The sequence below is a fragment of the Nocardioides nematodiphilus genome, assembly GCF_020216525.1.
GTDB classification, from domain to species: Bacteria; Actinomycetota; Actinomycetes; order Propionibacteriales; family Nocardioidaceae; genus Nocardioides; species Nocardioides nematodiphilus.
Map to the genome: position 1 here is coordinate 1 of NZ_JAIWOY010000006.1, position 228674 is coordinate 228674.

General features: G+C 70.8%; 210 protein-coding genes, 7 tRNA genes and 1 riboswitch. Of the genes, 126 read left to right on the forward strand and 91 right to left on the reverse strand.

Going from position 1 to position 228674, the window contains the following annotated elements; genetic code table 11:
* Positions 1 to 135: 135 nt before the first annotated feature.
* The 7 genes from KSO98_RS11300 to KSO98_RS11330 form a co-directional block, all read right to left on the reverse strand.
* Positions 136 to 756: an MBL fold metallo-hydrolase gene (locus KSO98_RS11300; RefSeq protein WP_225285681.1), complete on the reverse strand. Its 621-nt coding sequence runs from the start codon at positions 754 to 756 to the stop codon at positions 136 to 138.
* Complete coding sequence (locus KSO98_RS11305; RefSeq protein ID WP_225285682.1) at positions 756 to 1868, reverse strand: S-(hydroxymethyl)mycothiol dehydrogenase; 1113 nt, start codon at positions 1866 to 1868, stop codon at positions 756 to 758. The genes KSO98_RS11300 and KSO98_RS11305 overlap by 1 nt, the downstream gene beginning before the upstream one ends.
* A 65-nt stretch (positions 1869 to 1933) precedes the next feature.
* Positions 1934 to 3472, reverse strand: a complete 1539-nt coding sequence (locus KSO98_RS11310; RefSeq protein ID WP_225285683.1) for an SDR family NAD(P)-dependent oxidoreductase — start codon at positions 3470 to 3472, stop codon at positions 1934 to 1936.
* Positions 3473 to 3601: 129 nt separating this feature from the next.
* A complete protein-coding gene (locus KSO98_RS11315) occupies positions 3602 to 3745 on the reverse strand; it encodes a GPGG-motif small membrane protein (protein ID WP_225285684.1) in 144 nt (47 codons plus the stop codon).
* A gap of 57 nt (positions 3746 to 3802) precedes the next feature.
* On the reverse strand, positions 3803 to 4252 hold the full coding sequence (locus KSO98_RS11320; protein ID WP_225285685.1) for a DUF5709 domain-containing protein: 450 nt from the start codon (positions 4250 to 4252) through the stop codon (positions 3803 to 3805).
* An 89-nt stretch (positions 4253 to 4341) separates the two neighbouring features.
* Positions 4342 to 6477, reverse strand: a complete 2136-nt coding sequence (locus KSO98_RS11325) for an MMPL family transporter (protein WP_225285686.1) — start codon at positions 6475 to 6477, stop codon at positions 4342 to 4344.
* A 74-nt stretch (positions 6478 to 6551) separates the two neighbouring features.
* Positions 6552 to 9080: a bifunctional FO biosynthesis protein CofGH gene (locus tag KSO98_RS11330; RefSeq protein WP_225285687.1), complete on the reverse strand. Its 2529-nt coding sequence runs from the start codon at positions 9078 to 9080 to the stop codon at positions 6552 to 6554.
* A gap of 206 nt (positions 9081 to 9286) precedes the next feature.
* Between KSO98_RS11330 and KSO98_RS11335 the strand changes: the two genes are divergently transcribed.
* Positions 9287 to 10240, forward strand: a complete 954-nt coding sequence (locus KSO98_RS11335) for a hypothetical protein (protein ID WP_225285688.1) — start codon at positions 9287 to 9289, stop codon at positions 10238 to 10240.
* 7 nt (positions 10241 to 10247) lie between these two features.
* Here the strand turns inward: KSO98_RS11335 and KSO98_RS11340 are convergent, their stop codons facing one another.
* Complete coding sequence (locus tag KSO98_RS11340; protein WP_225285690.1) at positions 10248 to 11294, reverse strand: LLM class F420-dependent oxidoreductase; 1047 nt, start codon at positions 11292 to 11294, stop codon at positions 10248 to 10250.
* A 9-nt stretch (positions 11295 to 11303) separates the two neighbouring features.
* Positions 11304 to 11792: a DUF6328 family protein gene (locus KSO98_RS11345; protein WP_225285692.1), complete on the reverse strand. Its 489-nt coding sequence runs from the start codon at positions 11790 to 11792 to the stop codon at positions 11304 to 11306.
* A 40-nt stretch (positions 11793 to 11832) separates the two neighbouring features.
* On the opposite strand from KSO98_RS11345, the gene KSO98_RS11350 reads away from it, so the two are divergent.
* Positions 11833 to 12570, forward strand: a complete 738-nt coding sequence (locus tag KSO98_RS11350) for an acyltransferase (RefSeq protein ID WP_225285693.1) — start codon at positions 11833 to 11835, stop codon at positions 12568 to 12570.
* 85 nt (positions 12571 to 12655) lie between these two features.
* Complete coding sequence (locus KSO98_RS11355; protein ID WP_225285695.1) at positions 12656 to 13498, forward strand: glycerophosphodiester phosphodiesterase family protein; 843 nt, start codon at positions 12656 to 12658, stop codon at positions 13496 to 13498.
* An 80-nt stretch (positions 13499 to 13578) separates the two neighbouring features.
* Here the strand turns inward: KSO98_RS11355 and KSO98_RS11360 are convergent, their stop codons facing one another.
* Both KSO98_RS11360 and KSO98_RS11365 read right to left on the reverse strand, forming a co-directional pair.
* Positions 13579 to 13947, reverse strand: a complete 369-nt coding sequence (locus KSO98_RS11360; protein ID WP_225285697.1) for a hypothetical protein — start codon at positions 13945 to 13947, stop codon at positions 13579 to 13581.
* Positions 13944 to 15191, reverse strand: a complete 1248-nt coding sequence (locus KSO98_RS11365; RefSeq protein WP_225285698.1) for a PspC domain-containing protein — start codon at positions 15189 to 15191, stop codon at positions 13944 to 13946. Before KSO98_RS11365 ends, KSO98_RS11360 begins: the two co-directional genes overlap by 4 nt.
* Before the next feature lie 133 nt (positions 15192 to 15324).
* On the opposite strand from KSO98_RS11365, the gene KSO98_RS11370 reads away from it, so the two are divergent.
* From KSO98_RS11370 to pcrA, 4 genes are read left to right on the forward strand one after another with little or no spacing between them, the layout of a single operon-like run.
* Positions 15325 to 16602, forward strand: coding sequence for an ATP-binding protein (locus KSO98_RS11370; protein WP_225285699.1), 1278 nt, complete (start codon positions 15325 to 15327; stop codon positions 16600 to 16602).
* A 1-nt stretch (position 16603) separates the two neighbouring features.
* Entirely contained in the window at positions 16604 to 17266 is a 663-nt protein-coding gene (locus KSO98_RS11375; RefSeq protein ID WP_225285700.1) for a LuxR C-terminal-related transcriptional regulator, read from the forward strand.
* Positions 17267 to 17281: 15 nt separating this feature from the next.
* Positions 17282 to 18223: a GGDEF domain-containing protein gene (locus KSO98_RS11380; protein ID WP_225285701.1), complete on the forward strand. Its 942-nt coding sequence runs from the start codon at positions 17282 to 17284 to the stop codon at positions 18221 to 18223.
* A 49-nt stretch (positions 18224 to 18272) separates the two neighbouring features.
* Entirely contained in the window at positions 18273 to 20675 is a 2403-nt protein-coding gene (gene pcrA / locus KSO98_RS11385) for a DNA helicase PcrA (protein ID WP_225285702.1), read from the forward strand.
* A gap of 366 nt (positions 20676 to 21041) precedes the next feature.
* Here pcrA and KSO98_RS11390 read toward each other — a convergent pair whose 3' ends face one another.
* Positions 21042 to 22223 (reverse strand): M23 family metallopeptidase, encoded by a 1182-nt coding sequence (locus tag KSO98_RS11390; protein WP_225285703.1) that lies wholly within the window; start codon positions 22221 to 22223, stop codon positions 21042 to 21044.
* Positions 22224 to 22572: 349 nt separating this feature from the next.
* Here KSO98_RS11390 and sucC point away from each other — a divergent pair, with 349 nt between their 5' ends.
* Both sucC and sucD read left to right on the forward strand, forming a co-directional pair.
* Positions 22573 to 23739, forward strand: coding sequence for an ADP-forming succinate--CoA ligase subunit beta (gene sucC, locus KSO98_RS11395; RefSeq protein ID WP_225285704.1), 1167 nt, complete (start codon positions 22573 to 22575; stop codon positions 23737 to 23739).
* A gap of 19 nt (positions 23740 to 23758) precedes the next feature.
* Positions 23759 to 24655, forward strand: a complete 897-nt coding sequence (gene sucD / locus KSO98_RS11400) for a succinate--CoA ligase subunit alpha (protein ID WP_225285705.1) — start codon at positions 23759 to 23761, stop codon at positions 24653 to 24655.
* 68 nt (positions 24656 to 24723) lie between these two features.
* Here sucD and KSO98_RS11405 read toward each other — a convergent pair whose 3' ends face one another.
* The 3 genes from KSO98_RS11405 to KSO98_RS11415 form a co-directional block, all read right to left on the reverse strand.
* The gene (locus KSO98_RS11405; protein ID WP_225285706.1) at positions 24724 to 25521 is read right to left on the reverse strand and encodes a hypothetical protein; all 798 of its coding nucleotides are present in this window, start codon (positions 25519 to 25521) and stop codon (positions 24724 to 24726) included.
* On the reverse strand, positions 25514 to 26035 hold the full coding sequence (locus tag KSO98_RS11410) for an RNA polymerase sigma factor (protein ID WP_225285708.1): 522 nt from the start codon (positions 26033 to 26035) through the stop codon (positions 25514 to 25516). The genes KSO98_RS11405 and KSO98_RS11410 overlap by 8 nt, the downstream gene beginning before the upstream one ends.
* 69 nt (positions 26036 to 26104) lie before the next feature.
* The gene (locus KSO98_RS11415) at positions 26105 to 27973 is read right to left on the reverse strand and encodes a SigE family RNA polymerase sigma factor (protein WP_225285710.1); all 1869 of its coding nucleotides are present in this window, start codon (positions 27971 to 27973) and stop codon (positions 26105 to 26107) included.
* Between the two features lie 106 nt (positions 27974 to 28079).
* On the opposite strand from KSO98_RS11415, the gene KSO98_RS11420 reads away from it, so the two are divergent.
* From KSO98_RS11420 to KSO98_RS11445, 6 genes are all read left to right on the forward strand, one after another.
* Positions 28080 to 29351 carry a cell division protein PerM gene (locus KSO98_RS11420; RefSeq protein WP_225285712.1) on the forward strand — a complete coding sequence of 424 codons (1272 nt, stop codon included), beginning with the start codon at positions 28080 to 28082 and terminating at the stop codon, positions 29349 to 29351.
* Positions 29352 to 29427: 76 nt separating this feature from the next.
* A complete protein-coding gene (gene purN, locus KSO98_RS11425; RefSeq protein ID WP_225285714.1) occupies positions 29428 to 30036 on the forward strand; it encodes a phosphoribosylglycinamide formyltransferase in 609 nt (202 codons plus the stop codon).
* A gap of 13 nt (positions 30037 to 30049) precedes the next feature.
* Positions 30050 to 30126, forward strand: a riboswitch (ZMP/ZTP riboswitch).
* 27 nt (positions 30127 to 30153) lie between these two features.
* Entirely contained in the window at positions 30154 to 31758 is a 1605-nt protein-coding gene (purH, locus tag KSO98_RS11430) for a bifunctional phosphoribosylaminoimidazolecarboxamide formyltransferase/IMP cyclohydrolase (RefSeq protein ID WP_225285715.1), read from the forward strand.
* A gap of 21 nt (positions 31759 to 31779) precedes the next feature.
* Entirely contained in the window at positions 31780 to 32643 is an 864-nt protein-coding gene (locus tag KSO98_RS11435; protein ID WP_225285717.1) for a bifunctional methylenetetrahydrofolate dehydrogenase/methenyltetrahydrofolate cyclohydrolase, read from the forward strand.
* A 10-nt stretch (positions 32644 to 32653) separates the two neighbouring features.
* Positions 32654 to 33052 (forward strand): DUF3017 domain-containing protein, encoded by a 399-nt coding sequence (locus tag KSO98_RS18915; protein WP_225285718.1) that lies wholly within the window; start codon positions 32654 to 32656, stop codon positions 33050 to 33052.
* Positions 33053 to 33054: 2 nt separating this feature from the next.
* Positions 33055 to 33717: a hypothetical protein gene (locus tag KSO98_RS11445; RefSeq protein ID WP_225285720.1), complete on the forward strand. Its 663-nt coding sequence runs from the start codon at positions 33055 to 33057 to the stop codon at positions 33715 to 33717.
* A gap of 75 nt (positions 33718 to 33792) precedes the next feature.
* Here the strand turns inward: KSO98_RS11445 and KSO98_RS11450 are convergent, their stop codons facing one another.
* On the reverse strand, positions 33793 to 34866 hold the full coding sequence (locus tag KSO98_RS11450) for an aquaporin (RefSeq protein WP_225285721.1): 1074 nt from the start codon (positions 34864 to 34866) through the stop codon (positions 33793 to 33795).
* A 149-nt stretch (positions 34867 to 35015) separates the two neighbouring features.
* Between KSO98_RS11450 and KSO98_RS11455 the strand changes: the two genes are divergently transcribed.
* The 3 genes from KSO98_RS11455 (at position 35016) to KSO98_RS11465 (ending at position 38830) form a co-directional block, all read left to right on the forward strand.
* Positions 35016 to 37217: an NADP-dependent isocitrate dehydrogenase gene (locus KSO98_RS11455; RefSeq protein ID WP_225285722.1), complete on the forward strand. Its 2202-nt coding sequence runs from the start codon at positions 35016 to 35018 to the stop codon at positions 37215 to 37217.
* A gap of 213 nt (positions 37218 to 37430) precedes the next feature.
* Entirely contained in the window at positions 37431 to 37862 is a 432-nt protein-coding gene (locus tag KSO98_RS11460; protein WP_225285723.1) for an SgcJ/EcaC family oxidoreductase, read from the forward strand.
* Positions 37863 to 37873: 11 nt separating this feature from the next.
* Positions 37874 to 38830, forward strand: a complete 957-nt coding sequence (locus KSO98_RS11465; protein ID WP_225285724.1) for a sigma-70 family RNA polymerase sigma factor — start codon at positions 37874 to 37876, stop codon at positions 38828 to 38830.
* Here the strand turns inward: KSO98_RS11465 and KSO98_RS11470 are convergent.
* Genes KSO98_RS11470 through KSO98_RS11495 form a run of 6 tightly spaced genes read right to left on the reverse strand, consistent with a single transcriptional unit; the run spans position 38790 to position 43301 of the window.
* Complete coding sequence (locus KSO98_RS11470; RefSeq protein WP_225285725.1) at positions 38790 to 39212, reverse strand: DUF3224 domain-containing protein; 423 nt, start codon at positions 39210 to 39212, stop codon at positions 38790 to 38792. The two genes, KSO98_RS11465 and KSO98_RS11470, sit on opposite strands and share 41 nt — an antisense overlap.
* A gap of 54 nt (positions 39213 to 39266) precedes the next feature.
* Positions 39267 to 40277, reverse strand: coding sequence for an NAD-dependent epimerase/dehydratase family protein (locus KSO98_RS11475; protein ID WP_225285726.1), 1011 nt, complete (start codon positions 40275 to 40277; stop codon positions 39267 to 39269).
* Positions 40278 to 40316: 39 nt separating this feature from the next.
* On the reverse strand, positions 40317 to 41069 hold the full coding sequence (locus KSO98_RS11480) for a MerR family transcriptional regulator (protein ID WP_225285727.1): 753 nt from the start codon (positions 41067 to 41069) through the stop codon (positions 40317 to 40319).
* A gap of 17 nt (positions 41070 to 41086) precedes the next feature.
* Positions 41087 to 41845 carry an ABC transporter permease gene (locus KSO98_RS11485; RefSeq protein WP_225285728.1) on the reverse strand — a complete coding sequence of 253 codons (759 nt, stop codon included), beginning with the start codon at positions 41843 to 41845 and terminating at the stop codon, positions 41087 to 41089.
* The gene (locus tag KSO98_RS11490; RefSeq protein WP_225285729.1) at positions 41842 to 42633 is read right to left on the reverse strand and encodes an ABC transporter ATP-binding protein; all 792 of its coding nucleotides are present in this window, start codon (positions 42631 to 42633) and stop codon (positions 41842 to 41844) included. Before KSO98_RS11490 ends, KSO98_RS11485 begins: the two co-directional genes overlap by 4 nt.
* Before the next feature lie 56 nt (positions 42634 to 42689).
* On the reverse strand, positions 42690 to 43301 hold the full coding sequence (locus tag KSO98_RS11495) for a TetR/AcrR family transcriptional regulator (RefSeq protein ID WP_225285730.1): 612 nt from the start codon (positions 43299 to 43301) through the stop codon (positions 42690 to 42692).
* A 134-nt stretch (positions 43302 to 43435) separates the two neighbouring features.
* Between KSO98_RS11495 and KSO98_RS11500 the strand changes: the two genes are divergently transcribed.
* From KSO98_RS11500 to KSO98_RS11525, 6 genes are all read left to right on the forward strand, one after another.
* Positions 43436 to 44836: a cytochrome P450 gene (locus KSO98_RS11500; protein ID WP_225285731.1), complete on the forward strand. Its 1401-nt coding sequence runs from the start codon at positions 43436 to 43438 to the stop codon at positions 44834 to 44836.
* A gap of 12 nt (positions 44837 to 44848) precedes the next feature.
* A complete protein-coding gene (locus tag KSO98_RS11505; protein ID WP_225285732.1) occupies positions 44849 to 46459 on the forward strand; it encodes a succinic semialdehyde dehydrogenase in 1611 nt (536 codons plus the stop codon).
* A gap of 91 nt (positions 46460 to 46550) precedes the next feature.
* Positions 46551 to 47201 (forward strand): TetR/AcrR family transcriptional regulator, encoded by a 651-nt coding sequence (locus KSO98_RS11510; RefSeq protein ID WP_225285733.1) that lies wholly within the window; start codon positions 46551 to 46553, stop codon positions 47199 to 47201.
* Between the two features lie 327 nt (positions 47202 to 47528).
* Complete coding sequence (locus KSO98_RS11515) at positions 47529 to 48737, forward strand: acyl-CoA dehydrogenase family protein (RefSeq protein ID WP_225285734.1); 1209 nt, start codon at positions 47529 to 47531, stop codon at positions 48735 to 48737.
* Positions 48734 to 49717, forward strand: a complete 984-nt coding sequence (locus KSO98_RS11520) for an acyl-CoA dehydrogenase family protein (protein ID WP_225285735.1) — start codon at positions 48734 to 48736, stop codon at positions 49715 to 49717. Before KSO98_RS11515 ends, KSO98_RS11520 begins: the two co-directional genes overlap by 4 nt.
* Complete coding sequence (locus tag KSO98_RS11525; protein WP_225285736.1) at positions 49714 to 51225, forward strand: class I adenylate-forming enzyme family protein; 1512 nt, start codon at positions 49714 to 49716, stop codon at positions 51223 to 51225. Before KSO98_RS11520 ends, KSO98_RS11525 begins: the two co-directional genes overlap by 4 nt.
* 82 nt (positions 51226 to 51307) lie before the next feature.
* Here KSO98_RS11525 and KSO98_RS11530 read toward each other — a convergent pair whose 3' ends face one another.
* Entirely contained in the window at positions 51308 to 52219 is a 912-nt protein-coding gene (locus KSO98_RS11530; RefSeq protein WP_225285737.1) for an acyl-CoA thioesterase, read from the reverse strand.
* A 105-nt stretch (positions 52220 to 52324) separates the two neighbouring features.
* On the opposite strand from KSO98_RS11530, the gene KSO98_RS11535 reads away from it, so the two are divergent.
* From KSO98_RS11535 to KSO98_RS11680, 30 genes are all read left to right on the forward strand, one after another.
* Positions 52325 to 55870 (forward strand): ATP-binding cassette domain-containing protein, encoded by a 3546-nt coding sequence (locus tag KSO98_RS11535; protein ID WP_225285738.1) that lies wholly within the window; start codon positions 52325 to 52327, stop codon positions 55868 to 55870.
* 169 nt (positions 55871 to 56039) lie between these two features.
* Complete coding sequence (locus KSO98_RS11540) at positions 56040 to 57266, forward strand: MFS transporter (RefSeq protein ID WP_225285739.1); 1227 nt, start codon at positions 56040 to 56042, stop codon at positions 57264 to 57266.
* Between the two features lie 81 nt (positions 57267 to 57347).
* Positions 57348 to 58388, forward strand: coding sequence for a tryptophan--tRNA ligase (gene trpS, locus KSO98_RS11545; RefSeq protein ID WP_225285740.1), 1041 nt, complete (start codon positions 57348 to 57350; stop codon positions 58386 to 58388).
* A gap of 10 nt (positions 58389 to 58398) precedes the next feature.
* Entirely contained in the window at positions 58399 to 58923 is a 525-nt protein-coding gene (locus tag KSO98_RS11550; protein WP_225285741.1) for a 2'-5' RNA ligase family protein, read from the forward strand.
* A gap of 19 nt (positions 58924 to 58942) precedes the next feature.
* The gene (locus KSO98_RS11555) at positions 58943 to 59983 is read left to right on the forward strand and encodes a YihY/virulence factor BrkB family protein (protein WP_225285742.1); all 1041 of its coding nucleotides are present in this window, start codon (positions 58943 to 58945) and stop codon (positions 59981 to 59983) included.
* A 99-nt stretch (positions 59984 to 60082) separates the two neighbouring features.
* The gene (locus tag KSO98_RS11560; protein WP_225285743.1) at positions 60083 to 61096 is read left to right on the forward strand and encodes a LacI family DNA-binding transcriptional regulator; all 1014 of its coding nucleotides are present in this window, start codon (positions 60083 to 60085) and stop codon (positions 61094 to 61096) included.
* Positions 61097 to 61230: 134 nt separating this feature from the next.
* The gene (locus KSO98_RS11565; RefSeq protein WP_225285744.1) at positions 61231 to 62808 is read left to right on the forward strand and encodes a xylulokinase; all 1578 of its coding nucleotides are present in this window, start codon (positions 61231 to 61233) and stop codon (positions 62806 to 62808) included.
* A gap of 43 nt (positions 62809 to 62851) precedes the next feature.
* Positions 62852 to 63547 (forward strand): L-ribulose-5-phosphate 4-epimerase, encoded by a 696-nt coding sequence (locus tag KSO98_RS11570; protein WP_372457779.1) that lies wholly within the window; start codon positions 62852 to 62854, stop codon positions 63545 to 63547.
* A 40-nt stretch (positions 63548 to 63587) separates the two neighbouring features.
* Positions 63588 to 65099 carry an L-arabinose isomerase gene (gene araA, locus KSO98_RS11575; protein WP_225285745.1) on the forward strand — a complete coding sequence of 504 codons (1512 nt, stop codon included), beginning with the start codon at positions 63588 to 63590 and terminating at the stop codon, positions 65097 to 65099.
* A gap of 90 nt (positions 65100 to 65189) precedes the next feature.
* Entirely contained in the window at positions 65190 to 66209 is a 1020-nt protein-coding gene (locus tag KSO98_RS11580; protein ID WP_225285746.1) for a LacI family DNA-binding transcriptional regulator, read from the forward strand.
* Positions 66210 to 66337: 128 nt separating this feature from the next.
* Positions 66338 to 67624, forward strand: coding sequence for an ABC transporter substrate-binding protein (locus KSO98_RS11585; RefSeq protein ID WP_225285747.1), 1287 nt, complete (start codon positions 66338 to 66340; stop codon positions 67622 to 67624).
* 198 nt (positions 67625 to 67822) lie between these two features.
* Positions 67823 to 68665: a carbohydrate ABC transporter permease gene (locus tag KSO98_RS11590; protein WP_225285748.1), complete on the forward strand. Its 843-nt coding sequence runs from the start codon at positions 67823 to 67825 to the stop codon at positions 68663 to 68665.
* On the forward strand, positions 68662 to 69534 hold the full coding sequence (locus KSO98_RS11595; protein ID WP_225285749.1) for a carbohydrate ABC transporter permease: 873 nt from the start codon (positions 68662 to 68664) through the stop codon (positions 69532 to 69534). The genes KSO98_RS11590 and KSO98_RS11595 overlap by 4 nt, the downstream gene beginning before the upstream one ends.
* Positions 69534 to 70790: a family 1 glycosylhydrolase gene (locus tag KSO98_RS11600; RefSeq protein ID WP_225285750.1), complete on the forward strand. Its 1257-nt coding sequence runs from the start codon at positions 69534 to 69536 to the stop codon at positions 70788 to 70790. The genes KSO98_RS11595 and KSO98_RS11600 overlap by 1 nt, the downstream gene beginning before the upstream one ends.
* A 55-nt stretch (positions 70791 to 70845) precedes the next feature.
* Positions 70846 to 72369: an arabinosylfuranosidase ArfA gene (arfA, locus tag KSO98_RS11605; protein WP_225285751.1), complete on the forward strand. Its 1524-nt coding sequence runs from the start codon at positions 70846 to 70848 to the stop codon at positions 72367 to 72369.
* 190 nt (positions 72370 to 72559) lie between these two features.
* A complete protein-coding gene (locus tag KSO98_RS11610) occupies positions 72560 to 73582 on the forward strand; it encodes a LacI family DNA-binding transcriptional regulator (RefSeq protein ID WP_225285752.1) in 1023 nt (340 codons plus the stop codon).
* Positions 73583 to 73699: 117 nt separating this feature from the next.
* Positions 73700 to 74737 carry a LacI family DNA-binding transcriptional regulator gene (locus KSO98_RS11615; RefSeq protein WP_225285753.1) on the forward strand — a complete coding sequence of 346 codons (1038 nt, stop codon included), beginning with the start codon at positions 73700 to 73702 and terminating at the stop codon, positions 74735 to 74737.
* Between the two features lie 185 nt (positions 74738 to 74922).
* Positions 74923 to 76179: a sugar ABC transporter substrate-binding protein gene (locus tag KSO98_RS11620; RefSeq protein ID WP_225285754.1), complete on the forward strand. Its 1257-nt coding sequence runs from the start codon at positions 74923 to 74925 to the stop codon at positions 76177 to 76179.
* A gap of 86 nt (positions 76180 to 76265) precedes the next feature.
* Positions 76266 to 77225: a carbohydrate ABC transporter permease gene (locus KSO98_RS11625; protein ID WP_225285755.1), complete on the forward strand. Its 960-nt coding sequence runs from the start codon at positions 76266 to 76268 to the stop codon at positions 77223 to 77225.
* A gap of 1 nt (position 77226) precedes the next feature.
* Entirely contained in the window at positions 77227 to 78051 is an 825-nt protein-coding gene (locus KSO98_RS11630) for a carbohydrate ABC transporter permease (protein ID WP_225285756.1), read from the forward strand.
* 3 nt (positions 78052 to 78054) lie between these two features.
* A complete protein-coding gene (locus tag KSO98_RS11635; RefSeq protein WP_225285757.1) occupies positions 78055 to 79953 on the forward strand; it encodes a glycoside hydrolase family 127 protein in 1899 nt (632 codons plus the stop codon).
* 4 nt (positions 79954 to 79957) lie between these two features.
* Positions 79958 to 81712, forward strand: coding sequence for an amylo-alpha-1,6-glucosidase (locus tag KSO98_RS11640; protein WP_225285759.1), 1755 nt, complete (start codon positions 79958 to 79960; stop codon positions 81710 to 81712).
* A gap of 91 nt (positions 81713 to 81803) precedes the next feature.
* Positions 81804 to 84335: a LamG-like jellyroll fold domain-containing protein gene (locus tag KSO98_RS18920; protein ID WP_225285760.1), complete on the forward strand. Its 2532-nt coding sequence runs from the start codon at positions 81804 to 81806 to the stop codon at positions 84333 to 84335.
* Positions 84336 to 84654: 319 nt separating this feature from the next.
* Positions 84655 to 85641, forward strand: coding sequence for an ABC transporter substrate-binding protein (locus KSO98_RS11650; RefSeq protein ID WP_225285761.1), 987 nt, complete (start codon positions 84655 to 84657; stop codon positions 85639 to 85641).
* 93 nt (positions 85642 to 85734) lie between these two features.
* Entirely contained in the window at positions 85735 to 87297 is a 1563-nt protein-coding gene (locus KSO98_RS11655; RefSeq protein ID WP_225285762.1) for a sugar ABC transporter ATP-binding protein, read from the forward strand.
* Positions 87294 to 88340, forward strand: a complete 1047-nt coding sequence (locus KSO98_RS11660; RefSeq protein WP_225285763.1) for an ABC transporter permease — start codon at positions 87294 to 87296, stop codon at positions 88338 to 88340. The genes KSO98_RS11655 and KSO98_RS11660 overlap by 4 nt, the downstream gene beginning before the upstream one ends.
* A gap of 76 nt (positions 88341 to 88416) precedes the next feature.
* On the forward strand, positions 88417 to 89451 hold the full coding sequence (locus KSO98_RS11665) for an ABC transporter permease subunit (protein WP_225285764.1): 1035 nt from the start codon (positions 88417 to 88419) through the stop codon (positions 89449 to 89451).
* Positions 89452 to 89489: 38 nt separating this feature from the next.
* Positions 89490 to 91055, forward strand: a complete 1566-nt coding sequence (locus KSO98_RS11670; protein ID WP_225285765.1) for a sugar ABC transporter ATP-binding protein — start codon at positions 89490 to 89492, stop codon at positions 91053 to 91055.
* Positions 91052 to 92074 (forward strand): LacI family DNA-binding transcriptional regulator, encoded by a 1023-nt coding sequence (locus KSO98_RS11675; RefSeq protein WP_225285766.1) that lies wholly within the window; start codon positions 91052 to 91054, stop codon positions 92072 to 92074. Before KSO98_RS11670 ends, KSO98_RS11675 begins: the two co-directional genes overlap by 4 nt.
* Positions 92075 to 92313: 239 nt before the next feature.
* A complete protein-coding gene (locus KSO98_RS11680; protein WP_225285767.1) occupies positions 92314 to 92532 on the forward strand; it encodes an SCO4848 family membrane protein in 219 nt (72 codons plus the stop codon).
* A 227-nt stretch (positions 92533 to 92759) separates the two neighbouring features.
* Here KSO98_RS11680 and KSO98_RS11685 read toward each other — a convergent pair whose 3' ends face one another.
* The 4 genes from KSO98_RS11685 to KSO98_RS11700 form a co-directional block, all read right to left on the reverse strand.
* Positions 92760 to 93503 (reverse strand): succinate dehydrogenase/fumarate reductase iron-sulfur subunit, encoded by a 744-nt coding sequence (locus tag KSO98_RS11685; protein ID WP_225285768.1) that lies wholly within the window; start codon positions 93501 to 93503, stop codon positions 92760 to 92762.
* Positions 93500 to 95533, reverse strand: coding sequence for a fumarate reductase/succinate dehydrogenase flavoprotein subunit (locus KSO98_RS11690; protein ID WP_225285912.1), 2034 nt, complete (start codon positions 95531 to 95533; stop codon positions 93500 to 93502). Before KSO98_RS11690 ends, KSO98_RS11685 begins: the two co-directional genes overlap by 4 nt.
* Positions 95534 to 95575: 42 nt before the next feature.
* The gene (locus tag KSO98_RS11695; RefSeq protein ID WP_225285769.1) at positions 95576 to 96289 is read right to left on the reverse strand and encodes a succinate dehydrogenase cytochrome b subunit; all 714 of its coding nucleotides are present in this window, start codon (positions 96287 to 96289) and stop codon (positions 95576 to 95578) included.
* Between the two features lie 93 nt (positions 96290 to 96382).
* Positions 96383 to 97423 (reverse strand): glycosyltransferase, encoded by a 1041-nt coding sequence (locus KSO98_RS11700; protein WP_225285770.1) that lies wholly within the window; start codon positions 97421 to 97423, stop codon positions 96383 to 96385.
* 137 nt (positions 97424 to 97560) lie between these two features.
* Between KSO98_RS11700 and KSO98_RS11705 the strand changes: the two genes are divergently transcribed.
* Complete coding sequence (locus tag KSO98_RS11705) at positions 97561 to 97998, forward strand: YlcI/YnfO family protein (protein ID WP_225285771.1); 438 nt, start codon at positions 97561 to 97563, stop codon at positions 97996 to 97998.
* 4 nt (positions 97999 to 98002) lie between these two features.
* Here the strand turns inward: KSO98_RS11705 and KSO98_RS11710 are convergent, their stop codons facing one another.
* Positions 98003 to 98989, reverse strand: coding sequence for an SPFH domain-containing protein (locus KSO98_RS11710; RefSeq protein ID WP_225285772.1), 987 nt, complete (start codon positions 98987 to 98989; stop codon positions 98003 to 98005).
* 91 nt (positions 98990 to 99080) lie between these two features.
* Here KSO98_RS11710 and KSO98_RS11715 point away from each other — a divergent pair, with 91 nt between their 5' ends.
* Positions 99081 to 100802: a methylmalonyl-CoA mutase family protein gene (locus KSO98_RS11715; RefSeq protein WP_225285773.1), complete on the forward strand. Its 1722-nt coding sequence runs from the start codon at positions 99081 to 99083 to the stop codon at positions 100800 to 100802.
* 53 nt (positions 100803 to 100855) lie between these two features.
* On the forward strand, positions 100856 to 102943 hold the full coding sequence (gene scpA, locus KSO98_RS11720; protein ID WP_225285913.1) for a methylmalonyl-CoA mutase: 2088 nt from the start codon (positions 100856 to 100858) through the stop codon (positions 102941 to 102943).
* Positions 102944 to 103075: 132 nt separating this feature from the next.
* Here the strand turns inward: scpA and KSO98_RS11725 are convergent, their stop codons facing one another.
* The 3 genes from KSO98_RS11725 to KSO98_RS11735 all read right to left on the reverse strand — a co-directional run bounded on the left by KSO98_RS11725 (position 103076) and on the right by KSO98_RS11735 (position 105168).
* Positions 103076 to 104398: a permease prefix domain 1-containing protein gene (locus KSO98_RS11725; protein WP_225285774.1), complete on the reverse strand. Its 1323-nt coding sequence runs from the start codon at positions 104396 to 104398 to the stop codon at positions 103076 to 103078.
* Positions 104398 to 104811, reverse strand: a complete 414-nt coding sequence (locus KSO98_RS11730; protein WP_225285775.1) for a PadR family transcriptional regulator — start codon at positions 104809 to 104811, stop codon at positions 104398 to 104400. The genes KSO98_RS11725 and KSO98_RS11730 overlap by 1 nt, the downstream gene beginning before the upstream one ends.
* Before the next feature lie 144 nt (positions 104812 to 104955).
* Positions 104956 to 105168: a hypothetical protein gene (locus KSO98_RS11735; RefSeq protein ID WP_225285776.1), complete on the reverse strand. Its 213-nt coding sequence runs from the start codon at positions 105166 to 105168 to the stop codon at positions 104956 to 104958.
* A gap of 52 nt (positions 105169 to 105220) precedes the next feature.
* Between KSO98_RS11735 and KSO98_RS11740 the strand changes: the two genes are divergently transcribed.
* Positions 105221 to 105628 carry a TIGR03618 family F420-dependent PPOX class oxidoreductase gene (locus KSO98_RS11740; protein ID WP_225285778.1) on the forward strand — a complete coding sequence of 136 codons (408 nt, stop codon included), beginning with the start codon at positions 105221 to 105223 and terminating at the stop codon, positions 105626 to 105628.
* 10 nt (positions 105629 to 105638) lie between these two features.
* Here KSO98_RS11740 and KSO98_RS11745 read toward each other — a convergent pair whose 3' ends face one another.
* A complete protein-coding gene (locus KSO98_RS11745) occupies positions 105639 to 106253 on the reverse strand; it encodes a TetR/AcrR family transcriptional regulator (protein WP_225285780.1) in 615 nt (204 codons plus the stop codon).
* Between the two features lie 112 nt (positions 106254 to 106365).
* Between KSO98_RS11745 and KSO98_RS11750 the strand changes: the two genes are divergently transcribed.
* The 8 genes from KSO98_RS11750 to KSO98_RS11785 all read left to right on the forward strand — a co-directional run bounded on the left by KSO98_RS11750 (position 106366) and on the right by KSO98_RS11785 (position 116035).
* A complete protein-coding gene (locus KSO98_RS11750; protein WP_225285782.1) occupies positions 106366 to 107850 on the forward strand; it encodes an MFS transporter in 1485 nt (494 codons plus the stop codon).
* A gap of 86 nt (positions 107851 to 107936) precedes the next feature.
* The gene (gene meaB / locus KSO98_RS11755; RefSeq protein WP_225285784.1) at positions 107937 to 108938 is read left to right on the forward strand and encodes a methylmalonyl Co-A mutase-associated GTPase MeaB; all 1002 of its coding nucleotides are present in this window, start codon (positions 107937 to 107939) and stop codon (positions 108936 to 108938) included.
* Positions 108939 to 109057: 119 nt separating this feature from the next.
* A complete protein-coding gene (locus tag KSO98_RS11760) occupies positions 109058 to 110161 on the forward strand; it encodes a BMP family lipoprotein (protein WP_225285786.1) in 1104 nt (367 codons plus the stop codon).
* 112 nt (positions 110162 to 110273) lie between these two features.
* Positions 110274 to 111809 (forward strand): ABC transporter ATP-binding protein, encoded by a 1536-nt coding sequence (locus KSO98_RS11765; RefSeq protein ID WP_225285788.1) that lies wholly within the window; start codon positions 110274 to 110276, stop codon positions 111807 to 111809.
* Positions 111806 to 113038 (forward strand): ABC transporter permease, encoded by a 1233-nt coding sequence (locus KSO98_RS11770; protein ID WP_225285789.1) that lies wholly within the window; start codon positions 111806 to 111808, stop codon positions 113036 to 113038. Before KSO98_RS11765 ends, KSO98_RS11770 begins: the two co-directional genes overlap by 4 nt.
* Positions 113035 to 114312: an ABC transporter permease gene (locus KSO98_RS11775; RefSeq protein WP_225285790.1), complete on the forward strand. Its 1278-nt coding sequence runs from the start codon at positions 113035 to 113037 to the stop codon at positions 114310 to 114312. The genes KSO98_RS11770 and KSO98_RS11775 overlap by 4 nt, the downstream gene beginning before the upstream one ends.
* A complete protein-coding gene (locus KSO98_RS11780) occupies positions 114299 to 114733 on the forward strand; it encodes a cytidine deaminase (RefSeq protein ID WP_225285791.1) in 435 nt (144 codons plus the stop codon). Before KSO98_RS11775 ends, KSO98_RS11780 begins: the two co-directional genes overlap by 14 nt.
* A gap of 9 nt (positions 114734 to 114742) precedes the next feature.
* Positions 114743 to 116035 (forward strand): thymidine phosphorylase, encoded by a 1293-nt coding sequence (locus tag KSO98_RS11785; RefSeq protein WP_225285792.1) that lies wholly within the window; start codon positions 114743 to 114745, stop codon positions 116033 to 116035.
* Positions 116036 to 116237: 202 nt separating this feature from the next.
* Here KSO98_RS11785 and KSO98_RS11790 read toward each other — a convergent pair whose 3' ends face one another.
* On the reverse strand, positions 116238 to 116693 hold the full coding sequence (locus KSO98_RS11790) for a MaoC family dehydratase (protein WP_225285914.1): 456 nt from the start codon (positions 116691 to 116693) through the stop codon (positions 116238 to 116240).
* Between the two features lie 42 nt (positions 116694 to 116735).
* Here KSO98_RS11790 and KSO98_RS11795 point away from each other — a divergent pair, with 42 nt between their 5' ends.
* Complete coding sequence (locus tag KSO98_RS11795) at positions 116736 to 117803, forward strand: adenosine deaminase (RefSeq protein WP_225285793.1); 1068 nt, start codon at positions 116736 to 116738, stop codon at positions 117801 to 117803.
* A gap of 78 nt (positions 117804 to 117881) precedes the next feature.
* On the opposite strand, the gene KSO98_RS11800 is transcribed toward KSO98_RS11795, so the two are convergent.
* Genes KSO98_RS11800 through deoC form a run of 3 tightly spaced genes read right to left on the reverse strand, consistent with a single transcriptional unit; the run spans position 117882 to position 120602 of the window.
* Positions 117882 to 118787: a VOC family protein gene (locus KSO98_RS11800; RefSeq protein WP_225285794.1), complete on the reverse strand. Its 906-nt coding sequence runs from the start codon at positions 118785 to 118787 to the stop codon at positions 117882 to 117884.
* A 19-nt stretch (positions 118788 to 118806) separates the two neighbouring features.
* On the reverse strand, positions 118807 to 119925 hold the full coding sequence (locus tag KSO98_RS11805; RefSeq protein WP_225285795.1) for a uridine kinase family protein: 1119 nt from the start codon (positions 119923 to 119925) through the stop codon (positions 118807 to 118809).
* 5 nt (positions 119926 to 119930) lie between these two features.
* Positions 119931 to 120602: a deoxyribose-phosphate aldolase gene (gene deoC / locus KSO98_RS11810; protein WP_372457780.1), complete on the reverse strand. Its 672-nt coding sequence runs from the start codon at positions 120600 to 120602 to the stop codon at positions 119931 to 119933.
* Between the two features lie 146 nt (positions 120603 to 120748).
* Between deoC and KSO98_RS11815 the strand changes: the two genes are divergently transcribed.
* Complete coding sequence (locus tag KSO98_RS11815; protein WP_225285797.1) at positions 120749 to 122515, forward strand: putative bifunctional diguanylate cyclase/phosphodiesterase; 1767 nt, start codon at positions 120749 to 120751, stop codon at positions 122513 to 122515.
* A gap of 22 nt (positions 122516 to 122537) precedes the next feature.
* Here the strand turns inward: KSO98_RS11815 and KSO98_RS11820 are convergent, their stop codons facing one another.
* Positions 122538 to 124184, reverse strand: a complete 1647-nt coding sequence (locus KSO98_RS11820; protein ID WP_225285799.1) for a phospho-sugar mutase — start codon at positions 124182 to 124184, stop codon at positions 122538 to 122540.
* Between the two features lie 30 nt (positions 124185 to 124214).
* Between KSO98_RS11820 and KSO98_RS11825 the strand changes: the two genes are divergently transcribed.
* On the forward strand, positions 124215 to 124685 hold the full coding sequence (locus KSO98_RS11825) for an SRPBCC family protein (protein ID WP_225285800.1): 471 nt from the start codon (positions 124215 to 124217) through the stop codon (positions 124683 to 124685).
* Here the strand turns inward: KSO98_RS11825 and KSO98_RS11830 are convergent.
* From KSO98_RS11830 to KSO98_RS11845, 4 genes are read right to left on the reverse strand one after another with little or no spacing between them, the layout of a single operon-like run.
* Positions 124663 to 125346: a lysoplasmalogenase gene (locus tag KSO98_RS11830; protein ID WP_225285801.1), complete on the reverse strand. Its 684-nt coding sequence runs from the start codon at positions 125344 to 125346 to the stop codon at positions 124663 to 124665. The two genes, KSO98_RS11825 and KSO98_RS11830, sit on opposite strands and share 23 nt — an antisense overlap.
* A gap of 45 nt (positions 125347 to 125391) precedes the next feature.
* A complete protein-coding gene (locus KSO98_RS11835) occupies positions 125392 to 126381 on the reverse strand; it encodes an aldo/keto reductase (protein WP_225285802.1) in 990 nt (329 codons plus the stop codon).
* A gap of 8 nt (positions 126382 to 126389) precedes the next feature.
* Positions 126390 to 126827, reverse strand: coding sequence for a MerR family transcriptional regulator (locus KSO98_RS11840; RefSeq protein WP_225285803.1), 438 nt, complete (start codon positions 126825 to 126827; stop codon positions 126390 to 126392).
* Between the two features lie 37 nt (positions 126828 to 126864).
* The gene (locus KSO98_RS11845; protein ID WP_225285804.1) at positions 126865 to 127665 is read right to left on the reverse strand and encodes a purine-nucleoside phosphorylase; all 801 of its coding nucleotides are present in this window, start codon (positions 127663 to 127665) and stop codon (positions 126865 to 126867) included.
* A 137-nt stretch (positions 127666 to 127802) separates the two neighbouring features.
* On the opposite strand from KSO98_RS11845, the gene KSO98_RS11850 reads away from it, so the two are divergent.
* Complete coding sequence (locus KSO98_RS11850) at positions 127803 to 128222, forward strand: hypothetical protein (RefSeq protein WP_225285805.1); 420 nt, start codon at positions 127803 to 127805, stop codon at positions 128220 to 128222.
* A gap of 53 nt (positions 128223 to 128275) precedes the next feature.
* The gene (locus KSO98_RS11855; protein ID WP_225285806.1) at positions 128276 to 129346 is read left to right on the forward strand and encodes an ABC transporter permease; all 1071 of its coding nucleotides are present in this window, start codon (positions 128276 to 128278) and stop codon (positions 129344 to 129346) included.
* Between the two features lie 7 nt (positions 129347 to 129353).
* On the opposite strand, the gene KSO98_RS11860 is transcribed toward KSO98_RS11855, so the two are convergent.
* Together KSO98_RS11860 and KSO98_RS11865 are read right to left on the reverse strand one after the other, a co-directional pair.
* Positions 129354 to 130364: a glycosyl hydrolase family 18 protein gene (locus KSO98_RS11860; RefSeq protein WP_225285807.1), complete on the reverse strand. Its 1011-nt coding sequence runs from the start codon at positions 130362 to 130364 to the stop codon at positions 129354 to 129356.
* Positions 130365 to 130404: 40 nt separating this feature from the next.
* Positions 130405 to 130857 (reverse strand): gamma-glutamylcyclotransferase family protein, encoded by a 453-nt coding sequence (locus tag KSO98_RS11865; protein ID WP_225285808.1) that lies wholly within the window; start codon positions 130855 to 130857, stop codon positions 130405 to 130407.
* A 70-nt stretch (positions 130858 to 130927) separates the two neighbouring features.
* Here KSO98_RS11865 and lpdA point away from each other — a divergent pair, with 70 nt between their 5' ends.
* Positions 130928 to 132325 (forward strand): dihydrolipoyl dehydrogenase, encoded by a 1398-nt coding sequence (gene lpdA / locus KSO98_RS11870; RefSeq protein ID WP_225285810.1) that lies wholly within the window; start codon positions 130928 to 130930, stop codon positions 132323 to 132325.
* A gap of 85 nt (positions 132326 to 132410) precedes the next feature.
* Here lpdA and KSO98_RS11875 read toward each other — a convergent pair whose 3' ends face one another.
* Entirely contained in the window at positions 132411 to 133013 is a 603-nt protein-coding gene (locus tag KSO98_RS11875) for a hypothetical protein (protein WP_225285812.1), read from the reverse strand.
* A 171-nt stretch (positions 133014 to 133184) separates the two neighbouring features.
* Between KSO98_RS11875 and KSO98_RS11880 the strand changes: the two genes are divergently transcribed.
* Together KSO98_RS11880 and KSO98_RS11885 are read left to right on the forward strand one after the other, a co-directional pair.
* Positions 133185 to 134594: an NAD(P)H-quinone dehydrogenase gene (locus KSO98_RS11880; protein ID WP_225285813.1), complete on the forward strand. Its 1410-nt coding sequence runs from the start codon at positions 133185 to 133187 to the stop codon at positions 134592 to 134594.
* 92 nt (positions 134595 to 134686) lie between these two features.
* On the forward strand, positions 134687 to 135928 hold the full coding sequence (locus tag KSO98_RS11885; protein WP_225285814.1) for a SpoIID/LytB domain-containing protein: 1242 nt from the start codon (positions 134687 to 134689) through the stop codon (positions 135926 to 135928).
* A 126-nt stretch (positions 135929 to 136054) separates the two neighbouring features.
* Here KSO98_RS11885 and KSO98_RS11890 read toward each other — a convergent pair whose 3' ends face one another.
* Together KSO98_RS11890 and KSO98_RS11895 are read right to left on the reverse strand one after the other, a co-directional pair.
* Positions 136055 to 139456, reverse strand: a complete 3402-nt coding sequence (locus tag KSO98_RS11890; protein WP_225285815.1) for a pyruvate carboxylase — start codon at positions 139454 to 139456, stop codon at positions 136055 to 136057.
* A 130-nt stretch (positions 139457 to 139586) separates the two neighbouring features.
* Complete coding sequence (locus KSO98_RS11895; RefSeq protein ID WP_225285816.1) at positions 139587 to 141377, reverse strand: acetyl/propionyl/methylcrotonyl-CoA carboxylase subunit alpha; 1791 nt, start codon at positions 141375 to 141377, stop codon at positions 139587 to 139589.
* A 191-nt stretch (positions 141378 to 141568) separates the two neighbouring features.
* Here KSO98_RS11895 and KSO98_RS11900 point away from each other — a divergent pair, with 191 nt between their 5' ends.
* A complete protein-coding gene (locus tag KSO98_RS11900; protein ID WP_225285817.1) occupies positions 141569 to 142120 on the forward strand; it encodes a GtrA family protein in 552 nt (183 codons plus the stop codon).
* Here KSO98_RS11900 and KSO98_RS11905 read toward each other — a convergent pair.
* From KSO98_RS11905 to bcp, 4 genes are all read right to left on the reverse strand, one after another.
* Positions 142041 to 142691 (reverse strand): Maf family protein, encoded by a 651-nt coding sequence (locus tag KSO98_RS11905; RefSeq protein WP_225285818.1) that lies wholly within the window; start codon positions 142689 to 142691, stop codon positions 142041 to 142043. The two genes, KSO98_RS11900 and KSO98_RS11905, sit on opposite strands and share 80 nt — an antisense overlap.
* A gap of 1 nt (position 142692) precedes the next feature.
* A tRNA-Leu gene (locus tag KSO98_RS11910) sits at positions 142693 to 142765 on the reverse strand.
* Positions 142766 to 142771: 6 nt separating this feature from the next.
* Positions 142772 to 143074: an antibiotic biosynthesis monooxygenase family protein gene (locus KSO98_RS11915; protein ID WP_225285819.1), complete on the reverse strand. Its 303-nt coding sequence runs from the start codon at positions 143072 to 143074 to the stop codon at positions 142772 to 142774.
* Positions 143075 to 143078: 4 nt separating this feature from the next.
* Positions 143079 to 143549 carry a thioredoxin-dependent thiol peroxidase gene (gene bcp / locus KSO98_RS11920; protein ID WP_225285821.1) on the reverse strand — a complete coding sequence of 157 codons (471 nt, stop codon included), beginning with the start codon at positions 143547 to 143549 and terminating at the stop codon, positions 143079 to 143081.
* Positions 143550 to 143584: 35 nt separating this feature from the next.
* Between bcp and KSO98_RS11925 the strand changes: the two genes are divergently transcribed.
* Positions 143585 to 143845, forward strand: coding sequence for a DUF3618 domain-containing protein (locus tag KSO98_RS11925; protein ID WP_225285823.1), 261 nt, complete (start codon positions 143585 to 143587; stop codon positions 143843 to 143845).
* Positions 143842 to 144168 carry a GroES family chaperonin gene (locus tag KSO98_RS11930; RefSeq protein WP_443680814.1) on the forward strand — a complete coding sequence of 109 codons (327 nt, stop codon included), beginning with the start codon at positions 143842 to 143844 and terminating at the stop codon, positions 144166 to 144168. Before KSO98_RS11925 ends, KSO98_RS11930 begins: the two co-directional genes overlap by 4 nt.
* A 1-nt stretch (position 144169) precedes the next feature.
* Here KSO98_RS11930 and KSO98_RS11935 read toward each other — a convergent pair whose 3' ends face one another.
* From KSO98_RS11935 to KSO98_RS11970, 8 genes are all read right to left on the reverse strand, one after another.
* Entirely contained in the window at positions 144170 to 144598 is a 429-nt protein-coding gene (locus KSO98_RS11935; protein ID WP_225285824.1) for a PPOX class F420-dependent oxidoreductase, read from the reverse strand.
* Positions 144599 to 144620: 22 nt separating this feature from the next.
* Entirely contained in the window at positions 144621 to 144953 is a 333-nt protein-coding gene (locus tag KSO98_RS11940) for an SRPBCC family protein (protein ID WP_225285826.1), read from the reverse strand.
* Between the two features lie 201 nt (positions 144954 to 145154).
* A tRNA-Lys gene (locus KSO98_RS11945) sits at positions 145155 to 145227 on the reverse strand.
* Between the two features lie 102 nt (positions 145228 to 145329).
* Entirely contained in the window at positions 145330 to 146238 is a 909-nt protein-coding gene (locus KSO98_RS11950) for a bifunctional helix-turn-helix transcriptional regulator/GNAT family N-acetyltransferase (protein ID WP_225285828.1), read from the reverse strand.
* 98 nt (positions 146239 to 146336) lie between these two features.
* Positions 146337 to 146412 (reverse strand) — tRNA-His (locus KSO98_RS11955).
* A 48-nt stretch (positions 146413 to 146460) separates the two neighbouring features.
* Positions 146461 to 147105, reverse strand: a complete 645-nt coding sequence (gene orn / locus KSO98_RS11960; RefSeq protein ID WP_225285829.1) for an oligoribonuclease — start codon at positions 147103 to 147105, stop codon at positions 146461 to 146463.
* A 77-nt stretch (positions 147106 to 147182) separates the two neighbouring features.
* Positions 147183 to 147872 (reverse strand): vitamin K epoxide reductase family protein, encoded by a 690-nt coding sequence (locus tag KSO98_RS11965; RefSeq protein WP_225285830.1) that lies wholly within the window; start codon positions 147870 to 147872, stop codon positions 147183 to 147185.
* The gene (locus KSO98_RS11970; protein ID WP_225285831.1) at positions 147872 to 148762 is read right to left on the reverse strand and encodes a DUF929 family protein; all 891 of its coding nucleotides are present in this window, start codon (positions 148760 to 148762) and stop codon (positions 147872 to 147874) included. The genes KSO98_RS11965 and KSO98_RS11970 overlap by 1 nt, the downstream gene beginning before the upstream one ends.
* Before the next feature lie 58 nt (positions 148763 to 148820).
* Here KSO98_RS11970 and KSO98_RS11975 point away from each other — a divergent pair, with 58 nt between their 5' ends.
* The 4 genes from KSO98_RS11975 (at position 148821) to KSO98_RS11990 (ending at position 152570) form a co-directional block, all read left to right on the forward strand.
* Positions 148821 to 149843, forward strand: a complete 1023-nt coding sequence (locus tag KSO98_RS11975; protein ID WP_308012759.1) for an adenosine deaminase — start codon at positions 148821 to 148823, stop codon at positions 149841 to 149843.
* A gap of 65 nt (positions 149844 to 149908) precedes the next feature.
* On the forward strand, positions 149909 to 151291 hold the full coding sequence (locus KSO98_RS11980; protein WP_225285832.1) for a ferredoxin reductase family protein: 1383 nt from the start codon (positions 149909 to 149911) through the stop codon (positions 151289 to 151291).
* A gap of 29 nt (positions 151292 to 151320) precedes the next feature.
* Positions 151321 to 151800: an FMN-binding protein gene (locus KSO98_RS11985; RefSeq protein ID WP_225285833.1), complete on the forward strand. Its 480-nt coding sequence runs from the start codon at positions 151321 to 151323 to the stop codon at positions 151798 to 151800.
* Positions 151800 to 152570: an FAD:protein FMN transferase gene (locus KSO98_RS11990; RefSeq protein ID WP_225285834.1), complete on the forward strand. Its 771-nt coding sequence runs from the start codon at positions 151800 to 151802 to the stop codon at positions 152568 to 152570. Before KSO98_RS11985 ends, KSO98_RS11990 begins: the two co-directional genes overlap by 1 nt.
* Here KSO98_RS11990 and KSO98_RS18925 read toward each other — a convergent pair.
* Both KSO98_RS18925 and KSO98_RS12000 read right to left on the reverse strand, forming a co-directional pair.
* Complete coding sequence (locus KSO98_RS18925) at positions 152567 to 153697, reverse strand: CDP-glycerol glycerophosphotransferase family protein (protein ID WP_225285835.1); 1131 nt, start codon at positions 153695 to 153697, stop codon at positions 152567 to 152569. The genes KSO98_RS11990 and KSO98_RS18925 overlap by 4 nt on opposite strands.
* 92 nt (positions 153698 to 153789) lie before the next feature.
* Positions 153790 to 153862 (reverse strand) — tRNA-Arg (locus tag KSO98_RS12000).
* Positions 153863 to 153925: 63 nt separating this feature from the next.
* On the opposite strand from KSO98_RS12000, the gene KSO98_RS12005 reads away from it, so the two are divergent.
* Both KSO98_RS12005 and KSO98_RS12010 read left to right on the forward strand, forming a co-directional pair.
* Complete coding sequence (locus KSO98_RS12005; protein ID WP_225285836.1) at positions 153926 to 154795, forward strand: EAL domain-containing protein; 870 nt, start codon at positions 153926 to 153928, stop codon at positions 154793 to 154795.
* Positions 154796 to 154919: 124 nt separating this feature from the next.
* Positions 154920 to 155834 (forward strand): zinc ribbon domain-containing protein, encoded by a 915-nt coding sequence (locus tag KSO98_RS12010; protein ID WP_225285838.1) that lies wholly within the window; start codon positions 154920 to 154922, stop codon positions 155832 to 155834.
* Positions 155835 to 155865: 31 nt separating this feature from the next.
* Here the strand turns inward: KSO98_RS12010 and KSO98_RS12015 are convergent, their stop codons facing one another.
* On the reverse strand, positions 155866 to 157257 hold the full coding sequence (locus KSO98_RS12015; RefSeq protein ID WP_225285840.1) for an aminopeptidase P family protein: 1392 nt from the start codon (positions 157255 to 157257) through the stop codon (positions 155866 to 155868).
* 58 nt (positions 157258 to 157315) lie between these two features.
* Between KSO98_RS12015 and KSO98_RS12020 the strand changes: the two genes are divergently transcribed.
* The 10 genes from KSO98_RS12020 (at position 157316) to ettA (ending at position 168466) form a co-directional block, all read left to right on the forward strand.
* Complete coding sequence (locus tag KSO98_RS12020; protein ID WP_225285841.1) at positions 157316 to 158437, forward strand: PrsW family intramembrane metalloprotease; 1122 nt, start codon at positions 157316 to 157318, stop codon at positions 158435 to 158437.
* On the forward strand, positions 158434 to 160164 hold the full coding sequence (locus KSO98_RS12025; protein ID WP_225285842.1) for a GTPase family protein: 1731 nt from the start codon (positions 158434 to 158436) through the stop codon (positions 160162 to 160164). Before KSO98_RS12020 ends, KSO98_RS12025 begins: the two co-directional genes overlap by 4 nt.
* Before the next feature lie 108 nt (positions 160165 to 160272).
* Positions 160273 to 161913 (forward strand): YfjP family GTPase, encoded by a 1641-nt coding sequence (locus tag KSO98_RS12030; RefSeq protein WP_225285843.1) that lies wholly within the window; start codon positions 160273 to 160275, stop codon positions 161911 to 161913.
* A 58-nt stretch (positions 161914 to 161971) separates the two neighbouring features.
* Positions 161972 to 162925, forward strand: coding sequence for a rhodanese-like domain-containing protein (locus KSO98_RS12035; RefSeq protein WP_225285844.1), 954 nt, complete (start codon positions 161972 to 161974; stop codon positions 162923 to 162925).
* A 7-nt stretch (positions 162926 to 162932) separates the two neighbouring features.
* The gene (locus KSO98_RS12040; protein ID WP_225285845.1) at positions 162933 to 163742 is read left to right on the forward strand and encodes an ABC transporter ATP-binding protein; all 810 of its coding nucleotides are present in this window, start codon (positions 162933 to 162935) and stop codon (positions 163740 to 163742) included.
* A complete protein-coding gene (locus tag KSO98_RS12045) occupies positions 163739 to 164383 on the forward strand; it encodes an ABC transporter permease (RefSeq protein WP_225285846.1) in 645 nt (214 codons plus the stop codon). Before KSO98_RS12040 ends, KSO98_RS12045 begins: the two co-directional genes overlap by 4 nt.
* Entirely contained in the window at positions 164380 to 165033 is a 654-nt protein-coding gene (locus tag KSO98_RS12050; protein ID WP_225285847.1) for an ABC transporter permease, read from the forward strand. The genes KSO98_RS12045 and KSO98_RS12050 overlap by 4 nt, the downstream gene beginning before the upstream one ends.
* A 17-nt stretch (positions 165034 to 165050) precedes the next feature.
* Entirely contained in the window at positions 165051 to 166004 is a 954-nt protein-coding gene (locus tag KSO98_RS12055; RefSeq protein ID WP_225285848.1) for an ABC transporter substrate-binding protein, read from the forward strand.
* A 142-nt stretch (positions 166005 to 166146) separates the two neighbouring features.
* A complete protein-coding gene (locus tag KSO98_RS12060; RefSeq protein ID WP_225285849.1) occupies positions 166147 to 166692 on the forward strand; it encodes a single-stranded DNA-binding protein in 546 nt (181 codons plus the stop codon).
* Between the two features lie 61 nt (positions 166693 to 166753).
* Positions 166754 to 168466: an energy-dependent translational throttle protein EttA gene (ettA, locus tag KSO98_RS12065; protein WP_263642688.1), complete on the forward strand. Its 1713-nt coding sequence runs from the start codon at positions 166754 to 166756 to the stop codon at positions 168464 to 168466.
* Positions 168467 to 168523: 57 nt separating this feature from the next.
* On the opposite strand, the gene KSO98_RS12070 is transcribed toward ettA, so the two are convergent.
* The 3 genes from KSO98_RS12070 to KSO98_RS12080 form a co-directional block, all read right to left on the reverse strand.
* The gene (locus tag KSO98_RS12070; protein WP_225285851.1) at positions 168524 to 169708 is read right to left on the reverse strand and encodes a ScyD/ScyE family protein; all 1185 of its coding nucleotides are present in this window, start codon (positions 169706 to 169708) and stop codon (positions 168524 to 168526) included.
* A 118-nt stretch (positions 169709 to 169826) separates the two neighbouring features.
* Positions 169827 to 170306 (reverse strand): MarR family winged helix-turn-helix transcriptional regulator, encoded by a 480-nt coding sequence (locus KSO98_RS12075; protein WP_225285852.1) that lies wholly within the window; start codon positions 170304 to 170306, stop codon positions 169827 to 169829.
* 60 nt (positions 170307 to 170366) lie between these two features.
* A complete protein-coding gene (locus tag KSO98_RS12080) occupies positions 170367 to 171578 on the reverse strand; it encodes an acetyl-CoA C-acetyltransferase (protein WP_225285853.1) in 1212 nt (403 codons plus the stop codon).
* A gap of 142 nt (positions 171579 to 171720) precedes the next feature.
* On the opposite strand from KSO98_RS12080, the gene KSO98_RS18930 reads away from it, so the two are divergent.
* Positions 171721 to 172620 carry an acyl-CoA thioesterase gene (locus KSO98_RS18930; RefSeq protein ID WP_225285854.1) on the forward strand — a complete coding sequence of 300 codons (900 nt, stop codon included), beginning with the start codon at positions 171721 to 171723 and terminating at the stop codon, positions 172618 to 172620.
* Positions 172621 to 172656: 36 nt separating this feature from the next.
* Positions 172657 to 174570, forward strand: coding sequence for an APC family permease (locus KSO98_RS12090; RefSeq protein ID WP_225285855.1), 1914 nt, complete (start codon positions 172657 to 172659; stop codon positions 174568 to 174570).
* On the opposite strand, the gene KSO98_RS12095 is transcribed toward KSO98_RS12090, so the two are convergent.
* The 3 genes from KSO98_RS12095 to KSO98_RS12105 form a co-directional block, all read right to left on the reverse strand.
* Entirely contained in the window at positions 174541 to 175167 is a 627-nt protein-coding gene (locus KSO98_RS12095) for an RNA polymerase sigma factor (protein WP_225285856.1), read from the reverse strand. The two genes, KSO98_RS12090 and KSO98_RS12095, sit on opposite strands and share 30 nt — an antisense overlap.
* Positions 175164 to 175838, reverse strand: coding sequence for a hypothetical protein (locus tag KSO98_RS12100; protein WP_225285857.1), 675 nt, complete (start codon positions 175836 to 175838; stop codon positions 175164 to 175166). The genes KSO98_RS12095 and KSO98_RS12100 overlap by 4 nt, the downstream gene beginning before the upstream one ends.
* 141 nt (positions 175839 to 175979) lie before the next feature.
* Positions 175980 to 176345 (reverse strand): globin, encoded by a 366-nt coding sequence (locus KSO98_RS12105; RefSeq protein WP_225285858.1) that lies wholly within the window; start codon positions 176343 to 176345, stop codon positions 175980 to 175982.
* A gap of 59 nt (positions 176346 to 176404) precedes the next feature.
* On the opposite strand from KSO98_RS12105, the gene KSO98_RS12110 reads away from it, so the two are divergent.
* Complete coding sequence (locus tag KSO98_RS12110) at positions 176405 to 176833, forward strand: OsmC family peroxiredoxin (RefSeq protein WP_225285859.1); 429 nt, start codon at positions 176405 to 176407, stop codon at positions 176831 to 176833.
* A gap of 19 nt (positions 176834 to 176852) precedes the next feature.
* On the opposite strand, the gene KSO98_RS12115 is transcribed toward KSO98_RS12110, so the two are convergent.
* Positions 176853 to 177737 carry a mechanosensitive ion channel family protein gene (locus tag KSO98_RS12115; RefSeq protein ID WP_225285861.1) on the reverse strand — a complete coding sequence of 295 codons (885 nt, stop codon included), beginning with the start codon at positions 177735 to 177737 and terminating at the stop codon, positions 176853 to 176855.
* A 45-nt stretch (positions 177738 to 177782) separates the two neighbouring features.
* Here KSO98_RS12115 and KSO98_RS12120 point away from each other — a divergent pair, with 45 nt between their 5' ends.
* Positions 177783 to 178067 carry a hypothetical protein gene (locus KSO98_RS12120; protein WP_225285862.1) on the forward strand — a complete coding sequence of 95 codons (285 nt, stop codon included), beginning with the start codon at positions 177783 to 177785 and terminating at the stop codon, positions 178065 to 178067.
* A 61-nt stretch (positions 178068 to 178128) separates the two neighbouring features.
* On the opposite strand, the gene pepN is transcribed toward KSO98_RS12120, so the two are convergent.
* Positions 178129 to 180687, reverse strand: coding sequence for an aminopeptidase N (gene pepN, locus KSO98_RS12125; RefSeq protein WP_225285863.1), 2559 nt, complete (start codon positions 180685 to 180687; stop codon positions 178129 to 178131).
* A 137-nt stretch (positions 180688 to 180824) separates the two neighbouring features.
* Between pepN and KSO98_RS12130 the strand changes: the two genes are divergently transcribed.
* Genes KSO98_RS12130 through KSO98_RS12140 form a run of 3 tightly spaced genes read left to right on the forward strand, consistent with a single transcriptional unit; the run spans position 180825 to position 183762 of the window.
* Positions 180825 to 182534: a CHAP domain-containing protein gene (locus KSO98_RS12130; protein WP_225285864.1), complete on the forward strand. Its 1710-nt coding sequence runs from the start codon at positions 180825 to 180827 to the stop codon at positions 182532 to 182534.
* Between the two features lie 44 nt (positions 182535 to 182578).
* Entirely contained in the window at positions 182579 to 183184 is a 606-nt protein-coding gene (locus tag KSO98_RS12135; RefSeq protein WP_225285865.1) for a mycothiol-dependent nitroreductase Rv2466c family protein, read from the forward strand.
* Positions 183181 to 183762: a TIGR03086 family metal-binding protein gene (locus KSO98_RS12140; RefSeq protein ID WP_225285866.1), complete on the forward strand. Its 582-nt coding sequence runs from the start codon at positions 183181 to 183183 to the stop codon at positions 183760 to 183762. Before KSO98_RS12135 ends, KSO98_RS12140 begins: the two co-directional genes overlap by 4 nt.
* 18 nt (positions 183763 to 183780) lie before the next feature.
* Here the strand turns inward: KSO98_RS12140 and KSO98_RS12145 are convergent, their stop codons facing one another.
* Complete coding sequence (locus tag KSO98_RS12145) at positions 183781 to 184635, reverse strand: hypothetical protein (protein WP_225285867.1); 855 nt, start codon at positions 184633 to 184635, stop codon at positions 183781 to 183783.
* A gap of 184 nt (positions 184636 to 184819) precedes the next feature.
* Here KSO98_RS12145 and metG point away from each other — a divergent pair, with 184 nt between their 5' ends.
* Positions 184820 to 186634: a methionine--tRNA ligase gene (gene metG, locus KSO98_RS12150; protein WP_225285868.1), complete on the forward strand. Its 1815-nt coding sequence runs from the start codon at positions 184820 to 184822 to the stop codon at positions 186632 to 186634.
* A 40-nt stretch (positions 186635 to 186674) separates the two neighbouring features.
* Here metG and KSO98_RS12155 read toward each other — a convergent pair whose 3' ends face one another.
* From KSO98_RS12155 to KSO98_RS12170, 4 genes are all read right to left on the reverse strand, one after another.
* Positions 186675 to 188501, reverse strand: coding sequence for a lipase family protein (locus KSO98_RS12155; RefSeq protein WP_225285869.1), 1827 nt, complete (start codon positions 188499 to 188501; stop codon positions 186675 to 186677).
* 18 nt (positions 188502 to 188519) lie between these two features.
* A complete protein-coding gene (locus tag KSO98_RS12160) occupies positions 188520 to 190190 on the reverse strand; it encodes a DUF885 domain-containing protein (protein ID WP_225285870.1) in 1671 nt (556 codons plus the stop codon).
* A gap of 104 nt (positions 190191 to 190294) precedes the next feature.
* A complete protein-coding gene (locus KSO98_RS12165; protein WP_225285871.1) occupies positions 190295 to 190540 on the reverse strand; it encodes an acyl-CoA carboxylase subunit epsilon in 246 nt (81 codons plus the stop codon).
* Positions 190537 to 192120 (reverse strand): acyl-CoA carboxylase subunit beta, encoded by a 1584-nt coding sequence (locus tag KSO98_RS12170; protein WP_225285917.1) that lies wholly within the window; start codon positions 192118 to 192120, stop codon positions 190537 to 190539. The genes KSO98_RS12165 and KSO98_RS12170 overlap by 4 nt, the downstream gene beginning before the upstream one ends.
* Before the next feature lie 80 nt (positions 192121 to 192200).
* Here KSO98_RS12170 and KSO98_RS12175 point away from each other — a divergent pair, with 80 nt between their 5' ends.
* The 6 genes from KSO98_RS12175 (at position 192201) to purE (ending at position 196676) form a co-directional block, all read left to right on the forward strand.
* A complete protein-coding gene (locus KSO98_RS12175) occupies positions 192201 to 192986 on the forward strand; it encodes a biotin--[acetyl-CoA-carboxylase] ligase (RefSeq protein WP_225285872.1) in 786 nt (261 codons plus the stop codon).
* Between the two features lie 94 nt (positions 192987 to 193080).
* Positions 193081 to 193566, forward strand: a complete 486-nt coding sequence (locus tag KSO98_RS12180) for a PH domain-containing protein (RefSeq protein ID WP_225285873.1) — start codon at positions 193081 to 193083, stop codon at positions 193564 to 193566.
* A gap of 1 nt (position 193567) precedes the next feature.
* Entirely contained in the window at positions 193568 to 194527 is a 960-nt protein-coding gene (locus KSO98_RS18935) for an adenylate/guanylate cyclase domain-containing protein (protein WP_225285874.1), read from the forward strand.
* Between the two features lie 139 nt (positions 194528 to 194666).
* Entirely contained in the window at positions 194667 to 194966 is a 300-nt protein-coding gene (locus tag KSO98_RS12190) for a winged helix-turn-helix domain-containing protein (protein WP_225285875.1), read from the forward strand.
* Positions 194967 to 195021: 55 nt separating this feature from the next.
* Complete coding sequence (locus KSO98_RS12195) at positions 195022 to 196182, forward strand: 5-(carboxyamino)imidazole ribonucleotide synthase (protein WP_225285876.1); 1161 nt, start codon at positions 195022 to 195024, stop codon at positions 196180 to 196182.
* Between the two features lie 2 nt (positions 196183 to 196184).
* Positions 196185 to 196676: a 5-(carboxyamino)imidazole ribonucleotide mutase gene (gene purE, locus KSO98_RS12200; protein WP_225285877.1), complete on the forward strand. Its 492-nt coding sequence runs from the start codon at positions 196185 to 196187 to the stop codon at positions 196674 to 196676.
* Between the two features lie 9 nt (positions 196677 to 196685).
* On the opposite strand, the gene KSO98_RS12205 is transcribed toward purE, so the two are convergent.
* The gene (locus KSO98_RS12205; protein WP_225285879.1) at positions 196686 to 197108 is read right to left on the reverse strand and encodes a CoA-binding protein; all 423 of its coding nucleotides are present in this window, start codon (positions 197106 to 197108) and stop codon (positions 196686 to 196688) included.
* 112 nt (positions 197109 to 197220) lie between these two features.
* On the opposite strand from KSO98_RS12205, the gene KSO98_RS12210 reads away from it, so the two are divergent.
* The 3 genes from KSO98_RS12210 (at position 197221) to cimA (ending at position 202043) form a co-directional block, all read left to right on the forward strand.
* The gene (locus tag KSO98_RS12210; protein ID WP_225285880.1) at positions 197221 to 199305 is read left to right on the forward strand and encodes an alkaline phosphatase D family protein; all 2085 of its coding nucleotides are present in this window, start codon (positions 197221 to 197223) and stop codon (positions 199303 to 199305) included.
* Positions 199306 to 199470: 165 nt separating this feature from the next.
* Entirely contained in the window at positions 199471 to 200226 is a 756-nt protein-coding gene (locus KSO98_RS12215; protein ID WP_225285881.1) for a DUF6801 domain-containing protein, read from the forward strand.
* A 236-nt stretch (positions 200227 to 200462) separates the two neighbouring features.
* On the forward strand, positions 200463 to 202043 hold the full coding sequence (gene cimA, locus KSO98_RS12220) for a citramalate synthase (RefSeq protein WP_225285918.1): 1581 nt from the start codon (positions 200463 to 200465) through the stop codon (positions 202041 to 202043).
* Here cimA and KSO98_RS12225 read toward each other — a convergent pair.
* From KSO98_RS12225 to KSO98_RS12235, 3 genes are read right to left on the reverse strand one after another with little or no spacing between them, the layout of a single operon-like run.
* Complete coding sequence (locus KSO98_RS12225) at positions 202030 to 202443, reverse strand: GNAT family N-acetyltransferase (protein WP_225285882.1); 414 nt, start codon at positions 202441 to 202443, stop codon at positions 202030 to 202032. The two genes, cimA and KSO98_RS12225, sit on opposite strands and share 14 nt — an antisense overlap.
* A gap of 47 nt (positions 202444 to 202490) precedes the next feature.
* Positions 202491 to 203273, reverse strand: a complete 783-nt coding sequence (locus KSO98_RS12230; protein WP_225285919.1) for an SDR family NAD(P)-dependent oxidoreductase — start codon at positions 203271 to 203273, stop codon at positions 202491 to 202493.
* A 2-nt stretch (positions 203274 to 203275) separates the two neighbouring features.
* Positions 203276 to 204073, reverse strand: a complete 798-nt coding sequence (locus KSO98_RS12235; RefSeq protein WP_225285883.1) for an alpha/beta hydrolase — start codon at positions 204071 to 204073, stop codon at positions 203276 to 203278.
* A gap of 63 nt (positions 204074 to 204136) precedes the next feature.
* Between KSO98_RS12235 and KSO98_RS12240 the strand changes: the two genes are divergently transcribed.
* The gene (locus KSO98_RS12240; protein ID WP_225285884.1) at positions 204137 to 204748 is read left to right on the forward strand and encodes a TetR/AcrR family transcriptional regulator; all 612 of its coding nucleotides are present in this window, start codon (positions 204137 to 204139) and stop codon (positions 204746 to 204748) included.
* A 9-nt stretch (positions 204749 to 204757) separates the two neighbouring features.
* Here the strand turns inward: KSO98_RS12240 and KSO98_RS12245 are convergent, their stop codons facing one another.
* Positions 204758 to 205342 carry a M23 family metallopeptidase gene (locus KSO98_RS12245; RefSeq protein WP_225285885.1) on the reverse strand — a complete coding sequence of 195 codons (585 nt, stop codon included), beginning with the start codon at positions 205340 to 205342 and terminating at the stop codon, positions 204758 to 204760.
* Positions 205343 to 205385: 43 nt separating this feature from the next.
* Here KSO98_RS12245 and KSO98_RS12250 point away from each other — a divergent pair, with 43 nt between their 5' ends.
* A complete protein-coding gene (locus tag KSO98_RS12250; RefSeq protein WP_225285886.1) occupies positions 205386 to 206786 on the forward strand; it encodes an amidase in 1401 nt (466 codons plus the stop codon).
* A gap of 69 nt (positions 206787 to 206855) precedes the next feature.
* Here KSO98_RS12250 and KSO98_RS12255 read toward each other — a convergent pair whose 3' ends face one another.
* The 4 genes from KSO98_RS12255 to KSO98_RS12270 are packed head-to-tail and all read right to left on the reverse strand — an operon-like array spanning position 206856 to position 209962.
* On the reverse strand, positions 206856 to 208013 hold the full coding sequence (locus tag KSO98_RS12255) for a GGDEF domain-containing protein (RefSeq protein WP_225285887.1): 1158 nt from the start codon (positions 208011 to 208013) through the stop codon (positions 206856 to 206858).
* Between the two features lie 16 nt (positions 208014 to 208029).
* Positions 208030 to 208635 (reverse strand): energy-coupling factor transporter transmembrane component T family protein, encoded by a 606-nt coding sequence (locus KSO98_RS12260; RefSeq protein WP_225285888.1) that lies wholly within the window; start codon positions 208633 to 208635, stop codon positions 208030 to 208032.
* Positions 208632 to 209327, reverse strand: a complete 696-nt coding sequence (locus tag KSO98_RS12265; protein ID WP_225285889.1) for an energy-coupling factor ABC transporter ATP-binding protein — start codon at positions 209325 to 209327, stop codon at positions 208632 to 208634. Before KSO98_RS12265 ends, KSO98_RS12260 begins: the two co-directional genes overlap by 4 nt.
* The gene (locus KSO98_RS12270; RefSeq protein WP_225285890.1) at positions 209324 to 209962 is read right to left on the reverse strand and encodes a biotin transporter BioY; all 639 of its coding nucleotides are present in this window, start codon (positions 209960 to 209962) and stop codon (positions 209324 to 209326) included. Before KSO98_RS12270 ends, KSO98_RS12265 begins: the two co-directional genes overlap by 4 nt.
* Positions 209963 to 210055: 93 nt before the next feature.
* Between KSO98_RS12270 and KSO98_RS12275 the strand changes: the two genes are divergently transcribed.
* Positions 210056 to 210616, forward strand: a complete 561-nt coding sequence (locus KSO98_RS12275) for a TetR family transcriptional regulator (protein WP_225285892.1) — start codon at positions 210056 to 210058, stop codon at positions 210614 to 210616.
* A 3-nt stretch (positions 210617 to 210619) separates the two neighbouring features.
* Here KSO98_RS12275 and bioD read toward each other — a convergent pair whose 3' ends face one another.
* From bioD to bioB, 4 genes are read right to left on the reverse strand one after another with little or no spacing between them, the layout of a single operon-like run.
* Positions 210620 to 211282 carry a dethiobiotin synthase gene (gene bioD / locus KSO98_RS12280; RefSeq protein WP_225285893.1) on the reverse strand — a complete coding sequence of 221 codons (663 nt, stop codon included), beginning with the start codon at positions 211280 to 211282 and terminating at the stop codon, positions 210620 to 210622.
* Entirely contained in the window at positions 211279 to 212418 is a 1140-nt protein-coding gene (locus KSO98_RS12285; protein WP_225285894.1) for an 8-amino-7-oxononanoate synthase, read from the reverse strand. The genes bioD and KSO98_RS12285 overlap by 4 nt, the downstream gene beginning before the upstream one ends.
* Positions 212415 to 213701: an adenosylmethionine--8-amino-7-oxononanoate transaminase gene (locus KSO98_RS12290; RefSeq protein ID WP_225285895.1), complete on the reverse strand. Its 1287-nt coding sequence runs from the start codon at positions 213699 to 213701 to the stop codon at positions 212415 to 212417. Before KSO98_RS12290 ends, KSO98_RS12285 begins: the two co-directional genes overlap by 4 nt.
* A 4-nt stretch (positions 213702 to 213705) precedes the next feature.
* Positions 213706 to 214884 (reverse strand): biotin synthase BioB, encoded by a 1179-nt coding sequence (bioB, locus tag KSO98_RS12295; RefSeq protein ID WP_225285896.1) that lies wholly within the window; start codon positions 214882 to 214884, stop codon positions 213706 to 213708.
* A 127-nt stretch (positions 214885 to 215011) separates the two neighbouring features.
* Here bioB and KSO98_RS12300 point away from each other — a divergent pair, with 127 nt between their 5' ends.
* Positions 215012 to 215614 carry an LURP-one-related family protein gene (locus KSO98_RS12300; protein WP_225285897.1) on the forward strand — a complete coding sequence of 201 codons (603 nt, stop codon included), beginning with the start codon at positions 215012 to 215014 and terminating at the stop codon, positions 215612 to 215614.
* Between the two features lie 12 nt (positions 215615 to 215626).
* Here KSO98_RS12300 and KSO98_RS12305 read toward each other — a convergent pair whose 3' ends face one another.
* Together KSO98_RS12305 and KSO98_RS12310 are read right to left on the reverse strand one after the other, a co-directional pair.
* Positions 215627 to 216112 carry a GNAT family N-acetyltransferase gene (locus KSO98_RS12305; protein ID WP_225285898.1) on the reverse strand — a complete coding sequence of 162 codons (486 nt, stop codon included), beginning with the start codon at positions 216110 to 216112 and terminating at the stop codon, positions 215627 to 215629.
* Between the two features lie 22 nt (positions 216113 to 216134).
* Positions 216135 to 216932 carry a 3-methyladenine DNA glycosylase gene (locus tag KSO98_RS12310; protein WP_225285899.1) on the reverse strand — a complete coding sequence of 266 codons (798 nt, stop codon included), beginning with the start codon at positions 216930 to 216932 and terminating at the stop codon, positions 216135 to 216137.
* Positions 216933 to 217072: 140 nt separating this feature from the next.
* On the opposite strand from KSO98_RS12310, the gene KSO98_RS12315 reads away from it, so the two are divergent.
* The 10 genes from KSO98_RS12315 to KSO98_RS12360 all read left to right on the forward strand — a co-directional run bounded on the left by KSO98_RS12315 (position 217073) and on the right by KSO98_RS12360 (position 226325).
* On the forward strand, positions 217073 to 218149 hold the full coding sequence (locus tag KSO98_RS12315; protein ID WP_225285900.1) for an ABC transporter substrate-binding protein: 1077 nt from the start codon (positions 217073 to 217075) through the stop codon (positions 218147 to 218149).
* Positions 218146 to 218949: an ABC transporter ATP-binding protein gene (locus KSO98_RS12320; protein WP_225285901.1), complete on the forward strand. Its 804-nt coding sequence runs from the start codon at positions 218146 to 218148 to the stop codon at positions 218947 to 218949. Before KSO98_RS12315 ends, KSO98_RS12320 begins: the two co-directional genes overlap by 4 nt.
* Positions 218950 to 218987: 38 nt before the next feature.
* Positions 218988 to 219800, forward strand: a complete 813-nt coding sequence (locus KSO98_RS12325) for an ABC transporter permease (protein ID WP_225285903.1) — start codon at positions 218988 to 218990, stop codon at positions 219798 to 219800.
* 98 nt (positions 219801 to 219898) lie between these two features.
* Positions 219899 to 222232 (forward strand): molybdopterin oxidoreductase family protein, encoded by a 2334-nt coding sequence (locus KSO98_RS12330; RefSeq protein ID WP_225285904.1) that lies wholly within the window; start codon positions 219899 to 219901, stop codon positions 222230 to 222232.
* On the forward strand, positions 222229 to 222714 hold the full coding sequence (locus KSO98_RS12335; protein ID WP_225285905.1) for a hypothetical protein: 486 nt from the start codon (positions 222229 to 222231) through the stop codon (positions 222712 to 222714). Before KSO98_RS12330 ends, KSO98_RS12335 begins: the two co-directional genes overlap by 4 nt.
* A 22-nt stretch (positions 222715 to 222736) precedes the next feature.
* Positions 222737 to 223552: a fumarylacetoacetate hydrolase family protein gene (locus tag KSO98_RS12340; protein ID WP_225285906.1), complete on the forward strand. Its 816-nt coding sequence runs from the start codon at positions 222737 to 222739 to the stop codon at positions 223550 to 223552.
* 32 nt (positions 223553 to 223584) lie between these two features.
* A complete protein-coding gene (gene gltX / locus KSO98_RS12345) occupies positions 223585 to 225117 on the forward strand; it encodes a glutamate--tRNA ligase (protein ID WP_225285907.1) in 1533 nt (510 codons plus the stop codon).
* Positions 225118 to 225122: 5 nt separating this feature from the next.
* Complete coding sequence (locus tag KSO98_RS12350; RefSeq protein ID WP_225285908.1) at positions 225123 to 226085, forward strand: CPBP family intramembrane glutamic endopeptidase; 963 nt, start codon at positions 225123 to 225125, stop codon at positions 226083 to 226085.
* Between the two features lie 53 nt (positions 226086 to 226138).
* Positions 226139 to 226210, forward strand: a tRNA-Gln gene (locus KSO98_RS12355).
* A 39-nt stretch (positions 226211 to 226249) separates the two neighbouring features.
* A tRNA-Glu gene (locus KSO98_RS12360) sits at positions 226250 to 226325 on the forward strand.
* 44 nt (positions 226326 to 226369) lie between these two features.
* Here the strand turns inward: KSO98_RS12360 and KSO98_RS12365 are convergent.
* On the reverse strand, positions 226370 to 227335 hold the full coding sequence (locus KSO98_RS12365) for a DUF389 domain-containing protein (RefSeq protein WP_225285909.1): 966 nt from the start codon (positions 227333 to 227335) through the stop codon (positions 226370 to 226372).
* Between the two features lie 91 nt (positions 227336 to 227426).
* Between KSO98_RS12365 and KSO98_RS12370 the strand changes: the two genes are divergently transcribed.
* Positions 227427 to 227499 (forward strand) — tRNA-Glu (locus KSO98_RS12370).
* A 60-nt stretch (positions 227500 to 227559) separates the two neighbouring features.
* Here KSO98_RS12370 and KSO98_RS12375 read toward each other — a convergent pair.
* Complete coding sequence (locus KSO98_RS12375) at positions 227560 to 228213, reverse strand: TetR/AcrR family transcriptional regulator (RefSeq protein WP_225285910.1); 654 nt, start codon at positions 228211 to 228213, stop codon at positions 227560 to 227562.
* A 71-nt stretch (positions 228214 to 228284) separates the two neighbouring features.
* Here KSO98_RS12375 and KSO98_RS12380 point away from each other — a divergent pair.
* A partial coding sequence (locus KSO98_RS12380) for a 3-hydroxyacyl-CoA dehydrogenase NAD-binding domain-containing protein (RefSeq protein WP_263642692.1) occupies positions 228285 to 228674 on the forward strand: 390 nt, incomplete at its 3' end.

A 228674-nucleotide genomic window follows, 5' to 3' on the forward strand; every position in this document is an offset into this window, starting at 1 on the left:
AGCCCTACAGCGCCGATGGTACTGCAACCGGGAGGTTGTGGGAGAGTAGGACGCCGCCGGACATATATTGAGGTCGAGAGCCCCATCAGACGCGAGTCTGATGGGGCTCTCCCGCATTTCCGGGACGATATCGGATCAACCGTCGCCGAGCGCGGCGCGCTCTGCCCCGATGGTGGTGTCATCGCCGTGCCCGGTGTGCACCACGGTGTCGGCGGGAAGGGCGAAGAGTCGGGCGCGGATCGACGCCTCGAGCGTCGGCAGGTCGCTGTACGAGCGGCCGGTGGCGCCGGGACCGCCGTTGAACAGGGTGTCGCCGGTGAACACACAGCCGAGGTCGCCGCTGTAGAGGCAGACGGCGCCGGGCGCGTGCCCCGGGGTGTGGATGACCGTGAGCTCCGTGCCGGCCACCTCGATGACCTGGCCGTCGGTCAGGACGCCGTCCCACGACCGGTCACCGTGGGTGAGACGCCACAGAGGCTCGTCGTCGGGGTGGAGCAGGACAGGAGCCCCGGTCCGCTCCGAGAGCTCGGGCGCGACCCGTACATGGTCGTCGTGTGCGTGGGTGCACACGATCGCCTTCACGTCGCGCCCCGCCACCACCGCCATGATGTCCTCGACGGAGTGAGGTGCGTCGATGACGACGCATTCGGTGTCGTCGCCGACCACCCAGACATTGTTGTCGACGTCGAAGGTCTCTCCGTCCAGGGAGAACGTTCCCGATGTGACCGCATGGTCCACGCGTACGGTCCCGCTCATCAGAGCACCACGACCGAGCGCAACACGCTCGGCCCGTCGGAGGCGTGGCCCATCCGCTCGAAGGCGGCCTCGATGTCCCCGATGCCGATCTCCTCGCTCACGAAGGCATCGAGATCGAGTCGGCCCTGCTGGTAGAGGTCGACGAGCATCGGGAAGTCGCGCGAGGGCAGGCAGTCGCCGTACCAGCTGGACTTCAGCGCGCCACCGCGGCCGAAGACGTCGATGAGCGGGATGTCGGGGAGCTTCATGTCCGGCGTCGGCACGCCCACCAGCACGACCGTGCCCGCGAGGTCGCGCGCGTAGAAGGCCTGCTTCCAGGTCTCGGGTCGCCCGACGGCCTCGATGACGACGTCGGCGCCCTCGGCGCCTTCGTAGACGCGCCCGCAGATCTCCTTGATGGCAGCGACCGGGTCCTCCTTCGACGAGTCGATCGTGTGCGTCGCGCCGAGCCGCGTCGCCTGCTCCAGCTTCGCGGCGTCGATGTCGACGGCGATGATCGGGTTCGCACCGGCCAGGGCCGCGCCCGCGATCGCGGCGACGCCGACGCCGCCGCATCCCAGGACGGCGATGGATCGCCCGCGGGTGACGGCGCCGGTGTTGATCGCCGCACCGATCCCGGCCATGACGCCGCAGCCGAGCAGACCGACGGCGGCGGGGCGGGCGGACGGATCGACCTTCGTGCACTGACCCGCCGCGACGAGGGTCTTCTCGGCGAAGGCGCCGATGCCGAGGGCGGGGGAGAGCTCGGTCCCGTCCTCGAGCGTCATCCGCTGCGTCGCGTTGTGGGTGTTGAAGCAGTAGTGCAGGTCGCCGCGCCTACAAGCACGGCACTCGCCGCAGACGGCGCGCCAGTTGAGGATCACGAAGTCACCCGGGGCGACCTCCGTGACGCCGTCGCCGACCGCCTCGACGATCCCGGAGGCCTCGTGGCCGAGCAGGAACGGGAAGTCGTCGTTGATCCCGCCCTCGCGGTAGTGCAGATCGGTGTGGCAGACCCCGCAGGCCTGGATCCGCACCACCGCCTCGCCCGGCCCCGGGTCGGGGATGTTGATGGTGACGAGCTCGACGGGTGCGCCCTTGCTGCGAGCGACGACTCCCTGGACCTGCTGCATGCTCCACTCCTTCGTCTCCGGTTACGGCCACTCTAGGGAGACGAGGCGAGGGCGGGGAACCTCGGTCACCAGGGGGAGGGTGCGTAGTCCTTGAGGAAGCAGCCGTACAGGTCCTCGCCGGCTTCGCCGCGGACGATCGGGTCGTACACCCGGGCGGCGCCGTCGACCAGGTCGAGCGGAGCGTGCCACCCCTCGGCGGCGATGCGAAGCTTCTCCTCGTGGGGGCGCTCGTCGGTGATCCAGCCGGTGTCGACGGCCGTCATCAGGATCTTGTCGGTCTCGAAGAGCTCACCGGCCGACGTCCGCGTCATCATGTTGAGCGCGGCCTTGGCCATGTTGGTGTGCGGGTGACCGGCGCCCTTGTAGCGGCGGGAGAACTGGCCCTCCATGGCGGACACGTTGACGATGTACGCACGGCGCGCGCCACCGGCGATCGCGGCCCGCATCGCCGGGCGCAGCCGCGAGTTGATGAGGAACGGCGCGATCGAGTTGCAGAACTGCACCTCGAGGAGCTCCAGCGGGTCGACCTCGTCGAGGACCTGGGTCCACGAGTTGTTGGCCTGCACATCGGGGATCAGGCCGCCGGCGTCGATCGCCGTGCCGGCCAGGTGCGCCTCCAGGGAGGCGTTGCCCGCGGTCAGCGCGAGCTGGGTGAGCGACGCGGCGTTGTGGGCCGCCAGGGCGGCGGCGTGCGCCTCGGGGGACTCGCCCTCGTGGTGAGCGCCCGTCGCCGAGGCGAGCGCGCCGGCCAGCGCGGCCGGATGCGCCTCCGAGATCCGGTCGAAGGTCAGCATCTCGGGCAGCGCACGATGGCCGTAGTAGCCGGGGGAGGGAAGCGGAGCCGCCTCCCCGTCGATGAGGTGCTTGTACGACCCGGGCAGGCGGCGGACCGTCTGGCAGGCGTTGTTCACGATGATGTCCAGCGGGCCGTCCGCGGCGACCTCGTCGGTCAGCGCCACCACCTGGGTGGGATCGCGCAGGTCGATGCCGATCACCTTGAGCCGGTGCAGCCAGTCGGCGCTGTCCTCGAGGGCGGCGAAGCGGCGCACGGCGTCCTTGGGGAAGCGCGTCGTGATGGTCAGGTGCGCGCCGTCGCGCAACAGCCGCAGCGCGATGTGCATGCCGATCTTGGCCCGGCCGCCGGTGAGCAGCGCGCGCTTCCCGGTCAGGTCCGCGTGAGCGTCGCGCTTGGCGTGACTCATCGCGGAGCACTCGGGGCACAGCCCGTGGTAGAAGGCGTCGACCTGGAAGTACTCCTGCTTGCAGATGTAGCAGTCGCGACCGCGACGCAGCTCGCCGGCGATCGCGCCGGGGGCGTTCGACACCAGGGGCAGGCCCGCCGTCTCGTCATCGATCCGCAGCGGCGAACCCGTCGCGGTCAACGAGATGATCGCCTGATCGTGGGCCTGGCGCTCCTCGCGCAGCGCGGCCCGGCGGCTCTTCTTGAGCAGCTTCCACATCCGTCCGGTCGCGTGCTTGACCGTGCTGACGTCGGGATGCTCGGGGTCGAGCCGATGCAGCTCACGCAGCACCTTCAGGGTCACTGCGAGCTCGGCGGGGTCGATCCGATCGAGCGGCGCGTCAGTCTCGTGAGTCTCGGTCACCGGCTGAGTTTACGTGCCGGGGCACGCGGACACAGATTCCGCCGAGGTCGCCGCCGGCCGCCCAACGGCGATCGGCCGGCCACGGGAGCATGGTGAGCTCCTGTGGCCGGCCGATCGTCTCGTTGGCGACTACGTGAAGATGCTGACGCCTCCCGGGCCGACCAACAGGCCGACGACGATCAGCACGATCCCCCACAGCAGTGCGCCCCGGACGATGCTCACGATCCCGGACACGACCAGAATGACCGCCAGGATCCACAGTAGGAATGCCATCGATTCCCTCCTTGGTAGGTGAGGCAACCAGGTACCCACCGGGGCATTGTGGATTCCTCAGTCCTCGAGGGCCTCTTCGTTCTCGTCGACGATGTGCATCGCCGCCTCCTCGGCGGACGCGCCGGCGCCGTCGATCCCGGCGTCCCAGCCGACCATGTCCTTCTCGGTGTCCTCGCCGAACCCCTGATCGGGGTCGACGAGACGTCCGGCGCGGCGATCGCCGACCTCGCGATCCTCGTCGCCCTCGTCGAGCTCGCCGTCCTCCGCGTACGGGTCCGGCTCGGGCTCCTCCTGGCTCAGGCGTCGCTCGAGCGTCTCGCCGTGCGCCTCCTCCCAGGGGGTGGCGCCGAACTTGTTGACGACGCTCCACTTCTCGGGCGGGGAGTAGCCCGCGTCCAGGGCGTCGTCGGGGTCGCTCGCAGGATCACGTACGAGATCGTCCTCCGCGCCCGGCTGGTCCTCGTCGTCGACGCTGTAGTCGCCGTAGGACTCGCTCTCTTCGCTCATCGCACGCTCCTCTCATGGCTCGGGCACCGGTGCCCACACCCCAGTCTGCCCACACGGCGAGGCCGGGGCGAGCACCGCCCCCTCGGAGGTCAGGAGTCCGTCAGCGCCGGGGTGGTCTCCGGCTCGGCCGCGGGGGCGCGGTCCAGCTTGCTCGGCCACCAGATCCGCGAGCCCAGATCGAGGTTGAGCGCCGTGACCAGCACGCCCCTCACCACCATCGTGTCGAGGATGACGCCGAGCGCGATGGCGGTGCCGATCTCGGCGAGGAAGACGAGCGGGATCGACCCCAGCACGGCGAAGGTGGCGGCCAGGACGAGGCCGGCCGACGTGATGACGCCGCCGGTCGACGACAGCGCGATGAGGGAGCCCGCCCGCGTGCCGACCCGTTGGGTCTCCTCGCGGACACGCGTCATCAGGAAGATGTTGTAGTCGATGCCCAGGGCGACCAGGAACACGAAGACGAACAGCGGGAAGCCGGAGTCCGCCATGTCGAAGCCGTACAGGTGGGTGAAGATCAGCGCGGACAGGCCCAGGGCCGCGCCGAACGACAGGATCACGGTAAGGATCAGGATCACCGGGGCCACCAGCGCGCGCAGCAGCAGCATCAGGATCAGCATCACCACGAGCAGCACGACCGGGATGATCACCTTGTTGTCGCGGTGCGCCGCGTGCGCGGTGTCCAGATAGATTGCCGCGGAGCCGCCGACCAGCGTGTCCGGGACGTCGCGCACCGCCTCGCGCACCGCCACGACCTGATCGGCCGCCTTCTGGCTCGCCGGGTCGAGCGCCTGGGTCACGGACACGTACTTCACGCCGGCGACGGGCGGGATCGAGGTGTTCACCGCGCCGAGGCCCGGGACTTTCCCGAGCGCCGCGACGACGTCGTCCACACGCTCGGGCGTCGTCACGACCTGGATCGGGGTCGAGGTGTCGGCCAGGCCGTGCGCGACGAGGATCCGCTGGCCGACGACCGAGTCGTAGGTCTTGGTGTACTGGTCCTCGGACGGCAGGTTGCCGGTCCGCAGGGTGAGCATCCCCAGGCAGGCCGCCAGCAGGACGATCGAGGTGGTCACCCACACGATGCGCGGGCGGACGGAGATCCGGTTGCCGACCTTGGCCCACAGGCCGTGCGTGGTCGGCTCGTCGGAGCCGTACGACGGGCGCCGAGGCCAGAACACCCATCGGCCGGTGATGACCAGCAGCGCGGGCAACAGGGTCAGCATCACGACCAGCGTGACGATCACGCCGACCGCCATCACCGGGCCCAGGCCCTTGGTGGAGTTGAGCTGGGCGAGCAGCAGGCACAGCATGCCGATCGCGACGGTCGAGGCGCTGGCGATGACCGCGGGAGAGGCCCGGTGCAGCGCGACCGCCATCGCCTCGTGCCGATCCTGGTGCCGACGCAGCTCCTCGCGGTAGCGCGCCACCAGGAGCAGCGCGTAGTCGGTGCCGGCGCCGATCACCAGCACGCTCAAGATGGCCTGGCTCTGCCCGTTGACGGTGAGGTCGGCGTACTTGGCCAGGAAGTAGATCACCGCCTCGGCGGTGAAGAGCGCGAAGACCGCGGACACGATGGGGAGCACCCACAGGATCGGGCTGCGATAGGTGAAGAGCAGGATCACGATGACCACGCCGAGCGCAGCGAAGAGCAGCGTCCCGTCGATGCCCGCGAACGCGTCGGCGGCGTCGGCGACCTGGCCGCCGGGGCCCGCCAGGTGCACGTCGACACCGGAGATCGTCGCGATCTCGCGCAGATGATCGGCGATCGGGGGCATCTTGTCCCAGCCCGCGGAGCCGAGGTTGAACGTGACGACGGTGGTCGCGACGGCACCGTCGGCCGAGACCAGCCCCAGCTGCCGACCGCTGGCGGCGTCCTTCGGGAAGGTCACCGCGGGGCGACCGTCGGACGGCGTGACGACACCGTCGAGGGCGCCGATCTGCGGCGCCTGCGCAGCGATCGCCTGGAAGTCCGCCGGCGTCAGCCCGCCGGTGCGGTGATAGAGCACCACGGTGGGGATGTCATCGGGGTTGGTGAACGGGGCCAGCTTGTCGAGCGCCTTGGTCGACTCGGCGGTGGCCGGCAGCCACGACGACGCCTCGTTGTTCTGGACGTCCCCGAGCTTCTGCGCGAACGGCGCCGCGCCCGCGATCACGATCAACCACGCCACCAGGACCAGCCACTTGGTGACGCGACCGGTGAGCGCTCCAGCGATCTGACGATGCATGGGTCCCAGTCAACCCACATCGGGCGCTCGCGTCATCAGGGTTTCCCCCGATCTTGCGCAAAGACCCCCAGCGATCAGCTCCGGCCGTACAGCGTGGTGCGCTCGCGGACGGGCCGGTCGATGCCGGCGGCGATCTCGGTCAGCTCCGCGACGGTCTTGGCCGAGCCGTACTCCGACCCCGCCATCCGGGAGATCGTCTCCTCCATCAGCGTGCCGCCGAGGTCGTTGGCGCCCGCGTTGAGCATCGCCTGCGTGCCCTCGGTGCCGAGCTTCACCCACGAGGTCTGGATGTTGTCGATCCGGCCGTGCAGCATGATCCGCGCCATCGCGTGCACCGCGAGGTTGTCGCGCAGCGTCGGACCCGGGCGGGCGGCGCCGGCCAGGTAGATCGGCGAGCTGGTGTGCACGAACGGCAGCGGCACGAACTCGGTGAACCGGGCCGCGCCGTGCTCGAGCGCGGTGTCCTGGATGGACTTGAGCACGTTGAGGTGGCCGACCCAGTGCCGCGGGTTGTCCACGTGGCCGTACATCATCGTCGAGGTCGTCGGGATGCCGACGCGGTGCGCCGTGGAGATGATCTCGATCCAGCTCCTCGCGGGCAGCTTGCCCTTCGTGAGCACCCAGCGGACCTCGTCGTCGAGGATCTCCGCAGCGGTCCCGGGGATCGAGCCGAGGCCGGCCTCGCGGACCTTGATCAGGAAGTCCTCGATCGAGAGGCCCGTGCGGGCGGTGCCGTTGACGATCTCCATGGGGGAGAAGGCGTGCACGTGCATGCCCGGCACCCGCTGCTTCACCGCGTGCACCAGGTCGAAGTACGCGCTGGCGGGCAGCTGCGGGTCGATGCCGCCCTGCATGCAGACCTCGGTGGCACCCAGGTCCCAGGCCTCTTGGGCGCGCTCGGCGACCTCGTCGTAGGAGAGCGAGTAGGCGTCCGCGTCCGTGCGCCGCTGCGCGAACGCGCAGAAGCGGCAGCCGACGTAACAGACGTTGGTGAAGTTGATGTTCCGGTTGACGACGTAGGTGACGTCGTCGCCGACGACCTCCTTGCGCAGCCCGTCGGCGAGAGCGACGACCTCGCGCAGCAGGTCACCCTCGGCGGTCATCAAGGTGAGAGCGTGCGCGTCGCTCAGGTTGCCGGGGTCCTGCTCGGCGGCGCGGATCGCCTCTCGGCCGTGGGCGTGCAGGACGGCCGGTGCGCCGGTGCTCAGCGCCGCGGCGCGGACGGCGTCCCAGTCGCCGTAGACGTTCTCGAAGTCGCTGCGGCGGTCCTCGGTACGGCCCCCGCCGGGACCTTCAGCGTCGATCGCCGTATGAAGGTCGGTGCGCCCGACGCTGGCGAACCCTCCGTCCGGCTCCTGCCACGAGATCCCCGGCTGCGGGCGGACCTCCGGGATCGCCAGGCCGTCCTCGCCCGCGAGGGCGGCGACGTGGGCCGAGACCCGCGGGTCGAGCCACGGTGTGCCGGCCACGACGTACTCGGGGTGGACGGTCAGGCGCGAGCGCAGCTCGAAGCCGCACTCGGCGGTCAACCGGCGCAGGGCGTCGAGCGAGGGCCACGGACGCTCGGGGTTCACGTGGTCGGGCGTCAGCGGCGAGACGCCGCCCCAGTCGTCGACGCCGGCGTCCAGGAGCGCGCGGCACTCGGCCAGGTCGACCAGGTTCGGCGGCGCCTGGACGCGTGCCTTCGGGCCGAGCACCAGGCGGGTGACGGCGATCGCCGCGCGATACGGGTCGAGGTCGAGGTCGTCGACGTGGCGCATCGCGGTGTCGGGCTTGGCGCGGAAGTTCTGCACGATGACCTCCTGGAGGCCGCCGTACTCCTTGTGCACCTTGCGCAGCGCGAAGATCGTCTCGGCGCGCTCGGTCAGGGTCTCGCCGATGCCGACGAGCAGGCCCGAGGTGAACGGCACCGCCAGACGGCCGGCGTCCTCGAGGACGCGCAGGCGTACGGCGGGGTCCTTGTCCGGGGACCCGAAGTGCGCCTCGCCCTTGGTCTCGTACAGGCGGCGCGAGGTGGTCTCGAGCATCATCCCCATCGAGGGGGACACGGGCTTGAGCCGGTTGAGCTCCTCCCACGACATCACGCCCGGGTTGAGGTGGGGCAGCAGCCCGGTCTCCTCGAGCACCCGGATCGCCATGGCGCGGATGTAGCCCAGCGTCGAGTCGTAACCACGGCTCTCGAGCCACTCGGCCGCCTCGGGCCAGCGGTCCTCGGGGCGGTCGCCGAGAGTGAAGAGCGCCTCGAGGCAGCCGAGCGCGGCTCCCTCGCGGGCGATGTCGAGGATCTCGTCGGGCGACAGGAACGGCTCGCGCCCCTCGCGTGCCGCCTGCGCGGGCGTCTCCACGAAGGTGCAGTAGTGGCACCGGTCGCGGCACAGGCGGGTGATCGGGATGAAGACCTTGGGGGAGTAGGTGATCGTGGCGGGTCGCCCCGCCGCGACGAGACCGGCGTCGCGGACCTTCGCGGCGGCCGCACACAATCGGTCGAGCTCCTCGCCGGTCGCCGCGAGCAGCGCGGTCGCCTCCGGCAGGTCGAGCGCAGCGCCACGCTCGGCGCGCGCGAGCGCCCGGCGTACTTCCTGGGGGGTGGGAGTCTCGGACATCCCTGCCAGATTAGCGATGATGCAAGCGGAGGTGGCCAGTGACCAAGGGTCCGGAACCCCCACACGGTTCCGGACCCTCAGCCTGGTTATCGGCAAGTGTGCGCCGATGACCTGTCCGGCAGCGGACATTGACCGGGATCGGCCAACTCCACGGCCGTCCGTCACCTGGTAGCCATCCGGTGATCGCGTCATGCCACTATCGGTCCATGTCCCGCCACCTCGAGCTCTTGTCGATCGCGCTGCGTGCGCGGCCGGACACGGTCACGGAGCTGGCCGAGCTGGCGCTCCGCGATCCGCTCACGGTGGCCGTCGAGGTCGACGAGCTGGTCGACGACGGCTTCCTCACGCTGCACGGCGAGACCATCGGGTACGAGCCGCCCACCGACCGTGTCGCGCAGCAGGTCGTTCGACGCAGCGGCGCGCTGAGCGCCGAGCTCGCGGCCGGTCTCGCGGAGCTGAGCGCCCTCGTCGGGCAGCTTCCGGCGCTGGCGCGCGACTGGGAGCTGGGCGCCTCGCACACCCAGGGACTGCTCGAGGTCGAGGTCTTCCACGGCTGGTCCGCGGTGACCGACCTGTGGCACCGGGTGATCGAGACCAAGCCGCTGCGCCGCACGGACGTGGTGCTGCCGGACGCCACCCGGCTCTACGTCGCCGACCCGCAGATGCAGGCGACGTGGCACAGCGTCATCCGACAGCCCGGCCACCGCGCCCGGGTGATCGGCAACGTCGCCGAGGTGGGTCGCCCCGAGGCCGCGCAGCGGATCAGCGAGGAGCTCGCCGGGGGCGTCGACATCCGGATCGGCGCGGACCTGCCGGGCTGGTTCTGGGTCGCCGACGGTGAGGTCGTCGCGCTGCCCCTGGAGTGGGGCGAGCAGTGGCCGACCTCCGCGATCGCGGTGCGCAGCCCCGCTGTCGCCGGGCTGGCGCAGTGGGTGTTCGACCAGCTCTGGGCCACGGCGGTGCCGGTGCGCGAGGGCGCGGCGTCGTGGGGTCCGCTCCTGCAGCTGATGGCCAACGGCGCCACCCTCGAGGCGGCCTCGCACGCCCTCGGCATCTCCGACCGCACCGGGCGGCGTCGGATCGCGGACGCGATGGACCACTACCGGGCGCCGAACCTCTTCGCGCTCGGTGCGGCCTGGAACCGCAACGGCCGCGTCTGACGGGTCGTCAGGCGCTCGGCAGCCACTCCTTGACCTGGCCGATCGCGGCCACGGCGTCGGTACCGGACGCCGGGGTGACCTGCAGGCTCGTCACGCCGGCCTCCGCGAAGGCGGCGATCCGCTCCTGGACGAAGGACGCCGGGCCGACCAGGTTGCCCGCCTCCAGCCACTCCAGCGGCACGTACGCCTCGGCGTCGCGCTTGTGGCCGTCGAGGTAGAGGTCCTGGATCTTCGCGGCCGCCTCCTCGTAGCCGTACTCGCACGCCAGGTCGTTGTAGAAGTTCTTCCCGCGTGCGCCCATGCCGCCGACGTAGAGGGCGTACATCGGGCGGACCTGGTCGAGATAGGCGCGCCTCTCCTCCGCGGACTCGGTCACGGCGAGCAGCCCGCCGGCAGCGGTCTCCATCCGTCCGAGGTCGGCGCTGCGCTTGGCGTTGCCGGCGGCGATCGCGTCGCCCCACACCTGGCCCGCCTTCTCGGGGTGGAACAGGATCGGGAGCCAGCCGTCGGCGATCTCGGCGGTCAGCTCGACGTTCTTCTGGCCCAGGGAGGCCAGCCAGATCGGCACGTCGGCGCGCTCGGGGCGGTTGAGCAGCTTCAGCGGCTTGCCGAGCCCGGTGCCCTGGCCGGCCGGCAGCGGCAGCTGGTAGATCCCGTCGTTGACCAGGCGCTCGCCGCGCAGGCCACGGCGCAGGATGTCGACGATCTCGCGGGTGCGGCCCAGCGGCTTGTCGTACGCGACGCCGTGGAAGCCCTCGATCACCTGCGGTCCGCTCGCGCCGAGGCCGAAGATGGCGCGGCCGCCGCTGACGTTGTCGAGGCCGGCCGCGGTCTGCAGGAGGGCGCCCGGGGTGCGCGAGTAGATGTTGAGGATGCCGGAGCCGAGCTCGACGGTCTCGGTCTTCGCGGCGAGGTAGCCGAGCAGGGAGACCGCGTCGAAGCCGTACGGCTCGGCGACCCAGAGCTGGTCGAGCCCGGCCTTCTCCAGGGCGACGACCTGGTCAGCGGTCTCGCGCGGGTTGCCGAAGTAGGAGAGGGGGGTCGAGAGCTTCATGCTCCGAACCTATCGCCTGCGAATACCGACGAGTAGGTAGCGGGGCAGCGCGATCAGGAGACCGATCAGGACGACCGCCATCAGGCCGCCGGTCGCCAGCGCCCAGCCGCGCTGCTCCACCACGTCCACGACGAACACGGCGATGCCGGTGACGAGCAGGGCGAGGGTCATCAGGACCCCGGCGAGCAGCGTGCGGCCGACGGCGACGACCCGGTCCTTCACCTGCTGGCCCGAGAGCCGCTGGTGCACCGCCACCGCCGTCATCACCAGGGCGGTGGTGAGGAGCGAGATGATGACGAGCGCGAGGTAGAGCCCGCGCTGGAAGCCGTCGAGGTCGGTGAATCGCGTCTGGAACGGCAGCGTCAGCAAGAAGCCCGAGGTGAGCTGGGCGCCGGTCTGCATCACGCGCAGCTCCTGGAGCAGATCGCCGAAGAGGCGATCCATCCGCTCGGCCCGGGTCTCGTCGCGGTCGTGTCGCGGGGTGCTCGATTCCTCCATCCTTCCCGGGTTGCCCGTCGCGGGATGGTAGAAACCCCGCATGTCATCTGCGAGCCCGTGGGCCCTGGGCGATCCCCTCACCGCGGCCCACCGGGCGCGGCTGACCGGCCTCGGTGCCGACGTGGACGTACTCGCGGACCTCGACCTGCGCGCCGTGACCGATCCGGTGCCGTCGTGGTGGGTGGAGCAGGGCAACGCCCTCTACCTGACACCGGACGCGGTGCTCGCGCCGGCGCTGGTGGAGAAGCTCACCTACTACCCCTTCTCCGACGTCGTGCTGGTCGTCGCCAGCGACCTGTCCAACGTCGTCTCGCTGCTGCTCGGCGGCGACGAGGCGACGGTCTTCATCGGGCCGCGGACCGAGCTGACCGCCGGGGAGATCTACTGCGGCGCCCGCTCCGCCGTGGTGCTCAACGGTCAGGTCGTCGCCACCCGCTGCCCGGTCATCGACGCCCGCAACGGCGGCGCGATCGTGGCGGCGTGGGATCAGCTCTGGGCGGCCAACGTCTACGTCGCCACCGATGACATGCACCGGCTCGAGTCGGTCGGGACCGGCGAGCGGATCAATCCGTACGGCGCCACGATCCGGCTCGGCAGCCATGTCTGGCTGGGACGCGACGCGACCCTCACCGGACACGTCGAGATCGGCGACGGCGCCGTCGTCGGAGCGCGCAGCATGGTCCGCGGCCAGAAGGTGCCGGCCCGGACCGCGGTCGCGGGGACCCCGGCGCGGGTGATCCGCGAGGGCGTCACCTGGCGGGGCGATGACACGCCCTGAACCGGTCTCGATCCGCACGCTGATCGTCGCCTGAGGTTCACCTGGGGTCGGCCCGCACGTCGATCCGGCTGGCGAGCGTGGGGACATGCCCCTCGTGATCGGTCACCGTGGAACCCCGGGTCATCTGCCTGAGCACTCCCTCGACTCCTACCGCCTCGCGATGCGGATGGGCGCCGACGCCGTCGAGACCGACGTGGTGATGAGCAGCGACGGCGTCCTGGTGGTGCGGCACGAGAACGAGCTGTCCCGGACGACCGATGTGGCGAGCCGGCCCGCATACGCCGACCGGCGCACAGTGCGCCAGGTCGCGGACCGGCGCGTGGAGGGCTGGTTCAGCGAGGACTTCACCTTCGCCGAGCTGCGCACTCTCGGGGCGCCGACCGAGCTCGACCCGATCATCAGCCTCGACGAGCTCCTGCTGCTGGTGGCCGAGGAGTCAGCCCGCGCGGGTCGGCGGATCGGGCTGCACGTCGAGGTGAAGCACCCCGCGTACTTCGCCGCCGCCGGACTGCCGATGGTGCAGACGCTGCTCGGCACGCTGCGCGACCACGGCGTCGAGCGTCCGGACGCCCGGGTGTGGATCCAGTCCTTCGACCGCGAGTTCGTCCGCCGGATGAGTCCGTTGACGCCGGTGCCGCTCGTCCAGCTCGTCGACGAGTCCGACGGCCCGATCGACTGCCACGCCATCGCCGCGTACGCCGATGCGATCGGGCCCAACCGCACCATGGTCCACACCGGCAGCGGCGCGGTGCTGCCTCTGCTCGCAGAGGCGCACCGCGCCGGCCTGTTGGTCTTCGTCTGGACGATGCGGGGTTCGATCGCCGAGCACCGCGAGCTCTTCGCCGCCGGTGTCGACGGGATCTTCACCGACCACGCGGACCGGGGCGTCGCCGCGCTCGCGCGCAGCGTCGTGGGCGAGCCCGCCTAGGTCGAGAGGTCACTTCTGGTGGGTCGAGTGTCCAGCTCGCCGGACACTCGACCCGCAAGAAGTGACCTCTCGGTCTGTTCCTAGCGGCCGGTGCCGTGGCGCCGGACGCTGGAGATCGCCGCCGCGACCAGCCCGACGCTGCCACCGATCACCCACGGCAGCGGGAGCAGCCACCGGGTGTCGTCGCCGGTGACCGTGTCGCTCTGGATGAGGGCCCAGACCCCGACGGCGGCCAGGAAGACGAGTCCCATCACGAGGTGGCCGACGTTGACGGGGTGCGTCCCACCCCGCCGTGGAGCAGCCGGCTGAGGGAGGGTGAGCTGCGGCTCCTCGTACGGGAGCGCCTGCTCGGGCGCTGCCGCCTCGGACTGCGGCGACTCGAGCCGCGGCTCGGCCGCAGGGGTGATGCGGGTGTCGTCGTTCAGCTCGTTGTCCAGCTCGTCGTTCATCGGGTCTCCACGGTGATCTTGCCGACGTTGAGCTCGGCGTCGATGGTCAGGGGGGCGGCCTCGGATCCGGTCGAGGCGAACGTGTTGCTGACGGAGAACGAGGTGCGGACGCCGCCGTGGCCCTCACCGAACAGCTCGATCTGCCCGGGGCCGTGGATCTCGGCATGGGCCTGCACGTTGAGCTCGTCGGGCACGATCACGGTGATGGTCCCGACGTGGGCGCTGACGTCGATGCGCCGGCCGGCGAGCGTCTGCGGGTCGGTGACGCCGCCCAGATCGACGACGAGCTCGCCCTGGTCGAGGTGGTAGCTGCTCTGGACCGCGGCCGCCGCGGTCGGTGCGTAGGTGGCGTTGTGGCTGTGGGCCTGAACGCCCCACTCGTCGGCGGCGGTCGCGCCGACCAGGGCCACAGCGCTCAGCAGGCCCAGCAGGATCAGGCCGCCGGCGCGCCCCCAGAAGGCGCCCAGCACGAGCATCGCGCCGGTGACGCCGAGCGCGACGGCCGGGTAGGCGGCGTCGGCGACGTCCATGCCGGCCAGATCGGCGATGCCGAGGGCGCCCTGGGTGACCAGGATGAGGGCGACGGTGAACCAGAACAGGATCGGACCGCGGCGCCGGCTCTGGTAGCGCGCGACCTTCGCGTCCACCTTCTCCTTCACCCGCTGCTCGACGTCGGCCGCCACCTGCGCGGAGTAAGGGCTGTAGTCGGGTGCCGCGTAGTCGTACGAGGTCCGCGGAGCCGGCTCGGGGGCCACGCCGCCGGCGGCGCCGACGGGCGTGTCGTAGACGCTGCGCGTCGCGCGGTCGTCCCGGTCGCGCGAGCGCATCCGGACCCGCTCGCGGTTCCCCACGAGCACGACCACGATGATGCCGACGACCAGCAGCCCCCACGGCACGTGGAAGTCGCCGATGCTGTCACCCAGCAGCGCCAGCGCGGCCAGTGCGCCGACGACGTAGAGCAGGAACGAGCGGCTGCGCGCGTCCAGGCGTACGACCGCCTCCTCGGTGCGCTCCTCGGGGACCAGGAGCCACGCGCCGACGTAGACGATCACTCCCGAGCCGCCGAAGAAGGCGAGCACGACCAGGGCGACCCGGACGATGACCGGGTCGATCCCGAAGTGCCGGGCCAGACCGCCCGCGACGCCGGCGATGTGCCGGTCACCGAGGCTGCGGCGCAGGCTGCCCAGGTCGGTCGGCTGGTGCGGAGGCGGTGGCGTCGGTGCCTCGGTCTGGTTCGTGGTCATGCCACCACTCTCCCGTCTCGCCGGAGCGCCCACCATCGGGGACGGCCCTGATCCTTCAGGGGCACCCTGACGCCCGGCTCAGGGTGCATCCGCATGGAAACCAGGTGTGCGTACGTGTGACGATGGCACCACCATGAGCGGATCCGACACGGCAGCGAAGGTCCGTAGGGCGACCCGCGACACCGAGGTCGGCGTCGTCGGCGGCGTCGCGGCCGGGCTCGCACACCACCTGCGCCTGCCGGTGCTGTGGGTGCGGGTGTTCTTCGTCGCTGCGGCGTTGCTCGACGGCATGGGCGTGGCGCTCTACGCGGGCCTGTGGCTGATGCTGCCGGCGGCACCGGTCGTCGAGGCCGGTACGCCGGGCGCGGAGTCGGCCACCCGTGGCGGCCGCCGCCCTGGCCCCATCCGTCGGCTCACCGACGTGGGGCCTGCGATCGCCGGCTGCGCGCTCGCCTTCGGCGCGGTCCTGCTGGTCGAGTCGATCATCGGCGCCGGCACCCTCTTCTGGCCGGTCGTGGTGGGCCTGGCGGGCGTCACGCTGCTGTGGCGCCAGGCCGACGAGGCCCAGCGCGAGCGCTGGCTCGACGCCCGCGAGCGGGTCGACCCGATCGCGATGGTCTTCGGTCGCGGCGGGTGGGCGGCGTACGCGCGGGTCGCGGCCGGCGTGCTGCTCGTCCTGGTCGCCTTCGCGCTCTTCGAGGTGCGCGGTGGCTCGATCGCCGACGCGGGGCGGCTGCTCGTCGCCTTCGGGCTCGGCGTCGCCGGGATCGGCGTCATCGTCGGACCCTGGGCGCTGCGGCTGTACGCCGATCTGGGCGCCGAGCGCGCGGAGCGCGTCCGTACCCAGGAACGGGCTGACATGGCCGCCCACCTGCACGACTCCGTGCTCCAGACGCTGGCGCTGATCCAGAAGAACGCCGCCCACCCGGCCACGGTCGCGCGCCTCGCGCGCGCCCAGGAGCGCGATCTGCGGGGGTGGCTCTACGACGAGAGCGTCGAGCCGGACGCGTCCGTCGCCGCGGCGCTGAAGTCGGCGACCGCCGAGGTCGAGGACGCGCACGGAGTGGTCGTCGACGTGGTCGTGGTCGGGGACGCGCCGCTGTCACCGGAGCTGCTACCGCTGGTCGCGGCCTGTCGCGAGGCGGTGACCAATGCGGCCAAGCACGCCGGGGTGCCGCGCGTCGACGTGTACGCCGAGGTGCTCGACGAGGCGGTGGAGGTGTTCGTACGCGATCGCGGGGTGGGGTTCGAGCTCGGCACCGTGCTCGCGAACTCCGCGGACCGACACGGCGTGCGGGACTCGATCCGCGCGCGGATGGAGCGGCACGGTGGGACTGCGATGATCAGGACGAGCCCCGGTGAGGGCACCGAGGTGCGGCTGCGCATGCCGCGACCCAAGCAGGAGGGCTGAGATGGCGGTCAAGGTGCTGGTGGTCGACGACCACGCGATGTTCCGTACGGGGGTGCGCGCCGAGCTCGCGGCGCAGCCCGGCATCGAGGTGGTCGCGGATGCCGAGGACGTCGACAGCGCTGTCGCCGCGATCATGACGCACCACCCGGAGGTGGTGCTGCTGGACGTGCATCTGCCCGGTGGCGGCGGCGTCGAGGTGATGCGCCGGATGCCGCCGCGGCGCAGCGATGCGACCGGAGCTCCGGGCCCCGCTTACCTGGCCCTGTCGGTCAGCGACGCGGCCGAGGACGTGATCGGCACGATCCGTGGCGGTGCGCGCGGCTACGTCACGAAGACGATCACCGGGCCGGAGCTGGCGGGCGCGATCGAGCGGATCAACGGCGGCGACGCGGTGTTCTCGCCGCGGCTGGCGGGCTTCGTCCTCGACGCCTTCTCCGGCGTCATCGAGGTCGCCGCGATCGACGAGGACCTCGACCGGCTCACCGAGCGTGAGCGCGAGGTGATGCGCCTGATCGCCCGCGGCTACTCCTACAAGGAGGTCGCGAAGGAGCTCTTCATCTCGATCAAGACCGTCGAGACGCACATGTCCAACGTGCTGAAGAAGCTGCAGCTCTCTTCGCGCCACGAGCTCACCCGCTGGGCGAACGACCGCCGTCTGCTGTGAGTAACCTCTGGGCCCATGGATGTCCCCACGACCGATCTGAAGGCGTTCGCCGCCTCCGCTGAGACGGTGGTCGACTACCTCCGTGCCCACACCTGCCTCACCGACTGGTCGGTGAGCCGGGTCGACGGTGTCGAGCAGGTGCATCTGCATGTCAGCGGTGATCAGCTGCTGCACGTCGGCGACCGGGTGCCGTGGGAGGACACGTTCTGCCGCCGGATGCTGGGCGGCGCCGCGCCGGTCGTCATCGACTCGCTGCGCGACCCCGACTATGGCGGCCTGGCCGCCGCCCCGGACGTGCGCTCGTACGCCGGCGTCCCGATCCGGGAGGACGACGGCTCGCTCTTCGGCACGCTGTGTGGCGCCGGCGCGAAGCCGATCGGCTCGGTGGACGACGTCGACACCGACCTCCTGCGGGTCTTCGCCGACCTGCTCTCGGCCCAGATCCGTCTCGTCCGCGCGGCCGCCCGCCATCAGGGCTCCGCGGTCGCCGCCGCGGCCCTGGCCAACACCGATGCCCTGACCGGGCTGCTGAACCGGCGCGGCTGGGACATCGTCGTCGCCGACGTCGAGGAGCGGGTCGCCGCGCTGGGCGAGCACGGTGGCGTCGTGGTGATCGACCTCGACGGGCTGAAGGCCGTCAACGACATCCACGGTCATCAGGCCGGCGACGAGCTGCTCCGTACGGCCGCAGCGGCGCTGCGCAACGCGACCCGCCCGGGTGACGCTGTCGCGCGCTACGGCGGCGACGAGTTCGTGGTGTACGCCGACGGCGTGCCGATCGCCGAGCTCGACGCGGTGGCGCGGCGCTACACCGCGGCGATCGAGGACGCGGGGGTCGCGGCATCGGCGGGCGCGGCGCCCGTCGTGCCGACGGCCGGGCAGGACTGTGTCGTGCGTGCCATCGCGGACGCCGACGCGATCATGTACGCGATGAAGAGCGTCCGCAAGGGCGCCTAGTGGCACCGAGTCGGGAACTGTCGGTGTCCCGAATTACTGTTGTCGGGCGATGACCATGCCTGACGCTGCTGCCCTGTTCGCCCTCCCCGAGGAGGCGCGTCCGGCGCGCCGTGGACCCAGTGCCGACGAGCTGCTCGAGGGGCTCAACGAGCCCCAGCGCGCGGCCGTCACCCACGAGGGTGTGCCGCTGCTGGTCGTCGCCGGCGCGGGGTCGGGCAAGACCCGGGTGCTGACCCGTCGGATCGCCTGGATGATCAGCCAGCGCGGCGCCCACCCGGGCTCGATCCTGGCGATCACCTTCACCAACAAGGCCGCCGCCGAGATGAAGGAGCGCGTCGAGGAGCTGGTCGGCAAGCGCGCCCGGATCATGTGGGTCTCCACCTTCCACAGCGCCTGCGTGCGGATCCTGCGCAAGGAGATCGACAAGCTCGGCTACAAGTCGAGCTTCACCATCTACGACGCGCAGGACCAGAAGCGGCTGATGACCCTCGTCGTCGGCGATCTCGACCTGGATCCCAAGCGCTACCCGCCGGCCCAGGTGCTCAACTGGGTCAGCGACCAGAAGAACGAGCTGCGCGACCCCGAGGACGCCACCAAGGATGCCAAGAACAGCCTGGAGGAGTCGTACGCCGCTGCGTACGCGCTCTATCAGAAGCGTCTGCGCGAGGCTCATGCACTCGACTTCGACGACCTGATCATGATGACCGTCGAGCTCTTCCGGACCTTCCCGGAGGTGCGGGAGACCTACCGGCGCCGCTTCCGGCACGTGCTGGTCGACGAGTACCAGGACACCAACCACGCGCAGTACGCGCTGATCCACGAGCTCTGCGCCGACAACCCCGAGGACCTCGATCCGTCGGTGCCGCGCAGCGAGCCGGCCGAGCTCATGGTCGTCGGTGACGCGGACCAGTCGATCTACGCCTTCCGCGGGGCCAACATCCGCAACATCCTCGACTTCGAGGAGGACTTCCCGCAGGCCACCAGCATCCTGCTGGAGCAGAACTATCGCTCCACCCAGACGATCCTGACCGCCGCCAACGCGGTGATCAAGAACAACAAGGGCCGCAAGGAGAAGCGGCTGTGGAGCGAGGCCGGCGACGGGGAGCGGATCGTCGGCTACGTCGCCGACGACGAGCGCGACGAGGCCCGCTTCGTCAGCGACGAGATCGACAAGCTCACCGACGGCGGCGGGAAGGCCAGCGACGTCGCGGTGTTCTACCGGACCAATGCGCAGTCGCGTGTGTTCGAAGAGGTCTTCATCCGCACCGGCCAGCCGTACAAGGTCGTCGGCGGTGTCCGGTTCTACGAGCGGCGCGAGGTGCGCGACGCGCTCGCGTACCTGCGCGCGCTGGCCAACCCCGCTGACCAGGTCTCGATGCGGCGCATCCTCAACACCCCCAAGCGCGGCATCGGCGACCGTGCGGTCGAGTGCGTCGACGCGCTCGCCGCCCGCGACGGGCTGACCTTCTGGGAGGCCCTGCAGCGGGCCGACCTCGCGCCGGGTCTGGCGACTCGCAGCGCGAGCAACATCCGCGCCTTCGTCGCGATGATGACCGAGCTCCAGTCGATGGTCGACGGGGGAGAGCGACCCGACGTCGTGCTCGAGGCGACGCTCGCCCGCTCCGGCTACCTCGCCGAGCTGGAGGCGAGCGACGACCCGCAGGACGACACCCGCGTGGAGAACCTCGCCGAGCTGGTCGCCGTGGCGCGGGAGTTCTCCGACGATCCCGTCGCGGGTCCCTCGGCCGACCCCGCGGACGTCGACGCCGGCGTCGTCGCGCCCGGGCTCGACGACTTCCTCGAGCGGGTGGCGCTGGTCGCCGACTCCGACCAGGTCCCCGAGAGCGTGGACGGCGTCGTCACCCTGATGACGCTGCACACCGCCAAGGGGCTGGAGTTCCCGGTCGTCTTCCTCACCGGCATGGAGGACGGCGTCTTCCCGCACTCGCGCGCGCTGGGTGACTCGACCGAGCTCGAGGAGGAGCGCCGGCTCGCCTACGTCGGCATCACCCGCGCCCGTGAGCGGCTCTTCATCTCCCGCGCCGTGGTGCGCTCGGCCTGGGGCTCGCCGGCCCACAACCCCGCCTCCCGCTTCCTCGACGAGCTGCCGGTCGACCTGGTCGACTGGCGCCGTACGGAAGCGGCCATGACGTCCTGGACGCGTCAGGATCTGGGCGGCGAGCGTTTTTCCAGCGGCTTCGGGTCCATCACCGGCGCCGGCCGCCGCAACTTCTCGTCGGCTGCGATCAAGGCCGATGTCGCCGCGAAGTCCAAGACGTCGCGCGAGATCCCGTCGCTCGACCCGGGCGACCGGGTCACCCACGACTCCTTCGGCCTCGGCACGGTGGTCACCGTCGAGGGTGTCGCGGAGAAGACCGTCGCCTCCATCGACTTCGGCACCAACGGCGTGAAGCGGCTGCTTCTCCGCTACGCCCCCGTCACCAAGCTCTGAGGCCGACTCGGCCCTCCGACACGGCCGAGTCGGCCCTCAGACGTCGACGAGTCGGCCCTCCGGCACGGTCGAGTCGGCCCTAAGACGTCGGCGGGTCGGCCCTGCGGCACGGTCGAGTTGGCCCTAAGACGTCGGCGGGTCGGCCGCCGACTCGCCTACGTGGCTGTTGGACCGTGATGTCAGCAACGTTCGACGCCGAGCCCTCGACCGCCATCGCGGCGACGCGCGCTGCCCAAGCGGCTGAAGCCGGATCGGCGGTGCGGGAGGGCCGGATCGGCGGTGCGGGAGGGCCGGATCGGCGGTGCGGGAGGGCCGACTCGGCGGTGCGGGAGGGCCGACTCGGCGGTGCGGGAGGGCCGACTCGGCTTATTGGTTCGCGTCGGGGTCGATCCCGTGGGCCTTGAGGGCCGTGTCAGGGTCGACCGGGTCGCCGCCACCGGGGCGGACCTCGATGTGCACGTGCGGGCCGGTGGTGTTGCCGGTGGAGCCGACATAGCCGATGACCTGGTCCTCGGAGACCTTCGCGCCGGTGGTGGTGCCGAACTCGTTCTGGTGGCAGTACCAGATCTCGGTGCCGTCGGGCAGCGTCTCGATCGTGCGATTGCCGTACGCGCCGGCGGAGCCGACCTCGGTGATGACACCGCCCGCGACCGCGTGGATCGGGGTGCCGGTGGGCGCGGCGAAGTCGAGGCCGGTGTGGACGCTCGCCCACAGGCCGCTGACGTCGTTGAAGCGGCCCGTGAGGTGGTAGACACCGGCCACGACGGGCAGGGCCCAGAGGTTGGCGGCCTTCCACTGGTCGACGCCGGTGGCCTTCGCGTTGATGCTCTTGAGGGCCGCGGCGCGCTCGGCGGCGTCCTTGGCGGCCTGGTCGGCGAGGTCCGTACGGTCGCTGCTGCGGGAGACGGTCTCGCTGCGGCCGCCGACCTGACCCACGTCGCTCGCGCCGGTCAGCGCGCTGGCGGCGACGAACGCGGTGGCGTTCACGTCGTGTGGGGCGTGCGCGGCAGTGACGGCGCCGCCGATGGCGATCGCCAGCGAGGCGACGCCGAGGGTGAGCGGCGCGGAGGGGAGTCGCTTGATCAGCGGGTTGGACGTGATGCCGCTGGGGATGCCGGCACGACGCTTGCCCGTGCCGATGACCGGCAGGTGCGCCGTGGTCTCGGTGCTGAAGTCGGTGGCGTAGGCCGCGGTCTCCTCGAAGACGGGCAGCGAGCCGGTGTCGATCCGCAGGTCGTGCCAGGCGGTCTCCTCGGCCGGGACCGGCTGCACGACGGCCGGGCTGATGACCACCGGCGCGATCGGAGCGTCGAGGGTGCGACGCGGTCCCGGGACGCCGAGGGAGGGGGCCGCGACGGCCGCCACCAGCTCGGGTGCATGGGAGACCGGCTTCTCGGCAACAGGGGCCGCACGACGCTTGCCGACGTAAGGGGTGACGACAGGAGTGGGCTCGACCGGCGTATCGGCGATGACGGGAGCCGCGGCGCGACGCTTGCCCACGTACGGAGTGGGCTGAGGGGTCGCCTGCGAGGGGTGGTTGTCAGTCATGACATCCGCTCGGTGGTTACCCATGTGTTCATCACTCCGCTGTTCGGGGTTCAGACGGCGACCCGACTGTAGCCGACGACCAGCCGGGGTCCACAACCGGGAGGAACCATGCTCTTCCCTGTTGCTTCGGCACGAGGATCGGGTGCGATGAAACGTTTTCGCAATCTTTTCCCGTGGATCGCCTCGAGAGGTCCAGACCGGCCCCGCGGCTATGGCGTGCATCACGAACGGCACCCCGCCCCTCGTCGGGGGCGCATGTAGCGGTCTAGGGTGCGTCGAGGACATCCCCGAGCCTGCCGGGCCCTTCTGCGCCCGCGACTCGAACCGACCGATAGAGACTGGTGGATCAGTGGATCTGATGGAGTACCAGGCGAAGGAGCTCTTCGCCAAGCACGGCGTCGCGACCACCCTTGGTGTGGTTGTCGAGACCGCCGAGGACGCAAAGGCTGCTGCCGAGCAGATCGGTGGCGTGACCGTCATCAAGGCGCAGGTCAAGGCCGGCGGCCGCGGCAAGGCCGGTGGTGTCAAGCTCGCCAAGACCGCTGACGAGGCCTTCGAGCACGCCAGCAACATCCTGGGCATGGAGATCAAGGGTCTGCGGGTCAACCGCGTCCTGGTCACCCCGGCGACCCCGCCGGTGGAGGAGTACTACTTCTCCTTCCTGCTGGACCGGTCGAACCGCCAGTACCTCTGCATCGCGTCCGTCGAGGGTGGTGTCGAGATCGAGGAGGTCGCGAAGACCAACCCCGACGCCGTGAAGCAGATCGGCATCGACCCGGGCAAGGGTGTCGACGCGGCGAAGGCTCGCGAGATCGCGACCGAGGCCAAGTTCCCCGAGGCCGTCTTCGAGCAGGCCGTGGAGATGATCCAGGCCCTGTACAAGACGTTCGTCGAGGAGGACGCGACCCTCGTCGAGGTCAACCCGCTGGCGCGCCTCGAGGGCGACAAGCTCGAGGCCCTCGACGGCAAGGTCTCGCTCGACGAGAACGCCTCCGAGGTCCGCCACCCGGAGCACGAGGCGTTCGAGATCCGTGAGGAGGCCGACCCGCTCGAGGCGAAGGCCAAGGACCTCGGTCTCAACTACGTCAAGCTCGACGGTCAGGTCGGCATCATCGGCAACGGCGCGGGTCTGGTCATGTCGACCCTCGACGTCGTCGCGTACGCCGGTGAGAACCACGGCGGCGTCAAGCCGGCGAACTTCCTCGACATCGGCGGCGGCGCCAACGCCCAGGTGATGGCCAACGGCCTCGACGTCATCCTCAACGACGCGCAGGTCAAGTCGGTCTTCGTCAACGTCTTCGGTGGCATCACCGCGTGCGACGAGGTCGCCAACGGCATCAAGGGCGCGCTCGAGATCCTCGGCGACAACGCCACCAAGCCGCTGGTCGTCCGTCTCGACGGCAACAACGTCGAGCTGGGTCGCCAGATCCTCAACGAGCTGAACCACCCGCTCGTGACCGTTGTCGACACCATGGACGGCGGCGCCGACAAGGCCGCCGAGCTGGCGAACGCCTGAGGGACTGAGAGATAAAACAGTGAGCATCTACCTCAACAAGGACAGCAAGATCATCGTCCAGGGCATCACGGGTGGCATGGGTGCGAAGCACACCGCCCTCATGGTCGACTCGGGCGCCCAGATCGTCGGCGGTGTCAACGCTCGCAAGGCCGGCACCACCGTCACCCACAAGGACCACGACGGCAACGACGTCGAGCTGCCGGTCTTCGCGACCGTCGCCGAGGCGATGGCCGCGACCGGCGCGAACGTCTCGGTCGCCTTCGTGCCCCCGGCGTTCACCAAGGACGCGTGCATCGAGGCCGTCGACGCCGAGATTCGGCTGCTCGTCGTGATCACCGAGGGCGTCCCGGTCCAGGACACGGCCGAGGTCTGGTCGTACCTGCAGGGCAAGAAGACCCGCATGATCGGCCCGAACTGCCCCGGCATCATCACGCCGGGTGAGTCGCTGGCCGGCATCACGCCCCACACCATCACGGGCAAGGGCCCGGTGGGTCTCGTCTCCAAGTCGGGCACGCTGACCTACCAGATGATGTACGAGCTGAAGGACTTCGGCTTCTCCACCGCGATCGGCATCGGCGGTGACCCGATCGTGGGCACCACCCACATCGACGCGCTCCAGGCGTTCCAGGACGACCCGGACACCGAGATCATCGTGATGATCGGTGAGATCGGTGGTGACGCTGAGGAGCGTGCCGCCGCGTACATCAAGGACAACATCACCAAGCCGGTCGTCGGCTACGTCGCGGGCTTCACCGCCCCCGAGGGCAAGACGATGGGTCACGCGGGTGCGATCGTGTCCGGCTCCGCCGGCACCGCGGCCGCGAAGAAGGAGGCCCTCGAGGCCGTCGGCGTGAAGGTCGGCAAGACGCCGTCCGAGACCGCTGCTCTCGCTCGCGAGATCCTCAACGCGCGCTGATCGACCAGTAAGCGACAAGAGCGCCCCGGCTGCTTCGGCAGCCGGGGGGCTCTGCCGCTCTCGTCCGGTCAGTGCGCCAGGGGGCCCGGGGCGTACGTGTCCTGCATCGCGGTGACCACCGCCGCCGACCGGTCGGCGAGCCGGCCGGCCTCGTACTGGACGACCGTGTCGTCCCCGGCGCTCCCGAAGGTCTCCGAGTCCAGCAGCAGGGCGTTGCCGACCTGCGTGACGCCGCTGATCATGCCCTCGCCGTTGTAGTGGCCGTTCTCGTCGGTCCAGCGGATCACCCACACAGCACTCTGGTCGCCCTCCGTCGGACCGCTGAGCTGCTCGAGCGAGCCGCGACCGTGGTCGGTCGTGTCGCACGAGGCGAGCAGGGTGGTGATGTTCTGCAGCGCCAGCCCGGCCTGCTCGGCGTCGGCGTAGAGCGCGAGGCTGCGAGCCTGGCCGCCCTCGGAGCCGTCGTGGTACGTCACCGTGGCGCCCCCGACCGTCGGGATCGGCCGCTGCGCGCTCCAGACGATCTGGCCGCAGGCCTTCTCCTCCTCCGAGGTGAGGGGGCCGGCCGCAAGGGGCTGGTTGCTGACGCCGTCGCGTCCCGGCATCCCGGCGGTGAGCGGGAAGTCTGCCGGCACGGTGGTGACGGCGGACGGCGACGTCTGCGTCGCCGGGGGCAGCGAGCGGTCGCTCGTACCGTGGGTCAGTGCGACCGGGACGACCACCGCGGCCACTGCGGCCAGGCCGGCGATGCCGAGCGCCGCGTGCCGGGTCCGACGGCGACGGTCGCCGAGGCGCCGTACCTCCGTGGCGGGCAGGGGCCGGACGGTGACGTCGTCGGTGAGGGAGTCGAAGAGCTGGTCAGGCATGGCGGGCCTCCGGGTGAGCGGGAGAGACGGGGGAGTCGGGCGCGTCGCCGAGCAGGGCGGCGAGGGCGGCCCGGCCGCGGCTGAGCCGGGCCTTCACGGTGCCCTCGGGGACGCCGGTCTCGCGGGCGACCTCGGCGACCGGCAGATCGGCGAGGTGATGCAGGACGATCGCGCGGCGCTGGGCCTCGGGCAGCCGCCGCAGCGCGGCGATCAGGGCGACGTGCGCCTCGGAGGGCGCCGGCGCGACGACCGGCGCGGCGAGGGCCCGATCGCTGGGTCGCCGACCGCGCGCCACCCGGCGCCAGCGACTGACGGCGAGCCGGTACGCGGTGGTGCGCACCCAGGCCTCCGGGTGGAGGTCTGCATCCAGCTTCCGACGATGCGACCAGGCCCGTACGTAGGCCTCCTGGACGCACTCCTCAGCTTCGTCGCGGTTCCCCACCATCGCGTAGACCTGCGTGACGACGCGGGCATAGGACGCGGTGTAGAACTCGTCGAACTCGGAAGAGTCCATGGCGTGTTCCTTCTCTCTGCGAAGTGATTCCAGCAGAGATACGCCCGGGAGCACAGCCCGGTTGCAGGGCTATTTCAGGTAGGTGAGACGCTCGGCCGCGCGCTGGGCCAGGGCGGTGAAGTCGCTGTCGGTCATGGTGACCTTGCCCGACGGCACGAATCCGACCTGCGCGACGCCCGCGGCCGTGCGCACGATCGCCATCAGATAGGTGACCGACGCGGCCTCGGCGCTGGTCGAGGTCTCGACCTGGACCCGCCAGGCGGTGAGGTCGCCGGCCGCCGAGCTCGACGTCGTCAGCTTCGTGACATGACTGCCGCGCTCCTTGTCGGAGCAGGCGGCCAGCCTGGTGCGGATCTGCTCGACGAAGTCGCTCGCCGCCCGTGTCTTGCCGAAGTCGCCGATGGTCTCCGTCAGGCCGAACTGCGGAGCCAGGCCCTTCGCGGTCGGGATCACGAACGAACGGGTCAGCGCGTTGGTGATGCCGGGCTTGGTGAAGTCGGCGTCGTCGCAGCGGGTGGCCGCGATATTGGTCGTGGCCTTCACCGCCGGGGTGCCGACCCACGGCTCCTCGACGCCCTGGACCGGCGGGATGTCGGCCTCGTTGATCATCGCGGGCGTCGCGCCCGAGCTCGGCGGGGGTGCGACGGCGGCGGACGGCGTGGTGGTGCAGGCGCCGGCGTCGGGCAGGGCGCACAGTCGCTGGACGGCCTGGCCGAGCAGCGTCGTCGCGCCGGCGACCGACGGGTCGTCGGCCGGCTTGGACCGGGCGCCGTGCTTGGCCGCCGCGACCGGCAGCGACCCGGCGACCGCGGTCGTCAGCATGCCCGTCCGGGCCACCCCGACGGTGATCGTGCGCTGCGGGGCGGTCCAGTCGCGCAGCAGGAGCACGCTGGCCTGGTCGCCCACTCCGGTGACCGTACGGGTGGCGATCAGCTGCACGCGGCTGTCGCGGCAGCCGCCGTACCAGCCCAGGGTCTTGGCGTACGCCTGCTGGGCGGCGGTCGTCGTCGCCGAGGCCAGCGAGCTCTGCATCGCGGTGTCGGCCTTCTTCTCCCCGGCGAAGGTGCGCCCGATGACGGCACGGGGATGTGGGTCCGCGAGCGCGGCGCGCTGGCAGGGCAGCTGGACCGCGCTGGTGCGGTCGTCGGACGTGAGGGTGGCGCTCCAGACACCGCCCAGGGCGGTGCCGATCTGGTCCTGGTCGAGGAGGGTGTCGACCGCGAGGTCGTACCCCTCCGGGGTCTGGCTGGCGGAGGGGCTGTGGCGCAGGGTCAGGGTCTCGAGGTTCGGCCGGTCGCCGGCGGCGTCGGTGACCGCGAAGCCCGACCCGACGAACGCGGCGACCGCCAGCCCGGCCGCGATCACGGTGTGGCTGCGGCGGCGCGCGGAGCCGGCGCGGGTGAGGATGGTCGGCCGCGGCCAGCGGGTGGTCTCGACGGTCTCGGCCATGGAGGCGAAGCAGGGCAGCACCTCGTGGGGCTGCGCGCCCAGGGCCTCGCCGAAGTCGCGGGTGGCGTTCTGGAGCACCTGGGCCGCGCGTTGCGGGGTGATGCCCACTTCCCGGGCCACCGTCTCCTCGCTGACGGTTGTCAGGTGTGCCAGCAGCAGGACCCTGCGCTCCTCCAGCGGCAGCTGGCGCAGCGCCTCGATGGTCGCCTGGGCGCGCTCGTCGCCGTCCTTGGAGCGGTGGAAGTGCGGCACGGAGTGGCGGCGCAGCGCGTAGCGCCAGGCGATGGGTCGCGCCCAGTCCTCGCGCTCGGCGGGCGTGAGCCGGCCGACCTTGCGCCAGTGGTGCCAGCCGATGATCAAGGCGTCCTGGACGGCCTTGCGGCCTGCGGTCAGGTCGCCGGTGAGGGCCCAGGTCTGCAGTAACAGGCGGCTGCGGACGTCCTTGTAGAACGTCTCGAAGTCGGCGGCGTGCTGCTGCTTGTCACTCATGGGCATCGACAGATTAGCCGTGTGCGGGTGACCGTTCCCCATCGTGAGCAGGTCCAGCGGCGCGTCCTCCCCGGACGGCCCATGGGCGCGGGTGAGGATGGTCCCGATGTCCTCCTCGCTCACCTCCGTCCGCCGCCGTACCGACGCCGAGCTGCGCGCCGATCTCCGGATGCGCCGCCCGTTGGCGCTGGTCGCCACGTTCGGCGGGATCGCGGCGGCCGGCGTCACCCTGGCCACGTGCCTGGTGATCGCGGTGGTGGGCTGGTTCCTCACCGACGCCGGTGCGCACGGCGCTCCCTCGGCGGCGCTGCGTGTCGGGGCGCTCGGCTGGCTCGCCGGGCACGGGTCGGGCTTCGCCGTCCAGGGCGTACGGATCACGGCGGTCCCGCTGGGCCTGACGCTCTTCTGTGCGTGGGTGATCTGGCGCTTCGGCCTGCGGGTGGGGGAGTCGGTCGCCGAGCACGGTCCCGACCACCACGCCCTCGGCGACGGCGAGCGCGACTGGACGGTCCCGGCGGCGCTCGGCCTCTTCACCATCGGGTACGTCACCGCAGCCCTCGTCGTCTCCGCGGTCAGCGGCACCGCCGAGACGGCGCCCTCCGACAGCCGGGTGGTGCTCTTCTCGCTGCTGCTCTGCGTCCTGGTCGGCGGCAGCGGCATCGCCGCGGGCTCGGGCCGGGCCGCGGTCTGGATGGCGCTGCTCCCGCCGATCGCGCGCTCGACGTTCGCGACCGTACGGATGCTGCTGCTGATCTGGCTGGGCCTGTCCCTCGTGGTCTTCGCGATCGCCTTCCTCTGGGACGGCGACACCGCGCTCAACGTGATGTCGCAGCTCCATCTCGGCGCCGGACCGGTCGTCCTCTACGTCGCGCTGATGCTGCTGGTCGTGCCCAACGCGACCCTCTTCTCCAGCTCGTACCTGCTCGGCCCCGGCTTCACCGTCGGCGCGCACACCCTGGTGAGCCCGGCCGCGGTCACGCTGGGACCGGTGCCGATGTTCCCGCTGCTGGCCGCACTGCCGGACGAGGGCCCCACCCCGTTCTGGAGCCCGTACGTGCTGGCGCTCGCGCCGATCGTCGCCATCGTCGCGGTGGTGCTGGTGCAGCGTCGCCAGCCGACCCTGAGCTGGGAGCACGGCGCGGTCCGCGGCCTGGCCGCCGGCGTCCTGGCCGGCATCGTGGTCGCGATCCTCGCCGGCCTTGCCGGAGGAGCGGTCGGCCCCGGCCGGATGGCCGACGTCGGTCCGCTCGCCCTCGACACCCTCTGGCACGCCATCACCTCGTTCGGCGTCGGCGGCCTGCTCGCGGGCGTGGCGATGACCTGGTGGCAGCGCCGCCACGCCGCTGCTGATCAGGGCAGCGACTCCGCGACGCAGTGAGCGCGGCCTCCGAGCGTGCTCGAGCGTGCGGAGCGAGCAGGTAGAGCCACCCGTCAGCGTGGCTAGACTGCGCCGCGTGACCGCTCGCCTCGTCGTCCTCGTCTCCGGTTCCGGCACCAATCTCCAGGCCCTGATCGACGCCTGCGCAGACCCGGCGTACGGTGCCTCGATCGTCGCCGTCGGCGCCGACCGCGACGCGATCCTCGGTCTCGAGCGCGCCGACCGGGCGGGCATCCCGACCTTCGTCGCCAAGGTCGGCGACTTCACCTCCCGCGACCGCTGGGACGAGGCGCTGGCCGACAAGGTCGCGGCCTTCGAACCCGACCTCGTCGTCTCGGCCGGTTTCATGAAGCTGCTCGGCCCCGCGTTCCTGGCCCGCTTCGGCGGCCGCACGATCAACACCCACCCGGCCCTGTCGCCGAGCTTCCCCGGCATCCACGGCCCCGCCGACGCCCTCGAGTACGGCGTCAAGGTCACCGGGTGCACCCTCTTCGTCGTCGACGAGGGTGTCGACACCGGGGTGATCGTCGCCCAGACGGCCGTCCCCGTCGAGGACGACGACACCGTCGAGGTGCTGCACGAGCGGATCAAGGTCGCCGAGCGCTCGATGCTGGTCGACACGGTCGGCCGGATGGCCCGTGAGGGCTTCGCCGTCGAGGGTCGTCGGGTTCGCTTCGGCGCTTGATGCCTCGGTAGGCTGCGGTCATCACGACTGGCGCGGGTGGGTGACCACCGGGGAGTGTGTTGATCGGCATCGTCCGCCTGGGTGCCGTCCTTCTTTCAACGACCAGCAGGAGTCGACGTGGCCGGACAGCAGGACCGAATCCAGATCAAGCGGGCGCTGGTGTCCGTCTTCGACAAGACCGGTCTCGACGACCTGGTCAAGGGCCTGCACGAGGCCGGGGTCGAGCTCGTCTCCACCGGCGGCTCGGCCGCCCTCATCGAGTCGCTCGGCCTCCCGGTGACGAAGGTCGAGGACCTGACCGGCTTCCCCGAGTGCCTCGACGGCCGCGTGAAGACGCTGCACCCGCGCGTCCACGCCGGCATCCTGGCCGACCGCCGCCTCGACGACCACGTCGCCCAGCTCTCCGAGCTCGGCGTCGAGCCGTTCGACCTGGTCGTGGTCAACCTGTACCCGTTCGCCGCGACGGTCGCCGCCGGCGGCACCGTCGAGGAGATCATCGAGAAGATCGACATCGGCGGCCCGTCGATGGTCCGCGCCGCCGCCAAGAACCACCCGTCGGTCGCGATCGTCACCGACGGCGCCGACTACGCCCGGACGGTCGAGGCCGCGCAGGGCGACGGCTTCTCGTACGAGGAGCGCAAGGTGCTCGCCACCAAGGCGTTCGTGCACACCGCCACCTACGACGTGGGCGTCGCCTCCTGGTGCAGCTCGGTCCTCACCGACTCCTCGAAGGACGCCGAGGGCGTCTCGACCGGCTTCCCCGCCTGGATGGGCGGCACCTGGGAGAAGAGGTCGATCCTGCGCTACGGCGAGAACTCCCACCAGTCGGCGGCGCTCTACGTCACCGGCGGCTCCGGCGACTCGCTGGCCACCGCCGAGCAGCTGCACGGCAAGGAGATGTCGTACAACAACTACGTCGACACCGAGGCGGCGCTGCGCGCGGCGTACGACCACGGCGACCAGCCGACGGTGGCGATCATCAAGCACGCCAACCCGTGCGGCATCGCCGTCGGTGCCGATGTCGCCGAGGCCCACCGCCGCGCCCACGCCTGCGACCCGGTCTCCGCCTTCGGCGGCGTGATCGCGACCAACACCCCGGTGTCCGTCGCGATGGCCGAGCAGGTCGCCGAGGTCTTCACCGAGGTCATCGTGGCCCCGGGCTACGAGGACGGCGCGGTCGAGGTCCTGCAGGGCAAGAAGAACATCCGGATCCTCAAGACCGGCGGCCACGGCGGCACCGGCACCGAGATCCGCCAGATCAACGGCGGCCTGCTCGTGCAGGAGGCCGACCAGTTCCAGGCCGAGGGCGACGACCCGGCCAACTGGACGCTCGCCACCGGTGAGGCCGCTGACGAGGCGACCCTCGCCGACCTCGCCTTCGCCTGGCACGCGGTCCGCGCCGCCAAGTCCAATGCGATCCTGCTCGCCAAGGGCGGCGCCGCCGTCGGCATCGGCATGGGCCAGGTCAACCGCGTCGACTCCTGCAAGCTCGCCGTCGAGCGCGCGAACACCCTCGTCGAGGGCGAGGAGCGTGCGGCCGGCTCGGTCGCGGCCTCCGATGCGTTCTTCCCGTTCGAGGACGGCCCGCAGATCCTGATCAACGCCGGCGTGAAGGCGATCGTGCAGCCCGGCGGATCGGTCCGCGACGAGCTGACCATCGAGGCATGCAAGAAGGCCGGCGTCACGATGTACTTCACCAACACCCGCCACTTCTTCCACTGATCGGCCGAGGGGACACTGCTGATGACTGACCAGAAGAAGGCTCAGAGGCTCGACGGCTCCGCGACCGCGAAGGCGATCAAGGAGGAGCTGCGCGTGCGCGTGGCGGCCCTGCACGCGCGCGGCATCAAGCCCGGCCTCGGCACGATCCTGGTCGGCAACGACCCGGGCTCGACCTGGTACGTCGCGGGCAAGCACAAGGACTGCGCCGAGGTCGGCATCGAGTCGATCCGCGTCGACCTGCCCGAGACCGCGACCCAGGACGAGATCGAGGAGGCCGTCCGGGCCCTCAACGAGGACCCGGCCTGCACCGGCTACATCGTCCAGCTGCCGCTGCCCAAGGGCATCGACGAGAACCGGGTCCTCGGGCTGATCGACCCGGCCAAGGACGCCGACGGCCTGCACCCGACGAACCTCGGCTGGCTGGTCCTCGGCGAGGACGCCCCGCTGCCCTGCACCCCGTACGGCATCGTCGAGCTCCTGCGTCGTCACGGCGTCGAGCTCAACGGCGCCGAGGTCTGCGTCGTCGGTCGTGGCGTCACCGTCGGTCGCCCGCTGGGCCTGCTGCTCACCCGTCGCTCGGAGAACGCCACCGTCACGCTGTGCCACACCGGCACGCGCGACCTGGCCGCGCACACCCGCAACGCCGACATCGTCGTGGCTGCCGCCGGCGTGCCCGGCATCATCACCGGCGACATGATCAAGCCGGGCGCCGCTCTCCTGGACGTGGGCGTCTCGCGCGTCGACGGCAAGATCGCCGGCGACCTGCACGAGTCGGTCTGGGACGTCGCCGGCTGGGTCTCGCCCAACCCCGGCGGGGTCGGCCCGATGACGCGCGCGATGCTGCTGTCGAACATCGTCATCAACGCCGAGAAGGCGAACGCGTAACTTGGCCTCTGTGACTCCTCTCGAGGACGGCTCGACGCGCGAGCCTCAGCCGGATGCGCACCCTGAGGTGACTCAGGGCGCTCCGGCTGAGCCGGTCGCGCCGCCGCTGGCCCTCGTGGAGGAGGACGAGGAGCCGCGCCGCTACCCCTCGACCCTCGGCGGCATGATCTACCTGCTCGTCCTCGCCGTGATGTTCGCAGCGCTGCTGGTGGTCGCCCTGGGGCACTGGCGGGGAGGAGTGCACATCCTCGCCGGCTCACTCGTCGCCGCGGCGATCCCGCGCGCGCTGCTCAAGGAGCGCGACGCCGGCATGCTCGGGGTCCGAGGCCGGTGGTTCGACGTGGCGCTGCTGGTGAGCGTCGGCGCGGCGATGTGGTTCCTCGCCACCACCATTCCCGCTCAGGGCTAGGCGTGCGCCGCCTGGCGGTCGTCCTGTCGGCCGGTGCGCTCGCTCTCGCCGGATGCGGGACCGGCGCGAAGCCGTACCCGCCCACGGGGATCGACGAGCTGGTCATCCCGATGCCGTCGCCTCGTGCGACGCACTTCGTGGACCGGATCGACAACGTGTGGCTGCCGCTGACGCCGGGTCGGGCGTGGACGTACGACGTGCGCCGCACCGGCTACCCCGACGCGGTCCGGACGGTGCGGGTCCTCGGCGATCCCGTCGAGGTCGACGGCGTCTCGGCCACCGCGGTCAGCACCACGACCGTGCGGCCGGGGGAGCGGCCCGACGCGTGGACCGACTACTACGCCCAGGACACCCGCGGGAACGTGTGGTGGCTCGGGCGCGCCGACCTGTGGCAGGCGGGCCGCGAGGGTGCCCGGGCCGGTCTGGTGATGGCCGCCGAGCCGCGCCTGGGTGACGGCTACCGGGCTGCGTACGAGAAGGGCGTCGTCGAGGACGTCGTCACCGTCGCCGGCCTCGTCCGCGACCAGCCGGATCCCACGGTCACCCTCGAGTGGGCCAGCGCGCTCAGTCCCGGCTCCCAGCAATGGGACACCTACCGCAGCGGCGTCGGGTTGGTGGACCGGCTCGATACCGGTACGGGGGAGCAGGAGGTGCTCCGCCCATGACGCGCAACCGCACGGAGGACCGCCGAGTCCGCACCTACAGGTGCACGCTCGGCGGTCCTCCGGGTGGGTTCGGCGTCAGGGCTGGTCGATGGGGCGCCACTGCTGCGCGGCGTAGTCCCAGCGCCAGCCGTCCTGCTCGATGACCGGCAGGTCCTCGATGGACTGCGGGGTCGGCTGGGGAGAGCCGGGTGCGGCCGCGGCCTGCGGGCCGTGCTCGTGCAGGTGGCCGTGGCCGGTGCCCGGGACCGGGGCGGTCGCGCCCGTCTCGGGGCCGCCCCAGCCCTGCTGGCCCCAGCCGGCGTACTCCGGCGTGGTGCCCGCCGCCGTGCGGGCCGGGAGGATGAGGCCCGAGCCGGGGACCGGCTCGTCGACGCGACCGAAGATCAGCGGGTACGTGATGCCGGCGACGGCACCGCCGACCAGCGGGGCGAGGATGAAGAGCCAGAGCTGGCCGATGGCGTGGCCGCCGGAGAAGAGCGCCGGGCCGATGGAGCGGGCCGGGTTGACCGAGGTGCCGGTGGCCGGGATCGCCACGAAGTGGATCGCGGTCAGCGCCAGGCCGATCGCGAGCGGCGCGGCGGCGCTGTACGGGTTGCGGTCGTCGGTGGTGCCGAGGATGACCCAGACGAAGACCGCCGTCAGGATCAGCTCGAGCACGAAGGCTGCCCACCAGGCGTAGCCGCCGGGACCGCCGCCGAACGTGTTCGCACCCAGACCCATCCGGGTCGAGTCGAAGCCGGCGTAGCCGTTCGCGACGATCCACAGCGCGAAGGCGCCCAGGATCGCGCCGACGACCTGGGCGGCAGCGTAGAGGCCCGCCGTGACCCAGGAGATCCGGCCGCTGATCGCGGCGCCGACCGAGACGGCGGGGTTGAAGTGGCCGCCGGAGACGCGGCCGAAGGCGTAGACGGCGACCACGATCGCGATGCCGAAGGAGAGGCCGACGGTGGTGATGAACGCCAGGTCCGTGCCCTGCGCCCGCCCGCCGGCGACCCAGATCGTCGCGAAGACCGCGGAGCCGCAGCCGAGCAGCACCAGGATGAACGTGCCGATCACCTCTGCGGCGAGCTTCTGCCGCAACGTCGGCTCCGTCGCGCTCTCCGCTCCGTGGATCTCCACGGCTGCTGCATCGCCGTTGTTGTCGGTCATCGCCATCCCCTCGTCCGTCCACTCATCTGTTTGCAGAGTCTTTGGCAGCCTAGCCCTTTCGAGGGGCCGCCTGAGGGTGCGAAGGTGGTCGGCGAGTGCGCGTCAGGTATCTTGACGTCAAGAAAGAGTCCCGAGTCGAAGCAGGAGCCATGGCCGAAGACAACGCCAAGATCATCTACACCTACACCGACGAGGCGCCGCTGCTGGCGACGTACTCCTTCCTCCCGATCGTCGAGGCCTACGCCGCCAAGGCCGGTGTCGCGATCGAGACCCGTGACATCTCGGTGGCCGCTCGCATCCTGGCGCAGTTCGGCCTGGCCGACGACGCGCTGGCCGAGCTCGGCGCGCTGGCCAAGACCCCGGCCGCCAACATCATCAAGCTGCCCAACATCTCCGCCTCCATCCCGCAGCTCAAGGCCGCGATCAAGGAGCTGCAGGAGAAGGGCTACGACGTCCCGAACTACCCGGACGCCCCCTCCACCCCGGAGGAGCAGGAGATCCGCGCGAAGTTCGACAAGGTCAAGGGCTCCGCGGTCAACCCCGTCCTGCGCGAGGGCAACTCCGACCGGCGCGCGCCGCTGTCGGTGAAGGCGTACGCGAAGAGCCACCCGCACCGCAACAAGCCGTTCGCCGAGGGCTCCAAGACCAACGTCGCCACCATGAGCGCGCACGACTTCAAGGCCAACGAGAAGTCCGTGACCCTGGCCGGCGACGACACCCTGTCGATCGTGCTCGAGACCGCCTCCGGCGAGACCAAGGTCCTCAAGGACGGACTCGCGGTGCTGGCCGGCGAGATCGTCGACGCCACCAAGATGTCGGTCGCTGACCTGCATGCCTTCCTCGTCAACGCCCTGGCCAAGGCCAAGGCCGAGGACGTGCTCTTCTCGGTTCACCTCAAGGCCACGATGATGAAGGTCTCCGACCCGATCATCTTCGGCCACGTGGTGAAGGCCTACTTCGCCCCGGTCTTCGCGCAGTACGGCGCCGACCTGGCCGCTGCCGGTCTCTCGGCCAACGACGGTCTCGGCGCGATCCTCGCCGGCCTCGACGCCCTCCCGAACGGCGCCGAGATCAAGGCGGCCTTCGAGAAGGGCCTCGCCGAGGGCCCGCGCCTGTCGTACACGAACTCGGACAAGGGCATCACGAACCTGCACGTGCCCTCCGACGTCATCGTGGACGCGTCCATGCCGGCGCTGGTCCGCAACGGCGGCAAGCTCTGGGGCGCCGACGGCGGCGAGGACGACACCCTCGCGGTCATCCCGGACTCCTCGTACGCCGGCGTCTACCAGACCGTCATCGACGACGTGAAGACGTACGGCCCGCTCGACCCGGCCACCATCGGCACCGTCCCGAACGTCGGCCTGATGGCCCAGGCCGCCGAGGAGTACGGCAGCCACGACAAGACCTTCGAGATCCCGGAGGCCGGCACCGTGCGCGTCGTGGCCTCCAACGGCGACGTGCTGATCGAGCACGACGTCGAGGCCGGCGACATCTGGCGCGCCTGCCAGACCAAGGACATCCCGGTCCGCGACTGGGTCAAGCTGGCCGTCGACCGCGCCCGCGCCTCGGCGACCCCGGCCATCTTCTGGCTGGACGAGACCCGCGCGCACGACGCCGAGCTGATCAAGAAGGTCGCTGCGTACCTGCCCGAGCACGACACCGACGGCCTCGAGATCAAGATCCTCGCCCCGTCGCTGGCGACCGCGTACTCGCTGGAGCGGATGCGCCGCGGCGAGGACACCATCTCGGTGACCGGCAACGTGCTGCGCGACTACAACACCGACCTCTTCCCGATCCTCGAGGTCGGCACGTCGGCGAAGATGCTCTCGATCGTCCCGCTGATCGCCGGCGGTGGCCTCTTCGAGACCGGTGCCGGTGGCTCGGCCCCGAAGCACGTGCAGCAGCTGGTCGAGGAGGACTACCTGCGCTGGGACTCCCTCGGTGAGTTCTTCGCCCTGGTGCCGTCGCTGGAGAAGTACGCCGAGCAGGCTGGCAAGCCGGCCGCGAAGGTCCTCGCCGACGCGCTCGACAAGGCGACCGGCACGTTCCTCGAGGAGGACCGCTCGCCGGGTCGCAAGCTCGGCACGATCGACAACCGCGGCTCGCACTTCTACCTGGGTCTCTACTGGGCCCAGGCGCTCGCCGAGCAGACCGAGGACGCCGAGCTGGCGGCCGCGTTCAAGCCGCTCGCCGAGTCGCTGGCCGCGAACGAGCAGAAGATCGTCGAGGAGCTCCTCGCCGTCCAGGGCAAGCCGGCCGACATCGGTGGCTACTACTTCCCGGACGCCGAGAAGACGGCGGCCGTGATGCGCCCGTCCGCGACGCTCAACCAGGCCATCGACTCCCTGTGATCGACGCCCGGTCGTTCTGATCGGATTCACCGCCTCACCCGGTGCCCCGGCCGACCCGGCCGGGGCACCGGCCATTTCGCCCGGCCTCGTTGCGCGCGGCCTCGCTGTGCGCGATCGCGACACATTGATCGCGGCGGGCCGGTGAGTTCCGCGTGCGGCGCCGGTACGTACTCGTGCAGGCTCGCCCGAGCCTCCCGTACCGAGGAGACCACCATGACCGGGACCATCACCGCCTTCACCGCCCGCACCACCGACGAGGCCGCGATCTTCGCGATGCTCGATGAGATGTACGCCGCCTGGCGCGCCGGCGACGCCGACGCCTTCGTCCGCGACTACAACGAGGACGCCACCGCGGTCCTCCCAGGATCGCTGCGAGGGAGCCGTCAGGTCATCCGCGACTCGATGGCGGCGGCCTTCGCCGGGCCGCTGCGCGGCAGCTCCACCGTCGACGAGCCACTCAGCCTGCGCTTCCTCGGCGAGGACGCCGCCATCGCGGTCTGCCGCTCCGGCGTCCTCCTTGCCGGGGAGAGCGCCGTGCCGGAGGATCGGCTCATCAACGCGACCTGGGTCTTCGAGCGTCGCGACGGTCGCTGGGGCGTGGCCGGGTACCACAACAGCCCCGCGCAGGTCCCGGCCAAGGCCTGAAGAGAGACGCCGTGAGTGTTGCGTTCGACGAGCTCATCGAGCCGTACCGTCGCGAGCTGACGGCGCACTGCTACCGGATGCTCGGCTCGATCCACGACGCCGAGGACGTCGTCCAGGAGACCTACCTGCGCGCCTGGCGCGCGCGGGATGCGTACGACGCCTCGCGGGCCTCGGTGCGCACCTGGATGTACCGGATCGCGACCAACGCCTGCCTCACCGCCCGTGCGGGCGACGCCCGGCGGCCGATGCCGTCGGGCGTCGTCGCGCCGTCCGAGCCGCTGGCGCCGTTCGTGCCGAGCGAGGTGACCTGGCTCCAGCCCCTCCCGGACGCGCTGCTCGACTCCGACGACCCGGCGCGGACGGTGATCGACCGCAGCACCCTGCGCCTGGCGTTCGTCGCCGCCCTGCAGCACCTCTCGGCCCGCCAGCGCGCGGTGCTCATCCTGCGCGACGTGCTGGACTTCTCCGCCGCCGAGACGGCGGAGCTCATCGACGCCACGGTGATCTCGGTGAACAGCGCCCTGCGCCGGGCGCGCGCGACGATGAGCGCGAGCGGAGTCCGCGCCGACGACGAGGGCGGCGCCTCCCCGGAGGCGGAGCAGCGGGAGCTGGTCGAGCGGTACGTGACGGCGTTCGTCTCCGCCAACGTCGAGGGGCTGAAGCAGCTGCTCGCCGAGGATGTGCTGTTGGAGATGCCGCCGATGACCAACTGGTTCACCGGTCGCGCGGGCTACACGGCGTTCATGGAGTGGGTCTTCACGGTCAACGGCGACGACTGGCGCACCGTCCCGGTCGCGGCCAACGGGCAGCCGGGGTTCGCCGCCTACGTCCGCGACGGAGACGGCTACCGGCTCCACACCCTGCAGATCCTGGACGTCGGTCGCGACGGGATCACCCGCAACTCGGTCTTCCTCGATCAGGCGGTCTTCACGGCCTTCGGGCTGGCTCCGCGGCTGACGACGGCGTGAGATCGAGACGCAGCGGCATCAGCGGATAGTCGGCGTGGGTAGTGGTGCTGATCGCCGTGCCGCCGACGCCGGCGAGCTCGCCGGTGCCGGAGCCCGTCACCACCTCGAACCGTACGGCCGCGGTCGTGCCGTCGTAGGTGCCGTGGCCGGTGAGCACGAGCTCACCGGTGCGGTCCGCGATCGTGCCCGTCAGGTGCAGCAACGTGACGAAGGTGCTGGTGCCGTCGGCGCGGTAGTGCAGGTCGCTGGTGAACGTGCCGGTGAGCGGGTCGCCCGACTCGCCGAGCGTCACCGTGGCCCGCGTGATCCGTTGCCCCGCGTCGAGCTCGCGGACCGTCGACTCGTCCCACGCGGCGATGCGCAGCTTCACGTCGGTTGTCATCTCGGTTCCCTTCCGCAAGGTGAGGACGACGGCCGGACCGGCGCGTCGCGCCACTCACGGCGACGGTACGCCACCGGGGGCGCTGAGGTCGGCGAGGAGCGCCCGCTCCTCCTCGTCGGTGAGGCCCGCACCGTGCGGGCCCTGGTCACCGCGCGAGGCCTGCCACGCGAGCGCGTCGGCGAGTGTCTCGGCCAGCGGGCGTGGACTCAGACCGGACGCGGCGATCTTGGCGCCGCTGCGGCCACCGAAGCCGAGCCACTCCGGGTCGTGCAGCCACAGCGGCAGTGAGCGCGGACCTGCCCATTCCTCGACGCCGTGCTCGGCGAGCCAGGCGTCGGGCGCGGCCACCACCGTGCCGGTGTGACCGGCGACGGCGCGCGCGATGGCGAGGTGCTCGGCGAGGGTGCAGCGGTTCGCGATCGCGTCGTACACGCCGGGCTCGCGCTCGCCGCAGGCCGCCTCGACGAGCCAGCGCGCGAGGTCGCGGACGTCGATGAGGCCGCTCGCGACCGCGGAGTCGGGGACCAGGACGGCGCCGGCCGCCGAGGAGGGGTGGGCGAAGCGCCAGGGCCAGTACGTCGAGCGGCCGCTCTCGTCGCCCGGGCCGCCGATCAGCCCGGCGCGCGCGATGACGGCGCGGTCACCGCACGCCTTGAGCACCGCGGCCTCGCAGGAGACCTTGGCCGCGCCGTACTCCTCCATGGTGTCCATGTCGCCGGCGAGCGGGTCCAGGAGGGCGGCCGACTCGTCCGCGCCGATCGTTGCGTGATCGGCATAGACGTTGCCGGTCGAGACGAAGACCCAGTGGCGGGTGGAGTCGGCGAGGGCTCGCACGGCGCCGCGGACGTGGCGGGGCTGGCGGGCGACGTCGACGACGCCGTCCCACGCGCGATCCGCGACCGCGTCGTAGGCATCGAGGTGGTCGCGATCGGCGCGGACGAGCTCCGCTCCCTCAGGGACGGAGACGCCCCGCGCCAGGCACGTGACGTCATGACCTGCGTCGAGCGCCGCGCGGGCCACGGCGCCGCCGAGCCACGCCGTGCCACCGAGGACGAGGATCCGCATGCCCCGAGTCCACGCCACCAGGGCGGGCGGTGTCCAGGGTCAGAGCGGGCGGATCTTCGTCCAGCCGGTCCAGCCGCGGTCCTCGAGCAGGTGCAGGATCCGGCGGGCGGCCGGGACGGAGTCGAGGAAGACGCCGTCCAGCAGCGCGGCGAGGTCGTCGGTGAGCGGGTCGGCGTCCCACTGCACGTCGGGCACCGTCTTGAACTGCTTGGCCAGCTGGTCCACGAAGTCCTCGACCCGCGGGTCGTCGGGATCCCACGTGGTCACGTCCGAGATCGCGAGGTAGAGCTCGCGCACGCCGTCGTCCTCGAGCTGGGCCTGCTTCATCTGCATGAAGAACGGCATCTCCTCGGGCAGCTGGGCCGCGACCAGGATCCACGCGTCCCGCTCGGCCTCGACGATCATCTCCGGCACGCCGAGCGCGCGCAGCCCGTCGAGGTAGGCGACCGCCTCCGGCGGCAGCGCCAGGCTCTCGCCGGCGGCGAGCTGGGCGATCCGGGCACGGTGCTGCTGCGCCTCGCGGATCTCCGCCCGCAGCCGCCGGTCGATCTCCTCGACGGCCGCCGCGAACTCCTCCGGGCCGGCGCCCAGGAGCTCCTGCACCCGCGAGAGCGGCACCCCGGCCTCGGCGAGCGTACGGATCCGGATCAGCTCGACGACCGCCGCGGCGTCGTAGCGCCGGTAGCCCGAGTGATCACGCTCGGGCTCGGGGAGGAGCCCGGTGGCGTGATAGTGCCGCACCGCGCGCACGGTCACCCCGGCGTACGACGCCAGCTGGCTGATGGTCAGCATCCGCCCATCCTCTCGTCTCAGCCGAGCTTGGCGCTGTAGATCCGCATCGCCCACGCGTAGGCGACGACCAGGATGCCGACGCACCAGGCCACCGCGATCCAGCCGTCGTGCCCGACCGGGGTGGTGGCGAACAGGTTGCGGACGGTGTCGACGATCGCGGTGACCGGCTGGTGCTCGGCGAACCAGCGCACCGGCCCCGGCATGCCGGCGGTCGGGACGAACGCGGAGCTGATGAAGGGCAGGAAGATCAGCGGGTATGAGAAGCCGCTCACCCCGTCGACCGTGGTCGCGGTCAGGCCGGGGATGACAGCCAGCCAGGTCAGCGCGAGCGTGAAGAGCCCGATGATGCCGATGACCGCGAGCCAGGAGAGCACATCGGCGCCGGTGCGGAAGCCCATGATGAGCCCGACCCCGACGACGACCGCCAGTGAGATCAGGTTGGCGACCATGGAGGTCAGCACGTGCGCCCACAGCACCGCGGCGCGGGAGATCGGCATCGACTGGAACCGCTCGACGATGCCGCCCCTCGTGTCCAGGAAGAGTCGATAGCCGGTGTACGAGATCCCCGAGGCGACCGTGATGAGCAGGATCCCGGGCAGCAGGTAGTCGACGTACTGCGTGCTGCCGACGTCGATGGCGCCGCCGAGGACGTAGACGAAGAGCAGCAGCATCGCGACCGGCGTGATCGCGGTGGTGATGATGGTGTCGGGGCTGCGCAGGATGTGGGTCAGCGAGCGCCTGGTGAGCACGGAGACGTCCTGGAGGCTGGTGTTCACTGCTGGGCTCCGTTCGGGGCGGTGGTGCGGCCGATGATGGCGAGGAAGATCTCCTCGAGGGTGGGCTGCTTCTCGACGTACTCGACCTTCGCCGGCGGCATCAGGGCCTTGAGTTCGGCCAGGGTGCCCTCGGCGATGATCCGGCCCTCGTGCAGGATCGCGATCCGGTCGGCGAGCTGCTCGGCCTCGTCGAGGTACTGCGTGGTCAGGAGCACGGTCGTGCCCTGGCCGGTCAGGTCCTCGACGGTCTTCCAGACCTCGATCCGCGACTGCGGGTCCAGCCCGGTGGTGGGCTCGTCGAGGAAGAGCACCGGCGGGTCGCCGATCAGGCTCATCGCGATGTCGAGGCGGCGCCGCATGCCGCCGGAGTAGGTCGCGACCTTGCGGTCGCCGGCCTCGACCAGGTCGAAGCGCGCGAGCAGGCCGTCGGCGATCTCGCCTGCGCGTGGCAGGTGTCGCAGGCGGGCGACGAGGAGCAGGTTCTCGCGTCCGGTGAGCACCTCGTCGACGGCCGCGAACTGCCCGGTCAGGCTGATCGACTCGCGGACCTCGCCGGGCCGGGTCGCCACGTCATACCCCTGCACGACTGCGGTGCCGCCGTCGGACCTGAGGAGGGTGGAGAGGATCTTGACGACGGTGGTCTTGCCGGCCCCGTTGGAGCCGAGGAGGGCGTAGACGCTGCCCGACGGGACGCTCAGCTCGACGCCGGTGAGCACCGCGTGGTCGCCGAAGGACTTGGTCAGTCCGGTGACCTCGATGGCGGGCGCCAGGGTGGGATTCGGATTCATGACACGCAGCGTCCAACCCTGACGCAGCGTCAAGGTCAAGCGCTCCTGTCGGATCGCTACCCGTAGACCCCGAGGAAGCCGTGTGCGGCCGCCGCGACGATCTCCTCGGGGCTCGCCTCGAGCGCCCCGTCGAGCCAGGCGGTGATCAGCTCCGCCATCCCGCCGATGAAGAGCAGGCCCGCGATCTCGTCCTCGCGCCCACCGCGGGTGACCAGGCCCAGATGCGTACGGGCCTCCTCAGCCGAGCGGTGGGCGAGGTAGCGCAGCAGCTCGGTGCGCCGCTGGCGCAGTGCCGGGATGGCGGCGGCCTCGATGATCGCGACCCGGCCCTTGCGCGGGTCGTCGACGAGCAGCTGCACGAAGGCCCGTACGGACGCATGGACCCGTGTCGTCGGATCGTCACCGGCCGCCTCGACGGCGGCCATCGTGACGGCCTCGATCTCGGTCGCCACGGCGTCCAGGACCGCCCTCAGGGCCTCGTCGAGCCCGGCGAAGCTCTCGTAGAAGTAGCGCTCGGAGAGGCCGGCTTCGGCGCAGATCGCGGTCATCGTGGTGCGCAGCTGCGGGTCGGCCCAGACCGCGAGGGTCGCCTCCAGCACGCGCCCCCGACGCTCGGCCGCGCGCTCCTCGGCGCTCACTCCGCGATAGATCCCCGACTGCACCGCCATGGCCCTACCCTCGCCCGGATCCGCCGGAAAGACAAGGTTGACAGGACGCCCTTCCTGAATCACCCTGAGGATGACGCAGGTCACATCGCCTGCCGATCCCGCGCGTGATGACCCTGATGACGAAGGTGCCGCCGATGACGATGGAAGCCGTCCAGCCGACCGAGAGCCGCCCCGAGGATCGCCCCTCCGGCCGGCGCAGGGCGACGCCCGCCGAGGACGTACGGGATCTCCCGACGCTGCTGCCCACGGACAAGGGGCTGCCGTTCCTCGGCCGCGCGTTCGACTACGCCAAGGACCCCGACGCGCTGATGCGCCACCAGTGGGAGACGTACGGCCCGGTCTCGCCGTTCAACGCGCTCAACGAGATGCGCGTGATGGTGCTCGGCCCGGACGCCATCGCGGAGGTCTTCGCCAACAAGGACCGTGCCTTCGCCAACGGCTGGGAGAAGATCGTCGGCCCGTTCTTCCACCGCGGCCTGATGCTCATCGACTTCGACGAGCACAAGGGACACCGCAGGATCATGCAGGAGGCGTTCACCCGCCCGCGGCTCGACGCCTACACCCGGGCGATGCAGCCGGCGATCGCCAAGGGCCTCGAGGCGTGGGGCGACGGCGGCGACATCAAGTCGTACTGGAAGCTCAAGCAGCTCACCCTCGACATCGCCGCGGACATCTTCATGGGCGGAGCGGCCGACACCAGCCAGGCCGAGATGGACAAGGTGAACAAGGCGTTCATCGCCTGCGTGCAGGCCGCTGCCGGCATCGTCCGCGGCGACGTGCCCGGCACCCGCTGGGGCAAGGCGTACAAGGGGCGGAAGGTGCTCGAGGAGTTCCTCAACCACTACCTTCCGGCCAAGCGCGCGACCGCGACCGACGACTTCTTCTCCGTGCTGTGCCACGTCGAGGACGAGGACGGCGAGCGGTTCGACGACCAGGCCGTCATCGACCACATGATCTTCCTGATGATGGCCGCGCACGACACCTCGACCATCACCACCTCCACCATGCTGCAGCTCCTCGGCCAGCACCCGGAGTGGCAGGACCGCTGCCGCGCCGAGTCGATGGCGCTCGGCGACCACCCGACGATGGAGGAGGTCGAGGGCCTCGCCGCGCTGGACCTGGTGATGAAGGAGGCGTTGCGCCTCAACCCGCCGGTGCCCGCGATCGCCCGCAAGACCGTCAAGGACACCGTCGTGCAGGGCGTCCGGATCCCCGCCGAGACCGACGTCTTCGTCGGGGTGAAGCTCTCCCACATCCTCGAGGACTACTGGACCAACCCGATGGTCTTCGACCCCGAGCGCTTCTCCGAGGCGCGACGTGAGGACAAGTCGCACCGCCTCGCCTGGGAGCCCTTCGGCGGCGGCGTGCACAAGTGCATCGGGCTCTACTTCGCCGGCATCGAGGTCAAGTCGATCATGCACCGGCTGCTGCGCACCTACCGCTGGACCGTCGCGCCCGGCTACCAACCGCCGATGGACAACCACTCGCTGCCTTTCCCCAAGGACGGCCAGCCGATCACCCTCGTCCGGATCTGAGAGGCACCGCCGATGACCGCCACGCTCCCGACCGAGTCCACCGACGCCGCGCAGGCGAGCACCCTGCGGCCCGCGTGGGTGACCGACGCCCGCGTCGCCTCCTGGCTGCGCTGGGTCTGCACCTCCGCCGGCGCCGGCACGGCCTCGCGTACCGCGCTGGCGCCGTACGACGCCCTGCCCACGATCGCGGTGCCGGACAGCACCGTCGAGGACGTCGCCGCTGCGGTCGACGCGGCCCGGCACGCCCAGGCGGCCTGGTCGGCGCTCCCGTACAGCGCGCGGGCCGAGGTGATCCTGCGCTTCCACGACCTGCTCGTCGAGCGCCAGGACGAGATCATGGACCTCATCCAGTGGGAGATGGGCAAGGCCCGCTTCCACGCCTGGCAGGAGGTGCTGCAGGTCGCCAACCTGGCCCGGCACTACGCCCGTCACGGTGAGGCGTACCTCAAGCCGAAGAAGGTCCGTGGCGCCGTCCCGGTGGTGACCTCCGCCAAGGAGGTGCGCGTGCCCAAGGGCGTCGCCGGCTTCATCTCGCCGTGGAACTACCCGCTCTACATGGGTGTCGGCGACCTCATCCCGGCGGTGCTCGCGGGCAACGCAGCCGTCGGCAAGGCCGACCCGCAGGCGCCGCTGTCGATGCTGTGGGCGCGCGCGCTGATGGCCGAGGCCGGCATGCCGGAGCACGTCTGGGGCGTCGTCGCCGGTGACGGACCGTCGCTCGGCGAGGCGCTGATCGACCACGTCGACTACATCTGCTTCACCGGCTCGACGGCGACCGGGCGGATCGTCGCCCAGCGCGCCGCCAGACGCCTCATCGGCGCCTCGCTCGAGCTCGGCGGCAAGAACCCCTCGATCATCCGCGCCGACGCCGATCTCGACGTCGCCGCTCGTGGTGTCGTCGACGCGTCCTTCGCCAACACCGGACAGATGTGCATCCACCTCGAGCGGATCATCGTGCACACCGACGTCTACGACGAGTTCGTCGTACGCCTGCGCGCGGTCACGGCCGCGCAGACGGTGGGGCAGACGTTCGACTTCTCCTCGCAGGTCGGCTCGCTGGCCTCGGCCGCCCAGCTGGAGAAGGTGTCGCGTCAGGTCGCCGACGCGGTCGCGAAGGGAGCCACCGTGCTCGCGGGCGGCGGCCCGCGGCCCGAGGTGGGGCCGTACGTCTTCGCGCCGACCATCCTCGAGGGCGTCACCGACGACATGGAGCTCTGCCTCGGCGAGACCTTCGGGCCGGTCATCTCGATCTACCGCGCCACCGACGACGAGGACGCGATCGCGCAGGCCAACCGCGGCAAGCAGGGCCTCTCGGCGAGCATCTTCAGCAAGGACATCGCTGCCGCCGAGGCGATGGCGCCACGGATCCGCGCGGGCTCGGTCAACATCAACGACGGCGCCTCCTTGGCAGCCGGGTCCATCGAGGCCGGGATGGGCGGCATGGGGGAGAGCGGCCTGGGCAAGCGCCACGGCTCCGACGGGATCACCCGCTTCACCAACGCCCAGACGATCGTGTCCTCCAAGGTCGGACCCGTCGGCCCGCCGCCCGGCACCCCGGTGGAGAAGTTCATCGCGATGGCGAACAAGCAGCTGGTCGTGCTGCGGAGACTGCGCGTTCGCTGACCGTGCAGGCGCTGCGCGCCTCGCGCGCGGCTCGCTCGGACAATCACGAGCAATCTCGCCATATCCGCGCTCGTTCACCTAGGTTGGGCGCGTGACCAGCAGCGCTACGGCAGCCGAGGGCGAAGACACCACGCCTGCCGCCGCGCCGCGGGTCCGCCGCACGCAGGCCGAGCGGCGCGCCACCACACGTGGCGCGCTGCTCGACGCCACCATCGACGTGCTCGTCGACCACGGCTACGCCGGGCTGACCACCACCATCGTCTGCGAGCGCGCCGGGGTCACCCGTGGCGCGCAGGCGCACTACTTCGCCACCAAGGCGGACCTGGTCGTACAGGCGCTCGCGCACCTGACGGAGAAGCTCGTCGATGAGCTGGTCAGCAAGCCGCTCAACATCGCCGACGACCCGGTCGGGCAGTATGAGGTGCTCCTCAACCGACTGTGGGAGATCTTCAGCGGCCCGGTCTCGCAGGCGCAGCTCGAGCTCTTCGTCGCCGCTCGCACCGACGAGGACCTGCACCTCCAGCTGGTGCAGTTCGACGCCACCGTCATCGACACGCTGCGCGACGCGGCCGTGCGGGTCGCCCCCGCCCTCGCCGCGCGCTCGGAGTTCCAGAGCGCGATGACCACCGCGATCGCCACGATCCGCGGGCTGCGGATGCTGCGGGCGGTGGCGAGTGAGCGGACCGTACGCAGGGCGTGGCCGCCGGCGCGCGATCAGCTCCTGGCGGGGCTGCCGCGCTAGCTCTCCCGCAGCACTCTCCCGGGCTCGTCGATCAGACGCCGTTGAACTCCGAGCCCAGCCAGGTGTCGCCGGTCTTCTTCACGGGGGTCACGGTGCGACCCCTGGTCGGCGAGGAGGAGGGCGCGGGCGGGGGTCGGTGACGACTCCAGGACGGTGGAGCGCTCCACCGCCCTGCGCGATCGCATGCATCGCGCAATGTGCTCTCTGCTGCAGCGGAGGTCGAGGTGGTGGGTCACGGGTTGATCGGAAATTTCCATGCTTGACTGCCGATAAGTTTGCGCACAGGCTGATGTGCACCAGGTCACAGCGCTGTACGAAGGGAAGCCCATGGACTTCGACGACACCCCCGACGAGGCCGCGTGGCGCGCCGAGGTGCGCGCCTTCCTCACCGAGCATCGTGAGGAGCTGGGCGCCAGCTCCGGCGCACGGGCGTTCGACAATGAGGTCTCGCGGAGGCGCCAGGCGCTCCTGTACGACGCGGGGTACGTCGGCGTCACCTGGCCGCTCGAGGCCGGCGGCCGCGGCGGCACGCCGATGCAGCAGGCGATCATCGACCAGGAGATGGCCAGGCTCGGCATCCCCGGGCTGATCAACCTGATCGGCATCGGCATGTGTGGCCCGACCGTCATCGTGCATGGCAGCGACGAGCAGAAGTCGCGCTACCTCCAGCGCCTCCTGCGCGCCGACGACGTCTGGTGCCAGCTCTTCTCCGAGCCCGCCTCGGGCTCCGACCTGGCCGCGCTGCGGACCAAGGCGGTCCAGGACGGCGACGGCAACTGGCACATCACCGGGCAGAAGGTCTGGACCACGCTGGCCCACCTGTCCGACTACGGCATCCTGCTCACCCGCACCGACCCCGACGTGGCCAAGCACCGCGGCCTGACGATGTTCGTGGTGGACATGAAGGACCCGGGCGTCACGGTCCGTCCGCTCAAGCAGATGAGCGGGGGAGCGGACTTCAACGAGGTCTTCTTCGACGACGTCGTCATCCCCGACACCGAGCGGCTCGGCGAGGTCGGTGACGGCTGGCGGGTCGCGCTCACGACCCTGATGAGCGAGCGGTTCTCGCTCGGCGGCAGCGGCACCGAGATCGGCCCCGGCTTCGAGGCCGCCGCCCGCCACATCGGCTCGAGGATCGGCGACCTGCCCGCCGAGCGGCAGGCCCTGGTCCGCCAGGAGCTCGGACGCTCGTACGTCGCCTCGCTCGGCGGTCGCTACACCGGCTACCGCCAGCTCTCCAAGATCAGCAAGGGCGAGTTCCCCGGTCCCGAGGCCTCGGCCGGCAAGCTCACCGGCACCCGTACGGCCCGCGCGCTCGCCGACCTCGCGGTCCGCGTCCAGGGCGCGGACGCCGCCTACGCCAGCGCCGCCGACGGCACCGCGCTGTGGCAGAACCTCCAGGCCGTGCTGCCCGGCATGGCGATCGCGGGCGGCACCAACGAGGTGCTGCGCAACATCATCGGCGAGCGGGTCCTGGGCCTGCCGGCCGAGCCGCGCGCGGACAAGAACGTCACCTTCAAGGAGGGCCTCGGATGAACTTCGACCTCGACGACGAGCAGCGCGACCTCGCCGCGGCGGCTCGTGACTTCCTCGCGGATGCCGCTGCCCCGGCCAACGCCCGGGAGGCGCTCGACTCCGGCGCCCGCGGCGCGGTGCCGCCGGGTCGCGACGAGCTGGTCAAGAGCGGCTTCGCGACCATCACCATCGCCGAGTCCGCCGGCGGCGGAGGGGGCACGCTCCTCGACCTCGCGGTCGTCGCCGAGCAGGCCGGCCGCGTCCTCGCCGGCCCATCGCTGGTGACGTACGCCCGAGCGGCGGAGCTGTTCGCCGAGTCGCCGACGCAGCTGGAGGCGCTTGCGGGCGGCGGCCTCGCGCTCGCCGTCGTCGACGCCGGCTCCCCGGTCCTCGACGCGATCGGCGCCGACACCTTCGTGGCGCTGCGCGACGGCGACATCGTCTGCGGAGCCGGCACCGTCACCGAGCGCGAGCCGATCGACCCGACCCGCGGCCTGGCGGACGTGGCGGTCGCCCCTGACGCATCCCCGGTGCCGGGCGGCCCCGACCGCTGGGCGCGCGCCGAGCGCGTCGGGCGCGTCATCCTCGCCGCCGAGGGTCTCGGGGCGGCCTCGCGGGCCCTCGAGATCGGCGTCGAGTACGCCAAGGAGCGGCACGCCTTCGGTCGCGCGATCGGCTCCTACCAGGCCGTGAAGCACATGCTCGTCGACGTCTACGTCGAGGTCGAGCAGCTCCGCTCGCTGGTGTGGTGGGCGGCCTGGGCGGCGGACAACGCCCCCGCCGAGCTGCCCCTGGCCGCGGCCGCCGCCAAGGCCGCCGCCGCGACCACGCTGGAGCGCGCCGCGGAGACCCTCATCCAGGTCCACGGAGGCATCGGCTTCACGTGGGAGCACGACGCACATCTCTACTGGCGCCGCGCCAAGGTCGACCGTTTCCTTCTCGGCGACGACGTGGCAGCCTTCGACGAAGTCGCACGGATCGCCATGGAGGGCGCACGATGACCGGTACGCACAACCTCGCTGTCCTCGCCGAGCAGAGCTTCGAGCGGCTCGGCGACTACGAATCGCTCTTCTTCGAGGGGCGGTGGCACACCTCGGGCTCGATCCACGATCGCGCGGCACGCGTCGCCGAGGGCCTGCGCGCCCAGGGCGTCGAGCCGGGCGACCGGGTGATCGTGCTGACGATGAACACCCCGGAGGTGTTCGTCTCCTACCAGGCGATCTGGCGGGCCGGTGCGGTCGTCACGCCGGTGATCTTCCTGCAGACACCGCCCGAGCTGCGCCACATCCTCGAGGACTCCGGCGCCAAGGCCGCGATCCTCACGCCCGAGCTGCTGCCGCTGTTCCAGGGCTCCGCTGAGGGACTCGGGATCACCGCGATCGTCGTCGACGGGGACGGCGCGGACGGCACCGTCCCGTTCTCCGTGCTGGAGGCCGCGCAGCCCGGCGAGATCGTGTCCCGCGAGGACGACGACCTGGCGGCGCTGCTCTACACCGGAGGTACGACCGGCCGGGCCAAGGGCGTGATGCTCTCGCACCGCAACCTGTGGGAGGCCGGCGCGGGGATGAACAAGGTGACCGAGTCCTCCGGGACGACCCGATCCCTGCTGCCGCTGCCGCTCTCGCACGCCTTCGGGCTCAACGTGCTGGTCTCCGGGATGCACTCGGAGAAGCAGCACGTCTCGGTGATGCAGCGCTGGTTCGACCCGGCCGGCTGGCTCCAGCTGGTCCAGGACCACCGGCTCGAGGCGAGCCCGGTGGTGCCCTCGATGATGGGGATGCTGCTCGACCAGCCGTACGCCGACTTCGACCTGTCGTCGCTGGTCTCCTTCGGATCGGGCGGCGCACCGCTCCTCCCGCACCTGCGGGAGAAGGTGGAGGCCGCGTTCGGCGTGAAGATCGTCGAGGGGTACGGCTGCACCGAGACCAGTGCGATCGTCACCGCGTCCTCCGTGGACGACATCCGGCCCGGCAGCGTCGGGCGGCCCGCGCCGCACATGGAGGTGTCGATCAAGTCGCCGACCGGCGAGATCCTGGGCGCGGACGAGGAGGGCGAGATCTGCGTGCGCGGTCTGGGCATCATGCTCGGCTACTGGCACGAGCCGGACCTGACCGCCGAGACGATCCGCGACGGGTGGCTGCACACCGGTGATGTCGGACGACTCGACCAGGACGGCTACCTCTACGTCGTCGACCGGGTCAAGGACCTCATCATCCGCGGCGGCTTCAACGTCTACCCGCGCGACGTGGAGGACGTGCTCATCGAGCACGAGGCCGTCGCCTCGGCCGCCTGCGTCGGCAAGCCCGACGAGGAGAGCGGCGAGGAGGTCGTCGCGGTCGTCCAGCTCCACCCCGGGCACACGGTCACCTCCGCGGAGCTGATCGAGTACGCCAAGGAGCGGATGGCCCGCTACAAGTATCCGCGCGAGGTGCGCATCATCGACGCGGTGCCGCTGACGAGCGTCGGGAAGATCAACCGCAAGGCCGTCCGCGAGCTCGTCCGCGAGTGACGCGTCCGGGACGTCACGTGCTCCGCGCCGCCGAGGCGCTCGGAGCGCATGACGTCCCGGCGCCGTCATCGCCCGCGGGCGCTCAGCGGCGGTAGCGCACCATCGCCTCCTGGGCGACGGAGGCCGCGAGCTCGCCCCCCGAGGTGAAGATCTCGGCGCGGACGAGTCCACGGCCGTGCGCCGCCCACGGCGACTCGGCGTCCAGCAACAGCCACTGGTCGACCCGTACGGGCGCGTGGAACCAGACCGTGTGGTCGATCGTCGCCGGGAGGACGACGGGGTCCGTGGTCGCCATCTGCACGATGCCGTGCGGGCGCAGCACGGGCTGGAGGATCCTTAGGTCGGTGGCATAGAGCAGCAGCGCGGCGTGGAGCAGCGGGTCGTCGCCCAGCGGCGCCGCGTCGACAGGGGTGCGGAACCACAGCCGGTGCGTACGCGGATCGCCCACCTCCGCGGGCGGGTCCTGGCGGGCGAGGCGCTCGGCGAGCCCGACCGTGCGCAGCTCGAAGGCGTCGACCGCTGAGGCCGCGGGGTGCATGCCGGGGATCGCGGCGAGCAGCTCGTGGTCGGCGCTGAGCGCCTGCGCGGTGGTCGCGGCGACCGGGTCGGGGTGGTGCTCCGGGCCGTCGCTCGGCAGCGCGAACGACCCGGAGAGCTCCGCGATCACGCTGCCCTGCTGCTCCACCGAGATCCGCCGATGGCTCAGCGAGCCGCCGTCGCGGGTCCGGGTCACGTGCAGCTCGAGGGGCAGCCGGTGATCGCCCGGGCGCAGGAAGTACGCGTGCAGCGAGTGCGGCAGCCGGTCGGCGGGCACCGTGCGCCCGGCGGCGACCAGCGCCTGCGCCGCGACCAGGCCACCGAAGACGTGGTTGATCTGTGCCGACATCGTGGTGTGCTGTCCGCGGAACTCGTCGGCGCCGAGCTGCTCGAGGTCGAGCAGGGCGACCAGCTCATGGAGGGGCACGCCGAGGACGCGCTGCTCTTCGGTCGTCATGGCGCAACCCTCCCCGTACGCCGGTAGATCGTCAATCCCGGCAGATCTGCCGGTAAATATCGAGGCGCGCCCTGTCGGTGTCAGCGCCTAAGGTCGTTCTTTGCCATGACCCAGACCCTCTCGGCCCCGACGACCACCGCCCCGGACCGCCCGCACGACGACCCTGCCCGTCGCATCGACTGGCGGCGGATGCGTCATCCCGTCACCGGAGCCGCCCTGGTCGCCCTCGCGATCGCCGCTCTGGGGCAGGCACTCGGGACCGTGGTCGCGGGCCGGCTGGCGGAGGGGCCGTCCGGCCATCTGGTCGCCCTGCTCGCCATCTGCGTCGTCGGCGGTGCGACCCTCGACACCGCCGGCCGGATCGCCTGGGCGGGTGTCGTCGACCGCGCCGAGGGCACCCTGCGCGGTGACCTGCTCGACGCCGCGCTGCACCAGCCGCTCGCGGAGCTGACCGAGCAGGCCGTCGGCGAGATCCTCGATCGCGTCGACGACGACACCCACGAGGTCGGCACCCTGCTGCGGATGCAGGCCTGGATGGCGATGCGCACGGCCTTCGGCGTCCTGCCGATGTGGGTCGTGGCGGGCCTGAGCTGGTGGCCGGCATGGCTGCTCTTCCCGGTCGTCGCGGCGACCGTCCTGGTCGTCATCCGGCCGCTGATGCTCGAGATCTCGCGCCGCAAGGTGATCGAGGAGGCCGCCTGGACCGACCACGCCGCCGTCCTCGAAGAGGGCATCGCCGGGCGCGACGACCTCCGTACCAGCCTGGGCCAGCCGTTCGCCGTCCGCCGGCTGGCGCAGCTGTCCGCGATCGTCCACGCCCGCTTCCGTGACGTCATCACGGTGGAGGCGAAGCTCGCGACCCGGACGGGTCTGCTGCTCAACGCGCTGCTCATCGTGATCGCCATCAGCGGCGTGGTGCTGGTCGGCGGCGGGCACCTCGAGGTGGGCCGGCTGGTCACCCTCTTCCTGGTCACCACCGCGTTCGTCGGCCAGATCAACACCCTCGCCCATCAGCTGCCCGACATCCAGGCCGGTGTGGGCGCCGTCATCCGGCTGCGCCAGATGATGGCCGTGCCCGAGGAGCCCCGGGGCGGGGCGCCGGTCCCCGAGGGCACCCTCGACCTGGAGATCCGCGGCCTCGACTTCTCCTACGCCGAGGGCACCTTCGGGCTGCGTGGGATCGACCTGCGGGTGGCCGCCGGGCACACCATCGCGCTCGTCGGCCGCACGGGCTCCGGCAAGTCGACGCTGGCCTCCCTGCTCTCGCGGGCGGTCGAGCCGCCTGCCGGCACCGTCCTCCTCGGTGGCGTCGACGTGACCACCCTCGACCTGCACGCGCTCCGCGCCACCGTCGGCGTGGTCACCCAGCGCACCGAGCTCCTGGCCGGCACGCTGGCCGAGAACATCACGCTCTTCGCCCCGACCCCACGCGCCGAGATCGAGGCCGCGGTCGCCGAGCTCGGCCTCACCGAGTGGGCCGCGGGCCTGCCCGACGGGCTGGACACCCTCCTCGGCCCCGGTGGCACCAGCCTGTCGGCGGGGGAGGAGCAGCTGGTCGCCTTCGCCCGGCTGCTGGTCCGCGACGTGCAGGTGGTGGTGCTCGACGAGGCCACCGCGCGGATGGACCCGCTCACCGAGTCGCGCGTCGTGGCGGCCGCCGACCGGCTGCTCGCGCGCCGTACGGGCGTCCTGGTCGCGCACCGCCTCTCCACCATCGAGCGTGCCGACATGGTCGCCGTCCTCGACCACGGGCAGATCATCCAGCAGGGCATGCGCGACCAGCTCGCCGCGGTCGACGGGCCGTTCCGCCGGCTGCTGGATGCCAGCGACACCGAGACGTACGCCCCGGTGGCCGACGGCGCGTCGGTGGCAGCGCCTCAGGAGTCGGCCGAGGCCGTACGAGCCGGCGCGACGGCCGTGGGCGGCCTGCGCCGGATCGGTGACCCGCCCAAGCGTCCCGCCGTCGGCTCCGGGCTCTCCCTGGCGCGCGGCACCTGGCGAGCCATGATCGTCACGCCCTGGTGGGGCCTCTTCTCGGTCCTGGAGTTCCTCGGCAGCACCATCCTGGCGCCCCTGGGAGCGCTGACCGGCTTCGCGTGGGGCCGGATCGTGCAGTCCCTCGGCGACGGCGGGACCCCGACCGGGTACACCGCCCTCCTGGTGGCCATGCTGCTCGTCGCCCCGCTCATCTTCGCCGACGCCCTCCGGCGCTATCCGCGCTGGTGGGTCGAGGTCCTGCTGCGGGTCCGGATGGCGGTGCTGGCCGGCCAGATCCGCCCCCAGCGCCTGCCGCGCACGCCGCCCGGGGAGGTGGTCGCCCGCTCCATGGACGCCGACCGGCTGGCGCGCTACAGCGACCGCTGGGTCGACTTCGTCAACGGTCTGCTGATCGCCGTGATCACCACCCTCGTCGGTGGCAGCTGGCTGGCCGGCGGCATCCTGCTCGCGGTGATGGCCACCAGCGCGCTCGCCTCCTCGATCGGTCGGCCCATCGCCGGCCGCTCCGCGTCACGCTCCTCGGCCGCGCGCGCCCGCTTCGGTCGGGCAGTGGTCTCGGCGGTCGAGTCGGCACGTACGGTCAAGCTCGCCGGCCGTACGCCGGAGGTGCACGCTCACCTGCAGGAGGTCGACGCCGGTCGCGTCGAGGCGGCGGTCTTCGAGCACCGCATCCAGACCCTGCTCGACGGCATCCCGATCGTGCTGGTCCAGGCCGGCGTGGTGGCCGCGTGGGCCTGCTTCCTCGGCGACGTCTGGGGCCTGGCCACCGCGCTGCTGGTCGCCAACGCCGTCAACGGCTTCGACTGGTTCGGCCGGGTCGCCGGCGCGGTGGTCACCGAGGCGCCCGGCGTCGCGGCCTGGCAGCGCGCCACCAGCCGCTTCGCCGGCGGGGCCGACCTGATGCGGCTGCCGCACGGCGTCGACCTGCTGAGCGGTGCCGCCCCCGACCCGACGCCGCCCGTCCGGGAGCCGCTGCAGCGCCTGGAGCTCGACGGGCTGACCGTCGTGCACGACGACGGCACCCTCGGGGTCAGCGGCGTCGACCTGAGCGTCGAGCGCGGGGAGCTCGTCCTGCTCCTCGGCCAGGTCGGCTCGGGCAAGTCCAGCCTGCTCGCGGCGCTCGCCGGCCTGCTCAGCCACCACGGCACGATCGCCTGGAACGACGGCGACGTCACCGATCCCGAGACCTTCCTGCGCCCAGCCCAGGTCGCGCACATCGCCCAGGTCCCGCGGGTCCTGTCCGGCACGTTCCGCGACAACGTCGCACTCGGCTTCGACCGCGAGGTGGAGCGCCCGATCGCCGACGCCCGCCTCGGCCAGGACGTCGAGGAGGCCGGCGGCCCCGACGCGGTGGTCGGCCACCGCGGCGTACGGCTCTCCGGCGGTCAGGTCCAGCGCCTCGCGCTGGCCCGCGCGCTCGCCGCAGACACCGAGCTGCTGCTCGCCGACGACGTCTCCAGCGCCCTCGACGCCGCCACCGAGATCGAGCTGTGGCAGGCGCTGCGCGAGCGGCAGACCACCGTCATCGGCGCCACGTCCAAGCGGGCGGCGCTCGCTCAGGCCGACCGGGTCGTGGTCCTCGTCGACGGCCAGGTCGCCGCTGTCGGGCCGTGGCAGGAGCTCGCGGACGACTGGTCCCACCTCGCCGGCTGAGCCACGGTCATGCCGGGCGGGACCGGCGTGGGGGCGTGGTCGCCCCCTCCCTCCGGTGGGGCCGGGGCCGCCCCGGCCCCACGGAATAGGCCATCGGCGCGGACAGTTGGACACTGGGTCCATCCCCTTTACCCGGGAGCACCCCACCCAGCCGAGCGAGAGCGAGCCGATGACCGCCCCTGTCACCACGTCCGAGGCGACCGAGGCACAGGCCAAGGGCAGCGGCATGGGGATGGCCGCGCTCGCGCTGGCCATCGGCGGCTTCGCCATCGGGACGACCGAGTTCCAGACGATGGGGATCCTCCCGGAGGTCGCGCACGGTGTGCACGTCTCGGTCCCGCACGCCGGCCAGCTGATCTCGGCGTACGCCGTGGGCGTCGTGGTCGGCGTGCCGATCCTGAGCCTCTTCGGCGCCGGCCTGCCCCGCAAGGGCCTGCTGATCGCGCTGATGGCCACGTACGGCGTCTTCAACCTCTTCAGCGCCGTGGCCGCCTCGTTCGGGCAGCTCTTCTGGGCGCGTTTCCTCGACGGCCTGCCGCACGGCGCCTACTTCGGCGTCGCCTCGCTGGTGGCGGCCTCGCTCGCCGACCCGAAGCATCGCGGGCGCGCTGTCGCCCGAGTGATGCTCGGGCTGTCGATCGCCAACGTCATCGGCGTCCCGGCCAGCACCTGGCTGGGGCAGCACGCGGGCTGGCGCGCGCCGTTCGCCGTCTCCGCGGTGCTCGCCGCGATCACGGTGGCGATGATCGCCCGCTTCGTGCCGCGCATCCCGGCGACCGAGGGCGCCACCGCGAAGAAGGAGGCGAAGTCCTTCTTCACCAACACCCAGGTCTGGCTGACCATGGTCGCCGCCGCGCTCGGCTTCGGCGGCCTCTTCGCGACCTACACCTACATCGCCAAGACCGTCACCACCGTCGCGCACCTCGCGTCGGGGTGGACCCCGTTCTATGTCCTCGGGTACGGCCTCGGCATGGTGGCCGGCACCTGGCTGGCCGGCGAGCTGATGCGCTGGTCGGTGGTCCGCGCGCTCTACTACTTCAGCATCGCGAGCGTCGCGATGATGCTGGTCTTCTACGTCTCCGCCCCGCGCGGCGTGCTGTTGTGGCCGGTGGTCTTCCTGGTCGCCCTGGTCGGCTCGATCGTGGCGACCGCGATGCAGGTCCGGCTGATGGACGTCTCGGAGGACGCCGTCACCCTCGGTGCCGCGATGATGCACGCCGCCCTCAACGTCGCCAACGCGATGGGTGCGTGGGTTGGCGCGGTCGTGATCGACGCCGGCTTCTCGTACCGGGCTCCGGCCCTCGCCGGTGCCGGCATGGCGATCGTTGGCGTCGTGATCCTGACGGTCAGCATGCAGCTGCACCGCAGCGCCGGACGGGCACGCGCCGGCGCCTGACCCTCGCGCAGCGCCTGTCTGTGGCCTGACCCACGTGAACCGAGTGTGAGCCGGGCCGGGTCCTAGGTCAGAATGGACCCCATGTCCGACAGCGCCACCTCGGGGGCAGCCCCCGCCGCGCGGCCGCGGGTCCTCTCCGGGATCCAGCCGACCGCCGACTCGTACACCCTGGGTAACTATCTCGGAGCGGTACGGCAGTGGGTGGCGCTCCAGGACGAGTTCGAGCCGTTCTTCTTCATCGCCGATCTGCACGCCCTCACCGTCGAGCAGGACCCGAAGGTGCTGCGCGAGCGCACCTACGTCGCCGTCGCGCAGCTGCTCGCCGCGGGCGTCGACCCCGAGCGCAGCGCGATCTTCGTGCAGTCGCACCTGCCCGAGCACGCTGAGCTCGGCTGGATCATGCAGACCATCACCGGCTTCGGTGAGGCCCGCCGGATGACCCAGTTCAAGGACAAGTCCGCCAAGGGTGGCGAGGGCGCGGCGTCGGTCGGCCTCTTCGCGTACCCGATGCTGATGGCCGCCGACATCCTGCTCTACCGCCCGCAGTACGTCCCGGTGGGCGAGGACCAGCGCCAGCACCTCGAGCTCGCCCGCGACCTGGCGGGCCGCTTCAACAGCCGCTACAAGAAGACCTTCCGCCTCCCGGAGCCGTACATCCTCAAGGAGACCGCGAAGATCTACGACCTGCAGGACCCGACCAGCAAGATGTCGAAGTCGGCCTCGTCGCCGAACGGCCTGGTCAGCCTGCTCGACGACCCCAAGGTCACCGCCAAGAAGATCCGATCCGCGGTCACCGACTCGGGCTCCGAGGTCCGCTACGACCCGGAGGAGAAGCCGGGCGTCTCCAACCTGCTCACCATCTACTCCGCGCTGACGGGGGAGTCCTTCGAGACGCTCGAGCAGAAGTACGCCGGCTCCGGCTACGGCGCCTTCAAGGGCGACCTCGCCGAGGTGATGGTGGAGTTCGTGACGCCGTTCCGCGACCGGACGCTCGCTCTCATGGCTGACAAGGCCCACCTCGACCGGGTGCTCGCCGACGGTGCCGGCAAGGCACGCGCCGTCGCCTCGCGGACCCTGGCCGACGCGTACGACCGGGTCGGCCTCGTGCCGGCGGCCCGCTAGGGTCGCACGCATGCGGACGATCGGCGTGGCCATCCCGATCCCGGAACCCTGGGGCGAGCAGCTCCAGGCATTCCGGGAGGAGCTCGGTGACCCGATGGCCGGCCACATCCCGCCGCACATCACCCTGGTGCCTCCGGTCGACCTCGCCGGCGACCTGGCCGACGAGGTGCTGACCCACCTGGAGTCGGCCGCCGCCGCGGTCGCGCCGTTCGAGGTGCACCTGCGCGGCACGGCGACCTTCCGTCCGCTGTCGCCGGTCGTGTTCCTCGCCCTCGCCGAGGGCATCTCGGGGTGCGAGCAGCTCGAGCGGCGGGTGCGCAGCGGCCTGCTCGGCGTCGATCTCAACTATCCGTACCACCCGCACGTCACCGTGGCCCACGAGGTCGGCGACGAGCTCCTCGACCGGGCCTTCGACGAGCTCGCCGGCTTCGAGGCGCGCTTCACGGTCGACTCGTTCACCGTCTACGTGCACACCGAGGCCGATGGCTGGGTACCAGGCCGTACGTTCACCCTGCAGGCTGTCCCAAGCCGCTGACGGACCCCGACGGAGACTGATGCCTTCCCTCAAGGAGCGGGTCAGCGCACGGATCGAGGAGATCCGCGCCGAGCGCCCCTGGGTGGACCACGTGGTCCGGATGCAGGAGCACTACGGCAAGGTCGGGGCCTCGCAGCAGGCCGGCGCGGCGACGTACTTCGCCTTCCTGTCGTTCTTCCCGATCCTGGCGCTCGCGTTCTTCGTCGTCGGCTGGATCGGGAACGTCTGGCCGGGCGCCACCGGCAACCTGCACACCGCGATCGACAACGTCCTGCCGGGGCTGATCGGCAAGGGCGACGGCCAGATCAAGATGAAGGAGATCCAGGACGCCGCCGGAGCGCTGGGGATCTTCGGTCTGTTCGGTGTTCTCTACGCCGGACTCGGCTGGCTCTCCTCGCTGCGCTCCGCCCTCGAGGTGGTCTTCGAGACCCCCGCCCGCGAGATGCCCAACTTCGTCTTCGGCAAGCTGCGCGACCTGGTCACCCTGGTGGTGCTGGGCGTGGTGCTGATGCTCGCCGTGGCGGTGACCGGCTTCGTCGCCGGCTTCTCCGACGACGTGCTGTCGTGGGTGGGCCTGGGCGCGCAGCTCGGCTGGCTGCTCACCGCGCTGACGGTCGTCTTCGGGCTGGCGGCCAACGCGCTGCTCTTCTGGGCGATGTTCACCCTCCTGGCGCGCCCGCACCTCGAGCAGCGCTCGCTGTGGCAGGGCGCCGCGCTCGGCGCCGTCGGCTTCGAGATCCTCAAGCAGCTCTCCACGTTGCTGCTCGGTGCCGCCCGCGGCCAGCCGGCGTTCCAGGCTTTCGGCATCTCGCTGATCCTGCTGGTCTGGATCAACTACTTCTCCCGGGTCACGCTCTACGCCGCCGCGTACGCCGTCACCGCGGAGCCCGCCGAGGTCGCGGAGGCGCCGCCGGTGCAGGGGCCGCAGTCGCCGCCTGTGGCCGAGCGCGCGCCGTCGGTACGGGAGGTCACCGAGCGCCCGGTGGCCTTCGCCATCGGCGCGGTGGCCGGGGTGGCGGGCGCGTTGTTCGCCGTGCGCCGGCGCGGACGCGCGGACTAGCCGCGAGGCGCTCCGGACCGACCTCCTTCGCTCCCGGCCAGCACCCGAGCTCGTACCTCGCTCTCGCTGCCGCTCGCCGGGTCGTCTAGCCTGCGCGTCATGAACGAGCGCGCCCGCCCACCGCGGATGGAGGACGTCGCCGCGGTCGCGGGCGTGTCGCACCAGACGGTCTCCCGCGTCCTCAACGGCTCACCGGGCGTGCGGCCCGAGACCAAGGAGCGGGTCGAGGCGGCGATCGCCACGCTCGGCTACCGCCGCAACCTGGCCGCCAAGATGCTCGCCTCGGCCCGCTCCCAGTCCGTCGGCGTGATCACCTGGGGCACTGCGCAGTTCGGCCCGGCGCAGGTCCTGCTCGGCCTGGAAGCAGCCGCCCGGAACTCGTCGTACCGCCTCGAGCTGGTCAACGTCGACTCGGTCTCACCGGACGTCTTCCACCTCGCGGTCCGCCAGCTCCAGGAGCGGGCGATCGAGGCGCTGGTGGTGATCGTGCCGCATGAGGCCGTCCTCGCCGAGGCCCAGAGCCTCACCCTGGACATCCCCGTCCTGGTCGTGGAGGGCGATCTCGCGCGCACGCCGCTGACCGCGGGGGTCGACAACGTCCAGGGCGCCCGGCTGGCGACGCGCCACCTGCTCGAGCTCGGTCACGACACCGTCCACCACCTCGCCGGTCCCGCCGGATGGGCCGAGGCCCGGGCGCGCATCGAGGGCTGGCAGGCCGAGCTCGCGGCGTGGGGTCGACCGGTGCCGGAGCTGGGCTGGGCGGGTGACTGGAGCGCGCAGAGCGGGTACGACATCGGGCAGGCACTGGCGGCCGAGCGCGACGTCAGCGCCGTCTTCGTCGCCAACGACCAGATGGCCCTCGGCGCGATGCGCGCCTTGCACGAGGCCGGCCGCGTGGTCCCGGACGAGCTCAGCATCGTCGGCTTCGACGACCTGCCCGAGGCCCGCTTCTTCATCCCCTCCCTGACCACGGTCCGCCAGGACTTCACCGAGCTCGGGCGCCGGGTGATGACGGTGCTCGCCCGCGTCCTCGACCACGGCGAGAGACCCAGCGCCGAGCTCGTGCCGACCGAGCTGGCGGTGCGCGAGTCGAGCGCTGCGCCCCGCGACTAGCGCGGGCGACACGCCGGTCGCGGCCGCGAGGTGACGCGGGCGCCGGGGGAGGGCGCTTGCCACCCGTCGGTGTGTTAGCGCTAACATACGTGTCTGTCGTCACAGGGCGGCAGGACACGGATGGAGCCGGACGCGTGGCACAGCAGCAGGTGGCGGATCTCGCCGAGGGCCGGACGGCGCTCGGCATCGAGCTGGGCTCGACCCGGATCAAGGCGTGCCTGATCGGCGCCGACCACGGGGTCCTCGCCACGGGCAGCTCGGCCTGGGAGAACCAGCTCGTCGACGGCCACTGGACCTACTCCCTCGACGCCGTCTGGGACGGCCTGCGCGCGGCGGTCGCCGACCTCCTCGCCGAGGTGGAGCGCCAGTACGGCACCCGGCCCGTCGTCGGGGCGCTCGGCGTCTCGGCGATGATGCACGGCTACCTCGCCTTCGACGCCGCCGGCGAGCTGCTGACGCCGTTCCGCACCTGGCGCGACACCACCACCGGCGCGGCCGCCGCGGAGCTGACCGAGCTCTTCGAGCAGAACATCCCGCTGCGCTGGTCGATCGCCCACCACCGCCAGGCGATGCTCGACCAAGAGCCGCACGTCGCCCGGATCGCGCACCTGACCACCCTCGCCGGCTACGTCCACTGGCAGCTCACCGGCGAGCGCGTCCTCGGCGTCGGCGACGCCTCCGGGATGTTCCCCATCGACCCCGCGACCGGCACGTACGACGCCGATCTGGTGGCTCGCTTCGACAAGCTGACCGGCTCCGGCGCCCTCGCCGACCTGCTGCCGGAGGTCCTTCCTGCGGGTGCGAGCGCCGGCACGCTGACGGAGGCGGGGGCGCAGCGGCTCGACCCGACCGGCGTGCTGGGTGCGGGCATCGTGTGCTGCCCGCCGGAGGGCGACGCCGGCACCGGCATGGTGGCGACCAACTCGGTCGCCCCGCGCACCGGCAACGTCAGCGCCGGCACCAGCACGTTCGCGATGATCGTGCTCGAGCGGGCGCTGCGCGAGGTCCACCACGAGATCGACGTGGTCACCACGCCGGCCGGCGACCCGGTCGCGATGGTGCACTGCAACAACGGCGCCAGCGAGCTCGGTGCCTGGGCGGGCGTCTTCGGCCAGTTCGCGGCGGCGGCTGGCGCCACGGTCTCCGACGACGACGTCTTCGCGGCCCTGCTCGGCGCGGCCGCTGACGGCGAGCCGGACGCGGGCGGCCTGCTCGCGTACAACTTCCTCTCCGGCGAGCCCGTCGCCGGGCTTCTCGAGGGTCGTCCGATGGTGGTCCGCACCCCCACCAGCCGGCTCACCCTGGCCAACTTCGCCCGCGCGCAGGTCTACGGCGTCTTCGCGGCGCTCGCGCTCGGCATGAAGGTGCTCACCCGTGAGGGCGTCGAGGTCGACGCGATGTTCGCCCACGGCGGGATCTTCCGTACGGAGGGCGTCGCGCAGCGCGCCCTGGCCGCCGCGCTCGACGTGCCGGTGACCATCGGCGAGACCGCCGCCGAGGGCGGGGCGTGGGGCATCGCGGTGCTCGCCGAGTACGTCCGCACCGGCGCTGAGAAGCCGTTGGCGCAGCACCTCGACGAGACCGTCTTCGCCGGCGCCGTCATCAGCGTCGCCGCCCCCGAGCCCGGCGAGGTCGCCGGGTTCGCCGCCTACCTCGACCGCTTCGTCGCGGGCCTGCCGGCCGAGCAGGCCGCGGCCGCGGCGATCAACTGATCCCCCGACGCCACCCCGTCACCAGCCCAGCCAGGAGAAGCACATGCCCGTCCCCGCCGCCATGCGCGCCGCCGTCGAGGCCGCCAAGGCCAACGTCGCCGCGCTCCACGACGAGCTGCCCCGCTGGGAGCTGGTCGTGTGGACCGCCGGCAACGTCTCGGAGCGCGTCCGCAACGAGGAGGTCGCCGACGGCTCCGCGGACCTGTTCGTGATCAAGCCGTCGGGCGTCTCCTACGACGAGCTCGACGCCGACGCGATCGTGGTGTGCGACCTCGAGGGCAACCTCGTCGAGGGCGGCCGCAACCCGTCCTCGGACACCGCCGCGCACGCGTACGTCTACCAGCACATGTCCCACGTCGGCGGCGTCGTCCACACCCACTCCACGTACGCCGCGGCCTGGGCCGCGCGCGGCGAGGAGATCCCCTGCGTGCTGACGATGATGGCCGACGAGTTCGGCGGACCGGTCCCCGTCGGGCCGTTCGCGATCATCGGCGACGACTCGATCGGGCGCGGGATCGTGGAGACCCTCAGCGGCCACCGCAGCCCCGCCGTGCTGATGCAGAACCACGGCCCGTTCACCATCGGCCCTACCCCGAAGGCAGCGGTCAAGGCCGCCGTCCTGCTCGAGGAGGTCGCCCGCGCGGTGCACATCTCGCGCCAGCTCGGCGACCCGCTGCCGATCCCGCAGGAGTCGATCGACGCCCTGTACGACCGTTACCAGAACGTCTACGGCCGCTGACGGCGGCAGACCACCCCGATCCCACAAGGAGACGCAGCACATGTCGAAGGCCTACGCCGATCGCGAGATCTGGTTCTTCACCGGTAGCCAGGAGCTTTACGGCCCCGAGACCCTGGAGCAGGTCGCCCAGCAGTCGCAGGAGGTCGCGGCCACGCTCGACGCCGCCGACGGCGTCCCGGCGAAGATCGTCTGGAAGCCGGTCCTCAAGGACTCCGCCTCCATCCGGCGCGCGATGCTCGACGCCAACGCCGACGACAACGTCCTCGGCGTGATCACCTGGATGCACACCTTCAGCCCGGCCAAGATGTGGATCGCCGGCCTCGACGCGCTGCGCAAGCCGCTGCTGCACCTGCACACCCAGGCCAACGTCGAGCTGCCCTGGGACAGCATCGACTTCGACTTCATGAACCTCAACCAGGCCGCCCACGGCGACCGGGAGTACGCCTACATCGCCGCGCGTCTGGGCGTCTCGCGCACCACCGTCGTGGGTCACGTCAGCAACCCGGTCGTGCAGCGCCGCGTCGCCACCTGGATCCGTGGCGCCGCCGGCTGGGCAGCCACCCACGAGCTCAAGCTGGCCCGCTTCGGCGACAACATGCGCAACGTCGCGGTCACCGAGGGCGACAAGACCGAGGCCGAGCTGCGCTTCGGCGTCTCGGTCAACACCTGGGGCGTCAACGACCTCGTCGCGGCTGTCGACGCCGTCGCCGAGAGCGACATCGACGCGCTCGTCGCGGAGTACGAGGAGCTGTACGACGTCGTCCCCGAGCTGCGCCGTGGCGCCGACCGGCACGAGTCGCTGCGCTACGCGGCCCGCCAGGAGATCGCCCTCGAGACGTTCCTGACCTCGGTCGGCGCGATGGCCTTCACCACCAACTTCGAGGACCTCGGCGACCTGCGCCAGCTCCCGGGCCTGGCGGTGCAGCGACTCATGTCGAAGGGCTACGGCTTCGGCGCCGAGGGCGACTGGAAGACCGCCGTCCTGGTCCGTGCCGCCAAGGTGATGGGCGCCGGCCTGCCCGGCGGCGCCTCCCTGATGGAGGACTACACCTACGACCTCACCCCCGGCGAAGAGGTCATCCTCGGCGCGCACATGCTCGAGATCTGCCCCTCGCTGACCACCGCGAAGCCGCGCGTGGAGATCCACCCGCTCGGCATCGGCGGCAAGGAGGACCCCGTACGGATGGTCTTCGACGCCGATTCGATCGAGGGCGCCGTCGTCGTCTCCCTGGCGGACATGCGCGACCGCTTCCGGATGACCGCCAACGTCGTCGACATCGTGCCGCCCACCGCGCCGCTGCCGAACCTCCCGGTCGCCCGCGCGGTCTGGAAGCCGCGCCCGTCCTTCGACGTCTCGGCCGAGGCCTGGCTGACCGCCGGGGGAGCGCACCACACCGTGCTGTCGACCGCCGCCGGCGTCGAGGCGTTCGAGGTCTTCGCCGACATCGCTCGCGTCGAGCTGCTCGTCATCGACGAGAACACCACCCGCCGCGGCTTCGCCGACCAGGTCCGCTGGAACGCCGCCTACCACCGCCTCGCCCAGGGGCTGTGACACTCCGCTGTCGCCGGGGCCCGGACGGGGCCCTGGCGACAGCGACCCGGGCATCGCTCTAGCATCGGGGCTCGGCGAGCAGGAGGTGGGATGGGCATCACGCTGCGCGATGTCGCCCGCCATGCGGGCGTCTCGATCAAGACCGTTTCCAACGTCGTACACGACTACCAGTTCGTGCGGCCGGAAACCCGTCAGCGCGTGCAGGAGGCGATCGAGCTACTCGGGTATACGCCCAACGTCGCCGCCCGCAACCTGCGCTCCGGCAGGACCGGCGTCATCGGTCTCGCGGTCCCCGAGCTGAGCTTCAGCTACTTCGCCGAGCTCGCGGACGCGGTGCTGCTCGCCGCGCGCAAGCGGAACTACGTCGTGCTGGTGGAGCAGACCGGTGGCGAGCGGGAGGCCGAGATCGCGCTGCTCAGCGGCCCCCGCGTCTCCATGCTCGACGGCATCCTCTTCTCTCCGCTCGGTCTCTCGTCCGAGGATGGCGACCTGCTCAAGGTGGACTACCCGCTGGTGCTCCTGGGGGAGCGGGTCTTCGACGGTCCGACCGACCACGTGACGCTGCAGAACGTCGAAGGTGCCGTCGCCGCCACGCGCCACCTCCTGCAGCTCGGCCGCCGTCGCGTCGCGGTCATCGGCGCCCACCGCGACGAGCGCGTGGGTTCCGCGGCGTTGCGTCTCGAGGGCTACCGACAGGCGCTCGCCGGCGCGGGCGTCGCCTTCGACGAGGAGCTCGTGGTCTACCGCGAAGGGTGGCACCGACTCGACGGCGCGGCGGCGATCGAGGAGCTGCTTTCCCGCGGCATCGGGTTCGACGCGATCTTCGCCCTCAACGACGAGCTCGCCCTCGGCGCCCTGCGAGCGCTGCACGTCGCGGGTCGAGCGGTCCCGCAGGAGGTGGCGGTCGTCGGCTTCGACAACCTGGTCGAGGGACAGTTCGCGCTGCCGAGCCTGAGCACCGTCGACCCCGGCCGCACGCTGATCGCCGAGCGCGCGGTCGAGGCACTCATCGAGCGGATCAACGACGTCGACGGGAGCATCGGAGGACCGCGACTCATCGAGGCGCCGTACCGCCTGGTGCCGCGCGAGTCGGCCGCCACCAGCGCGTGATCCCAACGATTCCGATGTGACCGTTGACACAGGCGGGCGCTGACGTCTATCTTCGTTTACAACGTTGAATACAACGTTGGAAATTCTGCGGACCGGCCCGGGCCGGAAGCACCAGGAAAGGGCATCTCATGAAGAAGGTCATGCTGCCGCTGGCGGTCGCCGCCAGTGCTGTGCTCGCACTTTCGGCCTGCTCGGGATCCGGCAGCGACAACACGAGTGCGGCTGGCGGCGACGGAGCCTCCAAGCACGTCAGCCTCACGTTCTGGCACGGCTACACGGAGGCCGACGGCAAGGTCCTCGACCAGATCGTCGACGACTTCAACAAGTCGCAGGACCAGGTCACGATCACCGACGTCACCAAGACGTGGGCCGACATCGGCGACACGCTGCTGACCTCCCTCTCGGCCAAGACCGGCCCCGATCTCGTCGCCCTGCCGGCGGAGAATCTGCCGATCTACGCCTCCAAGGGTGCCTTCCAGAAGCTCGACGACTTCTACGACTCCGACGAGACCAAGGGCGCCTCGCTCAACGAGCAGGCTGTCTCGATGGAGAAGGTAGATGGCAGCTACTACGGCGTTCCGACCGGCTTCGTGCCCCTCTCGGTGATCTACAACAAGAAGCTCTTCGCTGCAGCCGGCATCTCGGCGTTCCCGACGACCTGGGACGAGTGGGTCGCGGACGCCAAGAAGCTGACCAAGGACGCCGACGGGGACGGTACGCCCGAGCAGTACGGGCTGGCCCTGCCGGACCACGCGACCGTCGGCAACGGTGTGTGGCCCAGCCTCTTCTACGGCGGCGGAGGCGGCCTGGTCGATGACTCGGGCCACTCGGTCATCGACTCGGACGCCAACGTGAAGACGCTGACCTACTGGGCGGACGCGGTGCGCAAGGACCACATCTCCCCGACCGGTCTCGACGGGGTGAAGTCGGACGGGCTCTTCAGCTCCGGCAAGGCCGCGATGGAGATCGGCGGCCCGTGGATGGCCGGGGTCGCCGCGGACAACAAGATCGACTACGGCATCGCGGGGGTCCCAGGGGGATCCGCGGGCCCGGCCGCGAGCGCGATCGGCATCTCCGCCGGTGTGACCGTCCAGGCGGATGCCGACCAGAAGGCGGCGGCGGAGAAGTTCTTCGCCTACTTCTTCTCCCAGGACGTCGCGACGAAGTGGTCGCTCGGCTCGGGCTGGCCGCCGCTGCGCACGGACATCCCGGCCTCCGCGGTCTCGAGCAACCCGGTGGTCAAGGCGCTGACCGGCATCGCCGGCACGGCCCGCCCGCTGCTGCCCGGCGTCGCCAACAGCGTCGATGTGCTCGCGGCTGTCGACGAGGCGACCCAGAAGGCGCTCACCGGCGGCGACCCGGCCGAGCTGTTGAAGGCCGCTTCGGCCACGGCAAGCCAGGCGCTCTCCGAGTAATCCGACCAGCACCACCCGTGATCGGGAGGGCGGCCGCTGACGCGGCGGACGCCCTCCCGCCATGACCTAGACGAGGCAGAGATGACGACGATGAGCCCCACGCGGACGAGGCGCTACCGCCCACCGCGACAGCTCGGTGGGAAGGGGCCAGCGGCACGCCGCGGCTCCCACGGCCAAGGCCGGCTGGCAGCAGTCTTCATGCTCCCGGCCCTAGTGATCCTGGGGGCGTTCGTCTTCTGGCCGATGCTGGCGGCGCTGCGCCTCTCCTTCACCGAGAGCAGCGGATTCGGGCCGAGCCGCTGGGTCGGCCTGGCCAACTACTCGACGATCTTCCACGACCCGAAGATCCTCAAGACGCTCGGCATCACCGCCATGTACGCGGTCATGTTCACACCGACCGCGATCATCGTGGCGCTTCTCTTCGCCCTCGTCCTGACGAACAAGGCGCTGATCGGTCGGGGCGCGTTCCGCACCGCCCTCTTCCTTCCCTTCATCGTGTCGATGGCCGTCGCGGCCTTCGCCTGGTCCTACCTGCTCGACCCGCAGCTCGGACTGCTCAACTACTGGCTGTCGAACGTCGGCATCCACCTGGGCAATGTTCTGCAGGACCCGAGGCTCGCGCTGCCGACGGTGGTCGTGGTCGCGGTCTGGAAGAGCTTCGGCTTCTACATGGTCGTCTTCATCGCCGGTCTCCAGCAGATCCCGGAGGACCTGTACGAGGCCGCGCGGATCGACGGCGCCGGCCGCTGGCGTCGCTTCGTCTACGTGACGGTGCCCCAGCTGTCCACCACCTTCGCCTTCGTGGTCGTCTTCGCCACCATCGCAGCGCTCCAGGCCTTCGACCAGATCTACGTGATGACCGGCGGCGGGCCCTACCGGCACACCCAGACGGTCGTCGCGGAGATCTACAGCCAGGGCTTCAAGAAGCTCGACCTCGGCCTGGCCTCCGCCATCTCCTACGTACTGCTGTTGATCACCCTCGTGCTGAGCCTGGTTCAGTTCCGGTTCTTCGGCCGCCATGAGAAGGACGTCGTCGGATGAGCGCCGCCATCGCCGCCACCATGCCGCGGGCCCAGCACCGGGCCAGCCTGCGCAAGCGCCTGGGCCGCGTCGGCTTCTCCGCTGCCGTGCTCGTCCTGGCCGCCATCGTGCTGCTGCCGTGCATCATCATCGTGCTGACCGCCTTCAAGCCGGTCGCCGAGGTCAACGCGCATCCGCCGACGCTCGCGCCACACCACTGGACCCTGGACAACTTCCGCGCGATCTTCAGCGACCTGCCGTTCAAGCGGCTCTTCCTCAACAGCTTCCTGTTCGCCGGCGGCGTCACGCTGTTCGCGCTGATCTTCGATGCGTTGGCGGCGTACGCCCTGGCGCGGCTCGACTTCCGCGGCAACCGCCTGCTGCTCGTCGTGATCGTCGCGAGTCTGATGATCCCGTTCCAGGCCACGCTGATCCCCGTCTATCAGCTGGTCGCGCACCTCGGCTGGGTCAACAGCATCCAGGGGATGATCGCGCCCCGTGCCGCGGACGCCTTCGGCATCTTCTTCCTGCGGCAGTTCTTCATCTCGCTCCCGCGGGATCTGGACAACGCGGCACGGATCGACGGGGCCTCGGAGTTCCGGGTCTTCTGGAACATCGTGCTGCCCAACGCGATGCCGGCCCTGCTCACCCTCGGCATCTTCACGTTCATCAACAACTGGAACGACCTGCTCTGGCCACTGGTCTTCATCACGGATCCGAAGCTGGCGACCGTCACCTCCGGCCTGACGATGCTGACCGGTCCGAGCGGCATCGTCCCCTTCGGCACCATGATGGCCGGGTCGCTGGTCGCCGTCGCGCCGCTCGCGGTGATCTTCCTGATCGTGCAGCGCCGCTTCGTCGAGTCCATCGCCACGACAGGGATCAAGTGATGACCGCCTCCTGGCAGCAGAGCTGGCTGACCGACGGTCGGCTCCACTTCGCCCTCGGCATCGAGGACACCTTCGTGCCGCAGAGCCGACCGGGGGAGCGGGCGATCGACGAGTACGAGCTGACGGAGCACTACCAGCGCTTCGCCTCCGACTTCGAGCTCGCCGCAAGCGTCGGTGCGGAGCTGTTGCGGTGGGGGATCCCCTGGTACCGGCTGACCCCCGAGCAGGGATCCTGGTCATGGGACTGGACCGACCGGGCGCTCGACGCGATGGTCGCGCACGGCATCGAGCCCATCATCGACCTCGTCCACTACGGCACCCCGACCTGGTTGGAGGGTGGCTTCGCGCACCCGGACTATCCCCAGCACGTCGAGGAGTACGCGGCTCGGGTCAGCGAGCGCTACTCCGGCCTCGCCCGGGCCTACACCCCGGTCAACGAGCCCGTGATCCACGCGCTCTTCTGCGGCGAGTACTCCTACTGGCCGCCGTACCTGACGGGGCGAGAGGGATTCGCGACGATCGCGACCAACCTCGCGCGCGGCTTCGTCCGTTCGCAGCGCGCCATCGCGGCGAACCTCGGCGACGACGCGATCCTCGTGCACGTCGAGGCCGCGATGGACTTCATCGGCGACGACGCTGCTCCCGAGCACCGCGAGGAGGCCGAGCGACTTCGCCAGCAGGTCTACCTGGTCGAGGATCTCGTCACCGGGCGCGTCGACGCGGACCATCCGCTGCGTGCGTCGCTGACGCTCGCCGGCGTGAGCGATGACGACCTCCGCTGGTTCGCCGACCACGCGGTCCGGCCGGACGTGATGGGTGTGAACTACTACCCGCGCCACTCCGTGGAGCTGTTCGAGCCCGGGGTGCGCCACGCCGGCGGCTTCGCTGACCCACGACCGAGCGTGGACGGCGGCACCGAGGCCCTCGAACGCGCGATGCGACGGTTCGCCGAGCGCTACGGCGCCCCGGTCATGCTCACCGAGACCTGCGTGACCGGCACCCGGGCCGAGCGGATCGCCTGGCTGGATGCGTCGGTCGCCGCCATGGACCGGCTGCGCGCCGACGGTCTGCCAGTCGTCGGCTACACCTGGTGGCCGCTCTTCGACATGTACGAGTGGACCTGGCGCCACACCACCGCACCCCGCCACGAGCACCTGCTGACCATGGGTCTCCACGACCTCGTCGAGAGCCCCGAGGGCCTGCTCCGCGTCCCTCATCTCGTGGCTGACCGGTTCCGTGCCCATGCCAGCCGCTGACCCGATTCCCACAACCGTCCCCGTGCACCCGCACCCGACCACCGAAGCGGAGACCATGTACCAGGCACGCCTCAGCCTTCAGCCCCAGCGGGCCGTCGGCCCCATCAACCCCCGACTCTTCGGCTCCTTCATCGAGCATCTCGGCCGCGCCGTCTACGACGGCATCTACGAGCCGGGGCACCCCACGGCCGATGCGCTCGGGTTCCGCCAGGACGTCGTCGAGCTCGTCAAGGAGCTCGGTGTCACGACCATCCGCTACCCCGGCGGCAACTTCGTCTCGGGCTTCCGCTGGGAGGACAGCGTCGGACCGGTCGAGGACCGGCCCACGCGTCTCGACCTCGCCTGGCACTCGACCGAGACCAACGAGGTGGGACTTCACGAGTTCCAGCAGTGGATCGACCAGGTGGACGGCGAGCTGATGCTCGCGGTCAACCTCGGCACCCGCGGCACCATGGAGGCGCTCGAGCTGCTCGAGTACACGAACCTGGCCGCTGGCACGGCGCTGGCGCGGCGTCGGATCGAGAACGGCCGCGTCGAGCCTTTCGACGTCCGCATCTGGTGCCTCGGCAACGAGATGGACGGCCCCTGGCAGCTGGGTCACCGCTCGGCGGACGACTACGGCAAGCTCGCGGCGCAGACCGGTCGCGCCATGAAGGCGTTCGACCCCACCCTCGAGCTGGTCGCCTGCGGCTCGTCGAGCTCTTCGATGCCGACCTTCGGTACCTGGGAGCGGACGGTCCTGCGGCACAGCTACGACTGCGTCGACTACATCTCCTGCCACGCCTACTACGAGAACAAGGGTGACCTGGCCAGCTTCCTGGCCTCCGGCGTCGACATGGATCGCTTCATCCTCGAGGTGACCGCCGCGGCCGACGAGATCAAGGCGGAGATCGGCAGCGACAAGACGGTCAACATCTCCTTCGACGAATGGAACGTCTGGTACAATACGCGCTTCGAGAACGTCGACAAGATCACCGGCGTCGACAACTGGCCGGTCGCACCCCGGCTGCTCGAGGACGTCTACTCGGTGGCGGACGCCGTCGTCGTCGGTGGGCTGCTGATCAGCCTGCTGCGGCACGCGGACCGCGTCACCAGCGCTTCGCTGGCACAGCTGGTCAACGTGATCGCGCCCATCATGACCGAGCCCGGCGGACCGGCCTGGCGGCAGACGACCTTCTTCCCGTTCGCCGAGGCCGCGCGCTTCGGTCGCGGCGTCAGCCTCGACGTCGAGCTCAAGTCCGACAGCTACGAGACGACCGAGTACGGAGCCGTCGGTGTGATCGACGCCGCAGCGAGCTTCGAGGAGTCGGACGGCTCGTACACCGTGTTCGCGGTCAACCGCGATCCGAGCGGGATCGCTGCACTGGTGATCGACCTGCCCGTCGGCGACTTCGAGGTGACCGCCTCGACGCTGCACGACAGTGACGTCGAAGCGGCGAACACACTGGCCGAGCCGCATCGGGTGCAGCCCGCACCGAACGTCACGGCCCAGATCGACGGCTCGACCCTCACCGTCGAGCTTCCCCCGGTGTCGTGGAGCCACCTTCGGCTCACCCCCCGAGGTTCCCTATCGGCCTGAGGGGTGCATCAATCACCGAGAGGAGCAGGTGGATGTGCGCGTGTGAGGTGCGGAGCCTGCACTCCGTCGGTGGCGGCTGCCAACACCAACGGCACCACGGCTCTCGGCATCGCAGCGGCGTCCCAACAGACGCCACTAGGCTTCGGCGACAGCGGCCGAGCACGGTTCGCATGAACAGAGGGAGTGTCCGGTGCCGGTGACGATGCGGGAGGTCGCGGCCGAGGCGGGCGTCTCGATCAAGACGGTCTCCAATGTCGTCAACGACTACCCCCACGTGCGCCCGGAGATGCGGGCGCGCGTCGAGCAGGCGATCCTCAAGCTCGGCTATCGGGTCAATGTGACCGCGCGCAACCTCCGTCAGGGACGCACGGGACTGATCGGCCTCGCGGTCTCCGAGATCTCGTTGCCCTACTTCGCCGAGCTCGCGGACGCCGTCATCCGCGCCGGGCAGGAACACGGAGTCGACGTCCTCATCGAGCAGACCGCAGCGGTCCGCGACCGCGAGATCGAGGCGCTCACCGGCGCCCGTCGTCAGATGACCGACGGGCTGATCTTCTCGCCGCTCGGGCTCGGCTCGGACGAACAGGATCTCCTCGAGGTCGACTACCCCCTGGTCCTGCTCGGCGAGCGGATCTTCGACGCACCGGTCGACCACGTCACGATGAGCAACGTCGTGGCCTCGCGGGCAGCGACCGAGCACCTCATCAGCCTGGGCCGTCGCCGAATCGCGGTGCTCGGGGCTCATCCCTGGGAACAGATGGACACCGCCGTCCTCCGTGTCCGCGGCTACCGGGAGGCGCTGGACGCCGCCGGGATCCCGTTCGACCCGGCGCTGATCCGCTCGGTCAAGCTGTGGCACCGTGAGACAGGCGCTCGGTTGATCGACGAGATGGTCTCCGAGGGCGTCGGCTTCGACGCTGTCTTCGCCCTCAACGACGCCCTCAGCATCGGTGCCTTGAGGGCGCTGTACCTGCACGGCATGCGGGTCCCGGAGGACGTCGCGATCATCGGCTTCGACGACGTACAGGATGCTGCGTACACCACCCCGTCCCTCAGCACCGTCTCTCCGGGCACCGCGGAGATCGCTGAGACGGCGGTGACCATGCTGATGGAGCGCATCGCAGGCAACGGGCCGACTCAGCCGAGGTACGTCGAGGCGGCCTTCCAGGTCATTCCGCGCGAGTCGACACTCGGGCGCCTCGGACCGGCGTGAAATGATTCGGATCAGCCCTGCCGGACGCGTCGCGGTTCCCGCCCTGCTAGAACGAGAAGCCGGGCGCCCTTTCCGCTAGTGTTGTCGAACCGATTCGAGGCGATGCAGGAGGTAGTCATGGTGACGATCGGCGATGTCGCCAAGGCGGCAGGCGTCTCGCGCAGCACCGCCTCGTACGCGCTCTCCGGCAAGCGAGCGATCTCCGACGAGGTCCGGCTGCGGGTCGAGGACGCGGTCAAGAACCTCGGCTACACCCCGAACGCGGGCGCCCGTGCGTTGGCGACGTCGCAGACGATGGTGCTCGCGCTGCTCGCCCAGTTCCTGCCCGACGAGTTCGCGCCGGCGATGCTGCAATACATCATGGGCGTCTCCGACACCGCGCGCGAGCTCGGCTACGACATCCTGCTGGTCACCGACGAGGAGCAGACGAAAGCGATCGAGCGGATCACCCGGTCCCGCATGGTCGATGGCGTGGTCATGCTCAATGTCGCCGAGACCGACGAGCGCCTGCCCCTGCTCCGCGCGGCGCGGCAGCCGGCCGCCCTGGTCGGGCTGCCGCACGACTGCACCGGCGTCGACGTCTTCGACCTCGACTTCGAGGAGGCCGGCCGGATGATGGTCGAGCACCTCCACCGGCTGGGCCACCGCGAGCTGATCCTCATCTCCCAGCCCGAGCACGTCCTGGAGCGTGGTGGAGCGTACGTCTGGCGGCTGCAGGATGCCGCCGTCGAGCAGGCCAGGGTCCGTGGGATCGTGCTCCACACCGCGTTCGGCTCGGCCCAACAGCCGGAGATCGGCCAGGAGATCAACGACCTGCTCGACGCCCACCCCGCCGCGACCGGGCTGCTGATCAACAACGAGGCCGCCGTCGCCGCGCTGCCGTCCGTGCTGCACGAGCGCGGGCTCACCTCGCCCGAGGATCTGTCCGTGATCGGGCGCTACTCCGCCGAGTTCGCCCGGACCTTCTCGCTGCCGTTCTCCTTCGTCGAGGGCGCGCCCGACCGGCTCGGCCGGATGGCCGTCCGGCAGCTGGTCAAGCGCATCGAGAGCACCTCGGCCGCCAAGGAGCCGCACGTCGTCCGCCTCCTCTCGCCCGAGATCGCCGACCGGGGGAGCACGGGCGCTCCGCCGGCGGACCGGCACCGCCGCCGCTGAGCCTGGGCAGCGCCGAGCGGTTGGTTCGAAGATTTAGCGAACCGATTCGACGATCACCTCTTGACATCGGGTTCGTGAGCGTCAAGAGTGTGGCTCACGTCACGCGTTAGCCCACCATATGGCCGCAATCGGTTTCGAACCGGTTCGACAATCCGTCAATGGTCGGCTCCATCAAGGAGGAAAAGATGAACAGCAAGCGCACGTTGGCCACGGCGGCCTGCGCAGCCCTCGCGGTTGTCAGCCTCGCTGCCTGCGGCAGTGGGTCGTCGGACAACAGCGCCGGCTCCTCGGGTAGCGACAAGGCACTCTCCACGGTCACCTTCTGGGACCCCTACCCGCAGTACGACGACTCCTCCGACTGGGCCAAGTACGTCGAGGCCTGCGCTCCGGCGGGGACCACCCTCAAGCGCACCGCGGTCCCCAACGGCGATGTCCTCAACTCCCTCACCACCGCCGTCAAGGAGGGCACGGCCCCCGACGTCGTGCTGCTCGACAACCCGGCCGTCCCGGACGCCGCCGCCTCCGGCCTGCTCGTCGACGCCAAGACCGCCGGCATCGACACCAGTGGTCCCGACGCCAACCTCGCCGGCCCCGGCACGGTCGACGGCGTCTCGTACGGCGTCCCGATCGGCGCCAACACGCTCGGTCTCTACTACAACGCCGACATCCTCAAGAAGGACGGCGTCGACCCGGCGAGCATCAAGGACTGGGCCTCGCTCGACGCGGCCCTGGCCAAGGTCAAGGCCGGCGGCGACGGTGGCATCACCTTCGCCGGCATCTCCGGCGAGGAGGGCACCTTCCAGTTCCTGCCGTGGTTCTGGGGTGCCGGCGCCAAGCTCCAGGACCCGGGCTCCGACGCCGCGGTGGCGGCCGGTCAGCTGGTCTCGGACTGGATCGGCAAGGGCTACGCCCCGAAGTCGGCCGCCACGGACAACCAGTCGGCGTCGTGGGACCTCTTCCTCACCGGCAAGTACGCGTTCGCCGAGAACGGCTCGTGGTTCGCGAAGGCCGCCACCGAGCAGAAGTTCAAGGCGGTCATGATGCCGATCCCGGCCAAGGACGGCGGCGCCGCCCCGGTGCCGACCGGTGGTGAGTTCGCGGTCGCGCCGCTGCAGAAGAAGGACGCCTCCGCGCACTATGCGGCGGCCAACCAGATCATCGACTGCCTGGTCGGCTCGGGCCACCAGGTGAAGACCGACGACCAGCTCGGCTACTTCGCCGCCAGCGCCAGCGAGCGCAAGGCCCAGATCGACTCCGACCCGATGTGGGGCCCGTGGGCCAACGCCATCACCAGCGCCCAGGGCCGCACCAGCGACCTCGGTCCGGACTACACCGCGACCTCGGGTGCGGTCTCGACGGCCGAGCAGGCCGCGCTGAACGCGGCCGGCGACGCCGGCTCGGTGAAGAAGGCCTTCGAGGACGCCGCCGGCTCCCTCCAGTAAGGCCCGGCACGACCAAGCACGACCCAGGGTGGTGACGGCCGCGATCCGGCCGTCACCACCCGGCAAGCAACGGATCAGGTGGACGGATGAGCATGACCCTTCTCGAGAAGTCAGCCGCCAGGCGCCCAGCGCGCACGGGCGACGCGACGGCCCGGCGCCGCCGGCTGATGCGACCCGGCGTCCTCGCCGGCATCGGCTTCGTCAGCCCGCTGGTCGCGTACATGGCGCTCTTCTACGCCTACCCGCTGTACGAGAACGTCTCGATGAGCCTGCACCGGTTCACCCGGGCGACGTACGTGACGGGCGAGGCGCCATGGGCCGGATCGGCGATCTACCGCGAGGTGATCGCGTCCCCGCAGTTCTGGCCGACCGTGAGTCACACGGCGACCTTCGTCGTCGTCTCGTTGGTGTTCCAGTACTCGATCGGGCTCGCCCTCGCCGTCTTCTTCCAGCGGCACTTCCCGCTCTCCGGCGTGCTGCGCGGCCTCTTCCTGGTGCCGTGGCTGCTGCCGATCATCGTCTCCGGCACGACCTGGCAGTGGATGATGGACGCCGACTCCGGCGTGATCAACCGCCTCATCGGGGTCTTCGGGGTCGATCCGGTCTGGTGGCTCAACACCGACCACTCGCTGTGGGCGGTGATCATCGCCAACATCTGGCTCGGGGTGCCGTTCAACCTGGTCATCCTCTACTCCGGGCTGCAGAACATCTCGCCCGATCTCTACGAGGCCGCGGCGATCGACGGCGCGGGCCCGTGGCGCCAGTTCTGGTCGATCACGTTCCCGCTGCTCAAGCCGGTCAGCGCGATCACGCTGCTCCTCGGCTTCGTCTACACCCTCAAGGTCGTCGACATCATCTGGATCATGACGCGGGGCACGGGCGCCTCGCAGACGCTTGCGACCTGGGCGTACTCGATGGCCTTCGGCAAGGGCGCCTCCGCGGTGATCAAGTACTCCGAGGCCTCCGTGGTCGGGTCGATCCTGCTGCTCATCGCGCTGTGCATGGGCTTCGTCTATCTCGCCGTCCAGCGCAGGCAGGAGGCCTGACATGAGCACTCGTACGCACGACCACCGCGCCTGGTGGAAGACGGTCATCGGCGTCACCCTCACCGCCGTGATGCTCTTCCCGCTCTACTGGATGGTCAACGTCTCGCTGACCGACCGCAGCGCCATCCGCGACGGCGATCTGTACCCGCGGGCCTTCACGTTCGACCACTACACGACCGTCATCCACGACCAGCTCCCCTACCTCGGGACCAGCCTGGTGATCGGCCTGGCCACCGTGGCGCTGACCCTGGTGATCGCCGCGCCGGCCGGCTACGCGCTGTCGAAGCTCTTCGTGCCGGGGAAGCGGCTGCTCAACTTCCTGTTGATCGTCGCGCAGATGATCCCGGCCGTCGTGATGGCGCTCGGCTTCTACAGCGTCTACAACGACCTGGGCATGCTCGACACCGTCTGGGGCCTGATCCTGGCCGACTCGACGATCGCGGTGCCGTTCGCGGTGATGCTGTTCACCGCCTTCATGAGCGGCATCCAGCGCGAGCTGCTCGAGGCCGCGCACGTCGACGGCGCCTCGTACTGGCGCACCTTCCTGCGCATCGTGCTGCCGCTGTCGCGCAACGCCGCGGTGACCGTGGGGCTCTTCGCCTTCATCTGGGCCTGGTCGGACTTCCTCTTCGCCTCCACGCTCAACCGCAGCGGCGACCGGCGCCCGATCACGATGGGCCTCTACGACTACATCGGCTCACAGAACCTGCAATGGGGCGAGCTGATGGCCACCGCTGTGCTCGCCTCCATCCCGACCGGACTGCTGCTGGTCATCGCCCAGCGCTACGTCGCCGCCGGCCTCACCGCCGGCGCTGTGAAGGACTGACGCATGAACCCCACCACACCGACCGGCGGCCCGGTCGGTCCCTCCCGCTCTGCCCTGCGACCCCTCTCGAGCAGTGAGATCTGGATCGACGGCGGCTACTGGGCCGAGAAACAGCAGCTCAACGCCGACGTGATCCTCGAGCACTGCCGCACCTGGATGGAGCGGATCGGCTGGATCGGAAACTTCGACCGCGCCGCAGCCGGGACGATCGCGGCCGACCACGCCGGCATCGAGTTCGTCGACTCCGAGGTCTACAAGCTGCTCGAGGCGATGGCCTGGGAGCTGGGCCGGCAGCCCTCCGAGACCCTCGAGGCGACCTACCTCTCGCTCGTCGAGCGGGTGTCGGCAGCGCAGGAGCCGGACGGCTACCTGCACACCAGCTTCGGCCGCGCAGCACAGCCGCCGCGCTACTCCGACCTCGAGTGGGGCCACGAGCTCTACTGCTTCGGTCACCTGATCCAGGCCGCCGTCGCGCGGCTGCGGACCGGTCACGACGACCTCCTGCCGGCGGTGGCACGCCGCCTCGCCGATCACCTGTACGACGCCTTCGGGCCGGATGGGCGTCCGGCGGTCTGCGGCCACCCCGAGGTCGAGATGGCGCTGGTCGAGCTCGGTCGCGCCACCGGCGAGGAGCGCTACCTCGAGCTCGCCCGGCTCTTCGTCGAGCGCCGCGGCCACCGGACGCTGCAGCAGATCGACTTCGGCCGCGAGTACTTCCAGGACACCGTGCCCGTCCGCGACGCCACCACCCTGAGCGGTCACGCCGTCCGGGCGCTCTACCTCGCCGCGGGCGCGGCCGACGTCGCGGTCGAGACCGGGGACGCCGCGCTCCTCGACGCCGTCCGCCGCCAGGCGGCAGCGGCCCGTGCGGCCCGCACCTACATCACCGGTGCCGTCGGATCCCACCGCCGCGACGAGTCCTTCGGCCAGGACTTCGAGCTGCCGCCGGACCGCGCCTATGCGGAGACCTGCGCCGGGATCGCCTCGGCGATGCTCGACTGGCGGCTGCTGCTCAGCACCGGCAGCGGCGGTCACGCGGCCGCGATGGAGCGGGTGCTGCTGAACAATGTGCTCACCTCCCCGCGTGAGGACGGCCGGGCGTTCTTCTACGCCAACACGCTGCACCAGCGGGTGCCGGGCACCGAGGCCGGTGACGACGAGCTGGCCGGTCACCGAGCGGAGGGCGGCGGGATGCGCTCGCCGTGGTTCGACGTCTCCTGCTGCCCCACCAACGTCGCCCGGACCCTGGCCAGCGTGCACCTGTACTTCGCCACCGCGAGCGAGCGGGGCGTCCAGCTCCACCAGTACGGCGACTACCAGGTGCGCACCGAGGTCGCCGGCGGCACCGTCCACCTCCGGGTGACGAGCGGCTATCCGTACGACGGCACGGTGCATGTCGAGGTCGTCGAGGCGCCGGACCGGGCGATCGCGCTCGCCGTCCGGGTCCCGGAGTGGGCGGCCGGTGCGGCCGAGCTCTCCGGTGGCGAGCCGACGACGCTCGCCGACGGCTACCTCGTGCTCGACCGGGTCCTGACGCCGGGGGAGAAGATCTCCGTCGCCTTCCCGATCGAGGCGCGGGTGGTCCACCCCGATCCGCGGATCGACGCCGTCCGAGGCGCCTTCGCGGTCGAGCGCGGGCCGCTCGTGCTCGCGCTGGAGTCACTCGATCTGCCGGCCGGCTGGGACCTCAATGCGGTCACGGCCGATCCCGCGAGTGTGCGGACCACCAGCGACGGCGCCGCCATCACCGTCGAGCAGCACACCCCTGCGGAGGCCGACTGGCCCTACCGCGCCGAGACCCCGAGCCCCGCCACCGCACGTGCGGAGGCGACCTTGATCCCGTACCAGCGCTGGGCCAACCGGGGCCCTGCGGCGATGCGGGTCTGGATCCCGAAGGACTGACCCCGTGCCCGATCTGGACGACACCTTCGACATCCGGGAGATCCCCTTCTCCACGCGCGGAGCGTGGATCAACCTCTCCCCGGTGGTCGGCCTCCACGCCCGCTCCGACACCATCCACCTGGTCTCGCACCAGAACGGCATGCACGCGGTGCTGGCGCTGCGCCCCGAGCGCTCCGGTGCCGGCGCGCCCACGACCTGGTCGGCGTCGCCGTCGCGCTTCGCCTGGATCGCCTCCGGCGCCGACGGCGCCCGGGTCGAGGCCGCCTTCGACGGCCCCGCGGCCGTACGGCTGCGGGGCAGCGGCCTGGGCCTGCGGCTCGACGATGCGGCCGGCCGGCTGACGCCGATGACCGGCACGTACCTGCTCATCGACCCGCTCGACGGCGCAGCGGTCTTCACCTCGTACGAGACGGGGCAGCGCTATCGGGTGACCAGACTGGCCGGCGCGATGGAGGTCGTGGGCGCCGAGGCGCTGGGCGTCGCCGAGCGCGCGATCGTGCTCGGCGCCGACGGCGAGCCGTGGGAGGCGGCACTGGAGGAGATCGGCACCGCCGCGACCCCGTACGCCTCCGAACGTGGCTTCGAGGAGGTCGTCGCCGCCTCGGCGAGCGCGTTCGAGGACTACGTCGAGGCGCTCGCGCCGTGGCGGACGGCGGCGACGCCCGCGGTCACGCTGGCCGCGTACGTCCTCTGGTCGGCCACGGTCGCAGCGGACGGGTTCATGACCCGCGATTCGGTGCTGATGTCGAAGCACTGGATGGACAAGCTCTGGAGCTGGGACCACTGCTTCAACGCGCTGGCGCTCGCCGCCGGGCACCCCGACACCGCGCTCGACCAGTTCCTCGCGCCGTTCGACCACCAGGACGCCTCCGGTGCGCTGCCGGACTCGATCACCCACTCCGAGGTGCTGCGCAACTACGTGAAGCCGCCGATCCATGGGTGGGCGTTCGGCCGGCTGCGGGAGACCCTCGGCCGTGCGCTGACCCGCGCCGAGCTCGAGGAGACCTACGACCGGCTCAGCCGGTGGTCGCGCTTCTGGCTCGACCACCGCCGCCGCCCGGGGCACGTGCTGCCGTACTACCAGCACGGCAACGACTCCGGCTGGGACAACGCGACCACCTTCGACCGGGACCGGGTCATCGAGGCCCCCGACCTCGCCGCATTCCTCGTCCTGCAGCTCGAGACGCTCGCCGGCCTGGGTGAGGAGCTCGGCCGCCCCGCCGCCGAGACGGCGGAGTGGAGGCGGGTCCGCGACGAGCTGCTTGAGGCCCTGACCGCCCGCCTCTGGACCGGCACCGAGCTCATCGCCATCGGCGCGCTCTCCGGGCAGCCGAGCACCGCGACCAGCCTGCTCAACCTGCTGCCGCTCGTGCTCGGGGAGCGGTTGCCGGCCGAGATCCGGGAGGCGCTCGCGGCTCGCGTCTGCGCCCACCTCACCGACTGGGGCCTGGCCACCGAGCCGACGGACTCGCCGCTGTACGAGGACGACGGCTACTGGCGCGGCCCGATCTGGGCGCCATCGACGGCGCTCATCGAGGACGGCCTGCGACGGTCGGGCCAGGTGCAGCTCGCCGATGCCGTACGCGAGCGCTTCCTGCGCCTGTGCGAGCGCTCGGGCTTCGCGGAGAACTTCGACGCGCTGCGAGGCGACGGGCTGCGCGACCGCGCCTACACGTGGACGGCGGCGGTCTACCTCGGTCTCGCGCGCGATGCGAGCGCCACCCGCCAGCCCGAGGAGGTGGTCGCGACCCACCTGTGAGCTCTCCCGCTCTCTCCCTGCTCGGCGCCACGGCGTCGACGGCTCGGCGTCACACACGTACGCATCACCAACGCAGCACGGAGGAAATCACGTGGTTCACCATTCAGCACCCCGGCCGAGGCCGGGACGACGCACCATCGGCGCGGTCGCTGCGCTCAGCACCGTCTGCCTCGGGATCGGCCAGGTCGCCTCGGTGGCCGCCGACCGGCCCGCCCCGGCGCCTTCGGGTGACCCCGCCCCGGCGAGCTCCCTGGTGGTGCACGCCGATCAGCCGTTCCGTGACGTCACCCATGTCGGGACCGGCTCGCTCTACGGCCTGGCCGACGCGAGCAATCCGACCTATGACCTCGCCGCGGCGATCAAGCCGCACGAGTTCGTCCTCAAGCCGGCCGACGGCAAGCAGCAGCCCGTCGGCGACATCTTGAAGACGGCCCCGCTGTCGCAGCGCCTCGGCGCCACGGTGGTCGACCGATTCGCCGACGCCCTGCCGGGCTGGCCGTACCAGTTCAGCTGGGACACCTGGGACGACGTCGTGCGGACGGAGATGTCCAAGGTCAATCAGGACACGGTCCCGAACCTGGCCGCCTACGCGCCATGGAACGAGTCCGATGGCACATGGCGAGCGGCGAACGGCACCTACGAGGCGTTCTGGACGCACACCTACAAGCTGATCCGCTCCATCGAGCAGGAACACGGCTGGACGACGCCGATCCAGGGCCCGTCGCTCTCCGACAACATCAGCGACATGCGGAACTTCCTGCAGAACGCGGTCGACACCGACACGGTGCCCGACGTCCTCGCCTGGCACGAGCTCGTGTCCCCGACCAAGATCCGCGGCGACGTGGAGAAGGTCCGCGCCATCGAGAGCGACCTCGGCATCGGCGAACTGCCGATCGACATCGAGGAGTACGCGCCGCCGCCGTCCGTTGGCATCCCCGGCCAGCTGATCGGCTACGTGGCGAAGTTCGAGCGCTTCGGCATCAGCAGCGCCGAGCTCGCCTTCTGGAACACCAGCCAGCAGGGCACGCTGGGCGACCTGCTGACCGGGACGAAGGGCCAGCCGAACGGCGCCTACTGGATGTACAAGTGGTACGCGGACATGGCCGGGCAGATGGTCGCCACCACCCCTCCGGACCAGGACGGAGCCTTCGACGGCATCGCCTCGGTGACGCCCAGCGGGCGGGAGGTCGACGTCATCGCGGGCGGCCACACGGGCTCGACCACGATCCGGGTCGACGGGCTCGACAAGACCTCGGTGGGCAAGCGGGTGAACGTCAAGCTCGAGTACACGCCGTCGTACGGCCGCACCGTCGCCGTCAACGGCCCGGTGACGATCTCCAACGCCACCTACCGGGTCGGCGCGGACGGGTCCATCAGCGTCCCGGTCGTGATGAACGCCGACTACGGCTACCGCGTCGTCGTGACGCCGGCCCGGGCGCGGCCCGCGTCGCTCGCCGGCGCGTACACGATCACGAACGCCAACTCCGGACTGGTGCTGGACACCCGCGGTGACGGCGCCCAGCCGGGCGACCTCGCGATCCAGGCGGCCGCAGACGGGACCTCGACCCAGACCTGGCGGCTGACCGCCGCCGGGCGGGGCCTGTACCGGATCGTCGACCGCAGGGGGCTGGCCCTCGGCATCCAGGACGCCTCGACGACCAACGGCGCGCCCGCTCTGGTCTGGGACGACGCCGGCACCGCCGACCACCTGTGGCAGATCATCCCCAACGGCTCCGGCCGCTACCGGCTCGCCAACGTCGGCACCGGCCACGTGCTCGCCGTCGCGGGCATGAGCAAGGACCCCGGCGCGCAGGTCGTCCAGTGGGCCGACGGCTCACCGACGGTCGCCTGCGCCGTGGACGGGGCGCGGGCGCCGGGCAAGCTCGGCACCGCCTTCGACTTCTGCGGCACCGCGTCCTACGTCAAGCTGCCGACCGGCGTCGTCAGCGGGCTCAGCGGCGACTACACGGTCTCGGCCTGGGTGAACCCGACGTCCAATCCCACCTGGGCCCGCGTCTTCGACATCGGCACCGGCACCGGCGCCAGCATGTTCCTGACCGTGAACGACGGCAGCACGGTCCGGTACGCGATCACGACCGGCGGCGCCGGCGGTGAGCAGCGGATCGACGGCACGACCGTGCTGCCGGCGAACCAGTGGTCGCTCGTGACGGTGACGCTCGCGGGCTCCACCGGAACCCTCTACGTCAACGGCCAGGTCGTCGGGAAGAACACCGCGATGACCAGCCACCCCTCCGCCTTCGGTCAGAGCACGTCGAACTACCTCGGCAAGTCGCAGTACGGCGACCCGGCGTTCGACGGGCGCATCGACGACTTCAGCATCTACTCGCGCGCCCTCAGCGCGAGCGAGGTCGCGACCCTGGCCAGCGGCCAGGCACCGAGTGCCGGGGACGTCGTGCACTACGCCTTCGATGAGATCGGAGGCGGTGCGACCGTGGTCGACACCTCAGGTGCTGCGCGCAACGGGACGGTCGTCGTGAAGAGCGGCAGCACCGGCAGCACCTCGGCCGGCGACGACGCCACCCTCGATCACTTCTGGACCCTGGAGCGCGTGCATGGGCTCGGGAGCGTCCGCGACGGGCAGGGCGCCGCCGGCAGGGGTTGACCAGGGCGGCCCTCAGACGCGGCCGGGTGGCGGGTTCATTCCCGCTGCCCGGCCGTCCGCATTTCCCGCCCGAACCTGGCTTCTTCCTCCTTCTTACTGGTCAGTCGGCCAGATGTGATCGTTAACAAAACGCGCGTGCTCGATCGGGGTCGAACCTGAAAAATTGTGTGACGCACCTCTCGACAGTCCGAAATGTGAACGCTAACGTGATCGCCATCACAGCAAATGTGAGCGCTCATATCGGGCGTTCATCGTGCCTTCGGGGGCGCGTTGGAGGGATCGGCTCGGGTCGCGGGTCGATCGAACTAGGAGGATTCGAGTGAAGAAGAAGTTCCTTGCCGGCGTCGCCATCGCGAGCGCGATGACGCTCTTCCTGACCGGCTGCGGCAGCGGCTCGGACGACAAGGCGAGCGGTTCCGGAGGTGGCGGCGACGTCATCAAGGTGGGCTTCGCCCAGACCGGCTCCGAGTCGGGCTGGCGCAGTGCCAACACGGACTCCATGAAGAAGGCCTTCTCCAAGGAGAACGGCTTCGACCTGGTCTTCAATGCGGCCGACAACGACCCGGCCGCACAGATCGCTGCGGTCCGCAGCTTCATCAACCAGGGCGTCGACGCCATCGTCGTGGCCCCGATCGTCGAGGACGGCTGGGACGATGTCTTCAAGGAGGCCGCGGACGCCAAGATCCCGGTGATCCTCGAGGACCGCACCGTCTCGTCCGACCCGAGCCTCTACGCCACCTGGATCGGCGACAACTTCGAGGCCGAGGGTGAGGCCGCTGGCAAGTGGGCGGCCGACAACGTGGGCACCGCGCCGACGAAGATGGTCGTCCTGGAGGGCACCACCGGTTCCTCGGCCGCGAACGACCGCGCCACCGGCTTCGACAAGGCCATCGCCGGCTCGAAGATCACCAAGATCGACTCGCAGACGGGTGACTTCACCCGCGACGGCGGCAAGAAGGTCATGGAGGGCTTCCTCCAGAAGTACGGCAAGGACGGCATCGACCTGGTCTTCGCCCACAACGACGACATGGCCCTCGGTGCGATCGAGGCGATCAAGGCCGCCGGCGCCACGCCGGGCAAGGACATCAAGATCGTCTCGATCGACGGCGTCCACGACGGCATGCAGGCCCTGGCCGACGGCGAGATCAACTACATCGTCGAGTGCAACCCGCTCCTCGGTGACGACGCCGCGGCGCTGGTGAAGAAGGTCATCGGCAAGGAGACCGTCGAGAAGGCGAACTTCGCCAAGGACGGCGCGTTCGACCAGGAGCAGGCCAAGGCCGCGCTCCCGACCCGCGCGTACTGATCCGCACGTAGCAACCACCCGACGTGAGGGCTCCGCCGGAGCCGGTAGTCAGCCAACCCGGCGGAGCCCCTCACGCTCCAGACAGGAAGACAGATGAGCACGTCCACGACCGAGCCCACGAAGCCGCAGGAGCGCGGCACCGACGCCGTCGTCGAGATGCGCGGCGTGACCATCCGGTTCCCCGGCGTGCTCGCCCTCGACCGCGTCGACTTCACCCTGCGTCCCGGTGAGGTGCACGCCCTGATGGGCGAGAACGGCGCCGGCAAGTCCACCCTGATCAAGGCGCTCACCGGGGTCTACAGCGTCGACTCCGGCACCATCGCCGTCTCCGGCACCGAGCGGGTCTTCAGCTCGACCGCCGACGCCCAGGCGGCCGGCATCTCCACGGTCTACCAGGAGATCAACCTCTGCCCGAACCTCTCGGTCGGGGAGAACGTCATGCTCGGCCACGAGCCGCGCGGTCTGCGCGGCATCGACTGGCGCACGACCCACCGCACCGCGGCGGAGCACCTCCGCAGCCTCGGCCTCGAGCTCGACACCCAGACCATCCTGTCCAGCCACTCGATCGCGGTCCAGCAGCTGGTCGCGATCAGCCGCGCCATGGTCCTCGACGCCCGGGTCCTCATCCTCGACGAGCCCACCTCCAGCCTCGACCGCGACGAGGTCGAGCAGCTCTTCACCGTGATCCGCGGCCTGCGCGATCGGGGTGTGGCGATCCTGTTCGTGAGCCACTTCCTCGACCAGATCTACGAGATCTCCGACCGCATCACCGTCCTGCGCAACGGCACCCTCGTCGGCGAGTACGCCATCGACGACCTGCCGCGCGGTGAGCTGGTGACCAAGATGATCGGCCGCGAGCTCGACGAGCTCGAGGCGATCTCGGTCAGTGCCGAGCGCGCCATCGACCGTACGGTCGCCCCGGTCATCAAGGCCGAGGGCGTCGGCCGCAAGGGCGTCCTCGAACCCGCCGACCTCGATGTCTTCCCGGGCGAGATCGTCGGCATCGCCGGCCTCCTCGGCTCCGGTCGCACCGAGCTGGTGCGGTTGCTGTGCGGCGCCGACCGTCCCGACACCGGCACGCTGTCCGTGCACGGCAAGGTCACCAGGCTGAGCACCCCGCGCCATGCCCTCGAGCGTCGGATCGCGTTCTCCTCGGAGAACCGTCGCGCGGAGGGCATCGTCGCCGACCTCACCGTCGCCGAGAACATCATGCTCGGCATCCAGGCCCGGCGCGGCTGGCTGCGCAAGGTCCGCAAGCAGGAGCAGGACGCGGTCGTCGCCGAGTACATCAAGGCGCTCGGCGTACGACCCGCGGACCCGAACCGCAAGGTCGGCGACCTCTCCGGCGGCAACCAGCAGAAGGTGCTCCTCGGCCGCTGGCTGGCGACCGCTCCCGAGCTCCTCATCCTCGACGAGCCGACCCGCGGCATCGACGTCGGCGCCAAGGCCGACATCCAGCGCAAGGTCGCCGAGCTCGCCGAGCAGGGACTCGCCGTCATCTTCATCTCCTCCGAGCTCGAGGAGGTGCTTCGATTGGCGCAGCGTGTCGCGGTGATGCGCGACCGCCGTCAGATCGGCGTCCTCGAGTCCAGCGCCGTCGACGTCGACGGCGTGATCGACTACATGGCCACCGTCGGCGAAGGGAGCGTGGCGTGAGCCGCCTCATCAAGCACCACCTGTTCTGGCCCGGCTTCGCGCTGGTCGCCCTGGTCGTGCTCAACACCGTGGCCCGGCCGCGGTTCATCGAGATCAGCGTGCAGCACGGCGCCCTCTACGGCGCCCCGATCGACATCCTGCGCAACAGCGCGCCGATGATGCTGGTCGCCCTGGGCATGACCCTGGTGATCGCCACCCGCGGCATCGACCTCTCGGTCGGCGCGGTGATGGCCGTCTCCGGTGCCGTGGCGCTGACGATCATCGACGGCTCCGACTCGCCCGGCAGCGTCGGCACCGTGCTGATCGCGATCCTGGTCGGCGTCGGCGTCTCGCTCATCCTGGGCGTCTGGAACGGGTTCCTGGTGTCGGTGCTCAAGATCCAGCCGATCATCGCGACCCTGGTCCTGATGATGGCCGGTCGTGGCGTCGCCCTGCTGATCACCGACGGCTTCATCACCACGGTCACCAGCGACCCGCTCAAGTACGTCGCCAGCGGCCACCTCCTCGGCCTGCCCTTCGCCTTCTTCATCTGGGTCGCGGCCGTGGCCGTCGTCTCCCTGGTCGAGCGGCGTACGGCGCTCGGCGTCCTCACCGAGGCCGTCGGCATCAACCCCGAGGCCAGCCGCCTGGCGGGTGTGCGCGCCACCGGCATCATCCTCGGCACCTACGTCGTCAGCGGCGGCCTGGCCGGCATGGCGGGCGTCATCTACAGCTCCAACATCATGGCCGCGGACGCCAACGCCGCCGGCGAGCTGATCGAGCTCTACGCGATCCTCGCGGTCGTGCTCGGCGGCACGTCACTGGCCGGCGGCAAGTTCTCCATCGCCGGCACGGTCATCGGCGTCCTGATCATCCAGACGCTGGAGTCGACGATCCTCTTCCTGGGCGTCAGCTCCGCGCAGAGCCCGGTCTTCTTCGCCGCCGTCGTGGTCCTGGTCGTCCTGATCCAGGCCCCGGCCGTCCACCGCGCGGCGCGGCAGTTCGTCCAGCGCCGCTCCGCCAACGTCCCCGACATCACCCCCGGCACGGAGGTCGCCCGATGAGCGAGCGCAGCGAGCGAACAGTCCACCACAGCGCCCGATGCCTCTCATCGGCGCCCGGAGCGAAGCGAGTACGGCGATGAGCACCACGACGACCACCCCCACGGCCGGTCGCAGGATCGTCCCGCCGCGGCTCTCGGAGTACGCCCGCACGTTCGTCGCCCGGCACGCGTCGGTGATGCCGATGCTCGCCGCGCTGGTGATCCTGGTGCTGATCCTGATCGGCGCGCAGATCCACTTCGGCGACTTCGTCAACCCGCGCACGCTCTCCTCGCTGCTGCTCGACAACGCCTACCTGCTGATCCTCGCGGTCGGCATGACGTTCGTGATCGTCACCGGCGGCATCGACCTCTCGGTCGGCTCGGTGATGGCCTTCACCGGCATCGCCGCCGCCCAGATGCTCGACCACGGCGTCTCCTCGGCGATCGTGATCCCGGCGATGATCCTCGGCGGCGCCGTGATCGGCCTGATGATCGGCGTGCTCGTGCAGTACTTCGACGTGCAGCCGTTCATCGCCTCGCTCGCCGGGCTCTTCCTGGCGCGCGGCCTCGCGTACGTCGTCAGCCTCAAGTCGATCCGCGTCGAGAACGAGCACGTGATCTGGCTGCAGTCGACCCGCTGGTGGTTCGGTGAGTGGTACCTCACCCCGACCGGTGTGCTCGCGCTGCTGACCGTCGTCGTCGGCGCCCTGGTGATGAAGTACACCCGCTTCGGCCGGACGGTCTACGCCGTCGGCGGCGGCGAGCAGTCGGCCCGCCTCATGGGGCTGGCCGTCGCCCGTACGAAGGTCCTGGTCTACGTCATCAGCGGCGTCTGCGGCGGTCTCGCCGGCCTGGTGCTGACCGCCTACTCCGGCGCCGGCTACCCACGCAACGGCATCGGCACCGAGCTCGACGTCATCGCCGCGGTCGTCATCGGCGGCACGCTGCTCACGGGCGGCGTCGGCTACGTGGTCGGTTCGCTGATCGGCGTTCTGGTCTACGGCACGATCCACACGGTCATCTCCTACATGGGCGCCGAGCAGTCATGGATGCGGATCATCATCGGTCTGATGCTGCTGATGTTCATCGTGGTGCAGCGGGTGATCGTGGTGAGAGCGGAGCGGCGACGATAACCGCATGGCCGGTCGCGGCGATGGGCCACAATGACGCCATGCCAGATCAGGTGCCGGAGGAGGCGCGCGTGCGACCGCTCGTCGAGCTCGCCGGGGGGACCGTGCGGTTCGGGGCCGACACCGTCCTCGACGGCGTCGACTTCCGGCTCTTCCCCGGTGAGGTCCACTCCCTCATGGGGGAGAACGGCGCGGGCAAGTCGACCCTGATCAAGGCTCTCACCGGGGCGCTGCAGCTCTCCGCCGGCACGATCCTGCTCGACGGCGAGCCGGTCCACTTCCGCTCGACCCACGACGCGCAGCAGGCGGGGATCCGGGCCGTCTACCAGGAGATCGACCTCCTGCCGAACCTCTCGGTCGCGGAGAACATCATGCTCGGCTCCGAGCCGCGCCGCTTCGGCCTGGTCGACTGGGCGCAGATGCGGCGGCGTGCCGCCGCGGTGCTCGACGACCTGGGCCTCGACATCGATCCGGCGACCACGCTGAGCCACCACTCGATCGCGGTGCAGCAGCTGGTCGCGATCGCCCGGGCGCTGTCGACCGACGCCCGGGTGCTGGTGCTCGACGAGCCCACCTCGAGCCTGGACGCCGCCGAGTGCGCCGAGCTCTTCCGGGTGATCGCCGGGCTCAAGGAGCGCGGCGTCGCCATCATCTTCATCTCGCACTTCCTCGACCAGGTCTACGAGGTCTGCGACCGGGTCACGGTGCTGCGCGACGGCTCGCTGGTGGGGGAGTACCTCACCCGGGAGTTCCTCCGCGTCGACCTGGTCCAGGCGATGCTCGGCCACAACGCCGAGGCGCTCCGGTCGCGCTCGCGGCTCCAGGTCGTCGAGGACGACGCCGTACGCCGCCCGTTCCTCTCGGTACGCGGCCTGAGCTCTCAGCGCCGGATCGCGGACGCCGACGTGGACCTCGTCGAGGGCGACGTGCTCGGGATCGCCGGACTGCTCGGCTCGGGGCGCACGGAGCTGGCGCGTGCGATGACCGGTGTGGATCGCGCCGATGCCGGGATCATCCGCATCGACGGCGCCGCGCGTGGCCCCCGAGGACCGCGGGAGGCGATCGCACTGGGCGTCGTCTACTCCTCGGAGAACCGTCGCACCGAAGGGATCATCGGCGAGCTCAGCGTGGGCGACAACATCACGCTCGCGCTGCAGGCCCAGCAGGGCATCCTGCGACGCATCGGCGGTGCCCGCCAGCGCGAGCTGGCCCAGAGCTGGGTCGAGGCGCTCGACATCCGTCCGCCCGACCTCGACCGGCCCGCCGGAACCCTGTCGGGAGGCAACCAGCAGAAGGTGCTGCTCGCCCGGTTGCTGGCCCTGGCCCCTCGGGTACTCGTCCTCGACGAGCCCACCCGCGGAATCGACGTCGGCGCCAAGGTCGAGATCCAGAACCTGGTGGGCGACCTCGCCGACAACGGGCTGTCGGTCATGTTCATCTCGGCCGAGCTCGAGGAGGTCCTGCGCGTGGGCAACCGGGTCGCGATCCTGCACGACGGCAAGATCGTGGAGACCCTGCCCGCCGAGGAGCTCACTCCCGACTCCCTGCTCGCGCTGGTCGCGCAGGGCAGCTCGGTCGGATCCGCCCCGGTGAAGGAGGCCCGATGAGCGAGCCGCAGCCCAGCGGGCCCGACGGGCGCGCCGCCAACATCTTCGACGTCGCGCGCCTGGCCGGCGTCTCACACCAGACCGTGTCGCGGGTGATCAACGACCTGACCGGCGTACGGCCCTCGACCAAGGCGCGCGTCGAGCAGGCCATCGCCCAGCTGCGCTACAGCCCCTCGCCGGCCGCCCGCGCGCTGGTCACCAAGCGCAGCCGCACCATCGGCCTGATCACGCCGGCGGTCGCCGACTACGGCCCCACCTCGATCGCGATGCACTTCAACCTGGCCGCGCGCGTGGCGCGCTACGTCGTCGAGTCGGTCAGCACCCCGGCCGACGACCCCAAGGCCGTACGCGCGGTCATCGACGGGCTGCTGCGCCAGCGCGTCGACGCGATCGTGCTGGTCGTCGTCGACGTCGAGATCCTGGAGATGGCCCGCAGCCTCGACCTGCGGATCCCGATCGTGATCGCCGGCTCCGCGTCGCGCCGCAGCCCGGGGCTGGTCGGGTTCGACCAGTACCGCGGGGCCCGCGCGGCCGTACGGCATCTCGCCGAGCTCGGCCACACCCGCGTGCTGCACCTCGCCGGACAGCGGCACGCCCCCGACTCCTCGGAGCGGGTGCGCGGCTGGCGCGACGAGCTCGCGGAGCAGCGCCTGGAGATCCCGACGCCGGTCTTCGGCGACTGGTCGGCGGCGTCGGGCTACAAGCTCGGGATGGACCTCGACGTCGCGCCCGGCGACGCCGTCTTCGTCGGCAACGACCAGATGACCATCGGTCTGCTCTCCGCGCTGCGCGAGCGCGGACTCAGCGTGCCCGGCGACATCAGCATCGTCGGCTTCGACGACATCCCCGAGGCCGCCTACCTCTACCCGCCGCTGACCACCGTGCGCCAGGAGTTCGCCCAGCTCGGCGAGCTGATGATGCAGAAGCTGCTCATCGCGATCGAGGAGTCCGAGCCGGTCACCCAGGACACCCCGCTGCCCACGCAGTTGGTCGTACGGCAGTCGACCCGGACGATCTGAGCGGCGCCGAACTGTCACGGTGACCCTTCCAAACTGTCACCGTGACCTTTTGCGGCACGGGTGACCGTTCAAAGGGTCACTCTCGCGCCAAAGGATCACCGTGACCCTTTGCGGCGCGGGTGACCGTTCAAAGGGTCACTCTCGCGCCAAAGGATCACCGTGACCCTTTGCGCATGGCACGACCATCCGCGGGCCCTCGTGCTCCGGCCGGCCCTGGGGCGCCCGGATAGGTTGGCCGCATGACGAAGAAGGACGGCGCCCTGCTGCTCGGCATCGGGGTCTGGAACATCGGCATCTGGGGCAACTTCGCCCGCAACCTCCGCCGCACGGCCGCGGACCCGACGCAGGACCGCCCGCGCGCCTACTACATCGCGCATGCCGGCCTGATCGTCGCGAACACCGCGATCGGCGGGCTGCTGATCGGCAAGGGGGCCGGCGCCCTCGCGGCCAAGAGCTGACCCGGCCCAAACGGTCACGGTGACCTTTCCAAACGGTCACGGTGACCTTTTGCGCCGAGAGTGACAGTTCAAAGGGTCACTCTCACCCCGAAAGGTCACGGTGACCCTTTGCGGCGCGGCGCCGGCCCGAATCAAGCGCGGTGCTCTTCTCGCAGCAGCAGGCACCGTAGACAGCACGAAGGGCCGCCCCAGCGGGGAGCGGCCCTTCGTACGGTGCTGCTAGGTGCTCAGTAACCCTGCTTGATCGAGTCGCGCAGGTCCTTGTTGAGCTGGGAGATCACGTCGAGCGGGATCTCCTTGGGGCACGCCGCGGCGCACTCACCGATGTTGGTGCAGCCGCCGAAGCCCTCGTGGTCGTGCTGGGCGATCATCGTGGCGACGCGGGAGTACCGCTCGGGCTGGCCCTGCGGCAGCTCACCGAGGTGGGTGATCTTCGCGCCGAGGAACAGCGAGGCCGAGCCGTTGGGGCACGCCGCGACGCACGCGCCGCAGCCGATGCAGGTCGCCACGTTGAAGGCGCGCTGCGCCTTGTCGCGGGGCGCCGGCACCGAGTTCGCCTCGGGGGCCGAGCCGGTGTTGGCCGAGATGTAGCCACCGTTGGCGATGATCCGGTCGAACGCGGAGCGGTCGACGATCAGGTCCTTGACGACCGGGAACGGGTCGGCGCGCCACGGCTCGATGGTGATGGTGTCACCGTCGTTGAAGGACCGCATGTGCAGCTGGCAGGTCGTGGTGACCTCGGGGCCGTGCGCCTGACCGTTGATCATCAGGGAGCACATGCCGCAGATGCCCTCGCGACAGTCGGAGTCGAACGCGATCGGCTCCTCGCCCTGGTGCAGGAGCTGCTCGTTGAGCAGGTCCAGCATCTCCAGGAACGACATGTCGGAGGACACGCCATCGAGCGTGTACGTGTGCATCGCACCGGCAGCGGTGGCGTTGGCCTGCCGCCAGATCTTGAGGGTGAGGTTCACTTGTAGCTCCGCTGCTTCATCTCGATGGCGGTGTAGATCAGGTCTTCCTTGTGCAGGACGGGATTGTGGCCCTCCAGGGAGTCGCCACCCCACTCCCACGCAGCGACGTAGGCGAACTCCTCGTCGTGACGCAGCGCCTCGCCCTCGGGCGTCTGCGACTCGGCGCGGAAGTGGCCACCGCAGGACTCGCGGCGGTTGAGCGCGTCGATGCACATCAGCTCACCGAGCTCGATGAAGTCGATCACGCGACCGGCCTTCTCGAGGTCCTGGTTGAGGGAGTCGGCCGAGCCGAGCACCTTCACGTTGGTCCAGAACTCGGCCTTGAGGGCGCGGATCTTGGCGATGGCCTCGGTGAGGCCCTCCTTGGTCCGCTCCATGCCGCAGTACTCCCACATGATCTGACCGAGCTCCTTGTGGAAGGACTCGACCGATCGGGTGCCGTTGATCGACATGAACCGCTCGATCTGCGCCTCGACGCCCGCGCGGGCCTCGAGGACGGCCGGGTGGTCCTCGGCGATCTTCTCGAACGGGCCGTCGGCGAGGTAGTCGCGGATGGTGTTCGGGAGGACGAAGTAGCCGTCCGACAGGCCCTGCATCAGTGCCGAGGCACCGAGGCGGTTGGCGCCGTGGTCGGAGAAGTTGGCCTCGCCGGCGCAGAACAGGCCGTCGATGTTGGTCTGCAGGTCGTAGCCGACCCACAGGCCGCCCATGACGTAGTGCACGGCCGGGTAGATCCGCATCGGGCCGGCGTACGGGTCCTCACCGGTGATGCGCTCGTACATGTCGAGGAGGTTGTCGTACTTCTCCTCGATGGCGGCCTTGCCCAGGCGGGCGATGGCGGCGGTGAGGTCGAGGTACACGCCACGGCGACGCTTGACCGGGTTGCCGTCCGTGTCGGTCTCGTCGACCTCAGGACCGACGCCGCGACCCTCGTCGCACATGTACTTGGCGGCACGCGACGCGATGTCGCGGGGGACCAGGTTGCCGAAGGACGGGTAGATGCGCTCCAGGAAATAGTCGCGGTCCTCCTCGGGGATGTCCCGCGGGTCCTTGGCGCAGTCCTCGGCCTTCTTGGGCACCCACATGCGACCGTCGTTGCGCAGCGACTCCGACATCAGGGTCAGCTTCGACTGGTGCGCGCCGGTGACCGGGATGCAGGTCGGGTGGATCTGCGTGTAGCAGGGGTTGGCCATGTAGGCGCCCTTGCGGTGGGCACGCCATGCGGCGGTGACGTTGGAGCCCATCGCGTTGGTCGACAGGTAGTAGACGTTGCCGTAGCCGCCGGTCGCCAGGACGACGACGTCGGCCAGGTGGGTCTCGATCTCGCCGGTGACCATGTCGCGGGCGATGATGCCGCGGGCCTTGCCGTCGACGATGATCACGTCGAGCATCTCGTGACGCGAGTACGGGGTCACGGTGCCGGCCGCCACCTGGCGCTCGAGCGCCTGGTAGGCGCCGAGCAGCAGCTGCTGGCCCGTCTGGCCACGCGCGTAGAACGTACGGGAGACCTGGACGCCGCCGAAGGAGCGGTTGTCGAGGAGGCCGCCGTACTCGCGGGCGAACGGGACGCCCTGCGCGACGCACTGGTCGATGATGTTCGCCGAGACCTCGGCGAGGCGGTAGACGTTCGACTCGCGGGCGCGGTAGTCGCCGCCCTTCACGGTGTCGTAGAAGAGGCGGTAGACCGAGTCGCCGTCCTCCTTGTAGTTCTTCGCCGCGTTGATGCCGCCCTGGGCCGCGATCGAGTGCGCGCGACGGGGGGAGTCCTGGTAGAAGAACGACTTGACGTTGTAGCCGGCCTCGCCGAGCGTCGCGGCGGCAGCGCCACCGGCGAGCCCGGTGCCGACGATGATGATGTCCAGCTTGCGGCGGTTGGCCGGGTTGACCAGGCGGTTGTCGAACTTGCGGTTGGTCCAGCGGTCCTTGATCGGACCGGTGGGGGCCTTCGGGTCGACGAGCTTGTCGCCCAGCGTGTAGAAGCCGGCCGCGTCGTCGGAGACCTGGACGGAAGGCTCGTTGTGAGCGACCAGGCCAGAGAGGTCTGCAGTGGAGGAAGCCACGGTGTGTGTCCCTTACTTGGTGATGACGCCGAAGGCGATGAACAGCGGAACCAGCGAGAAGCCGCCGGCGATCACGATCGCGACCGCCCAGCCGGCGATCCGCGCACGGGCGCGGGAGGTGGCGGTGTTGGTCATGCCCAGGGTCTGCAACGAGCTGAACGTGCCGTGGTGGAGGTGGAACCCGAGCGCGATCATGGCGAGCAGGTAGATGACCGTCATCCACCAGGCGCTGCCGTGGAAGGCGTTGTAGAGGAGGTTGAACGGATCCTCGTTGCCCGTCGAGCCGTCCGTGATGTCGATCTTCACGATCGTGAACTGCAGCAGGTGCCAGATCACGAAGAGCAGGATCGTGAGCCCGCCCCAGCGCATGGTGCGGCTGGAGAGCGAGGACGCGACGTTCTTCTTGACCTGGTACTTGGTGCTGCGGGCGCGGCTGGCGCGCCGCCACAGCGCCACGGCCGCCGCCACGTGCACGATCAGGGAGACGATCAGGACGGCCCGGATGATCCACAGCGCACCGCTGCGAGGAAGCATCGGGGTGCCCAGCGTCCGCAGGTGCTCTGCATATTCGTTGTAGGCATCGTGGCCCGCGAAGGCCTTCAGATTGCCGTACATGTGCAGGAGCACGAAGAGGATGAAGATGATCCCGCTAGCGGCCATGGCCAGCTTCAGCGCGATCGTCGAGCGCGTCGCGCGCACTCCCTTGACGAGTTCGGTCGTTGCCACGAAAGGGCACGTTACCGCGATCACAGGCGACCGAGCAGTCGGGGTGGGTGTGACATAAGCCCGGTTAGGACACCCTTATCGGAATCCGGGAACTCACGCCGGAGCGAGAACGTACGGGCCGACGAGCTCGTCGACCGCGTCGCGCCAACTGCGGGCGAGTGCCACCTCGCGGCCGCGCTCCCCGAGGAGGCCGCGCTGCGGGTCGGCGGCGACGGCCGCGATCGCGTCGGCCAGGCCGCGCTCGTCCGTCGGGTCGTAGAGCAGCCCGGTCTCGAGATGGCGGACCACGCCGACCGCGCCGCCGGCCCGCGGTGCGATGACGGGCAGTCCGCTGGCGCCGGCCTCGCGCAGCGAGTGCGAGCAGGTCTCGGCCGTGCCGGGGTGGACGAGGACGTCGAGGGAGGCGACCGCGGTGGCCAGGTCGCCCGCGGTCAGCGCTCCGGTGAAGCGGGCGTCGGGCAGCCGCTGCTCGAGCCAGCCGCGCTGGGCGCCGTCGCCGATGATCACCGGGCGTACGTTCCTGCTGGCACGCAGGTCGGCGAGCTGACGTACGCCGTGCCGCTTGGCGAGCGCGCCGACGTACCCGACCACGACCTGACGGCCCTGTGGCCGGCTGGCGCGCGACCACTTCTCCGCCAGCCACGGATCGCGCAGCGACGGCGCGAACGCGGCTCCGTCGACGCCAGGCAGCCACAGCTCGGCCTCGACGTCGAGCTCGGCCAGGCGTTCGACCATCCATCGGGCGGTGACGACCAGGTGGTCGGCGCGATCCGCGACCCGGCTGCGCCAGTACTCGGCGGTCGCCTCCGCCACGGGTGCCTGCTGGACGGCGATGGTGCGCAGCCCGAGTTCGCGGGCGTGCTTGAGCGCCTTGCGCCCGAGCCGGCCCGGGTTGATCACCTGCACGAGGTCCGGCTCGAAGTCGGCGAGCGCGTCGCGCACCTGGCCCCCGGGCTTGGCGACCGGGTTGACCCGGACGACGCGGCTGCGGTTGTAGCTCGGCAGACCCGGCCCGGGTGCGATGAAGCGTACGTCGTGGCCGGTCTCGATCAATCGGTCGGCGATCGCCTTCACCGTGGTGGTGGCGCCGTCGGTCGCGGGGTAGAACGTGTCGGTCACCAGAGCGATGCGCATGCACCCAGGGTGGGTCAGGCGGGTGTGCGTCGGACCAGCCGTGGATGGACGTCGGGTGAACTCTCACGCGGCAGCTCCGGCTGCGCCACGATCAGGCCATCACCGGACCCCGAGGCGCCTTCGCCGCGCCGCGGCGCGTGGTGCTCGCCCTCGCGATCGGCTCGTTCTCGATCGCGGCGCTGATGGGGATCATCGCGCTGGTCGGGGGCGGCGGCTTCGGCGAGACGCAGGCGTCGCTGCTGCTGACCGCGGCGGGTCAGCGCGGGGGCTGGGTCCTCGATGGGACGCTGCTCGCGTCGAGCCTGCTCGCCCTCATCGTGATCGCGCAGGTCCTCTCCGGTGACAGCAACGAGGTCGCGTTGCGTGTCACGGGCATCCTCGGGATCCTCGACGTCCTCGGTGCGGTCGTCACGATCGGTCTGGCCCGCTTCGGAGCTCGCCCGCCCGTACGGCTCTCGGGCGTGCTGGCCCTCCCGCCGGACCTGCGCGCGGCCCTCGACGACCGCGCGGACGCGACCGGCCGCCCGAGTGCCGATCTCCTGGCAGACGCCGTCCGGAGCTACCTGCGCGACTGAGTGGTCACTTCGTGCTGGCGGCTCCGCCGGGCAGGACGAGGTTGCTGCCGGCGCCCGGCCAGCAGGAGAAGCCGGCCGGGATCGCCTGGCCGCCCTTGACCATCTCCTCCAGCGTGTCGAGACACTTGCTGACCAGGACGTTGGGGTCCTTGGAGACGGAGTCTGCGAGAGCCTTGTTCGCCGCGGCCTCGGCGGTCGCGGTCTTCTGCCGCTGCTCGGCGATCCGGGTGTTGCCGACCTCGGCCTGGTAGGCGTTGATCTTCGCCTGGGTGGTGTCGGCGAGCCGCAGGAACGACATCGTGACGGAGTCGATGATGATCTGGGCGCGGCCGCGGTTCATCGCGGCGAGGCGCTCGCCCATCTGGGTCGCGATCTGCTTGCTGAAGTCGTCCAGGTTCGGCGCGGCGCTGATCTCGGTGTTGTCCTTGACGCTGTTCGCGGCCTCGTTGACGTTGGCGAGCGGGTTGAACGCGCCGAGGACGTCGTTGACGGCGCCCTTGAGCTGGGTGACGACGAGGCTGTCGCGGATGGTCGCGTTGACGTCGTTGCTCCGGTAGTTCTGGAACAGCGAGCTCGCCTCGTCGGGGGCGATGTGCCAGCGGATCGTGAGGTCGGCGCAGGCGGTCGAGGAGTCCCCGATGCGGACCTGGATGCAGTGGTCGCCGGCGAACTCGTCGGGCTGGATCGCGGCGTCCATCTCCGTCACCTTCTGCCACGGCGCCTTCAGGTGGACGCCGTTGGGCAGGTCCCGGCCGGTCGGCTTCCCGAACGACGTCACGACGCCCACGTCCTTGGTGCCGACCGTGGTGACGCAGTCCGCGACCACCCAGATGACGGTGAGCACGGCGATGGCGACGAGCCCGAGGCCGATCACCCGGCCGCTGCGCGGCGCGGCGCCGTCAGCGGTGGCGCGCCTGCCCTTGGCGCTGGTGCGCTGCCACACGATGACGCCGACCACGGCGAGGATGACGAGAACGATCAGGAAGCCCACCGCGCGGACTCTACGTCCTGCGAGCCGTACCCGTTGGTAGGAAAGGTCACATCCTGTGGCGGACGCCACGCAGGCTCCCTAAGGTGCGCCCATGACCTCCATCGAGCTGACGCAGCCCGAGGACGCGCACACCCGCGAGGAGTGGGAGCGTGGAGCCGCCGGCGTCCTGCGCAAGAGCGGCCGCCTCACCGAGGGCGACCCCGACTCGGCCGTCTGGGCGAAGCTGACCCGGACCACCCTCGACGGGATCGGTGTCACGCCCCTCGGCGTGCCCGGTGGTGAGACGTCCCCCGTACGCCCGAGCCGTGCCGGCGCCTGGGACATCCGCTCCATGATCGCCGACCCGAACGCCAAGCGCGCCAACGAGGCCGCGCTGGTCGACCTCGACGGCGGCGTGACGTCGCTGTGGCTCTCGGCCGACACCGACACCGACCTGGCGACCACCCTCGACAAGGTGCTGCTCGACCTCGCCCCCGTGGTGCTGGACGCGCCGAGCGCGCCGCTCGCCGTCGCGAAGGCGTTCCTCGCGTACGCCGACGACCGCGGCGTCGACCCGCACCCCGCGACGAACCTGGGCTTCGACCCGATGGGCGCGGGCATCCGCGGCCTCGGGGAGCCCGGCGAGAACGATGACCACTCCGCGTCGATCGTCGAGATCGCGAGCCTGGCCCGCAAGGCCGGCGTCCTCGCCCTGATCGCCGACGCCACCGCGGCCCACGACCTCGGCGCGAGCGACGCCCAGGAGCTCGGCTACGGCATCTACGTGGCCACTACCTACTTGCGCGCGCTGGTCGACGGCGGTCTCACCGTCGACGAGGCCGCGCCGCTCATCGAGTTCCGCTTCGCCGCCACCGACGAGCAGTTCCCGACGATCGCCAAGCTGCGCGCTGCCCGCCGGCTCTGGGCCCGCGTGCTGGAGCTCTCCGGCGCCGCGCCCGGCCACACCGCGCGCATCCACGCGACCACGTCGCGACCGATGCTGAGCAAGTACGACCCGTACGTGAACATGCTGCGCGGCACCGTCGCGGCCTTCGCCGCTGGCGTCGGGGGAGCCGACGCGGTCACCGTGCTGCCGTTCGACTCCGCCAACGGTCGCCCCGAGGCGTTCGGGCGCCGGATCGCGCGCAACGTCAACCACCTGCTCATCGACGAGTCCCACGTCGCCGCGGTCGCCGACCCGGCCGGTGGCGCGTACGCCGTGGAGCAGCTCACCAACGACGAGGCCGCGGCCGGCTGGGCGCAGTTCCAGCAGATCGAGGCCGAGGGCCTCGGCGCCCTCACCGAGCGGATCGCCGCGGTCGTGGCCAAGCGCGAGGCGGAGATCGCCAAGCGCAAGCGTCCGCTGACCGGCGTCTCGGAGTTCCCGAACCTCGCCGAGGAGCTCCCGGTCCGCGAGGCCGATCCGCTCAATGACGCGGTCCGCCGCTACGGCGCCTCGTACGAGGCCCTGCGCGATGCGCCCGCGAGCGAGCCGGTCTTCCTGGCGACGATGGGCACCATCGCCCAGCACACCGCTCGCGCGACCTTCGCGTCGAACCTCTTCGCCGCCGGCGGCGTCGCCGTCGACGTGGCCGGCCCGACCGCCTCGGCCGAGGACCTGGTCGCGGCCTACCGCGGCCAGAAGGTGGTCTGCCTGGCCGGCACCGACGGCGCCTACGCCGAGTGGGGCCAGATCGCGGCCGACGCGCTGCGCGCCGGCGGCGCCACCCGCGTGATCATCGCGGGCAAGGCCACCGACTACGCCGACGACAACTGCGCGATGGGCATCGACGCCCTCGCGTTCCTCAACCGCACGAGGGAGGCGCTCGCATGAGCATCCCGGATTCGTTCGCTGACCTTCCACTGTCGGACCCGTCCCGTTGGCAGATGGGCTGGGGCGACCAGCCCGAGCCCTGGACCTCGCCCGAGGGCATCGACATCAAGCCGCTCTACACCGCGGCCGACCTCGAGGGTCTCGACGGCCTCGACACGTGGCCGGGCCTGAGCCCGTTCCTGCGCGGCCCGTACCCGACGATGTACACCTCCCAGCCGTGGACCATCCGGCAGTACGCCGGCTTCTCCACCGCTGAGGAGTCCAACGCGTTCTACCGTCGCAACCTGGCGGCCGGTCAGAAGGGCCTCTCCGTCGCCTTCGACCTGGCCACCCACCGCGGTTACGACTCGGACCACCCGCGCGTGCGCGGCGACGTCGGCATGGCCGGGGTCGCCATCGACTCGATCTACGACACCCGCACCCTGTTCGAGGGCATCCCGCTCGACGAGATGTCGGTCTCGATGACGATGAACGGCGCCGTCCTCCCGGTGATGGCGCTCTACATCGCTGCCGCCGAGGAGCAGGGCGTGAAGCCCGAGCAGCTCGCGGGGACCATCCAGAACGACATCCTCAAGGAGTTCATGGTCCGCAACACCTACATCTACCCGCCCGCCGGGTCGATGCGGATCATCTCGGACATCTTCGGCTACACCGCCCAGCACATGCCGCGGTTCAACTCGATCTCCATCTCCGGCTACCACATGCAGGAGGCCGGGGCGACCGCCGACCTCGAGCTGGCGTACACGCTGGCCGACGGCGTCGAGTACATCCGCGCCGGCATGGCCGCGGGCCTCGACATCGACGCCTTCGCGCCGCGCCTGTCGTTCTTCTGGGCCATCGGGATGAACTTCTTCATGGAGGTCGCCAAGATGCGGGCGGCCCGCGCGCTCTGGTCGCGCCTGGTCCGTGAGTTCGAGCCGAAGAACGCCAAGTCCCTGTCGCTGCGCACCCACTCGCAGACCTCCGGCTGGTCGCTGACCGCGCAGGACGTCTTCAACAACGTCGGGCGTACGGCCATCGAGGCGATGGCGGCGACGCAGGGCCACACCCAGTCGCTGCACACCAACGCCCTCGACGAGGCGATCGCGCTGCCGACCGACTTCTCCGCCCGGATCGCGCGCAACACCCAGCTGCTGCTGCAGCAGGAGTCGGGCACGACCGGCACGATCGACCCGTGGGGCGGCTCCTACTACGTGGAGAAGCTGACCCACGACCTGGCCGAGCGCGCCTGGGCCCACATCCAGGAGGCCGAGGCCGCCGGCGGCATGGCCAAGGCGATCGAGCAGGGCATCCCGAAGATGCGCATCGAGGAGGCCGCGGCCCGTACGCAGGCCCGGATCGACTCGGGCCAGCAGAAGGTCATCGGCGTCAACACCTTCAGGCTGCCCGTCGAGGACAAGCTCGACGTGCTCAAGGTCGACAACGACGAGGTCTACCGCCAGCAGATCGCCAAGCTCGAGCGGCTGCGCGCCGAGCGCGACCCGCAGGCCGTCGAGGACGCGCTGCGCGACATCACCGGCGCGGCGGAGAAGGGCACCGGCAACCTGCTGGAGCTGGCCGTCAACGCGGCCCGCGCGAAGGCCACCGTCGGTGAGATCAGCGACGCGATGGAGAAGGTGTGGGGACGCCACCAGGCGGTCATCCGTACGATCTCCGGCGTGTATCGCGATGCCTCCGGCGAGGCCGGCAACGTCCAGGCCGTGCTCGCCGCCACCGAGGAGTTCGAGGAGGCGGAGGGCCGCCGCCCGCGCATCCTGGTGGCCAAGATGGGCCAGGACGGGCACGACCGCGGCCAGAAGGTCGTCGTCTCCGCCTTCGCCGACCTCGGCTTCGACGTCGACGTGGGCCCGCTCTTCTCCACCCCGGAGGAGGTCGCCCAGCAGGCCGTCGACGCCGACGTCCACATCGTGGGTGTCTCCTCCCTCGCGGCCGGACACCTGACGCTGCTGCCTGCCCTCAAGCAGGCGCTCGCGGACCAGGGCCGGCCGGACATCATGATCGTCATCGGCGGCGTCATCCCGCCCGATGACGTGGCGACGCTGAAGGAGATGGGCGCCGCGGAGGTCTTCCTCCCCGGCACGGTCATCGCCGACTCGGCGCTCGACCTGCTCACGCGCCTGCGCGCCCAGCTCGACGGCTGAGCGGGGCTGCCCAGCGCCAAAGGGTCACCGTGACGGTTGCGAACCGTCACGGTGACCTTTTGCGTTGGGGGTGACGGTTCAAAGGGTCACTCTCGTCGCGAACCGTCACGGTGACCTTTTGCGGCCGACGGTTCAAGCGAAGCCGAAGACCGGCGGCAGCACGCAGACGACCGCGGCCGCCCACACGCCGTAGAGCGGTAGGTACGTCGTCTGCCAGCGCTCGAGCTCGACCAGGCTTCCTCGGCCGAGGGCGAACCGGCCGCCGAGCCAGGCCGACCGCACCAGGTTGACCAGGATCACCAGGTTGAGCCCGAGCGCGGCCACCTTGTTGGCCGAGGCGCCGAACTCCGCGATCCGGGCCGTCATCGCGACCAGCACGATCAGGTCCACGCCGATCGCGGCGACCAGCATCGCCACCTGGAGCCGGTCGAAGAGTCCGGCCGCGCGCTCAGGGGCCCGGGCGGAGACGGCGTAGAGCCACAGCCCGAGCACGAGGACGAGGATGAGCGCCATCAGGACGAGCAGGTCGCGGCCGCCGTCGATGACCCGTGGTCGCGCGATGAAGCCACCCAGCACCGCGATCAGCAGCGCGAGGGTGAGTGGGGTGAAGACCAGCGTCAGCACCGGCGCGATGTTCTCGATCACGGCCTGCTTGGCCTCGACGAGCCAGGCCGCGACCAGGACAGCGCCGGCGGCGCCGCAGGGTAGGACCCAGGTCGCGAGCACGGTCGTCGGATCCACCCCGATGGCGTTGAAGATCCCGGCGGTGAGGCCGACCAGGACGCCGCCGCCCAGTGCGATCAGCGTGTAGTAGACGATCCACTCGCCGGTGAAGCGGACGAAGTCCATCCGGCGCTCGTGGGAGCGCCAGTCGCCCCCGGCGTACGCGATGCCCACGGTGAGCCATAGCGCGACCGGTGCGTGCAGGATCGCCAGCACCCCGGTCGCGCCGCCGTCGTCGAACGGCAGCAGGCCCAGCAGCAGCCCGGAGACCACGAAGACCGCGGTCAGCACGCCGGCGACGGGCGGTCGCAGCCGGCGCTTCCAGGCGAAGTAGGCGGTGAGGAACGGCAGCACCCCGACAGCGGCCAGCCGCAGGGCCACCTCGTCGGGGAGCAGCGCGATCCCGAGCCGTACGACCAGGGCCGCCCCGACCGCGAGCGCCAGCACGACGGCGACCTCGCGGCGCTCAGGACCGGCGGGCTCGGCCACCGGCAGGAGCTGCTTCCACAGTCGCTCGGAGTGGACCCGGGCGAACTCGCGGGAGATGTCGTCGACCCGTCCCATCCGCTTGATGGCGATCAGGAAAGCCTCGTCGTCGTCGAGTCCGGCCGCTGCCAGGTCAGCCACCTGATCCTGCAGGTGGCCCTCCATCTCGGCGATGTCGTCGGCGGCCAGGGTCGGTTGCGCGCTCGCGTACGCCCGCCAGCGCGCGAACTCCTCCTCGATGCCCATCACGCACCGCCGAGGGACGGCTCGCCCCCGAGATCGCCGCCGAGATCGCCGCCGAGATCGCCGCCGAGATCGCCGAAGCGGTCCCAGATCCGCTCCAACGCCTCGCTGACCACCTGCCACTGTCCGTGTCGCTCGGCGAGGGCGGCGCGCCCGGTCGCGGTGATCGCGTAGACCTTGCGCCGCCGGCCCGTCTCCGACACCCCCCAGGCGGCGGCGACCTGGCCGCTGCGCTCGAGGCGGTGCAGCAGGGGGTAGAGCATCCCGTCGGTCCAGGCCAGTCGGCCACCCGAGAGCTCGGTGATCTTCTTCAGGATCGCGTAGCCGTGGCTCTCCTCCTCGGCGAGGATGCCGAGCACGAGCGGCGTCGCGGAGGCGGCGACCAGGTCCTTGTCGATGCGGAGCGGCGTACTCATACCTAGGAGTGTGAGGTATCAACCCCTAGCAGTTCAAGGGGTGTCCTCGACGGGACGGCCGGTGTCGCGCACGAGATAGAGCCAGGGGAACGCCTTGCAGCCGATCTGCCAGCCGTCCTTCTCGTAGCGGCTCGGTGCCCTGACCTAGGCCACGCGCCGGTGCTCCCAGCGGGTGTCGGTGCGGACCATCCGGTGACTGAGCAGCCCGGCGCCGACGGTGCGCCAGCCGAGGTTGCCGGCCGCCTCGAGCTCGGCCATCTCGTCGAAGGCGGTGACCGGCCCGAGGGTGCGCTCCTCGGGGCCGACCGGCCTCTCTGTCGTCGCTCCGAACCCCTTCTGCGCCGCTTGACGCGTCATGCCGAGCGCCTCGCCCGGGAAGAACGCGGCGCTCGGGTGCTTTGATCAAGGCATGACCAACATCTTCGACCTCGTCCCCGAGACGCACCACGACCTGCTCGAGGCCACCTGGGCCGCGGCGCTCGTCACCCTCGACGCGCAGGGCCGCCCCCAGACCACGGCGCTGTGGTTCCTCGCCGACCGCGAGGACGGCGAGCTCAAGATCTCGCTCTCCGACGGCCGGGTGAAGTTCAAGCACCTCCAGGCGAATCCGGAGGTGGACTTCTTCATCGTCTCGCCGGCCAACCAGTTCCACACCCTCGAGGTCCGCGGCACCGTGACGCTGGCGCCGGACGAGGGACGCGTGCTCGCGGGCAAGGTCGGCGCGAAGTACGACGCCGACCTCGCCGGCTTCGACGGCCCGGGGGAGTCGCGCTACGTGGTCACGCTCACCCCGCGTCGCGTCGTCACCAACGGCTGAGCCGACGAGCTCAGAAGCGGCCGTAGATCAGGCGCAGGATGGCCTCGGCGAGCTCGTCGAGGCCATCGGCGACCTCGGCCTCGGGCATCTCGGCGAGCTGGGCGAGGCGGGCCTCGCGCACCGCCTCCACGAGCCCGGCCAACGTGGTGGCGTCGATGCCGGCGGGCGCGAGCCCAGCGGCCCGATCGCGCTCGATCTTCGCGGCGAGGCCGGTGATGAAGCGCTGCTGGATCCGGTCGACGAACTCCACCAGCGGCTCGTACGTCTCGCCGTATCCCTGCAGTGAGCAGGCCATGATCGGCCGGTTGTCGCGCCAGATCGACTCGGCGCCGACCAGCTGCTCGCGCAACGAGTCGCGGCTCTGGCCGTCGGTCCCGAGCCAGTCGTGGGTCTGGGCGAAGCTGTCGCCGAGCTCCTCCATCAAGCGCGCCAGGACGGCGTGCTTGGACGGGAAGTAGAAGTAGAAGGACGTGCGCGAGATGCCGGCGGCCTGGGTGATGTCGTCGATCGTCACCGCCGCCATGGTCTTCTCAGCGAGCAGGGCCCGGACGGCGTCGAGGATCAGCGCCTCACGCTCGTCGCCCTTGCTGCGGCCCGTCCGCCGCCGCGCGCCCACGTCACTCATGCGACCAACCTTAGGCCAGGGCGGGGCGCCGGCCACGTCCTGACCGCGCTGTGATCGACGATACGTCGACAAAAATCGACAGTGTGTCGATTAACGCCGTACGGTGGTCGTCATGTCCTCGTTCGCGCCCTCGCACCCGACGCACGACCGGCGGGTCTCGCCGGCTCTGGTCCTGACGACCATGGCCGTTGCGGTCTTCCTGCTCTCGATGATCCAGACGCTGGTCGTCCCGGTCCTGCCCCAGATCGGGCTCCAGCTCGGCGTCTCCGCGACGACCGTCGGCTGGGTCACCACCGCGACGATGCTGACCGCGTCGGCGGTCACCCCGCTGCTCGGCCGCCTCGGTGATGTCTACGGTCACAAGCCGGTCATCGTCGCCGCCCTCGTCGTCACATTGGTCGGCAGCGTCATCGCCGCGACCACCCACGACATCAGCCTGCTGATCCTCGGCCGGGTGCTCCAGGGCGCCAGCTTCGGCCTGTTCCCGCTGGCCATCAGCGTGCTGCGCCACGAGATGCCGGTCGAGCGCCTCACCGGCTCCATGGCGGTCACCGCCTCCGCGCTCGGCGTGGGCTCCGGCGTCGCGCTGGTCGCCACCGGTCTGCTCACCCGCGGTGACGCCGACTACCGCCGCATCTTCTGGCTGACCGTCGTCATGACGGTCCTGGTGCTGGCGCTCGCCATCGCGTCCCTGCCGCACCGTGCCGGCCAGGGCGGGCGCGTCGACTACCTCGGCGCCGGTGTCCTCGGGCTCGGCCTGGTGGCGCTGCTGCTGCCGATCTCCCAGGGCCACGAGTGGGGCTGGGGATCGGTCCGCGTGATCGGCCTCTTCGTCACCGCCGTGATCGTCCTCATCGCCTTCCTCGCCCTGCAGGCCCGCAGCGCAGCGCCGCTGGTCGCGATCAAGCTGCTCTCGCACCGCCCGGTGCTGGCGACCAACCTCGCCAGCATGTTCGTCGGGTTCGCGATGTTCAGCGTCTTCCTCGGAGCCACCTACTTCGTCCAGTCGCCCGAGCAGATCGACGGCTTCGGCTTCACCGCCAGCGTGCTGCGCACCAGCGTCGTCTTCATGCTCCCCGGTGCCGTCGTCGCGATGCTGATGGGCCCGATCGCGGGACACCTCGTCGGCCGGATCGGGCCGCGCCTCGTGCTGCTCGGTGCCAGCCTGCTCGGCCTGGTCGGCATGGTCCTGCTCGCGGCGGTGCACGAGACCACTGCCGAGGTGATCGTCGCCCTGGTGATCGCCAACGCCGCGATCGCCACCGCCTACGCCGCGATGCCGGCGCTGCTGGTCATGAACGTCGCGCCGCACGAGACCGGCATCGCCAACTCGATCAACTCGATCATGCGCACCGTCGGCGGTGCGATCGGCAGCGCCGTGGTGATCACGATCCTGGCCGGCGAGGTCGCCGTCCACGCGATTCCGGGCGGCTCGATCGCGCTGCCGACCGAGGGTGCGTACGTCACCGCCTTCGTCCTCGGCGCGGTCTCCTTCGCGTTCGCCGCGCTCCTCGCCGCCTTCGGGATCGGTCGCCAGCCGCACGTGAGTGCCGACGAGCTGGCAGCGGAGGAGCTCGAGGCGCTGATCAGCGCCTGATCGCACCGACTCCGATCGGCGGAGGCGCTCGCCCTGGTGCGGCGCCTCCGCCGATCGCGCTCCGTACCCGCCGGTAGGGTGGCGCCGTGTCTGACGACCTCGTGACCCAGCTCGCCGACGGCATCCGTGAGCAGAAGCGGGCCGCGGTGGCGCGCGCCATCACGCTCGTGGAGTCGACCAAGCCGGCACACCGCGAGCAGGCGCGTGCACTGCTGACCGCGCTCGCGGAGACCCACTCGGCTGCGGACAGCAGCGCCGTGCGCGTCGGCATCTCGGGCGTGCCCGGGGTCGGCAAGTCCACGTTCATCGAGGCTCTCGGGACCCTGCTCACGAGCCAGGGCCACAAGGTCGGCGTGCTCGCGGTCGACCCGTCCAGCGTCCGTACGGGCGGCTCCGTGCTCGGCGACAAGACCCGGATGGCGCGGCTCAGCGTCGACCCCCACGCCTTCATCCGTCCCAGCCCGAGTGCGGGCACCCTCGGCGGCGTCGCGCGGGCGACCGTGCAGGCGATGACCGTCCTGGAGGCGGCGGGGTACGACGTGATCCTGGTCGAGACCGTCGGCGTCGGCCAGTCCGAGGTCACCGTCGCCGGGATGGTCGACACCTTCCTCTTCCTCACCATCGCCAACACCGGCGACCAGCTGCAGGGCATCAAGAAGGGCATCCTCGAGATCACAGATGTGGTCACGGTCAACAAGGCCGACCCCGAGGACGAGGCGCGGGCGCAGCAGGCCCGGGCCGCCGCGCGCGAGCTCTCCGGCGCGCTGCGGCTGGTCCGGGGCAAGGGGGAGTGGGTCCCGCCGGTCGTCACCGCGTCGGGCCTGACCGGTCACGACGTCTCCGGCGTCTGGGAGCAGGTGCTCGCCCATCGCGCGCACCTCGGCGAGGCCGGCCTCCACGCCAAGCGCGCCGAGCAGCAGCTCGAGTTCACCTGGGCGCTGGTCCGCGACGAGCTCGACCAGCGGCTGCGGCACAGCCCCGGGGTGCGCGCGATCCGCGACGAGATCCGTACGACCGTGCTCAGCGGAGAGCTCCCGGCGACCGTCGCGGCCGACCGCCTTCTGGCGGCGTACGACGCCCCTGAGTAACCACTCGATAACGAACGTGTTTCGTCCGCGCATTGCGGTGTCGTGGGGTCTGAGGAAGTCCTAGGGTGACGCCTATTAGTGCGGCGCCGGCGGGGCGGCCGCAACTCTGAGGAGGACCTGTGCGTCACATTGCCAAGACCATTGCCGCGATGGGCGCCGTCGCGCTGATCGCGGCCGGCTGCTCGAGCAAGGCGGACGACAACTCCGCCGACAACGGCTCCGCGGCTGCGCCGACCACCGCTGCTGCTGCCGCCAAGATCAAGGCGTGCATGGTGCTCGACATCGGCGGCGTCGACGACAAGTCGTTCAACCAGGCGTCCTGGGACGGCCTGCAGGCCGCGGCCAAGACCAACCCGAACATCACGCCCGGCTACGTCGCCTCGAACTCGGCCAACGACTACACCCCCAACCTGACGGCACAGACCAACGGCGGCTGCGACACCGTCATCGCCGTCGGCGGTCTCATGACCGACAACGTCGCCAAGATCGCCAAGGCCAACCCCGACCAGCACTACGCGCAGATCGACAGCTCCTCGTCCGCGCCGAACGTCTACGGCCTGGAGTTCAACACCGCGCAGGGCGGCTTCCTCGGCGGCTACGTCGCGGCGGCGATGTCCAAGTCCGGCGTCGTCGGCACCTGGGGCGGCCTCAACATCCCGCCGGTGACGATCTACATGGACGGCTTCTGGGAGGGCGTCCAGTACTTCAACAAGCAGAACAACAAGAGCGTCAAGGTCCTCGGCTGGGACGAGGGCAACCAGAAGGGCGGCACCTTCTCGCAGTCCTTCACCGACCAGAACAAGGGCAAGGCCCTCACCATGGCGATGGTCCAGCAGGGTGCTGACGTCGTCTTCCCGGTCGCCGGTGGCGCCGGTCTGGGCGCGGGTGCCGCGGCCGAGGCCTCCAACGGCAAGCTCAACCTGATCTGGGTCGACACCGACGGCTACGAGTCGGCCGCCCAGTACGGCAAGTACTTCATCACCTCGGTGACCAAGGGCCTCTCGCAGTCCGTCCAGGACTACATGAAGCAGGTCGACCCGGCCAAGAAGAGCTTCCCGTCCGGCAACTGGATCGGCACCCTGCAGAACGGTGGCACCGGCCTCGCGCCGTTCCACGACTTCGACTCCAAGGTCCCGTCGGACGTCAAGGACGCCCTGTCGAAGATCACCTCGGACATCGAGTCGGGCGCCATCAAGATCACCTCGCCCAGCCAGCCGAAGTGATCGCCTCGCTGATCTGATCCACCAGTACGCGTAACGTCGCGGGGGAGTCCGGATGGGCTCCCCCGCGACGCGTCTCTCCCGACTAGGGTGAGGACCGACCAAGGGAGGTGCGGTGAAGCTCGAACTTCGAGGAATCACCAAGCGCTTCGGCTCTTTGACCGCGAACGATCACATCGATCTGGTCGTCGAGCCGGGCGAGATCCATGCACTGCTGGGCGAGAACGGCGCCGGCAAGAGCACGCTGATGAACGTCCTGTACGGGCTCTACCAGCCCGACGAGGGCGAGATCCTGATCGACGACGTCCCGGTGACGTTCGCCGGCCCCGGCGACGCGATGGCCGCCGGCATCGGCATGGTGCACCAGCACTTCATGCTGATCCCGGTCTTCACGGTCGCCGAGAACATCGAGCTCGGCCACGAGCGTGTCCACGGCATCCTGCCGCGCATCATCGGCCGGCTCGACCGCAGGCGCGCTCGCCGCGAGGTCCAGGAGATCTCCGAGCGGTACGGCCTGGCCGTGCCTGTCGACGCGCTGGTCCAGGACCTCCCCGTCGGCGTCCAGCAGCGCGTCGAGATCCTCAAGGCGCTCGTCCGCGACGCCAAGGTCCTCATCCTCGACGAGCCGACCGCCGTGCTCACACCCCAGGAGACCGACGACCTGATGAAGATCATGGTCGCGCTCAAGGAGAGCGGCACCGCGATCGTCTTCATCACGCACAAGCTGCGCGAGGTTCGCGCGGTCGCCGACAAGATCACCGTGATCCGTCGCGGCAAGGTCGTCGGCACGGCCTCCCCGGACTCCACGCCCGCCGAGCTCGCCTCCCTGATGGTCGGCCGCCCGGTCAAGCTCAACGTCGACAAGGAGCCGGCGCAGCCCGGCGGGGCGGTCGTCGAGGTCGAGGGCGTACGGATCCTCGACGACGGCGGTGCCGTCACCGTCGACGACGTCAGCTTCACCGTGCGCGGCGGCGAGATCTACGCGCTCGCCGGCGTCCAGGGCAACGGCCAGACCGAGATCACCGAGGCCCTCGTCGGCCTCGAGAGCGTCGACGCCGGCCGGATCTCGGTCGCCGGGGCCGACGTCACCCGGATGTCGACCGACCACATCCTCGGCCTCGGAGTCGGCTACGTCCCCGAGGACCGGCTTCACGACGGCCTCGTCTCGAGCTTCTCGGTCGCCGAGAACATGGTGCTCGACCTCTACGACCAGGCCCCGTTCTCGGGCCGGCTCAACCTCGACCTCAAGCACATCGCGGCACACGCGGAGCAGAAGGTGGAGGAGTTCGACGTACGGACCTCCTCGATCGGCCACGCCGCCTCCACGCTGTCGGGCGGCAACCAGCAGAAGGTCGTGCTGGCGCGCGAGATGTCGCGCCCGCTCAAGCTCCTGATCGTCGCCCAGCCGACCCGCGGACTCGACGTCGGGTCGATGGAGTTCGTGCACAAGCGGATCGTCGCCGAGCGCGACAACGGCGCTGCGGTCATCCTCGTCTCCAGCGAGCTCGACGAGGTCCTCGGCCTCGCCGACCGGATCGGCGTGATGTACCGCGGCAAGATCATCGGTGAGGTCCCAGCCGGGACGGATGCAGAGGAGATCGGCATGCTCATGGCCGGCCAGACCGCTGAGAACGGAGAGACCGCCTCGTGAGCACGACCGCACCCGTCGCGACGCCCGAGACCCCGGCGCCCGCGCCGGCGAAGAGGCATCGCAGCCAGGCGTGGGACACCGCCCTGGTCACCCTGCTCTCCTTCGTCACGGCGCTGGTCATCGGCGCGATCCTGATCGCCATCGCCGACCGGCAGACCCGTGACTCCTTCCAGTACTTCGGGCACTACCCCGGCGACACCTTCCGGTTCGCCTGGTCGGCGATCTGGCACACGTACCAGGCGCTCTTCTACGGTGCCGTCTACAACCCGAACACCGCCTCCCACGGCACCCTCGTCGGCTACCTCGGCCCGATCTCGGAGACCCTGACCAACGCCACCCCGCTGATCGCCGGCGGCCTCGCGGTGGGCGTCGCCTTCCGGGCCGGTCTGTTCAACATCGGCGGCCAGGGCCAGATCATCATCGGCGCCGTCTTCGCCGGCTTCGTCGGGTTCCACTGGCACCTGCCCGCCGGGATCCACCTGGTCGCGGCGGTCGTCGCGGGACTCATCGGCGGCGCGCTGTGGGGCGGCCTGGCCGGTCTCCTCAAGGCCCGCACCGGAGCACACGAGGTCATCACGACGATCATGCTCAACTACGTCGCGATCAACCTCCTCGGCTACCTGCTCTCGGTGCGCGGCTTCCAGGCACCGCCGTACGGCCAGGCGATCGCCAACCCGGTCGACTCGAACGCGCAGCTGCCGCTGCTCCTCGGCGACAGCATGCGGGTCCACGCCGGCCTGCTGCTCTCGATCGCGGCCGCGGTGGTCGTGTGGTGGCTGCTGACGTACAGCCGGCTCGGCTTCCGGCTCCGGGCCGTCGGCGCCAACCCCGCCGCCGCCCGTACGGCCGGCATGAGCGTCGAGAACAGCTACGTCGTCGTGATGCTGATCAGCGGCGCGCTGTGCGGCCTCGCCGGCGTCTCGCAGGTGCTCGGCACCAACCCGGCCATCACCGGCGACATCGACAGCGGGATCGGCTTCGACGCCATCACGGTCGCGCTGCTCGGCCGGGCCAACCCGGTCGGCACCGTCTTCGCCGGCCTGCTCTTCGGCGGCCTGCGCGCCGGCAGCCCGCTCATGCAGGCGTACGCGCCCAACGAGCTGGTCCAGGTCATCCAGGCCCTGATCGTGCTGTTCATCGCCGCGCCCGCGGTGATCCGGGCGATCTTCCGACTCAAGACCTCCGGCACCTCCGTCGGCGCCGATCTCGCGAAGGGGTGGAACGGATGAGCACCACGGCTCCCGTCGAGGACCTGACCGTCGACCACGAGGTCGTCGACACCACGCTCAGCTCGCGCTCGCGCATCCTGCGCGCGATCGCGTACGCCGTACTCGGCCTGATCTCGCTCGTCTGGCTCGGCACGGCCGTCGACGGCGGCACCGCCCACCTGGTCTTCGACGGCCACACCGTCGGGCTGCCGGCGAAGGCCACCGTCATCGTCGTCGGGATCGTCATCCTGGCGATCGCGGCCTGGCAGGGTGTGCGCGGCTTCGGCCGCCGGGCGACGCCGTGGGCCGCGGGCATCGCGTTCCTGCTCTTCATGGTGGCGTTCTTCTCCTGGGTCTCGACTCAGGGCACGAACCCCGCCATCGACGTCGTCGGCCTCCTGCAGAACTCGATCGCGCTTTCGGTGCCGCTGATCCTGGGCGCCCTCGCCGGCGTGATGTGCGAGCGCTCCGGCGTCATCAACGTCGCCATCGAGGGCCAGATGCTCGCCGGCGCCTGGGCCGCGGCCCTGGTCGGCTCCGTCGCGGTCACCTGGGTCGGCCTCTTCGGCGCGCTCGCGGCCGGGGCTTTCATGGGTGTCCTGCTGGCGCTCTTCTCGATCCGCTACCTGGTCAACCAGGTCGTCCTCGGTGTCGTGCTCAACGTGCTGGCCGCCGGCCTGACCGGCTTCCTCTTCGACGCGTTCATGGCCAACGACTCCGAGAAGTTCAACCAGCCCGGCGTGCTGGGCGAGATCGACATCCCGCTGCTGCACTCGATCCCGATCATCGGGCCGCTGTTCTTCGAGGCCAACATCGTGGTGTACCTGACGTACATCCTGATCTTCGGTGTCGACGTCGCGCTCTTCCGTACCCGTTGGGGCCTGCGCACCCGCGCGATCGGCGAGCATCCCAAGGCGGCCGACACGGTCGGCATCAAGGTGCTCGCGCTGCGTTACCGCAACGTGCTGATCGGCTCGGCGATCGCCGGCCTCGGCGGTGCCTACTTCACGATCGGCTCGGTCGGCGGCTTCGCCAAGGGCATCACCTCGGGCAACGGCTTCATCGCGCTCGCCGCGGTGATCTTCGGCCGCTGGTCCCCGCGGGGCGCGACGGCCGCGGCGCTGCTGTTCGGCTTCGCGATCGCGCTGCAGAACAACCTGTCGATCAACACCCACGCGATCCCGTCGTACCTGCTGGCGATGCTGCCCTACGTCGCGACGATCATCGCGGTGGCCGGTCTGGTCGGGAAGGTCCGCGCGCCCGCCGCCGACGGAGAGCCCTATGTCAAGCAGTGACGCGGAGCCGGAGGCTGGCATCGTCGACGTCTGGGCGGGCCTGCGGGCCGCAGCGGTCGCGGCGGCGCAGCAGGCGTACGCCCCGTACTCCGGCTTCTCGGTCGGCGCCGCGGCGCTGGTCGACGATGGTCGGATCGTGCGCGGGTGCAACGTCGAGAACGCCGCGTACGGCGTCACGCTGTGTGCCGAGTGCGGGCTCGTCTCGCAGCTCCACCTGAGCGGCGGGGGCAGGCTGACGCACTTCCTGTGCGTCGGCGCCTCGCTTCAGGAGGAGCCCGACCTGATCATGCCGTGCGGTCGCTGCCGCCAGCTGCTGTGGGAGAACGGCGGCGCCGGGCTCGTGGTCCTCACCCCGTCGGGGGAGCGGACCATGGCCGACGTGCTGCCCGATGCCTTCGGACCAGAGAACCTGAAGAAGTGAGGACCTGAGATGAGCAACGCCGGTCATGACGTCATCGAGGTGATCCACACCAAGCGCGACGGTGGGGAGCTGAGTGACAGCCAGATCGACTGGGTGATCGCCGCCTACACCGACGGCCGCGTCGCCGACGAGCAGATGGCCGCGCTCAACATGGCGATCCTGCTGCGCGGGATGAACCGTCGCGAGATCGCGCACTGGACCGCCGCGATGATCGCCTCCGGCGAGCGGATGTCGTTCGACGCGCTGTCGCGCCCGACCGCGGACAAGCACTCGACCGGGGGAGTGGGCGACAAGATCACCCTGCCCCTGGCGCCCCTCGTCGCCGCGTGCGGCGTCGCGGTGCCGCAGCTCTCGGGCCGCGGACTGGGCCACACGGGCGGGACGCTGGACAAGCTCGAGGCGATCCCCGGCTGGCGGGCCTCGATCTCCAACGAGGAGATGTTCGCCCAGCTCGAGTCGGTCGGCGCGGTCATCTGCGCGGCCGGGGCCGGGCTCGCTCCGGCCGACAAGAAGCTCTACGCGCTGCGCGACGTCACCGGCACCGTCGAGTCGATCCCGCTCATCGCCTCGTCGATCATGTCCAAGAAGATCGCCGAGGGGACCGGTGCGCTGGTCCTCGACGTGAAGGTCGGCTCCGGTGCCTTCATGAAGAACCTCGACGATGCCCGCGAGCTCGCCCGGACGATGGTCGACCTCGGCCTCGACGCCGGGGTGCACACGGTCGCGCTGCTCACCGACATGGCGACGCCGCTCGGCCTGACCGCCGGCAACGCGCTCGAGGTGGCGGAGTCGGTCGAGGTGCTCGCCGGCGGTGGTCCGGCTGACGTGGTCGAGCTGACGGTTGCGCTCGCCCGAGAGATGCTGCTCGGCGCCGGCGTACGTGACCTCGACCCGGCCGACGTGCTCGCCTCGGGCCGTGCGATGGACGCCTGGAACGCGATGATCGCCGCCCAGGGTGGCGACCCCTCGGCGGCGCTGCCGGTGGCCCGCGAGCAACACGTCGTGACGGCGCCGTCCTCAGGTGTGCTGACCCGCCTCGACGCGCTCTCGGTCGGGCTGGCCGCCTGGCGCCTCGGTGCCGGTCGCGAGCGCAAGGAGGACCCGGTGCAGCTGGGCGCGGGCGTCGTGTGGCACGCGCGCCCCGGCGATCCCGTACGGGCCGGCGAGCCGCTCTTCACGCTGCACACCGACACGCCCGAGCGTTTCGATCGGGCCCTGGCGGCGCTCGAGGGCGGCTGGGACGTCGCGCCCGAGGGCACCTCGTACGAGCCCTCGCCGCTCATCCTCGACCGGATCAGCTGAGAATGCCGCCGGCCGCTCGTCGCCGGCGGATGCGCCGCGGCGCTATATAGATGAGCACGTTCGCGCGGCGTCGCGATGTGCTCGTCTTTATAGGGGCCTATAAAGACGAGCACGTTCGTCTATACGGATGAGCACGTGGTCTATGTGCTCATCCGTATAGCGGCGCGCGAGCCGCCGTAGCGGTCGCGGTCGCGCCTGCGGCTCACTCGGAGAGGAGCAGCACCAGCGTCTCAGCGACGCAGGCCGGCTTGGCCTCGCCCTCGATCTCGACCGTGTACGAGATCGTGACCTGCAGGCCGGCCGGGATGGTCGCGACGTCGGAGAACACCGCCGAGCCACGGATCCGCCTGCCCACGAGCAGGGGGTTCGGGAAACGGACCTTGTTCAGCCCGTAGTTGAGCTTCGCGCCCGGCGTCTCGAGGGAGAAGATCTGCGAGCCGAGCCACGGCACTAGCGAGAGCGTCAGGTAGCCGTGCGCGATGGTGCCGCCGAACGGTCCGCTCTTCGCGCGATCCACGTCCACGTGGATCCACTGGTGGTCACCGGTCGCGTCGGCGAAGGCGTCCACGCGGTCCTGGGTGATCTCGACCCAGTCGGTGCTGCCGAGCGGCTCGCCCTCGGCGGCCGCGATCTCGTCGAACGTGGTGAAGGTGCGCATGTCCATGCCCCCTGGGTGGAACGTCCTGCTTGGATGGGTCCCATGCAACCTACCGGTGAGCAGATCCTCCAGGCACCGAAGGTGCTCCTCCACGACCACCTCGACGGCGGCCTGCGTCCCGCGACGATCATCGAGCTCGCAGCCGGCATCGGCCATGCGCTGCCAGCGACGACACCCGAGACCCTGGCGGACTGGTTCGCGGAGAGCGCCGACTCCGGATCGCTCGAGCGCTACCTCGAGACCTTCGCTCACACCGTCGCCGTGATGCAGACCGCCGATGCCATCACGCGGGTCGCGCGGGAGGCGGTGGAGGACCTCGCGGCCGACGGCGTCGTGTACGCCGAGATCCGCTACGCCCCCGAGCTGCACGTCGACGGCGGACTCGAGCTGGAGGAGGTCGTCGCGGCGGTGCAGCGCGGCTTCGACGAGGGCATGGCCGCCGCCGACGGCACGATCGTCGTACGCCAGCTGCTGACCGCGATGCGTCAGGCCGCGCGTGCCTCCGAGATCGCCAAACTCGCCATCGAGTGGCGCGAGCGCGGCGCGGCCGGCTTCGACATCGCCGGGCCCGAGGCGGGCTTCCCGCCCACCCGCTTCCTAGCCGCCTTCGAGCTGCTGGCCGCCGAGAACGTGCGCTACACGATCCACGCCGGCGAGGGCTTCGGGCTGCCCTCGATCTGGGAGGCCGTGCACCCGTGCGGCGCCGACCGGCTCGGCCACGGCGTCCGGATCGCCGAGGACATCACCGTGGGGGCCGACGGCACCGCCGCCCTCGGCAAGCTGGCGGCGTACGTCCGCGATCGGCGCATCCCGCTCGAGATCTGCCCGCGCTCCAACGTCCAGACCGGCGCCGCGGCCTCGATCGCCGAGCACCCGATCGGGCTGCTCGCCGACCTCGGCTTCCGGGTCACGGTCAACACCGACAACCGGCTGATGTCACGCACCTCGATGAGCATCGAGATGCAGGGCCTCGTCGACGAGCTCGGCTGGGACCTGGCCCAGCTGGAGAAGGTCACCGTCAACGCGATGAAGTCAGCGTTCCTGCATTACGACGAGCGGGTCGACCTCATCCACCGGATCAAGGAGCGGTACGCCGCCCTGCGCGGGTGACGCAGGGCCGAGTCGGCGGTGCGGGAGGGCCGAGTCAGCGGTGCGGGAGGGCCGAGTCAGCGGTGCGGGAGGGCCGAGTCAGCCGCGGAAGGCGGCCTCGAGCGCGGCGATGTCCATCTTCCGCATCTGGAGGAAGGCCGCGACGACACGCTGGACCTGCTCGGGGGTGCCCTCGGACAGGTAGCGCTCGAAGCCGGCGGGGACGATCTGCCAGGAGACCCCGAAGCGGTCCTTGCACCACCCGCACTGCTCCGACTCCGGGATCGAGGACAGGGCCGCCCAGTAGCGGTCGAGCTCGGCCTGGTCGGCGCAGCTGACCACGAACGACACCGCTTCGTTGAAGCCGAAGCCGTGGCCGCCGTCGGAGCTGTCCATCGCGGTCAGCCAGGTGTCGCCGAGACGGAAGTCGCTGAACATCACGGTGCCGGCCTGCTCGGCGCCGGAGTCCTCGGGCCAGCGCACCAGGTTGCCGGGCTCAGCGTCGGGGAACAGGCCGGTGTAGAGCGCGCGGGCGGCCTCGGCCTTGCCCGCGGCGTCGCCGACGAAGAGCATCGAGGGCAGGATCGGCGGGCGCGGCTCGCCCTCCGGGTCGGTGAGCATGATCTGCCAGGACACGCCGAAGCGGTCCTGGACCCACCCGTAGCGTGGGGAGAACGGGTACTCGCCGAGCTCCATCAGCACGTGCCCACCCTCACGCAGCGCGGCCCAGAGCCGGTCGACCTCGGCCCGCGCGTCCGCGACCCGCGACGGATCGACGTTGACCAGGAACGAGATCGACGGGTTGATCGTGAACTGCGGCCCGGCGCTGATCGCCATGAAGTCCTGACCCCACAGCCGGAACGACACCATCTCGGTGTCGCCGCTCGGCGTGTCCTTGAGCACGCCGCTGCTGGTGATCTCGGAGTCCGGGAAGAGGCCGGTGTAGAACGTGGCGGCCTCGAGGGCCTGCGTGTCGAACCAGAGGTGCGGGGTGATCGTGGACATGCGATCCAGCATGCTCCGATCAGGCTCGCGGCACCACCGTCGACCAGACCTGCGGCCAGCCACCGAGCCCGAGCGTGCGGGAGGTGAACTGCTCGCGGGTGACGATCCGGACGGACCCGTCGGCCGGGTCGAAGACCTGGAGCGCGGCCCCGTCCTCGCCGCCGACCCCCAGCACGAGCGTGACGTGGCGCGGCAGCGTCCGGGTGCCGACGTAGAGCCCGCTGAACAGGCCCCGCGACGCGGCGCGGTGCAGCCGGTCGTACGCGCGCCCCGGGCACAGGCCCGCGACGCCCCACGGCGACAGCGCGTAGCGGACGCCCTCGATCTCGTGCAGCTGGTGAGCCACCGACCAGAACGCGGTGCCGAGCCGCCGCGGCCAGCCGCGGAAGGTGCGGTGCGTCGCCTGCACCACCTCAGCGAAGCGCGGCCGGATCTCCTCGGCCCATGCGGGGTCGCGCAGCATCCGTGCGACCACCACCGACGTGGCGCCGCAGGAGACGTTGTCGGGCTGCCGCAGCCCACGCGGCAGGGTCACGGTCCGTGCCCGCAGGCGGGCACGCAGCTCGCCGTACGCCTGCTCGGAGGAGACAGCTCGGCAGCCCTTCGCCACCGCGTCGTCGACCACCCGGCGCTGCCCGCGCATCAGGGCCAACCCCCGTCGCACCAGCACCACCGGCGGCTTGCGTCGCTCCCGCAGGTCACGGACGAGCCGACGCCAGAAGGTCACGATCGGGCGCTGCGTGATGCAGTACGCCGCCAGCAGGTCGCCGGCCCGCGAGCAGTCGGCGACGATCTCCTGGGCGAAGATCCCCTCGGCCACGAACATGTCGTGCTCATCGAGGGCCATCGTCTTGGAGCCCACCCGGCCGTCGGCGGAGATCTGGTAGATCGGCACCTCGGTCGTGCCGGCCTCGCAGAGCTCGCGGATCGCGGCGAGCGCGTCCTCGCGCAGCCAGGAGTCCGGGTCGTCCCAGTCGACGATGCCCGCGTTGGGGCCGCTTGCGATGCGTGGCAGCGACGGGTCGCTGCCGTTCTTGTAGAAGTCGTCGAGGTTGAGCACCGGCAGGCCGAGACGGTGGCTCAGCCGGGACTTGCCGGAGCCGGACGGGCCGGCGACGACGATGACGCGTGCGGGCACCTGCGTCAGTAGGAGCCGGAACCGGACTCCGCGGCGCCGGCGAGCAGCGCGCGCGAGCCGGAGACACCGAGCCGGGTGGCGCCGGCCGCGACCATCGCCTCGGCCTGCTCGAGCGTGCGAACGCCGCCGGAGGCCTTGACACCGAGGTCGGGGCCGACGGTCTCCCGCATGAGCTTCACGGCCTCGACGGATGCGCCGCCGGCCGGGTGGAAGCCGGTCGAGGTCTTCACGAAGTCGGCGCCCGCGGCGACCGAGGCACGGCACACGCCGACGATCTCCTCGTCGCCCAGCGCGGCGGACTCGATGATCACCTTGAGCACGGTCGGGGCGGGCACCGCGGCGCGGACCGCCGCGATGTCGGCCTGCACGTCGTCGTACCGGTGCTCCTTGGCGGCGCCCACGTCGATGACCATGTCGATCTCCTCGGCACCGAGCCGGACCGACTCGGCCGCCTCGGCTGCCTTGACCGCGGAGGTGTGCTTCCCGCTCGGGAAGCCGCAGACCACCGCGAGGTGGAGCCCCTCGGGCACGGAGACGGGCAGCATCGAGGGCGAGATGCACACCGAGTAGGTGCCGAGCTCGGCGGCCTCGGCGATCAGGGCCTCGACGTCGGCGCGGGTGGCCTCCGGCTTCAGCAGGGTGTGGTCGATGATCCTGGCGATGTCGGCGGAGCTCACCGGCACAGCATACGCATCCGGCTTCCTGTGGATATCGCGGAACCGGTTGTTGACGTCAAGGTTGTCTGCGATCCTCCTCAACGGATTCGCCGGGTGGCCGATCAGTTTCGTTTAAAGATATCGGAGAGGTGCGGGGGGCACTGCGCGTGAGCACGCTGCGATTCGATCTCGACCACGCCTGGCGTGAGGCGCCGGCCATGGCCACGCCGTCCACGCTGCGGATCAGCGCCACCTTCCTCCTCGGCCTGGCCGGCAGCATCGCCGCCCTCTGCGCGATGGTCATGCCCGACGCCGCCGAGCCCCGCCTCACCCTCGCGGGCGTCGGCCTCCTGGTGCTGGCCGGTGGCGCGGTCTGCGCCGCGGTCGGCCACCGGCTGCCACGCTGGTCGTACGAGCTGCTCGTCACCAACGCGATCCTCCTGGTCACGCTGGTGGCCTGGGTGGAGCGGGACCGGCTCGACGTCCTCGCGGTGAGCTCGTTCTATCTGCTTCCGGTGGTCGCGGGCGCGATGCAGTTCTCGCTGCGCAAGGCGATGCCGATGCTGCTGCTGGCGCTGCTGTGCCGCGGCTGGGTGACCATCGCTGACGGGGTGCACCTTCCCGAGGTGCTCATGGTCGAGGGGTGCCTGGCGGGCCTGGCCGTGCTCGTCGCGTGGATGGCACACGCCGCCGACGTCGCGGAGGTCGACCCGCTCACCGGGGCGCTCAACCGCCGCGGCCTCGAGCGCCGCCTGGAGGGCACGCTGCGCCGGCTCGATCGCGAGGGCGGCCAGTGCGCACTGATCGCGATGGACATCGACAACTTCAAGCAGGTCAACGACGTCAACGGCCACCAGTACGGCGACCGGCTGCTGATGGGCTGCGCCAACGCCTGGCACGCCGTGCTGCCCGAGCGGTCGGTGCTGGGGCGCCACGGTGGCGACGAGTTCATCGTCCTCCTCCCCGACACCTCGCTCGGCCAGGCCGCCGACGTCGCCGACCGGCTCCGCGCCGCCGTGCCCGGAGAGGCGACCTCCTCGGCGGGGGTCGCCGCCTGGGGCCGCGGCGACTCGCAGTCGCTGCTGCTCAGCCGGGCCGACGTGGCGCTCTACGAGGCGAAGTCCTCCGGCCGTGACCGCACCTCGGTCTACGGCGACCCGGACCGTGACGCCAGCGAGCTCGAGGCGGCGATCGCCGCCGGCGAGATGCGGGTGATGCTGCAGCCCGTCGTCGAGCTGCAGCGCGGCGACTTCGTCGCCGGCTACGAGGCGCTCGTACGGTGGCACCGGCCAGGCCGCGGCATCGTCAGCCCCGACGACTTCATCCCGCAGGCCGAGCGCACCGGAGCCATCCACGCACTGGGCCGATGGGTCCTCGACGAGTGCTGCCGGCTCGCGGCGCTGCTGCCGGAGGCCTACCAGGTGATCGGCACCAACGTGTCGGTGCACGAGCTGCGGCGCGCCGGCTATGCAGAGCACGTGAGCCTCTGCCTCGAGACGTGGGGCACGACGGCGAGCCGGCTCGTCTTCGAGGTGACCGAGAGCGTCTTCGAGGACAACGACCCGCAGATCATCCAGAACCTGTGCGACCTGAGGGAGATGGGGTCACTGGTCGCGATCGACGACTTCGGCGCCGGCTACTCCTCGCTGCGTCGCATCGAGCAGCTGCCGATCGATCTCATCAAGGTGGACGGGACCCTGACCCGGTCGATCCGCGAGGGCCACGACCCCGCCATCCTGCGCGCGATCGTGACGATGGCGCGCAGCCTCGGGGTGCGGCTGCTCGCCGAGCACGTCGAGACCGAGTACCAAGCCCAGGTGCTGCGCGCGCTGGGCTACGAGCTCGCGCAGGGCTACTTCTTCGGCCGCGCGGCGGTCCCGGGCGAGGCGTACGTCGTCGCGCCGCGGGTGCCGGTCGACGACGCCGCGCACTGACCGCGCTCCGACGCCGCCGGCCTCACAGTCCGAGGGCGCCCCGCATGTCGTCCTTGAGCGCGGCCAGCCGCCGGGAGGCCTCGACGCGAGCGGCCGCCAGATGGGGCGCGCCCTCGACCGGGATGACGACCTCGAGGTAGCACTTCAGCTTCGGCTCGGTGCCGCTCGGGCGCACGATCACACGGGAGCCGTCGGCGAGGTGGTAGCGCAGGCCGTCGGTCGGGGGCAGCGTCGCCGTGCCGGCGGTGAGGTCCTCGGCGGAGGTGACCTCCGCACCCGCCAGGCTCGTCGGCGCGGTGGCGCGCAGCCGCTCCATCGCCTCGCCGATGAGCGACAGGTCCGTCACCCGGACGGAGAGCTGGTCGGTGGCGTGCACGCCGTGGGTGAGCGCGATCTCGTCCAGGCGGTCGAGCAGCGTGTGGCCCGAGGCCTTGAGCAGCGCGGCGAGCTCGACCACGCGGACCGCCGCCGAGATGCCGTCCTTGTCCTTCACGACCGTCGGGTCGACGCAGTAGCCGAGCGCCTCCTCGTACCCGAACGCGAGACCCTCGAGACGACCGATCCACTTGAAGCCGGTCAGGGTCTCGACGAAGGGCTGGCCGTACGCGGCGGCCTGCTTGCCGAGCAGCGAGGAGGACACGATCGAGCATGCGTACGTCCCCGCGGCGCCGGTGCGCAGCAGGTGGTCGGCGAGCAGGGCGCCGACCTCGTCGCCGCGCAGCATCCGCCAGCCGCTCTCGCGCGTCGGCACCGCGACCGCGCACCGATCGGCGTCCGGGTCGTTGGCGATCACCAGGTCGGCGCCGACCTCGGCGGCCTTGGCGAGCGCCAGGTCGATGGCGCCGGGCTCCTCGGGGTTGGGGAAGGCGACGGTCGGGAACTCGGGGTCCGGCTCGGCCTGCTCGGCCACCGGGATGGGCTCGGGGAAGCCCGCCAGCCGGATCGCCCGCAGGGCGAGGTCGGAGCCGACGCCGTGCAACGCGGTGTGGACGGTGACGACCTCCCGCGGGCCACACGAGTCGACCAGCGTGGTCACGCGGGCGAGGTAGCGCGCGACCACGTCGTCGCCGAGCACCGTGCCGCCATCGCCTCGTGGGATGTCGGAGACGGGACCCGCCGAGGCGGCGGCGATCTGCGCGGCGATCTCGATGTCGGCGGGCGGCACGATCTGTGAGCCGTCGCCGAGGTAGACCTTGTAGCCGTTGTCCTGCGGCGGGTTGTGGCTCGCGGTCACCATCACGCCTGCGGCCGCGCCCTGGTCGCGGATCGCGAAGGCGAGCACCGGGGTGGGCAGCGGGCGGGGGAGGAGCAGGGCGTCGATGCCGACGCCCGTCATCACCTCGGCGGTGTCGCGGGCGAAGACGTCGGAGTTGTGCCGCGCGTCGTACCCGATCACGACCGGCCCGCTCGCGCCGGTCTGCTTGAGGTAGGCGGCCAGGCCGGCCGCGGCACGTAGGACGACCACGCGGTTCATCCGGTTGGGTCCGGCACCGAGGGCGCCGCGCAGCCCGGCGGTGCCGAACTGCAGCGTGCCGGCGAAGCGATCGGCCAGGTCGTCGGTGATCCCGGCGTCGAGGAGCGCGGCCAGCTCCGCCCGGGTATCGGGGTCGGGATCCTCGGCCAGCCAGGTGCGGGCGAGCTCGAGCAGGCCAACGTCTCCATCCGTCATGGTCAGACCGTATCCGGCAGGATGACCGTTGTGGACAGGCCCCGACTCAATCGGCACTTCTCCTTCGACACGACCTGGTCGCTCGACGCCACCGTTGCAGCGGTGCGCGACGTGCTCGTCGACCTCGAGCGCTATCCCGAGTGGTGGCCCCAGGTCCGTGCCGTCGCGAAGCTCGGTGACGACGACGCGATCGTGGTCTGCCGCGCCGCACTCCCGTACGCCCTGGAGCTGCGCCTGCACGCGGTGTCACGCGAGCTGCCCACCTTGCGCGTCGACGTCGCCGGCGACCTCGTGGGCTCCGTGGCCTGGACCCTCACCGAGGAGCCGGGCGGGGGCACGCGGGTCGAGGCGCACCAGGAGGTCGAGCTGACCACCGTCCCGGCTGCGCTGGTCGCCGTCGCCCGGCCGCTGCTCACCTGGAACCACGACCGGATGATGCGCGGCTGCGCGCTGGGGCTCGACGCCCGGCTCAGCCGGCTCAGCCGGGGATCGGCCGGCTGAGCGGCACCGCGTTCGGGAGCAGCCGCGGACTGGCCTCGCGCAGCACCCCGAGGACGATGAGCAGCTGGGCGGCGCAGTAGGTCGCCATCACCCAGAAGTCGTGCCCGGGCTGGGTCCACACGTCGAAGGCGTCCAGCGCGATCAGGCTGTCGGAGACCATGAAGATCCCCGCGCCGATCCAGGTCAGGGCGTTGACGCCGCTGGCCAGCGTCGCCATCGCCGCGAGGCAGCAGCCGTAGATGATGACCGCCGAGGCGAGCACGCCCGCCGCCGGGACGCACGCCACGAGGAGGGCCAGCAGCGCCAGCCCGTACGGCGTCAGCCAGGCGCGCCGCACCTGCCACAGGCTCCGCTCGCGGTAGGGGAGGAACCCGCGGATGTAGCAGAGCTGCGCGATCAGGAACGAGCCGAGCATCGCCCCGAACTGGGCGTCGTCGTGCAGCAGCCGCGGGACCGAGTCGCCGAGCCAGGAGAAGAGCAGCGCCCACCGGGTCAGGTCGAGCAGCCGGTCGCGATGCGGCGCGGCCGTGATCAGGAAGAGCGCCAGCGCCGGCATCAGCAGCACCTGGGTGGCGTCGGCGAGCGCATGCGCACCGCTGACGTCAGCGACCAGATGGACGGTCGTGACGGCGACGTAGGGTGCGAGCAGTGCAGGGCGCATGGCCCGCACCCTATCGGCGGCGAGCGGCGCGAATTGACCGTTCGGTCACATGTCGATCGAGCTCATGTCGCCGTACCGTGCTCCGCGCACCGCCTCGCGCGGCACCGCGGTGCTCAGCGCCGCCAGGTCGTCGGGGCTCAGCGCGATGTCGGCGGCGCCGACGTTCTCCTCCAGGTAGCGCACCCGCTTGGTCCCGGGGATCGGCGCGACGTCATCACCCTGCGCCAGCACCCAGGCCAGCGCGAGCTGCCCGGGCGTGACCCCCTTCTGCTGCGCGATCGCCTTGACCCGGTCGACCAGGGTGAGGTTGGCGGCGAGGTTCTCGCCCTGGAAGCGCGGGAAGTACGGCGTCGAGCGGCTATCGCCCTCGCCCGGCTCGGAGGTGATCGCGCCGGTGAGGATGCCCCGGCCGAGCGGGGAGTACGGCACCAGGCCGATCCCGAGCTCGCGGATCACCGGCAGGATCTCGTCCTCGAGATCGCGGGTGAAGAGGCTGTACTCGGTCTGCAGCGCCGTGATCGGGTGGACGGAGTGGGCGCGCCTGATCGTCTCGGCGCTCGCCTCCGACAGGCCGAGGAAGCGGACCTTGCCGGCGTCGACCAGCTCCTTCATCGCTCCGACCGTCTCCTCGATCGGGACGGACTTGTCGACGCGGTGCTGGTAGTAGAGGTCGATGTGGTCGACGCCGAGTCGCTCGAGGGAGGCGTCGCACGCGGCCCGTACGTACTCCGGGCTGCCGTTGATCCCGAGGCGGGTGCCGTCGGGGAGGCGCTCGTTGCCGAACTTCGTCGCGAGCTGCACCTGGTCACGACGCCCGGCGATCGCCTTGCCGACGAGGCGCTCGTTGGTGAACGGGCCGTACATGTCGGCGGTGTCGAGGAAGGTGACGCCCAGGTCGAGCGCGCGGTGGATGGTGTCGATGCCGCTCTGCTCGTCGGGGGCTCCGTAGAACTCCGACATGCCCATGCAGCCCAGCCCGAGGGCCGAGACGGTGAGGGGAGCGGAGGTGCCGAGGGTGCGGGTGGGAAGGGTCATGCCTCCACTCAACGACTTGGAGTGCGCTCCAAGTCAAGCGCGTTGTCGCGAGTCGTCCCGTCGAGGCAGGCGGGCTCGATCCGATGCCCGACCTGGTCGAGATAGAGGTCGATCTTGACGTCGATCGCGGCCAGGTGCGCCTGGACGGCGGCGAGCTCGTCGAGGACCCGCTCCCGGTGGGCGCGCAGCAGCTCGAGCCGCTCGAGCTCGTTGCCGCCGCCGGTGCGGATCATCGCCGCGTAGCGGCGCACGTCGCGGATCGGCATCCCGGTCGCGCGCAGCCGGGTGACCATCTCGATCCAGCTCAGGTCGGTGTCGGTGTAGCGCCGGTGGCCGCTCGCCGAGCGCCCGACCGGATGGGCCATCAGCCCGTCGCGCTCGTAGTAGCGCAGCGTGTCGGCGCTCAGCCCCGACGCTGCGGCCGCCTCCGCAATGGTCATCGCCATGGGATCGAGCGTACGACCCGGCGCGGCGCCGCGCCGCTCAGATCTCGGGGACGATCCGCGAGAGCAGCGCGCCCATCCGGCTGGCGGCGGACCGACCGGCCTCGAGGACCTCCTCGTGGTTGAGGGGCTGGTCGCTGATGCCGGCGGCGAGGTTGGTGACCAGGCTGATGCCGAGGATCTCCATCCCGGCCTCGCGGGCCGCGATCGCCTCCAGCGTCGTCGACATGCCGACCAGGTGGCCGCCGATGACACCGGCCATCCGGACCTCCGCCGGGGTCTCGTAGTGGGGGCCGGGGAACTGGACGTAGACGCCCTCGTCGAGGCTCGGGTCGAGCTCGCGGGCCTTGGCGCGCAGGCGCGAGGAGTAGAGGTCGGTGAGATCCACGAAGTTGGCGCCGACCAGCGGCGAGGTGCCGGTGAGGTTGATGTGGTCGCTGATCAGCACCGGGGTGCCGGGCGACCAGGACGGCTTGAGACCCCCGCAGCCGTTGGTGAGCACGATCGCGCGGCAGCCCGCAGCGGCGGCCGTACGGACCGGGTGCGCGACCGCGGCGACGTCGCGCGCCTCGTAGTAGTGGGTGCGGCTGAGGAAGACGAGCAGGTTCTTGTCGCCGGCGCGGACGCTGCGGATCTTTCCGCTGTGGCCCGCGACCGCGGCGGCCTTGAAGCCGGGCACGTCGGTGGTGTCGATCTCGGCGGTGGCGGTGCCGAGCGCGTCGACGGCCGGCAGCCAGCCGCTGCCGAGCACGAGGGCGACATCGTGGCGCTCCACGCCGGTGAGTCGGGCGAGCGCGGCGGCCGCCTCCTGGGCGAGCTCGTACGGCGAGGCGTCGGTCATGGGAAGACCCTAGTCGGGCCGCCGCGACGCTGTGGAGAGGCCGGCCCGACCCGCTCGTGTGGACGCTGGCGGGACGGGTTCGTACCTCCTGTGGACAGCCGTTTGCAGCTCTCCGGGAGCCGCCGCACCGTGGCGCCATGAGCACTCCCACCTTGAAGTCCCAAGCCGACGTCGAGCTGATGTGGCGCGTCCTGATGACGCCGCTGGGCTGGCGCGGGCGCTCGTTGTGGTTCGTCCTGGTGGCGCCCGACGATCGCCCGATCCCACACGTCTACGAGATCGCCGACCTGCCCGACACGATCGACCCCGGCGGCCACGCCGCCGCGGCCGAGCTGTGGCGTGACCTGCTCTCCGAGGTGCTGCCGGGCGGGCGGATCGCGCTGCTCCTGACCCGATCGGGGTCGGGGGATCCGGTCCGGGCCGACCGTCCGATCGCGGCGGGCACGTACGCCGCCTGTCGCGCCGCGGGTGTGCCGCTCGAGGTGATCCATCTGGCCACCGATGACGACATCGTGCCGCTGTCCGCCGACGCCGTCCTCGCCAGCGACACGCCGTGATGTGAGGCATCAGACCAGGACCGACGGTGCGCGCGGCCTCTAGGGTCGACACCGTGACGGAGCGAGCGAACGAGATGAGCGAGACGAACGAGAGCCCCGACCCCGGGTTCCTGGCGGACCTCAAGGACGCCGTGTCCCTGCGCACCGTGATGCTGGTCGTCGGGGTGCTCCTCGTGCAGCTGGCGTTCGTCGCCTCCTACGTCGGTGCCTTCCACCATCCAACCCCGCACGACGTCCCCGTCGGTGTCGTCGCGCCCCCACAGCAGGCCGCGCAGCTCACGCAGAAGCTCGACGCCGCCGCCGGTCATCCGCTCTCGCCCGAGGTCGTGCCCGACCGGGCGACGGCGGTGCGGCGGATCACGTCGACCGACCTCTCCGGTGCGCTCATCGTCGACCCCGCCTCGACCACCGACGAGCTGCTCGTCGCCTCGGGTGGCGGCGCATCGCTGGCTACCGCGCTCGAGCAGCTCGCCACGCAGGTCGGTGCGCAACAGGGTCGCTCGGTGAAGGTCACCGACATCGTGCCGCTGCAGTCCGGTGACGCCCGCGGGCTGAGCGGCTTCTACCTGGTCATCGGCTGGCTCGTCGGGGGCTACCTGGTCGCCTCCTTGTTGGGCGTGGCCAAGGGATCGCGACCCGCGACGCCTCGTCGGGCCACGATCCGGCTCGGCGCGACCGTGCCGTACGCCCTCGCCTCCGGGCTCGGCGGCGCGCTCATCGTCGATCAGTGGCTCGGCGCCCAGACCGGGCACTTCTGGGCCCTGTGGGGGCTCGGCACGCTTCTGGTGCTCTCGTCGGCGACCGTGACGATGGCGTTCCAGGTGCTGTTCGGGACGATCGGCATCGGGCTGACCGTGCTGCTCTTCGTCGTCCTCGGCAACCCCAGCGCGGGCGGGGCGTACCAGTCGCACCTGCTGCCCTCGCTGTGGCGGACGGTGGGTGGCTGGATCCCCAACGGCGCCGGCACGGACGCGGTCCGGCGGATCGTCTACTTCGACGCCCATGGCGTCGGCAGCAGGCTGGCCGTCATCGTCGCCTACATCGTCGTCGGCGTCGTGGTCACGCTCGGCGCGTCGGTCCTGCGTGCCCGCGCCGGTCTCGGGCGCCGGGCACACGCAGGCTAGGCCGGCCTCAGACGAGTTGGTCGACGGAGCCGAGGCGCCACACGGCGACGCCACCGACGCCGAGATCGCGGGCCAGCTGCAGGCGCAGGGCGTAGGAGCGGGCGTCGGCCCACCACAGCACCGTGCCGTCGGAGAGCCGCGCGGTCCACTCGCCGGCGGCGCCGTTCCACGTCGCCGTCGCGCCGTCGTCGGCGACGAGCCGACGCGCCTCGTCGTCGGTGACACTGCGTCCGGTGCCGTGCGTGGGCCAGGTGTAGCCGTAGCCGCCGAAGCCGAGCCGGGCCTTGTGCCTCGGCACCTGCTCGAGCAGCGCCGTCATGGTGGTCCGCTGCCACGCCAGCGGTCCGATCGGCCCCGGCCCGCTCCAGCCCGGGCCGTGGTCGTCGTAGGTCATCAGGTCGATGACGTTCGCGAACCGGCCCAGGCGACGCAGCAGGTAGCCGTGGTCGCGGTAGGCCGCCGTCGAGCTCTGTGCGCTCACGTCGACCGAGACGGTGCGCGCGTGCGGCATCCGACGCTGGAGCGCCCGGACCAGAGCGACGAGGCCGGCCCCGTCACGGCGCTGGACGAGCTCGAGATCGACGTTGACCCCGTCGTACCCGCCCCGGCGGACCGCGCGGGCGAGCTGCCGCGCGACGCGGTGCCGGTGCGCGGCCGACGAGAGCAGCCGGTGCGCGGCTGCCCGATCGAAGTCGCCCAGGCGGTTGCTGTAGTTGCTCAGCACGATCTCGACGTGGAGGCCGGCCGCATGCCCCGCGCGTGCCAGCTGCGCGGCGTTGGCCTGGTCCGGGTCGGTGATCGTGCGTCCGCTCGGCTGCAGCGTCACGCCGTCGATCGACAGCATGCTCACCCCGGACGCATTGGCCCGGACGACGCTGGCATCGTCGCCGGAGAGCACCCAGCCGATGACGCTCAGCCCGGCCGGACGGGCCTGAGCCGAGGTCGCCAGGGAGGAGGGCACGGCGACGCCGGCCAGGAGGAGAGCGGCGACGAGCGTGCGTCGCAGGACCGGTGCCATGACCTCAGCCTGTCACGTCGTGGTGACGCGACCCCGCTCCTCAGTGCTCGATCGACCGGCAGGGGCGGGTGCGCAGCGAGCGTACGTAGTCGGCCGGCGCATCCGCGGCCTCCGCGGCCTCCGCGATGGTGCCGAGATAGTGCGCCGACGGCAGCCCGCCCTCGTACGCGTCGAGCACGTAGGTCCACGCCAGCACGTCCGAGTTCAGCGTGTTGATCCGCACCTTGGTGCGTCGGTAGAGCCCGGTGTCGGTGGCCTGCCACTCGTCGAGGGTGCGCTCGTCCTCGCGGGTGACGTCGTAGATCGCGACGAAGACCTGCTCGAAGGGGTCGGGCACGATCGTGGCGAGCGCGCCGTCCCAGCCGTGCTCCTCGCCACCGAAGGTGAGGCGCCAGGCAGTCAGCCATCCCGTGGTCCGCAGCGGGGAGTGGGGACAGCGCTGCGCCATCAGGGCAGGGTCGAGGTTGGCCCCATAGGCGGCGTACAGGCTCACGTGCGCAACGTTACCGATGGGTGTCGTAGGCGACATGGGGTGGGCGCGTCGCGCGCACTAGGCTTGGGGCGTGACCCACTTCGATGTCCTCGTCCTCGGCGCTGGCCCCGGTGGCTACGTCGCCGCCATCCGTGCCTCCCAGCTCGGCAAGTCCGTTGCCGTCGTGGAGGAGAAGTACTGGGGTGGTGTCTGCCTCAACGTCGGCTGCATCCCCTCCAAGGCGCTGCTCAAGAACGCGGAGCTCGCCCACACGCTGACCCACGAGAAGGCCAAGTACGGCATCGAGGGTGACGCGACGATGTCGTACGGCCCGACGCACGCGCGCTCCCGCCAGGTGAGCGCCGGCATCGTCAAGGGCGTCCACTTCCTGATGAAGAAGAACAAGATCACCGAGGTCGACGGCTGGGGCACCTTCACCGGCCCGAAGTCGATCAACGTGGTGAAGGACGGTCAGACGACCGAGCACACCTTCGACGACCTGATCATCGCGACGGGCGCCACCGTGCGCTCGGTCCCGGGTGTCACCCCGAACGGCCAGAACATCGTCACGTACGAGGAGCAGATCCTCACCGACCAGCTCCCCAACTCCGTCATCATCGGCGGCTCGGGCGCCATCGGCGTCGAGTTCGCGTACGTCATGAAGAACTTCGGTGTCGACGTCACCATCGTCGAGTACGCGGACCGGATGGTCCCGACCGAGGACGCCGACGTCTCCAAGGAGCTCCTCAAGCACTACAAGAAGCTGGGCGTCAACGTCCTGCTCTCCACCGCGGTCAAGGGCGCCGTCGACACCGGCAGCGGCGTCGAGGTCACGGTCGCTCCTGCCGCCGGCGGCGAGGAGCAGGTCATCAAGGCCGACAAGATGCTCGCGGCCTTCGGGTTCGCCCCGCGCCTCGAGGGCTATGGCCTCGAGGCCACCGGCGTCGAGACCACCGAGCGTGGCGCGATCAAGACCGACGAGTTCGGCCGGACGAACGTCCCCGGCGTCTACGCCATCGGTGACGTCACCGGCAAGATGATGCTCGCCCACGTCGCCGAGGCCCAGGGCGTCGTCGTCGCCGAGGTCATCGCCGGCGTCGAGACGATGCCGGTCGAGATCGACTTCATCCCGCGCGCGACCTACTGCCAGCCCCAGATCGGCTCGTTCGGCTACTCCGAGCAGCAGGCCAAGGACAAGGGCTACAACGTCAAGACCGCGACGTTCCCGTTCTCGGCCAACGGCAAGGCCATGGGCCTCGGCGAGCCGGTCGGCTTCGTCAAGGTGATCGCCGACGCCGAGCACAACGAGATCATCGGCGCCGCCATGATCGGCCCCGACGTGACCGAGCTGCTCCCGGTGCTGACGCTGGCGCAGAAGTGGGACCTCACCGCCGACGAGGTCTCCCGCAACGTCTTCGCCCACCCGACTCTGGGCGAGGCCGTCAAGGAGGCCGTGGAGGGCATCGTCGGCCACATGATCAACTTCTAGTCGACGCCGTCCGGCACGCACGACGCCGGCCAGGCAGCGAAGGCCCCCGCCGATCGGCGGGGGCCTTCGTCGTCGGTCGCGTGCGTCAGCAGGTGTGCGTGCCCTTGCGCAGGGCGGCGACCCTGCCCTGAGCGTTGACGACCACCGTCTTGGCCCTCTTGCCCTTCGGGCCGACGCAGACCTGGGTGCCGGTGCCGTCCTGGCCGACGACCTTGATGACGTACGGGGTGCCGGCGCGCCGGCTGTTCCGCTTCACGTAGCGCTTGGAGCGCTTGACCATCTTCGGGGTGGCGATGGCCTTGAGGTCGGACAGGTCGCCCGTGCCGAGGGCGGCCTGGCGGGCACCGAGGAACTCCTCGCCGAGGGTGGCGGCGGGGTCGTTCGTGAACGTGCCGAGGTCGGCATCGACTCCGGTGGCGTCGAGACCGGCCCGGAGCTTCTGCTGGGTGGCCGGGTCGAGCTTGGCGAGCAGGTCCTTGGCGGCCTGCATGCCCTTCTGCTTGGTCTCGTCGGAGAGACCGGCGGCGGCCGACTGCGCAGCCGAGGCCGCCTGGGAGGCGGCGGCGGCCTTGAGGTCGTTCGCCTTGCTCGCGGCGGCGCTCTTGACGTCGCTGGAGCTGCAGCCGGCGAGGGACCCGGCTGCGAACAGGGCACCGACGGCTGCCGAGATCAGTCGTGTGTGTCGCATGTTCATCAGAACCTTCCGATCGTGGCGCCGCCCCATGCGGCGCCCGTGGTGAAGCGCTGATGGGACGGCGGTCCGGTGCGCTCCTGACGGCATACCGGCGGAATGTGTCCCAGGTCACCGCCGTGGTCGGGGCGAGGCTGCGTTCCACGCCTGGACTGACACAATGGGCCCATGCCCAACGTCGTGATCATCGGTGGAGGACCTGGCGGCTACGAGGCCGCTCTCGTCGCGCAGCAGCTGGGGGCCGACGTCACCGTCGTCGACCGCGACGGACTGGGCGGCAGCGCCGTCCTGACCGACTGCGTCCCCAGCAAGACGCTGATCGCCACCGCCGAGGTGATGACCGACATGGGCACCGCCTCCGAGCTCGGCATCCACTTCCAGGACACCGAGGGCGACGCGGCCACCAAGCTCACCGTCGACCTCGCCCAGGTCAACACCCGGGTCAAGGCGCTCGCCACCGCCCAGTCCGGTGACATCGAGGCCCGCCTCCTGCGGCGCGACATCCGGATCGTCAAGGGCATCGGCCGCCTCGGCAAGGGCGCCGGCGCCGGCGGCGGTGAGGTCATCGCCACGCTGCCCGACGGCACCGAGCAGTCCCTCCACGCCGACAGCGTGCTGATCGCGACGGGTGCGCGCCCGCGCGTCCTGCCCACCGCGCAGCCCGACGGCGAGCGGATCCTGACCTGGGAGCAGGTCTACGACCTCGACGAGCTGCCCGACCACATGATCGTGGTCGGCTCGGGCGTCACCGGCGCGGAGTTCGCCAGCGCCTACCTCGCGCTCGGCTGCCAGGTCACCCTGGTCAGCAGCCGCGATCGTGTCCTGCCCGGCGAGGACGCCGACGCCGCCGAGGTGCTCCAGAGCGTCCTGGAGCGCCGCGGCATGAACATCCTCGGCAACTCCCGGATGGCCTCGGTCGCCCGTGACGGCGACACCGTCACCGTGGCGCTCTCCGACGGCCGTACCGTCTCCGGCAGCCACTGCATCCTCGCGCTCGGGTCGATCCCGAACACCGAGGGCCTCGGGCTGGAGGAGGCCGGCGTCCAGCTCGACGACGGCGGCTTCATCCGGATCGACAAGGTCTCCCGTACGACCGCTCCGGGCGTCTACGCGGCCGGCGACTGCACCGGCGGCTTCATGCTGGCCAGCGTCGCCGCGATGGCCGGCCGGGTCGCGATGCGCCACTTCCTCGGCGACGCGGTGCAGCCGGTCGACCTCAAGGAGATCAGCTCCAACGTCTTCACCAGCCCCGAGATCGCCACCGTGGGCTGGTCGGCCGCGGCGGTCGAGAAGGGTGAGATCGAGGCCGACGTGGTCAAGCTGGACCTCACCGGCAACGCCCGCGCCAAGATGCAGGGCATCACCGACGGCTTCGTGAAGCTGATCGCCCGGCGCGGCAGCGGCGTCGTGGTCGGTGGCGTCGTGGTCGGCCCGCGCGCCAGCGAGCTGATCCACCCGATCGCGCTGGCGGTGAAGGCCAACCTCACCGCCGACCAGGTCGCCAACACCTTCACGGTCTACCCGTCGCTCAGCGGCTCCACGGCGGAGGTCGCGCGCCGCCTGCACCGCGTCGACTAGACCCAGAAGTCACAGCAGTCTCTGCTTTGCTCGGCACGACCCCTGCCGATCGGTTACCGTCCTAAGGAAACCTGATCGATGGGGGTCGTCCGGTGTCGCGTCGTGTGCTCGGGAAGGTCGCTGCGCTGCTCGCGCTCTGTGTCGCGTGCGCCTCGGTCACGGCTGCGCCCGCAGAGGCGCGCGCCCGGCGCGACAGTGTCATCACCACGCCGCTGAGCATCACCGGCTACGGCTTCGGCCACGGTCACGGCATGTCCCAGTACGGCGCCAAGGGCGCGGCCGAGCAGGGCCTCACGTATCGCCAGATCGTCGGCTTCTACTACCCGGGCACGACCTGGGGGACCGCCACCGGCTCGGTGCGGGTGCTGATCACCGCCGACACGACCCGTGCCGTCGCGGTCCTGCCGCGCGCCGGCCTGTCCGCCGAGCGGGTCGACGGCACCCGCCGGTGGAACCTCGACCGACCGCGCCTGGGCGCGAAGCGCTGGCGGATCGTCCCGGAGCCGGGCGGCCGTAGCCGCATCGACTACCTCGCCCACGGCTGGCACGCCCTGCGCCGGGCGTCGGGCGATCTCCAGTTCAGCGCCGGTGGTGCGCCGATCTCGCTGCTGCTGCCCGGCGGGGCCACGGTCGCGTACCGCGGGGTGCTGCGCTCGGCCAGCCCCCACCCCGGCGGCCTGGACCGCGACACCGTCAACGTCGTCTCGCTGGAGAGCTACCTCAAGGGCGTCGTGCCCCGCGAGATGCCCGCGCTGTGGTCGCCGCAGGCGGTGCGGGCCCAAGCCGTCGCCGCTCGCACGTACGCCGCCTTCGAGCGCGCCGACCAGCACGGCTACTACCAGCTCTGCGACACCTCCGCGTGCCAGGTGTACGGCGGCTACTCCGGGGAGTATCCGGCCTCCAACGAGGCCGTCACCGCCACCACCGGCCAGATCCTCACGTACGCCGGAGAGCCGGCCTTCACCCAGTTCTCCGCCAGCAACGGGGGAGCGAGCATGGCCGGCGGGATGCCGTACCTGGTCTCCAAGCCCGACCCGTACGACACCGCCGCCTCGCCCTACCGCGGCTGGAAGGTGAGCGTCGCGCCAGCGGCGGTGGAGCGGATGTGGCCGCGGATCGGTCGGCTCACCGCCGTCGCGGTGACGCGCTCGACCCACAACGCCCCGGGCGGTGGCTACGTCTCGAGCGTGGCGATCACCGGTACGACGGGCAGCGTCAACGTCAGCGGCGACGCGTTCCGCAGCTTCGCCGGGCTCCGGTCAAGCTGGTTCGCGATCACGTTGCCGAACGGCGCCACCACGCCCTCGCCTACCCCAAGCACCGTCTCACCGTGACACTGTGAGCCCCGGGTGACAGCCCGAGCTGTCACGCCGACTGCGATCCGTCGGCGGGGGCTGAGCTGTCCGACGTGTCACCGTGACAGCTCGCCGCTGTCACGGTGACACGTGGGCACACGAGTCTCAGGCCAGGACGAGAACCAGATCCCCGCCCTCGACGGACTGGGTGCCGCTGAGCGCGATCCGCTGGACCGTGCCGGCGACGGGCGCGGTGATCGCCGCCTCCATCTTCATCGCCTCGATGGTCGCGATCGTGTCACCCGCGGCGACCTGGTCGCCGACCTTGGCGCTCACGGTGACGACGCCCTGGAACGGCGCCGCGACCTGGCCGGGCACGGAGGCGTCGGCCTTCTCCGCGGCGGCGACGGCGGCCGAGACCGAGCGGTCGCGCACCGAGACCGGGCGCAGCTGGCCGTTGAGCGTGGCCATCACCGTGCGGTAGCCGCGCTCGTCGGGCTCGGAGACGGCCTCGATCGTGACGAAGAGCTGCACGCCCGGCTCGAGCTCGATGACGTGCTCCTCGCCGGCGCGCAGGCCGTAGAGGTAGTCGAGGGTGTCGAGCACGGAGACGTCGCCCCAGGTGGAGCGGGCCTCGGCGAAGTCACGCGTCGGGCCGGGGAAGAGCAGGCGGTTCAGCGTCGCACGGCGCCCCGGGTCCGGGGTCGCGGAGTCTCCCGCGAGCGCGGTCTCGTCCTCGGCGGACAGCGCGGCGGACGACGCGCTCTCCCAGGGCCGACCCTCGATCGCCTTGGAGCGGAACGGCTCGGGCCAGCCGCCCGGCGGGTCACCGAGCTCGCCGTGCAGGAAGCCGATGACCGAGGCCGGGATGTCGTAGGAGGCCGGGTCCTCGGCGAAGGCCTTCGGGTCCGCGCCCGCGGCGACGAGGGCCAGAGCGAGGTCGCCGATCACCTTGGAGGACGGGGTCACCTTCGGGACGCGGCCGAGGATGTCGTTCGCGGCGGCGTACATCTCCTCGATCTCCTCGAAGCGCTCGCCGAGGCCGAGCGCGATCGCCTGCTGGCGCAGGTTGGAGAGCTGGCCGCCGGGGATCTCGTGGCGGTAGACGCGGCCGGTCGGCGCGGGCAGGCCCGACTCGAACGGCGCGTAGACGCGGCGCACGGCCTCCCAGTACGGCTCCAGCGCGTTGACCGCGGCCAACGACAGGCCCGTCTCGCGCGGCGTGTAGTCGGTCGCCGCGACCAGCGAGGACAGCGACGGCTGCGAGGTGGTGCCCGACATCGCCGCGGTGGCAGCGTCGACGGCGTCCACGCCGGCCTCGATCGCGGCGGTGAGCGTCGCGAGCTGGCCACCAGGGGTGTCGTGGGTGTGCAGGTGGACCGGCAGGTCGAAGTTCTCCCGCAGCGCGGTCACGAGGGTGCGCGCCGCGGGGGCGCGCAGCAGGCCGGCCATGTCCTTGATCGCCAGCACGTGCGCGCCGGCGTCGACGATCTGCTCGGCCAGGCGCAGGTAGTAGTCGAGCGTGTAGAGCTTCTCGTCGGGGTTCGACAGGTCACCGGTGTAGCACAGCGCGACCTCGGCGATGGTCGAGCCGGTCTCGCGGACCGCCTCGATCGCCGGACGCATCTGCTCGACGTCGTTGAGCGCGTCGAAGATCCGGAAGATGTCGATGCCGGTCGCCGCCGCCTCCTGGACGAAGGCGTGGGTGACGCTCGTCGGGTACGGCGTGTAGCCGACCGTGTTGCGACCGCGCAGCAGCATCTGGAGGCTGATGTTCGGCACGGCCTCGCGCAGCGCGGCCAGCCGCTCCCACGGGTCCTCGGACAGGAATCGCAGTGCCACGTCGTACGTCGCGCCGCCCCAGGCCTCGAGCGAGAGCAGCTCGGGGGTGGTGCGGGCGACGTGGCGGGCCACGTCGAGGAGGTCGCGCGTACGGACGCGGGTGGCCAGCAGGGACTGGTGTGCGTCGCGGAAGGTGGTGTCGGTGACGGCGACGGCCGACTGTGCGCGCAGCGCCGAGGCGAAGCCCTCCGGGCCGAGCTCGAGGAGCCGCTGACGCGAGCCGTTCTTGATCGGCAGCGACAGGTCCAGCTCCGGGAGCTTGCTCGCCGGGGCGATCGAGACCGGTGCCTCGCCGTGCGGCTTGTTGACCGTCACGTCGGCGAGGTAGGTGAGCAGCTTGGTGCCGCGGTCGCCGGAGGCGCGCGCGGTCAGCAGCTGCGGGTGGGTCTCGATGAAGGACGTGGTGACGTGCCCCGAGGCGAAGTCGGGGTCGTCGAGCAGTGCCTGGAGGAACGGGATATTCGTCGCGACGCCTCGGATGCGGAACTCCGCGACCGCGCGGCGGGCGCGCTTGACGGCGTCCTCGAACGTCCGGCCGCGGCAGGTGAGCTTGGCCAGCATCGAGTCGAAGTGCGGGCTGATCTCGGCGCCGGTGAAGGTGGTGCCGCCGTCGACGCGCACGCCGGCACCGCCGGGGGAGCGGTACGTGGTGATGGTGCCGGTGTCGGGACGGAAGCCGTTGGCCGGGTCCTCGGTGGTGATGCGGCACTGGAGGGCGGCGCCACGCAGCTTGACGGTGTCCTGCGACAGGCCCAGGTCGGCGAGGGTCTCACCGGAGGCGATCCGCATCTGCGACTGGACGAGGTCGACGTCGGTGACCTCCTCGGTCACGGTGTGCTCGACCTGGATGCGCGGGTTCATCTCGATGAAGACGTAGTTGCCGGCCGGGTCGAGGAGGAACTCGACGGTGCCGGCGCACGAGTAGCCGATCGACGTGGCGAAGCGGACCGCGTCCGCGCACATCCGCTCGCGCAGCTCCTCGGGGAGGTGCGGGGCCGGGGCGATCTCGACGACCTTCTGGTGGCGGCGCTGCACCGAGCAGTCGCGCTCGAAGAGGTGCATCACGTTGCCCTGGCCGTCAGCGAGGATCTGGACCTCGATGTGGCGGGGCTCGACGACGGCCTGCTCGATGAAGACGGTCGGGTCGCCGAAGGCGGCCTCGCCCTCGCGCATGCAGGTCTCGACGGCCTCGCGCAGCTGGGCCGGGTCGTCGACGCGACGCATGCCGCGCCCGCCGCCGCCGGCGACGGCCTTGACGAAGAGCGGGTACGGGATGGCCTGGGCGGCCTCGACCAGGGCGTCGACGTCGGTGGACGGCTCGACGCTCTGCAGGGTCGGGACGCCGGCGGCCTTGGCGGCCGCGATGGCGGTCGCCTTGTTGCCGGTGAGCTCCAGGACCTCGATGGAGGGCCCGATGAAGGTGATGCCCTCGCGGGCACACGCCTCGGCCAGGGCCGGGTTCTCCGACAGGAAGCCGTAGCCCGGGTAGACGGCGTCGGCGCCGGCCTTGACGGCGGCCGCGACGATCGTCTCGGGGTCGAGATAGGTCCGGACGGGGTGGCCCGGCTCGCCGATCTCGTAGGCCTCGTCCGCCTTCAGGCGGTGCTCGGAGCCACGGTCCTCGTAGGGGTAAACGGCGACGGTCTTGGCGCCGAGCTCATAGGCCGCGCGGAAAGCTCGGATCGCGATCTCACCACGGTTGGCCACCAGGATCTTCCGGAACATGAGGCAACCGTAACCTTGCATAAAGTTACTCGACAGTACACGTCCATACAGTGTCGCGCGTCCGAAATACGAGGAACGCTGGAGTCATCAGATGACTCCAGCGCTCCTCGAAGGTGTGGTGCTGGTGGACCTACTTGATCTCGCAGATGACCGCGCCGTTGCCGACGGTCTCGCCGACCGTGGCGGACAGGCCCGTGACGACGCCGGCCTTGTGCGCCTTCAGCGGCTGCTCCATCTTCATCGCCTCGATGACCACGATGGTGTCGCCCTCGGCGACCTCCTGGCCCTCCTCGACGACGACCTTGACGACGGTGCCCTGCATCGGCGAGGCGACGGCGTCACCGGAGACGGCCGCGCCGGCCTTCTTGCCGCCCGCGCGCTTCGGCTTGGCCTTGGCGGCGGCGCCCGAGCCGGAACCGGCGAGCCCCCCGAGACCGGCCGGGATCACGACGTTGAGACGCTTGCCGCCGACCTCGACGACGACGCTCTGGCGCTCGCCGGCCTCCTCAGCCTCGCCGGCTGCCCCGGCGTACGGCTTGATGGTGTTGTTGAAGTCGGTCTCGATCCACGTCGTGTAGACGTCGAAGGACCCCTCGCCGCTCGGGTTGGAGGCGCCGACCCAGGCCGGGTCGTTGACGATGACCTCGTCGAACGTGAGCGCGGTCGGCATGCCGTCGACCTCGAACTCGGAGATCGCGCGGCGCGAGCGCTCGATCGCCTGGGTGCGGTCCTTGCCGGTGACGATCAGCTTCGCGATCAGCGAGTCGAACGCGCCCGGGATGGTCTCGCCGACCTCGTAGCCGCCGTCGACGCGGATGCCCGGGCCCTGCGGCGGGTTCCACTTGGTCAGCGTGCCGGGGGCCGGCATGAAGTTGTTGCCGCCGTCCTCGGCGTTGATGCGGTACTCGATCGAGTGGCCCTTGATCTCCGGGTCGCCGTAGCCGAGCTCCTCGCCCGCGGCGATGCGGAACATCTCGCGGACCAGGTCGATGCCGGTGACCTCCTCGGAGACGCAGTGCTCGACCTGGAGACGGGTGTTGACCTCGAGGAAGGAGATGGTCCCGTCCGCTGCGACCAGGAACTCACACGTGCCCGCGCCGACGTAACCGGCCTCCTTCAGGATCGCCTTGGACGAGGTGTAGAGGCGCTCGATCTGCTCGTCGCTGAGGAACGGGGCAGGGGCCTCCTCGACCAGCTTCTGGTGGCGACGCTGGAGCGAGCAGTCGCGGGTGGAGACGACCACGACGTTGCCGTGGCTGTCGGCGAGACACTGGGTCTCGACGTGGCGCGGCTTGTCGAGGAACTTCTCGACGAGGCACTCGCCGCGGCCGAAGGCGCTGACGGCCTCGCGGGTGGCGGACTCGAACGCGTCCGGGATCTCCTCGAGGGTGCGGGCGACCTTGAGGCCGCGACCGCCGCCGCCGAAGACCGCCTTGATGGCGACCGGGAGGCCGTACTCGTTGGCGAAGGCGACGATCTCGTCGGCGTTCTTCACCGGGTCCTTGAGGCCCGGGGCGAGCGGGGCGCCGGCGGCCTCGGCGATGGCCTTGGCCTTCGCCTTGTCGCCGAGCGCGTCGATGGCGGCGGGGGAGGGGCCGATCCAGATCAGCCCGGCGTCGATGACGGCCTGGGCGAAGTGGGCGTTCTCGGCGAGGAAGCCGTAGCCCGGGTGGATCGAGTCGGCGCCGGACTGCTTCGCGGCGGCGATGATCTTCTCGATCGAGAGGTAGGAGTCGGCCGGCGTCGCGCCGTCGAGCGAGTACGCCTCGTCGGCCAGCCGGACGAACAGCGCGTCGCGATCCGGCTCGGCGTAGACGGCGACGGAGCCGATGCCCGCGTCCTTGCATGCCCGGATCACGCGTACGGCGATCTCTCCGCGGTTGGCGATCAGCACCTTGGCCAGCGGCTTGCTCAACGTCACTCCTCGATCGACTCCGACGCCCACTTGGACGATCGGGCCGACTGTACCGGCGATTCGGCCGCGTTGGGTGTGACGGCCGTTACGTCGTCCGGCCCCGTAGGCGCTCCGCGCCCGGCACCTCGTGCGTGGCCAGCGCCACAGCTCGTCCCTCGCTCGCGCTGCCGCTCGGTTCGTCGCCTACGCTTGCGGCCGTGTCGAGGTGGAGAAGGATCGCTGGCGAGGCCAGCCGGTTCATGGCGGTCGGTGCCATCGCCACCCTGGTCGCGGTGCTGCTCTACAACTGGCTCGCCTACGAGCCGCAGGGCCTGTGGTCGCCGCTGCACCGGCACATCACGCTCTCCTACATCGTCTCGCACGGCGTCGGCATGCTCGTCTCGTACGAGCTCTCGCGGCGCTGGACCTTCAAGGAGCGCTCCGAGCGGCAGCCGGGTGAGGGCTTCCTCTCGTACGCGATCATCAACATCCTCACGATGGTCACGATCCCGGTCGGCTGCCTCTGGGTGAGCCGGCACGGGCTCGGCTACACCAGCGGCCTGGCCGACAACCTGTCCGGCAACGTGGTCGGGCTGCTGATCTCCCAGGTGGCGCGGTTCTACCTGTTCCGCCGCTTCGTCTTCAGGCGGCCGATCCACTACATCGAGGTCTACGACGACCCGCACGCGCTCAGCGAGGCGGAGCCTGGGTCGTCGGATGAGCATCGGGACGGGTCCAGAGCGCCGTCCACGAGTGACCGAGTGAGCTGACCAGGTCGCGCACGAGCGGCAGGCTGACGCCCACCACGTTGTGATGGTCGCCCTCGATGCCGCTGACGAACGCGCCGCCGAGTCCGTCGACGGTGAAGGCACCGGCGACCTGCAGCGGCTCGCCGGTCGCGACGTACGCGGTGATCTCCTCGTCCGAGAGGTCGGCGAAGTGCACCGTCGTGGTGGCGTACGCACTCTCCTCGCGCCCGGTGGCGGTGTCGATCACGGCGTGGCCGGAGACCAGCACCCCGCTGCGGCCACGCATCGCCTGCCAGCGCCGGGTCGCCTCCTCGGGCGTGTGCGGCTTGCCGAGCGGGAGATCCCGGTAGCCGGGGGCGTCGAGCTCGAGGACCGAGTCGCAGCCGAGGACGAGCGCGTCCTTCGGGCAGTCGTCGCGTTCGGCCACCGCGCGGGCCTTGAGCTGGGCCAGGCCGAGCGCGATCGGGCGCGGGGGAAGGCCGTCGAGCACGCTCTCGTCCACGCCGCTGACGATCACCGTCGGCTCGATCCCGGCGTTGCGCAGGGTCTGCAGGCGAGCGGGGGACTGGGAGGCGAGCACGAACGTCGTCACGTGCGCTCGGTGGGATTCGAACCCACACTGGACGGCACCTAAAGCCGCTGTCTCTACCGTTGGACTACGAGCGCGCGGCGTCAGTCTAGGGAGAGCTCACGTGGCTCGAAGTGCAGGACCGTCGGGAACGGGTCGTAGAAGTGGTGCAGCAGCGCGCGCCACTCCTGGTAGTCCTCGGACCTGCGGAAGCCGTCCTCGTGCGCCTCGACCGAGTCCCATTCCGCGAGCAGGAGATAGGTCGACGCCTGCTCGACGCACCGCGAGACCTCCGCACGCAGACAGCCCGGCTGGCGTCGGATGATCGGCAGCGCCTCGGCCATCGCCGTCTCGAAGGCGGCCTCCCGGCCGGGGCGCACGGGCAGCAGGGCGTGCTCGAGGATCACCGGATCAGGCGTCGAGCTTGAGGTCGCGGCGCAGCTTGGCGACGTGGCCGGTGGCCTTCACGTTGTACTGCGCGAGCTCGACCCTGCCCTCCTCGTCGATCACGATCGTGGAGCGGATGACGCCCTCGACGACCTTGCCGTACAGCTTCTTCTCGCCGAACGCGCCGTAGGACTGCATCACGGTCTTGTCGGCGTCCGACAGCAGCCGGATGGTGAGAGCGTCGCGCTCGCGGAACTTCGCCAGCTTCTCCGGCTTGTCCGGCGAGATGCCGATGACCTCGTAGCCGGCGGCCTGCAGGGAGGCCAGCGAGTCGGTGAAGTCGCAGGCCTGCTTCGTGCAGCCCGGCGTCATCGCGGCGGGGTAGAAGTAGACGATCACCTTGCGGCCGCGCAGGTCGTACAGCGAGACGGTCTCGCCGGTGTCGTCGGGGAGGCTGAAGTCGGGGGCGATGTCACCTGCGGCAAGACGGCTCATAGGCGCCAACCTACCCGTCCGTTATCTTGTGTCGCATGGCCAAGGCAGACCGCAACTCCGCCCTCGAGCGTGAGATCGAGGAGACGCGCGAGCGTCTCTCCGGCACGATCGACCAGCTGGTGTACCGCGCTAACCCCAAGACGATCGCCTCACGGCAGGCGGCAGCGGTGAAGGCCGTCTACGTCGATCCGCAGACCGGACAGCCGAACACGGCCAACATCGGCAAGACCGCGGGCGGCATCCTCGTCACGGTCGTCCTCTTCGTCGCCCTGCGAAAGCTCGCCAAGCGCTCGTGACCTCCAGCAAGACACCGATCAAGATGCTCCACGATCGGGTCCTCGTGGAGCTCGACCGGGACGCGGGGGAGCGCCGCTCCACCGGTGGCATCGTCATCCCCGCGACCGCGGCGATGGGCGCCCGAAGGCTCACCTGGTCGCGCGTCATCGCGGTCGGCCCGCACGCGCGCGCCATCGAGGTCGGCGACCGGGTCCTCTTCGACGCCGAGGACAAGGCCGAGGTCGAGGTCGCCGGCGAGGTCTACATCGTGATGCGTGAGCGCGACGTCCACGCCGTCGCCGCCGACCGGGTCGCGGACGACTCGACCGGGCTCTACCTCTGAGCTAGGACTCGCTGAGGAGGCCGTACGCCCGCTGGGGCCGCAGCCGCAGCACCACCCGCTGATCCGTGACCATCGCGCGGCGGTACTCCTCCCAGTCGGGGTGCTCCTTGCCGGCGATCGCGGTGAAGACCGCGACCAGCTCGTCCGCGGTGGCGTCGTGGGGGTCCTGAGCGACAGCGGTCAGCTCGGCGTCGCACTCCAGCACGGCGTACGACCAGAAGTCCGCTCCGTTGACGTGCAGCGCGGCCCACGGCGTGCGGACGAGGTTGTGGTACTTCGCCCGCGTCGCCGTGATCGAGACGCGGATCAGCCCGTCGTCGCCGACGGTGTGCCCGACGTTGGACAGCTGCGGCTTGCCGTCGCGCTTGATGGTGGTGAGCACGGCCTGGGTGCGGCCGCGGGCGACCGTGAGGGCATCGGAGAGGTCCATGCCCCCAGCATGCCGCGTCGCGTCACATCGGGGGCGGCTGCTCCAGGCTCATCCGCAGCGCGGCGAGCTTCTGCTCCTCGTGCTGGCGCATCTTCCGCACGCGCATCGGCGCCATCAGCCGCTGCAGCCCGTGCGGATGGGTGGCCAGCACGCTGGTGAGCCGGGTGCCGTCGTAGGCGGAGTGCACGTTGTAGCTGATCGTGGTGTCGATCGCGTCGTGCATGGTCTCGACCAGGTGACGGGGTGGCTCGAGCTCGGTGATCTCCGCGCCGGGGTCGTGCACGAGGCCTTGGAGCGCCTCGAACGCCTCCTCCGGCTTGCACTGGATGACGATGGTGTTCTCGATGACCGACATCGCGGTCGCCTCCTCGCGGACGGGTGTCTTTCGACGATACGCCGCGCGGCGGCCGGCGACTACAGGCTCAGGGAGCAGCTGATGTCGCGCTGCTCATCGACCGACCTGCCCCGATCACCGAGAGGCGACGCCCCATGCGTCCACTATGGACGACGAAAGAGCCCCTGGCCCGGTTTCCCGGGTCAGGGGCTCTTCACTCGGTACGCCTCCACGGACTTGAACCGTGAACCCGCTGATTAAGAGTCAGCTGCTCTGCCAATTGAGCTAGAGGCGCATCGTTTTCGCTTGCGCTAGGCGCTCGCTGCAACGACGAGAACATTACCAGCGGGCCGGGGACGTGCGAAATCGGGGGTCGTCCTGAGGGCTCACGCCGGGCTCAGAGCCGCTTCTCGAAGAAGTGTCGTGCGTACGGGTTGTCGTTGTAGCGCTCGATCTCCGCGTAGCCGGCCCGCTGATACATCGCGATCGCCTCGACGAGCGCGTCGTTCGTGTCGAGCCGGACGATGTCGTGGCCGAGCTCGGACGCGGCAGCCTCGAGGTGGCGCAGCAGTCGGGAGCCGAGACCGGCGCCGCGCCAGCCGTCGTGCACCCACATCCGCTTGATCTCGCCGTACGCCACGGCGTCGGTGCCGGGCCCCATCATCTGGTGCTGCGTCTGCACGCCGCCGCAGGCGACCGGCGTGCCGTCGCTAACCGCCACCACGAAGATCCCGTTGGGCGGGCTCAGCAGCTCGGCGTCCTTGGTGCTCTGGCTGCCCGCGTCGAAGCCGTGGGGGAAGCGGGCGTCGAGCTCGGCGAAGTACGCGCCCATCGCCTGCTGGGCCGGTGGTGACATCGGGTCGACCGGCTCGAGCGAGACGGTCGCCGCACGTACGAGCAGGTCAGCGGTCGCCAATGCGTCGGCGAGCCGCTGCTGCTGGCGCGGGGTGAGGGGATCGACCAGGAGATGGGCTCGCTCCTCGGAGCGGCGTTCCAGGTCGTCCCAGGCTGCTCGGCCTGCGGCGGTGAGCTCGACCCGGCGCCGGCGCCGGTCCTGCGGGTCGGGGCTGAGCGTGACGAGCGCTTCCTGCTCGAGCCGGCGCAGCAGGCGACTCAGGTAGCCCGAGTCGAGCCCGAGTCGCGCGCGCAGCTCCTGGACGCTGCCCGGCTCGGCGCCGATCTCGAAGAGCAGGCGCGCCGTGCCGAGCGGCAGGCCCATGCCGAGGAACGAGTCGTCCAGTGCGCCGATGCGCTGGGTGTAGCTGCGGTTGAAGCGGCGGACGATCGCGGCGACGTCGGAGTGCATATCTCTGACTTTAGTCAGATAATTCTCACATCGCGAGGATCGGTCGTGACGGGAGCAGCAAGAAGCCCCGCTGGTCTGCGACCAGCGGGGCTTCTTCGTGGGGTGGATGACGGGACTTGAACCCGCGACAACCGGCACCACAAGCCGGGGCTCTACCAACTGAGCTACACCCACCATGCGGCCCTGACCGAGGTCAGCGCAACGACCGGAACTATAGGGGAATCAGCTCCCGCTTGTGGAATCGGTATCGCCGGACAGGCCCGTGATCGAGCCGCCGTGCTTCTCCGCGATCGCCTTGGCGGACTCGCTGTCGAGGCCCGGCACCGGCACGAAGACGGCCTCGCGGTAGTAGCGCAGCTCCTCGATCGACTCCTGGATGTCGGCGAGCGCGCGGTGGTTGCCACGCTTGGCCGGCGCCTGGAAGTACGTCCGTGGGAACCAGCGGCGCGACAGCTCCTTGATCGTGGAGACGTCGACGTTGCGGTAGTGCAGCCAGCCCTCGAGGGTCGGCATGTCCCGGGCGAGGAACGCGCGGTCGGTGCCGATGCTGTTGCCGGCAAGCGGCGGACGGGCATCCTTGCCGCACTGCTCCTGCACGTAGGCGAGAACCTGCGCCTCGGCTTCGGCCAGCGTCACGCCGTGCTCGAGCTCGGGCAGGAGGGCGGAGACCGTGTGCATGTTGCGGACGAAGTCGTCCATCTGCTCCAGGGCCTCGGCCGGGGGCTTGATCACGATGTCGATGCCCTCGCCGATGACGTTGAGGTCGAAGTCGGTGACGAGCACGGCGACCTCGATCAGAGCGTCGGCCTGTAGCGACAGGCCGGTCATCTCGCAGTCGATCCAGACAAGGCGATCAGTGGTAGACACCGGAGCACCCTAGACGATCGAGCCGGCGACAGCACGAGTGAGCCGGCCCGTGCAGCGCGCCTGTGCCCGCCGCCGGATCAGGACCAGAGCCGGGATCCGAAGTGCACCTGCACGAGCGTGAACACGATCGCGTAGTGCAGCACGATCCACACCGGCACCACGTCGTAGACGAGCCGGGCGAGCCGGTTCCCGTACGCGTGCACCCGCAGGTTGCGCCCGGTGACGGCCCAGAACGTCGGGATCGTCACCGCCCAGGTGACCATGCACCAGGGGCACAGCGCGTTGATCCGGTACGTCGTCTCGAACTGGAGCCACGTCACCATCACGATCGCCCCGGTGACGCCGACCTGCAGGCCGACCCAGTGCCACGCCCGGGGACTCACCCCCGACAGGAGCAGCACCCCGAAGCCGATGACGACGGGCCAGGCCAGGATGCCGATCAGCGGGTTGGGGAAGTCACCGAAGATCGAGGCCTGCGGGGTGTTGATGACGTTGCCGCAGTTGACCACGGTGTTGATGGCGCACGACAGCGTCGGGGTGTGGCCCTGGGCGATCTGCTGCCAGTACGAGATCTTGTCGAGCGTGAGCGCGCAGGCGGCATAGAGCCCGATCAGCCCCGCGACGATCAGCCAGCTGCCGAGGATGCGTCCGGTGCCGTACCGCCGCTCGTGGTCCAGTGACGCCTGGGTGAAGGCCTGCCACTCGGCATCGGACGCGTCCGCGTCCGGCTCGACCGGCGGGGGCGGCACGTCGCGCCCGGCAGCCATCAGGCCGCGGCCTTCACGCCTGCCGCGCCGCACACGTCGGCCGGCTTCTGGTCCGTGAGCTGGCACAGGGCGGCGGTGATCTGGTTGGCCTGGCCGACGATCGCCTTGGTGATGTCGCTGCTCGGGTCCTTCAGCGCGTCGGCGATCTGCTGGTGGGACTTGCCCTGCAGCACCTGCGGGTCGTAGCCGGCCCCCGAGGTGGTGAACTTCCCGCCGTACACGATGAACGGGATGCTGCCCTTCGGGTTGAGCGTGCCGACCGTGCTCTCGTCCTCGGCGGACAGGGTGTCCAGCGGGTTGTGGTCGCGGTCGGTGAGCTCGGCGCCGGTGAAGGAGAGGTAGTCGCTGGTGTACGAGGCGCCGTGGAAGCTCAGCGTCGCGGTGTCCGGGTAGACATCGGCCGAGGAGGAGGAGGTCTGGCCCAGGTTGCTGAACGTGCCGAACCGGGACAGCGCGTTGACCACCGACCAGCGCTCGGCCGCGCAGTAGGGGCAGAACTCGCCGCCGACGTACAGCACGCGCGGCTTGCCGTCGGCCGTCAGCGGCGTCGGGCTCTTGACCGCGACCGGGGGGTTGTTCGAGGTGCCCGCACCGACCGCGTCGATGGTCGAGGAGGGGACGCCGGTGACCGCGGCGACGACATCGCTGGCGACGGGGCCCGACGGGGCCTTCGTGTCGTTGCCGCGCGTGTTGAGCACGACGGCGACGATGATCGCGGCGATGACGACGACCACCAGCGCGACGCCCCCGGCCGTCTTGAGCTGGGCCTTGCGCCGGGCCGCGGCCTGCTGGCGCAGCATCTCCTGGCGCATCTGCTCGCGACGCGAGGCCTTCGCCTGGCTCCTGCTCTGCGATCCGTCCTGCGGGCCGTTGTTCCCCGTGCTGGTCATGAAACGCATGCTAGGACGTCCGCATGAGGAGAGGCTGAAGAGGACTAGCCTGCGCCGGGTGAAGGAATTCATCGCAGGCCTGCCGAAGGCCGAGCTCCACGTCCACCACGTCGGATCGGCCTCGCCGCGGATCGTCGCCGAGCTCGCCGCCCGCCATCCGGCCGCAGGTGTGCCGGCGGATCTCGCCGCGCTGCGCGAGTTCTTCACGTTCCGCGACTTCGCACACTTCATCGACGTCTACCTCGCGGTCGTCGACATCATCCGTACGCCCGAGGACATCCGCTACCTCACCTACGAGATCGCCCGCGAGATGGCATCGGGGCAGGGTCTGCGGTACGCCGAGCTGACCTGCACCCCGCACACCTCGGTGCTGGTCGGGATCCCGATCGAGGCGTACACCGAGGCGATCGAGGACGCCCGGGTGGCGGCCGAGCGCGACTTCGGGCTGGTGCTGCGCTGGATCTACGACATCCCCGGTGAGCTGGGCGTCCCGGCCGCCGACGCGACACTGTCGTACGCGCTCGACCACCGGACCGACGCTCTGGTCGGCTTCGGGCTCGGCGGGCCGGAGATCGGGGTGCCGCGACCACAGTTCGCCCCGCACTTCACCGCCGCGCGTGACGCGGGGCTGCACTGCATCCCCCATGCCGGGGAGACGACCGGGCCTCAGACCATCTGGGACGCGATCGAGCTGCTGCACGCCGAGCGGATCGGGCACGGCACCTCCGCCGCCCAGGATCCGGCGCTGCTCGCCCGGCTGGCCGAGTCGGGGATCCCGCTCGAGGTCTGCCCCAGCTCCAACATCGCCACCCGCGCGGTGACCCGCCTCGAGGAGCACCCGCTGCGCGCCTTCGTCGACGCCGGCGTGACGGTGACCATCAACTCCGACGACCCGCCGATGTTCGGCACCACCCTGAACGCCGAGTACGAGATCGCCGCCGATCTCCTCGGACTCGACGAGAACGGCGTCGCGGACCTGGCGCGCGCCGGCGTACGGGCCTCCTTCGCCCCGGACGACGTGAAGACCCGGATCCTCGGCGAGATCGACGCGCACGCCTCCGAGGGGTCAGCGCGGGCCTGAGGCTCTCACCAGTTCCTCAACGAAGTCCCCAGGCGGGGATCAGGTTCGGCGAGGAGGCTGCTCCTATGGCAGCAGTGATCCCCTCGGCGTACGGACGTCATGCACGTCGCGATGCGCTGACGCGGACCGCGCTGGTCGCCGCGCTCTGGCTGACCCTGCTCCTGGTCGCCTACTGGTGGGCCGCGGGCGGCGGCATCCGCGACCTCGGCGGATCACTCACCGACGTGCTGATGTCGACCGGGCGCCTCAGCGGGCTGGTCGGCTCGGCGCTCCTCCTGGTCCAGGTGCTCCTGATGGCGCGAGTGCCGCTGATCGAGCGGGCGTACGGGCAGGACCGGCTGGTCGGCATCCACCGCATCGTCGGGTTCACCTCGTTCGACCTGATCGTGGCCCACGTCGCGCTCATCACCTGGGCGTACGCGGCCGGACGGCTCGCCGCGACCCCCGGCACGCTCTGGGACCTGACCTGGAACTACCCCGGCATGCTGCTCGCCGTGGCCGGCACGCTGATGCTGGTGCTGGTCGTCGCCACCTCGATCAGGGCCGCGCGACGCCGGCTGCGCTACGAGTCGTGGCACCTGCTGCACCTCTACGGCTACCTGGGCGCCGGACTCGCGCTGCCGCATCAGCTATGGACCGGACAGGAGTTCCTGGCCCGGCCGCGGGCGACCTGGATCTGGTGGGCGGCCTGGGCGATGGTGGCCGCGCTCGTGATCGTCTACCGCGTGCTGGCGCCGGTGGCCCGGACCGTTCGGCACCAGGTGCGGGTCACCGCCGTGGTGCCGGAGGGTCCCGGCGTCCTGTCGGTCCACCTCTCCGGCCGGCGGCTCGACCGGCTCGGCGTGCAGCCCGGGCAGTACCTGACCTGGCGCTTCCTCGGGCGGGCGGGCTGGACCCGGGCGAACCCGTTCTCGCTGTCGGCGGCGCCCACCGCGCACGCGCTGCGGATCACGGTGCAGCGCGACGGCGACGGCAGTGCGTCGGTCGCCGCCCTCCGTCCGGGCCAGCGGGTGCTGGTCGAGGGTCCGTACGGGCGACTCACGTCGCGAGCGCGGACGCGGCGCAAGGTGGCGCTCATCGGTGCCGGGGTGGGGATGGCGCCGCTGCGCGCCCTGGCCGAGGGCCTCGACTACGCCCCTGGCGAGGCCGTGCTGCTGGAGCGCTATCGCACCGACCGGCTCTTCGCCCACGAGCTCGCCCGGCTCTCGTCGGCACGCGGGCTGCACGTCGTGCCCCTGCCGGGGGCGCGGCGCGGCGACGGCTCGTGGGTGGGCGAGGGGTACGACGGCTACTCCGACGCCCAGGTGCTGCTCGGCTGGGTCGGTGACCTCGTGGAGCGCGATGTGTACGTGTGTGGCCCGCCGGCCTGGACGGCGGCGGTCAGGGCGGCGGCCGAGCAGGCCGGTCTGCCGAGGGAGCAGTGGCATGAGGAGGCGTTCGGATGGTGAACGGGTTGGACCGTGGCGCGAGGCGCATCGTGTTCGGAGCACTGTCGACGGTGACGGTCGTGGTGCTGCTCTTCGGCTATCGCACCTCGACCGAGGGGCCGGGGACCACCGCGGCGCTGCCCGCCGTCACGCCGGCGACGACGACCGAGTCGTCGGACACGACCCCCCGGTCGACGCCGTCCACGCCGTCCGCGCCGAAGGCGACGAGGTCGGCGACGGCGGTGCCGTCAACGAAGACCGTGGTCACCGGGGACCAGGAGCAGACCCAGTGGGGACCGGTCCAGGTCGAGCTGACGATCACGGGCGGCTCGATCACGTCCGTCGCAGTTCCGGTCTACCCGAACGGCAACGGTCGCGACGCCCAGATCAACTCGTTCGCGCTGCCCCAGCTCGTGCAGGAGACGATCAGCGCGCAGAGCGCGAGCATCGACATGATCAGCGGCGCCACCGTGACCAGCGACGGCTACCTGCGCTCGCTGCAGAGCGCCCTCGACAAGGCGGGCCTGTGATGTCCGCCGTCGTGGCCGAGCGACCCGTGCAGCGGTACGTCGAGCACGTGATGGGGATGCCGATCAGTCTCGCCCTGCGCGGACGCCACACCGCCGACGCCCGTGCCCTCGACGCCTGGGCCGAGGCGATGGCGACCCTCCACGACGTCGACCGGGTCTTCTCCACCTACCGCGCGGACTCCCATGTCTCGCGGCTCGACCGCGGTGAGATCACGCTGGCCACCTGCCCGCCCGAGCTCTTGGAGGTGCTCGCGCTGGGGGAGCGGTGGCGTCAGGACTCGGGCGGCGCGTTCGACGTACGCCGTGGTGATGCGTCGGGCACGTTCCATCTCGATCCGAGCGGCGTGGTGAAGGGCTGGGCGGTGGAGCGGGCCGCGCGGCCACTGCGGCTGCTCGCCGGAACCGACTTCTGCCTCTCCGCGGGCGGCGACATGGTCTGCGCCGCCGGCGCCGAGTCCGTGCCGTGGCGGGTGGGCGTCGAGGACCCGCATGACGTCGCCGCCGTGGCCGCGGTGGTCCCGGTCCGCAACGGCGCCGTGGCCACCTCCGGGCTCGCCCACCGCGGCGCGCACATCACCGACGCCCGGACGGGCCGGGTCCCGACGCGGGTCGCCTCGGTCACGGTGGTCGCCGAGGACCTGGTCCGGGCCGACCTCGACGCCACCGCCGCCTTCGCTCTGGACGGCGAGGCGGCCGCATGGCTGAGCGGTCGCGGCTCGACCGGCGTCGTGGTCTGGGCCGACGGTCGCCGCGAGGTCATCGCCCCTTAGAGGCGACCCTGCTCCCCGAGCAGCTTGTCGCGCAGCTCCACCAGCTCCGTGACGGCGCCGAAGAACCGCTCGGTGCTCTCGCCGACGACGAGGTCGTCGAAGTAGTGCCCGCGCATGGCCGTACGGGCGTCGCGGTGCTCGTCGTGGGCGAGGCGGGCAGCGACGAGCTCCGTCAGGCCCGCCAGATTGGTCGAGTCGACCACGTCGGCGACCCGGCTGATGGGGGCGTCGGCGGTCAGCCGCTCGCGGTCCTCCCAGCGGTCGGTGAGCAGGAGCGGCGCCTCGGTGCGCAGGTAGAGCCAGTCGAGGCCGACCGAGGAGACGTCGGTGACCATCGCGTCGCAGCGTGCGAACACGGCCAGGATGTCCCCGCCCAGGATCGCCTGGTGGCCGGCCTCGGGCTCGGCCGCGGCTGCCTCCTCGAGGAGCCGCACGATCTCGCGGTGCCCGGCGGCGACCGTCGGGTCCTCGCTGGTGGTCACCTTGGGGTGAGGCTTGTAGACAACGCGAGTGCCCGGCGCGGCGAGCAGCGAGCGCACGATCTGCGGGCCGAAGGCGTCCACGGAGGTGTAGCAGTTGTAGTCGGCGTCGCCCTCCCAGGTGGGGGCGTACAGGACGGTGGGCCGTTCCGAGGCGGGCAGGATCGGCTCGGGGCGCAGGTCGAGCTGCGGTCGTCCGATCCGGACGAGCTTGGCCTCGTCGAGCTCCATCAGCGCGCCGCGGTGACGCTGGACGGCCGCCTCGCCGGCGACGAAGACCCGGTCGTACGCCTTGGCGTTGTTGGAGACCATCGACATCTTGTCGGACTCGCCGTGGTTGATGTGCACGTGCATCATCCGCGAGTTGAGCAGGGCGTTGAAGTTGCGCATCCCGTTGTTGCAGTAGAGCACCACCTTGGCGTCCAGCTCGGAGAACAGCTCGCTCAGGGTGTGGAACTCGACGGCCACGAAGACCGGGAGCCGCGTCTGCTCGCGCACGATCGCGGCGGTGTCCGGCTCCCGCAGCACGATGCCGACCGGATGGGTCTCGTCGAGCAGCTCCAGCACCGGCAGCCACTGCAGCAGTTGGTAGACCCGGGTCGGGTCGTCGGAGAAGTAGCTCAACACAGTGGGACGAGAACCAGACACGGCGAGAGCGTAAACGCTGCGCGGCTGACTTCCGCGGTCGCGGACGGCACGAGAGCTCGTTCCTCGCTCGCGTGGTCGGCGACGAGACGGAGCGCCCTCGGCAGGAGTCGAACCCGCAACCAGCCGGGTAGAAACCGGACGCTCTATCCATTGAGCTACGAGGGCTGGGCGTGCATCATTCTGTCCCATGTGTCTCAGGTCTCCCATCCTGGGGCCGAATGAGGCGAGGTGAACCACGAGGTGACGGCTACAGACCCGGCAGCCGTCGTCGTCCCGGTGCAGCGCGCCGAGGGCGATGCTCAGTCGGAGCGCGGCCCGAGCGGACCGCTGAGCTGGGGTGTCCTGACCTGGGTTCTCGAGCACGGCGGGGTCGCCACGGCCTACCAGCCGATCATCGACGTGAAGCGGGAGCGGATCGTGGGCTGGGAGGCGCTCCTCCGCGCCCAGCACCCGGACATCGGCGCCATCTCGCCGGTCGCCCTGGTCGAGGCCGCTGAGAGGCACGGTCTGCTGGACCTGCTCACCCGCCGCATCATCGAGGACGCCCGGTCGACCATGGTGACCGTACGGGCGCTGGTCCGTGACCCGCTCAAGATCCACCTCAACCTCGAGCTCTCCCAGCTCCGGGAGGCCGAGCCGCTGTTGGAGTGGCTCGCCGAGCTCGACTGGCCCGCGGACATCGAGGTGGTCGCCGAGATCACCGAGCGCGGCGCCGACCAGTGGCTCCCGCGGTACGAGGCGGGCGCGACCATCCTGACCAACGGCCAGGTCTCGCTGGCCATCGACGACTGCGGCTCCGGGTCCTCGCGGCTGAGCTTCATCAGCAGCCGCGCCTGGGAGGTCGTGAAGATCGACCGTCAGCTCCTCATCGACCACGACGAGCGCCGGATCGTGGTGCTGCGCCACCTCGTCCAGCTGCTCAGCGCGCTCAACGCGATCAGCGTGGCCGAGGGGATCGAGACGATCGAGCAGCTGCGGCTGGTCCGTGAACTGGGCTTCGACGAGGCCCAGGGCTACCTGCTGGGCATGCCGGTGCCCGGGCCGACGATGCTCGCGAGCCTGGCTCGCCAGGGACTCGCGCTCGACCTCGCGGAGTAGCCACGACCAGCTGGCGATCCCTGGGTCGCAGCCGGGCTGCGCCCGGTGCTTCCTCCCTCGCGGCCAGCGCCTGAGCTCGTACCTCGCTCGCGCTGCCACTCGCTCGGTCGCATACTCTGCGGTCGTGGACCAGCTGTTCTGCACCACCTGTGGCCACCTTCTCGGGGCCGACGACCTGTTCTGCACGGCATGCGGTGCCCAGGTCGCGCCGTCGGGCACGGCCACGCTGCCGTTCGAGCGCGCCACGGAGTCGCCGGCGGAGCGGACCGCTGTGCGCGAGGTCCACCCGGTCCCGACACCCGCGCAGCCCGCCCTCCCGCATGTGCGGCACGGCGGCACCCATCCCTCCCCGCGGCGCAAGCGTGCCCGTTTCTGGGGCTGGATCGCCGTGGCCGCAGTCGCGGTCGGCGCGGTCTCGTACGGGCTCGGCACGCTCGTCGACGAGGACGCCACCGTGCCGACGAGCGTGCGCACCGGCTCGTCCGAGCCGACGGCCCCGGGCGACGCGCCGTCCGGCCGACACACCGCGAGGGCTGCGGCCGATCCGCAGGCCATGGCCCAGGCCAAGGCGCTCTACGCGCTGATCTCCCAGTCGGCCAGCGACAAGCAGCGCATCGCCGTGGCCGCCGGACAGCTGCAGCGCTGCGACCACATCGAGCAGGCGATCCAGACCTTCGCCGACGCGGCCGGCTCGCGCGATCGGCTGGTCGAGCAGGCCGCCGGGCTCGAGGTCGGGCTGCTGCCCGGCGGTGGCGCCGCGGTCGCCGACCTCAGTGCCGCAGCCCGGGCCGCGGGCGACGCCGACCGGGCCTATGTCGCCTGGGGCGAATCGCGTCACACGGTCCGCGTGAAGGTCCCGCACCACCGCAAGCACCACGGGCCGAGGTTCCGCGAGGTCTGTCGCGGCGGCGACGAGCTCGAGGCCAGGGCCGTCCGGCTCAGCTCGGCCTCGCACGGCGCCAAGCAGAAGACCGCCACCGCGTGGAACCTCGTCGCCGCCCAGTTCGGGCTGCCGACGATCACCTGGACCGAGCTGTAGTCGCGGACGGGCGCGCCGCGCCGAGGATCCGCTAGAGGTAGCGGCCCATCCAGGACTCGACGTCCTCGGGCGTCCGGGGGAGCGCCGCGCTCAGGTTGAGCGCGCCGTCGGCGGTGACGACGATGTCGTCCTCGATCCGGATCCCGATGCCGCGCAGCTCCTCGGGCACCAGCAGGTCGTTGTCCTGGAAGTAGAGCCCCGGCTCGACGGTGAGCACGTAGCCCTCCTCCAGCGTCGACTCCTTGCCGTAGGCGGCCTCACCGGCCTTCGCGCAGTCGTGCACGTCCAGACCGAGCATGTGCGAGGTGCCATGCAGCGTCCAGCGGGCGTACGTGCGGTTCTCCTCCGAGAGCGCCTCGTCGACCGAGACCGGCAGGAGCCCGAGATCGTCCAGCCCGTGCGCCAGCACCGACATCGCGGCCCGGTGCGGGTCACGGAAGCCGGCGCCCGGCTTCACCGCGTCGATGCCCGCCGTCTGCGCCTGCAGGACCAGTGCGTAGAGGTCGCGCTGCAACGGCGAGTAGCGCCCCGAGATGGGCAGGGTGCGGGTGACGTCGGCGGTGTAGAGGTTGCGGCCCTCGACGCCCATGTCGAGCAGGACCAGGTCGCCGGGGGTGATGGGGCCGGTGTTGTCGGTCCAGTGCAGCGTCGTGGCATGCCCCCCGCCGCCGACGATCGAGTCGTAGCCGAGGTCGTTGCCCTGGGCGCGGGCGCGGCGGAAGAAGGTGCCCTCGATCCAGCGCTCGCCGTACCTCACGGCGTTGGCCCAGTCCGCGACGCAGTCCTCGAAGCCCGCCGCGGTGATGTCGCAGGCCTCCTGCAGCTCGGCGATCTCCCAGGCATCCTTGGCCAGCCGCAGCTCGCTGGCGACCCGGTCGAGCTCCTCGTCGGCGCCCAGCGTCCGCGTCGGCGTCGAGCCCTGCAGCGCTGCCTCGAGGCCGTCGACGTGGCGCACCTCGAGGCCGAGGGACTCCGAGAGCTCGTCGAGCGACGGGCGGCGGCCCACCCACAGCTCGCCGTAGTGCGCGTTGCGGAAGAACTCCTCGGTGTCGCTGCCCGCCGACGGACGGGCGTAGAGCGCCGCGGAGCCGTCCGGCTCGATCACCAGCGTCGCGTCCGAGGTCTGGTTGCCGCTGAGATGGACGTGCGCGGTCTCGGCACGGAAGCGGTAGTCGGTGTCGTTCGCGCGCACCTTGGGACTGCCGGCGGGGATCACCAGCCGCTCGCCCGGGAAGGCCGCGGCCAGGCGCGCCCGGCGATCGGCGGCGTAGGGAGCCACCGGATGGGGCGGCACGTCGAGCGAGCGCGGGCCCCAGCCCGTACTCATGAACGTGCGCCAGGCCTCGGGCACCTTGTCGTCGTGCGGACGGGTGCCGTCCTCCGGGTGTGCGCGCTCCGTCGTCGTCACCGTCTCGTCAGTCACCCGACCAATGCTACGTGTCGATACACCGGGCGCGACCTGCACCGATAGGCTGCGCCGCATGGGGGTGAAACCACCGCGCAACCGCGCGTTCATGATCGTGGTCAGCGTGCTCGTCGCGCTGGCGGCGATCCCGGTGCTCATCCTCGTCGCCGTCTCCGGCGCCCCGACCCACGTCGTGCTCGCGGTCGTGCTGGCCAGCGTCCCGGTCGTTCCGCTGGTGCTCTGCTTCCTGTGGCTCGACCGCTACGAGCCCGAGCCGCGCGGGCTGCTCGCCCTCGCCCTGGCGTGGGGCGCCTTCGTCGCCTGCTTGGTCGCCCTCGTCCTCGAGGGTGTCGGCGGCCTGGTCACCGGGGTGCGTGACGAGACGCAGCTCGCGGTCCTGGCCCCCGTCATCGAGGAGGCCTGCAAGGGCTTCTTCCTGGTGATGCTGCTGTGGTGGCGCCGCGACGAGCTCGACGGCATCCTCGACGGCATCGTGTACGCCGGCATGCTCGGCATCGGCTTCGCGTTCGTCGAGAACATCCTCTACCTGGCCGCCGCCTACAACGGCACCGCCGGGATGGGCCCCGGCGGGATGCAGGGGCTCGCGTCGACCTTCGTCGTGCGGTGCCTGTTCAGCCCGTTCGCCCACCCGCTCTTCACCGCGTTCACCGGGATCGGCGTCGGGATCGCCGTCGGCTCCCGGTCCCGCGCGGTGCGTTGGCTGGCGCCACTCGCCGGGTACGCCGTCGCCGTCCTCGCGCACGGCACGTGGAACGCCGCCACCATCTTCGGCTTCGGAGGTGTCATCGTCGTCTACGTGATGATCATGCTGCCCGCCGTCGGTGGCCTGGCCGCGATCGCGGTCTGGGCGCGACGCGCCGAGCAGCGGATGCTCGCCCTGGCCCTCGGCGACGCTGCTCGCCGGGGTCTGTTGCCCGCCACCGACATCGGCTGGGTGGTCGATCTGAGGGCCCGGCGCAGCGCCCGCGCCTACGCCCGCAGGTGGGGCGGTCCCACCGGTGAGCAGGCGATGCGGGATTATCAACAAGCAGCGATCGAGCTCGGCTTCCTGCACTCGCGGTTCTTGCGTGGCACTCCGCCACCCAATTTCGCGGCCCGCGGGCAGGAGTACGTCGCGCGAATCGGTGCGGTCCGGCCACGGATCGCCTTCCCCGGACAGGTGGTGCCCACGAGATGACAGTCGACGGTGCGTTCGACAGCGACCGGATGGTGGCGGCCCTGGTCCGTCTCCACCAGGCGCTGCAGGACATCGCGCTTCCCCTCGACGTCGCTGGCGCCGAGGAGCAGCGACGCTCCCATGCCGTGCTCGTGGACCAGCTCGAGGACTACGTCATCCCGCGGATGATGACCATCGACGCACCGCTGCTCGCGGTCGTCGGCGGCTCCACCGGCGCCGGGAAGTCGACCCTGGTCAACTCGCTGGTCGGGCGACGCGTCACGGCGCCTGGTCTGCTGCGTCCGACGACGCGCTCTCCCGTGCTGGTGCACAACCCGGCCGACGCCGGCTGGTTCGGCCAGGACCGGCTGCTTCCCGACCTCAAGCGCGTCGAGCACGCCACCGACGACCCCAAGGCGCTCCAGCTGGTCGCGTCCGACAACATCCCCGCCGGTCTGGCGATCCTCGACGCGCCCGACGTGGACTCCGTCGAGGAGCAGAACCGTCTGCTCGCCGCCCAGCTGCTCGCCGCCGCCGACCTGTGGATCTTCGTGACCTCGGCCGCCCGCTACGCCGACCAGGTGCCGTGGGAGTTCCTCAAGGCCGCCGCCGAGCGCTCCACCGCCGTCGCGGTCGTCCTGGACCGTACGCCCGCCGACGCGGTGCAGACGGTCGCCACCCACCTGGCCAGGATGCTCGCCGCTCGCGGTCTCAAGGACTCGCCGCTCTTCATCGTGCACGAGGGCCAGGTCTCCGACGACGGCCTGCTGCCCGCGGCGCACGTCGCCGAGGTCCGTGGCTGGCTCGACATGCTCGCCGACGACGTGTCGGCGCGCCAGGCGGTCGTCGCCCAGACCCTCGACGGCGCCGTCCGTGCCCTGACCTTCAACGTCCACCCCGTCGCCGACGCCGCCGCTCAGCAGGCCGACGCGCTGGTGCGGCTGCGCAGCGACGCCGAGTCGGCGTACGCCCGCGCCCGCACCGACATCATGGCCGCCACCGCCGACGGGACCCTGCTGCGCGGCGAGGTCCTCGCCCGCTGGCAGGAGTACGTCGGCACCGGCGAGCTGCTCAAGTCGCTCGAGAACAAGGTCGGCAAGCTGCGCGACCGGATGGTCGGCGCCCTCAAGGGCAAGCCGCAGCAGGCCGACCGGGTCAGCGTCGCGGTCGAGTCCGGCCTCGAGCTGCTCATCCTCGAGCATGCCGAGGCGGCCGCCGAGCGCGCCGAGTCGGCCTGGCAGCAGACCGAGGCCGGACGCGGGCTCCTCGCGGACGCGCCCGGCGACCTCGGCCGCGCCAGCCGCGCCCTGCGCAGCAAGGCCGAGCGGGCCGTGCGCGACTGGCAGCACGACGTGCTGGAGATGGTGCGCACCGAGGGCGAGGACAAGAAGTCGATGGCTCGCGTCCTCGCGTACGGCGTCAACGGTCTCGGTGTCGCGCTGATGGTCGTCACCTTCGCCAACACGGCCGGGCTCACCGGGGCCGAGGTCGGCATCGCCGGCGGTACCGCGGTGGTGGGGCAGAAGCTGCTCGAGGCGGTCTTCGGCGACCAGGCCGTCCGCGACCTCGCCCACCGCGCCCGCACCGCGCTGGAGCTGCGTGTCGACGCCCTGCTGGACGAGGAGGAGGGCCGCTACACCGGCGTCCTCGACGTCCTGACCGTCGACCCGGCCGCTCCCGACCGGCTGCGCCAGGCGGCCCGCGGCGTGGACGACGTGCGGTACGCCACGCAGCGCAACGCGGACTGAGCGCGCGCCGCGTCCGTCCGACTCTGCTCGAGTGGAGCAACGACTGACCGATTGAGCGTCTCGGCCACTAGTGTTGGCCGCGTCCGCACCGACCGCTGAAGGGGAAGCATGTCGTCGCTCGATGGAGTCCAGCTGCCGCAGACGTTGGGAGCCGACATCAGCGACCGCCTGAGCGGGCTCGCCGAGGCGGCCGACGCCGCCCAGGGTCGGCTCGACGACGGCCTGGTCAGCGAGGCCCGTGGCATCGCCGAGCGTGCCGTCGGCCGGATGAAGCTCTCCTCGGAGCACACCGTGGTCGGTATCGCCGGCGCGACCGGCTCGGGCAAGTCCTCGACGTTCAACGCGCTGACCGGTTTGGAGCTCTCCGCTGTGGGGGTGCGCCGCCCGACCACCTCGTGGGCCACGGCGTGCGTGTGGGGCGCCAACGGCGCCCGCGAGCTGCTCGAGTGGCTCGGCATCCCGGACCGTCACCAGACCACCCGCGACTCGATGCTCGACACGCGTCGCGAGAGCAACGAGCTCGACGGCGTCGTACTGCTCGACCTGCCAGACCACGACTCGACCGAGCTGTCCCACCACCTCGAGGTCGACCGCCTGGTCTCCCTCGCCGACATGCTCGTCTGGGTCCTCGACCCGCAGAAGTACGCCGACGCCGCGATCCACGATCGCTACCTCGAGCCGCTCAAGACCCACGACGAGGTCATGGTCGTGGTGCTCAACCACATCGACAAGGTGCCGGAGGAGCGTCGTGAGTCGATGATCGCCGACGTGCGCCGCCTGCTCGACAACGATGGCCTGCAGAAGGTCCCCGTCATCGCGGTCTCGGCCCGCCTGGGCTGGGGCATCCCTGAGCTGCGCGCGGAGATCGCGAAGCGGGTCGCGGACAAGAAGGCGACCAAGGCGCGCGTCGAGGCCGACGTGAAGACCCTCGCGGGTCGCATGCGCGAGGCCTCCGGCGACGCCCAGCCCAAGCGGCTCGATCAGGCCCGGATCGACGGCCTCGACGAGGCGATCGCCGAGGCCGCGGGCGTCCCGACCGTGGTCGATGCCGTGGAGCGCTCCACCCGGCTGCGCGCCGGCCGCGCGACCGGCTGGCCGCTGATCTCCTGGGTCTCCGCGCTCAAGCCCGACCCGCTCAAGCGTCTCCACCTCGACCTGGGCGCGGAGGGCAAGCTCCTCACCGGCTCGGCGCGCACCTCCGTGCCGGAGGCGAGCGCCGTCCAGCGCGCTCGCGTCGACAGCGAGGTGCGGGCACTGGCGGACGAGACCGGCTCCGGTCTCGGCGAGCCGTGGCAGGAGTCGATCCGCGCCGCCTCGGTGTCCAAGATCGGCGACCTCAACGACCGCCTCGACGCCGCCCTCGGGTCGGTCGACCTGGGCGCCTCCCGGCTCCCGGTGTGGGCCCACCTCTTCCGGCTGCTGCAGTGGCTGCTGATCCTGGCCGCGATCGGCGGCGGCGTCTGGACGGTCGCCGCGCTGGTCTCCGGCGGTCTCGACGACGTCCGCAAGGTCGCCGGCGTCGCGCTGCCCCTCGCGATCCTCATCGGCGCCGTCGTCCTCGGCATCGTGCTCGCGATCATCGGGCGCATCCTGGTCGCCGGTACAGCACGCACCCGGGCCGCCACGGCGGACGAGCGCCTGCGCGACGCCGTCGCCAGCGTCTCCCAGACGCTCGTCGTCGAGCCGGTCCAGGCCGAGCTCGCCGCGTACGCCCGGCACCGTGAGGGGCTCAACCGCGCCCTCAAGTGAGCGCCGACACGCTTTGTTGATGTTTGTCTAGCAATTAACTAGAGATATAGTCGGCGGCATGTCCGCCGAAGTCGTCGCACTCCCCGCCGCGCGTCATCTGTCCCGTGCCGAGCTCGCCGAGCTCACCCGCCGCTACGCCGAGGAGGTCCGCGAGGGCCGCCACGAGGTCGTCGCCGAGGACGAGGAGCGCTGGCACGTGCGCCTGCACTGCGACGACGTGGCCGATGTCTGGCTGATCAGCTGGACGGAGTCCCAGGGCACGGAGCTGCACGACCACGGCGGGTCCGCCGGGGCCTTCACCGTCGTGGCGGGCAGCCTCACCGAGTCCGTGTGGTCCGGCTCGGCCGTCGAGGGCCGGCTCCAGGACGCCGAGCGCGGCGTGGGGGAGACCGTCACCTTCGGCGAGCACTACGTCCACGACGTGCGCAACACGTCCGGTCCGATCGCCGTCAGCGTGCACGCGTACTCGCCGCCGCTCAGCCTGATGAACTTCTACGAGGTCTCCGACGGCGGCCTTGAGCGGCTCGCCAGCAGCTGGACCGACGACCCCGAGCTCGGCACGCCCGCCTTCCGTACGGTCGACGAGATGCTCGACGCGGCCCGCGCGGGCATCACGCGACTGACGCCCGACGCCGCGGCCCGAGCCATCTCCGAGGACGGCGCTCGCCTGGTCGACATCCGGCCCGCGTGGCAGCGCGCGGTCGACGGCGAGGTGCCCGGCGCCGTGATCATCGAGCGCAATCACCTCGAGTGGCGCCTGCATCCGGCCTCCGACGCCCGCATCGACGCGGCCCGCGACGGCCAGCGCTGGATCGTGCTCTGCACCGAGGGCTACACCTCCTCGCTCGCGGCCGCCTCGCTCGCCTCGCTGGGCATCCCCGCGGCCGACATCGAGGGCGGGATCAAGGGCTGGGAGGCCGCCGGACTTCCGGTCGTACCGGGTGGCACGGCGGTGGAGCAGATCGTGCCCAGCCACCGAGACACTCCCGCAGCGGTCCCACACGCGTCATGATGACTGCATGATCGAGTATCGATCCGTCGCGAAGACCTTCCCCGGCGGAGCCGAGGCGGTGCGCGACTTCAGTCTCGTCCTGCCCTCCCGTACGACAACCGTCCTGGTCGGTTCATCCGGCTGTGGCAAGACCACGCTGCTGCGGATGGTCAACCGGATGGTCGATCCGTCCAGGGGCCAGGTGCTCATCGACGACGTCGACGTGGCCACCCGCAACCCCGTCGAGCTGCGCCGCTCCATCGGCTACGTCATGCAGCACGCCGGCCTGCTGCCACACCGGACCGTGGTCGACAACGTCGCCACGCCGCTGCGGCTCGGAGGAGTGGCGCGCCGCGAGGCGCGGACCCGTGCCCTCGAGGCCCTGGAGCGCGTGGGGCTCGATCCGGTGCTCGCCCGCCGCTACCCGACCCAGCTCTCCGGCGGTCAGCAGCAGCGCGTGGGAGTGGCGCGTGGGCTCGTCGCCGACCCCAACATCCTCCTGATGGACGAGCCCTTCGGTGCCGTCGACCCGATCGTGCGCGCCGAGCTCCAGCACGAGCTGGTCCGCCTCCAGCACGACCTCGGCAAGACGATCGTCTTCGTCACCCACGACATCGAGGAGGCCTTCCTCCTCGGCGACCAGGTCGTCATCCTCAAGAAGGGCGGCGAGGTCGCCCAGGTCGGCTCGCCGGCCGAGATCCTGGCCTCGCCCGCGGATGACTTCGTGCGGAGCTTCGTCGGCCTGGACCGCGGTCGCCGCACGCTGCGGATCGAGGAGGTCGACGGACGACAGGTCGTGGTGGATGCCGACGGGCGTGCGACGGGCGTCCTGGCGTGAGGTGGTTCCTCGACAACTGGACCGACATCCGCGGCCTGGCCTGGCGCCACCTGTGGCTCTCGATCGTCCCGGTGGTGCTCGGCTTCGTGCTCGCGGTCCCGATCGGGTACGTCGCGCACCGCTGGCGACTCGGTGGCAGCGCGCTGGTGAGCATCGCGAGTGTCGTCTACACGATCCCGTCCCTGCCGCTGCTGGTGATCCTGCCCAGCCTGCTCGGCACCACCTTCCTCGACCCGACGAACGTCATCGTCGTGCTGACGATCTATGCCGTGGCGGTGATGGTGCGCTCCGCGGCTGACGGCTTCGGCAGCGTCTCCGAGGCCGTGGTCGACGCCGCCCGGGCGTCGGGCTACTCGGCGTGGCAGCGCGCGGTGCAGGTCGAGCTCCCGCTCGCCGGCCCGGTGCTGCTCGCCGGCGTACGGGTGGTGTCCGTCTCGACGGTGAGCCTGGCGACGATCTCCCCGCTCATCGGGGTCAGCAACCTCGGCTCGCTCTTCACCGACGGCTTCCAGCGCTCCTTCGCCACCGAGATCGTCATCGGGATCGTCTGCGTCGTCGTGCTGGCACTTCTCCTCGATCTGCTCTGGGTGCTGCTCGGCCGGGTCGCGATGCCGTGGCTGAGCGTGCGGGGTGCGCGATGAACGCGTTCTCCGGTGGACTCGACTGGCTCGCGACCAGCGCACACTGGCACGGCGACGACGGCTTCCCGCACCGGATCGTGCAGCATCTCGGCTACACGGCCCTCACCGTGGCGATCGCCTCGGCGATCGCGCTGCCGCTCGGCCTGTGGATCGGCCACACCGGCCGGCTGAGGGGGCTGGCGATCGCGGTGACCGGCGCACTGCGTGCGCTGCCCACCCTCGGGTTACTGACGCTCGTGGTGATCTGGCGCGGCATCGGTCTGACACCGCCGACGGTCGCACTCGTCGTGCTGGCGATCCCGCCGCTGCTCGCCGGCGCGTACGCCGGCCTGGAGTCCGTCGACCGCGCCACCACGGATGCGGCCCGCGCGATCGGCATGACCGAATGGCAGGTGCTGGGGCGGGTCGAGGTCCCGCTCGCGCTGCCGCTCATCCTCGGCGGCGTGCGCGCCGCCGTGCTCCAGGTGATCGCCACCGCGACCATCGCGGCGTACCCCGGACTCGGGGGACTGGGTCGGTTCATCATCGACGGCCTGGCCGTCCGGGACTATCCGCAGATGGTTGCGGGTTCCCTTGTCATCGTCGCCCTCGCCCTGATCCTCGACGGGCTGTTCGCCGTCACCCAACGTGCCCTCTACCGTCACCAATGAAGCAAAGGACCGACACCATGAAGATCACCCGCTTGGCCCTCCCGGCGCTGGCCGCCACCGCTCTGCTGTCGCTGGCCGCCTGCGGCAGTGACCCGACCAACACCGCCGGGACCAACACGTCCTCGGGCGACAGCACGACCGCCTCCGCGAACGGCGCGAAGCCGATCGTGGTCGGCTCTGCTTCCTTCGGTGAGAGCGAGATCCTTGCCGAGATCTACGCGCAGGCGCTGAAGGCGAAGGGCATCGACGCCTCCACCCACCTCGACATCGGTGCGCGTGAGGCGTACATCGGCGCCCTCAAGGACGGCTCGATCTCGCTGTTCCCGGAGTACAGCGGCAACCTGCTGACCTTCCTGGACCCCAGCGCCTCCGCGACGGCACCCGATGACGTCACGGCGGCCCTCACCTCCACGCTGGCCTCCAAGGAGCCCGACCTCAAGGTCCTCACGCCGTCCGCGGCCGAGGACAAGGACTCGCTCAACGTCACCGCTGACTTCGCGGCGAAGAACAACGTGCATTCGATCGCCGACCTCAAGGGCATCGACGGCCTCTCGCTGGCGGCCAACCCGGAGTTCAAGACCCGGGCGTACGGCCTCCCCGGCATGGAGAAGCTGTACGGCATCACCGGAGTGAAGTTCACGCCGATCAACGACGGTGGCGGCCCCGCGACCCTCAAGGCGCTCACCTCGGGCAAGGTCGACGTCGCGGACATCTACTCGACGACGCCGTCGATCACCGAGAACAAGCTGGTCACGCTCGAGGACCCGCAGCACCTCATCGCCGCGCAGAACGTCGTCCCCCTGATCCGGAGCGACCACGACAACGCCGATGTCGACGCGGTGCTCAACGCGGTCTCGGCCAAGCTGTCCACCCAGGCGCTGCTCGAGCTGAACACCACCTTCAACGGCTCGGACAAGCCCAAGGCCGCCGACGTGGCGGCCGACTGGTTGAAGGCCAACGGTCTGGCCTGACCCGTCCACTTTCTCTCCACAATCCACCTCCGGACCCGGATCTCCACAGCCCTGCTGTGGGGGTCCGGGTCTTGTCGGTGCGGGCTCGCATGCTCGTTCTCGTGCAGCGGACGCTGCGCATGAACCTGACAAGGAGAGCACCATGAACGAGTCCCACATCACCGTCCACGGCCACGTCGTCGCCGCCCCGGTCGTCAAGAAGGTCGGCGAGCACACCGTCGCCAACTTCCGCATCGGCGTCACCCCGCGCCGCCTCGACAAGGCCTCCGGCCAGTGGCACGACGCCGAGACCCAGTGGTACGCCGTCAGCGCCTGGCGCCAGCTCGGCGAGAACTGCGGGATGGCCCTGCGCAAGGGCGACCCCGTGATCGTCCAGGGCCGGCTCGCGGCTCGCACCTGGATCAACGCCCAGCACGCGGAGGTGGTCGCGCACGACATCGAGGCGACCTTCGTCGGCCACGATCTGCGCCGCGGGGTGAGCCACTTCTACAAGACCGCCGCTCCCGAGTCCGCCGCCGACGCTCAGGCACCCGGACAGCAGCCCCACGACGTGCTGCCCGAGCCGAGGCTGCCCGGCGACCTCGAGCAGCTCGTCGCCGGTGACGGCGACGTGCCGCGGGAGAAGGCCGGTCCGGCGGACTGGAACGCGCCGCTGAGCGACGCTCCCACCTTCGCCGGCGCCGCCTGAGCGGGCGGGGGCACCGGTCCCGGATCGGAGGCTGCGCCCAGGTGGCCCCCGATCCGGCCCGATGCCCGGTTTCCAACTAGGCTTCCGCTCCGTGGCTGAATACATCCTCTCCCTGCGCAACGTCCGCAAGGCTCACGGCGACAAGGTCGTCCTCGACAACGTGACGCTGTCGTTCCTGCACGGGGCGAAGATCGGCGTCGTCGGTCCGAACGGCATGGGCAAGTCCTCGCTGCTGAAGCTGATGGCCGGTCTCGACCAGCCGAACAACGGTGACATCGTCCGCGACCAGGACGCCACCGTCGGCATGCTCCAGCAGGAGCCGCCGCTGACCGAGGGCAAGACGGTCCTCGAGAACGTCGAGGAGGCTGTCCACGACATCAAGTCGAAGATGAAGCGCCTCGAGGAGGCGTACGCCGAGATGGGCGAGCCCGACGCCGACTACGACGCCCTGATGGCCGAGACCGGTGACCTCCAGACCTACCTCGACAACATCAACGCCTGGGACGTCGACTCCAAGCTCGAGCAGGCCATGGACGCCCTGCGCTGCCCGCCGGGGGACGTGCTCGTCGACAACCTCTCCGGTGGTGAGCGCCGCCGCGTCGCGCTGTGCAAGCTCCTCCTCCAGGAGCCCGACCTGCTGCTCCTCGACGAGCCCACCAACCACCTCGACGCCGAGTCCGTCCAGTGGCTCGAGGGCCACCTCAAGACCTACAAGGGCGCAGTCCTGGCCGTCACCCACGACCGGTACTTCCTCGACAACGTCGCCGAGTGGATCGCCGAGGTCGACCGCGGCTCGATCCACGGCTACGAGGGCAACTACTCCACCTACCTGGAGACCAAGAAGGAGCGCCTCAAGATCGAGGGCGCCAAGGACGTCAAGCGCGCCAAGATGCTCGAGAAGGAGCTGGAGTGGGTCCGCTCCAACGCCAAGGCCCGCCAGACCAAGTCGAAGTCGCGTCTGGCCCGCTACGAGGAGCTCGCGGCCGAGGCTGACAAGGCCCGCAAGATCGACACCGCCGACATCAACATCCCGCCGGGCCCGCGGCTCGGTGACATCGTGATGGAGGCCCACAACCTCACCAAGGGGTTCGAGGGCCGCATCCTGTGGAACGACATCTCGTTCACGCTGCCGCGTGCCGGCATCGTCGGCGTCGTCGGGCCCAACGGCGTCGGCAAGACCACGCTCTTCCGGATGATCACCGGCAACGAGGTGCCCGATGCCGGCGAGCTGAAGATCGGCCAGACGGTGAAGATCTCCTACGCCGACCAGAGCCGCGCCAACATCGACCCGAAGAAGAACGTCTGGGAGGTCGTCTCCGACGGCCTGGACTTCATCAAGGTCGCCAACTTCGAGATGAACAGCCGCGCCTACGTCGCGTCGTTCGGCTTCAAGGGGCCCGACCAGCAGAAGATGGCCGGCGTGCTCTCCGGTGGTGAGCGCAACCGCCTCAACCTCGCGCTCACGCTCAAGCAGGGCGGCAACATGCTGCTCCTCGACGAGCCCACCAACGACCTGGACGTGGAGACGCTCTCCTCCCTCGAGGACGCGCTGCTCGAGTTCCCCGGCTGTGCCGTGGTCACCTCCCACGACCGGTGGTTCCTCGACCGGATCGCCACCCACATCCTCGCCTGGGAGGGTGACGACGAGGATGGCGGCAAGTGGTTCTGGTTCGAGGGCAACTTCGCCTCGTACGAGGAGAACAAGATCGAGCGCCTCGGCATCGAGGCCGCCCGTCCGCACCGCGTCACGCATCGCCGCCTGACGCGCGACTGACGTCGATCGACGACCAAGCGCCCCACCGGATCGGTGGGGCGCTTCGTCGTTCTCGGATCAGCGGCGGTAGCGCACCAGCTGACCGGCCGGTGCCTGGCCCGTGCTCGGGTCGGTGCCCGAGAGCACGTTCTGGGTGACGTACAGGCCGCGTGGTGTCCACTCGACCTCACCCGGACCGGTGGTGTGGATGATGTCCTTCACCCGGGCCTTGCCGTGTCGGCCCAGCATCACCTTGGACACCACATCGCCGAAGAGCTGGGCGACGTACAGGTCCCCACGCGGGGTCACCGCGAGTCCCGTCGGGCCCAGCAGGCCGCGTGCGACCAGCCGAGGCTGCTTCGCGTGATGGGCGGCGTGGATCGCGAAGACACTGCCGCGGGCACCCAGCTGCGGTCCCTCGGGTCCGCCCGGCAGGCTGCTGACGTACACGGTCCCGTCGGAGCCCACCTCGACGTCGGTGGGGACGGGCTCGAAGTAGTACGTCGTTCCGACGAAGCACGGGTCGAGTCCCATGCCGGCTGCTGCGGGCGCGGTGATGACCAGGGGGATGGGAGGCAGCGTCGCCACGGTGCGGATGATCCGTCCGCTCGGCGACACCATCAGCAGGTCGTTGCCCCCGGCATCGGCGACGTAGGTCCAGCCGTTGCGCAGGGCATAGGTGGCGTAGGGGTGCGAGTCGACCCCTCCCGGAGAGATCGCCGGGCCGTTGTCTGCCGTCGGCCACTTCGCCAGGCAGGCGGCGTCCGTCGCGTTGCTCGGGTCAAGGTCCGCGAACCCGTACGTGGCGTGCTGGTCGGGGTTGTGCCGCACCTCGTACTGATGCAGGTCGGCGATGGTGCGCGCATGGCCGGACCGAGTGAGCATCTTGAGCCAGCTGCCGCTGTTCTCGTGGGTCGTCTCGTCGCTCTGGGTGACCGTGAACAGCAGGTGCCGGCCCGCGAGCGAGAGACCGCCGACCTCGTAGCCGTGCGGCTCGGTGTAGATCGTCCTCTTCTTCCCGCTGGGACTGATCCGATCGATCTTGCCGGCGAAGTTCTCCGATACGTAGGCCGTGCCCTGCGGGCTCACGGCGGCTCGCAACGGTGACAACAGGCCGCGTGCCAGGACGTGGTGGCTCGCGTGGTGCGAGTGGTGGCCCGCATGGTGCGAGGCGTGGAGGGCGGACGCCGCGGGCGCTACCGCGAGCGTGGTGGCGACACCGACGGCCAAGGCCGCCGAGGTGAGCTGGGGGAACTTCGACATGCGGGTGCCTCCCTGGAGCAGAGATGAATACTCCTGAGGTTGCACCCGGCGGTCGCGGAGCTACATCCCCTGCTCTGGGTATTCGCCGGATACGGCGAGGGGTATCCCGACGCTGCGATCAGCGGATGTCGCAGGCCGGATTGTCCACGACCAGCTTGTCGGCGACGGTGTTCATCACGCGGCCGACCGCCTCGAAGTCGTCGGGGTCGCACAGGTCGACGAGATACTCGCGCACACCGGTGACGTGCAGCGGAGCAGCGGTCCGCAGCAGGTCCATGCCCTTGTCGGTGAGGTAGGCGTCCACACCGCGGCCGTCGACGCGCGAGGTGCGCCGCTCGACCAGGCCGGCCTTCTCCATCCGGGCGATGGTGTGGGTGACCCGCGAGCGCGAGTGGCCCATCGAGCTCGCCAGCTGCGCCATCCGCAGCACGCCCTCGGACTCCGAGAGACGGACGAGCATCTCGTACTCGGCCAGGGAGAGGTCGTGCTCCTGGCGCAGATCGGCGTCGAGCCGATCCAGCAGCAGCGTCATCCCCATCACGAGGCCGCGCCAGGACCGTTGCTGAGCGGCATCGAGCCAACGCGTTTCCTCACTCACCCGAGTGAGTTTAAAGGGAGTTGGCCCGATGCCGTCTCACAGGTTCAAGAATTCACACGCTCACATGCGCTCGAGGATGAGCGCCATGCCCTGGCCGCCGCCGACGCACATGGTGATCAGGCCGGTCGACTTGTCGTGGAAGTCGAACGAGTTGAGCATCGTGTTCTGCAGGCGGGCGCCGGTCATGCCGAAGGGGTGGCCGACCGCGATGGCGCCGCCGTTGACGTTGAGGCGGTCGATGTCGATGCCGAGGTCCTGGTAGGACGGCACGACCTGCGCGGCGAAGGCCTCGTTGATCTCGACCAGGTCGATGTCGCCGATGGACATGCCGGCGTGCTTGAGCGCGTTGCGGGTCGCCTCGACCGGGCCCAGGCCCATGATCTCAGGGGAGAGGCCGGACACGCCGGTGGAGACGATCCGGGCGAGCGGCGTGAGGCCCAGCTCGGCTGCCTTGGTGTCGGACATGATCACCACGGCGGCCGCGCCGTCGTTGAGCGGGCAGGAGTTGCCGGCGGTGTTGACGCCGTTCTCGCGGAAGACCGGCTTGAGGCCGGCGATGCCCTCGTACGTGACGCCGGCGCGCGGGCCGTCGTCGGTGGACACGACGGTTCCGTCGGCGAGGGTGATCGGGGTGATCTCGCGCTCCCAGAAGCCGTTGTTGATCGCCTTCTCGGCGAGGTTCTGCGAGCGGACGGCGAACTCGTCGAGCTCCTTGCGGTCGAGGCCGCGCAGGGTGGCGACGTTCTCCGCGGTCTGGCCCATCGTGATGTAGACGTCGGGCACGAGGCCGGCGTCGCGCGGGTCGGTCCACTTCTCGTTGGAGGCGGCCAGCGCCTCGGTGCGCTTCATGGCGTCGGCCATCAGCGGGTTCTCGGCGCCGTTGATGTCGCTCATGCCGTTCGCGAAGCGGGAGACCGCCTCGACGCCGGCCGAGATGAAGATGTCGCCCTCGCCGGCCTTGATCGCGTGGAAAGCCATCCGGGTGGTCTGCACCGAGGAGGAGCAGTAGCGGTTGACCGTCGCACCCGGCACCATGTCGAGGCCGAGCAGCGTGTTGACGACCTTGGCCATGTTGTTGCCGGCCTCGCCCGCGGGCTGGCCGTTGCCGAGGTAGACGTCCTCGATGCTGGTCGGGTCGAGCGCCGGGATCTTGTCCAGCGCGGCCTTGATGGCGAACGCCGCGAGGTCGTCCGGTCGGAAGTCCTTGAGCGAGCCCTTGAACGCCCGGCCGATCGGCGTACGGGCAACGGAAACGATGACGGCCTCAGGCATGGCGCACTCCAGTTACTGAACAGTAGGAATCGAGTGATGAGAACAATAGTGCCCGGCTGCCGGGTGCAGGGAAAGTGACCGGATAGTGCTCGTGCTTCGGGTGCGCGACCGGGGTCGGTGCGACGTTTGCGAGGATCGGAGCGTGCGACACCGCTACGAGTGCCCGATGCGCTGGGCCGACCTCGACATGCTCGGCCACGTCAACAACGTCACCTACGTCGACTACCTCCAAGAGGCGCGGGTCGACATGCTGCGTGTCCACGCCCGCAGCCCGATGACGGATCCGCTGGCCGAGGGCGTGCTCGTGGCCAGCCATCAGGTCACCTACCTCGAGCCGCTGCTGTTCGACCACGCGCCGGTGTACGTCGACGTCTGGGTCACCGAGATCCGGGCCGCGTCGTTCACGATGGCGTACGAGATCTTCCGCGAGGGCCCTGCTGACGAGCACGGGGTCGCGGCGCGCACCGTCTACCTGCGGGCCTCGTCCGTGCTCACCCCGTACCTCTTCGCCGAGGCGTGCCCGCGGCGCCTGACGCCGGACGAGCGGTCCGCGCTCGAGGTCTACCTCCACCCCGAGGCCGTGCTGCACCCGCACCGGATCGAGGTCGGCGAGGCTCGCCCGACCGAGCTGGGGCACTACCCGGTGAAGGTCCGCTTCTCCGACGTCGACGTCTACGGGCACGTCAACAACGTGAAGTTCTTCGAGTACTTCCAGGAGGGCCGCATCGCCATGATGGCCCGGCTGCGCGAGCAGGGCAGCGCCGCGCGCGACCTGCACATCGTGGTGGCGCAGGCCGACATGGCGTTCCGCGCCCCGATGGAGATGCGACCCGAGCCGTACGACCTGCACGTCTGGGTCGCCCGGGTCGGCTCCAAGTCGCTCGTCTTCGACGGTGAGATCGTCGATCACGCGGGGGAGAGCCCGCTCGTCCTGGCCCGCAGCCGGGTCGTGCTCGTCTTCTTCGATCTGGCCACCGGTCGCTCGGTCGCGCCGCCCGAGGATGTCCGCACGGCGCTCGAGGCGCTGACCCGGGAGCCGTGACGCGGGATCCCCGGGCGATGTGATTAGGCTGTGCCGGTGCCGAACGCCAGTGAGCCATCCGTACCGCCGACCGCTGACGGCACGGTGAGCGCACTCGAGAAGCCGCTGCCTGTCGAGGAGACCCAGTCCTGGTGGCGGGTCATGTGCCTCACCGGCCTCGACTACTTCTCGACCCTCGGCTACGCCCCGGGCATCGCGGCCCTCGCGGCCGGCGCGCTCTCGCCGATCGCGACCATCGTCCTGGTGGGTCTGACCCTCTTCGGCGCCCTGCCGGTCTATCGCCGCGTCGCGATCGAGTCCCCGCACGGCGAGGGCTCGGTCGCGATGCTGGAGAAGCTGCTGGCGTCATGGAAGGGCAAGCTGCTCGTTCTCGCGCTGCTCGGCTTCGCCGCGACCAGCTGGGTCATCACGATGACGCTGAGCGCCGCCGACGCCGCCGCTCACGTCGCGCTCAACCCCGCGGTGCCGAGCATCATCGCCGACCACCCGCTGTGGGTGACGCTGTTCCTCCTCGCCGGTCTCGGCGCGGTCTTCTTCCGAGGCTTCTCCGAGGCCATCGGCATCGCCGTGGTGCTCGTGGCCGTGTACCTGGGGCTCAACGTCGTCGTCATCGTCGACGCCATCTACCAGGTCGCGATCAACCCGGATCGGATCGGGGACTGGCACGCCAGGCTCTTCGACGAGCACGCCAACGTGTTCGCGATGGTCGGCGTCGCGCTGCTCCTCTTCCCCAAGCTCGCGCTCGGCATGTCCGGCTTCGAGACCGGCGTCGCGGTGATGCCGCAGATCAAGGGCGACCCGACCGACACCGAGAAGAAGCCCCTCGGCCGGATCCGCGGGGCCCACAAGCTCCTCACCACCGCCGCGCTCATCATGAGCGTCCTGCTGATCTTCAGCTCCTTCGCGACCGCGGTCCTGATCAAGCAGGCCGATCTCGAGCCCGGCGGACCGGCCAACGGCCGCGCGCTCGCGTACATCGCCCACCAGTATCTGGGCAGCGCCTTCGGGTCGATCTACGACATCTCCACGATCTCGATCCTGTGGTTCGCCGGCGCCTCGGCGATGGCCGGCATGCTCAACCTGATCCCGCGCTACCTGCCGAAGTACGGCATGTCGCCGGAGTGGGCCGGCGCCACCCGCCCGCTCGCCGTGATCATCACGATCGTCGCCTTCATCATCACGATCAAGTTCGACGCCAGCGTCGACGCCCAGGGCGGCGCGTACGCCACCGGTGTCCTCGTGCTGATGACCTCGGCGGCGGTGGCCGTCACGCTGTCGGCATGGCGCAAGCGCAAGAAGCGCAAGACCCTCGGATTCGGACTGATCGCGGCGGTGTTCATCTACACCACCGGGGTCAACATGCTCGAGCGTCCCGACGGTGTGAAGATCTCCGCCGCCTTCATCGGCGTCATCGTGCTGGTCTCGGCGCTGTCGCGGATCAGGCGTGGCTTCGAGCTGCGCGTCGACAGCCTCGAGCTGGACGCGAAGGCGCAGAAGTTCGTCCGCGACACCGCGCGTCGCCGCATCCGCCTGATCGCGATCGACCCCGACCGGGTCAACGACAGCGACTACGACGACAAGATGCGCCAGACCGTGCAGGACAACGAGCTGCCCGACGGTGACGCGATCTTCGTCGAGGTGACGATCACCGACCCCTCGGACTTCCAGGGCCACATCCAGGTGCGTGGCTGCATCGCCAACGGTCAGCACCGGGTGCTGCGGATGTCCGCGCCGTCGGTGCCGAACGCGCTGGCCGCGCTGACGCTGTACGTGCGCGACCGCAGCGGGGTCATCCCGCACATCTACTTCGAGTGGACCGAGGGCGGGCCGGTGAAGAACATGCTGAGCTTCTTCTTCTTCGGTGTCGGCGAGGTCGCGCCGATCACCCGCGAGGTGCTGCGCCGCGCCGAGCCGGATCGCTCACGGCGTCCGCACGTGCACGTCGGCTGACGGCGCCGTCCGTGCCGGGCGCTCCGCGCCGGCCTCCGCCACGCCGAGGATCCCGCGCAACCGCTTGAGGGCCCGATGCCGCGCCACGCGGACGGAGACCGCGCTCATCCCCAGCGCCACGCAGGTGGCGGCGACGTCCAGTCCGATCACCTCGAGGCAGACCATCACGTCGCGCTCGCGCGCGCTGAGCTGCGCCAGCGCCCGGTGGACCCAGTCCTGCTCGGGGACCGTCGCGTCGGGGCCGGCGACGGCGTCGGCGTGGGACTCGAGGTCGGCGTGCGCGAGAGGCGAGGTGGCCCGCCGTCCGCTGCGCCGGCGGGCGTTGGCGGCGTGGTGCCGGGCGATCCCGAAGAGCCAGCCGCCGAACTCCTCGCCGGTGCCGCGGAAGTCGTGGATCTTGTCCGCCGCGGTCACCCAGGCCTCGTGGCTCAGGTCCTCGGCCGACACGGACGCGTCGACAGGCGAGCGGTGCTGCAGCCACAGCACGAGACGCCCGGCATGTGCTCGGTAGAGCTCACGCCAGGCGTCAGGGTCGCCCTGCTTCGCCGCGGACACGACCGGGTCGTCCCGATCGTGCCGGCGGCCCGACGAGGTCACGGCGGGCTGGACTCCTCGGAGCGGGTGCGGTGGTGGGCGCGCGGATGGCCGGCGTGCGTCCCGGGGGACCCGTCGCCGGCGTGCAGGTGGGGAGTCCCCGGTCCGGGGATCCCGCCGTGGTCGAAGCCCCCGCCGTGGTCGTACCCGCGATCGGGGAGTGCGGACGGGCCGCCCCACGAGCCGGCCGGACGCCGGACGTGATGGTGGCGGCGGTGCGGATGCCTCGAAGCGTGCGCCGGCGCCGAGGCGGCGTGCGGCGCGGTATGGAAGAGGTCGCCGAGGGACGGTGGCAGCAGCCCTGCCCGGTGGGTGGGATGAACGCCCGGCGCCTCCGACGTGGGGTGGGAGGCGCCGGGCGTCCGCGTAGCCGGCGGCCAGGAGTCGGGCGTGGGCCCTGAACTGGCCTGCGGGGTGGGCGTCACGACGGTGTGGGGGTGGGGCGCGGGGCGCGCTGGGAGGAGACTCCCGGGGACGGCGCCGGCGGCCCATGTCGTGGTCGCCACCGCGGCTACCCCTGCTGCCGCGAGGAGCACCTTCATCGACGACGCCCGAGAAGACGTCGCTGCCGGTGCGCTCGCGGAGCTGAGGGAGACCAGCTGATCGAGCAGCACGGCATCAGGCTCCAGCGTCGGAACCTCGACGCGGAGCCGGGGGATGCCGTACGGGCTCATGGACTGGTCCTGCCTGGTGAGGTGCTCGGCAGCGGGGGAGATGGTCGGTGGTTCCCCGCGGGCTGCCCTGTCACCCCTGACTTGTCGCCGGATCATCGGGTCGTTACACCCGGTCCACAACTTCTCGAAAGGAATGCGCGCTCAGGCGTTGACCATGAAGTCCGCGGCGCGCACGACATACTCCCAGAACGCGGCGTCCTGCTCGGGGGTGAGGGCGGCCGCGTCGAGGCCGTCGCGGAAGTGCTTGAGCCAGTGGTCCTTGGCTTCGTGGGTGACCTCGAAGGGAGCGTGCCGCATCCGCAGCCGCGGATGACCGCGGAGCTCGCCGTACGTCGTCGGGCCACCCCAGTACTGGCACAGGAACAGGAAGAACCGCTCCTCGGCCGGACCGAGGTCCTCCTCGGGATACATCGGGCGCAGCAGCTCATCCTCGGCGACCCCGGCGTAGAAGGTGGACACGATCGTGCGGATCGTGCCCGCGCCGCCGATCTCGTCGTAGAAGGTCACCGGTCCATTGTGCGGGGTGGTGGTTGTGGGCGGTGAGCCAGCCCGGTTGGATGGGGGACATGGCTACTACTCGCACCGCAACCACCGTCTGGGAAGGCACCCTCTTCGAGGGCGCCGGCAAGGTCACCCTCGACTCCTCCGGTCTGGGCACCTACGACGTCTCCTGGCCGTCTCGCGCCGAGGACGCCAACGGCAAGACCTCCCCCGAGGAGCTCATCGCCGCGGCGCACTCCTCCTGCTTCTCCATGGCCTTCTCCAACGGCCTGGCCAAGAACGAGACCCCGGCGACCTCGCTGACCGTCTCGGCCGACGTCGAGTTCACCCCCGGCACCGGCATCACCGCCATCAAGCTCACCGTCCGCGGCGTGGTCGACGGCCTCGACAACGACACGTTCGTCGAGCTCGCCCAGGCCGCCAAGGAGGGCTGCCCCGTCTCGCAGGCGCTCGCCGGCGTCAAGAACATCACCCTGGACGCGGCACTCGCCTGATCCGCGGGGTCGGCGGCCTCTACTTCGGCGCCATCGCGGAGTAGGGGTTGCCGCCCTCCCAGAAGGGCATCCGGATGCCCTCGTGGTCGAAGCGCGCCTTGATCCGCAGGCGCAGCTCCCGGGCGATCGCCCACTGCTGCATCGGCGCGGTCTTGATCAGCACGCGCAGGCTGATCGCCTCCGGCGTCATCGTCTCGACGCCGGTCACCTCCGGCTCCTCGATGACGACGCCCTTGTAGTCGTCGTCGGCCCAGATGTCGTGGGCGACCTCCTTGAGGATGCGGGTCACCCGCGACAGGTCCTCGCCGTAGCCGACGTTGACGTCGACGACCGCGCGCGCCCAGTTCTGGCTCATGTTGCCGACCCGCAGGATCTCGCCGTTGGGCACGTACCAGACCGTGCCCTGCTGGTCGCGCAGTCGGGTGACGCGCAGCGACACGGCCTCGATGGTGCCCGAAGCGGCCCCGACGTCGACCACGTCGCCCACGCCGTACTGGTCCTCGAAGATCATGAAGATGCCGGACAGGAAGTCCTTGACCAGGCTCTGCGCGCCGAAGCCGAGGGCGATGCCGACGATGCCGGCGCTGGCGATGATCGGGGCGATGTTGACGCCGACCTCGGCCAGGATCATCGTCCCGAAGACCGCGACGAGCACGCCGCCGACGATGCTCTTGAGCAGGGAGCCCATCGTCTTGGCGCGCTGCACCCGGCGGGTGTGGTTGCCGTTCGCCTCCTTGCTGCTGAACCGGTCCGGCAGCACGCCCTCCTCGGCGTGCAGCACGATCCGGTCGATCAGCTTGCCCAGCACCCAGCGGATGACCAGTGCGAGGACCACGAGGGCGACGACCGCGATCGGCTTCCCGATGAGCACATCGGCGTCGTGGTTCCAGTCGATGGCAAACATGAGGCCCATTCATAACAGTCGGGAACAACCGGTACGCTGGCGCCCGTGACCAACACCTTCGCCCGCCGCGCCCTGACCCTCGGCGCCGCTGTCGCCGCCGTCACGGCGGTCGTCGCCGGTCCCGCCTCTGCTGATGTCCCGAGCGGGTGGAGCAACCCCTCCGACGTCAACCCGCTGCACCTGCTGTCCCTGATCCTCTTCATCCCGGTGGCTGCCGCCCTGGTGATCTCGTTCCTCGTGCTGCTGCCGGGTGTCCTGCGCGGCGAGGGTCTGCTCCCGAAGGCGCACGCGCCGTCCAGCGAGCCGCCGGTCGAGCGCACCGGTCACTGACCCCACGACGTACGACGAAGGCCCCCGCCGTCGGCGGGGGCCTTCGTCGTGTCCGGACCTGTTACTCGGTGTCCTTGGCCTGGGCGGCCAGTGCCCGGGCGGCGGCGTCGCGGCCCTCGCGGACGTAGCGCTTGGCCGCGGGCTCGGCCGCCGAGCTCGCGAGCCAGGCGTCGGCCTTCTCCAGCAGCGCCGGGGAGGCGGCGTACCGCGGGAAGAGACCCGAGAGCGCGACCGAGGCCTTGTGCGAGCCGAGGTGCTCCCAGGCACCGTCCGCGGCCTCGAAGTAGCGCTCGACGTACGGCGCGAGGAGCTCGTCCTGGCGCGGCTGGTTGAACGCCATGATGATCTCGCGCGCCGTCTCGTTCGCGGTGCCCGTGTTGACCACGGCGGCCTCCCAGGCCGCTGCCTTGGCGTCGGCGTCGGGTCGCGAGGCGCGCGCCCCGGCCGCCTTCTCGTGGCCGGCGCTGGTGCCGTCGCGCTCCTCCTCGGCGGCGATCTCGGTCTCACCGATCGCGCCGGCGCGAGCCAGTCCCGCGACCAGCGCCCACCGCAGGTCCTGATCCATCTCGAGGCCCTCGAGGACGAGCGAGCCGTCGAGCAGCGCCTTGAGGTCGGCCACAGCCGTCTCCGTGTGGGCGGCGGCGGCGAACGAGCGGGCGAAGGTGAGCTGGTGGTCACTGCCGGGGGCGGCGTCGCCGAGCAGCTCGCGCAGGCCGCGCTCCCAGCGGATCGCGAGCGCCTCACGCTTGGCGGGGGCGGAGTAGGTCGCCACCGCGAGCGCGGCGTTGGCCGGGATCCGGGTGACGCCCCAGGCGTCGGTCTCAGCGCCGATGTTGGCCAGCACGAGCTCGACGTAGTCGCTGATCGACAGCTCCGCGTCGCGGGTCATGTCCCAGGCGGCGCTCCACACCAGCGCACGCGGGAGCGAGTCCTCGATCTTGGACAGCGAGCTCAGCGCGGTGGCCAGTGAGCGCTCGTCGAGACGGATCTTGGCGTACGCGAGGTCCTCGTCGTTGACCAGCAGCAGGTCGGGCTGGGCCTTGCCGACGGCCTCGGCGATCGTGGTCAGCTCGCCCTCGACATCGACCTCGAGGTAGTCGGTGCGCACGAGCGCGCCGGCGTCGTTGAACGAGTAGAAGCCGATGCCGACCCGGTGGCGACGCAGGGTCGGCCAGTCCTGGTGGGCGGTCTGGCGGACGGCGAGGGATGCGTACGTGCCGTCCTCGGCCAGCGTGAACTCCGGTGCGAGCGTGTTGACGCCGGCGGTCTGCAGCCACTCCGCGGCCCAGCTCTGCAGCTCGCGACCCGAGGACTTCTCCAGCGCGGCCAGCAGGTCCTTGAACTCCGGGTTTCCGAACGCGAACTCCTTGAAGTAGGCGCGCAGCCCGTCCAGGAAGGGCTCGAGACCCACCCACGCCACGAGCTGCTTGAGCACCGAGGCGCCCTTGGCGTACGTGATCATGTCGAAGTTCACCTCGACGGCCTGCAGGTCGTAGTTGTCGGCCGCGATCGGGTGCGTGGTCGCCAGCTGGTCCTGGGTGTAGCCGGTGATCTTGCGGGCGTTGGCGAAGCCGGTCCAGGCGTCGGTGAAGTCGGTGACCTCGGCCTCGGCCCAGTAGCAGGCCCACTCGGCGAACGACTCGTTGAGCCAGAGGTCGTCCCACCACTTCATCGTCACGAGGTCGCCGAACCACATGTGCGCCATCTCGTGCAGGATCACCGATGTGCGGAACTCGTAGAACGAGCGCGGCTGGCGGCTGCGGGGGAGGTACTCGTCGCGCAGCGTGACCGCGCCGGCGTTCTCCATCGCGCCCATGTTGTACTCCGGCACGTAGAGCTGGTCGTACTTGCCGAACGGGTACGGGTAGTCGAACTTCTCCTCGAAGAACGCGAAGCCGGCGCGGGTGGTCTCGACGAGGTTCTCGGTGTCGAGGTACGGGACCAGCGACTGCCGGCAGAAGTGACCGAGCGGGATCGTGCCGAACCTGCCCTGGTAGACGTCCTGGACCTCGTGGTACTCGCCGGCGATGAGCGCCGTGATGTAGGTGGACATCCGCTGGGTGGGCTCGAAGTCCCATCGCGCGACGCCGTCACCGACCGGGGTCGGGTCGGGGGAGGGGCTGTTGGAGACGACCTTCCAGTCCGCGGGCGCGGTCACGTGGAAGGTGAAGACCGACTTGAGGTCGGGCTGCTCGAAGGTGACGAACACGCGGCGCGCGTCGGGGACCTCGAACTGGGTGTACGTGTAGACGCGCTGGTCGACGGGGTCGACGAACCGGTGCAGGCCCTCGCCGGTGTGGCTGTAGGTGCAGTCGGCGCGGACCACGAGGACGTTCTCGGCGGCCAGGCCCGGCAGCGCGATCCTGCTGTCCGCGTAGGCGGTGGCCGGGTCGAGTGCGACGCCGTTGAGCGTGATCTCGTGGACGGTCGCGCCCACGAGGTCGGCGAAGGTCTCCGCACCCGGCTCGCGGCAGGTGAAGGCGATGGTCGTGGTCGAGGCGAATGTCTCCGCACCGGATCCCGGGCCGGTCGTGAGGTCGAGCTGGATGTCGTACGACGTGACGTCGAGGAGGGCCGCGCGAGCGCGCGCCTCGTCCCGCGTGAGATTGGTTCCAGGCATGCGGCGATCCTCTCACCCGGCCCACGCCGTTGCCGATCAACCCCGGGGGAGCACCCACATCCGGCCCCGAAGAATTACACCTTTGTAGTTATCTTGTCGGCGTGTCGCGTTGACTTTTTCTTCCCTAGAGTGCTCACGTGCACCATCCGCCACAGCCGTCACATCGGCCACTCCAGCGTCTCCTGCTGGCCGTCGTCGCGACCTTCGCCGCAGTCCTCACGACCTTGGCGCCGACCGCGTACGCGCCGGCCGAGGCGGCGACGGTGGGGGTGTTGTGCAGCGGCTTCGACGACTGCAACGGCGCGGGGATGAGTGCCAGCGGCTACCACGCCGTGTGGGACACGATGTTCTGGAACATGTACTCGGGGCGCAACTGCACCAACTACGTCGCCTACCGCATGATCCGCGCCGGGATGTCGTCGACGCGTCCCGCCCAGCTGCTGCCCGGCCAGGGCAACGCCAGCTACTGGGGCGCCTCCTTCGGCAGCCTCACCAACCGGACCCCGACCGTCGGCGCGGTCGCCTGGTGGAACAAGAACGTCCCGGGTGCGGGCTCGGGCGGCCACGTCGCCTACGTGGAGAAGGTCTACTCCGCGACCGACATCGTCATCTCGGAGTCCAACTGGTCGGGTGACTTCGACTGGCGTCGGATCACCACCGCCGCCAACTGGCCGAGCGGCTTCATCCACCTGCGCGACTCGGGCACGCCGCCGCCGGTCGTCACCCCGACCCCGCCCCCCACGCCGAGCGTCCCGCCGGTCGTGGCCCCGGTCAACACGGCCGCGCCGACGATCACGGGCACGCTCGCCGTCGGCAGCACCGTCACGGCGACGCCCGGTACCTGGTCGCAGGCCAACCTGACCTACGCCTACCAGTGGTACGCCGACGGGGTGGCGCTCGGTGGCGGCACCGAGAGCACCTTCGCGCTCACCAAGAGCCACCTCGGCAAGCGGCTCTCCGTCAAGGTGACCGCGACCAACTCGGCGGGCTCGAAGGTCGCGACCTCGGCCACGAGCGCGGCCGTGGTGGCCGGGACCATCGGCGTGACCGCGCCGCCGCAGATCACCGGCGACCCGCGGATCGACGCGGTCGTCACGGCGGTGCCGCCGGTGACCACCAAGGCGCTGACCACGAGGCAGGTGCAGTGGTTCGCCGACGACCAGCCCATCCCGGGGGCGACCACCTGGAGCCTCACGCTCGGCCCGGAGGTGGTGGCCCGCACCCTCAGCGTCCAGGTCCACGGCTCGCGGCCCGCGTTCAAAGACGTCACCGTCGCCAGCGGCCCGGTCGGCCCGGTGCAGGCCCCGCCGCTCACGGTCACCGCTCCGGGCACGATCGCGGGCCGGCCGTACGTCGGCCAGGTGCTCACCCTGACCCCGCCCGTCACCGAGCCGGTCGCCGCGCCGACCGGGTACGGCTGGCTGCGCGACGGCGTGCCGATCCCAGGCGCCGCGACGGCGTCGTACACGCTCACCGCCGCTGACGTCGGCCACCACGTCACCGCCCGGGTCGGGCTCAACGCGACCGGCTACTTCCCGCTCGAGCCGGTGACCGCCCTGGCGCCGGTGGTCCAGCTCGTGCCGGTGAGGGTGGGCTTCCATGCCGCGCCGTCCCGCCGTGCGGCGACGGTCCGGGTCAACGTCCGCTCGCTGGGCGTCGCGATGGCCACGGGCCGCGTCACGGTCACGGTCGGCGGGCGCACGGTCACCGCCAAGGTGCGCGGCGAGCGCCTCCTGCTGCGGGTCGCCGGCGTGCCGGCCGGCCGGCGCAAGCTCACCATCCGGTACGAGGGCCCGGCCCGCTACCAGGCGGTCGTGGAGAAGGCGCACCTGCGCATCCGGCGCTGAGACCCCGGGGCATAACCGTCGGGCCCGAGTGGTTGACTCACGACATGACGACCACTGAGGCAGAGTTCTGGTTCGACCCGCTGTGTCCGTTCGCCTGGATCACCTCGCGATGGATCCTCGAGGTCGAGAAGGTCCGCGACATCAAGGTCACCTGGCGGATCATGAGCCTGGCGTACCTCAATGCCGACAAGGACATCCCGGACGAGTACCGCGAGTTCCTCAAGAACGCGTGGGAGCCGGTCCGGGTTGCCCAGGCCGTCGACCAGGAGTACGGCCAGGAGAAGCTCGCCGAGCTGTACACCGCGCTGGGCACCCGGCGTCACGTGCAGAAGCAGGAGTACACCCGCGAGGTGATCATGGACGCGCTGACCGAGGTCGGCCTGCCGACCGATCTCGTCGACGCGATGGACGACTCCTCCTACGACGAGGCGATCAAGGCCTCCCACCACCTCGGCATGGACCAGGTCGGCAACGACGTCGGCACCCCGACGATCGCGATGAACGGCCAGGCCTTCTTCGGCCCGGTCATCGCGAAGGCGCCGAAGGGCGAGGAGGCCGGCAAGCTGTGGGACGGCTTCCAGCTGATCACCGCCTACCCGTACGTCTACGAGCTGAAGCGCGCGCGCACGCACGAGCTCGACTTCTCGTGAACGAGCCCGAGGGCACCGACAGCGTCGAGGTCACCGTCAACGCGGACGGGCAGATGGGCATCCTGGCCCTGATCCGCTCCCTCGAGCAGGCCGCCACGCTGCTGGACGACGTCGCCCCGGCGGATCTCGAGCGGCCGACGCCGTGCACCGACTGGACCGTGCGCAAGCTCGCCAACCACCTCATCGCCCAGCCACGGATCTACGTGACCATGCTGCAGGGCGCGCCTCCGGGGTGGAACGGCCGCGAGGACTACGACCGGCGCCTGGGGGATGAGCTGCGCACGCGCGGCAACACCCTGATCAACCTCTGGCGCGAGGTCTCGGCGACCGATGCCCTGATGGTCGGGGACCCCGACTGGCAGAGCGCCGAGATCGCGATCCACACGTGGGACCTCGCCCGAGCGCTCGGGCGCTCGACCGAGGGTCTGGACCAGTCGGTGGCCCAGCGCGCCCTCGTCACGCTGGACCGCACCCTCGGCCCGACCCGCAAGGGTCGGGCGTGGCAGGACGCCAAGTCCGCCCCGGAGGGCTCAGACGCCTACACGCACCTGGCGGCCTACGCCGGGCGTGACGTCTGAGCCCTCCCCGGCGGGGGATCAGCAGGCGCGGATCTTCGCCATCTTGGCCCGGGTGAGCTTCTTCGACAGCCGCTTCGCCTTGCCCCTGAGGTGCATGCGCTTGGCGAGCTTGAGCTGCTTCTTGAGCTTCGTGACCTTCTTGGTCGCGCTGGTGCACGCGGCCGACGGCCCCGTCGCCGGCGGCTTCGGGGCGGTCGCAGGCTTCTTCAGCGCGAGGAGCAGCGCATCGAGCGCGCTCTTCGGCAGCGTCTTGGCGGCAGCATCCTTCCGGATCTGCTCCTCCGTCATGTTCTGGTTCTTGTAGAACTCGGTCATGGCGTCGATCAGCTCGCCGGTGTCCGTCGGGTGCGGCGTGCTGGTCTGGCCGAGCAATGCGGCGACCGGGTCGGGGATCGCGCCGCCGAAGAGCTGGTCGAGCGGCACCAGGTCGAGCAGGCCTGCGGAGATCGCGTCGAGGTCGCTCGGGTTCAGGCTGCCGAGTACGTCGGTGATGTCGCTCTCAGCGAAGCCGAACCCGGCGAGCTGGTCCTGCAGGCCGGTCAGTACCTGCGTCGGGTCACCACTGGTCAGGGCGCCGGCCAGTCCGTTCACCAACGAGGTGACGATCGTGGCCGGGTCGGTGGAACCTGTGCCGGTGCCGCCCGTGCCTCCGGTCGGAACAGTGCTGTCGACCGCGGTCACGATGGTGTTCACCAGCGTGTTGAGCGGTGCGGGCAACGGCAGCGTGCCGGTCACGGTCTGCACGACACCGCTGATGAGTCCGGACGGCGCGGCGGTGCTGGCCTGGGCCGGTCCGCTGCAGACGAGCGCGGGTGCCGCGACGAGGGCACTGGTCAGGGTGGCGGCCAGGAGCCGCCGGGTCTTCATGGTCATGTGTGTTTCCTCCCCAGAACGTCACATGTGGTGTCTTCGGACGGTAGACCCGCCGAGGGCCGCTCCTGCGGCCCCGGAACAGATATGACCGATCGGTCAAAGAATTAGTCATTTCGGGTGTACGGCGGTCTAGACCATGCGCTGGTTGGGGGACCGCTCGACCGGCTCACTACGCTTACGCCTCATGAGCACGTCCCCCTCCCGCAAGGTGCTGAGCGCTGTCGCCTGGCCTTACGCCAACGGTCCGCGCCACATCGGCCACGTCGCCGGCTTCGGCGTTCCGTCCGACGTCTTCAGCCGCTACATGCGGATGGCGGGTCACGACGTCCTCATGGTGTCCGGCTCCGACGAGCACGGCACCCCGATCCTGATCGCGGCCGACGAGGCCGGCATGACAGCGCAGGAGCTGGTCGACCACAACCACCGGCTCATCGCCGAGGACCTGGTCTCGCTCGGCCTGTCGTACGACCTCTACACCCGGACGACGACGGCCAACCACCACGCCGTCGTCCAGGAGCTCTTCCTGGGCGTGTACGAGAACGGCTACTTCGTCGAGCAGACCTCGCACGGCGCCATCTCGCCGTCGACCGGCCGCACCCTGCCCGACCGCTACATCGAGGGCACCTGCCCCATCTGTGGCGCCGAGGGCGCCCGCGGCGACCAGTGCGATACCTGCGGCAACCAGCTCGACCCGCAGGACCTGATCAACCCGGTCTCCAAGATCAACGGTGAGACGCCGCTGTTCATCGAGACCCAGCACTTCTTCCTCGACCTGCCGGCACTGGCCGACGCGCTGAAGGAGTGGCTCGACGAGCGCGAGGCGACCGGCCTGTGGCGCCCCAACGTCATCCGCTTCAGCCAGAACATCCTCAAGGAGATCCGCCCGCGTGCCATGACGCGGGACATCGACTGGGGCATCGCCGTGCCGCTCGACGGCTGGCGCGACCAGCCCACCAAGAAGCTCTACGTCTGGTTCGACGCCGTCATCGGTTACCTCTCCGCCTCCATCGAGTGGGCGCGGCGCTCCGGCGACCCGGACGCCTGGCGCGACTGGTGGAACGACCCGGAGGCGCTGTCCTACTACTTCATGGGTAAGGACAACATCACCTTCCACAGCCAGATCTGGCCCGCCGAGCTGCTCGCGTACGCGGGCAAGGGCGAGCGCGGCGGCACGCCGCGCACCTACGGCGAGCTGAACCTGCCGACGGAGGTCGTCTCCTCGGAGTACCTCACGATGGAGGGCAAGAAGTTCTCCTCCTCCAAGAAGATCGTGATCTACGTGCGGGACCTGCTGGCGCGCTACCAGGCCGACGCGTTCCGCTACTACGTCGCGGTCGCCGGCCCGGAGACCAACGACTCCGACTTCACCTGGGCGGAGTTCGTCCGGCGTACGAACGACGAGCTCGTCGCCGGCTGGGGCAACCTGGTCAACCGCACCGCCAACCTCATCGCCGCGAACTTCGGCGAGATCCCCGCGGCGGGCGACCTGCAGCCTGAGGATGAGGCGGTCCTGGCCGGCGTGGAGGCCGCCTTCGACACCGTCGGCGACCTCATCGCGCACCACCGCCAGAAGCAGGCCATCTCCGAGGCGATGCGCGCGGTCGGCGAGGTCAACAAGTATCTCGCGGACCTCGAGCCGTGGAAGCTGGTCAAGGTGCCGGAGACGCGTGATCGGGCCGCGACGGTGCTGCACGTCGCCGCCCAGTGCGTCGCCGACCTCAACCTGATCCTGGCGCCGTTCCTGCCGTTCTCTGCCAATGCCGTCGACCAGGCCCTCGGCGGGACAGGTGAGATCGCCCCGTTGCCGCGGATCGACGAGGTGACGGATCTCGACGTCGCGGAGCGGTCGTACCCGATCATCACCGGCGACTACACCACCGCCCCGACCTGGGAGCGCCACCCGATCAAGGTCGGGATTCCGGTCGTCAAGCCGACCCCGATCTTCACCAAGCTCGATGTCGCCGTGGTCGACGAGGAGCTCGCCCGACTCGGCGAGTGATCGGCGTCGGACGCGGCGACGCCCGGGGCTCGGGGCTCGGCTAGCCGCAGGTCGACGTCGCCGGTCGGCCCGCCAGGCGCGCCGTCGTCCAGCGCTCGAGGTCGGCCGACAGCTGGGCGCCGGCGTCGAGCACGCTCATATGGGTGCCGCCGGTGTAGGTGTGCTGTTCGACGCTCGCACCCGCGGCGCAGACGCGCTCGACGTACCCGTCGGTGATGCGCAGCGGCACCACCTCGTCGGCACTGCCCTGCCCGACGAACAGCGGTGACGGCCACGGTCCGGTCGCGACGTTCTCCTCCAGCCTGCGAGCCAGGACGCCACTGCTCGGCGACTCGCGCAGGATCGGCTGATCGCGAGCGATCGCCAGACCGGAGAGGATCGTCGCCAGCGTGCCGGTCCCTCCTGTGCAGCGGGAGGCGGCCTCCCGGACCAGCACCCGTGCCGAGGGCGTCACGATGCGATCCAGGTCGACGTCGGGATAGGTCCGGGCGTAGGACGCCGCGACGAACGAGATGGCCAGGCTGGCACCGAGCCGGTCAGGGTGCGCGACCACCGCCTCGGCCATCGACCGCGGATCGGCCGCCGGCGACAACGCGGCGGTGCCGACGACATCGAGGTCCGGCGCGTAGGACGGCGCCAGCTGACCGGCCCACAGAGCAGCGTGACCGCCCTGGGAGTGTCCCCAGATCACGGTCCGAGCGGCCAGGTGCACACCCGGTACCTGGTTCGCGGCGCGGACCGAGTCCAGCACCGAGTAGCCCTCGCCCTTGCCGACCAGGTAGGGGAAGGTGCCCGCGGCGCCCATCCCGGTGTAGTCGGTGGCGACCATCGCCCAGCCGTGGCGGGCGAGGGCGTCCATCGCGGGCATGCCCTGGTACGTGATCGCGTAGTCGGTGTTGCTCGGCGCGCAGGAGCGGGCGATGCCGACGGTCCCGTGCGCCCAGGCGATCACCGGCGCCTCGGCGCTCACCGGATGATCCGGTACGGCCACCACGCCGCTGGCCAGCGCGGGCTGCCCGGTGGAGCCGGTGGTCGTGTAGAGGATCCGGTAGGCGTGCATGCCGGTCGGGAGGACGCCGTCGTACGGCTCGCTCCGCAGGAGTCGCCCGGGGGCGTGGGGCACGTGTGCGGGCGTGTCGTAGAAGTCGTCCAGCACCGGCACGCCGCGCCACATGAGCGTCCCGGCGTACAGCCCGGCGCAGGCGATGCTCACGACGAGCACAGCGCCGAGCCAGCGCAGGCCGAGCCACCATCGGCCGGCGCGACCGGACCGGGCACGTGGCGGATGGGTGGTCACGCGGTCGGCGAGCCACCGGGTCGCCGGCACCCGGCTGATCAACGGGGTGATCAGCGGTCCCGCGGCACGGCCGGCGAGGCCGAGCCCCCACAGCGTCGTCCGCAGGCCGAACAGGAACGCCAGCACGATCAACGTCATGTCCGGCCAGACGAGGGCCAGGAGGCCCCAGGCGATCTCGGCGACGCCGAAGACGGCGGTGAGCCAGCGCCGCTCGCGGGTGCGCCACAGCCCGGCCACCTTGCCGGCACCGGAGACGAGCATCAGCAGCGCCACCGACGGGACGAACAGCGTGATGCTGTGCCCCAGCCAGATCAGCACCGCGAGACCGGCCAGCACCCACACCCCGCCGAGGATCCGGGTGAGGGTCTCTTGCCGGCCGGCGGAGACGAGGTCGGCGACGCCCGAGGCGATCGCGCCGGCGCCGACCCACACCCCGAGCACGGCGAGGGCGCTCAGCGGTCGGGCCATCAGCCAGACGCCGAGCACCGTGGAGCCGATCCCGATCGCCAGGACCACGGCGGTGAGCGCGATCGGTCGCGTACGGGCGGGGGGCGGTGCAGTGATCTCCATGGGCGGGCGCGCAGTGGCTCAGAGCCGGGCCAGCGCCGCCTTCAGGGGATCGAGGCCGAGCGCACCGAGGTCCAGCGCCGCGGTGTGGAACGCCTTGAGGTCGAAGGCGTCGCCCAGACGCGCCTGCGCGTCGGCGCGCGCCTCGAGCCAGATCCGCTCGCCGACCTTGTACGAGGGAGCCTGGCCGGGCCAGCCGAGGTAGCGGTTGACCTCGAACCTCAGCGTCCCGTCGTCCATCCGCGTGTGCGCGCGCATGAACTCGTAGACCTTGTCGGCGTCCCAGGTCTCCCCGCCCCGCCAGCCGAACGGATTGTCAGCCGGGATGGTCAGACCCAGGTGCACCCCGATGTCGACGACGACGCGCGCAGCGCGCATCGCCTGGTTGTCGAGGAAGCCGAGCCGGTCGCCCGGGTCAGCGAAGTAGCCGAGCTCGTCCATCAGCCGCTCGGCGTAGAGCGCCCAACCCTCGCCGTGGCCGCTCACCCAGCACAGGAGTCGCTGCCAACGGTTGAGCAGATCGGCACGGTGGACCGCCTGCGCGCACTGGAGGTGGTGACCGGGCACGCCCTCGTGGAAGACGGTGCTGGTCTCGCGCCAGGTCGAGAAGATCCGGTGGTCGTCGGTGAAGGAGAACCACATTGTGCCGGGGCGGGAGAAGTCGTCGGTCGGCGGGATGTACCAGGCGCCGCCGTCGTTGATCGGGGCCACCTTGCAGTCGATCCGCCTGATGGGACCGGCGATGTCGAAGTGGACGCCGTCGAAGGTGGCGATCACCTCGTCGGCGCGCTGCTGCATCCAGGCCTGGAACGCCTCCCGGCTGCCCAGGTCGCGGGCGGGATCGGCGTCGAGGGCGAGCACGGCGTCGTCGACCGAGCCGCCCGGGACGATCCGCTGGGCGGTCGCGGCCATGTCGGCCTCGATCCGGGCGAGCTCCTGCCAGCCCCAGGCGTACGTCTCCTCCAGGTCGACGGCGGCGCCGAGGAAGTAGCGCGACGCCAGCGTGTAGTGCTCACGTCCCACGCCATCGCGCTCGCGGCCCAGGGGCAGGAGGTCGGTCTCGACGAACCGGCCGAACTCGGCGTACGCGCTCGATGCGGACGCGGCGGCTCGGCCGAGCGTCTCCCGCTGCGCCTCGGGGGCGGCGGCGACCACCCCGGAGAAGTAGTCGCCCGCCGACCCGCTCTGCCCGGTCCAGCCACGGATCTGGGCCGCGACCTCCGCGTACTGGCGCTTGGCCGACACCCGTCCGGCTGCCGCCTCGCCGGCGAGCGTGGTCCGATAACCGGCGAGAGCGGCTGGGACGGCAGCCAGTCGGTCCCCGATCGCGACCCAGTCGTCCTCGGTCGCGGTCGGCATGACGTCGAAGACCTCGCGGATCGCGTGGGCGGCGCTGGAGATGACCGACATCTCGCTGCGCTCGATGCCGGCGTCGGATCGCTCGACGGTCAGCCCGATCCGTTCGAGGAAGGCGTCGCGGGCCACGGCCTCGCGCTCGTCCGCGGGCGTCAGCGCCGCCACCTCGGCCAGCGCGGTGCGGTGGAGCTCCTCGCGGGCGTCGAAGCCACCGGGGGAGAGGTCCGGCAGACGTCCGTCATGGCCCGCGATGCCGACCATCGTCGCGGTGATGGGGTCGAGTCGCGCGTAATCCGCGACGTATTGATCGGTCCGAGCGTCCACGAGTCGCGTCATGCGCCCGACCTTAGGGCCGAGGTGACCTGGCCCTCAAACAGATTCGACTCGGCCCTCCGGCATGCCGGAGGGCCGAGTCCAACGCGGAGGGGCCCGGTAGGCGCTCAGCGCGCAAGGGCGCTGGCCTTCCAGCCGCCGCGCGAGGCGGCCGGGGTGAAGGTGCCGCGCATGCCGCGACCGGGGTGCGCCCACTGGGAGCGGACCGGCTTGGCGGCAGGCTCGCCACCGCCCAGCGCGGAGAGCACGGTGACGATCGCCGCGACCTCCTCGGGGGTGGCGTGCGCGTCGATCACACGGAGCAGCGGCTGCCGCTCCGGTGCGACCTCGGCCGGGGTCTCCTCCGTGCTCACAGCGGGATGTTCCCGTGCTTCTTGGCCGGGAGCGTGGCCCGCTTGGTCTTGAGCAGACGCAGCGCCTTGACGACCTCCGAGCGCGTCTCGTGCGGCAGGATCACGCCGTCGACGTAACCACGCTCCGCGGCGATGTACGGGTTGGCCAGCGTGGTCTCGTACTCGTCGATGAGCTCGGCGCGACGAGCCTCGACATCGCCACCGGCCTCGGCCACGGCCGCGAGCTCGCGGCGGTGGATGATGTTGGCGGCGCCCTGCGAGCCCATGACCGCGATCTGGCCGGTGGGCCACGACAGGTTGATGTCGGCTCCGAGGTGCTTGGAGCCCATCACGTCGTACGCGCCACCGAACGCCTTGCGGGTGATGACCGTGACCAGCGGGACGGTCGCCTCGGCGTAGGCGTAGATCAGCTTCGCGCCGCGGCGGATGATTCCGGTGTGCTCCTGGTCGGAGCCCGGCAGGAAGCCCGGCGTGTCGACGAAGGTCACGACCGGGATGTTGAAGGCGTCGCAGGTCCGCACGAAGCGGGCCGCCTTCTCCGAGGCGTCGATGTCGAGGCAGCCGGCGAACTGCATCGGCTGGTTGGCGACCACGCCGACCGGGGAGCCCTCGACGCGGCCGAAGCCGACCACGATGTTGGGTGCGAAGAGCGGGTGGACCTCGACGAACTCGCCGTCGTCCAGGACCGTCTCGATGACGGTGTGGATGTCGTACGGCTGGTTCGGGCTGTCGGGGATGAAGGTGTCGAGCGCGAGGTCCTCGTCGGAGGGCTCGAGGTCGGCGACCGTCTCGTAGACCGGAAGCTCGTCCAGGTTGTTCTGCGGGAGGTGGTCGAGCAGCGCCTTGGCGTACTCGATCGCGTCCTCCTCGTCGGAGGCCATGTAGTGCGCGGCACCCGACTTGGTGTTGTGGGCCCGGGCGCCGCCCAGGTCCTCCATCGAGATCTCCTCGCCGGTGACGGTCTTGATCACGTCGGGCCCGGTGATGAACATCGCCGAGGTCTGGTCGACCATGATCGTGAAGTCGGTGACCGCGGGGGAGTACACGTGGCCGCCGGCGCAGTTGCCCATGATCAGGCTGATCTGCGGGATGACGCCCGAGGCGTGCACGTTGCGCTTGAAGATCTCGCCGTAGAGACCCAGCGAGACGACGCCCTCCTGGATCCGGGCGCCGGCGCCCTCGTTGATGCCGACGATCGGGGAGCCGGTCTTGATGGCCAGGTCCATGATCTTGCAGATCTTCTCGCCGTAGACCTCGCCCAGCGCGCCACCGAAGACGGTGAAGTCCTGGGAGAAGACGCAGACGTTGCGGCCGTTGACGGTGCCGTAGCCGATCACGACGCCGTCGCCGTACGGGCGGTTCTTCTCCAGGCCGAAGGCGGTGGAGCGGTGTCGGGCCAGCTCGTCGACCTCGACGAAGGAGCCCTCGTCGAAGAGCATCTCGATGCGCTCGCGGGCGGTCTTGCGACCCCGGGCGTGCTGCTTCTCGACCGCCTTCGCGGAGCCGGCGTGGACGGCCTCGTCGAGGCGCCGGCCGAGGTCGGAGATCTTGCCTGCGGTGGTGTGGAGATCGGGCTCGATCGCGTTGTCGGCGGGCTGCGCGCTCACGTACTGGCTCCCTGACTGGGTCGACTACAAGTGCGTGCGACACCCTAGTCCTCATGAGCGCGGATGGAATGAGACGACCATCACTCCAGGCGGAGCGTTTGGCGGCCCTGGCCCCGACCTGGCAGGTCGAGATCCTGGCCGAGACGACGTCGACGAACGCCGTCTGCGCGCAGCGCGCGCGTGACGGAGCACCCGAGGGGCTGGTCGTCACCACGGAGCACCAGTACGCCGGGCGCGGTCGGCTCGACCGGGTCTGGGAGATGCCGCCGCGAGCGGCGCTCGCCACCTCGGTGCTGCTGCGACCGACCCTGCCGCCCGAGCGCTGGACCTGGCTGCCGCTGATGGCCGGCGTTGCCGTCGCCCGCACCATCGAGGGCCGGCTCAAGTGGCCGAACGACGTCCTGCTCGGGCCGGAGCTGAAGAAGGTCTGCGGGATCCTCGTCGAGCGCATCGAGACGCCGGCCGGTCCCGCTGCCGTCCTCGGCATCGGGATCAACACCTCGCTGACCCCCGACGAGCTGCCGATCCCGCACGCGACCTCGCTGCAGATCGAGCGCGGCGAGGAGGTCGACCGGACCGGTGTGCTGGTCACGCTGCTCGCCGAGATCGCCGACGCGTACGCGCTGCTGGTGCACGATCCTGAGGAGCTGTCGGCGGACTACCTCGCGCTCAGCGCCACCGTCGGCATGAGGGTGCGCGCCGAGCTGCCCAGCGGGGGAGCGCTGGCGGGCACCGCGAGCGGGATCGACCCGTACGGACGGCTGCTGATCACGCAGGCGGACGGTTTGACGCAGGCGGTCGGCGCTGGCGACATCGTCCACCTCCGGCCGCTCGACTAGCAGCGCTTCGCGCGGCCGGCTCGTTCACTCGACACAAACGAGCAAGCTCGATGGCCTCGCTCACTTCGCCTCACCCGGATGGGATGATCCTCCCGTGGCCATCTCCCCGAAGCTGCTCAACGACGGCGAGCACGTCGTCGTCAGCACCCGTACGCATCCCAAGGTGCTGCTCGGCCCCCTCTCGCTGCTGGTGGTCCTGCTGGCGGTGGGCGTGGTCGTCCAGGTGATGGTCGATGCGCACGCTCTCCACCTGGTCGTGTGGGCGCTGGTCGTGCTCGCGATCCTCTGGTTCGTGGGTCGCCCGGTGCTGTCCTGGCTCGCCGCGTCGTACACGATCACCACCCGTCGGCTGATCACGCGGCACGGGATCCTCACCCGCAAGGGCCATGACATCCCGCTCAGCCGGATCAGCGACGTCGAGTACGAGATGGGCCTGATCGACCGCATGCTCGGCTGCGGCACGCTGATGATCAGCGACGCCAGCACCGACGGCGAGGTCACCCTGCCCGACATCCCGCACGTCGAGCAGGTCCAGCGCCGGCTCAACGACCTGCTGCACAGTGCCGACGCCGAGAACTGACGTGTCTCCGCTCTATCCCGGCAACGATCCCGAGGCCGGCACCCTCACCGCCGATGAGGTCGCCGACCGCGCCGGCGTGCCCTTCGACCAGGCCAAGCGACTGTGGCGCGCCCTCGGCTTCCCCGAGGTCGGCGGCGAGGCGATCTTCGGCAGCAACGACGTCGAGGCGCTCCGTCGGCTCCAGGGAAGCCTCGGCGGCACCCTCGATCTCGATCTGGTGGTCAACCTGACGCGCGGGCTCGGGCAGACCATGGCGCGCCTCTCGGACTGGGAGATCGCAGCGCTCGTGCACCAGGCCGAGACCCGTCAGGGCGAGGAGGGTGCGGCCGGTGGTGGCGTGGGCGCGCTGGAGTCGGCGACCAAGGTGATGGTCGACTTCAACGAGACCTTCGAGGAGCTGATGCTCTACGTGTGGCGTCGTCACATGGGGGCCGCGGTGGCCCGCCTCGAGGCGGCCTCGTCGGGCGAGCTCGGCACCACCCAGCTCTCGGTCGGGTTCGCCGACATCGTGCAGTTCACCGCCCTGTCGAACACGCTGACCGAGCAGAAGATCGGTGATCTGGTCGAGCTCTTCGAGTCCCGCTGCGCCGACGTGGTCGCGGTCAACCGCGGCCGGATCATCAAGTCGCTGGGAGACTCGGTCCTCTTCGTCAACGACGACCCCATCCGGGCCTACGACACGGCCGAGGGGATCATCAACGTGATCGGACGCGACGCCCGGATGCCTGACGTGCGGGTCGGGCTGGCCACCGGCTCCGTCGTGGCCCGCCTCGGCGACGTCTACGGGCCGCCGGTCAACATGGCCGCGCGCCTGACCGCGGTCGCGCGCAAGAATCGCATCATCATCGACGAGGCCACCGCGGCGCTGCTGCCCGACGACCAGTTCGAGACCCGTCGTCTCCCGGCTAGACCAGTGCGTGGTTTCGGCATCGTCGAGCCGCTCACCGTACGGCGAAACTGAGATAACGTTTTACCTTCGCCTGACCTGCGACGACCTTGACGGCTGTCAGGATTCTCTCAGTAAATGTGGCACGAAAGTGCCATGGGCAAGAAATGGCCAGCCTCTTGGTGACGGGCTTTACGTTTCGTACGGTGACTCCGTGATCAATGTTCAGGACGTTCGTCTAGACCCCGTCGATCGTCGCGCGTGGCGCGGCGACCAAGAGATCACGTTCTCCCGCAAGGAGTTCGATCTCGTCCACGCCCTCGCCGCCCGCGCCGGTGACATCGTCACCCGCGACGAGCTGATGCGCGACGTGTGGCATGCCAACTTCTGGACGTCCTCGAAGACGATCGACGTCCACCTGGGCTGGGTCCGCCGCAAGCTCGGCGACGACACCCGTCGCCCGCACCTCATCACCACGATCCGGGGCAAGGGTCTGCGCTTCGAGACCCAGTGAGCGCGGCGGGTTTCCGGGTTTCGGCGCCGTCGGCTGGCCTCGATACGCTTCGCCCGTGCCGGAATTCGCTCCCACCCTCGCCATCATCGGAGGCGGCCAGCTCGCCCGCATGATGGCGCAGCCCGCGATCGCGCTTGGTCTCCCGCTGCGGCTCCTCGCCGAGGCCGAGGGCGTCTCCGCGGCCCAGGTGATCCCCGACCAGATCGTCGGTGACTACACGGACCTCGACACGCTGCGTGCGATCACCGCAGGGTGCGCGGCCGTCACCTTCGACCACGAGCACGTCCCGACCGAGCACCTCCACGCGCTTGAGGCGGCCGGCGTGGCCGTCCGTCCCGGCCCCGAGGCGCTGGTCTACGCACAGGACAAGGGCCTGATGCGCGAGCGCCTCGGCGCGATGGGCGTCCCGTGCCCGCGCAACGCGATCGTCGCGACCGTCGCCGACGTCGAGGAGTTCGGCTTCCCGTGCGTGCTGAAGACGACGCGCGGCGGCTACGACGGCAAGGGCGTCTGGGTCGTCCGCTCCGCTGACGACGCCGCCGAGCCGTTCGAGGTCGCCGCCGGCGCCGGGGTGCGGATCCTGGCCGAGGAGCTCGTCGACTTCCGCCGCGAGCTCTCGGCGATCGTGGCCCGCTCGCCCTCGGGCCAGGCGGCCGCGTACCCGGTCGTCCAGACCACCCAGCTCGACGGCATCTGCCACGAGGTGATCGCCCCGGCGCCCGACCTGTCGGACGCGCTCGCGGGCCAGGCGCAGGAGCTCGCGCTCAAGGTCGCCGGTGAGCTCGGCGTCACCGGTGTCCTGGCCGTCGAGCTCTTCGAGACGGTCGACGGACGCATCCTGGTGAACGAGCTCGCGATGCGCCCGCACAACACCGGTCACTGGACCCAGGACGGCGCGGTCACCTCGCAGTTCGAGAACCACCTGCGTGCCGTGATGGACCTCCCGCTCGGCTCACCGGCCCCGCGTCAGCGCTGGTCGGTGATGGTCAACATCCTGGGCGGCCCGGCCTCGAACGTGGGACGCCTGTACGACGGCTTCCCGCACGCGATGGCCCGCGACCCGCACCTGCGGGTGCATCTGTACGGCAAGGAGCTGCGCCCGGGCCGCAAGGTCGGGCACGTCAACACGTACGGCGAGGACCTCGACGACTGCCTCGAGCGCGCGCGGCATGCCGCCGCGTGGTTCCGTGGCGACCTGGGCAACGAGAGCGAGTGAGCATGAGTGCACGTGTAGGCATCGTGATGGGGTCGGACTCCGACTGGCCGACGATGAAGGCGGCCGCGGAGTTCCTCGAGGAGTTCGGCGTCGCGTACGAGGCCGACGTGGTCTCGGCGCACCGGATGCCGATCGAGATGATCGAGTACGGCCAGAAGGCGCACGAGCGCGGGCTGTCGGTGATCATCGCCGGTGCCGGCGGCGCGGCCCACCTGCCCGGCATGCTGGCCGCGGTCACCCCGCTGCCGGTCATCGGTGTGCCGGTGCCGCTGAAGTACCTCGACGGCATGGACTCGCTGCTCTCGATCGTGCAGATGCCGGCCGGCATCCCGGTCGCCACCGTTGCGATCGGCAACGCGAAGAACGCCGGCATCCTCGCCGCGCGGATCATCGCGACCTCGGACGCGGCGCTGCAGGCGAAGCTGGTCGACTACCAGGAGTCGCTCTCCGCGATGGCGCGGGAGAAGGGCAAGGTCGTCCGCGGGGCGAGCTGAGCGCGACGATCAGCCGCGCCGGCCCCACTCGATCGCGGGGCAGGTGTCCATCACCATCGTCACGCCCGCGGCGGTGGTCCGCTCGTACGCGTCCTCGTCGATGACGCCGAGCTGGAACCACACGCCCCTTGCGCCGATCGCCACGGCCTCGTCGGCGAACTGTCCGGCCGCCTCGGAGCGGCGGAAGACGTCGACGACGTCGATGGGGAACGGCACGTCGGCCAGCGTCGCGTAGGCCTTCTCGCCGAGAACGGTCAGCTCCCCGGAGGCGGCGTCCGGGTGGATCGGCACGATCCGCTTGCCGTGGTCCTGCAGCAGCTGGGCGATGCCGTACGCCGTCCGCACCGGATCACCCGAGAGACCGACCACGGCCCAGGTCTCCGTCTGGTCAAGAAGTAAAGCGATGTCGCGCGAATCGGCCCATCGACTCATCCGGATCTCCTCACGATCACGACGGCATTGCAACTCCAGCCGGTGCCCATCATCCCGTACGACATTCCCGTTTTGTCGGCGCCGTGTCCGTCCATTGCGGCATCATCTGGCCGTGACCCACGACACTCCGGCACCCGAAGTCGCGCTGCCCACCCGCCGTACCCTCATCAAGGGAGCAGCCGTCGGGGCGGGCGCCCTCGCGGTCCTCACGGGCCCTCTCCGGTTCTTCGACGAGACGGCCGCTGCGGCGCCGGCCGTCTCCGGCGACGTCTTCGGCTACGGCGTCGCCAGCGGCGATCCGACTGCCACGACCCTCATCATCTGGACCCGTGTGGCGCCGTCGATCGATGCGACTCCGGGCAGCGGCCAGGGCGCCGCCACCCCGGTGAGCTGGCAGGTGGCCACCGACGCCGCCTTCAAGAAGATCGTCAAGCAGGGCACGTACACGACCAGCCCGGACAGCGACCACACCGTGAAGGTCGACGTCACTGGGCTGGCGCCGTACACGCGATACTTCTACCGCTTCTCGGCTGCCGGCCAGACCAGCGTCGTAGGCCGCGCCCAGACCGCGCCCGACGTCGCAGGCAAGGTGCACGCGCTGCGCTTCGCCCTCGTGAGCTGCAGCAACTTCACCGGCGGTTACTTCACCGCGTACCGCCAGATCGCCAAGCGCACCGACCTCGACTTCGTGTTGCACGTGGGTGACTACATCTACGAGTACGCGAACGCCCCCAGCGACGGCCCCGACGGCCGGTACGGCCCGGCCGAGCTGATCGGCAAGCGCGACGTGTTGCCGGAGAACACCTTGCTCTCGCTGAAGGACTACCGACTGCGACACGCGCTGCACAAGGCCGACCCGGACGCCCAGGCCGCCCACCAGGCGATGCCGTGGATCACGATCTTCGACGACCACGAGGTTGCCAACAACTCGTGGGAGGGCGGGGCGGAGAACCAGCCGGCCGGCACCACCCGGGAGGAGTTCCTGGCACGCCGTAACGCCGCCTACCAGGCGTACCTCGAGTGGATGCCGTTCCGCCTGCCGGAGCAGGCCGCCGACGCGGACGGCACGACGTTCTACAAGAAGTTCACCTTCGGTGCGCTTGGCGACCTCTCGATCCTCGAGACCCGCCAGCACCGCGCCAAGCCGACCGACTCGGACGTCGCGGCGGCACCGACGAACGCTGGCGGCTTCATCCCGGCCGGTCTGAAGGGCCTCACCGACCGGTCGGACGCCGAGATGGCCGACCCGTCGCGCCATCTGCCCGACCCGACCCAGATGCAGTGGCTCAAGGGCAACATCGCCAGCCCCGGCCACTGGCACCTGCTCGGTAACCAGGTCATCATCACCCCGGTCCGCTTCCCGGCGAGTGCGATGGCGCCGTCGCTCATCGAGAGCGGTGGCGGGCCGCTCCCGAACGACACGCTGCTGGCCAACTCCGACCAGTGGGACGGCTACCAGGCCGACCAGGCCGACCTGATCGCGCACATGGCCAAGCAGCCCGTCAGCAACGGCGACGTGGTGGTCCTGACCGGTGACATCCACTCCTCGTGGGTGACCGAGATCCCGGCCAGCGGGTTCGTGAACGGCAAGACCGACTACAAGTCCGCGGGTGTCGAGTTCGTCACGCCCTCGGTGACCAGCGACGGCTTCTTCGAGCAGGTCCTGCCGGCCGTGCTGAAGAAGATTCCGACCGCCAAGCCCGAGCTCGGTGTCACCATGACGAAGTCGATCATCTCCAACGCCCAGAAGATCAATCCATGGGTGCGCTACCTCGACGGCATCGCGCACGGTTTCACCATCATCGACGTCACTCCGAGGCGGGTGCAGGCGGACTTCTTCCACACCCCGAACCCAACGACCGCGCTGCCGGACCCGCGGACCGACCCCACCGTCGTGCCGGTCTACACGACCAGCTGGCAGACCCTCAACGGCTCGAAGAAGGTCACACCCGTACCCGCGGCCGTCGGTGCCCGCTCCGATTCGCCGGCGGGCACTCCGATGCCGCCGGCCAAGCCGAATGTCGCGCTCCAGGCCGCTCAGGCCAAGCTGGGCCGTGATGTCCAGGCTCTCAACGACGCCCGGAAGGCGCTGCATCACGCCAAGGGAATGAAGAAGCGGGCGAGGCTCAAGAAGAAGATCAAGGCACTGAAGAAGAAGGTCGCCGCCGACCGGCAGGCCGTCGCTGCAGCGCGGTGACACCCCGCCTTTGCTTTCTTGTGCGTTGCGCTCCGTCGACGGCCTTCGCACGGTAACGTGCCGATCGATGTGGTCAACGCCACAACTTCACGTACTCTTCAGTACGCACCTGTCTAGCGGTGCGTGTGCCTGGGAGGGCGCACGCGATCAGGAGGGAAAACCCCAATGTCTTTCACCAAGAAGTTCGTCGCCTTCGGTGCGGCCGCGGCTCTGTCCGCCACCGGCTTCGTTGCGGCCACCGGCACGTCGGCCAATGCGGCGGACGTCACCAAGTCCGTGACCTACAACTGCAACCTGTCGAGCCTCGGCCAGGGCACGCAGCCCGTCACCGCGGTCTACACCGTTCCGGCGCTGCCGTCCTCGGTCGCTGCTGGCTCGACGGTTCCGGCGAAGACGGTCACCGCCAAGATCACGCTGCCGCAGCCCGTCACCCAGCTGATCGCGATCGGCTTCGGCGGCAAGATCGATGGCACCACCTCGGGTAACTTCACCGTCGGTGGGCAGAACGTCGCGTCGATGCTGACCATCCCGAGCCAGAGCATCGGTGACGGCTCGGCCGCCGCGGAGGTCAACGCCTCCGGCACGCTCAACGCCTTCAAGGTCAGCACCGCGGGCGCCCAGGCTGTGAAGCTCCCGGCGACCCTCAGCGCCAGCTTCCAGAACAACGCTGTCACGGTTCCCTGCGTTGCGAAGAGCGGGAGCGACCTGTCGCTGGGCTCGGTCAACGTGACGAAGGCTGGTGACTCCCCGGCCCTGGTCGCCGCGAAGAAGCAGCTCGCCAAGGACAAGGCCGCCCTCGCGAAGGCCAAGAAGGCCCTCAAGAAGGCCAAGGGTCACAAGAAGGTCGTCCTGAAGAAGAAGGTCGCCAAGCTCGTCAAGAAGGTCAAGGCCGACCAGGCCAAGATCAAGAGCCTTTCCTGACCCCAGCATCATCTGATTCACCGCCGAGGCGCGGCACCCGTTGGGGTGCCGCGCCTCGCGCATGCGCGGGGTATGGCAGGATGGTCCTGTGGCAGCACGCATCATCATTCGCTAGCGCGCCGTGCCCCAGGGATGGGGACTCCTCCTCAGGAGACACGGTGCGCCAACCTCTCGTACGCGGGAGGTTTTTTTGTTGCCACAAACCACCAGGACCGAAGAGACAAGAAGTGACCACGATGGATCTCCAGGGCTCGTTCCACGTCTACGACACCACCCTGCGCGACGGCGCGCAGCAGGAGGGACTCAACCTCTCCGTGGGGGACAAGCTGGCGATCGCGCGTCAGCTGGACGCGTTCGGGGTCGGGTTCATCGAGGGCGGGTGGCCGGGCGCCAACCCCAAGGACACCGAGTTCTTCAAGCGCGCGCAGACCGAGCTCGACCTGCGTCACGCCAAGCTGGCTGCCTTCGGCTCGACCCGCAAGGCGGGCATCAAGGCCGCCGACGACCCGATGGTCGCGGCCCTTCGTGACTCCGGCGCCTCGGTCGTGACGCTGGTGGCCAAGAGCCACGACCGCCACGTCGAGCTCGCCCTGCGGACCACGCTCGAGGAGAACCTCGCGATGGTCCGCGACACCGTGTCCCACCTGACCGCCGAGGGCCAGCGCGTCTTCCTCGACGCCGAGCACTTCTTCGACGGTTACCGCGCCAACCGCGCGTACGCCCTCGAGGTGCTGCGCGCCGCCTTCGAGGCGGGCGCCGAGGTCGCGGCCCTGTGCGACACCAACGGCGGCATGCTGCCGACCTGGCTCACCGACGTGGTCACCGACGTCATCGACACCACCGGCGTACGCGTCGGTATCCACTGTCACAACGACACCGGCTGCGCGGTCGCCAACACCCTCGCCGCCGTCGACGCGGGCGCGACCCACGTCCAAGGCACGATCAACGGCTACGGCGAGCGCACCGGCAACGCCGACCTCATCGCGGTCGTGGCCAACCTGCAGCTCAAGCTCGACCGCCAGGTCCTGCCCGAGGGCCTCCTGGCCGAGGCCACCCGTACGGCCCACGCGATCGCCGAGGTGACCAACTTCCCGCCCGCGACCCGCCAGCCGTACGTGGGCGCCAGCGCCTTCACCCACAAAGCCGGCCTGCACGCCTCCGCGATCAAGGTCGACCCCGACCTCTACCAGCACATGGACCCCGCCGGCGTCGGCAACGACATGCGCCTGCTGGTCTCCGACATGGCCGGACGCGCGAGCATCGAGCTCAAGGGCAAGGAGCTCGGCTACGACCTCACCGACCGCGAGCTGGTCACCCGCGTCACCGACCGGGTCAAGGAGCGCGAGGCCGCGGGCTACACGTTCGAGGCTGCCGACGCGTCCTTCGAGCTGCTCCTCATCGAGGAGGTCGACGGCAAGCGCCCGTCGTACTTCGACCTCGAGTCGTGGCGCGTCATCTCCCAGGACGACGGCTCCACCGAGGCCACCGTCAAGCTGCACGCCGGCGGCGACCGCTACGTCGTCACCCGTGAGGGCAACGGTCCGGTCAACGCCCTCGACCAGGCGCTGCGCGCCGCGATCGTGCAGGCGTTCCCGGTGGTGGAGAAGTTCGAGCTGATCGACTACAAGGTGCGTCTCTTCGACGACGGCCACGGCACCGACGCCAAGACCCGCGTCCTCATCGAGACCTCCGACGGCGTCACCTCCTGGGTCACCGTCGGCGTCGGCGAGAACGTCATCGAGGCCTCCTGGGAGGCGCTCGTCGACGGCCTCACCTTCGGCCTGTGGCGTGCGGCGACGGGTCTCACGCAGGCCTGACGCCGGTCGCCACGGCGTCCATGCCGGGAGCGCGTTCGCGTCGCCGTGTGAACCCGTTCCGCTCGTAGAAGGCGGCGCGCCCGCTGGCGGCGAAGAGCTGGACGTCCTCCACTCCTCGGGCGCGCGCCTCGCCGACCAGACGCCCGAGGATCTGCGCGCCGACCCCGTGGCCGCGGGATCCTTCGCGCACGATGAGCTCGGTCACGAACGCATGGAGTACCCCGTCGCTGATGAGCCGCCCCATCCCTGTCAGGAGGCCATCGGGGTCGCGTGCGGTGCAGAAGAGCCAGGTGCTCGCGAGAGCTGACTCGAAGTCAGCCAGCGATCGGTCACCCCAGCCGGTCTCGTCGTACAGGGTCTTGAACTCGGCGGCGCTCGGAGGGGTGAGGGACAGCTGCACCCGGCGGATCCTAGTGCGAGGCGTGACACCGCCCGCCCGACAGCGCCTCACAGCGTGGTGATCAGGCCTCCGTCGATCACGAAGTCGCTCCCGGTGATGTTCGCCGCGCGGCTGCTGGCGAGGAAGAGCACCAGATCGGCGATCTCGGCGGGATAGGTGAAGCGACCCGTCGCTGCCTGGGCCTCCTGCTGGCGGATCACGTCCTCGGCCGCGGTCCGGCTCGCGCCCCCGACGGTCGCGGCGACGCCGCCGCTGCCCAGCCAGAGGTCGGTGCGGACCGGTCCCGGGCTGATCGTGTTCACCCGGATCCGCGGACCCAGCTCCTTCGACAGCGACTTGCACAGGTTCGTCAGCGCGCCCTTGGCGGCGCTGTAGTCGATGACGCCCGGATCCGGCAGGAAGGCGTTGACCGAGCTGATCGTGACGATGGTCGCCCCGGGCCGCTCCGACAGGTGCGGGATCGCGTGGCGCATGGTCCGCGCCGCTGCCAGGAAGTTGATGCTGAGCGTCCACTCCCAGTCCTCGTCGGTGATGGCGTTGAAGCCCTGCAGCCGCGGACGCACGGCCCCGACGTTGTTGACCAGGATGTCGATGCCGCCGTGCTCGACGGCCCTGGCGATCAGCTCGCCCGGCCCGGCCGGCACGGAGAGATCGACCAGGACGGGCCGTACGTCAGCCGTGCTCGCGAGATCGTCGAGCTCCTGGCTGCCCTCGCGGGCCCCGGCGGTGATCGAGGCGCCTTCGGCGGCCAGCGCCCGTACGATCGCCAGCCCGATGCCCTTGCTGGCGCCCGTGACGACCGCACGCTTGCCCTGCAGCTCGAGATCCATGGTCACAGCCCCTGCTTCTGGAGCCAGCCCAGGCTCGCCTCGGCGACGTCGCCCCAGCCGTGATCGATGACCAGGGAGTGGGCACGGTCGGCGAACTCGAGGAGGTCGGTGACGGCCGCGCTGTGTCGGTACTGCTTCAACGTCGCCTTCGTCACCGCCTCGGGCACGGTGTTGTCCTGGCCGCCCATGATGAGCAGCAGCGGACCCCTGCCCCCGTTGTCCGTGGCCACCTTGGCGGGGGAGTGCGGGTTGAAGTTCGCGGCGGCGGCCTCGAACAGCGGCTTGCCCGGAGCCGGGATGGCCCAGCGCTCGTACAGCTCATCGGACTCCTCCGGCGTGATCGCGTTGCCGAAGGCGAAGCGGAACTGCTCGGCCGTCAAAGAGACGGCGCGGTGCTTGTTGGCGGGGTTCTTGAAGACCGGCAGCGTCGCCTTGAGCGCGGAGAGCGGGAGAGGGAGGACACCCTTGATCTGGGCCGCGTCGATGGCGATCGCGGCGGCCGCCAGATCCTCGCCGAGCAGTCGCTGCGCGATCATCCCGCCGAAGGAGTGGCCGACGAGGATCGGTCTGGTCGGAAGCGTGGCGATGATGTCGGCGTAGTGCGCCACCACGTCGTCGATGCCGTGATCGGCGATCGCCTCGGGATGGGCACGCGCCTCGAGGACGGTGTCCGGGTCTCCGGGCCAGCCCGGGGCGGAGGCGTCGTACCCCGCCGCGGTGAAGCGATCGACCCAGGCGTCCCACGACCGCGCGTGCAGCCAGAGACCGTGGATGAACAGGACGGGTGTGTGCTCGGACATCTGAGATCCTTCGCTCAAGGGGTAGACCGATCGATCTACCTACCTGGTGGCTAACGTAGAACCATGGGCGACGTCCTGACAAGAGACCCGGAGGTTCCGAAGCGGACCTCGGCGGCGCGTGAGCGCATCCTCGCCACCGCCGACCGGCTCTTCTACGACGAAGGCGTCCAGGCCGTCGGCATCCAGCGGATCATCGCCGAGGCAGGGGTCACCCGCGTGACCCTCTACCGCCACTTCCCGTCGAAGGACGACCTCGTCGCGGCCTACCTGGAGCGGCGCTCGGCCTACGACCACGCCCAGATCGACGGCATCATCGAGAGTCATCGTGACGATCCTCGTGGCGCGCTCAGCGAGCTCGCCACCGCGCTCACGCGTGACGACTTCGGCTCCCTGCGCCGCGGCTGCCCGTTCATCAACGCGTCGGCGGAGTTCACCGGCTCGCACGTTGCTCGGGTGATGGCGCGCGAGATCCGCAGCTGGGTCACCGAGCAGATCGCCGGGCTGCTGCGCGCTCTCGACCATGCCGACCCGAGGGGGACGGCCGAGCAGCTGATGATGGTCCGTACCGGCGCCGTCGTCTCAGGGTCGCTCGACGCCAACGACCATCTCAGCGAGGACTTCGTGCGCTGCTGGGAGCGGCTGATCGACGCAGGCCTGCCGGCCGCGCCGCGTTAGACCGCCCGCTCAGGCCAGGCGCAGCTGCAGCCAGCGACGCGGGTCGATCGCGGTCGTGTAGCCGCCGCCGTGCGGGCGCACCTCGAAGTGCAGGTGGCAGCCGTCGGGCGCGCCCGAGTCGGACGCGCGAGCGATCAGCTGGCCGCGACGGACGTGGTCGCCGGGCTTCACGTAGACCGTCCGGGTGTGCGCGATGAGCACGTCGTAGCGCACCCCGGCGGTCCTGATCCGGATCCGGAACGGGTTCACGCCGTACGCGGCTCCGGGCGTCCCCGGCGCGGAGCGGGCGAGCACCGTCCCGCGGTGTCCGGCGCGCAGGATCGTGCCGCAGGGCATCGCGACGTCGATGCCGTGGTGGAAGCCCTGCCTGCCCGGGCATGCCGGGCTGTGGTCGTACCAGGGGGATCCGTTGCAGCCGAAGCCGATCATGATCTGGTGCTGGCCCCCGAACCACGGCGAGCGGTACCAGTGGTGGTCGGAGGTGTAGAACTGCCAGCGCGGATCGGGGTGCTTCTCCACGTGGGCGTGCGCCGCCACGGGTACGAGGAGCGGCAGCACGGCGAGCAGCGAGACGATCAGGCGACGCAGAAGCATGCAGCCGACCTTAACTCCGCTGAGCCGCGATACGTTGGCGAACGTGACCGAGCTGCATGACCTCACAGCATTGGAGCAGGGCGAGCTGATCCGGCGGTGCGAGGTCTCGCCGGCCGAGCTCGCGGAGCACTACCTGGCGCGGATCGCACGCCTCGACGCCGAGGCCGCCGAGCCGCTGGGCGCGTTCATCACCGTCACCGCGGAGCAGGCCGTCGCCCGGGCGCACCAGTTGGCGATCCGGCCGCCCGGCGCCAGTCCGCTGTGGGGCGTCCCGACGGCGATCAAGGACCTCAACCAGACCGCGGGCATCCGCACGACGTTCGGCTCGGCCGTCTACGCCGACTTCGTGCCCACGATCTCCGACCACGTCGTGGAGGCGATCGAGGCCGCCGGAATGGTGAGCCTCGGCAAGACCAACACGCCCGAGTTCGGCTCGCCCTGCTACACCGAGCCCGACGTCGCGCCTCCCGCGGTGACTCCGTGGGACCGGCGCCGTACGGCCGGCGGATCGAGCGGGGGCGCGGGCGCGGCGGTCGCTGCGGGCCTCGTCCCGCTCGCCCAGGGCTCGGATGGCGGTGGCTCGATCCGCATCCCCGCCTCGGCGTGCGGGCTGGTCGGTCTGAAGCCGACCCGCGGCCGGATCTCCGGCGGGCCGGTCTACGGCGACCCGGTCGGCCTGGCCACGGCCGGTCCGATCGCGCGTACGGTCCGCGACGCGGCTGCCTTCCTCGACGTGATGGCGCTGCCCGATCCGTCGCGCAGCGAGACCTTCCTCGATGCGTGCGACCGCCCGCTCGGGCAGCTGCGGATCGCGCGCTTCCTGGACCCGGTGATCACGCAGACCGCCGTCGACCCGGAGTGCGTCGCGGCCTACGAGCGGGCCTCGCGGCTGCTCGAGGACCTCGGCCACGTCGTGGAGGACGTGCCCAAGCCGCTCCCGGCCGAGGCGGTGGCGACGTTCGAGACGTGCTGGGCTGTCCTGACCGCGCTGTCGGTGACCCGGCTCGCTCCCGAGCAGCGACGGCTGATCCGACCGCTCACCCGATGGCTCGCGGAGTGGGGGGAGCAGATCAGCGGGCCGGAGTTCGGGCTCGCGATCGGCGCGATGCGCCGCTTCGCCGCTGGCGCGCTCGACGCGCTCCAGCCGTACGACGCCGTGCTCACGCCCACGCTGGCCGGCCTGCCGCCCTTGGTCGGAGCGATGCGTGACGACGCCGATCCGCGGGCCGACTTCGAGGCGCAGAAGCGGCTCACGCCGTGGACGAGCGCCTGGAACGTCACCGGCATGCCCGCGATCTCGCTGCCGCTGCACCACGCGGCCGGCGACGTGCCGGTCGGGGTCATGCTCGCCGCGCGGCCGGGCGAGGAGCAGACGCTGCTCGCCCTCAGCGCCCAGATCGAGGCGGCGGCGCCCTGGGCCGATCGACACCCGCCGCTCTGGTGACGCCCCGCAGGCTCAGCCGGTGAGCCGCTCGGGCCCCAGCGGCCGCCCTGAGGCAGGACAGGACGTGGATCAGGCGCGCACGATGCGGTCGCGCCCCTGGGCCTTGGCCTCGTAGAGCGCGCGGTCGGCGCGCTGCAGCTGGGTGTTCAGCGGCGCGCGGGGATCGACCTGGACGAGCCCGATGCTCACGGTCGGGATCCGGCCGTCGGGCAATGCAGCGGTGAGGTGCAGCTCGACACTCATCGTGTCGAGCAGCCGCTCGGCGTGCTCGAAGTCGGCGGCCGGGAAGAGCAGGCCGAACTCCTCGCCGCCGAGGCGTCCGCACAGCGCCCGCGGGCCGAGGGCCGTACGCGCCGACCATCCAAACGCCCGCAGCACCTCGTCGCCGACCGCGTGCCCGAGGTCGTCGTTGATCCGCTTGAAGTGGTCGAGGTCGGCCATCGCCAGCATCACGACCTCGCCGCTGTGCGCCATCTGGGGCAGCATGTCCGCGGCCTGGTCGCGGAACTCCTCGGGGCGCATCAGGCCGGTCAGCCGGTCGTAGACAGCCCGCTGGTGGAGATCGTCGAGCTGCTGCACCGTGCTGAGCGAGGACATGCTGAACGAGACCACGACCAGCTGCACGAGCAGCAGCAGCGTCGTGGGGGCGGTGTCGAACCAGCGCTCGAACACGGTGCTGTGCGGCCCGGCAACGACGAAGACCACCGTCCGCGTGCCGTAGAAGACGGTCAGGATCGCCGAGATCGTGCCGAGCGCCCGGACCAGGATGATCGGTGTCGGCAGGCGACGGGGCCCCAGCTCGGGAGCGGCGGCACGGTGGAGAGACCAGGTGGTGGCCGCCAGGACGCCGGTCATCAGCGCCAGGAAGACCGCGCCACCGCTCCACCGGTCGTGGGCGGGGTCGCCGAGCAGGCCCGCGACGATGGCGATCACCGGGGCGATCGTCAGTCGGCGCCACGGGATCGGCGGAGCGGTGAGGGAGCGGGCTGCGCACCAGGCGGCCTCGGCGCCGAGCACGCCGAATCCGTTGCCGAGCGGGTTGGCGATGACCTCGAGACCGGTGCCGTTGGCGAGGTAGCAGATCGTGGCGGCGCCGAAGAAGAGCAGGGAGAGCGTCCACCAGCCCGAGAACGGGGCCCGGGTCGTCCGGTAGGCGCCGAAGTAGAACAGGACGAGCAGGACGCAGGCGACCACGGTGAACGCGATCCGGAGCGTCGTGATGTCCATTTGCTGCCGAGCCTAATCAGTCGCCGACGCCGCGGGCGTGGAGGGCGGCCCCTGTGTCATGGGCGCGGGCGACCACCCGGATCACGAACGGTGTCAGCCGCGCCCGCGGGTCGCGCTCGAGGCCGCGTGCCTGGGCCGCGCGGCGGGTCTCCTCGGCGAGCTCGAGCGTGGCCGGGATCGCTCGGATGGTCAGCGCGAAGGTGAGGGCGACCCGGTCGGCGTCGAGGCCGACGCGTCGCAGCGGTCGCAGGCCGGCGGTGATCGCCTCGAGCAGGTCGTCGACCCGGGTGGTGACGGTCAGGACGGTCGCCAACAGGGCCAGCGCGAGGATGTCGCCGACCGTCTCGACAGCCCGCGGCCAGCCACTCTGCCAGGCCTGCCATGCGAAGAGCAGCGCCACCATGATCAGCAGCCCCCGCAGCGAGCGCAGGACGGTGCCCAGGAACGAGGTCGGCCCGGTGCTCCAGATCAGCAGGACGATGGCGACGGCGAGCGCCGCCATCGAGGCGAGCGGGCCTCGGACGACCAGCGTCGCGATCCCGATGGCGAAGAGCGCGACCAGCTTGGTGCCCGCGGGGAGCCGGTGCATCCAGGTCGTGCCCGGCCGGTAGTCGCCGATCATGCGGTGGCCCGGTAGTGCTCGACCACCTCGGCGGCCGGGCCGTCCGCGACCACGCGACCCCCGTCGACCAAGAGGGCACGCTCGCAGCGGGCTGCCAGCTCGAGGTCGTGGGTGACCAGGATCAGGCGCTGGCGCAGGCCGAGCAGCAGGTCCCCGATCATCCGGGCGTTGCGCAGGTCGAGCAGGGTGGTCGGCTCGTCGGCGACCAGGATGTCGGGCTCGATCGCCAGCACACCGGCCATCGCGACCAGCTGGCGCTGGCCGCCGGAGAGAGCGTGGACGCTGCGCTCGGCGAGGTCCTCGAGGCCGTACGTGCGTAGGACGGCGCGCGCCGCCTCGTCACGCTCCGCGCGGTGCTTGTGCGTGCGGCGCAAGGAGAGCGCGATGTCCTCCAGCACGGTCGGCATGACCAGCTGCGCCGCCGGGTCGGTGAAGGTGAAGCCGACTCTGCGGCGCACGGCCCGGCCCTCGGTCCTCGGGTCGAGCCCGTCCACGCTCACCCGGCCGGAGGTCGCGGTCGCCAGGCCGTTGACGAGGCGCGCGAGGGTCGACTTGCCGGCGCCGTTGGGGCCGATCAGCGCGATGCGCTGCTCGGTCAGCTCGACGGAGGTCGTGTCGAGGATGAGCAGGTCACCGTCGGCGACGGGGACGCGGACCGTGACCTGCTCGAGCCGGATGGTGCGCTCGCTCACGCGTCGACGGTGTCCTGCGCGGGAGCGCCGAGCGTGGGCCGGCCGCTGCGGAGCAGACCGGGGAACGCGCGGTGGACGGCGGCCGCGACGAGAGCAACCGCGACCGCCTTGAGGGAGTCGCCGAGCCAGAACACCTTGTCGATGTTCCAGGAGTCACGCCACGACAGGTCGGCGCGCAGATGCAGGCCGACGACGCCGGCGGCGTGGTTGAGCGCGACGCCGATCATGGCGGCCACGAAGATCAGGGGCGCGCCGGTGACCAGCGAGCGCCGCGGCGCGAGCACGCCGGCGGCGCCGACCAGGAGGCCGACCAGCCCGGCCACGAAGGGGAACGAGATCAGGTAGCCACCGCTGGGGCCGGTGAAGGTAGCCATCCCGGAGCTGCCGCCGGCGAAGATCGGCAGGCCGGCGGCCCCGAGCACCAGGTAGAGCAGGACGGCGAGGAAGCCGCGGCGCGCGCCGAGGACCGCGCCGGAGAGCAGGACGCCGAAGGTCTGCAGCGTGATCGGCACCGGGCCGGCGACCTCGATCGCGGGCAGCAGGGCGCACGCCGTGACCAGGGCCGCGAAGGCCGCGATCAGCGCGAGGTCGGTGGTGTTCGACGCGCGACGGGTCGTGATCGCGGACGGGGCCATGGGGGGTCTCCTGACACTAGCTGAACGGTGTTCAGGTTAGGGTGATACCGCGAGGTAGGCAAAAGGGACGAGCGAACAGATGGGGAGGGGCACGTGCGGTACCGCCGGGAGGAGATCGTCGTGAAGGCGGTCGACGCGCTCGACACGTACGGGTTGGCCGATCTGACCATGCGCCGCCTCGGCACCGAGCTGGGCGTCCAGCCCTCCGCTCTCTACCACCACTTCGCGAACAAGCAGACCCTGCTGGCGGCGATGGCCGACGAGATCCTCGTTGGGGCCGTCTGGCCGCGTGAGGGGGACTGGATGGACCGGGCCGGCGCGATCTGTCTGGTCCTGCGCGACCAGCTGCTGGCCTACCGTGACGGTGCCGAGCTGGTCGCCACGGTGCACGCCTTCGGCCTCGGCGCCGGATTGCCGGTCGAGCTGCTGACGTCGGCGTTGGAGGAGGGCGGCATCGGCGCGCTGGGCCCGACGGCGGTCCGCACGCTGCTGCACTTCGTCTACGGCCACGCGGTCGACGAGCAGACCCACCTGCAGGCGGCCGCGGCCGGAGCGATCGAGGACGACCCGCGCGACGGCGACGACTTCGCCACCGGGCTGGGCATCGTGATCGCCGGCATCCAGGTCATGCGGGCCGTCGCGCCGACCGCGTAGAAGCTACTGCCACCAGTGCGGGGAGGCGGTGGCGAAGGTCTCGCGGTCGAGAGTGCCGGCGCCCTCCGGGATGACGGCGAGGAGCGGTACGCCGGTGTGCGCCGGCAGGTCGTCGCGATTGCACGACTCGGCCAGGCCCGGCGCGCTCGGCCAGGCGCCGAGGACAAGACCGGCGGGCTCGATGCCGCGGGCGCGGAGCGCTGCGACGGTGAGCTCGGTGTGGTTGAGCGTGCCCAGGCCGGCGGCGCAGACGAGGACGACCTCGGCCCCGGTCTCAGCGGCGATGTCGAGCAACGTGCCGCCCTCGGTGTCGAGGCGGACGAGCAGACCACCGGCGCCCTCGACGATGACCCGGTCGTGGGTCGCGGCCAGCCGGGCGATCCGCTCCGCATAGTCACGCACCGGCGGGATCGCGACCCCAGCCCGCCGGGCGGCCGTGTCCGGTGCGAGCGGCTCGGGCAGCGTGGTCCACTCCTGCACCTCGGCGCCCGTCAGGCGGGCGGTCTCGCGCGCATCGGAGTCCCCGTCCATGGTCCCCGTCTGACACGGCTTCACCACGACGATCCGCTCGCCGGCGGCGAGCGCTCGGGCGGCCAGGGCGGCGGTGGCGATCGTCTTGCCGACGCCCGTGTTCGTGCCGGTGACGACGGTGATGGCACCGGTCATCGCGCGGCGCCCTTGGTGATCTCGAGCAGGACCTGGGTGGCGCGCGCCCAGTCGTCGTCGCCGACGCCCGCGCTGCAGGTGACCCGTAGCCGCGACATGCCGTCGGGCACCGACGGCGGGCGGAAGCACCCGACCCGTACGCCCTGCTCGGCGCAGGCGGCCGCGGCCTCGACCGCGGCCTGCGGCGACGGCATCGGCACCGAGAGCACGGCGCCGTCGGGGGCGGGTACGCCGAGCAGGCCTGCGAGCTCGTCGACGCGGCGGCGGATCAGCGCAGGCAGCTCGGGATGGGCCTCGATGAGCTGGGTCGCGGCGAGCGCCGCGGCGGCGGCGGCAGGTGCGAGGCCGGTGTCGAAGATGAAGGGTCGGGCACGGTTGACCAGGTGCTCGATGAGCGCGGGGGAGCCGAGCACGGCGCCTCCTTGGCTGCCCAGTGCCTTGGACAGGGTCGCCGCGACGACGACGTGCTCCTGGCCGGCGAGCCCGAGCCGGGCCACCAGGCCGGGGCCGTGCACCCCGAGGCCGTGCGCCTCGTCGACGACCAGCAGAGCGCCGTACTCCTCGCACGCCGCCGCGAGCTCCCGGAGAGGTGCGGCGTCACCGAGGACGGAGTAGATCGACTCGGCCAGCACGAGGGTGCGCGGCGCCGATGGCTGGGATGTGAGCGCGGCGAGCCTCGACGTCACGGCCTCCACGTCGTTGTGCGGCACCACCTCGATCACCGCCCGCGAGAGCCGCGTGGCGTCGATCAACGAGGCGTGCACGTGGGCGTCCGAGATGACTCGGGTGTCGCGGTCCGCAAGTGCCGTGACCACGCCGAGGTTGGCGTGATAGCCGGTGGAGAAGACCAGCGCGGCGGGCTGCCGCATCAGCCGGGCGAGGGCGAGCTCGAGCTCGGCGTGCAGCGCCAGCGTGCCGGTGACCAGGCGGGACGCGCCCGCACCGCCACCCCACTCCTCGGCCGCGGCCGCGGCTGCGCCACGTACCGCCGGGTGCCGCGCGAAGCCGAGGTAGTCGTTGCCGGCCAGGTCGATCACGGTGTCCTGGCTGGCGCGCGGGCGCAGCGTCCGGGTCAGGCCGGCGGCCTCACGCGCGGCCGCCTGGGCGGTCAGCCACTCACTCCATGACGAGGTCATCCGACCGCCACCGCCTTCGCTATGGCGCCGGTGATGGTCTCGATGTCCTCGCGCGCGCACAGGTACGGCGGCATCGAGTAGATGAGGTCGCGGAAGGGCCGCAGCCACACGCCCGCCTCGAGTGCGGCCTCGGTCGCTCGGGTCACGTCGACAGGGTGGTCGAGCTGCACCACGCCGACGGCGCCGAGGACCCGTACGCCCGCCACGCCGGCGGCGCCGCGCAACGGCTCCAGCCCCGACGACAGCCCCGCGCCGATCCGCTCGACGTCGCTCTCCCAGTCGCGCCTCTCGACCAGGTCGATGCTCGCCGATGCGACCGCGCACGCGAGCGGGTTGCCCATGAAGGTCGGCCCGTGCATCAGCACCCCGGCCTCGGAGGCGGCGATGCCGCGTGCGATCCGGTCCGTGGTGAGCACGGCGGCCAGCGTCAGGTAGCCGCCGGTCAGTGCCTTGCCGACGCAGAGGATGTCGGGAGTGACCAGCTCGGAGACGAAGAGATGTCCGGTGCGCCCGAACCCGGTCGCGATCTCGTCGAAGATCAGCACCAGGCCCAGGTCGTCGGCGACCTCGCGCAGCACGGCGAGACACCGCGGGTCGTACGGCCACATGCCACCCGCGCCCTGGAGCAGCGGCTCGACGATGATGCCGGCGAGCTCGGTGCGGTTGCGGTCGGCCAGGTCGCGGACCCGATCCCCCCAGGAGGCGAGCCCGGCGTCGTCACCGGGTGCCGGCGGCCGCGGCGCGAAGACGTGGTGGGGGAGCAGGCCGGCCCACATCGCGTGCATCCCGCCCTCGGGGTCGGTGACCGACATCGGCTGGAACGTGTCCCCGTGGTAGCCGCCGTGCAGCGCCAGGAAGCGGCGGGCGTCGTCACGCCCCGCCCCCAGCTGGAACTGCAGAGCCATCTTCATCGCCACCTCGACCGACACCGAGCCGGAGTCGGCAAGGAAGACCTTCTCCAGGCCCTCGGGCGTGATCTCGACCAGCCGCTGCGCGAGCTCGATCGCCGGGGCGTGGGTGAGGCCGCCGAACATCACGTGCGACATCTGCTTGGTCTGGCGCGCGATCGCGGCGTCCAGGTCCGGCACGCGGTAGCCGTGGATCGCCGCCCACCACGACGACATCGCGTCGATGACCTCGCCGTACCCCTCGACATCGAGGCATGCGCCGGCGGCGCTCCGGACGAGACGCACCGGCGTGGGCGCGGTCATCGAGGTGTACGGGTGCCAGAGGTGCTCGCGGTCGTACGCGAGCAGCTCGGCAGCGGGGTCCGGTGCGGTCATCGGCTCACGCGTTGGCGGGGACGGCGGTGCCGGCGCCCCGCTTGCGCGGCACCGGCTTCGCCTCCGCGATGGAACAGCCGCCGCAGCCGTCGCCACACCCGGTGCCGGCCGACGAGCCGCACGGGGTGGTCGCGGCTCCGTGCGCGTGGGCGTGCTGCGTCGAGGCGGCGGCCGCCGATGCGATCAGCTCGTCGAAGGCATCGTCGTCCATGCCAAGGATCGAGAAGCCGTTGTCGCGCAGCATCTCCAGGTCGGCGCGGGCGTCCTGGCCCTCGGAGGTGAGGTAGTCGCCCAGGAAGATCGAGTTGGCGACGTGCAGTGCGGTGGCCTGCATCGAGCGCAGGTGCATCTCCCGCCCGCCGGCGATGCGGATCTCCTTGTCGGGTGCGACGAAGCGCGCCATCGCCAGGATCTTCACGCAGCGCGTGGGGGAGAGCTCCCAGGTGTTCTCGTACGGGGTGCCGTCGAAGGGCATCAGGAAGTTGACCGGGATCGACTCGGACCCGAGCGCCTTGAGCGCGAAGAGGGCCTCGACCAGCTGCTCGTCGGTCTCGCCGAGTCCCGCGATGAGACCGGAGCAAGGGGAGAGCCCGGCCGACTTGGCCTTGCCGATCGTGTCGACGCGGTCCTCGTACGTGTGGGTCTGGACGATGTTGTCGTGGTTGGACTCGGCGGTGTTGATGTTGTGGTTGTACGCGTCCACGCCGGCCGCCTTGAGCCGCTCGGCCTGGCCGTCCTTCAGCAGCCCGAGGCAGGCGCAGATCTCCGCGCCCTCGTACTCGTCCTTGATCGCCTCGGTCATCTCGACGACCTTGTCGATGTCGCGATCGGACGGCCCGCGGCCCGAGGAGACCATGCAGACGCGGGTGGCGCCGCCCTTGAGGCCGACTCCGGCCTGCTTGAGCGTCTCGTCCTTGGAGAGGTAGGAGTACTTGAGGATCGGCGCCTCGGAGCCGCGCGCCTGGCTGCAGTAGTTGCAGTTCTCCGGGCACAGGCCGGACTTAAGGTTGACGAGGTAGTTCACCTTGACGGTGTTGCCGAAGTGCTGGCGCCGAAGCCGCCCGGCCGCGGCGACCAGGCCCATCAGCTCGAAGTCCTCGGCCTGGAGGACTTCGAGGGCGTCGGCCTCGGTCGCGCTTCCGCCGGCGAGGATGCGCTCGGCGAGGGCGTTGAAGTCGGTCATGTCGGCTCCTACCTGAACGGTGTTCATGTTGCTGAACGGTGTTCAGGTTAGGCCGCTTTGCCGTGTGTGTCGACTACGACCTCGGACGTTCCGACGAGGGCGCGCCCGCGCCTGTAGCCTGCCGCGAGTGAAACCACGCCTCTTCGTCGAGCAGAAGCTGACCGCCGTCGTCAACAAGTACCGCGTCTATGGCGCCGTGGACGGTGAGCGGGCCCAGATGGTCGCCTTCGCGCAGCAGAAGCGCTTCAAGTTCAAGGAGAAGCTGAGCTTCTACCCCGACGAGTCGAAGGCGGCGCTCGCCTTCACGATGCGCGCCGAGAAGGTTCTCGACGTACACGGGCGCTACTTCGTGGAGGACGCGCAGGGCACTCCGCTCGGCGCCCTGCGCAAGTCGTTCCGCAAATCGCTGCTGGCCAGCAGCTGGGAGATCCTCGACGCCGAGGGCGCCGTGGTCCTCGGCGTCACGGAGAGCAACCGGACGCTGGCCGCGCTGCGCCGCTACGCCGGCTTCATCCCGTTCGTCGGCGATCTCTTCGAGCTGTTCCTGGTGTTCTTCCGCTACCACTTCGACTTCATCGATGCCTCCGGCGCCAAGGTCGGGAAGTACGTGAAGACGACGCTCTTCCGCGACCACTACACGCTCCTGCTGACCGACGAGGCGGCGGAGGCCGTCGACGTACGGGTGCTCACGGCGATGTGTGTCGGGCTGGATGCCCTCCAGTCACGCTGACAGGTCGGGGCGTCAGCCCCGGCCGAGCGTGGCGAGGGCGTCGCCGTCGACGCGGTTGACGGTCCACTCGTCCATCGCGATCGCGCCGAGCGATCGGTAGAACCCGATCGCCGGGTCGTTCCAGTCGAGGACCGACCACTCCAGGCGGGCGTAGCCGTGGGTGAGGCACTCCTCGGCCAAGGCCTGCAGCAGGGCGCGGCCGAGCCCGGAGCCGCGCTCGCCCGGTGAGACGTAGAGGTCCTCGAGGTAGATCCCGTGCTCGCCGCGCCAGGTGGAGAAGCTGAGGAACCACAGCGCGATCCCGACGACGCGTCCCTCGTCGTCGAGGGCGACGTGGCCGAAGAGCTTCGGACTCTCGCCGAACAGCGCGCGGGTGAGCTGCTCCTGGGTGAGGAGGCATGACTCCGGCTCCTTCTCGTACTCCGCGAGCTCGTGGACGAGGGCGACGGCGGCGGGGACGTCGGCGGGCTGGATGCGGCGGATGCGCGAGTCGGGCATGGGGGTGATTCTGCCGAATCGGCTACGGAGCGGTGGCGAGGAGGCGCTCGCACTCCTCGATGAGCCGCTCCCGGACGGGTGCGCCGCGCTCGGCGAAGGCGCGCTGTTGGCGCGCGTACTCCTGCTTGCCCTCGGGCGTCTCGATCCGGACCGGCGTCCACTCCTCGCCGGTGGGGTCGAGACGCACGCCGGTCATGTCGTACGGCGCGGCGCGCATGTCGAGGATGCGGATGTCCCAGGCGAGCTCGAAGGCGTCGGCGATCAGGTCGCTGGGGATGAGTCCGGCCAGGCGGGTGGCGACCTTGCCGTAGAGGTCCATCCCGCCGTGCAGGCAGGCGGGCTGCTCGAACTCCGCGCGGTCCCCGGAGCCGGGGCGGAGCGTGTTCAGCTCCCGGGCGTCGGCGGTGAAGAAGCGGTACGCGTCGAAGTGCGAGCAGGCGATCCGGTGCGTCTCGACGACCTCGTCGGTCGCGGTGCCGCCGAGGCGCAGGGGCTGCGGGTGCCGGTTCTCGTCCGAGCGATAGACCATCGCCCACTCGTGCAGCCCGAAGCAGCCGAAGTTCCCGGTCCGTCCGGCGGTGGCGCGCAGCAGCCGCAGGAGCGTCGAGACCAGGACCCGCTTGCTCTCGGGCAGGATCTCGGCGCCGGGCGACCAGGCGAGCAGCTGCGCGGGCCGGAAGTTGTAGTACACGAAGAGGAAGTCGTGCACCGGGTGCTTGATCCCGGCCTCGCGACGCGCCAGATGCGGCGCCACGTACGGGCTCAGTCGGGCCCGGTGTGTCTCGGCACGCTCCTCGTGCGTCATCACCGCCTGCTCCACCGCGCCAGCGTAGATCGCTCGGCGGTCGTGGCAGGCATCCGCCAAGCGGACCACCGTCTTAAGTGCATTAAGTAGTGTGGTTTACTACGATTTGAAGGAAGGCGCCTGCCTCCACGACCCATTGCACGAGGAGTCCACCCATGTCGATCAAGTCCCTGCTGCTGCCTGCCGTGGCTCTCACCGTGGCCGCGGCGCTCGCCGGCTGCGGCACCTCCGCAACGACGGTGGCCAACGGAGCCGCGGGCTCGGGCGGCTCGGGCGGCAAGGCCTCGAGCATCGGGGTCGGGTACTTCCAGAGCGCCACACTCGGTCCTGAGGTCCTCGTCGCCGGCAATGACAGCCTGGCCCGGGAGATCGACGGCGCCTTCAAGCTGACGCCGATCGACTCGGGCGTCGCAGGCCTGGCCGAGCTGCGCGGTGGCGCCTTCCCGTTCGTCTCCGGGGTGGGCAACCCGCCGGTCGTCGGCTCGATCGCCCAGGGCACCGAGCTCAAGGTGATCTACGCCGAGTACTTCGACGCCGCTCAGCTCATCGTCGGGCCGGACATCACGAGCAACGACGAGCTCGCCGGCAAGACCATCGGTGACCTGCAGGGCTCCTCGGAGGACTTCGAGATCCGGGGCTGGCTCTCGAAGCAGGGCCTGACGGACAAGGTCAAGGTGGTCGGCTTCCCCAGCGAGGCCGCCGTCGCCGCGGCCTTCAAGGCCCACCGGATCGACGCGGGGTACGTCGAGATCGCCCAGGCGCTCGACCTCAAGAAGAACGCCCAGGGGCGCTCGGTCGTGACCGCAGAGGAGATCGCCAAGCTCGGCTTCCCCTCGCTCAACGTCCTGGCGGTGACCGACGAGTACGCCGCCGACCATCCCGACGTCGTCCAGCAGGTCGTCTGCCAGACGATGCGTGCCGAGACCCTCGCCGCAGGGTCTGACGCCGACACGTACATCAAGGCCGCCGCTGGGACCGTCGGCGCGACTCCGGAGGACGCGGCTGCTGCCACCAAGGTCATCCCGTGGGTCTCGGGCAAGGACGAGCTGTCCTGGTTCGACGGGCCCTCCGGTGACGTCAAGGACGGACAGATCGCCAAGGCCTACGCCTTGACCGCCCAGTTCCTCAAGGACCAGGGACGGGTCACCACGCTCCCGACCGCGGACCAGATCGCCTCCGCGCTCGACGACACCTACGTCAAGCAGGCCATCAAGGACGGATGCGACAAGTGACCGCCACGGCAGCACCCGACACCGGCACCACGGCCGCCGTTCGCATCGTCGGGGTGGAGAAGGCCTTCGCCGGCCGCCGCCGTGGCGCCGCCGCGCGGCGCGCTCTGGACGGGTTCGACCTCGAGGTGAGGGAGGGCGAGTTCCTCTGCCTGCTCGGTCCCTCCGGTTGCGGCAAGTCGACGCTCCTCAACCTCCTCGCGGGCTTCGAGACGCCCGATCGGGGCGAGGTCGTCGTCGCCGGCGACCGGGTGAGCGGTCCGGGACCCGACCGCGGTGTCCTGTTCCAGACGCCGATGCTCTTCCCGTGGCTGACGGTCCTCGACAACGTGCTGTACGGCCCCCGAGCCCGTCACGAGCTCACCACCGAGATCCGGGAGCGAGCGGTCGAGCTGCTCGAGACCGTCGGCCTCGGCAGCGCGATGCATGCCTACCCGCACGAGCTCTCCGGTGGCATGCGGCACCGCGCGGCGTTCGCCCGGGTGCTGATCAACAAGCCCAGGCTGCTGCTGATGGATGAGCCCTTCGGCGCGCTCGATGCCATCACCAGGCTCGCCATGCAGCGCTTCCTGCTCGAGCTGTGGGAGCGCGACCGGACCACGATCGTCTTCGTCACCCACGATGTGGAGGAGGCGGTCCTGCTCGGCGACCGGATCTGCGTGATGTCCGGCTCCCCGGGCCAGACCAGGGCCGTCTTCCCGGTCGATCTGCCGCGCCCGCGCGACGTCGCGCTCACCGACACCCTGGCGTTCGCCCATCTCAAGCGCCAGGTGCGCGAAGCACTGGAAGAAGGTCACCGGTGACGTCCTCTCCGACTTCTGCCCCCGCCAGGTCCGCGACCATGGCCGGGAGCGACGAACTCGGCCGCCCGCGCCAGCGGCCCTCAGCCGTCCGGCTCAGCCGGATCGGCTGGGGCCTGGGCGGCATCGTGCTGGTGCTCGCCGCCTGGGAGCTGTTCGCCCGGCTCAAGGGCGACCCGGTCCTGATGCCGACGGTGCCGGCCACCGCACGCACGTTCTGGGACTATCTGCGCACCCCGTACCCCGCGGCCGGCCACACCTTGTGGCAGCACGCCCTGGTCAGCCTCGCGCGGATCGGCGTGGGCTGGGGCGCGGGCGTTGTGATCGGCGTGGCGATCGGGGGTCTGATGGCCAGCGCGTCGGTCGTCCGCTACCTGATCGACCCGCTGATCGAGCTGAGCCGGCCCCTGCCTCCGCTCGCCTTCATCCCGCTCTTCATCATCTGGTTCGGCATCGGTGAGACGCCGAAGTTCGTGCTGATCCTGGTCGGCGTCGTCCCGGTCATGATCATCGCCACCGTCACCGCGCTCGACGCGGTGCCCAAGGAGCTGGTGCAGGCGAGCCGCAGTCTCGGCGCCTCACCGCTGTGGTCGCTGCTGACCGTCCGGCTGCGCAGCGCGCTGCCCGGCATCATCACCGGGGCCCGGCTGGCGATGGGCGGTGCCTGGACGAGCATCGTCGCCGTCGAGCTCATCGCCTCGACCAGCGGGCTCGGCTACCTGATCAACAACGCAGGGGTGAACCTCCAGACCTCGCTCGTGCTCAGCGGGATCGTCTCCATCTCGCTGCTGGGCATCGTGCTCGACAGCCTGCTGCGGCTCCTCCACCGCGGGATCGATCCCACTCGCCGCTGAGCCGCCGACAAGGAACACCCCTCCCGCTCACCGGTCCGAACGGTGCGGTTGTCGTGAAGCCCTCATGACTCCCTGCGCGCCGGGTTACTGGGACCGACATGGCACACCCGCGCATCGCCGATCCCTGGGGAGCCCGCACCCCGTACGGGCCCGGGGAGCCGTGGCCCGTACGGGTCGATCAGCAGCTGGCCGACGGCGTCACCGCTGACTCGGTGGACCGTTGGGTGCCGGCCGCGTCGCTGCTGCACTCCAACGGCGACGCGATGGAGATCGCGGTCAAGGAAGGACGGATCGTCGGGGTCCGCGGCCGCCACGGCGACCGGGTCAACCGCGGCCGGCTCGGCCCGAAGGACCTGTTCGGCTGGCAGGCCAACCACAGCCCGGACCGGCTCACCCGGCCACTGATCCGCCGCGACGGCCAGCTCGTCGAGACCGACTGGGAGACCGCGATGAGCACGGTCGCCGAGCACCTGCGCGATCTCCTCGACACCCGCGGCCCCGGCTCGATCGGCTTCTACACCAGCGGCCAGCTCTTCCTCGAGGAGAGCTACACGATCGCCGTCCTGGCCCACGGCGGCATCGGCACCCCACATGTCGACGGCAACACCCGGCTGTGCACCGCGACGGCCGGCGAGGCGCTCAAGGAGTCGTTCGGCTGCGACGGCCAGCCCGGCTCGTACGAGGACATCGACCACGCCGACGTGATCGCCCTCTTCGGCCACAACGTGGCCGCCACCCAGACCGTGTTGTGGAGCCGGATCCTCGATCGGCTCGCCGGGCCCAACCCGCCGAGGATCCTGTGTGTCGACCCGCGCCGCACCCCGGTCGCCGAGCACGCGGCGCTCCACCTCGCACCCCGCCCCGGCACCAACCTGATGCTGATGAACGCGCTGCTGCACGAGCTCATCGCGCACGACTGGGTCGACCGCACCTACGTCGACGCGCACACCGTCGGATTCGACGAGCTGAGGAAGCAGGTCGCCTCAGCCACCCCCGACAGGGCCGCCGAGGTCTGCGGCCTCGACCCCATCGACATCCGCCGCGCCGCCGAGCTCCTCGGTGGCGCGGAGCGGCTCACCTCCACCGTCCTCCAGGGCTTCTACCAATCGCACCGCGCGACCGCTGCCGCGGTGCAGGTCAACAACCTCCATCTCCTCCGCGGCATGCTCGGGCGTCCGGGCTGCGGCATGCTGCAGATGAACGGCCAGCCCACCGCAGAGAACACCCGTGAGACCGGGGCGAACGGCGACCTGCCCGCGTTCCGCAACTGGGCCAACGACCAGCACATCGCCGAGCTCGCCGAGATCTGGAACGTCGAGCCTCAGCGCATCCCGCACCAGGGCCCGCCGACCCACCTCATGCAGATGATGCGCTACGCGGAGAACGGCTCCCTCGGCGCGCTCTACATCACCGCGACCAACCCCGCGGTCTCGCTGCCCGAGCTGCACCGGATCCGCAGCATCCTCGAGCAGGAGCGGCTGTTCGTGGTCGTCCAGGACCTGTTCCTGACCGAGACCGCACAGCTGGCCGACGTCGTCCTTCCCGGCGCGACGTGGGGCGAGAAGACCGGCACCTTCACCAACGCCGACCGCACCGTCCACCTGTGCGAGAAGGCCGTCGAGCCGCCGGGTGAGGCTCGCGCCGACCTCGAGATCCTGCTCGACCTCGCCCGTCGGCTGGACCTCAGGACGAAGGACGGCGGCCCGCTGATCACGTGGACGACGCCGGAGGAGGCGTACGAGGCCTGGCAGCGCTGCAGCGCCGGGCGCCCCTGCGATTACACCGCCATCACGTACGAGCGTCTCCGCGCGGGTGGCGTGCAGTGGCCCGATGGGACGCCCCGGCTCTATGCCGACGGCGCGTTCCGTGCTCATCCCGACGACTGCGAGTCCTACGGCAAGGATCTCGAGACCGGTGCCCCGGTCGAGCCGGTCGAGTACCGCTCCCTCAACCCCGACGGCAAGGCGATCCTCAAGGCGGCGGCCTATCGCCCACCGCACGAGATGCCGTCGGAGGACTACCCGATGCAGCTGATCACCGGGCGCAGCGTCTATCACTTCCACACCCGCACGAAGACCGGCCGGGCACCCGAGCTCCAGGCGGCCGCGCCCGATGTCTGGATCGAAGTCTCCGCAGCCGACGCCGCTGCCCACGGCTGGAGCGATGGCGACCTGCTCCGGGTCACCACGCCGCGTGGCACCGTGCTCGCCCCGGCACGCGTCGCGGGCATCCGCGAGGGTGTGGTCTTCCTCCCGTTCCACTACGGCTACTGGGACACCTCCGGCGGGAGCCGGCCGGACCCGGCGTACGGCGACGGTGCCGGACGCGCGGCCAACGAGCTCACCGCGACCGACTGGGATCCCGCCTCCAAGCAGCCGCTCTTCAAGACGGCGGCCTGCGCCGTGACGAAGGTGGAGGGAGTCGCCCGATGAACCGGATCAACGCGCTGCTGCATGACCTGCATGACAGCGAGGCGGGGCTGGCCGGGCTCCTCCTGCACGTCGCGGACCGGCATCGCGCCGACCATGAGGTCTTCCACGTCGCGCGTGACCTGGCCGGCTGGTCGGCCGACCACCTGCGTGAGCTGACCCGGATCGGTCACGAGCGCGGCCTGGACCTCGACCCTGAGCCGCCCGACCCGGACACCCTCCTGGCGAAGGTCCGACAGCGGACCGGGGACCTTCTCGGTCGCCGCTCCGAGGTGGGGCTGGTCCTCCTGGTCGACCTGCGGGAGGTGCACGTCCGGGCCGCCGGAGTCTCGGTCGACTGGGTGATGCTGGGGCAGGTCGCACAGTCGCTGCGGGACCAGGAGCTGCTCGACCTGACCAGCCGCTGCCACCCCGAGACGCTGCGCCAGCTGCGCTGGGCCAACGCGACGATCAAGGTGAGCGCATCTCAGATCCTCATCGGGTGAGCCGCGCCGATAGGGTGACAGCGTGCGCATCGCCCGATTCACCACAGGAGACGAGCCGCTCTTCGGCATCGTGACCGGAGACCTCGACGAGTACGGCCAGCCCGACCCCGACGCGCAGATCGTGGCGCTCGCGGGCGACCCGATCTACGCCGGGATCAATCCGCTGGACCAGACTCACCGGCTGGCGGACGTACGTCTGCTCGCGCCGGTCATCCCGCGCAGCAAGGTCGTCGCGATCGGCAAGAACTACGCCGATCATGTCGTCGAGATGGGCGGCGCGACGGGGGAGCTGCCTCCCGAGCCCCTGATGTTCCTCAAGCCGAACACCTCGGTCATCGGCCCGGGCGACCCCATCGTCTACCCGCGCCAGAGCGAGAACGTCCACTTCGAGGGCGAGCTGGCCATCGTGATCGGCCGGATCTGCAAGGACGTCCCCGTCGAGCGCGCCGCGGACGTCATCTACGGCTGGACGATCGCCAACGACGTCACCGCCCGCGACCTGCAGAAGAGCGACGGCCAGTGGAGCCGCGCCAAGGGATTCGACACGTTCTGCCCGCTCGGCCCCTGGATCGAGACCGAGCTGACCCTCGACGAGGTCAAGGCCGGGCTGCGCGTCCAGACCTTCCTCGAGGGCGAGGTCAAGCAGGACGGCAACACCCGCGACCTGATCTTCGACGTGCCCACGATCATCGCCCACGTCTCCGCCGCCATGACCCTCCTGCCCGGCGACGTCATCCTGACCGGCACGCCGGCCGGCGTCGGGCCGATGGAGCCCGGCCAGGAGGTCGAGATCTCGATCGAGCGCCTCGGCGCCCTCACCAACCCCGTCAAGAAGTGAAGAGCACCGTGAGCAACTCTGCGTCTGTCCCCATGTCCGCCCCCGTACGCGTCCGGATGGCCCCCAGCCCGACCGGCAGCCCGCACGTCGGTCTCGTCCGTACGGCCCTCTTCAACTGGGCCTTCGCCCGCCACCACGGCGGCCAGTTCGTCTTCCGGATCGAGGACACCGACAAGGAGCGCTCCACCGACGAGTCGCTCGCCTCGATCATCGACCTGATGCGCTGGCTCGGTCTCGACTGGGACGAGGGCCCGGAGGTCGGCGGCCCGCACGCCCCCTACTTCCAGAGCCAGCGTGGCGACATCTACGCCGACGCGCTGGCCAGGCTGCAGAGCTCCGGCCGCGTCTACCGGTGCTACTGCACCACCGAGGAGACCGAGGGCCGCGCGCTGGCCAAGAAGGAGGAGTACGCCGCCGCCAAGGCCGCGTTCGCCGCCGCCGGTGGTCAGGGCACCAAGCCCGAGGCCCCGGTCATGGGCTACGACGGCTTCTGCCGCGACCTCACCGACGAGCAGATCGCGGCCTTCGAGGCCGAGGGTCGTGCCTCGGTCCCGCGCCTGCGCATGCCCGACGGGTCGATCACCTGGAACGACCTGGTCCGCGGCGAGGTCACCTTCGAGACCAAGCACGTCCCGGACTTCGCGCTCGCCCGCGCCAACGGTGACCCGCTGTACACGCTGGTCAACCCGGTCGACGACGCGCTGATGGAGATCACCCACGTGCTGCGCGGCGAGGACCTGCTCTCCAGCACGCCGCGTCAGATCGCGCTGTACGAGGCGCTCAAGGAGGTCGGCATCGCCAAGGCGACGCCGGAGTTCGGCCACCTCCCGTACGTGATGGGCGAGGGCAACAAGAAGCTCTCCAAGCGCGACCCGGAGGCGCACGCGCTGGCCTACCGCGACCAGGGCTTCGTCCCCGAGGGCCTGCTCAACTACCTGGCGCTGCTCGGTTGGTCGATCGCCGCGGACCGCGACATCTTCTCCCTGGAGGAGATGGTCGAGGCGTTCGACATCAAGGACGTCAACGCCAACCCCGCGAAGTTCGACCTCAAGAAGTGCGAGGCGATCAACGCCACCCACGTGCACCAGCTCTCGGTCGAGGAGATCACCGACCGCGCGCTGCCGTACCTCAAGCGCGACGGCGTGATCAGCGATCCCGTCTCCGATGCCGACGCGCAGCTGCTGGAGCTCGCGATGCCGTTCGTCGCCGAGCGGGTCAGCAAGCTGACCGAGGTCGGCGACCTGCTGCACTTCCTCTTCGTGCCGGAGGCCGACTTCGTCCTCGACGAGGCCGACAAGGCGAAAATGGTCGACAGCGACGAGGGCCAGGCCGTCCTGCAGGCCGCGTACGACGCGCTGCGCTCCCTCGAGGTCTGGAGCGCCGCGCAGATCAGCGACGCCCTGACCCAGGCGCTGGTCGAGGAGATGGGCCTCAAGCCGCGTGTCGCCTTCGGTGCCGTCCGCGTCGCCGCGACCGGCCGCAGGGTCAGCCCGCCGCTCTTCGAGTCGCTCGAGCTGCTCGGCCGGGAGCGGTCCCTGGGCCGCCTCCAGGGCGCCCTGAGCTGAGTCCCGTGAGGCACCACACCCAGGAGCCCGGCCGCGGTCTGGCCTACCACCAGCTGCACCGTGGTGGCCGGACCGGCACCGCCCGCGCGCTCCTGGGTGTCTTCGCGCTGCTGGTCCTGACGCTCGTCGTCGCCCAGCTCGTGCTGGAGGGGCTCTTCGCGCTCGGCTACGCGCTCGCCGGCGACGACGTCTCGGTGGCACTCGACCGGGTCGCCGACACCGAGAACCTCACCCCGGCGGGGCTGGCGTTCCTCAACCTGTCACTGGCCGCGGCGATCCCGGTCGCGATGCTGGTCAACTGGGCGGTCCACCACCTGCGTCCCGGCTGGCTGATGTCCGTACGGGCACGGGTCCGGTGGCGCTGGCTCGCCACCTGCCTCGGGATCGCCGTGGTGGCGCTCATCGCGACCCTGATCGTCTCCGCGGTGCTGCCCGCCCAGGGGCCCGACAACGCGAAGGTCGGCAGCTCGGTCAACCCGTGGTCCTCGACCATGCGCGACTACCTGCTCGTCATCCTCTTCCTCACGCCGCTGCAGGCAGCGGGGGAGGAGTACGCGTTCCGTGGCTACCTCACCCAGGCCTTCGGCGGGATCTTCCGGGCCCGCTGGGCCGCCGTCGTGATCCCGGCGTTCCTGTTCGCGCTCGCACACGGCGTCCAGGACGTGCCGGTCTTCTTCGACCGGTTCGCCTTCGGCCTGGTCGCCGGCGTGCTCGTGGTCCTCACCGGAGGGCTCGAGGCCGGCATCGCGATGCACGTGCTCAACAACTTCGTCGCGTTCGGTCTGGCCCTGGTCTACGGCGACATCAGCGCGACGCTCAACGCCTCCACCGGCAGCTGGTGGCAGATCCCGGTGACGCTCACCCAGTCGCTGGTCTTCCTCGGCCTGGTGCTGGTCGCGGCGCGCCGCCAGGGCCTCGAGACCCGTACGGGCGCGCCCGATTTCGTACGCGCGGGAACGTCCGTGTAGTGTTTTCACCGCGCCAACCGCTCCGGTGGAAGGCGCCTTGACTAGTAAGTCAATGGGATATGGTGTAATTGGCAACACTACGGATTCTGATTCCGTCATTCTAGGTTCGAGTCCTAGTATCCCAGCGGATTCCCCGCCTGTTCGCAGGCGGGGAGCCACTGCAAGCCCCCGTCGTCTAGCGGCCTAGGACGTCGCCCTCTCACGGCGGTAACGCCGGTTCAAATCCGGTCGGGGGTACCACGCAGGAGAGGCCCCGGTGCTGAGCACCGGGGCTTCTCGCGTTCTCACTCGTAGGCAGGTCGCCGCCATCGACGGCGGGAGGACGTGCGCGCCGAGATCGCATGCTTCGCGGCCAGCGTCAGCCAGCCCGCCACTGCCATGCCGCAGATGTTGACGAGCAGCTGCAGCGCACTGCCGCGGACCTCGTTGCCCGCCCCGAGTGCGAGGCCCAGCGCGATGTTGCCCGCGGCGGGGATGGTGGTGACCGAGATGAAGACGCCGGAGAGTCCGCCCACCTTCGCCGAGGTCAGCGACAGCACCCCGGCGATCGCGGCGACGACCGCCACCACGAGCGACCAGCGGTCAGGGCGGTAGATGAACGACGTCTCGGGGCGCGCCGCGGTGATCGCGCCGACGTCGATCCAGCCGAGCGCGCGCCCCAGCAGGGCGGCCGCCGTGGCGGCGGCGATCGCGGCCAGGAAGCCGAGGACGAGGGTGCGCCCGGCGTACCAGAAGAGCGTGCGCCGGCGTCGCACCAGCGCGAGCCCCAGCGCGGCGATCGGGATGAACTCCGGGCCCAGCACCATCGCGCCGATCACCAGCACCTGGGAGTCCAGCACGATCGCGATGCTGGCGATGAGGGTCGCCAGGATCATGAACGTGAAGTACGTCCAGTTCGGCTCCGACTCCTCATAGGCGCGCTGGGTGACGTCGGCCCAGATGACCGAGTCGGGGGAGGCGCCGGGGGTGATGTCCTCCGCGTCCCGCCCGGCGCGCGAGAGCCAGGTCGGGACCGCGGTGAGGTGGATCGTGCCCTGCTGGTGCACGCCGGTGGCGCGCAGGCGGGCGATCGCGTCGTCCGCGCCCTCCCGGGCGACGTCGGCCTCCACCAGGTCGCCGACCGCCTCGAGGGCCGGGTCGAGGCACGCGCCACGCACGCACGTCAGGTTGGTCACCGCCGGATCCGGGCCGAGCGCAGCCAGGACCGCGTCGGTGAGCGAGGCGGGGGAGCTGATCCGCAGATGCTGCATGGGGAGAGTCTCGCAAGGCCACGCCGATTCGGCTCGCGGAGACTGCTTCCATTAGGGTTTCTCCTCGTTGGCCGGTTGGCCAGCACTGCAAGCCCCCGTCGTCTAGCGGCCTAGGACGTCGCCCTCTCACGGCGGTAACGCCGGTTCAAATCCGGTCGGGGGTACAACGCAGGAAGAGCCCCGGTGCTTGGCACCGGGGCTCTTCGCGTTCGCGGCGCCTCGTCCTACGGCGCGCGGGTGAGCGCCTCGCGCACGTCCCGCAGGATCGTCTCGACGTCGCCCCCGCCCGTGACCACCACCGTCGTCCGCGTGGGAGGGCTGGCCCCCAGCATCTCGAGGGCGATGCCGATGGCGTGCTCGAACTCCTCGATGAGGTCGGCGCGGTCGTCGCGCAGCCAGTTGCGCAGCACGTGGTTGTGCGCCGTGATGATCGCGGCCGCGGTCAGCTCGGCGCGCAGGGGTCCGTCCTCCTCCTCGGCGAGCCAGCCGGCGAGGTGGCGGGCGAACAGACGCTGGTAGCGGTGGACCGCCGCCATCTCCCGCTCGCGGACCGCGGGCACGGTGCTCGTCAGCCGGTAGCGTCGGCGGGCGGCATCGCCCTCGTCGAGGTAGTGGTCCAGCACGATCCGGGCACCCTCGCGCAGGGCGCTCGAGCGGGTCGTCGGCGTCGCCGTGGCCAGGCGCGCGTCGACCTCGCGCAGCACGTCGTCGTGGTGGGGGAAGAGCACGTCCTCTTTGCTGGCGAAGTTGCGGAAGAACGTCGTACGGCCGACGCCGGCGTGCGCGGCGATCTGGTCGACGGTGGTCGCGTCGTACCCCTGGCTGGCGAAGAGATCGAAGGCAGCCACGATCAGGCGCTCGCGGGTCGTGGTCGGCATGGAGGGGACCCTACTTCGACGGGACGAAGTTCCGCTAGTACGGTACTAAGTACCGTAGCGAAGGAGTCAGCATGAAGAAGGTCGGAGTCGTCGGGGGCGGCTTGATGGGGTCGGGCATCGCGGAGGTGACGGCGAAGGCGGGTCTGGACACCGTCGTCGTCGAGGTCGGGCAGGAGGCGGCGGATGCGGCGCGGGCGCGGATCGATGCCTCGCTGGAGCGTGCGCTGAGCCGCGGCAAGATCGATCAGGTCGAGCTGGAGGCGATCCGGGGCCGGTTGCGGGTGGCGACCGATCTGGAGGCGTTGGCCGATCGTGATCTGGTGGTCGAGGCCGCCTCGGAGCGGGAGCACGTGAAGCTCGAGCTGTTCCAGCGCATCGGCGCGATCCTGGAGAAGGACGAGGCGATCTTGACGTCGAACACCTCCTCGATCCCGATCGTGAAGCTCGGCGCGGTCTCGGGG

Bases quoted from the DNA above. Each gene is read 5' to 3' on its own strand.
- KSO98_RS11300 (WP_225285681.1), bottom strand. From the start codon at position 756: ATGAGCGGGACCGTACGCGTGGACCATGCGGTCACATCGGGAACGTTC.
- KSO98_RS11305 (WP_225285682.1), bottom strand. From the start codon at position 1,868: ATGCAGCAGGTCCAGGGAGTCGTCGCTCGCAGCAAGGGCGCACCCGTC.
- KSO98_RS11315 (WP_225285684.1), bottom strand. From the start codon at position 3,745: ATGGCATTCCTACTGTGGATCCTGGCGGTCATTCTGGTCGTGTCCGGG.
- KSO98_RS11320 (WP_225285685.1), bottom strand. From the start codon at position 4,252: ATGAGCGAAGAGAGCGAGTCCTACGGCGACTACAGCGTCGACGACGAG.
- KSO98_RS11325 (WP_225285686.1), bottom strand. From the start codon at position 6,477: ATGCATCGTCAGATCGCTGGAGCGCTCACCGGTCGCGTCACCAAGTGG.
- KSO98_RS11330 (WP_225285687.1), bottom strand. From the start codon at position 9,080: ATGTCCGAGACTCCCACCCCCCAGGAAGTACGCCGGGCGCTCGCGCGC.
- KSO98_RS11335 (WP_225285688.1), top strand. From the start codon at position 9,287: ATGTCCCGCCACCTCGAGCTCTTGTCGATCGCGCTGCGTGCGCGGCCG.
- KSO98_RS11340 (WP_225285690.1), bottom strand. From the start codon at position 11,294: ATGAAGCTCTCGACCCCCCTCTCCTACTTCGGCAACCCGCGCGAGACC.
- KSO98_RS11345 (WP_225285692.1), bottom strand. From the start codon at position 11,792: ATGGAGGAATCGAGCACCCCGCGACACGACCGCGACGAGACCCGGGCC.
- KSO98_RS11350 (WP_225285693.1), top strand. From the start codon at position 11,833: ATGTCATCTGCGAGCCCGTGGGCCCTGGGCGATCCCCTCACCGCGGCC.
- KSO98_RS11355 (WP_225285695.1), top strand. From the start codon at position 12,656: ATGCCCCTCGTGATCGGTCACCGTGGAACCCCGGGTCATCTGCCTGAG.
- KSO98_RS11360 (WP_225285697.1), bottom strand. From the start codon at position 13,947: ATGAACGACGAGCTGGACAACGAGCTGAACGACGACACCCGCATCACC.
- KSO98_RS11365 (WP_225285698.1), bottom strand. From the start codon at position 15,191: ATGACCACGAACCAGACCGAGGCACCGACGCCACCGCCTCCGCACCAG.
- KSO98_RS11370 (WP_225285699.1), top strand. From the start codon at position 15,325: ATGAGCGGATCCGACACGGCAGCGAAGGTCCGTAGGGCGACCCGCGAC.
- KSO98_RS11375 (WP_225285700.1), top strand. From the start codon at position 16,604: ATGGCGGTCAAGGTGCTGGTGGTCGACGACCACGCGATGTTCCGTACG.
- KSO98_RS11380 (WP_225285701.1), top strand. From the start codon at position 17,282: ATGGATGTCCCCACGACCGATCTGAAGGCGTTCGCCGCCTCCGCTGAG.
- pcrA (WP_225285702.1), top strand. From the start codon at position 18,273: ATGACCATGCCTGACGCTGCTGCCCTGTTCGCCCTCCCCGAGGAGGCG.
- KSO98_RS11390 (WP_225285703.1), bottom strand. From the start codon at position 22,223: ATGACTGACAACCACCCCTCGCAGGCGACCCCTCAGCCCACTCCGTAC.
- KSO98_RS11405 (WP_225285706.1), bottom strand. From the start codon at position 25,521: ATGCCTGACCAGCTCTTCGACTCCCTCACCGACGACGTCACCGTCCGG.
- KSO98_RS11410 (WP_225285708.1), bottom strand. From the start codon at position 26,035: ATGGACTCTTCCGAGTTCGACGAGTTCTACACCGCGTCCTATGCCCGC.
- KSO98_RS11415 (WP_225285710.1), bottom strand. From the start codon at position 27,973: ATGAGTGACAAGCAGCAGCACGCCGCCGACTTCGAGACGTTCTACAAG.
- KSO98_RS11420 (WP_225285712.1), top strand. From the start codon at position 28,080: ATGTCCTCCTCGCTCACCTCCGTCCGCCGCCGTACCGACGCCGAGCTG.
- KSO98_RS11435 (WP_225285717.1), top strand. From the start codon at position 31,780: ATGACTGACCAGAAGAAGGCTCAGAGGCTCGACGGCTCCGCGACCGCG.
- KSO98_RS11450 (WP_225285721.1), bottom strand. From the start codon at position 34,866: ATGACCGACAACAACGGCGATGCAGCAGCCGTGGAGATCCACGGAGCG.
- KSO98_RS11455 (WP_225285722.1), top strand. From the start codon at position 35,016: ATGGCCGAAGACAACGCCAAGATCATCTACACCTACACCGACGAGGCG.
- KSO98_RS11460 (WP_225285723.1), top strand. From the start codon at position 37,431: ATGACCGGGACCATCACCGCCTTCACCGCCCGCACCACCGACGAGGCC.
- KSO98_RS11470 (WP_225285725.1), bottom strand. From the start codon at position 39,212: ATGACAACCGACGTGAAGCTGCGCATCGCCGCGTGGGACGAGTCGACG.
- KSO98_RS11475 (WP_225285726.1), bottom strand. From the start codon at position 40,277: ATGCGGATCCTCGTCCTCGGTGGCACGGCGTGGCTCGGCGGCGCCGTG.
- KSO98_RS11480 (WP_225285727.1), bottom strand. From the start codon at position 41,069: ATGCTGACCATCAGCCAGCTGGCGTCGTACGCCGGGGTGACCGTGCGC.
- KSO98_RS11490 (WP_225285729.1), bottom strand. From the start codon at position 42,633: ATGAATCCGAATCCCACCCTGGCGCCCGCCATCGAGGTCACCGGACTG.
- KSO98_RS11495 (WP_225285730.1), bottom strand. From the start codon at position 43,301: ATGGCGGTGCAGTCGGGGATCTATCGCGGAGTGAGCGCCGAGGAGCGC.
- KSO98_RS11500 (WP_225285731.1), top strand. From the start codon at position 43,436: ATGACGATGGAAGCCGTCCAGCCGACCGAGAGCCGCCCCGAGGATCGC.
- KSO98_RS11505 (WP_225285732.1), top strand. From the start codon at position 44,849: ATGACCGCCACGCTCCCGACCGAGTCCACCGACGCCGCGCAGGCGAGC.
- KSO98_RS11515 (WP_225285734.1), top strand. From the start codon at position 47,529: ATGGACTTCGACGACACCCCCGACGAGGCCGCGTGGCGCGCCGAGGTG.
- KSO98_RS11520 (WP_225285735.1), top strand. From the start codon at position 48,734: ATGAACTTCGACCTCGACGACGAGCAGCGCGACCTCGCCGCGGCGGCT.
- KSO98_RS11525 (WP_225285736.1), top strand. From the start codon at position 49,714: ATGACCGGTACGCACAACCTCGCTGTCCTCGCCGAGCAGAGCTTCGAG.
- KSO98_RS11530 (WP_225285737.1), bottom strand. From the start codon at position 52,219: ATGACGACCGAAGAGCAGCGCGTCCTCGGCGTGCCCCTCCATGAGCTG.
- KSO98_RS11535 (WP_225285738.1), top strand. From the start codon at position 52,325: ATGACCCAGACCCTCTCGGCCCCGACGACCACCGCCCCGGACCGCCCG.
- KSO98_RS11540 (WP_225285739.1), top strand. From the start codon at position 56,040: ATGACCGCCCCTGTCACCACGTCCGAGGCGACCGAGGCACAGGCCAAG.
- trpS (WP_225285740.1), top strand. From the start codon at position 57,348: ATGTCCGACAGCGCCACCTCGGGGGCAGCCCCCGCCGCGCGGCCGCGG.
- KSO98_RS11550 (WP_225285741.1), top strand. From the start codon at position 58,399: ATGCGGACGATCGGCGTGGCCATCCCGATCCCGGAACCCTGGGGCGAG.
- KSO98_RS11555 (WP_225285742.1), top strand. From the start codon at position 58,943: ATGCCTTCCCTCAAGGAGCGGGTCAGCGCACGGATCGAGGAGATCCGC.
- KSO98_RS11560 (WP_225285743.1), top strand. From the start codon at position 60,083: ATGAACGAGCGCGCCCGCCCACCGCGGATGGAGGACGTCGCCGCGGTC.
- KSO98_RS11570 (WP_372457779.1), top strand. From the start codon at position 62,852: ATGCCCGTCCCCGCCGCCATGCGCGCCGCCGTCGAGGCCGCCAAGGCC.
- araA (WP_225285745.1), top strand. From the start codon at position 63,588: ATGTCGAAGGCCTACGCCGATCGCGAGATCTGGTTCTTCACCGGTAGC.
- KSO98_RS11580 (WP_225285746.1), top strand. From the start codon at position 65,190: ATGGGCATCACGCTGCGCGATGTCGCCCGCCATGCGGGCGTCTCGATC.
- KSO98_RS11585 (WP_225285747.1), top strand. From the start codon at position 66,338: ATGAAGAAGGTCATGCTGCCGCTGGCGGTCGCCGCCAGTGCTGTGCTC.
- KSO98_RS11590 (WP_225285748.1), top strand. From the start codon at position 67,823: ATGCTCCCGGCCCTAGTGATCCTGGGGGCGTTCGTCTTCTGGCCGATG.
- KSO98_RS11595 (WP_225285749.1), top strand. From the start codon at position 68,662: ATGAGCGCCGCCATCGCCGCCACCATGCCGCGGGCCCAGCACCGGGCC.
- KSO98_RS11600 (WP_225285750.1), top strand. From the start codon at position 69,534: ATGACCGCCTCCTGGCAGCAGAGCTGGCTGACCGACGGTCGGCTCCAC.
- arfA (WP_225285751.1), top strand. From the start codon at position 70,846: ATGTACCAGGCACGCCTCAGCCTTCAGCCCCAGCGGGCCGTCGGCCCC.
- KSO98_RS11615 (WP_225285753.1), top strand. From the start codon at position 73,700: ATGGTGACGATCGGCGATGTCGCCAAGGCGGCAGGCGTCTCGCGCAGC.
- KSO98_RS11620 (WP_225285754.1), top strand. From the start codon at position 74,923: ATGAACAGCAAGCGCACGTTGGCCACGGCGGCCTGCGCAGCCCTCGCG.
- KSO98_RS11625 (WP_225285755.1), top strand. From the start codon at position 76,266: ATGAGCATGACCCTTCTCGAGAAGTCAGCCGCCAGGCGCCCAGCGCGC.
- KSO98_RS11630 (WP_225285756.1), top strand. From the start codon at position 77,227: ATGAGCACTCGTACGCACGACCACCGCGCCTGGTGGAAGACGGTCATC.
- KSO98_RS11635 (WP_225285757.1), top strand. From the start codon at position 78,055: ATGAACCCCACCACACCGACCGGCGGCCCGGTCGGTCCCTCCCGCTCT.
- KSO98_RS11655 (WP_225285762.1), top strand. From the start codon at position 85,735: ATGAGCACGTCCACGACCGAGCCCACGAAGCCGCAGGAGCGCGGCACC.
- KSO98_RS11665 (WP_225285764.1), top strand. From the start codon at position 88,417: ATGAGCACCACGACGACCACCCCCACGGCCGGTCGCAGGATCGTCCCG.
- KSO98_RS11670 (WP_225285765.1), top strand. From the start codon at position 89,490: ATGCCAGATCAGGTGCCGGAGGAGGCGCGCGTGCGACCGCTCGTCGAG.
- KSO98_RS11675 (WP_225285766.1), top strand. From the start codon at position 91,052: ATGAGCGAGCCGCAGCCCAGCGGGCCCGACGGGCGCGCCGCCAACATC.
- KSO98_RS11680 (WP_225285767.1), top strand. From the start codon at position 92,314: ATGACGAAGAAGGACGGCGCCCTGCTGCTCGGCATCGGGGTCTGGAAC.
- KSO98_RS11700 (WP_225285770.1), bottom strand. From the start codon at position 97,423: ATGCGCATCGCTCTGGTGACCGACACGTTCTACCCCGCGACCGACGGC.
- KSO98_RS11715 (WP_225285773.1), top strand. From the start codon at position 99,081: ATGACCTCCATCGAGCTGACGCAGCCCGAGGACGCGCACACCCGCGAG.
- scpA (WP_225285913.1), top strand. From the start codon at position 100,856: ATGGGCTGGGGCGACCAGCCCGAGCCCTGGACCTCGCCCGAGGGCATC.
- KSO98_RS11725 (WP_225285774.1), bottom strand. From the start codon at position 104,398: ATGGGCATCGAGGAGGAGTTCGCGCGCTGGCGGGCGTACGCGAGCGCG.
- KSO98_RS11730 (WP_225285775.1), bottom strand. From the start codon at position 104,811: ATGAGTACGCCGCTCCGCATCGACAAGGACCTGGTCGCCGCCTCCGCG.
- KSO98_RS11735 (WP_225285776.1), bottom strand. From the start codon at position 105,168: ATGACGCGTCAAGCGGCGCAGAAGGGGTTCGGAGCGACGACAGAGAGG.
- KSO98_RS11740 (WP_225285778.1), top strand. From the start codon at position 105,221: ATGACCAACATCTTCGACCTCGTCCCCGAGACGCACCACGACCTGCTC.
- KSO98_RS11745 (WP_225285780.1), bottom strand. From the start codon at position 106,253: ATGAGTGACGTGGGCGCGCGGCGGCGGACGGGCCGCAGCAAGGGCGAC.
- KSO98_RS11750 (WP_225285782.1), top strand. From the start codon at position 106,366: ATGTCCTCGTTCGCGCCCTCGCACCCGACGCACGACCGGCGGGTCTCG.
- KSO98_RS11775 (WP_225285790.1), top strand. From the start codon at position 113,035: ATGAGCACCACGGCTCCCGTCGAGGACCTGACCGTCGACCACGAGGTC.
- KSO98_RS11780 (WP_225285791.1), top strand. From the start codon at position 114,299: ATGTCAAGCAGTGACGCGGAGCCGGAGGCTGGCATCGTCGACGTCTGG.
- KSO98_RS11785 (WP_225285792.1), top strand. From the start codon at position 114,743: ATGAGCAACGCCGGTCATGACGTCATCGAGGTGATCCACACCAAGCGC.
- KSO98_RS11790 (WP_225285914.1), bottom strand. From the start codon at position 116,693: ATGCGCACCTTCACCACGTTCGACGAGATCGCGGCCGCCGAGGGCGAG.
- KSO98_RS11795 (WP_225285793.1), top strand. From the start codon at position 116,736: ATGCAACCTACCGGTGAGCAGATCCTCCAGGCACCGAAGGTGCTCCTC.
- KSO98_RS11800 (WP_225285794.1), bottom strand. From the start codon at position 118,787: ATGTCCACGATCACCCCGCACCTCTGGTTCGACACGCAGGCCCTCGAG.
- KSO98_RS11820 (WP_225285799.1), bottom strand. From the start codon at position 124,184: ATGACGGATGGAGACGTTGGCCTGCTCGAGCTCGCCCGCACCTGGCTG.
- KSO98_RS11830 (WP_225285801.1), bottom strand. From the start codon at position 125,346: ATGCGCCCTGCACTGCTCGCACCCTACGTCGCCGTCACGACCGTCCAT.
- KSO98_RS11835 (WP_225285802.1), bottom strand. From the start codon at position 126,381: ATGACCCTTCCCACCCGCACCCTCGGCACCTCCGCTCCCCTCACCGTC.
- KSO98_RS11840 (WP_225285803.1), bottom strand. From the start codon at position 126,827: ATGGCGATGACCATTGCGGAGGCGGCCGCAGCGTCGGGGCTGAGCGCC.
- KSO98_RS11845 (WP_225285804.1), bottom strand. From the start codon at position 127,665: ATGACCGACGCCTCGCCGTACGAGCTCGCCCAGGAGGCGGCCGCCGCG.
- KSO98_RS11850 (WP_225285805.1), top strand. From the start codon at position 127,803: ATGAGCACTCCCACCTTGAAGTCCCAAGCCGACGTCGAGCTGATGTGG.
- KSO98_RS11860 (WP_225285807.1), bottom strand. From the start codon at position 130,364: ATGGCACCGGTCCTGCGACGCACGCTCGTCGCCGCTCTCCTCCTGGCC.
- KSO98_RS11875 (WP_225285812.1), bottom strand. From the start codon at position 133,013: ATGCGACACACACGACTGATCTCGGCAGCCGTCGGTGCCCTGTTCGCA.
- KSO98_RS11880 (WP_225285813.1), top strand. From the start codon at position 133,185: ATGCCCAACGTCGTGATCATCGGTGGAGGACCTGGCGGCTACGAGGCC.
- KSO98_RS11890 (WP_225285815.1), bottom strand. From the start codon at position 139,456: ATGTTCCGGAAGATCCTGGTGGCCAACCGTGGTGAGATCGCGATCCGA.
- bcp (WP_225285821.1), bottom strand. From the start codon at position 143,549: ATGAGCCGTCTTGCCGCAGGTGACATCGCCCCCGACTTCAGCCTCCCC.
- KSO98_RS11925 (WP_225285823.1), top strand. From the start codon at position 143,585: ATGGCCAAGGCAGACCGCAACTCCGCCCTCGAGCGTGAGATCGAGGAG.
- KSO98_RS11935 (WP_225285824.1), bottom strand. From the start codon at position 144,598: ATGGACCTCTCCGATGCCCTCACGGTCGCCCGCGGCCGCACCCAGGCC.
- KSO98_RS11940 (WP_225285826.1), bottom strand. From the start codon at position 144,953: ATGTCGGTCATCGAGAACACCATCGTCATCCAGTGCAAGCCGGAGGAG.
- KSO98_RS11950 (WP_225285828.1), bottom strand. From the start codon at position 146,238: ATGCACTCCGACGTCGCCGCGATCGTCCGCCGCTTCAACCGCAGCTAC.
- KSO98_RS11965 (WP_225285830.1), bottom strand. From the start codon at position 147,872: ATGGCTGCCGGGCGCGACGTGCCGCCCCCGCCGGTCGAGCCGGACGCG.
- KSO98_RS11970 (WP_225285831.1), bottom strand. From the start codon at position 148,762: ATGACCAGCACGGGGAACAACGGCCCGCAGGACGGATCGCAGAGCAGG.
- KSO98_RS11980 (WP_225285832.1), top strand. From the start codon at position 149,909: ATGGCAGCAGTGATCCCCTCGGCGTACGGACGTCATGCACGTCGCGAT.
- KSO98_RS11990 (WP_225285834.1), top strand. From the start codon at position 151,800: ATGTCCGCCGTCGTGGCCGAGCGACCCGTGCAGCGGTACGTCGAGCAC.
- KSO98_RS12020 (WP_225285841.1), top strand. From the start codon at position 157,316: ATGGGGGTGAAACCACCGCGCAACCGCGCGTTCATGATCGTGGTCAGC.
- KSO98_RS12025 (WP_225285842.1), top strand. From the start codon at position 158,434: ATGACAGTCGACGGTGCGTTCGACAGCGACCGGATGGTGGCGGCCCTG.
- KSO98_RS12030 (WP_225285843.1), top strand. From the start codon at position 160,273: ATGTCGTCGCTCGATGGAGTCCAGCTGCCGCAGACGTTGGGAGCCGAC.
- KSO98_RS12035 (WP_225285844.1), top strand. From the start codon at position 161,972: ATGTCCGCCGAAGTCGTCGCACTCCCCGCCGCGCGTCATCTGTCCCGT.
- KSO98_RS12040 (WP_225285845.1), top strand. From the start codon at position 162,933: ATGATCGAGTATCGATCCGTCGCGAAGACCTTCCCCGGCGGAGCCGAG.
- KSO98_RS12050 (WP_225285847.1), top strand. From the start codon at position 164,380: ATGAACGCGTTCTCCGGTGGACTCGACTGGCTCGCGACCAGCGCACAC.
- KSO98_RS12055 (WP_225285848.1), top strand. From the start codon at position 165,051: ATGAAGATCACCCGCTTGGCCCTCCCGGCGCTGGCCGCCACCGCTCTG.
- KSO98_RS12060 (WP_225285849.1), top strand. From the start codon at position 166,147: ATGAACGAGTCCCACATCACCGTCCACGGCCACGTCGTCGCCGCCCCG.
- ettA (WP_263642688.1), top strand. From the start codon at position 166,754: ATGCCCGGTTTCCAACTAGGCTTCCGCTCCGTGGCTGAATACATCCTC.
- KSO98_RS12070 (WP_225285851.1), bottom strand. From the start codon at position 169,708: ATGTCGAAGTTCCCCCAGCTCACCTCGGCGGCCTTGGCCGTCGGTGTC.
- KSO98_RS12080 (WP_225285853.1), bottom strand. From the start codon at position 171,578: ATGCCTGAGGCCGTCATCGTTTCCGTTGCCCGTACGCCGATCGGCCGG.
- KSO98_RS12100 (WP_225285857.1), bottom strand. From the start codon at position 175,838: ATGAGCCCGTACGGCATCCCCCGGCTCCGCGTCGAGGTTCCGACGCTG.
- KSO98_RS12110 (WP_225285859.1), top strand. From the start codon at position 176,405: ATGGCTACTACTCGCACCGCAACCACCGTCTGGGAAGGCACCCTCTTC.
- KSO98_RS12115 (WP_225285861.1), bottom strand. From the start codon at position 177,737: ATGTTTGCCATCGACTGGAACCACGACGCCGATGTGCTCATCGGGAAG.
- pepN (WP_225285863.1), bottom strand. From the start codon at position 180,687: ATGCCTGGAACCAATCTCACGCGGGACGAGGCGCGCGCTCGCGCGGCC.
- KSO98_RS12135 (WP_225285865.1), top strand. From the start codon at position 182,579: ATGACGACCACTGAGGCAGAGTTCTGGTTCGACCCGCTGTGTCCGTTC.
- KSO98_RS12145 (WP_225285867.1), bottom strand. From the start codon at position 184,635: ATGACCATGAAGACCCGGCGGCTCCTGGCCGCCACCCTGACCAGTGCC.
- metG (WP_225285868.1), top strand. From the start codon at position 184,820: ATGAGCACGTCCCCCTCCCGCAAGGTGCTGAGCGCTGTCGCCTGGCCT.
- KSO98_RS12155 (WP_225285869.1), bottom strand. From the start codon at position 188,501: ATGGAGATCACTGCACCGCCCCCCGCCCGTACGCGACCGATCGCGCTC.
- KSO98_RS12160 (WP_225285870.1), bottom strand. From the start codon at position 190,190: ATGACGCGACTCGTGGACGCTCGGACCGATCAATACGTCGCGGATTAC.
- KSO98_RS12175 (WP_225285872.1), top strand. From the start codon at position 192,201: ATGAGCGCGGATGGAATGAGACGACCATCACTCCAGGCGGAGCGTTTG.
- purE (WP_225285877.1), top strand. From the start codon at position 196,185: ATGAGTGCACGTGTAGGCATCGTGATGGGGTCGGACTCCGACTGGCCG.
- KSO98_RS12205 (WP_225285879.1), bottom strand. From the start codon at position 197,108: ATGAGTCGATGGGCCGATTCGCGCGACATCGCTTTACTTCTTGACCAG.
- KSO98_RS12215 (WP_225285881.1), top strand. From the start codon at position 199,471: ATGTCTTTCACCAAGAAGTTCGTCGCCTTCGGTGCGGCCGCGGCTCTG.
- cimA (WP_225285918.1), top strand. From the start codon at position 200,463: ATGGATCTCCAGGGCTCGTTCCACGTCTACGACACCACCCTGCGCGAC.
- KSO98_RS12230 (WP_225285919.1), bottom strand. From the start codon at position 203,273: ATGGATCTCGAGCTGCAGGGCAAGCGTGCGGTCGTCACGGGCGCCAGC.
- KSO98_RS12235 (WP_225285883.1), bottom strand. From the start codon at position 204,073: ATGTCCGAGCACACACCCGTCCTGTTCATCCACGGTCTCTGGCTGCAC.
- KSO98_RS12240 (WP_225285884.1), top strand. From the start codon at position 204,137: ATGGGCGACGTCCTGACAAGAGACCCGGAGGTTCCGAAGCGGACCTCG.
- KSO98_RS12245 (WP_225285885.1), bottom strand. From the start codon at position 205,342: ATGCTTCTGCGTCGCCTGATCGTCTCGCTGCTCGCCGTGCTGCCGCTC.
- KSO98_RS12255 (WP_225285887.1), bottom strand. From the start codon at position 208,013: ATGGACATCACGACGCTCCGGATCGCGTTCACCGTGGTCGCCTGCGTC.
- KSO98_RS12260 (WP_225285888.1), bottom strand. From the start codon at position 208,635: ATGATCGGCGACTACCGGCCGGGCACGACCTGGATGCACCGGCTCCCC.
- KSO98_RS12270 (WP_225285890.1), bottom strand. From the start codon at position 209,962: ATGGCCCCGTCCGCGATCACGACCCGTCGCGCGTCGAACACCACCGAC.
- bioD (WP_225285893.1), bottom strand. From the start codon at position 211,282: ATGACCGGTGCCATCACCGTCGTCACCGGCACGAACACGGGCGTCGGC.
- KSO98_RS12285 (WP_225285894.1), bottom strand. From the start codon at position 212,418: ATGACCTCGTCATGGAGTGAGTGGCTGACCGCCCAGGCGGCCGCGCGT.
- KSO98_RS12290 (WP_225285895.1), bottom strand. From the start codon at position 213,701: ATGACCGCACCGGACCCCGCTGCCGAGCTGCTCGCGTACGACCGCGAG.
- bioB (WP_225285896.1), bottom strand. From the start codon at position 214,884: ATGACCGACTTCAACGCCCTCGCCGAGCGCATCCTCGCCGGCGGAAGC.
- KSO98_RS12305 (WP_225285898.1), bottom strand. From the start codon at position 216,112: ATGCCCGACTCGCGCATCCGCCGCATCCAGCCCGCCGACGTCCCCGCC.
- KSO98_RS12315 (WP_225285900.1), top strand. From the start codon at position 217,073: ATGTCGATCAAGTCCCTGCTGCTGCCTGCCGTGGCTCTCACCGTGGCC.
- KSO98_RS12325 (WP_225285903.1), top strand. From the start codon at position 218,988: ATGGCCGGGAGCGACGAACTCGGCCGCCCGCGCCAGCGGCCCTCAGCC.
- KSO98_RS12330 (WP_225285904.1), top strand. From the start codon at position 219,899: ATGGCACACCCGCGCATCGCCGATCCCTGGGGAGCCCGCACCCCGTAC.
- KSO98_RS12335 (WP_225285905.1), top strand. From the start codon at position 222,229: ATGAACCGGATCAACGCGCTGCTGCATGACCTGCATGACAGCGAGGCG.
- gltX (WP_225285907.1), top strand. From the start codon at position 223,585: ATGTCCGCCCCCGTACGCGTCCGGATGGCCCCCAGCCCGACCGGCAGC.
- KSO98_RS12365 (WP_225285909.1), bottom strand. From the start codon at position 227,335: ATGCAGCATCTGCGGATCAGCTCCCCCGCCTCGCTCACCGACGCGGTC.
- KSO98_RS12375 (WP_225285910.1), bottom strand. From the start codon at position 228,213: ATGCCGACCACGACCCGCGAGCGCCTGATCGTGGCTGCCTTCGATCTC.